At 42.4% G+C, this 230686-nt stretch carries 248 protein-coding genes, 1 other RNA gene and 1 riboswitch (2 of these 250 cut by a window edge); of the genes, 45 read left to right on the top strand and 204 right to left on the bottom strand.

The genetic code is table 11. The features are described 5' to 3' along the window. The 4 genes from LCL96_RS05795 to rsgA all read right to left on the bottom strand — a co-directional run. Nucleotides 1-200 carry the beginning of a PTS glucose transporter subunit IIA gene (locus tag LCL96_RS05795; protein WP_224940475.1) on the bottom strand. It extends 301 nt beyond the left edge of the window, so 200 of the gene's 501 nt are visible here — the first part of the coding sequence; it begins with the start codon at nucleotides 198-200; the stop codon falls past the left edge of the window. 108 nt (nucleotides 201-308) lie between these two features. Beyond that, a complete protein-coding gene (gene msrB / locus LCL96_RS05790; protein ID WP_224940474.1) occupies nucleotides 309-731 on the bottom strand; it encodes a peptide-methionine (R)-S-oxide reductase MsrB in 423 nt (140 codons plus the stop codon). Further along, nucleotides 721-1269, bottom strand: a complete 549-nt coding sequence (gene msrA / locus LCL96_RS05785) for a peptide-methionine (S)-S-oxide reductase MsrA (RefSeq protein ID WP_224940473.1) — start codon at nucleotides 1267-1269, stop codon at nucleotides 721-723. Before msrA ends, msrB begins: the two co-directional genes overlap by 11 nt. Nucleotides 1270-1439: 170 nt before the next feature. Next, nucleotides 1440-2468 carry a ribosome small subunit-dependent GTPase A gene (rsgA, locus tag LCL96_RS05780; RefSeq protein WP_224940472.1) on the bottom strand — a complete coding sequence of 343 codons (1029 nt, stop codon included), beginning with the start codon at nucleotides 2466-2468 and terminating at the stop codon, nucleotides 1440-1442. A gap of 325 nt (nucleotides 2469-2793) precedes the next feature. Here rsgA and LCL96_RS05775 point away from each other — a divergent pair, with 325 nt between their 5' ends. Continuing rightward, nucleotides 2794-3534 (top strand): DUF4397 domain-containing protein, encoded by a 741-nt coding sequence (locus tag LCL96_RS05775; RefSeq protein ID WP_224940471.1) that lies wholly within the window; start codon nucleotides 2794-2796, stop codon nucleotides 3532-3534. Nucleotides 3535-3598: 64 nt separating this feature from the next. On the opposite strand, the gene LCL96_RS05770 is transcribed toward LCL96_RS05775, so the two are convergent. The 3 genes from LCL96_RS05770 to LCL96_RS05760 form a co-directional block, all read right to left on the bottom strand. After that, on the bottom strand, nucleotides 3599-4186 hold the full coding sequence (locus tag LCL96_RS05770) for a YpmS family protein (protein WP_224940470.1): 588 nt from the start codon (nucleotides 4184-4186) through the stop codon (nucleotides 3599-3601). Continuing rightward, nucleotides 4176-5012 carry an SGNH/GDSL hydrolase family protein gene (locus LCL96_RS05765; protein WP_224940469.1) on the bottom strand — a complete coding sequence of 279 codons (837 nt, stop codon included), beginning with the start codon at nucleotides 5010-5012 and terminating at the stop codon, nucleotides 4176-4178. Before LCL96_RS05765 ends, LCL96_RS05770 begins: the two co-directional genes overlap by 11 nt. A gap of 87 nt (nucleotides 5013-5099) precedes the next feature. Then, nucleotides 5100-6080: a nucleoside hydrolase gene (locus LCL96_RS05760; protein ID WP_224940468.1), complete on the bottom strand. Its 981-nt coding sequence runs from the start codon at nucleotides 6078-6080 to the stop codon at nucleotides 5100-5102. 226 nt (nucleotides 6081-6306) lie between these two features. Between LCL96_RS05760 and LCL96_RS05755 the strand changes: the two genes are divergently transcribed. Next, the gene (locus tag LCL96_RS05755; RefSeq protein WP_412103560.1) at nucleotides 6307-6789 is read left to right on the top strand and encodes a PCYCGC motif-containing (lipo)protein; all 483 of its coding nucleotides are present in this window, start codon (nucleotides 6307-6309) and stop codon (nucleotides 6787-6789) included. An 81-nt stretch (nucleotides 6790-6870) separates the two neighbouring features. Here the strand turns inward: LCL96_RS05755 and LCL96_RS05750 are convergent, their stop codons facing one another. The 3 genes from LCL96_RS05750 to LCL96_RS05740 form a co-directional block, all read right to left on the bottom strand. Then, the gene (locus tag LCL96_RS05750) at nucleotides 6871-7713 is read right to left on the bottom strand and encodes a DegV family protein (RefSeq protein ID WP_224941306.1); all 843 of its coding nucleotides are present in this window, start codon (nucleotides 7711-7713) and stop codon (nucleotides 6871-6873) included. 204 nt (nucleotides 7714-7917) lie between these two features. Continuing rightward, nucleotides 7918-8190, bottom strand: coding sequence for a DUF2535 family protein (locus tag LCL96_RS05745; RefSeq protein ID WP_224940466.1), 273 nt, complete (start codon nucleotides 8188-8190; stop codon nucleotides 7918-7920). Between the two features lie 74 nt (nucleotides 8191-8264). Then, nucleotides 8265-8927 (bottom strand): SOS response-associated peptidase, encoded by a 663-nt coding sequence (locus LCL96_RS05740; RefSeq protein ID WP_224940465.1) that lies wholly within the window; start codon nucleotides 8925-8927, stop codon nucleotides 8265-8267. Nucleotides 8928-9739: 812 nt separating this feature from the next. Here LCL96_RS05740 and trhA point away from each other — a divergent pair. Next, nucleotides 9740-10378 (top strand): PAQR family membrane homeostasis protein TrhA, encoded by a 639-nt coding sequence (trhA, locus tag LCL96_RS05735; RefSeq protein WP_224940464.1) that lies wholly within the window; start codon nucleotides 9740-9742, stop codon nucleotides 10376-10378. A gap of 584 nt (nucleotides 10379-10962) precedes the next feature. On the opposite strand, the gene LCL96_RS05730 is transcribed toward trhA, so the two are convergent. From LCL96_RS05730 to LCL96_RS05665, 14 genes are all read right to left on the bottom strand, one after another. Next, nucleotides 10963-11685 (bottom strand): lysophospholipid acyltransferase family protein, encoded by a 723-nt coding sequence (locus LCL96_RS05730; RefSeq protein ID WP_224941305.1) that lies wholly within the window; start codon nucleotides 11683-11685, stop codon nucleotides 10963-10965. Nucleotides 11686-11803: 118 nt separating this feature from the next. Next, entirely contained in the window at nucleotides 11804-12289 is a 486-nt protein-coding gene (locus LCL96_RS05725) for a dihydrofolate reductase (RefSeq protein ID WP_224940463.1), read from the bottom strand. Next, nucleotides 12286-13080 carry a thymidylate synthase gene (locus LCL96_RS05720; RefSeq protein ID WP_224940462.1) on the bottom strand — a complete coding sequence of 265 codons (795 nt, stop codon included), beginning with the start codon at nucleotides 13078-13080 and terminating at the stop codon, nucleotides 12286-12288. Before LCL96_RS05720 ends, LCL96_RS05725 begins: the two co-directional genes overlap by 4 nt. Before the next feature lie 21 nt (nucleotides 13081-13101). Next, nucleotides 13102-13791, bottom strand: a complete 690-nt coding sequence (locus LCL96_RS05715) for an anthrax toxin lethal factor-related metalloendopeptidase (protein WP_412103526.1) — start codon at nucleotides 13789-13791, stop codon at nucleotides 13102-13104. Between the two features lie 164 nt (nucleotides 13792-13955). Next, nucleotides 13956-14546, bottom strand: coding sequence for a YpjP family protein (locus LCL96_RS05710; RefSeq protein ID WP_224940460.1), 591 nt, complete (start codon nucleotides 14544-14546; stop codon nucleotides 13956-13958). A gap of 275 nt (nucleotides 14547-14821) precedes the next feature. Beyond that, the gene (locus LCL96_RS05705) at nucleotides 14822-15598 is read right to left on the bottom strand and encodes a class I SAM-dependent methyltransferase (protein ID WP_224940459.1); all 777 of its coding nucleotides are present in this window, start codon (nucleotides 15596-15598) and stop codon (nucleotides 14822-14824) included. Nucleotides 15599-15700: 102 nt separating this feature from the next. Then, nucleotides 15701-16135 (bottom strand): BrxA/BrxB family bacilliredoxin, encoded by a 435-nt coding sequence (locus LCL96_RS05700; RefSeq protein ID WP_224940458.1) that lies wholly within the window; start codon nucleotides 16133-16135, stop codon nucleotides 15701-15703. A 21-nt stretch (nucleotides 16136-16156) separates the two neighbouring features. Further along, nucleotides 16157-17284, bottom strand: a complete 1128-nt coding sequence (locus LCL96_RS05695) for a conserved virulence factor C family protein (protein ID WP_224940457.1) — start codon at nucleotides 17282-17284, stop codon at nucleotides 16157-16159. A gap of 78 nt (nucleotides 17285-17362) precedes the next feature. Then, entirely contained in the window at nucleotides 17363-19249 is a 1887-nt protein-coding gene (locus LCL96_RS05690; protein ID WP_224940456.1) for an ABC-F family ATP-binding cassette domain-containing protein, read from the bottom strand. Further along, on the bottom strand, nucleotides 19246-19893 hold the full coding sequence (locus LCL96_RS05685; RefSeq protein WP_318246400.1) for an HD domain-containing protein: 648 nt from the start codon (nucleotides 19891-19893) through the stop codon (nucleotides 19246-19248). The genes LCL96_RS05690 and LCL96_RS05685 overlap by 4 nt, the downstream gene beginning before the upstream one ends. Before the next feature lie 95 nt (nucleotides 19894-19988). After that, nucleotides 19989-20837, bottom strand: a complete 849-nt coding sequence (locus LCL96_RS05680) for a DegV family protein (protein WP_224940455.1) — start codon at nucleotides 20835-20837, stop codon at nucleotides 19989-19991. 43 nt (nucleotides 20838-20880) lie between these two features. Next, nucleotides 20881-21150, bottom strand: coding sequence for a hypothetical protein (locus tag LCL96_RS05675; protein WP_224940454.1), 270 nt, complete (start codon nucleotides 21148-21150; stop codon nucleotides 20881-20883). Beyond that, complete coding sequence (locus tag LCL96_RS05670; protein ID WP_224940453.1) at nucleotides 21150-21377, bottom strand: hypothetical protein; 228 nt, start codon at nucleotides 21375-21377, stop codon at nucleotides 21150-21152. The genes LCL96_RS05675 and LCL96_RS05670 overlap by 1 nt, the downstream gene beginning before the upstream one ends. 28 nt (nucleotides 21378-21405) lie before the next feature. Continuing rightward, entirely contained in the window at nucleotides 21406-23097 is a 1692-nt protein-coding gene (locus LCL96_RS05665) for a formate--tetrahydrofolate ligase (protein WP_224940452.1), read from the bottom strand. A gap of 206 nt (nucleotides 23098-23303) precedes the next feature. On the opposite strand from LCL96_RS05665, the gene LCL96_RS05660 reads away from it, so the two are divergent. Next, a complete protein-coding gene (locus LCL96_RS05660) occupies nucleotides 23304-24434 on the top strand; it encodes an MGDG synthase family glycosyltransferase (RefSeq protein WP_224940451.1) in 1131 nt (376 codons plus the stop codon). A gap of 1 nt (nucleotide 24435) precedes the next feature. Further along, nucleotides 24436-25422, top strand: coding sequence for a metal-dependent hydrolase (locus tag LCL96_RS05655; protein WP_224940450.1), 987 nt, complete (start codon nucleotides 24436-24438; stop codon nucleotides 25420-25422). 38 nt (nucleotides 25423-25460) lie between these two features. Here the strand turns inward: LCL96_RS05655 and LCL96_RS05650 are convergent, their stop codons facing one another. Continuing rightward, complete coding sequence (locus LCL96_RS05650; protein WP_224940449.1) at nucleotides 25461-26135, bottom strand: class I SAM-dependent methyltransferase; 675 nt, start codon at nucleotides 26133-26135, stop codon at nucleotides 25461-25463. Between the two features lie 203 nt (nucleotides 26136-26338). Here LCL96_RS05650 and LCL96_RS05645 point away from each other — a divergent pair, with 203 nt between their 5' ends. Further along, a complete protein-coding gene (locus tag LCL96_RS05645; RefSeq protein WP_224940448.1) occupies nucleotides 26339-26557 on the top strand; it encodes a DUF3892 domain-containing protein in 219 nt (72 codons plus the stop codon). A gap of 91 nt (nucleotides 26558-26648) precedes the next feature. On the opposite strand, the gene mntR is transcribed toward LCL96_RS05645, so the two are convergent. Further along, nucleotides 26649-27065 carry a transcriptional regulator MntR gene (gene mntR / locus LCL96_RS05640; RefSeq protein ID WP_224940447.1) on the bottom strand — a complete coding sequence of 139 codons (417 nt, stop codon included), beginning with the start codon at nucleotides 27063-27065 and terminating at the stop codon, nucleotides 26649-26651. Between the two features lie 302 nt (nucleotides 27066-27367). Here mntR and cspD point away from each other — a divergent pair, with 302 nt between their 5' ends. Then, complete coding sequence (gene cspD, locus LCL96_RS05635) at nucleotides 27368-27568, top strand: cold-shock protein CspD (protein WP_224940446.1); 201 nt, start codon at nucleotides 27368-27370, stop codon at nucleotides 27566-27568. Nucleotides 27569-27621: 53 nt separating this feature from the next. Here the strand turns inward: cspD and LCL96_RS05630 are convergent, their stop codons facing one another. Beyond that, on the bottom strand, nucleotides 27622-27819 hold the full coding sequence (locus LCL96_RS05630; RefSeq protein WP_224940445.1) for a zinc-finger domain-containing protein: 198 nt from the start codon (nucleotides 27817-27819) through the stop codon (nucleotides 27622-27624). A 73-nt stretch (nucleotides 27820-27892) separates the two neighbouring features. Further along, on the bottom strand, nucleotides 27893-28549 hold the full coding sequence (locus LCL96_RS05625) for a reverse transcriptase-like protein (protein WP_224940444.1): 657 nt from the start codon (nucleotides 28547-28549) through the stop codon (nucleotides 27893-27895). A gap of 751 nt (nucleotides 28550-29300) precedes the next feature. On the opposite strand from LCL96_RS05625, the gene LCL96_RS05620 reads away from it, so the two are divergent. Beyond that, nucleotides 29301-29687, top strand: coding sequence for a reverse transcriptase-like protein (locus LCL96_RS05620; RefSeq protein WP_224940443.1), 387 nt, complete (start codon nucleotides 29301-29303; stop codon nucleotides 29685-29687). Nucleotides 29688-29693: 6 nt separating this feature from the next. After that, a complete protein-coding gene (locus tag LCL96_RS05615) occupies nucleotides 29694-30611 on the top strand; it encodes a DMT family transporter (protein ID WP_224940442.1) in 918 nt (305 codons plus the stop codon). A gap of 549 nt (nucleotides 30612-31160) precedes the next feature. Here LCL96_RS05615 and LCL96_RS05610 read toward each other — a convergent pair. Continuing rightward, the gene (locus LCL96_RS05610; RefSeq protein WP_224940441.1) at nucleotides 31161-31427 is read right to left on the bottom strand and encodes a DUF6123 family protein; all 267 of its coding nucleotides are present in this window, start codon (nucleotides 31425-31427) and stop codon (nucleotides 31161-31163) included. Nucleotides 31428-31461: 34 nt separating this feature from the next. Beyond that, entirely contained in the window at nucleotides 31462-31950 is a 489-nt protein-coding gene (locus LCL96_RS05605; RefSeq protein ID WP_224940440.1) for a divergent PAP2 family protein, read from the bottom strand. A 109-nt stretch (nucleotides 31951-32059) separates the two neighbouring features. Between LCL96_RS05605 and LCL96_RS05600 the strand changes: the two genes are divergently transcribed. Next, entirely contained in the window at nucleotides 32060-32197 is a 138-nt protein-coding gene (locus tag LCL96_RS05600) for a small, acid-soluble spore protein L (protein WP_224940439.1), read from the top strand. Between the two features lie 57 nt (nucleotides 32198-32254). Here the strand turns inward: LCL96_RS05600 and LCL96_RS05595 are convergent, their stop codons facing one another. From LCL96_RS05595 to LCL96_RS05565, 6 genes are all read right to left on the bottom strand, one after another. After that, a complete protein-coding gene (locus LCL96_RS05595; protein WP_224940438.1) occupies nucleotides 32255-33154 on the bottom strand; it encodes a 5'-3' exonuclease in 900 nt (299 codons plus the stop codon). Between the two features lie 113 nt (nucleotides 33155-33267). Next, nucleotides 33268-34092 carry a sulfurtransferase gene (locus tag LCL96_RS05590; protein ID WP_224941303.1) on the bottom strand — a complete coding sequence of 275 codons (825 nt, stop codon included), beginning with the start codon at nucleotides 34090-34092 and terminating at the stop codon, nucleotides 33268-33270. A gap of 205 nt (nucleotides 34093-34297) precedes the next feature. After that, entirely contained in the window at nucleotides 34298-37918 is a 3621-nt protein-coding gene (locus LCL96_RS05580; protein WP_224940436.1) for a dynamin family protein, read from the bottom strand. A gap of 188 nt (nucleotides 37919-38106) precedes the next feature. Next, entirely contained in the window at nucleotides 38107-38277 is a 171-nt protein-coding gene (locus LCL96_RS05575; RefSeq protein ID WP_224940435.1) for a hypothetical protein, read from the bottom strand. Nucleotides 38278-38357: 80 nt separating this feature from the next. Further along, on the bottom strand, nucleotides 38358-38927 hold the full coding sequence (locus tag LCL96_RS05570; RefSeq protein WP_224940434.1) for an isoprenylcysteine carboxyl methyltransferase family protein: 570 nt from the start codon (nucleotides 38925-38927) through the stop codon (nucleotides 38358-38360). Next, nucleotides 38924-39994 carry a type III polyketide synthase gene (locus tag LCL96_RS05565; protein WP_224940433.1) on the bottom strand — a complete coding sequence of 357 codons (1071 nt, stop codon included), beginning with the start codon at nucleotides 39992-39994 and terminating at the stop codon, nucleotides 38924-38926. Before LCL96_RS05565 ends, LCL96_RS05570 begins: the two co-directional genes overlap by 4 nt. A gap of 192 nt (nucleotides 39995-40186) precedes the next feature. Here LCL96_RS05565 and LCL96_RS05560 point away from each other — a divergent pair, with 192 nt between their 5' ends. After that, a complete protein-coding gene (locus LCL96_RS05560) occupies nucleotides 40187-40636 on the top strand; it encodes a chemotaxis protein CheX (protein WP_224940432.1) in 450 nt (149 codons plus the stop codon). Between the two features lie 57 nt (nucleotides 40637-40693). Here LCL96_RS05560 and LCL96_RS05555 read toward each other — a convergent pair whose 3' ends face one another. Beyond that, a complete protein-coding gene (locus LCL96_RS05555; RefSeq protein WP_224940431.1) occupies nucleotides 40694-41464 on the bottom strand; it encodes an SDR family NAD(P)-dependent oxidoreductase in 771 nt (256 codons plus the stop codon). Between the two features lie 573 nt (nucleotides 41465-42037). On the opposite strand from LCL96_RS05555, the gene LCL96_RS05545 reads away from it, so the two are divergent. Together LCL96_RS05545 and LCL96_RS05540 are read left to right on the top strand one after the other, a co-directional pair. Then, nucleotides 42038-42514, top strand: coding sequence for a cytochrome c oxidase subunit II (locus tag LCL96_RS05545; RefSeq protein WP_224940429.1), 477 nt, complete (start codon nucleotides 42038-42040; stop codon nucleotides 42512-42514). Beyond that, nucleotides 42515-44161 carry a b(o/a)3-type cytochrome-c oxidase subunit 1 gene (locus tag LCL96_RS05540; RefSeq protein ID WP_224940428.1) on the top strand — a complete coding sequence of 549 codons (1647 nt, stop codon included), beginning with the start codon at nucleotides 42515-42517 and terminating at the stop codon, nucleotides 44159-44161. Nucleotides 44162-44485: 324 nt separating this feature from the next. On the opposite strand, the gene LCL96_RS05535 is transcribed toward LCL96_RS05540, so the two are convergent. The 11 genes from LCL96_RS05535 to LCL96_RS05485 form a co-directional block, all read right to left on the bottom strand. Beyond that, nucleotides 44486-44953, bottom strand: a complete 468-nt coding sequence (locus tag LCL96_RS05535; protein WP_224940427.1) for a GyrI-like domain-containing protein — start codon at nucleotides 44951-44953, stop codon at nucleotides 44486-44488. A gap of 22 nt (nucleotides 44954-44975) precedes the next feature. Further along, entirely contained in the window at nucleotides 44976-46490 is a 1515-nt protein-coding gene (locus LCL96_RS05530) for a carboxypeptidase M32 (protein WP_224940426.1), read from the bottom strand. Between the two features lie 201 nt (nucleotides 46491-46691). Next, nucleotides 46692-48617, bottom strand: a complete 1926-nt coding sequence (locus LCL96_RS05525) for an ATP-dependent DNA helicase (RefSeq protein ID WP_224940425.1) — start codon at nucleotides 48615-48617, stop codon at nucleotides 46692-46694. A 197-nt stretch (nucleotides 48618-48814) separates the two neighbouring features. After that, a complete protein-coding gene (locus LCL96_RS05520) occupies nucleotides 48815-48988 on the bottom strand; it encodes a hypothetical protein (protein WP_224940424.1) in 174 nt (57 codons plus the stop codon). A 97-nt stretch (nucleotides 48989-49085) separates the two neighbouring features. After that, complete coding sequence (locus LCL96_RS05515; RefSeq protein WP_224940423.1) at nucleotides 49086-50222, bottom strand: THUMP domain-containing class I SAM-dependent RNA methyltransferase; 1137 nt, start codon at nucleotides 50220-50222, stop codon at nucleotides 49086-49088. Nucleotides 50223-50376: 154 nt separating this feature from the next. Continuing rightward, an RNA gene (gene rnpB / locus LCL96_RS05510) (RNase P RNA component class B) lies at nucleotides 50377-50762 on the bottom strand. 60 nt (nucleotides 50763-50822) lie between these two features. Continuing rightward, nucleotides 50823-51131, bottom strand: coding sequence for a cell division regulator GpsB (gene gpsB / locus LCL96_RS05505; RefSeq protein WP_224940422.1), 309 nt, complete (start codon nucleotides 51129-51131; stop codon nucleotides 50823-50825). Nucleotides 51132-51244: 113 nt separating this feature from the next. Next, a complete protein-coding gene (locus LCL96_RS05500) occupies nucleotides 51245-51793 on the bottom strand; it encodes a DUF1273 domain-containing protein (protein ID WP_224940421.1) in 549 nt (182 codons plus the stop codon). Nucleotides 51794-52050: 257 nt separating this feature from the next. After that, nucleotides 52051-52380, bottom strand: a complete 330-nt coding sequence (locus LCL96_RS05495; protein WP_224940420.1) for a CotD family spore coat protein — start codon at nucleotides 52378-52380, stop codon at nucleotides 52051-52053. 354 nt (nucleotides 52381-52734) lie between these two features. Then, nucleotides 52735-53991 (bottom strand): ribonuclease H-like domain-containing protein, encoded by a 1257-nt coding sequence (locus LCL96_RS05490; protein ID WP_224940419.1) that lies wholly within the window; start codon nucleotides 53989-53991, stop codon nucleotides 52735-52737. 19 nt (nucleotides 53992-54010) lie between these two features. After that, the gene (locus tag LCL96_RS05485) at nucleotides 54011-56275 is read right to left on the bottom strand and encodes a DEAD/DEAH box helicase (RefSeq protein ID WP_224940418.1); all 2265 of its coding nucleotides are present in this window, start codon (nucleotides 56273-56275) and stop codon (nucleotides 54011-54013) included. Nucleotides 56276-56543: 268 nt separating this feature from the next. On the opposite strand from LCL96_RS05485, the gene LCL96_RS05480 reads away from it, so the two are divergent. Beyond that, nucleotides 56544-56996, top strand: coding sequence for an Hsp20/alpha crystallin family protein (locus LCL96_RS05480; protein ID WP_224940417.1), 453 nt, complete (start codon nucleotides 56544-56546; stop codon nucleotides 56994-56996). A 46-nt stretch (nucleotides 56997-57042) separates the two neighbouring features. Here the strand turns inward: LCL96_RS05480 and LCL96_RS05475 are convergent, their stop codons facing one another. Beyond that, complete coding sequence (locus LCL96_RS05475) at nucleotides 57043-57558, bottom strand: YppG family protein (RefSeq protein ID WP_224940416.1); 516 nt, start codon at nucleotides 57556-57558, stop codon at nucleotides 57043-57045. Nucleotides 57559-57770: 212 nt separating this feature from the next. Between LCL96_RS05475 and yppF the strand changes: the two genes are divergently transcribed. Then, nucleotides 57771-57953, top strand: coding sequence for a YppF family protein (gene yppF, locus LCL96_RS05470; RefSeq protein ID WP_224940415.1), 183 nt, complete (start codon nucleotides 57771-57773; stop codon nucleotides 57951-57953). A gap of 27 nt (nucleotides 57954-57980) precedes the next feature. Here yppF and LCL96_RS05465 read toward each other — a convergent pair whose 3' ends face one another. The 3 genes from LCL96_RS05465 to LCL96_RS05455 form a co-directional block, all read right to left on the bottom strand. Then, nucleotides 57981-58337: a YppE family protein gene (locus LCL96_RS05465; protein ID WP_224940414.1), complete on the bottom strand. Its 357-nt coding sequence runs from the start codon at nucleotides 58335-58337 to the stop codon at nucleotides 57981-57983. Nucleotides 58338-58409: 72 nt separating this feature from the next. Beyond that, on the bottom strand, nucleotides 58410-58664 hold the full coding sequence (locus tag LCL96_RS05460) for a hypothetical protein (protein WP_224940413.1): 255 nt from the start codon (nucleotides 58662-58664) through the stop codon (nucleotides 58410-58412). A gap of 605 nt (nucleotides 58665-59269) precedes the next feature. After that, nucleotides 59270-60304, bottom strand: coding sequence for a DUF2515 family protein (locus LCL96_RS05455; protein ID WP_224940412.1), 1035 nt, complete (start codon nucleotides 60302-60304; stop codon nucleotides 59270-59272). Between the two features lie 114 nt (nucleotides 60305-60418). Between LCL96_RS05455 and recU the strand changes: the two genes are divergently transcribed. Then, entirely contained in the window at nucleotides 60419-61027 is a 609-nt protein-coding gene (gene recU, locus LCL96_RS05450; protein ID WP_224940411.1) for a Holliday junction resolvase RecU, read from the top strand. Between the two features lie 103 nt (nucleotides 61028-61130). Then, nucleotides 61131-63818, top strand: coding sequence for a transglycosylase domain-containing protein (locus LCL96_RS05445; protein WP_224940410.1), 2688 nt, complete (start codon nucleotides 61131-61133; stop codon nucleotides 63816-63818). A gap of 42 nt (nucleotides 63819-63860) precedes the next feature. On the opposite strand, the gene LCL96_RS05440 is transcribed toward LCL96_RS05445, so the two are convergent. The 19 genes from LCL96_RS05440 to LCL96_RS05350 all read right to left on the bottom strand — a co-directional run bounded on the left by LCL96_RS05440 (nucleotide 63861) and on the right by LCL96_RS05350 (nucleotide 81146). Further along, the gene (locus LCL96_RS05440; protein WP_224940409.1) at nucleotides 63861-64376 is read right to left on the bottom strand and encodes a YpoC family protein; all 516 of its coding nucleotides are present in this window, start codon (nucleotides 64374-64376) and stop codon (nucleotides 63861-63863) included. Beyond that, entirely contained in the window at nucleotides 64373-65029 is a 657-nt protein-coding gene (nth, locus tag LCL96_RS05435) for an endonuclease III (protein WP_224940408.1), read from the bottom strand. Before nth ends, LCL96_RS05440 begins: the two co-directional genes overlap by 4 nt. Nucleotides 65030-65118: 89 nt before the next feature. Continuing rightward, entirely contained in the window at nucleotides 65119-65829 is a 711-nt protein-coding gene (locus LCL96_RS05430) for a DnaD domain-containing protein (RefSeq protein ID WP_224940407.1), read from the bottom strand. 137 nt (nucleotides 65830-65966) lie between these two features. After that, nucleotides 65967-67259: an asparagine--tRNA ligase gene (gene asnS / locus LCL96_RS05425; RefSeq protein ID WP_224940406.1), complete on the bottom strand. Its 1293-nt coding sequence runs from the start codon at nucleotides 67257-67259 to the stop codon at nucleotides 65967-65969. Between the two features lie 130 nt (nucleotides 67260-67389). Further along, nucleotides 67390-68580 carry a pyridoxal phosphate-dependent aminotransferase gene (locus LCL96_RS05420; RefSeq protein WP_224940405.1) on the bottom strand — a complete coding sequence of 397 codons (1191 nt, stop codon included), beginning with the start codon at nucleotides 68578-68580 and terminating at the stop codon, nucleotides 67390-67392. A 17-nt stretch (nucleotides 68581-68597) separates the two neighbouring features. Then, nucleotides 68598-69074 (bottom strand): DUF5590 domain-containing protein, encoded by a 477-nt coding sequence (locus LCL96_RS05415; RefSeq protein ID WP_224940404.1) that lies wholly within the window; start codon nucleotides 69072-69074, stop codon nucleotides 68598-68600. A 12-nt stretch (nucleotides 69075-69086) separates the two neighbouring features. Further along, on the bottom strand, nucleotides 69087-69257 hold the full coding sequence (locus LCL96_RS05410; RefSeq protein WP_082051082.1) for a YpmA family protein: 171 nt from the start codon (nucleotides 69255-69257) through the stop codon (nucleotides 69087-69089). Between the two features lie 146 nt (nucleotides 69258-69403). Next, nucleotides 69404-70237 (bottom strand): hypothetical protein, encoded by an 834-nt coding sequence (locus tag LCL96_RS05405; protein WP_224940403.1) that lies wholly within the window; start codon nucleotides 70235-70237, stop codon nucleotides 69404-69406. Nucleotides 70238-70313: 76 nt separating this feature from the next. After that, nucleotides 70314-73112 (bottom strand): ATP-dependent DNA helicase DinG, encoded by a 2799-nt coding sequence (dinG, locus tag LCL96_RS05400; RefSeq protein WP_224940402.1) that lies wholly within the window; start codon nucleotides 73110-73112, stop codon nucleotides 70314-70316. A gap of 108 nt (nucleotides 73113-73220) precedes the next feature. After that, entirely contained in the window at nucleotides 73221-73604 is a 384-nt protein-coding gene (panD, locus tag LCL96_RS05395) for an aspartate 1-decarboxylase (RefSeq protein WP_224940401.1), read from the bottom strand. Then, nucleotides 73597-74466, bottom strand: a complete 870-nt coding sequence (gene panC, locus LCL96_RS05390; RefSeq protein WP_224940400.1) for a pantoate--beta-alanine ligase — start codon at nucleotides 74464-74466, stop codon at nucleotides 73597-73599. The genes panD and panC overlap by 8 nt, the downstream gene beginning before the upstream one ends. After that, entirely contained in the window at nucleotides 74463-75302 is an 840-nt protein-coding gene (panB, locus tag LCL96_RS05385) for a 3-methyl-2-oxobutanoate hydroxymethyltransferase (protein ID WP_224940399.1), read from the bottom strand. Before panB ends, panC begins: the two co-directional genes overlap by 4 nt. A 279-nt stretch (nucleotides 75303-75581) precedes the next feature. Then, a complete protein-coding gene (locus tag LCL96_RS05380; protein WP_224940398.1) occupies nucleotides 75582-76565 on the bottom strand; it encodes a biotin--[acetyl-CoA-carboxylase] ligase in 984 nt (327 codons plus the stop codon). Then, the gene (locus tag LCL96_RS05375) at nucleotides 76550-77740 is read right to left on the bottom strand and encodes a CCA tRNA nucleotidyltransferase (RefSeq protein WP_224940397.1); all 1191 of its coding nucleotides are present in this window, start codon (nucleotides 77738-77740) and stop codon (nucleotides 76550-76552) included. The genes LCL96_RS05380 and LCL96_RS05375 overlap by 16 nt, the downstream gene beginning before the upstream one ends. A gap of 42 nt (nucleotides 77741-77782) precedes the next feature. After that, nucleotides 77783-78907 carry an N-acetyl-alpha-D-glucosaminyl L-malate synthase BshA gene (bshA, locus tag LCL96_RS05370; protein WP_224940396.1) on the bottom strand — a complete coding sequence of 375 codons (1125 nt, stop codon included), beginning with the start codon at nucleotides 78905-78907 and terminating at the stop codon, nucleotides 77783-77785. 4 nt (nucleotides 78908-78911) lie between these two features. After that, complete coding sequence (bshB1, locus tag LCL96_RS05365) at nucleotides 78912-79613, bottom strand: bacillithiol biosynthesis deacetylase BshB1 (protein WP_224940395.1); 702 nt, start codon at nucleotides 79611-79613, stop codon at nucleotides 78912-78914. Nucleotide 79614: 1 nt separating this feature from the next. Next, complete coding sequence (gene mgsA, locus LCL96_RS05360) at nucleotides 79615-80022, bottom strand: methylglyoxal synthase (RefSeq protein ID WP_224940394.1); 408 nt, start codon at nucleotides 80020-80022, stop codon at nucleotides 79615-79617. Between the two features lie 13 nt (nucleotides 80023-80035). Next, nucleotides 80036-80806, bottom strand: a complete 771-nt coding sequence (gene dapB, locus LCL96_RS05355) for a 4-hydroxy-tetrahydrodipicolinate reductase (protein WP_224940393.1) — start codon at nucleotides 80804-80806, stop codon at nucleotides 80036-80038. Further along, a complete protein-coding gene (locus LCL96_RS05350; protein ID WP_224941302.1) occupies nucleotides 80793-81146 on the bottom strand; it encodes a nucleotide pyrophosphohydrolase in 354 nt (117 codons plus the stop codon). Before LCL96_RS05350 ends, dapB begins: the two co-directional genes overlap by 14 nt. A 161-nt stretch (nucleotides 81147-81307) precedes the next feature. Here LCL96_RS05350 and LCL96_RS05345 point away from each other — a divergent pair, with 161 nt between their 5' ends. Beyond that, the gene (locus LCL96_RS05345; protein ID WP_224940392.1) at nucleotides 81308-82177 is read left to right on the top strand and encodes a YitT family protein; all 870 of its coding nucleotides are present in this window, start codon (nucleotides 81308-81310) and stop codon (nucleotides 82175-82177) included. Nucleotides 82178-82233: 56 nt separating this feature from the next. Here the strand turns inward: LCL96_RS05345 and LCL96_RS05340 are convergent, their stop codons facing one another. The 32 genes from LCL96_RS05340 to LCL96_RS05185 form a co-directional block, all read right to left on the bottom strand. Continuing rightward, a complete protein-coding gene (locus tag LCL96_RS05340; protein ID WP_224940391.1) occupies nucleotides 82234-82914 on the bottom strand; it encodes a zinc metallopeptidase in 681 nt (226 codons plus the stop codon). A gap of 60 nt (nucleotides 82915-82974) precedes the next feature. Then, nucleotides 82975-83766 carry a sporulation protein YpjB gene (gene ypjB / locus LCL96_RS05335; protein WP_224940390.1) on the bottom strand — a complete coding sequence of 264 codons (792 nt, stop codon included), beginning with the start codon at nucleotides 83764-83766 and terminating at the stop codon, nucleotides 82975-82977. Between the two features lie 63 nt (nucleotides 83767-83829). Then, a complete protein-coding gene (locus LCL96_RS05330; RefSeq protein WP_224940389.1) occupies nucleotides 83830-84417 on the bottom strand; it encodes a DUF1405 domain-containing protein in 588 nt (195 codons plus the stop codon). 71 nt (nucleotides 84418-84488) lie between these two features. Further along, complete coding sequence (locus LCL96_RS05325; RefSeq protein WP_224940388.1) at nucleotides 84489-85259, bottom strand: menaquinol-cytochrome c reductase cytochrome b/c subunit; 771 nt, start codon at nucleotides 85257-85259, stop codon at nucleotides 84489-84491. Nucleotides 85260-85294: 35 nt separating this feature from the next. After that, nucleotides 85295-85969, bottom strand: coding sequence for a menaquinol-cytochrome c reductase cytochrome b subunit (qcrB, locus tag LCL96_RS05320; protein WP_032087896.1), 675 nt, complete (start codon nucleotides 85967-85969; stop codon nucleotides 85295-85297). A 13-nt stretch (nucleotides 85970-85982) separates the two neighbouring features. Next, nucleotides 85983-86492 (bottom strand): ubiquinol-cytochrome c reductase iron-sulfur subunit, encoded by a 510-nt coding sequence (locus LCL96_RS05315; protein ID WP_224940387.1) that lies wholly within the window; start codon nucleotides 86490-86492, stop codon nucleotides 85983-85985. Nucleotides 86493-86632: 140 nt separating this feature from the next. Next, a complete protein-coding gene (locus LCL96_RS05310; protein ID WP_224940386.1) occupies nucleotides 86633-87097 on the bottom strand; it encodes a YpiF family protein in 465 nt (154 codons plus the stop codon). A gap of 272 nt (nucleotides 87098-87369) precedes the next feature. Beyond that, nucleotides 87370-87909, bottom strand: a complete 540-nt coding sequence (locus LCL96_RS05305) for a ReoY family proteolytic degradation factor (protein ID WP_224940385.1) — start codon at nucleotides 87907-87909, stop codon at nucleotides 87370-87372. 127 nt (nucleotides 87910-88036) lie between these two features. Beyond that, nucleotides 88037-89296, bottom strand: coding sequence for a tetratricopeptide repeat protein (locus LCL96_RS05300; protein WP_224940384.1), 1260 nt, complete (start codon nucleotides 89294-89296; stop codon nucleotides 88037-88039). A gap of 35 nt (nucleotides 89297-89331) precedes the next feature. After that, a complete protein-coding gene (locus LCL96_RS05295; protein WP_224940383.1) occupies nucleotides 89332-89787 on the bottom strand; it encodes a hypothetical protein in 456 nt (151 codons plus the stop codon). Nucleotides 89788-90349: 562 nt separating this feature from the next. Further along, complete coding sequence (gene aroA, locus LCL96_RS05290) at nucleotides 90350-91645, bottom strand: 3-phosphoshikimate 1-carboxyvinyltransferase (protein ID WP_224940382.1); 1296 nt, start codon at nucleotides 91643-91645, stop codon at nucleotides 90350-90352. A 12-nt stretch (nucleotides 91646-91657) separates the two neighbouring features. Beyond that, complete coding sequence (locus LCL96_RS05285) at nucleotides 91658-92761, bottom strand: prephenate dehydrogenase (RefSeq protein WP_224940381.1); 1104 nt, start codon at nucleotides 92759-92761, stop codon at nucleotides 91658-91660. A gap of 64 nt (nucleotides 92762-92825) precedes the next feature. Then, on the bottom strand, nucleotides 92826-93926 hold the full coding sequence (gene hisC, locus LCL96_RS05280) for a histidinol-phosphate transaminase (RefSeq protein WP_224940380.1): 1101 nt from the start codon (nucleotides 93924-93926) through the stop codon (nucleotides 92826-92828). Between the two features lie 42 nt (nucleotides 93927-93968). Beyond that, the gene (gene aroH, locus LCL96_RS05275) at nucleotides 93969-94334 is read right to left on the bottom strand and encodes a chorismate mutase (RefSeq protein WP_224940379.1); all 366 of its coding nucleotides are present in this window, start codon (nucleotides 94332-94334) and stop codon (nucleotides 93969-93971) included. A 62-nt stretch (nucleotides 94335-94396) separates the two neighbouring features. Then, a complete protein-coding gene (aroB, locus tag LCL96_RS05270) occupies nucleotides 94397-95479 on the bottom strand; it encodes a 3-dehydroquinate synthase (protein WP_224940378.1) in 1083 nt (360 codons plus the stop codon). 3 nt (nucleotides 95480-95482) lie between these two features. Continuing rightward, nucleotides 95483-96655, bottom strand: coding sequence for a chorismate synthase (aroC, locus tag LCL96_RS05265; protein ID WP_224940377.1), 1173 nt, complete (start codon nucleotides 96653-96655; stop codon nucleotides 95483-95485). A 659-nt stretch (nucleotides 96656-97314) separates the two neighbouring features. Then, a complete protein-coding gene (locus LCL96_RS05260) occupies nucleotides 97315-98088 on the bottom strand; it encodes a CheR family methyltransferase (RefSeq protein ID WP_224940376.1) in 774 nt (257 codons plus the stop codon). 147 nt (nucleotides 98089-98235) lie between these two features. Continuing rightward, nucleotides 98236-98682, bottom strand: a complete 447-nt coding sequence (gene ndk, locus LCL96_RS05255) for a nucleoside-diphosphate kinase (RefSeq protein ID WP_148995560.1) — start codon at nucleotides 98680-98682, stop codon at nucleotides 98236-98238. 102 nt (nucleotides 98683-98784) lie between these two features. Beyond that, a complete protein-coding gene (gene hepT / locus LCL96_RS05250) occupies nucleotides 98785-99747 on the bottom strand; it encodes a heptaprenyl diphosphate synthase component II (RefSeq protein WP_224940375.1) in 963 nt (320 codons plus the stop codon). 27 nt (nucleotides 99748-99774) lie between these two features. Continuing rightward, the gene (locus tag LCL96_RS05245) at nucleotides 99775-100476 is read right to left on the bottom strand and encodes a demethylmenaquinone methyltransferase (RefSeq protein ID WP_224940374.1); all 702 of its coding nucleotides are present in this window, start codon (nucleotides 100474-100476) and stop codon (nucleotides 99775-99777) included. Nucleotides 100477-100482: 6 nt separating this feature from the next. After that, nucleotides 100483-101316, bottom strand: coding sequence for a heptaprenyl diphosphate synthase component 1 (locus LCL96_RS05240; protein WP_224940373.1), 834 nt, complete (start codon nucleotides 101314-101316; stop codon nucleotides 100483-100485). A 198-nt stretch (nucleotides 101317-101514) separates the two neighbouring features. Beyond that, on the bottom strand, nucleotides 101515-101736 hold the full coding sequence (mtrB, locus tag LCL96_RS05235; protein ID WP_034758340.1) for a trp RNA-binding attenuation protein MtrB: 222 nt from the start codon (nucleotides 101734-101736) through the stop codon (nucleotides 101515-101517). Nucleotides 101737-101749: 13 nt separating this feature from the next. Further along, nucleotides 101750-102316: a GTP cyclohydrolase I FolE gene (folE, locus tag LCL96_RS05230; RefSeq protein ID WP_224940372.1), complete on the bottom strand. Its 567-nt coding sequence runs from the start codon at nucleotides 102314-102316 to the stop codon at nucleotides 101750-101752. 229 nt (nucleotides 102317-102545) lie between these two features. Then, nucleotides 102546-102818, bottom strand: coding sequence for an HU family DNA-binding protein (locus tag LCL96_RS05225; protein WP_034758336.1), 273 nt, complete (start codon nucleotides 102816-102818; stop codon nucleotides 102546-102548). Nucleotides 102819-103889: 1071 nt separating this feature from the next. Next, on the bottom strand, nucleotides 103890-105368 hold the full coding sequence (gene spoIVA, locus LCL96_RS05220; protein ID WP_034758333.1) for a stage IV sporulation protein A: 1479 nt from the start codon (nucleotides 105366-105368) through the stop codon (nucleotides 103890-103892). Between the two features lie 251 nt (nucleotides 105369-105619). Then, a complete protein-coding gene (locus tag LCL96_RS05215; protein WP_224941301.1) occupies nucleotides 105620-106288 on the bottom strand; it encodes a hypothetical protein in 669 nt (222 codons plus the stop codon). Between the two features lie 71 nt (nucleotides 106289-106359). After that, nucleotides 106360-106548, bottom strand: a complete 189-nt coding sequence (locus LCL96_RS05210; protein WP_224941300.1) for a DUF2768 domain-containing protein — start codon at nucleotides 106546-106548, stop codon at nucleotides 106360-106362. Nucleotides 106549-106908: 360 nt separating this feature from the next. After that, nucleotides 106909-107955, bottom strand: coding sequence for an NAD(P)H-dependent glycerol-3-phosphate dehydrogenase (locus tag LCL96_RS05205; RefSeq protein WP_224940371.1), 1047 nt, complete (start codon nucleotides 107953-107955; stop codon nucleotides 106909-106911). A 17-nt stretch (nucleotides 107956-107972) separates the two neighbouring features. Beyond that, on the bottom strand, nucleotides 107973-109283 hold the full coding sequence (gene der / locus LCL96_RS05200) for a ribosome biogenesis GTPase Der (RefSeq protein WP_224940370.1): 1311 nt from the start codon (nucleotides 109281-109283) through the stop codon (nucleotides 107973-107975). Between the two features lie 175 nt (nucleotides 109284-109458). After that, a complete protein-coding gene (locus LCL96_RS05195; RefSeq protein ID WP_224940369.1) occupies nucleotides 109459-109650 on the bottom strand; it encodes a capping complex subunit for YIEGIA in 192 nt (63 codons plus the stop codon). Continuing rightward, complete coding sequence (locus tag LCL96_RS05190) at nucleotides 109647-110543, bottom strand: YIEGIA family protein (RefSeq protein WP_224940368.1); 897 nt, start codon at nucleotides 110541-110543, stop codon at nucleotides 109647-109649. The genes LCL96_RS05195 and LCL96_RS05190 overlap by 4 nt, the downstream gene beginning before the upstream one ends. Further along, a complete protein-coding gene (locus tag LCL96_RS05185; protein ID WP_224940367.1) occupies nucleotides 110540-111154 on the bottom strand; it encodes a hypothetical protein in 615 nt (204 codons plus the stop codon). The genes LCL96_RS05190 and LCL96_RS05185 overlap by 4 nt, the downstream gene beginning before the upstream one ends. Before the next feature lie 107 nt (nucleotides 111155-111261). Between LCL96_RS05185 and LCL96_RS05180 the strand changes: the two genes are divergently transcribed. Beyond that, complete coding sequence (locus tag LCL96_RS05180) at nucleotides 111262-111393, top strand: YpzI family protein (RefSeq protein ID WP_224940366.1); 132 nt, start codon at nucleotides 111262-111264, stop codon at nucleotides 111391-111393. Nucleotides 111394-111494: 101 nt separating this feature from the next. Continuing rightward, nucleotides 111495-111635: a hypothetical protein gene (locus LCL96_RS05175; protein ID WP_224940365.1), complete on the top strand. Its 141-nt coding sequence runs from the start codon at nucleotides 111495-111497 to the stop codon at nucleotides 111633-111635. Between the two features lie 70 nt (nucleotides 111636-111705). On the opposite strand, the gene fni is transcribed toward LCL96_RS05175, so the two are convergent. The 8 genes from fni to sleB all read right to left on the bottom strand — a co-directional run bounded on the left by fni (nucleotide 111706) and on the right by sleB (nucleotide 118619). After that, nucleotides 111706-112764, bottom strand: a complete 1059-nt coding sequence (gene fni, locus LCL96_RS05170; protein WP_224940364.1) for a type 2 isopentenyl-diphosphate Delta-isomerase — start codon at nucleotides 112762-112764, stop codon at nucleotides 111706-111708. A 12-nt stretch (nucleotides 112765-112776) separates the two neighbouring features. Further along, the gene (gene rpsA / locus LCL96_RS05165; RefSeq protein ID WP_224941299.1) at nucleotides 112777-113910 is read right to left on the bottom strand and encodes a 30S ribosomal protein S1; all 1134 of its coding nucleotides are present in this window, start codon (nucleotides 113908-113910) and stop codon (nucleotides 112777-112779) included. Nucleotides 113911-114029: 119 nt separating this feature from the next. Continuing rightward, nucleotides 114030-114611, bottom strand: coding sequence for a lysophospholipid acyltransferase family protein (locus LCL96_RS05160; RefSeq protein ID WP_224940363.1), 582 nt, complete (start codon nucleotides 114609-114611; stop codon nucleotides 114030-114032). A 1-nt stretch (nucleotide 114612) separates the two neighbouring features. Then, entirely contained in the window at nucleotides 114613-115281 is a 669-nt protein-coding gene (gene cmk, locus LCL96_RS05155; RefSeq protein ID WP_263628059.1) for a (d)CMP kinase, read from the bottom strand. Nucleotides 115282-115409: 128 nt separating this feature from the next. Then, complete coding sequence (locus LCL96_RS05150; protein ID WP_224940361.1) at nucleotides 115410-115598, bottom strand: YpfB family protein; 189 nt, start codon at nucleotides 115596-115598, stop codon at nucleotides 115410-115412. 53 nt (nucleotides 115599-115651) lie between these two features. Beyond that, nucleotides 115652-116278, bottom strand: a complete 627-nt coding sequence (locus LCL96_RS05145) for a flagellar brake protein (protein WP_263628058.1) — start codon at nucleotides 116276-116278, stop codon at nucleotides 115652-115654. Nucleotides 116279-116433: 155 nt separating this feature from the next. Then, complete coding sequence (ypeB, locus tag LCL96_RS05140; protein ID WP_224940359.1) at nucleotides 116434-117780, bottom strand: germination protein YpeB; 1347 nt, start codon at nucleotides 117778-117780, stop codon at nucleotides 116434-116436. 14 nt (nucleotides 117781-117794) lie between these two features. Further along, on the bottom strand, nucleotides 117795-118619 hold the full coding sequence (sleB, locus tag LCL96_RS05135) for a spore cortex-lytic enzyme (RefSeq protein WP_397549654.1): 825 nt from the start codon (nucleotides 118617-118619) through the stop codon (nucleotides 117795-117797). Nucleotides 118620-118878: 259 nt separating this feature from the next. On the opposite strand from sleB, the gene LCL96_RS05130 reads away from it, so the two are divergent. Next, nucleotides 118879-119223 carry a hypothetical protein gene (locus LCL96_RS05130; protein WP_224940357.1) on the top strand — a complete coding sequence of 115 codons (345 nt, stop codon included), beginning with the start codon at nucleotides 118879-118881 and terminating at the stop codon, nucleotides 119221-119223. 78 nt (nucleotides 119224-119301) lie between these two features. Here LCL96_RS05130 and prsW read toward each other — a convergent pair whose 3' ends face one another. After that, entirely contained in the window at nucleotides 119302-119985 is a 684-nt protein-coding gene (prsW, locus tag LCL96_RS05125; protein ID WP_224940356.1) for a glutamic-type intramembrane protease PrsW, read from the bottom strand. A gap of 89 nt (nucleotides 119986-120074) precedes the next feature. Between prsW and LCL96_RS05120 the strand changes: the two genes are divergently transcribed. Next, the gene (locus LCL96_RS05120; RefSeq protein ID WP_224940355.1) at nucleotides 120075-121049 is read left to right on the top strand and encodes an asparaginase; all 975 of its coding nucleotides are present in this window, start codon (nucleotides 120075-120077) and stop codon (nucleotides 121047-121049) included. A 47-nt stretch (nucleotides 121050-121096) separates the two neighbouring features. On the opposite strand, the gene LCL96_RS05115 is transcribed toward LCL96_RS05120, so the two are convergent. The 7 genes from LCL96_RS05115 to LCL96_RS05085 form a co-directional block, all read right to left on the bottom strand. Further along, nucleotides 121097-122062 carry a YpdA family putative bacillithiol disulfide reductase gene (locus LCL96_RS05115; RefSeq protein ID WP_412103559.1) on the bottom strand — a complete coding sequence of 322 codons (966 nt, stop codon included), beginning with the start codon at nucleotides 122060-122062 and terminating at the stop codon, nucleotides 121097-121099. A 218-nt stretch (nucleotides 122063-122280) separates the two neighbouring features. Then, nucleotides 122281-123558: a Glu/Leu/Phe/Val family dehydrogenase gene (locus tag LCL96_RS05110; protein ID WP_224940353.1), complete on the bottom strand. Its 1278-nt coding sequence runs from the start codon at nucleotides 123556-123558 to the stop codon at nucleotides 122281-122283. 1088 nt (nucleotides 123559-124646) lie between these two features. Beyond that, nucleotides 124647-125231, bottom strand: coding sequence for an adaptor protein MecA (locus LCL96_RS05105; protein WP_224940352.1), 585 nt, complete (start codon nucleotides 125229-125231; stop codon nucleotides 124647-124649). Between the two features lie 71 nt (nucleotides 125232-125302). Then, nucleotides 125303-126214 (bottom strand): MerR family transcriptional regulator, encoded by a 912-nt coding sequence (locus tag LCL96_RS05100; RefSeq protein WP_224940351.1) that lies wholly within the window; start codon nucleotides 126212-126214, stop codon nucleotides 125303-125305. Nucleotides 126215-126305: 91 nt separating this feature from the next. Beyond that, entirely contained in the window at nucleotides 126306-127076 is a 771-nt protein-coding gene (locus LCL96_RS05095) for a metallophosphoesterase (RefSeq protein ID WP_224940350.1), read from the bottom strand. Next, nucleotides 127069-127452 carry a hypothetical protein gene (locus LCL96_RS05090; protein WP_224940349.1) on the bottom strand — a complete coding sequence of 128 codons (384 nt, stop codon included), beginning with the start codon at nucleotides 127450-127452 and terminating at the stop codon, nucleotides 127069-127071. Before LCL96_RS05090 ends, LCL96_RS05095 begins: the two co-directional genes overlap by 8 nt. Before the next feature lie 60 nt (nucleotides 127453-127512). Beyond that, a complete protein-coding gene (locus tag LCL96_RS05085; RefSeq protein ID WP_224940348.1) occupies nucleotides 127513-128148 on the bottom strand; it encodes an HPP family protein in 636 nt (211 codons plus the stop codon). 153 nt (nucleotides 128149-128301) lie between these two features. Between LCL96_RS05085 and LCL96_RS05080 the strand changes: the two genes are divergently transcribed. Genes LCL96_RS05080 through LCL96_RS05070 form a run of 3 tightly spaced genes read left to right on the top strand, consistent with a single transcriptional unit; the run spans nucleotide 128302 to nucleotide 129384 of the window. Continuing rightward, nucleotides 128302-128523, top strand: a complete 222-nt coding sequence (locus LCL96_RS05080; RefSeq protein ID WP_206849415.1) for a spore coat associated protein CotJA — start codon at nucleotides 128302-128304, stop codon at nucleotides 128521-128523. A 6-nt stretch (nucleotides 128524-128529) separates the two neighbouring features. Continuing rightward, complete coding sequence (locus LCL96_RS05075; RefSeq protein WP_224940347.1) at nucleotides 128530-128790, top strand: spore coat protein CotJB; 261 nt, start codon at nucleotides 128530-128532, stop codon at nucleotides 128788-128790. Between the two features lie 24 nt (nucleotides 128791-128814). Next, nucleotides 128815-129384 carry a manganese catalase family protein gene (locus LCL96_RS05070; RefSeq protein WP_224940346.1) on the top strand — a complete coding sequence of 190 codons (570 nt, stop codon included), beginning with the start codon at nucleotides 128815-128817 and terminating at the stop codon, nucleotides 129382-129384. Between the two features lie 113 nt (nucleotides 129385-129497). On the opposite strand, the gene LCL96_RS05065 is transcribed toward LCL96_RS05070, so the two are convergent. From LCL96_RS05065 to LCL96_RS05035, 7 genes are all read right to left on the bottom strand, one after another. Beyond that, nucleotides 129498-129953 carry a DUF2663 family protein gene (locus LCL96_RS05065; RefSeq protein ID WP_224940345.1) on the bottom strand — a complete coding sequence of 152 codons (456 nt, stop codon included), beginning with the start codon at nucleotides 129951-129953 and terminating at the stop codon, nucleotides 129498-129500. Nucleotides 129954-130058: 105 nt separating this feature from the next. Next, nucleotides 130059-131204, bottom strand: coding sequence for a glycosyltransferase family 4 protein (locus LCL96_RS05060; RefSeq protein ID WP_224940344.1), 1146 nt, complete (start codon nucleotides 131202-131204; stop codon nucleotides 130059-130061). 43 nt (nucleotides 131205-131247) lie between these two features. Beyond that, a complete protein-coding gene (locus LCL96_RS23585) occupies nucleotides 131248-131772 on the bottom strand; it encodes a phosphatase PAP2 family protein (protein WP_224940343.1) in 525 nt (174 codons plus the stop codon). A 163-nt stretch (nucleotides 131773-131935) separates the two neighbouring features. Next, nucleotides 131936-132619, bottom strand: a complete 684-nt coding sequence (locus LCL96_RS05050) for a LysM peptidoglycan-binding domain-containing protein (protein WP_224940342.1) — start codon at nucleotides 132617-132619, stop codon at nucleotides 131936-131938. After that, nucleotides 132612-133211 (bottom strand): CPBP family intramembrane glutamic endopeptidase, encoded by a 600-nt coding sequence (locus LCL96_RS05045; protein WP_224940341.1) that lies wholly within the window; start codon nucleotides 133209-133211, stop codon nucleotides 132612-132614. Before LCL96_RS05045 ends, LCL96_RS05050 begins: the two co-directional genes overlap by 8 nt. Nucleotides 133212-133220: 9 nt before the next feature. Beyond that, the gene (locus LCL96_RS05040; protein ID WP_224940340.1) at nucleotides 133221-134693 is read right to left on the bottom strand and encodes a RecQ family ATP-dependent DNA helicase; all 1473 of its coding nucleotides are present in this window, start codon (nucleotides 134691-134693) and stop codon (nucleotides 133221-133223) included. Further along, nucleotides 134671-135735 (bottom strand): helix-turn-helix domain-containing protein, encoded by a 1065-nt coding sequence (locus LCL96_RS05035; RefSeq protein ID WP_224940339.1) that lies wholly within the window; start codon nucleotides 135733-135735, stop codon nucleotides 134671-134673. Before LCL96_RS05035 ends, LCL96_RS05040 begins: the two co-directional genes overlap by 23 nt. A gap of 223 nt (nucleotides 135736-135958) precedes the next feature. Between LCL96_RS05035 and LCL96_RS05030 the strand changes: the two genes are divergently transcribed. Further along, nucleotides 135959-136207 (top strand): ferredoxin, encoded by a 249-nt coding sequence (locus tag LCL96_RS05030; protein WP_138775684.1) that lies wholly within the window; start codon nucleotides 135959-135961, stop codon nucleotides 136205-136207. Between the two features lie 111 nt (nucleotides 136208-136318). On the opposite strand, the gene LCL96_RS05025 is transcribed toward LCL96_RS05030, so the two are convergent. From LCL96_RS05025 to LCL96_RS04950, 16 genes are all read right to left on the bottom strand, one after another. Next, the gene (locus tag LCL96_RS05025) at nucleotides 136319-136888 is read right to left on the bottom strand and encodes an ECF transporter S component (RefSeq protein ID WP_224940338.1); all 570 of its coding nucleotides are present in this window, start codon (nucleotides 136886-136888) and stop codon (nucleotides 136319-136321) included. A gap of 153 nt (nucleotides 136889-137041) precedes the next feature. Then, nucleotides 137042-137176: riboswitch (FMN riboswitch) on the bottom strand. Nucleotides 137177-137290: 114 nt separating this feature from the next. Continuing rightward, nucleotides 137291-138181, bottom strand: a complete 891-nt coding sequence (locus LCL96_RS05020) for a peptidoglycan DD-metalloendopeptidase family protein (RefSeq protein ID WP_224940337.1) — start codon at nucleotides 138179-138181, stop codon at nucleotides 137291-137293. 223 nt (nucleotides 138182-138404) lie between these two features. Next, a complete protein-coding gene (locus LCL96_RS05015; protein WP_224940336.1) occupies nucleotides 138405-139619 on the bottom strand; it encodes a hypothetical protein in 1215 nt (404 codons plus the stop codon). Beyond that, nucleotides 139591-140145 carry an RNA polymerase sigma factor SigX gene (gene sigX, locus LCL96_RS05010; protein WP_224940335.1) on the bottom strand — a complete coding sequence of 185 codons (555 nt, stop codon included), beginning with the start codon at nucleotides 140143-140145 and terminating at the stop codon, nucleotides 139591-139593. The genes LCL96_RS05015 and sigX overlap by 29 nt, the downstream gene beginning before the upstream one ends. Before the next feature lie 258 nt (nucleotides 140146-140403). Beyond that, nucleotides 140404-142158 (bottom strand): ATP-binding protein, encoded by a 1755-nt coding sequence (locus LCL96_RS05005; protein WP_224940334.1) that lies wholly within the window; start codon nucleotides 142156-142158, stop codon nucleotides 140404-140406. After that, on the bottom strand, nucleotides 142155-142871 hold the full coding sequence (locus tag LCL96_RS05000; protein WP_224940333.1) for a response regulator transcription factor: 717 nt from the start codon (nucleotides 142869-142871) through the stop codon (nucleotides 142155-142157). Before LCL96_RS05000 ends, LCL96_RS05005 begins: the two co-directional genes overlap by 4 nt. 120 nt (nucleotides 142872-142991) lie before the next feature. Then, a complete protein-coding gene (gene ccsB, locus LCL96_RS04995) occupies nucleotides 142992-144167 on the bottom strand; it encodes a c-type cytochrome biogenesis protein CcsB (RefSeq protein ID WP_224941298.1) in 1176 nt (391 codons plus the stop codon). After that, complete coding sequence (locus LCL96_RS04990; RefSeq protein WP_224940332.1) at nucleotides 144160-145818, bottom strand: cytochrome c biogenesis protein ResB; 1659 nt, start codon at nucleotides 145816-145818, stop codon at nucleotides 144160-144162. Before LCL96_RS04990 ends, ccsB begins: the two co-directional genes overlap by 8 nt. A gap of 31 nt (nucleotides 145819-145849) precedes the next feature. Continuing rightward, nucleotides 145850-146380, bottom strand: coding sequence for a thiol-disulfide oxidoreductase ResA (resA, locus tag LCL96_RS04985; protein ID WP_224940331.1), 531 nt, complete (start codon nucleotides 146378-146380; stop codon nucleotides 145850-145852). A gap of 257 nt (nucleotides 146381-146637) precedes the next feature. Next, a complete protein-coding gene (locus tag LCL96_RS04980; RefSeq protein WP_224940330.1) occupies nucleotides 146638-147369 on the bottom strand; it encodes a pseudouridine synthase in 732 nt (243 codons plus the stop codon). A 147-nt stretch (nucleotides 147370-147516) separates the two neighbouring features. Then, nucleotides 147517-148044 (bottom strand): spore maturation protein, encoded by a 528-nt coding sequence (locus tag LCL96_RS04975; protein ID WP_224940329.1) that lies wholly within the window; start codon nucleotides 148042-148044, stop codon nucleotides 147517-147519. Then, on the bottom strand, nucleotides 148045-148638 hold the full coding sequence (locus tag LCL96_RS04970) for a nucleoside recognition domain-containing protein (protein ID WP_224940328.1): 594 nt from the start codon (nucleotides 148636-148638) through the stop codon (nucleotides 148045-148047). Next, the gene (locus LCL96_RS04965; protein WP_224940327.1) at nucleotides 148631-149797 is read right to left on the bottom strand and encodes a D-alanyl-D-alanine carboxypeptidase family protein; all 1167 of its coding nucleotides are present in this window, start codon (nucleotides 149795-149797) and stop codon (nucleotides 148631-148633) included. The genes LCL96_RS04970 and LCL96_RS04965 overlap by 8 nt, the downstream gene beginning before the upstream one ends. A 186-nt stretch (nucleotides 149798-149983) precedes the next feature. Continuing rightward, a complete protein-coding gene (locus tag LCL96_RS04960; RefSeq protein ID WP_224940326.1) occupies nucleotides 149984-150463 on the bottom strand; it encodes a DUF3907 family protein in 480 nt (159 codons plus the stop codon). Nucleotides 150464-150582: 119 nt separating this feature from the next. Continuing rightward, complete coding sequence (gene scpB, locus LCL96_RS04955; protein ID WP_224940325.1) at nucleotides 150583-151176, bottom strand: SMC-Scp complex subunit ScpB; 594 nt, start codon at nucleotides 151174-151176, stop codon at nucleotides 150583-150585. Further along, nucleotides 151163-151927, bottom strand: coding sequence for a segregation/condensation protein A (locus LCL96_RS04950; protein WP_224940324.1), 765 nt, complete (start codon nucleotides 151925-151927; stop codon nucleotides 151163-151165). The genes scpB and LCL96_RS04950 overlap by 14 nt, the downstream gene beginning before the upstream one ends. Before the next feature lie 166 nt (nucleotides 151928-152093). Between LCL96_RS04950 and LCL96_RS04945 the strand changes: the two genes are divergently transcribed. Next, nucleotides 152094-152624, top strand: coding sequence for a DUF309 domain-containing protein (locus tag LCL96_RS04945; protein ID WP_224940323.1), 531 nt, complete (start codon nucleotides 152094-152096; stop codon nucleotides 152622-152624). Nucleotides 152625-152640: 16 nt separating this feature from the next. Here the strand turns inward: LCL96_RS04945 and LCL96_RS04940 are convergent, their stop codons facing one another. From LCL96_RS04940 to spoIIM, 17 genes are all read right to left on the bottom strand, one after another. After that, nucleotides 152641-153012: a GNAT family N-acetyltransferase gene (locus LCL96_RS04940; protein ID WP_224940322.1), complete on the bottom strand. Its 372-nt coding sequence runs from the start codon at nucleotides 153010-153012 to the stop codon at nucleotides 152641-152643. Between the two features lie 358 nt (nucleotides 153013-153370). Then, nucleotides 153371-154672 (bottom strand): diaminopimelate decarboxylase, encoded by a 1302-nt coding sequence (gene lysA / locus LCL96_RS04935; RefSeq protein ID WP_224940321.1) that lies wholly within the window; start codon nucleotides 154670-154672, stop codon nucleotides 153371-153373. A gap of 76 nt (nucleotides 154673-154748) precedes the next feature. Then, entirely contained in the window at nucleotides 154749-156227 is a 1479-nt protein-coding gene (locus tag LCL96_RS04930) for a spore germination protein (RefSeq protein ID WP_224940320.1), read from the bottom strand. Then, nucleotides 156193-156789, bottom strand: coding sequence for a stage V sporulation protein AE (locus tag LCL96_RS04925; protein ID WP_224940319.1), 597 nt, complete (start codon nucleotides 156787-156789; stop codon nucleotides 156193-156195). Before LCL96_RS04925 ends, LCL96_RS04930 begins: the two co-directional genes overlap by 35 nt. A gap of 22 nt (nucleotides 156790-156811) precedes the next feature. After that, entirely contained in the window at nucleotides 156812-157234 is a 423-nt protein-coding gene (locus LCL96_RS04920; protein ID WP_224940318.1) for a stage V sporulation protein AB, read from the bottom strand. Continuing rightward, a complete protein-coding gene (locus LCL96_RS04915) occupies nucleotides 157224-157844 on the bottom strand; it encodes a stage V sporulation protein AA (RefSeq protein ID WP_224940317.1) in 621 nt (206 codons plus the stop codon). The genes LCL96_RS04920 and LCL96_RS04915 overlap by 11 nt, the downstream gene beginning before the upstream one ends. A gap of 236 nt (nucleotides 157845-158080) precedes the next feature. Beyond that, a complete protein-coding gene (sigF, locus tag LCL96_RS04910; protein WP_224940316.1) occupies nucleotides 158081-158845 on the bottom strand; it encodes an RNA polymerase sporulation sigma factor SigF in 765 nt (254 codons plus the stop codon). Nucleotides 158846-158857: 12 nt separating this feature from the next. Beyond that, nucleotides 158858-159301 (bottom strand): anti-sigma F factor, encoded by a 444-nt coding sequence (gene spoIIAB, locus LCL96_RS04905; protein ID WP_224940315.1) that lies wholly within the window; start codon nucleotides 159299-159301, stop codon nucleotides 158858-158860. Between the two features lies 1 nt (nucleotide 159302). Continuing rightward, a complete protein-coding gene (spoIIAA, locus tag LCL96_RS04900; RefSeq protein ID WP_044340116.1) occupies nucleotides 159303-159653 on the bottom strand; it encodes an anti-sigma F factor antagonist in 351 nt (116 codons plus the stop codon). 121 nt (nucleotides 159654-159774) lie between these two features. Further along, complete coding sequence (locus LCL96_RS04895; protein ID WP_224940314.1) at nucleotides 159775-160941, bottom strand: D-alanyl-D-alanine carboxypeptidase family protein; 1167 nt, start codon at nucleotides 160939-160941, stop codon at nucleotides 159775-159777. Nucleotides 160942-161413: 472 nt separating this feature from the next. Beyond that, the gene (locus LCL96_RS04890) at nucleotides 161414-162718 is read right to left on the bottom strand and encodes a pyrimidine-nucleoside phosphorylase (protein ID WP_224940313.1); all 1305 of its coding nucleotides are present in this window, start codon (nucleotides 162716-162718) and stop codon (nucleotides 161414-161416) included. Between the two features lie 31 nt (nucleotides 162719-162749). Further along, nucleotides 162750-163565 carry a purine-nucleoside phosphorylase gene (locus tag LCL96_RS04885; protein ID WP_224940312.1) on the bottom strand — a complete coding sequence of 272 codons (816 nt, stop codon included), beginning with the start codon at nucleotides 163563-163565 and terminating at the stop codon, nucleotides 162750-162752. Between the two features lie 86 nt (nucleotides 163566-163651). Further along, a complete protein-coding gene (deoB, locus tag LCL96_RS04880; protein ID WP_224940311.1) occupies nucleotides 163652-164836 on the bottom strand; it encodes a phosphopentomutase in 1185 nt (394 codons plus the stop codon). Between the two features lie 209 nt (nucleotides 164837-165045). Beyond that, nucleotides 165046-165939 carry a site-specific tyrosine recombinase XerD gene (gene xerD, locus LCL96_RS04875; RefSeq protein WP_224940310.1) on the bottom strand — a complete coding sequence of 298 codons (894 nt, stop codon included), beginning with the start codon at nucleotides 165937-165939 and terminating at the stop codon, nucleotides 165046-165048. A gap of 6 nt (nucleotides 165940-165945) precedes the next feature. Beyond that, the gene (locus LCL96_RS04870; RefSeq protein ID WP_224940309.1) at nucleotides 165946-166173 is read right to left on the bottom strand and encodes a YqzK family protein; all 228 of its coding nucleotides are present in this window, start codon (nucleotides 166171-166173) and stop codon (nucleotides 165946-165948) included. Nucleotides 166174-166368: 195 nt separating this feature from the next. Continuing rightward, nucleotides 166369-166827, bottom strand: a complete 459-nt coding sequence (locus tag LCL96_RS04865; RefSeq protein ID WP_224940308.1) for a Fur family transcriptional regulator — start codon at nucleotides 166825-166827, stop codon at nucleotides 166369-166371. 111 nt (nucleotides 166828-166938) lie between these two features. Then, entirely contained in the window at nucleotides 166939-167592 is a 654-nt protein-coding gene (gene spoIIM / locus LCL96_RS04860; protein ID WP_224941297.1) for a stage II sporulation protein M, read from the bottom strand. 125 nt (nucleotides 167593-167717) lie between these two features. Between spoIIM and LCL96_RS04855 the strand changes: the two genes are divergently transcribed. Next, nucleotides 167718-168299 (top strand): GNAT family N-acetyltransferase, encoded by a 582-nt coding sequence (locus LCL96_RS04855; RefSeq protein WP_224940307.1) that lies wholly within the window; start codon nucleotides 167718-167720, stop codon nucleotides 168297-168299. Nucleotides 168300-168741: 442 nt separating this feature from the next. Here LCL96_RS04855 and LCL96_RS04850 read toward each other — a convergent pair whose 3' ends face one another. Further along, on the bottom strand, nucleotides 168742-169290 hold the full coding sequence (locus LCL96_RS04850) for an NUDIX hydrolase (protein ID WP_224941296.1): 549 nt from the start codon (nucleotides 169288-169290) through the stop codon (nucleotides 168742-168744). 81 nt (nucleotides 169291-169371) lie between these two features. Between LCL96_RS04850 and mciZ the strand changes: the two genes are divergently transcribed. Both mciZ and LCL96_RS04840 read left to right on the top strand, forming a co-directional pair. After that, on the top strand, nucleotides 169372-169497 hold the full coding sequence (gene mciZ / locus LCL96_RS04845; protein ID WP_224940306.1) for a Z-ring formation inhibitor MciZ: 126 nt from the start codon (nucleotides 169372-169374) through the stop codon (nucleotides 169495-169497). A gap of 80 nt (nucleotides 169498-169577) precedes the next feature. Beyond that, nucleotides 169578-170501 carry an aldo/keto reductase gene (locus LCL96_RS04840; protein WP_224940305.1) on the top strand — a complete coding sequence of 308 codons (924 nt, stop codon included), beginning with the start codon at nucleotides 169578-169580 and terminating at the stop codon, nucleotides 170499-170501. A 27-nt stretch (nucleotides 170502-170528) separates the two neighbouring features. Here the strand turns inward: LCL96_RS04840 and LCL96_RS04835 are convergent, their stop codons facing one another. The 5 genes from LCL96_RS04835 to LCL96_RS04815 form a co-directional block, all read right to left on the bottom strand. Beyond that, on the bottom strand, nucleotides 170529-171077 hold the full coding sequence (locus tag LCL96_RS04835) for a GrpB family protein (RefSeq protein ID WP_224940304.1): 549 nt from the start codon (nucleotides 171075-171077) through the stop codon (nucleotides 170529-170531). Continuing rightward, the gene (locus LCL96_RS04830; protein WP_224940303.1) at nucleotides 171056-171286 is read right to left on the bottom strand and encodes a YqkE family protein; all 231 of its coding nucleotides are present in this window, start codon (nucleotides 171284-171286) and stop codon (nucleotides 171056-171058) included. The genes LCL96_RS04835 and LCL96_RS04830 overlap by 22 nt, the downstream gene beginning before the upstream one ends. A 115-nt stretch (nucleotides 171287-171401) precedes the next feature. Continuing rightward, entirely contained in the window at nucleotides 171402-172064 is a 663-nt protein-coding gene (locus tag LCL96_RS04825; RefSeq protein WP_224940302.1) for a CoA transferase subunit B, read from the bottom strand. A gap of 18 nt (nucleotides 172065-172082) precedes the next feature. Then, on the bottom strand, nucleotides 172083-172775 hold the full coding sequence (locus LCL96_RS04820; protein ID WP_224940301.1) for a CoA transferase subunit A: 693 nt from the start codon (nucleotides 172773-172775) through the stop codon (nucleotides 172083-172085). Between the two features lie 37 nt (nucleotides 172776-172812). Next, the gene (locus LCL96_RS04815; protein ID WP_224940300.1) at nucleotides 172813-174000 is read right to left on the bottom strand and encodes an acetyl-CoA C-acetyltransferase; all 1188 of its coding nucleotides are present in this window, start codon (nucleotides 173998-174000) and stop codon (nucleotides 172813-172815) included. A gap of 173 nt (nucleotides 174001-174173) precedes the next feature. Here LCL96_RS04815 and LCL96_RS04810 point away from each other — a divergent pair, with 173 nt between their 5' ends. From LCL96_RS04810 to LCL96_RS04800, 4 genes are all read left to right on the top strand, one after another. Further along, the gene (locus LCL96_RS04810; protein ID WP_412103524.1) at nucleotides 174174-175076 is read left to right on the top strand and encodes a hydroxymethylglutaryl-CoA lyase; all 903 of its coding nucleotides are present in this window, start codon (nucleotides 174174-174176) and stop codon (nucleotides 175074-175076) included. A 61-nt stretch (nucleotides 175077-175137) separates the two neighbouring features. Beyond that, nucleotides 175138-175269 (top strand): hypothetical protein, encoded by a 132-nt coding sequence (locus tag LCL96_RS23385; RefSeq protein ID WP_263628056.1) that lies wholly within the window; start codon nucleotides 175138-175140, stop codon nucleotides 175267-175269. A gap of 121 nt (nucleotides 175270-175390) precedes the next feature. Then, nucleotides 175391-176317 (top strand): alpha/beta hydrolase, encoded by a 927-nt coding sequence (locus LCL96_RS04805; RefSeq protein WP_224940299.1) that lies wholly within the window; start codon nucleotides 175391-175393, stop codon nucleotides 176315-176317. Further along, nucleotides 176314-177213: an aminoglycoside phosphotransferase family protein gene (locus LCL96_RS04800; RefSeq protein ID WP_224940298.1), complete on the top strand. Its 900-nt coding sequence runs from the start codon at nucleotides 176314-176316 to the stop codon at nucleotides 177211-177213. Before LCL96_RS04805 ends, LCL96_RS04800 begins: the two co-directional genes overlap by 4 nt. 102 nt (nucleotides 177214-177315) lie before the next feature. Here LCL96_RS04800 and LCL96_RS04795 read toward each other — a convergent pair whose 3' ends face one another. Then, a complete protein-coding gene (locus LCL96_RS04795) occupies nucleotides 177316-177654 on the bottom strand; it encodes an iron-sulfur cluster biosynthesis family protein (protein ID WP_224940297.1) in 339 nt (112 codons plus the stop codon). A gap of 129 nt (nucleotides 177655-177783) precedes the next feature. Between LCL96_RS04795 and LCL96_RS04790 the strand changes: the two genes are divergently transcribed. Next, nucleotides 177784-177999 carry a CDGSH iron-sulfur domain-containing protein gene (locus tag LCL96_RS04790; protein WP_224940296.1) on the top strand — a complete coding sequence of 72 codons (216 nt, stop codon included), beginning with the start codon at nucleotides 177784-177786 and terminating at the stop codon, nucleotides 177997-177999. Between the two features lie 39 nt (nucleotides 178000-178038). Here the strand turns inward: LCL96_RS04790 and LCL96_RS04785 are convergent, their stop codons facing one another. Together LCL96_RS04785 and LCL96_RS04780 are read right to left on the bottom strand one after the other, a co-directional pair. After that, a complete protein-coding gene (locus LCL96_RS04785; protein ID WP_224940295.1) occupies nucleotides 178039-178371 on the bottom strand; it encodes a YolD-like family protein in 333 nt (110 codons plus the stop codon). Between the two features lie 19 nt (nucleotides 178372-178390). Beyond that, nucleotides 178391-179653, bottom strand: a complete 1263-nt coding sequence (locus LCL96_RS04780) for a DNA polymerase thumb domain-containing protein (RefSeq protein ID WP_224940294.1) — start codon at nucleotides 179651-179653, stop codon at nucleotides 178391-178393. A gap of 522 nt (nucleotides 179654-180175) precedes the next feature. Here LCL96_RS04780 and LCL96_RS04775 point away from each other — a divergent pair. Continuing rightward, nucleotides 180176-180478, top strand: coding sequence for an EthD family reductase (locus LCL96_RS04775; protein WP_224940293.1), 303 nt, complete (start codon nucleotides 180176-180178; stop codon nucleotides 180476-180478). A 48-nt stretch (nucleotides 180479-180526) separates the two neighbouring features. On the opposite strand, the gene LCL96_RS04770 is transcribed toward LCL96_RS04775, so the two are convergent. The 5 genes from LCL96_RS04770 to LCL96_RS04750 form a co-directional block, all read right to left on the bottom strand. Beyond that, on the bottom strand, nucleotides 180527-181312 hold the full coding sequence (locus LCL96_RS04770) for a glucose-1-dehydrogenase (protein WP_224940292.1): 786 nt from the start codon (nucleotides 181310-181312) through the stop codon (nucleotides 180527-180529). A 12-nt stretch (nucleotides 181313-181324) separates the two neighbouring features. Further along, entirely contained in the window at nucleotides 181325-182176 is an 852-nt protein-coding gene (locus LCL96_RS04765; RefSeq protein ID WP_224941294.1) for a GRP family sugar transporter, read from the bottom strand. Nucleotides 182177-182373: 197 nt separating this feature from the next. Further along, complete coding sequence (locus tag LCL96_RS04760) at nucleotides 182374-182895, bottom strand: DUF3221 domain-containing protein (RefSeq protein WP_224940291.1); 522 nt, start codon at nucleotides 182893-182895, stop codon at nucleotides 182374-182376. A gap of 49 nt (nucleotides 182896-182944) precedes the next feature. Next, nucleotides 182945-183739, bottom strand: coding sequence for an SDR family NAD(P)-dependent oxidoreductase (locus tag LCL96_RS04755; RefSeq protein WP_224940290.1), 795 nt, complete (start codon nucleotides 183737-183739; stop codon nucleotides 182945-182947). A gap of 16 nt (nucleotides 183740-183755) precedes the next feature. After that, a complete protein-coding gene (locus LCL96_RS04750) occupies nucleotides 183756-184715 on the bottom strand; it encodes an MBL fold metallo-hydrolase (protein WP_224940289.1) in 960 nt (319 codons plus the stop codon). Nucleotides 184716-185228: 513 nt separating this feature from the next. Here LCL96_RS04750 and proC point away from each other — a divergent pair. The 3 genes from proC (at nucleotide 185229) to namA (ending at nucleotide 188386) form a co-directional block, all read left to right on the top strand. Further along, nucleotides 185229-186047: a pyrroline-5-carboxylate reductase gene (proC, locus tag LCL96_RS04745; protein ID WP_224940288.1), complete on the top strand. Its 819-nt coding sequence runs from the start codon at nucleotides 185229-185231 to the stop codon at nucleotides 186045-186047. A gap of 74 nt (nucleotides 186048-186121) precedes the next feature. Beyond that, a complete protein-coding gene (locus tag LCL96_RS04740) occupies nucleotides 186122-187273 on the top strand; it encodes a glycosyltransferase (RefSeq protein WP_224940287.1) in 1152 nt (383 codons plus the stop codon). Between the two features lie 96 nt (nucleotides 187274-187369). Further along, a complete protein-coding gene (gene namA, locus LCL96_RS04735; protein ID WP_224940286.1) occupies nucleotides 187370-188386 on the top strand; it encodes an NADPH dehydrogenase NamA in 1017 nt (338 codons plus the stop codon). Nucleotides 188387-188441: 55 nt separating this feature from the next. On the opposite strand, the gene LCL96_RS04730 is transcribed toward namA, so the two are convergent. The 3 genes from LCL96_RS04730 to rnz all read right to left on the bottom strand — a co-directional run bounded on the left by LCL96_RS04730 (nucleotide 188442) and on the right by rnz (nucleotide 191146). Then, on the bottom strand, nucleotides 188442-189197 hold the full coding sequence (locus LCL96_RS04730; protein WP_224940285.1) for a GNAT family N-acetyltransferase: 756 nt from the start codon (nucleotides 189195-189197) through the stop codon (nucleotides 188442-188444). A 472-nt stretch (nucleotides 189198-189669) separates the two neighbouring features. Beyond that, nucleotides 189670-190209 (bottom strand): histidine phosphatase family protein, encoded by a 540-nt coding sequence (locus tag LCL96_RS04725; RefSeq protein ID WP_224940284.1) that lies wholly within the window; start codon nucleotides 190207-190209, stop codon nucleotides 189670-189672. A gap of 10 nt (nucleotides 190210-190219) precedes the next feature. After that, entirely contained in the window at nucleotides 190220-191146 is a 927-nt protein-coding gene (gene rnz / locus LCL96_RS04720) for a ribonuclease Z (protein ID WP_224940283.1), read from the bottom strand. Nucleotides 191147-191432: 286 nt separating this feature from the next. On the opposite strand from rnz, the gene zwf reads away from it, so the two are divergent. Both zwf and LCL96_RS04710 read left to right on the top strand, forming a co-directional pair. Continuing rightward, the gene (gene zwf, locus LCL96_RS04715; protein WP_224940282.1) at nucleotides 191433-192935 is read left to right on the top strand and encodes a glucose-6-phosphate dehydrogenase; all 1503 of its coding nucleotides are present in this window, start codon (nucleotides 191433-191435) and stop codon (nucleotides 192933-192935) included. A 16-nt stretch (nucleotides 192936-192951) separates the two neighbouring features. Further along, on the top strand, nucleotides 192952-193572 hold the full coding sequence (locus LCL96_RS04710) for a cyclase family protein (RefSeq protein ID WP_224940281.1): 621 nt from the start codon (nucleotides 192952-192954) through the stop codon (nucleotides 193570-193572). Nucleotides 193573-193916: 344 nt separating this feature from the next. Here the strand turns inward: LCL96_RS04710 and LCL96_RS04705 are convergent, their stop codons facing one another. Then, complete coding sequence (locus tag LCL96_RS04705) at nucleotides 193917-194753, bottom strand: DUF2935 domain-containing protein (RefSeq protein WP_224940280.1); 837 nt, start codon at nucleotides 194751-194753, stop codon at nucleotides 193917-193919. Nucleotides 194754-194874: 121 nt separating this feature from the next. Between LCL96_RS04705 and LCL96_RS04700 the strand changes: the two genes are divergently transcribed. Genes LCL96_RS04700 through LCL96_RS04690 form a run of 3 tightly spaced genes read left to right on the top strand, consistent with a single transcriptional unit; the run spans nucleotide 194875 to nucleotide 198564 of the window. After that, nucleotides 194875-196371, top strand: coding sequence for a spore germination protein (locus LCL96_RS04700; RefSeq protein WP_224940279.1), 1497 nt, complete (start codon nucleotides 194875-194877; stop codon nucleotides 196369-196371). Between the two features lie 10 nt (nucleotides 196372-196381). Beyond that, nucleotides 196382-197461 carry a GerAB/ArcD/ProY family transporter gene (locus LCL96_RS04695; RefSeq protein WP_224940278.1) on the top strand — a complete coding sequence of 360 codons (1080 nt, stop codon included), beginning with the start codon at nucleotides 196382-196384 and terminating at the stop codon, nucleotides 197459-197461. Next, on the top strand, nucleotides 197458-198564 hold the full coding sequence (locus LCL96_RS04690) for a Ger(x)C family spore germination protein (RefSeq protein ID WP_224940277.1): 1107 nt from the start codon (nucleotides 197458-197460) through the stop codon (nucleotides 198562-198564). Before LCL96_RS04695 ends, LCL96_RS04690 begins: the two co-directional genes overlap by 4 nt. Nucleotides 198565-198626: 62 nt before the next feature. Here LCL96_RS04690 and LCL96_RS04685 read toward each other — a convergent pair whose 3' ends face one another. From LCL96_RS04685 to mce, 11 genes are all read right to left on the bottom strand, one after another. Beyond that, complete coding sequence (locus LCL96_RS04685; RefSeq protein ID WP_224940276.1) at nucleotides 198627-199181, bottom strand: GNAT family N-acetyltransferase; 555 nt, start codon at nucleotides 199179-199181, stop codon at nucleotides 198627-198629. Beyond that, on the bottom strand, nucleotides 199141-199530 hold the full coding sequence (locus tag LCL96_RS04680) for an iron chaperone (RefSeq protein WP_224940275.1): 390 nt from the start codon (nucleotides 199528-199530) through the stop codon (nucleotides 199141-199143). The genes LCL96_RS04685 and LCL96_RS04680 overlap by 41 nt, the downstream gene beginning before the upstream one ends. A gap of 110 nt (nucleotides 199531-199640) precedes the next feature. Then, a complete protein-coding gene (locus LCL96_RS04675) occupies nucleotides 199641-200312 on the bottom strand; it encodes a hypothetical protein (RefSeq protein ID WP_224940274.1) in 672 nt (223 codons plus the stop codon). Nucleotides 200313-200334: 22 nt separating this feature from the next. After that, complete coding sequence (locus tag LCL96_RS04670; protein WP_224940273.1) at nucleotides 200335-201435, bottom strand: DUF58 domain-containing protein; 1101 nt, start codon at nucleotides 201433-201435, stop codon at nucleotides 200335-200337. After that, nucleotides 201432-202355: an AAA family ATPase gene (locus LCL96_RS04665; RefSeq protein ID WP_224940272.1), complete on the bottom strand. Its 924-nt coding sequence runs from the start codon at nucleotides 202353-202355 to the stop codon at nucleotides 201432-201434. The genes LCL96_RS04670 and LCL96_RS04665 overlap by 4 nt, the downstream gene beginning before the upstream one ends. Before the next feature lie 139 nt (nucleotides 202356-202494). After that, a complete protein-coding gene (gene gndA, locus LCL96_RS04660) occupies nucleotides 202495-203901 on the bottom strand; it encodes an NADP-dependent phosphogluconate dehydrogenase (protein WP_224940271.1) in 1407 nt (468 codons plus the stop codon). Nucleotides 203902-204053: 152 nt separating this feature from the next. Beyond that, nucleotides 204054-205307: a DNA polymerase IV gene (locus LCL96_RS04655; RefSeq protein ID WP_224940270.1), complete on the bottom strand. Its 1254-nt coding sequence runs from the start codon at nucleotides 205305-205307 to the stop codon at nucleotides 204054-204056. Between the two features lie 21 nt (nucleotides 205308-205328). After that, entirely contained in the window at nucleotides 205329-205799 is a 471-nt protein-coding gene (locus LCL96_RS04650; protein ID WP_224940269.1) for a chemotaxis protein CheW, read from the bottom strand. Nucleotides 205800-205978: 179 nt separating this feature from the next. Continuing rightward, nucleotides 205979-207103 carry a tripeptidase T gene (locus LCL96_RS04645; protein ID WP_224940268.1) on the bottom strand — a complete coding sequence of 375 codons (1125 nt, stop codon included), beginning with the start codon at nucleotides 207101-207103 and terminating at the stop codon, nucleotides 205979-205981. A gap of 76 nt (nucleotides 207104-207179) precedes the next feature. Continuing rightward, entirely contained in the window at nucleotides 207180-208727 is a 1548-nt protein-coding gene (locus LCL96_RS04640) for an acyl-CoA carboxylase subunit beta (RefSeq protein ID WP_224940267.1), read from the bottom strand. Nucleotides 208728-208732: 5 nt separating this feature from the next. Next, on the bottom strand, nucleotides 208733-209146 hold the full coding sequence (gene mce / locus LCL96_RS04635) for a methylmalonyl-CoA epimerase (protein WP_224940266.1): 414 nt from the start codon (nucleotides 209144-209146) through the stop codon (nucleotides 208733-208735). A gap of 187 nt (nucleotides 209147-209333) precedes the next feature. Between mce and prli42 the strand changes: the two genes are divergently transcribed. Further along, on the top strand, nucleotides 209334-209429 hold the full coding sequence (prli42, locus tag LCL96_RS04630) for a stressosome-associated protein Prli42 (RefSeq protein ID WP_224940265.1): 96 nt from the start codon (nucleotides 209334-209336) through the stop codon (nucleotides 209427-209429). A gap of 47 nt (nucleotides 209430-209476) precedes the next feature. Here the strand turns inward: prli42 and LCL96_RS04625 are convergent, their stop codons facing one another. The 16 genes from LCL96_RS04625 to bcd all read right to left on the bottom strand — a co-directional run. Beyond that, a complete protein-coding gene (locus tag LCL96_RS04625) occupies nucleotides 209477-209980 on the bottom strand; it encodes a L,D-transpeptidase (RefSeq protein WP_224940264.1) in 504 nt (167 codons plus the stop codon). 21 nt (nucleotides 209981-210001) lie between these two features. Beyond that, nucleotides 210002-210979, bottom strand: coding sequence for an aromatic acid exporter family protein (locus LCL96_RS04620; protein WP_224940263.1), 978 nt, complete (start codon nucleotides 210977-210979; stop codon nucleotides 210002-210004). Nucleotides 210980-211084: 105 nt separating this feature from the next. Beyond that, nucleotides 211085-211801 carry an amino acid ABC transporter ATP-binding protein gene (locus tag LCL96_RS04615; protein WP_224940262.1) on the bottom strand — a complete coding sequence of 239 codons (717 nt, stop codon included), beginning with the start codon at nucleotides 211799-211801 and terminating at the stop codon, nucleotides 211085-211087. After that, nucleotides 211794-212450, bottom strand: a complete 657-nt coding sequence (locus LCL96_RS04610; protein ID WP_224940261.1) for an amino acid ABC transporter permease — start codon at nucleotides 212448-212450, stop codon at nucleotides 211794-211796. The genes LCL96_RS04615 and LCL96_RS04610 overlap by 8 nt, the downstream gene beginning before the upstream one ends. Before the next feature lie 77 nt (nucleotides 212451-212527). Beyond that, nucleotides 212528-213304 (bottom strand): transporter substrate-binding domain-containing protein, encoded by a 777-nt coding sequence (locus LCL96_RS04605; protein WP_224940260.1) that lies wholly within the window; start codon nucleotides 213302-213304, stop codon nucleotides 212528-212530. A gap of 516 nt (nucleotides 213305-213820) precedes the next feature. Continuing rightward, complete coding sequence (locus tag LCL96_RS04600; RefSeq protein ID WP_169213592.1) at nucleotides 213821-214258, bottom strand: BrxA/BrxB family bacilliredoxin; 438 nt, start codon at nucleotides 214256-214258, stop codon at nucleotides 213821-213823. Between the two features lie 105 nt (nucleotides 214259-214363). Then, nucleotides 214364-215413: a methylmalonyl Co-A mutase-associated GTPase MeaB gene (meaB, locus tag LCL96_RS04595; protein ID WP_224940259.1), complete on the bottom strand. Its 1050-nt coding sequence runs from the start codon at nucleotides 215411-215413 to the stop codon at nucleotides 214364-214366. After that, complete coding sequence (scpA, locus tag LCL96_RS04590) at nucleotides 215413-217575, bottom strand: methylmalonyl-CoA mutase (protein WP_224940258.1); 2163 nt, start codon at nucleotides 217573-217575, stop codon at nucleotides 215413-215415. Before scpA ends, meaB begins: the two co-directional genes overlap by 1 nt. Further along, nucleotides 217556-219361 carry a methylmalonyl-CoA mutase family protein gene (locus LCL96_RS04585; protein ID WP_224940257.1) on the bottom strand — a complete coding sequence of 602 codons (1806 nt, stop codon included), beginning with the start codon at nucleotides 219359-219361 and terminating at the stop codon, nucleotides 217556-217558. The genes scpA and LCL96_RS04585 overlap by 20 nt, the downstream gene beginning before the upstream one ends. Nucleotides 219362-219572: 211 nt before the next feature. Continuing rightward, entirely contained in the window at nucleotides 219573-223910 is a 4338-nt protein-coding gene (locus LCL96_RS04580) for a S8 family serine peptidase (RefSeq protein ID WP_224940256.1), read from the bottom strand. 515 nt (nucleotides 223911-224425) lie between these two features. Next, complete coding sequence (locus LCL96_RS04575; RefSeq protein WP_224940255.1) at nucleotides 224426-225739, bottom strand: dihydrolipoamide acetyltransferase family protein; 1314 nt, start codon at nucleotides 225737-225739, stop codon at nucleotides 224426-224428. A gap of 44 nt (nucleotides 225740-225783) precedes the next feature. Continuing rightward, complete coding sequence (locus LCL96_RS04570; RefSeq protein WP_044340065.1) at nucleotides 225784-226767, bottom strand: alpha-ketoacid dehydrogenase subunit beta; 984 nt, start codon at nucleotides 226765-226767, stop codon at nucleotides 225784-225786. A 14-nt stretch (nucleotides 226768-226781) separates the two neighbouring features. After that, complete coding sequence (locus tag LCL96_RS04565; RefSeq protein ID WP_224940254.1) at nucleotides 226782-227780, bottom strand: thiamine pyrophosphate-dependent dehydrogenase E1 component subunit alpha; 999 nt, start codon at nucleotides 227778-227780, stop codon at nucleotides 226782-226784. Between the two features lie 106 nt (nucleotides 227781-227886). After that, nucleotides 227887-229311 carry a dihydrolipoyl dehydrogenase gene (gene lpdA / locus LCL96_RS04560; RefSeq protein ID WP_224940253.1) on the bottom strand — a complete coding sequence of 475 codons (1425 nt, stop codon included), beginning with the start codon at nucleotides 229309-229311 and terminating at the stop codon, nucleotides 227887-227889. A 19-nt stretch (nucleotides 229312-229330) separates the two neighbouring features. Beyond that, nucleotides 229331-230437, bottom strand: coding sequence for a butyrate kinase (gene buk, locus LCL96_RS04555; protein ID WP_219168466.1), 1107 nt, complete (start codon nucleotides 230435-230437; stop codon nucleotides 229331-229333). A 152-nt stretch (nucleotides 230438-230589) separates the two neighbouring features. Continuing rightward, nucleotides 230590-230686, bottom strand: the 3' portion of a protein-coding gene (bcd, locus tag LCL96_RS04550) for a branched-chain amino acid dehydrogenase (RefSeq protein ID WP_224940252.1). It continues 1001 nt past the right edge of the window; the window shows 97 of its 1098 coding nt (coding positions 1002-1098); its start codon lies off the right edge, out of view; it ends in the stop codon at nucleotides 230590-230592.

Here is a 230686-nt window from a genome sequence, read left to right as displayed (position 1 = left end):
AAAAGTTGCATGATTTCCCCATCTACAGGTGATACGACCTTTCCGACTGTCGGATCAATGGCGATTCCATCCCCCATCATCATTTGAGAGAATACAGGGTCCGGTACCTCTTCAAGAGATTTAACCGTACCGGACATTGGTGCGACGGCACTGACCGTTTTAGGTGCTTCTTCCTTTTTACCAAAAAGCTTTTTTAGCATCTTCTTTCACCTTCCTATCATACTTTTATTTACACATATGTAGCTCCAACTATACATGAAAAGTCTATATTAGCACATATGTGAATGTTTTCACAGCTATTCACTTTGTTAGAATAACTTCTTGTATGAGCCGTACCCTTCTTCTTCCAATTTCTCTACCGGGATGAACCTGAGAGCGGCTGAATTGATGCAATACCGAAGTTTTGTAGGTCCGGGACCATCATTAAACACGTGACCCAAATGTGAATCTGCTTCCTTACTTCTTACTTCTGTACGGATCATAAAGTGACTCCGGTCTTCTTTTTCTGAGATTTCCTGTTCATCAATCGGTTTCGTAAAGCTTGGCCATCCACAGCCTGCATCATACTTGTCCTTGGAACTGAATAGAGGCTTTCCTGACACGATATCTACATAGATCCCCTCTTCGAACGTATTCCAATACTCATTTCTGAACGGTGGCTCCGTGCCGTTGTTTTGAGTGACATCATATTGTTCGGGTGATAATTTTTTCTTTACATCTTCATGACTCATTCTTTTCCCCCCAATGGTTTTCGATGAATGCTACTCTCCCTGATCCCCTGCTATACCGATTGTAATGTCCGGGATTCTTTTTATAATAATCCTGGTGATATTCTTCTGCAGGATAGAATTCTTTAGCAGGCAAAATTTCGGTGACGATTGGTTTAGAGAATACGCCTGAGTCCTCAAGTTCCTTCTTTGATTTCTCCGCTAACTTTCTCTGATCTTCATCGTGGTAAAAGATAACCGTTTTATAGGACTGACCCCTATCAAAAAACTGGCCACCTGGATCCGTCGGGTCGATTTGCTGCCAGTACACCTTCAGCAGCTTTTCATAAGGAAAAAGAGCTGGGTCGTATTCAATCTGAACCGCTTCGTAATGCCCTGTCGTTTCGCTGCATACTTCTTTATAGGTCGGATTGGAAATGTGGCCTCCTGTATACCCGGATGTCACACTTCCGATTCCGGGCTGTTCATCAAACGGTTTCACCATACACCAAAAACATCCTCCAGCAAACGTGGCGACTTGATAATTTGATGACTCTGACATACTCTCATCATCCTTTCCGAATCATTCTCTTTCACTATTCCCTTTGTATGAGATTTTAACGCATTCCTACTAAAAAGGGAAAGTATTAAGCCTGCTCGATATGACGTACTTCATTCATTCTATCCTCATTATCGAAAAAAGAGTGACCTCCAAAAAGGTCACTCTTCTGATCAATATTTCAGCTTTCTCTGCTTACCGATATTTTTCCATTTCTTTCGTTCCAGTGATTCCAATCGTTTATTTCCCCGTCTCTCCATATAAGCGATTTCCCTTTGGAGCTTTTGAAAATGTTCGAGTCTTTCCTCTGAGAGAGCTCCCTCTTCAATTGCCTTGCGGATCTTGCATCCAGGTTCATCCTCATGTTGGCAATCCGTAAAGCGGCATTGAAGTGCTAGCTCCTCGATATCATGATAGTGAGTCGATAATCCTTCCTGCCCTTGCCATAACTGGATTTCCCTCATTCCCGGTGTGTCAATGATCGAGGCACCATTATCTAATAAAAATAACTCACGGTGGGTGGTTGTATGTCGTCCCTTATCATCAGACTCCCTTATTTCTTTTGTCTTCTGGACGTCATATCCCACCAGCAAATTGACTAGTGTTGACTTCCCTACACCTGAAGAACCGACGAGTGCAACGGTTTTACCCTCGGCCAAATAAGGCATCAGTTCCTCAATTCCGTCTTGATTCAATGCACTAATCGTTATGACCTTCACACCAAGTAAAGTGTCCTCTACTTCCCGTTTCTTTTTTTCGATATCGGTGCACGTATCGGATTTCGTCAGCACAATGACAGGGTTTGCCCCACTTTCCCAACATAGAAGTAAATATCGCTCCAGCCGTTTACTATTTAGATCATCATTCAATGAAGATAGGATGAAGACTGTATCGATATTTGAGGCTATGATCTGCTCTTCTGCTTCATTCCCTGCCTTCTTTCTCGAAAACTTACTTGTACGTGGTAACACTTTTTCAATTACAGACCCTTCCCCGCCCAGAAGAACCCAGTCCCCAACGGCCGGAAGATCCTCACGCTGCACGGTTTCAAATCTGAGCTTTCCGGAAACCTTTCTCAAACCTTCCCCTGTCTTCGTCATGACCATATAAGCACCCCTTTGCTCGGTCACGACTCTTCCTAATGTAAGCCCTTCTTCTGTCAAGTGATTCATCATCTCAAAAACTTTTTCTCTAGTATTCAACTTTTTCCCTCCCAAAATAAAAAATCCATTGCGTGGTTCGACACGTCAACGGATTCTCCAATTTAGAAGAAATGAAAAAATCAAATGATCCCGTTTGAAGTGAGATGACGTGACGAACCGATCTGTTGCGTATTTACATTAGCTGCTTGTTCCATTAATGATAAGCTCATAAAACATCACCCACTTCCTCAATTATTACTTATATTATCCAATATTTTCATCCTCTTTGCAAGAGAAATTTCTGATTTTTATAAAAATAGGTACTTTCACCATTTTTTCGCAACGGCATATTCTAATGTGTGAATACGATAAGGGAGAGATACGGATGAGCCAACATGATTATTTAACGAAAGCGGCGATGTATGACCTATTATCCGGTTATTATAAATATACTGATCCATCCATGCATGTTCATTATTATCAAAAACATCTTAAATACATGAGGCTAGCTTTACAGGCCCAACGTGCTGACATCACAACCTCCACTCAACCTTCATATGTACGGTTGCTTCATGCCGTCCCTGATGCCCCTGATGTAGATGTATATGTAAATGGAAATCGGGTTCTCAGAGATGTGGCATTTAAAGATGTGAGCGATTATTTAACACTGCCAGCCGGTAAATACCATATTGACGTATACCCTGCCGGTACGGGCGTAACAACAGTCATTAGTAAAAAAGTCAAAATCGACCCAGGGAAAATTTACACACTTGCAGCTGTAGGAACGCTTAATAAAATGCAATTACTCCCTTACCTGGATGACCCCACAGTTCCAAACGGAGAAACCAAAGTGAAATTCATTCATCTTTCCCCTGACGCGCCGGCAGTTGATATAGCCGTGAAAGGCGGGGATGTCATATTCCAGGATATCTCCTTTAAACAAGCCACTGATTATCTCGGGTTAACCCCGATGACCGTAAACCTTGAAGCCAGGGTCTCCGGAAGTAAGAACAGTGTACTCAGCCTTCCAAATGTAAAATTTGATCCTAATCAAGCCTACACGATTGTAGCCGTAGGTTTAGCCAATGGAACCCCGGAACTGGAAGCTCTCCTATTAAAAGGGTGACGAGGCCTAAAATATGAAGCTGACCCATATAAAAAAGGTGACTTCTTTAAGAAGCCACCTTTTCTTATTGTGCACGGTCCACAGGAACCAATAACCTGAACGAAATTTGATCTTTTTTTAAATCGAATTCGTTTGCCCGCACTTTCACATCACTTTTTAATTTCATGTCCTGCAGTGAGACATAAATCAATTCATCATTGGGCTGAATTTTGACCCAATCCGGGAAATTGTATGAATCTCTGATTACTTTCAGCACGTAATTAACCGGAAGATTCAATGAACCTACTGAAATCGATTTCTGCTTTAACAGAATATCCCCATTGTCCAATGCCTTTGGTTCAAAATTCAATTTAAAGTCAATGTCTGATGTAAAGACAGGAACAGAGCCCAGGAGTTCTACATCATCCTTCAGCTGGACATCATAATCCACTGGCCCCTTCATTCCTTCTTCTTCAATATAATGCTCGATTATAAGATTCAAGTCACTCTTGTTTGTCTCTACATTAAACCCTACTTCTTGATTATTATTTTTGTTACCATCAGGCAGTTTGTCATCCTTAATTGGCATAAAAATCATGGACACGATGATGACCAGGCCCAAAATGAACATACCTAAAAGGACAAAAAATCCTACCTTCCATTTATTCTTCATGACGGCTGCTCCTATCCTCTTTTGAATCTTTTTTCTCTGTCAATGTAGCTAATGTTTCCCCTTTTGCAAGATCCGTAAACATTCGATCTGCGATCAATTTATACCCATCATCATTCGGATGAAAGTAATCTTCATATAACAAGGTATCTCCCGCATCAATAAACAGGTCCTCAATCTTCACGAATAACGTCCGATCATAACTTGTCAAGACCTGAATACTTGCTTCATTCCAATTGTGGATCACTTGATTCACTTCATCTATATCCGAGAACCAAGTGTTAAAAGGATTATACAGGCCGACCAGGACAATGCCTGCATCCGGATTATAGCTTCGGATCGTTTCAATTATCTCTTGTAACCGGAGTTGATACTGTCGTTTTTCCTCCTGGAATACTTCTAACTTCAAGTGTGATAGGTTCTCACGAAAGATTTTCATAACATCGTTTCCCCCGATGGTAATCATCACTAAGTCCGAATCTTCGATGGAAGATTTCACATCTTCCTTCTTCAATCTCTTCAATAATTGATCGGTCCGGTTTCCCCTGATTCCGTAGTTATGAAACTGGGCATCCTTTACACCGTCCATTGATTCAAGACTCTTTTCCAAATAAGGCACATATCCGCCCTTTTTCGTACTGTCACCCACACCCTGGGTCAGTGAATCCCCTATAGAAACCACTTTTAAGTTTTTAGGAATGAATGTTTCAGTGGGACTTTCTTTCTCCCAACTGGATACTTCTCTTGTAATATGATCAGCAGCATCTTCTAACGTGCATCCTGAAAGGAAAAAAACAAAAGCGAGCATGAGAATGGATATTTTTTTCATATGCTTCACCTCGCTTACTCTTTTATATAGTATATCACGGTTGTTCTCCGGTAAAACAATAATACACATATCCTGTTATCTGAGCTGCTATGGACGGCTCGGTCCTGACTGCAATGTTGCAAATACATCGGATATGAATTGACCATAATGGAATTGTTTAGCGATTTTATGGACTGGCCAGTGAGCTTTATCCGGAGACTTCCTAAAATCACCGATGCTCTCCCCGAATGTACAGCCTGTATTGACAGCCACTCGTATCGGTACTTCCTCAAATATCATCTTTTCACTGTCAGCCAGTGCCCACATCGCCAATAAATCATGAAGTGGGCTGCCCGATATATCGGGATACGTCTTTTTATAAAACTCATAGTAATAATCCACCATCGGTTTAATGATTTGACCGACCTTATCATTGGTTTTCACATAAAAATCATGAAGATGATCAATCATGGCAGGAGTTATAAGGGCATACATTGTGACGTCTAACGGAATAAGGTGAATCTTCTTCGGCGCCAGCTGGATCAGGATATTCGCGGCATACGGGTCTCCGTAGAAATTCGCTTCCGCTACAGGGGTAACATTTCCGGGGACATGGAACGCCCCTCCCATTACATAGAATTCCTTTACTTTTTTCATCGTTTCAGGATATAAAACAAAGGCCGTAGCGAGTGAGGTCAATCGTCCTGCAGAATAGATATATAATTCTCCGGCATATTGATTAATAATTTCCTTGATTTCATAGAAATTCTCACTGATGTCAGATGGATTGAATTCAATTTCATCAGGAATGATCGGTCCCAGACCAGCCACACCGTGGACTTCCGGATAGAACTGAGGCTGTGTACCCGTTAAGGCAGAGACCGCTCCGCCAATGACCGGAATATCCGTTATCCCCGTTAAACTTTGCAGGTACTTCACATTTTTCAATGCCGCTTCTCTTGATACATTCCCATAATCCGATACAATTCCGACAATCTCGATTATCTCACTATAGTAAGCATACAGTACCGCGACAATATCATCGATTCCAAAATCTGAAAAGACCAATACTTTCTTTTTATCAGACAAGCATGTACACTTCCTTTCTCCCTAAGTCATGCTCTATAAGGAAGGACTGATGTCATTCCACGTCCATTACATTAAAATGAGGAATCTTCCCTATTATATTTTATGATATGATACATTCGGTTATGAGGTCGCAAGAATATTCATAAAATAAACAAGAACTGGGACGAGCCTGCTGTTTATTTGATGGTAAAATACGTGTATGACAAAATGAAAGGTGAATGACATGATGAAAAATATTTTATTGTACTTTTCGGTTTTGATCGGCCTTCTGGGAATTCTTGCTGGATGTTCAAGTGAGCCAGATGAAGAAGCGCACCATGACCACACTGCTGCGAATGGGGACATTCGAGAAGAAACGGCATCTGTGGATGTGCTTCCGTCTTTTCTTGAAGACAAGGATGACAATATGAGACTTGTCTATTCCTCTGCAGCGAAAAACCCAGAGCTATTAAAATACATCCCTTGTTATTGTGGGTGTGGTGATTCTGCGGGTCACGACAGCAACCTCAATTGCTTTGTTTATAAAATGGAAGGCGAGAAAGTAGTTTGGGATGATCACGGAACCCGGTGTGAGCTTTGTTTGAAAATTGCTGCCGAGTCCATCGTAAAGTATAAGAATGGTGAATCCATCAAACAAATCAGGACTTTTATCGATGAGCAATATAAAGAAGGATATGCCAAGCCTACCCCTACACCTATGCCTTCATGAAATCAGACAGCAGGTTTTTCCTGCTGTCTCTTTTTTGAAACAAAAAAGGCGAGAGGATGAATTCCTCTTCGCCTTCTGATATTAATCTGTATAGTACATAAATCCAATTGCACCAATCCCTGTGTGAGTACTGATGATTGGCGTTGTCGGGACAATGTCGATTTGATCATATCCGGTTTTTTCAATGATCTTCGCTTTAAGGTTTTGTGCCAAGTTCAGTCCGTCTGCATGAACCAAACCTACCCCGCGGATGGTCTTTCCTTTCACATCTTCAACAAACTGCGCTGTTAAATACTTCACTACCTGTGAATGACTTCGGACCTTCGCAACCGGTGTATATTCTGCTCCTTCTAAAGATGCAATCGGCTTGATATTGAGTAATGAGCCAATCATAGCGCGCCCTTTCCCAATCCTTCCACCTTTTACAAGATTTTCAAGGGTATCAACCACGACATACAGTTTTGTTTTCGAACGGATTTCTTCAATGGCATGGAGTATTTCTTCCATTGCCTTTCCTTCCTGCGCAAGTTTCGCCGCCTCGATTACTTGAAACGCCAGCCCTTTTGAAATGAAACGCGAATCCACAACCTTCACTTCTGAAGACGACATTTCTGCAGCCGACTCTGCCGAGCGAACAGTTCCACTCATATTCCCTGTCATATGTATGGACAATACGGAGGAACCGTCTTTGCCGAGTTCATCATAAAGTTCAACAAATGACCCTGCAGGGGGTTGAGAACTTTTGGGCAATTCCTTGGAAGACTTCATTTTTTCTATGAAGCTTAAAGGTGAAAGGTCCACTCTATCTAAGTAGGTTTCTCCATCAATTGAAATGGACAGAGGAACCACATGAATATCCAATTCTTTTACAATTTCATCTGATAAATCTACTGTCGAGTCTGTTACAATCTTTATTTTGGTCAATTTTGCCACATCCTATCTCCCATATCATTAGTATTATATCGTTAATCGCCACGTATTTAAATAGATAGCCAGCATTTAACTCTCAGGGCAGACTCGATCATTCGAGAAGACGATCGATACTTCCCTTCTTCTAAACCTAAATCATATAAAAAGGTCTGACCCTGCGCATAGTTGCGCAAAAGGATCAGAACCCCCCAGTAAAAATTATGCATTATTCTTTAACTCTTCTGATTGATAAATTTCTTCGTACTCTGACCATTTCGTCGTTCTCTTTAAATGTTCACGAAAGCTGAAGATGGTCTTAGGCTCGTTTTGGTTGATGACTTTTTTAATGAATTGATTCAGCCTAAGATTGACCCTTAGGTAGAGAGGGTTATCTTTCTTCAATACAGGAACTTCTGAGATTTTGACCTTCCGTCCATACTTCGATTTGAACTCGATGGTTTTTGTCAGCAAAGTATCAATCCTCTTTTTCACCCGATTATGCTTCTATTATACCCTATTTCCCTTCGCATAAATTGTCAAATCATGCAATAGTACGAATATTTTTTTTACACTTCGGATGAAATCGGGATGATGCATTCCGACAGATCGTTTTTAGGAGAGTTCACAATAGTCGAAACTTGGTATCCTTTCATCCTTTCATCAGGGAGCGGCTTTAACACGGAAGACGCTTCCTCATAGGAATATTCCTCAGTATTAAGCCATTTCTCAATATCTTCACGGTTTGTAAGCATCACCGGCATTCTCTCATGTACGTGGCTGACCAGTGGATTGGCTTCGGTTGTCAGGATAGTGGATGTGGTTGCCTCCCCATTTCGGTCCCATAATCCGGCAAATACAAAGGGCTCTTCTCCTTTCAATTGGAACCGTACCGGGGTCTTACCTGTTTCATCCTTCTTCCATTCATAAAAACCATCTGCAAAGATCACCATTCTTTTTGAATGGACAAGCGATTTAAAGCTTGGTTTATCAAGGAGTGTTTCACTTCGTGCATTAATCAGCGGTTTCCACTTAGAGCGGTTTGCCCAATTGGGAACAAGCCCCCACGTAATCTCCCCTGCCCTCCTTTTTCCCTTATGAGATATAAGAGAAAGAACGTTCTGTGAAGGGGCGATATTGTATCTCGGCTGCCATTCTTCAACAAATTCATCGATCAAATATTGTTTCACCAATTCCTCTAAAGGCGTCGTTAAGGAAAATCTACCGCACATACATGCCACTCCTTCTTTCACTCTTTATAATTTTTGGCTCTTTTCACAAAGATTGTTGTTTTTCTTACACAGACTATGATTTGCTAAACTCTGTCATTTATTGTGTGGAAGAGGGTGAAGGGAACTGCTCCGCTTTCCACGGACGTTCGGCCGAGCCTCCTCAGCAAAAAATGCTTCCGGGGTCTCGGCACGCCCGTTTTCCGTAGGAGTCTCCACAGTTCCCTTCCCCCTCTACTGTAGCAAGTATTGACAGAGCAAAATGGTTCGTGAATATCAATTAAGAAGAGCTTAAGTACTATTCACTATAATTGGTCACTGCAACTACAAGAAAAAAAGAGTTGGTGTAAGTTATTCTGACATTTACACTGGTATTACTGAAACATTTATGCTTAGGCAGTTGATTCTCGCTGCAGGTGGACCGAAAAGCGGAGGTGGCTTGGTCAGCCCCGACAAGCATATGATGAATGGGCTAAGAAGGCGTTTTTTTGCCTTCTTGGTCCATTTAACTTATGACCTCGAGGGGCTAGCCGCCGTAGCTGGATCTTGAGACCCCACAGGGCGAAGCCGGAGGAGGCTCACCGCCAGCCCCGCGGAAAGCGAGTACCTCTCGCTGTAATCAACCACTACTCTCCACATCCAAAAGCAACAATGTTTACGAAAGCAATCTTATTTTTTTAATATACATCATTCCAAAAATGAATCCAACTCAATACTTTAACCCTTTACTATGTTAATGATTGCACAATCATGAAAAGAGGATTATGATGGATATAAATCACTCGGTTAATGAACGTAGAAAGGATGTGTCTTCTTTGACATATGATTTCGATTTTTCCAATTGGAAAGAAGAAGTTGCTAACGCCATCACGCATGGAATCGGATTGATCCTGAGCATCCCTGCTTTAGTGATGTTAATCATTTTCGCCGTTCATGAAGGTTCCGCATGGCATATCGTCAGTTTTTCTATCTTCGGAGCTTCCATGATTCTTCTTTACCTATTTTCAACCCTTTTACATAGCTTTAAGCCTTCAAAGGTGAAAAATCTTTTTGCTATTCTGGATCATTCGGCCATTTATGTCCTGATTGCAGGAACGTACACCCCCTTTATGCTTGTCAGTGTGCGTGGTGCACTGGGATGGACGTTGTTCGGGATCGTGTGGGGCCTTGCCGTTGTGGGGATTGTATTCAAGTGTTATTTCGTTCAGCGCTATCAGGTGGTATCCACCCTCTTCTATCTCGTAATGGGCTGGCTTGTGGTCATTGCCATTAAACCATTGTATGCGAGTTTGACCGGTGCAGGATTCGGACTTCTCTTGACAGGCGGAATCATGTATTCTGTAGGTGCCATTTTCTATGTGTGGAATAAGCTTCCGTATAATCACGCCATCTGGCATCTATTTGTACTTGCTGGAAGCGGGTTTATGTACTTCTGTATCTTGTTCTATGTCTAATTAAATCCTTTATTTCAATAAGGCTATTTCTAATCATTTTTTTGTTATAAAGAAGCGAGTAGTGGCTGATTTGCGCTCCAGGTGCTCGCTTTCCGTGGGGCGGGCGGTGAGCCTCCTCGGCTTCGCCTGCGGGGTCTCACCTGTCCCGCTTTCCCACAGGAGTCGAGCACCTTCCGCTCCAATCAACTTTCATAGTATAGTTTTTAACTTAAACAAAATAAATGTCATATTCCTCACCTAACCAAAATGTATAAAATGCCGAAGTAATTACATATAGCCAAGCTAATATTAAAAATGCTCCTCTTACTCTTAAACATATAGATCTATCAGTAATCCTTGTTTAAAGGGTAAGGGGAACTAACTGTGTAGACTCCTACGGAAAACAGGAATACCGAGACCCCGGAATCAATTTTTACTGAGGAAGCTCCGCCGAACGCCCTTGGAAAGCGGAGCAGTTCTCCAAAGTTCCCCTTACTCTCTAACACACTCACGTTGATAGAGTATTAGCACATCTTAGTCAAAGCACAACAATCATTGAGATAACAGCCTTCAATAAAAAGCCCAGCCAAAGGCTGGGCTTTTTATTATGAAGCTTTTCTCGTTTGGTCCAATGAAGCTTGAATGATTCCTTGAACCTCGATTGATAATGTTTTTACGTCTGCTTCAGCAACGTAAGCAGACGAAAGGGATGGAAGGATTTCGACGTATATATCGCATGGCTTGATACCACGGCGCTGATTCTCGAACATATCAGCCGTTCCCCTTATCGCAATGGGGACGATCGGGACGCCGGCGTCCTTCGCCATACGAATTCCTCCTGTCTTGAATTCCTTTAAGCCTCCCCCTTTGTTTCTTGTGCCTTCTGGGAAGATTAATAGAGAGTGACCTTCTTTAAGTACTTCTACACTTTCACGAATCGACTGTACAGCCTGTCTCCGATTTTTACGATCAATGAAAATGCACGAGATCATCATCATCCAGTCGCTTATGATCGGCAGTTTCTTCACTTCTATCTTCGAAATGAAACCAAAAGGTTTGGGGATGGAACCCAAAAGGACTGGAATGTCAAAGTCCCCTGCATGATTGGCTACAAAAAGGACAGGCCCTACTGGAATCGACTTCAGCCCACTAATATGTACGTTACTTCCAGTACGTTTCATAATACCCCTGGACCATCTCTTAGGCAGTTCATGAATGATCAAGTCCTGTTTCTCTACGGTCAAATTTTCGTCTAGTTTCTTTACCTTTTGAAGCGTGGGTATGCTGTATAGAAGATACAGTCCCATATAAATCAATACATACATCATTCTAAACACAGTATTATCCTCCCTGATATTCCTTATCTTATTATACAGGAACCCAACTGATGGGAGAATAAAAAATAGGTGAAGCTGACTATAAGTTGAGCTTCACCTGATGATTACTCTATTTTCTTTGGTATACTTTGAATTCATAATCATATGGATTCTTTTCGTCCTTTATCCCCTTATCAGAAGACGTGCAGATGAAATCTTCCCAAGGGATGGAAGGCATGGTCGTATCCCCTTCAAACTCATGATGGATTTCAGTGACGTATAGTTTCTCTACATGAGGGATGAACTGCTTGTATATTTCTCTCCCACCCATGATAAAGATTTCGCCGCCCCTTTCTTCTGACCATTTCACCACTTCTTCTACAGAATGCAGAACCAGGCAGCCTTCCGGTTTGAAATTCTCATTTCTGGTCAAAATGACATTTTCACGATTCGGCAGCGGTTTCCCAATAGAATCAAAGGTCTTTCTCCCCATTACAATTCCATGCCCATTCGTCGTCTTTTTAAAAAACTTCAAATCTTCCGGCAGTCTCCATGGAAGTCCATTGTCTTTCCCGATCAGCTGGTTCTGATCCATTGCCCATATAAATGAAATCATACGCTCACGACTCCTTTAATATGTGGATGTGGATCATAGCCTTCTAGTGTGAAATCTTCAAAGCTGAAACCGAAGATATCTTTCACTTCAGGATTTATCGTTAGTTTTGGCAATGGTTTTGGCTCCCTTGAAAGTTGTAACTTTACTTGTTCAAGGTGATTTTGATAGATATGCACGTCACCGAATGTATGGACGAACTCCCCTGCTTCCAAATCACAAGCCTGAGCCACCATCATCGTTAATAAAGCATATGAAGCAATATTAAATGGAACGCCCAGAAAAACATCGGCAGAGCGTTGATACAACTGGCAGGATAGTTTCCCATCAGAAACATAGAATTGGAACAGGCAGTGACAAGGCGGCAAAGCCATATGATCTACATCGGAGACATTCCATGCACTGACGATCATTCGTCTTGAGTCAGGATTATGTTTGATTGTTTCGATGAGGTTTGTAATCTGGTCGATGGTTTCGCCATTAGAAGCAGACCAGGATCTCCATTGATGACCGTATACAGGGCCAAGTTCCCCATTTTCATCTGCCCATTCATTCCATATGCGGACCCCGTTTTCCTGAAGATAGGCTACGTTCGTATCTCCTTTTAAAAACCATAGTAGTTCATGGATGATAGACTTGACATGCAGCTTTTTCGTTGTAACAAGAGGAAATCCTTCCTGCAGATCAAAACGCATCTGATAACCAAACGTACTGATTGTACCGGTCCCTGTCCGGTCCTCCTTTTTCGTCCCATTTTCCAGTACATGTTTGCATAAATCTAAATACTGCTTCACATTGACCACACCTTTTTTAGTTTATAGTTCTTTAAAGAATCGATATGTTGCGGGTGCCTTTTCCTTTAATAGATTCCTAGTTTCAGAATTTAAATAGTACATAGCAAATGTTTCAGCAAAATATTCTTCTTCGTATTGAAGGAAGTAGGGTTCATCCGGAAATAACCGGGGTGCTTCCCTTTTCCAAAGTGGCATGAATTCCAACTCGTAATAAAGGTCCGTTAAGACATAGCGATCGATGCTGTGGGCCGTCTCATGAAGTTCCAAATTATAGGAGTTGTGCCCCTTTCCTTTCTCACTATGACCAATCTTAACCAACACAAGCTTGGAACCTCCTATTCCGGGGACATCATCCCACGTAATGCTTTTATTAGTGTACCCTCTTGGAGTGACTCCTTTCAAGTGACTTGTCGTAGAAAAATCGGTTAATTTATTTTGAAACAGCCTTATTTTAATATCTTTCGACTCGGCAGACTCCAACAACGGAGTCGGAATATGGTCCAGCCTTTTAATCATCCGGATCGCCTCTTCTTGATCAAAGCTGGATTCTGGTAAAAGGATCATGTTATCCAATGGTTTGCTGGATTGAAGATTCATTCGTGTTTTTAGGGGAGAGTGTTTTAGAAGGGTACCGTTATAATCGGCATTCGTATGGGTCCAGAGAATCAGAAGAGTGAACGGAATCAGCAGGATGATAAAGGTTCGTTTCACTATAGCCATCCTTTCCTATTTTGAATACATTTCTCTCATATCCATTACTATTTTACCATAATGATAGATGCGATTTTAGGAAAGAATATTTCCAATACGAAAACGGTCACAAAAAAAACAAGTACGCTCGATCACGTACTTGCTCCCTTTGACTATATGTTAGGTTAGGATACGCTCATCCATTGAGGTGGTGTATTTTTATCCCAATATATGCTTCCGAGTTCATGGTGCGTCTGGAATTGATCATGTACCGTATGGTAATGAAAATTGAAATAATAGCCATCCTTTGGCGGATGATCTTTCCTTACATGAAATCGAATGACATCTTCACCAGAGCGCTCGTCATAGATGTGAAAGATCTTCTCGGTCTTGGCATATTGAGGTACTTCAGATATGGTAAGAGACGTTAAATCTTCTTCTGGAAATTGTGCCGCTGTATCCGCTATCGCTACTTCGATTTTTGGGAGGATCAAGGATCTGAACTCATCTTCAATGACCGGTTTGATCTTTGTCCCAAACTTTTCATAAGCATTTTTCTCGGCTTGTACCAGCATCGTTTCTATAAACACATCATGCGAAATGACCGGCTCTTCTTCTCTTGCTTCTTCCGTAGTAGATTCCACAGATGAAGGCTTGCCATTATTTTTCGCAAGTGCATGATTCCCTTCATTCAGGAAGGCTTGTGATGGAGATACAAGTCCAAATGTCAGGATGGATAGTAGTATAAAAAACGACTTTTTGAGCCAGATTGACATAGATAACGTCCTTTCCTATGTATTACGTCTATTATTATACTACTTCTTACGAATAAAAAGTGAAAAAGGTTTCATTTTTTTGTAGGATATAAAAATCTTTATGTGGTAGTATATTAATGAGGATACTTTGTAAGGAGGATAACTAAATGGATACTGGAATTATGATCAATATCGGATACATACTTCTGTTAGGTTATTTTATTGTACTAGGGTTTACTGATTAATACTTATGAGTGTAGACAGGCGAGTGATGCCTGTCTATTTTATTTGGTCCGTTATAACCGGATCACCCCAAAGTGAAACTTGGCGGATGGTCTTCTCAATACTTCGAAACCCAGCTCTTCGAAAAGAGTTGACTGAAAGTGTTCTTTTAAAACCACACGCTTTTTGGCTACTCTCTTCGCCTCTTCAATCCCTTCTTTTGTAACACCTGTATAACTTGCCCATTGTCTGATAGGATTGATACCATGGGAGTCGGTCAAAGCCTCCTCAAACATCGGATCAATGTATACGACGTCGAAAGCGTCATTCCCGAACTTCTTTAATTCTTCATGAAATGGTCCATTGATGACGGTTATTCGTCTCATGGCCCTATTTAATTCTGGAAGTGGGGAATCCCACTCCTGAAGTCCATGAAGGAGAATGTGGGCAATGTATTTATTGGCTTCAATACCGGTTACGTTTCCCTCTTCACCAACCACATGACTGGCAATGATACTATCTGAAGCCAGTCCAAGGGTACAGTCGAGGAAAGTCATGCCTTCATTCAGATCGGCTGCTTCAATAAGGGGGTCTTTCTCTCCCCGTAAGATCCTTTTGATTCGAAAAGAGGCTGAGTTTGGGTGAAAGAAGAATGGCTCACTTTCTTCATTCCTCGTATGAAGTTCCAATCGTTCTTTTCCAATGACCAGGCAGTCCTGATCAACGTTTTTCATATGGTAGCGGATCGACCTTTTTTTCCTCGGGATATAGGGGATAGAGAGGATATCGGCTGCCATTTGCGCTTTTTCTATTACGTTCTGATTTGCTCTACCACAGGTCGTGACAAACACTTATGACTCTCCTTTGATCATGCGTTTTTCTCTCATTTGACTATCCTACCACAAAAAAAGAGCGGATGACTCTCTCACCCGCTCCCTTTTCGAATGTTTCACCTAGCAATTCTCATTAAATGCAGTCACCAGGTTTGAAATGATGGAAGAAACGTCGTGATCTTCGATTTCCTCTCTTGGAATGAAGTGAACGACTTTGTTTCCTTTTAGTACGGCCATGGATGGTGAAGATGGCTCATACCCTGTGAAATATTCCCTCATCTTGGCAGTCGCTTCTTTGTCCTGACCCGCAAACACCGTTATAAGATTGTCAGGTGTTTTTTCATTAGTTATGACGGATTGAGTAGCAGCAGGTCTTGCAAGTCCAGCTGCACATCCGCAAACAGAGTTAACGACAACCAGCGTCGTCCCTTCTGCTTTTTCCATAAAATTCGTGACTTCTTCTTCAGTCCTCAATTCCTTAAAGCCTGCTTGTGTCAATTCCTGCCTCATCGGTGTAACCAACTGTCTCATATATTCTTCATATGCCATAGACATGGTTCATCATTCCTCTCTATTTTATTGGTTGCGAGCTTCGGTCATTTGTTTCCAAACAGAGCCTTTTGCTTCTTCGCCACCTTCAATTCGTTCAATCGCCATTTTAACCTGAAGCTTCACTTCGAATTCAGGATCATTTTCCGCCTGTTTTAAAGCAGGCAGTGCAGACTCATCCCCGACTTCATAGAGATACATAGCCGCACGCCATCTAACCAGTTTACTCTTATCTTTTAAGGCAAGAATCATTTCCGGAATGGCATCCTCAAATCCTAAATCAGATAGACAATCTCCAGCCGTTCTTCTCACAGTTACCGACTTATCGTGCAGTCCTTTATACAATAATGGAAGGACTTTTTCATCTTCTATCATTCCCAAGTACACAACCGCCAACCGACGGATGGATACCTTCTCATCCTCGAGTGCTTTCCCTAAGAGAGGTAAATCCTCCAAAGTCGGATCCTCCATGGAATCAAGCTTCTGGTATCTGGTTTGCCAATCAGGTGCCTCAAAGTCCGAGACGCTGACCTTTTGCTTTTTCTTGTAGATCAGTGGTCCCTTTGCATCTGTTGTTTCCTTGGCATCTTCGATAAGTGCTGTCAGCCTATCAGGTGGATATGCTGCAATAAGTTCTTCCGTCACATTGAGACCAATCTCATCTAAGTCACCGTACCTAATGCCATAATCTTTCCATTTTCTGAGAAGGACAACATTATCCCCATCTTTTTGAGCCTGGCCAATCGCTTCAAGGAATGGTGCTGGAAGTGAAAAACGCTTCTCTTGTTCCCCGTCGGTTACTTTGACTTGCATCGGGATACCTTTGAACATTTGAACGCTGACATTCACTTCACCGAAATGTTCTTCCATGGGAGATTCACTTTCCTGCTTTCTAGCATCTTCACCGAATGCTTCCCTTACCTTTGGCAGGAGCTCCTGCCAATCGAATTTAGCGTTTCGTTCAACGGCTAAGAAATCCGCAACATGGTAGACTCCCTTTATTCCGTCGATGGACAGAATGTCTTTAATGACGGGAGGTGCTCCCTCAGCTTCGCCTTTTTTATAATTATTACTCTTCCCGGCTTTCAGTTCCTGATCAAGCAGAACTTTCATCGTATTGGGACTTGGAGTCGGTTCAATTGATAATATCCTCAAGCTTTTTACCCCTTTCAATAAACAATTCATATACTGATCATTCTAACACAGTATAAGTGATGCCTTAAATGAAGAGGCCTATTCGGCAAATTCAGAGAGGTACGTCCACCTTTCAATGAGCTTCTCTAATTCTTCATTGAGCTTTTCACTCTCGTTCATCAGTTGCTGTGCACGTTCGAAGTTGCTGCCGACTTTTTGTAATTCTGCATCCGTTTCTTCTATTTTACTCTCAATATCGGCCATCTTATCTTCGATTTCATCCCACTCTCTTTTCTCCATATAAGATAATCGTTTTTTCTCTTTTTCCTTCTCTTCTTTCACAGGTATGGCCTCTGCCTTCGTTCCTGTCTCCTGCTTCTTACTTTTCAATTCATTCTTTTCCAGATACTCCGTATATTCTCCGAAATATAAATCGATCTCTGCTTCCCCATTAAACACCAGCAACTGCTCTGCTGTTTTATCTAAAAAATATCGATCATGAGAAACGGTTATCACCACACCGGAAAATTCATTGATGTAATCTTCCAGTACTGTGAGGGTTTCTGTATCTAAATCGTTCGTAGGCTCATCGAGCAACAGCACGTTAGGCTTTGACATTAATAGCTTCAATAGGAAGAGCCTTCTCTTTTCCCCACCTGAAAGCTTTCGAATCAATGTCCCATGCGTGCTCATGGGGAAAAGGAACCTTTCTAGCATAGATGTTACAGAGACTTGTTCCCCTTTATCCGTGGTGATGAACTCTCCAGCTTCTCTTATATATTCAATCATGCGCATGTTTTCATCAAGTTCTTCGTGACCTTGGGTATAGTAGGCTATTTTAACAGTTTGCCCTTTGGTCAATTCACCATTGGTAAGATCATCTGTCCCTGCAAGGAGATTTAGGAATGTTGATTTACCGCTTCCGTTCTTCCCAACAATCCCGATACGGTCTTTAGGCTTTATCAGAAAAGAGAACCCGTCTAATATCTGCTTGTCTTCAAACCGTTTTGATGCATTTTTAAACTCAAAAACCTGTTTACCCAATCGGTTTCCACCGATCGCCATTTCAACCTGACCAGTAGATGGCCCTGATGACATCGTATCCTCCAAATGTTCAAATCGTTGGATACGGGCCTTTTGTTTTGTCGTTCTCGCTTTAGCACCTCTTCTCATCCAAGCTAGTTCTCTTCGATAGAGATTTTGCTGCTTTTCGGATAATTGGCGCTCTACTTCCTCACGTGAGGCTTTCGCCTCGATAAAGGAAGCATAATTCCCTTTATAGGAATACAACCTTCCCCCATCCAATTCAAATATTCGATTCGTGACTTTATCCAGGAAATAGCGATCATGTGTCACCAGTAATACGGACCCGTTATATTTGCCCAAATAGTCCTCAAGCCACTTGATGGACTGATAATCTAAATGGTTGGTCGGCTCGTCCAGTATTAATAAATCAGGAGTTTCAATCAGGACACCTGCCAGTGCCACCCTCTTTTTTTGCCCTCCGGATAATTCATTCATTTTATTCCCGAAATCGTGAATGCCGAGTTTGGTCAAAATAGCTTTTGCATTTGCGCTTGCATCCCATGCATTCAGGATATCCATTTGCTTCTGTGCTTCGAATAAATTGTCTTGTACCCGGGTGCTTTCAGGATTCTTTTCCATGTCCAACAGGGCCATTTCATAGTTCCTCATTGCCTGGATGATCTTGGCCTCACCACGGAAAACTTGTTGAAGCACTGTTAATTCCCCATCGAATACAGGTTCCTGTTGAAGGTATGCTATATGATAGTCGTTCGGCTTTGTAAGCTCCCCCGTATCATATTCTTCCATGCCGGCGATCAGTTTCAACAGACTTGATTTACCCGTACCGTTTACTCCAATCAATCCGACTCTTTCCTTTTCAGTAATCGAAAAGGATATATCTTTAAACAGAGTTTTCTCTCCATAGGTTTTAGAAAGATTCTCAGCTGTAAACATTCTCATTCTTTACCAGTCCATTCTCTATTAAATTGCTCTAAAAATCGCAGCATAAATTCATGCCGTTCCTCAGCCAATGCCTTTCCGGTTTCTGTGCACATCAAGTCTTTCAACTTCAATAATTTTTCGTGAAAATGATGGATGCTCGAGCTATCCCCATTTCTGTATTCCTCTAAGCTCATGTTCGATCTGACATGAAAATCCGGATTATACATTGATCTGCCTTTCTTGCCTCCATAAGCAAACGTTCTGGCGATACCGATGGCACCTATGGCATCCAGACGATCAGCGTCTCTTACGATTTCGGCTTCTTTGGAGGTCAATGTCGCTTCATGACCACCTTTATATGAGATGGTATAAATGATCGATTTCAGAAGTGCGTTCTCGCTTTCACTAAGGGAGAGACCTGACAGAATATGATCCAGCTTTTTTTTGCCTTCCTCTTCTTCAACGAATTTCTCGTCGGGTACATCGTGAAGCAACGCAGCAAGTTCAATGATATATGTATTCGAAACCTGTTCTCCCCTTGCGATTCTAAGAGCCTGATTCCTCACACGATCTAAATGATACCAATCATGTCCAGTCGACTCACCAATATACTCGTATCTTAAATATTCTATGATCTCGTCCAGTTCTTTTCGTTCCATCATTTCACCCTCTCTTCCATTGTAACAAATATGATGTTTTACCAGAATAAAAAGGAGTGGATGCATGACTCTTCACATCACTCCTTTTTCAATCCATTTCAATCGTTTTCAGCAAACCAGCTTATACCTATAGTATTTTCACCGGCGTGTACGCCGATCACAGCGCCTAGTGGATATGCACCAAATTCAATTTCTGGATACTTTGCTTGCAGTTCATTTACCCACTCCATTGCTTCTTCCCGGTTTAATCCATGTAGCACGGATACTTTCCGAATGTTACTGTCTATAAGAGCACAGTCCAACCGGTGACTCATACTGGACAAGCCTTTCTTAATGCTCCTTACTTTGTCTTTCACATCAAGTTTGCCATTTTCTATAGAAAGCATGGGCTTTATTTTGAGGACACTTCCCAGGAAGAAAGAGAGACCGCCCATCCGCCCACTTTTATGAAGCTGTTCGAGGCTGCCCACCATTACGTATGTCTCACAAGTGGGGATCCTTGCTTCAATAGATTCTTTTATCTGGAGTGGACCTGCGCCTTCACTCAGTAACCGTTGACCATATTGGATCAATTCTGTTAATGGATTCGAAAGGATTTTCGAGTCAATACAGATGATATTCGGTACCGTTTCTTTTAATAGATCTGCAGCCTGATGGGCAGAAGAATATGTACCGCTGAAATGGGACGAAACATGAATAGAGAAGATATAGTCATAGTCCACTGCCAACTGTTCAAATAATTCCTTAAACGTGCCGATGGAAGGCTGGGAAGTTTTCACTTCCACATGCTCGTCCCTTAATTTTGCAAACAATTCTTCAGGTGACAGATCTATGCTGTCCTTATATTCAATATCCCCAAAGATGATGCTCATTGGTACCACAAAGATGTCATGATCTCCCTTATCAGGAACAAATGCCGTGCTATCGGTTACCCATGCTATTTTCATCTTAAAATCCCCTTTTTTCTATATATATGAGCTCTTCTTCGCACTAGAAGTCCTTTCGGTCAAGCTGCTGCAGCGTGTCAACCGAGAATGAAATCATCTGGAGAACATCATCGACCATTTCCTCAGTTATCACCCGGTTAAAGGTTAGGATTCCCTCATAGAAAGTGGGTGTCGTTGAAGAGTTCACTTCTTTCCACTCCCATAGTTTATCTTCCCCCCATATTTCTTCCAGGAGCTGTCGACCTAGGTGAACCTTTACATCCCCTTTGTAGACGATCCTGATGTCTGCACCTGCCGTGTTCTTTTTTGTCATCAGGTCCTTTCGGCCAGGAAATGTCCCATATCCGCCTTCAAATGAAACTCTATAAAAAATGATTTCTTACCTGGTAATGAATAATGAATTTGATAACAACGTTCATAACGGGCAAAATCAAACAAGTCCTTGCGATCGATAATTTGAACTTCCCCTGTTAAATCAAGATCGTAGACTGCTCCTTCAAAAACGACCTTCAAGTTATCAAAAGCTGTCGGGTCAAACATAATCTCCTCCCCTTTCTCTTACCAATCGTTAAAACAATCCGATTGCCCGCCCTTTTTCATCCACATCCATACCGAACGCAGCTGGTTGTTTAGGCAGTCCCGGCATCGTCATCACTACTCCTGTCATGGCGACGATGAATCCAGCTCCGATTTTTGGCTTCAGTTCACGGATTGTGATGTGGAAATTCTCCGGTCGACCCAGCTTTGCGGGATCATCAGAGAGTGAGTATTGAGTCTTGGCCATACAGACGGGAAGTACGCCCCATCCTTGCTCTTCAAACTCTTCCAGCTGCTTTCTTGCTTTGACTGTGTAGTCCACCCCGCTCGCTCCGTATACTTTTTTCGCAATCGTATCAATTTTCACTTCCAGGGAATCAGACAGTTCATAAAGGGGAGTAAAATCCTTTGTATTTCCTTCAATTTCGAGTAGTACTTTTTGTGCAAGGTCGATTCCGCCCTCGCCACCTTTGGCCCACACATCGGTGAGTGAAACCTTTACACCCTGTTTTTCACACCATTTGATCAAAGTATCGATTTCCCTGTCACTATCGGACACGAAACGGTTGACGGCAATGACAATAGGAACATTGAATTGCTCCAAGGTTTCCATGTGCTTCTTTAGATTGGAAAGGCCATGTTGAAGAGCCTGAAGGTCTTCCGTTTGAAGCTTATCTTTCGTTTGCCCTCCATGCATTTTCAAAGCCCTGATGGTGGCAACCAGTACAACGGCATCCGGAGCGATACCTGCTGTCCGTGATTTAATGTTCATGAATTTTTCCGCACCTAAATCTGCTCCGAACCCCGATTCTGTCACCACATAATCTGCAAGCTTCAAAGCTGCTTTCGTCGCCATGACGCTATTACAACCGTGGGCGATGTTCGCAAATGGCCCCCCGTGAATAAGGGCTGGTGAATGTTCGATCGTCTGTACGAGATTAGGTTTCAATGCATCCTTCAGCAATAAGGTCAGCGCACCTTCCACTCCCAGGTCCTCAACGGTCACCGGTTGTTTTAACGTGTTATAAGCAACGACCATTTGCGACAGTCTTCTTCTCAATTCCCCGATATCTTGAGATAAGCATAAAACCGCCATGATTTCCGATGCAACCGTAATATCGAATCCGTCTTCACGCGGTATTCCTTGAACTGGCCCTCCAAGCCCGACTACAATTTGTCTCAGGGCACGGTCGTTCATATCGACTGCACGTTTCCATACCACTCTTCTCTGATCAATGTTCAACTCGTTTCCCTGGTGAATGTGATTATCCACCAACGCCGCCAATGCATTGTTCGCTGTGGATATGGCATGAATATCTCCGGTGAAATGGAGGTTAATGTCCTCCATTGGAAGCACTTGAGAATAACCTCCACCTGTTGCTCCCCCTTTGATCCCCATCGTAGGTCCAAGAGAGGGTTCCCTCATGGCAATCATCGCGTTTTTATTCAACTGGTTTAAAGCATCACCGAGTCCTACAGTCACTGTCGATTTCCCTTCCCCTGCGGATGTCGGATTGATCGATGTAACAAGGATTAATTTCCCTTCTGAATGATCCTTTAGTTTATGTATCGCTTCAAAGGATATTTTCCCTTTATATTTACCGTAAAGCTCTATGTCGTCTTCTCTAAGCCCTACTTTATCAGCAATCTGCAGAATGGGCTTTAGAATAGATTGTTGAGCAATCTCAATATCCGATTTCAGTTTTTTCTTCGTCGATGTCACGTTCTTTCACCCTCTATATCTAATATTAGCTGTAACTGCATCCCCGGGTGCAGCATGCCATTTTTTACAAAAAAGCATGTTTAACCACAAACAACATTTACAATCCATTTGTAATCTTATAGTATAGTGTTTCTTTATTTTACACCATAAATCATTTCTTTTGCTCTTATCTCATCACCATTTTGCCTTTGATCGGGGGAATAAACTTGAGACACGAGAAGCCTGTTCTCATATTGACAGCACATTTTGGTGAAGGACATATCCAGACCGCTGAAACCCTTGCTGATAAGTTCAGAAAACAAGGACTACGCGTATACATCTGTGACCTATATGGTGAAGCATACCCTGCCATTCACTCATTAGCTCAAAATTTATTAAAAAAGGGGTATTCTAAATTCGGCACTCCTATTTACAAAGCATTTTATTATGGTACAGACAAACTTTCCTCCAAGGGGTTAAGTTATTTCTATCAACATTTAGGTAAGAAGAGACTGTTAAAACTTGTTGAAACCTATTCACCATCCTTCATTGTGACGACATTCCCACTACATGTAGCACCATATTTACGCCTTCGCCCTTCCTTTAACATACCTACATATACGGTTATCACGGATTACTGCGCACATCCATTGTGGATCCATCCCATGATTGAGAAATATTATGTGGCAAGTGAACACGTCAAAAGGACCTTGCTATTTTATGGGGTAGAAAATAAACGAATCATTGTCAGCGGCTTACCCATCAGGTCTGCCTTTCAACGGACTAATGAAAATCATTATATACATTTTGGTCTTTCTCCAGAACGAAAAACTGTCACCCTTATGGGAGGTGGTTTAGGTTTAATTCCTAATATCGAACCTATCTTGACATCCCTGTCTCTAAAGCATGACGTTCAAGCTGCCGTTGTGTGTGGGAAGAACGAGCAGTTGTATTCCCACTTAAAAAAATCCATAAAAAGTCCGAATGTCCACATTTACGGATATGTATCTCAAATAGCAAAACTTTACTCGTTAACAGATTGCCTTATCACAAAGTCAGGGGCCCTATCGTTAACAGAAGCGGCGTCTTATAAACTGCCAATCATCATTTTTAAGCCGGCACCAGGCCAGGAGAATGAAAATGCCAACTACTTCTTCCAGAAGGGGGCGGCCCTCACTTATACATCCGATAAGGATTTCCTGGAGAATATAGATCGTTGTTTATACGATAAAAATACCAGAGATTCATTGTCCAGAAAAGTATATTCTGTCTATAAAGAACATGCCTGCACTTCCATCGTAAATAACATCCTCCGGCATGATCATCAGAAGAGCTATTCATTTGAAGGGAGAATGTGAGATGGAAACATCGACACACATCTTTTTCGGCATTGGTATTGGTTCATTGGCGTCATTAGATCCATCTTTGATCGGGGAGCCACTCCCTGTTTATCTATCATGTATTCTGGCTTCGAATGCTCCTGACTTCGATTATGCTGCTAAATTAAAAGGTAAAAGTGAGTATTATAAGTTTCACAGAGGATTATCCCACTCATTGGTTATGCTGCCTCTGTGGGCTTTTCTTATTACCGCCGGGTTTATACCATTCATTGAAAACCCTGAGTTCCTCCAGCATTTATTCATATGGAATCTGATAGCCGTCACCATCCATGTTCTAACAGATGTATTTAATATTCACGGTACTCAAGCGTTACGTCCCTTTACAAAAAAATGGATCAGTCTTGATTTTATTCCACTGTTTGACTATTTCATTTTCTTTATGCATTCTGTGGGACTTATGCTTGTGCTCGCTGGCCATCCCCCAGAAAAATCGTTTCTCATTGTTTATCTCATCGTTTCTGTATATCTACTATTGCGCTTTACATTTCGATCCTTTATTTACCATCAATTGTCCACAAACTTCATTCACGGCAGAGGAATGAAGATTATCCCTAACATGGATCTATATTCCTGGCAAGTAATCATTGAATTAGACTCTGATTACATTTTGGGGAGATATACGTGGGGTCAACTTGAAGTGGATACCATTCTTAAGAAGGCCACTCCTCCATATAACTCATGGATTGAGGTTTCAAAGCATAACCAAGATATTTCCAATTTCATTACAAGTACGTCTTTTGTTTATCCTAAAGTAGTAGAAAGGAAAAACATATTGGAAGTTAGGTGGATTGATTTGCGTTTTCGAAAAGGAAGGAGTTTCCCTTTTAAAGCTACATGGGTATACTCCCACAACAATTCTCTCGAGAAAAGTTATGTAGGCTGGTTTCATCATCCCTTGCAGTTTAAACGCATAAAAACAGAAATGGCAAATGAAGTGAACAAATAAGAAAAATGATCGATCCAATACTGGATCGATCATTCACCTTATTTTTGGAACATAAACAATGTTGTAAACGTCAATGCCTGCTTCAAATCATTGGAAAGAGAGTCTGTTACAGAAGGATTCACACCTTTTTTATAGATCCAATCCTCAGCAACTTTCCTCCACCCTTTGTACTCGGCAAGCTTCTCCAATTCCCAAGGCATCATCGTATTACAAATCACCTCTTCCCCATGAAGACGGGGAAAAGCATTTTCCCTTGGGTGGGCAGTAGGGCCTAAAAGGCCGATACAGATGTATCCATCCTCTGATACGACTCGCTCAATTTCATTAAGGGTATGCAATGGATTTTCCGTCCATTCCACTGAATTGATCGCCATCACACTATCGAATTGTCCGTCCTGGAATGGCAATGAACGCAAATCTCCTTGGGTGAATGACAAGTTTTTCCTTTCCTGTTTCCTCGCGATTTCAACCATGTTAGTGGAGAAGTCCATCCCTGTCACAACATACCCTTTTTCATATAGAAGAAAAGAACCATAACCATCACCGCAACCTAAGTCCGCGACCGTTTGAACATCCCCTGTATTGTTATGGAAAAAGGGGATAACAGCCTTTCTGCTTCCATCAGTCCACATATCTACACTTTTTGAATGCCAAGAATCAGCATTATCTTCCCATCGGTTTTTGGCACTCACATGCCACTCTGAACTTTTCATATGTACACCTCAACATTTTTTCTATTCTGTTCTATATTCTCAATCCATCCTGCGAAATCCTTCTTTTTTAGAATCATAATATCCATAAAAGAAAAAATAATATTATTATGTAAACTATATACGGTTTTTAATGATGAAGCTTATGCTTCACTTCTGATTTGTTCATACTACTTCTATAGACTAAAAGTGAAGGGTGATGTCATATGGAAGGAATCTCTAAAGTCCAAAGAAACTATCATGGTGATATAATCAGTTTCCAAACGTCTTCCGGCAGAATTATTTCCTATCGAAAAGCAGTATTGGAAGCTTCTGAGGGCTTGCTTCAAGGAGTCACACTCCATGAAAATGAATGGGGAGAAACGGAGTTAACGAGTATGTCCGTTCAGGACGGAAGTTTTAACGACTATCCCACCATTTTTTAATCCCTCTCCCATTCAAAAAGGCCTTTCACATGTGAAAGGCCTTTTATCCATGTTTCTCAATGTCTTATGTAGAGAAACGAACCATTGTATACTACTCACTTCTGTTTTGAATCGTCCGTAGCCCCTCTAACCGGGTTTCATCTTCTTCGAAAAATTGTACGAGATCTCCAATTCGGTCTATGGAATCCCAACTTAAGTGGTGTTCAATGCCTTCAACATCTTCATAAATATGTTCTTCTTTTACTCCAATGACACGAAGAAATTGCTCCAATAGTTCATGCCTGTATACTAATCGTTTTCCTACTTTATTCCCTTTTGGAGTCAGTACCAGACCCCGGTATTTCTCATAAATGAGATAATCATCCTTATCTAACTTCTGCACCATCTTGGTAACGGAGGAGGGGTGGACAGATAGAGCTTCTGCTATATCCGATACTCTGGCATAACCTTTGTTCTCAATTAACATATAAATCTGTTCTATATAATCTTCCATACTTGGTGTAGGCATTCTTCACCCTCCAAATTTCCATAAATATCATTAAAAGTTTACTATAAGTAAAGAATGAATACAACCCGAGCCAGGAATACCTGACTTTTCATCATCCGTAAATATAGCACCTTTCCCGAACTTTTCTTCCATAAAACATTAAAATGACAAATGTTGACTCAAAAATCCTCCTATTGTATAGTAAAGACATCATTGAAGTGATGGATTTTCATGCTCGTTTTTAAGCCATGAGAATCATTCATTTCGTGAAAAATATTTTCCAAAGGCACATACGTGCTTGAACGATTTAGGAGGATTCTAACATGCAAAATGGTAAAGTAAAATGGTTCAACAATGAAAAAGGTTTTGGATTCATCGAAGTTGAAGGTGGAGACGATGTATTCGTTCACTTCTCAGCGATTCAAGGTGAAGGATTCAAATCATTAGAAGAAGGTCAAGAAGTTTCTTTCGAAGTAGTAGAAGGAACTCGTGGGCCACAGGCAGCAAACGTAGTCAAATTATAATCGCACAAAACAATAGATCAACATGATGAAGGGCAGCCATGACAGGCTGCCCTTCATTTTGGATACGAATTGTTTTGATTCAAACGTTCTCCGTAATTGCGTATCTGTTCGCCTATGGTGCACTGCTCTATACAAAAGCGATGAGCATGCGTTTTGCCATACTCTTTACGAAAGTGTGCTTTAAGTAAACAGTCGTTACAGTAGGTGTCTATGAGCTCATCCACTTTATCCACCACTTCTTTTCGATTCATGTGATCACTCCTAGATATGTCACGCTTAATTAATGGCCGGTTTTATTTATAGAGTATATCGTACAGGAAGAAATTATTCTAATCGTTTATTACTGTGGACCTTGGTGCCTTGTAAAGCCTGGTTGGCAAGCTTGTCAGCTTCTTTGTTGTCTTTTCTGTTCAAGACGACCAGGTTGGGTTTCAGCCCAAGCTTATGAATCAGCGCTTCGATCCGGTCGAGCCACCTGCTTAAACCTTCTTCATAGCATGGCCACTCCCCTCCGAGCTGTTTCATTACCACCTGGGAATCCCCATGTATGGTACAAGGTACATTTTTCACCCCGATTTCTTCAAGCAGTCGAAGTGTAATATGCAGGGCTGCATATTCAGCTTCATTATTATCTTCTATCCCTTCAAGGAGGTCATTTTTTCTAATACGGAATGATTCCCCGCCCTTATCATAGTAAATGACACTCCCTGCACCTGCAAATGATGATTCCTTATCATATCCTCCATCAAAGAAAACAACGATATTTTCCGGTTCCTTCTCTAACTCTTGATTCAGTTTGATAAATTCCTTCCTGGTCCATGAATTACCCATTTCATCCATGATTTCAAGATCCATTACCCTTCCCGTTTTTATAAGGTCATCCACATGAATCAATGTTTCTTTCCGTGGGAAATAACCAGATTCAAACCACAAATCGGAAGTTGTTTTGCTTTTATATTTAAAATTGATCTTCATTTGCATTGTCATTCACTCCGTTTTCTCCATTTTATTGGTCTACATTCTTTTTCTTTGTATAATAATGACTATTGTTTCATTTAACTTTTCATAATTGATGACTGGCTTTGATTTTCCGCAATGATCGTTATGACTATTATTATGCAACTGGTATTACTATTTCAACCACACCCTGACGATTTCCGAAGAATATGGGATGATAGGGAAATGAGCTTGGCAGCACTTCCTTAGAACGTGCAGCAGTTCCTCTCCCAGGGAGCACACACTTAATGACAATCATCTTTGTCAAACGTTCTTTTCGCAAAGGTTGTTGTTATTCTTAAAACATTTATGCTTATACAGTTGATTCTCCCTGCAGGTTCTCGACTCCTGCGGGACATGCTGGACAGTACGAAAAGCGGAGGTGGCTTGGTCAGTACCGACAAGCATACGTAAAATCAACCGGAAAAGCGTTCTTTGTCTTTTTGGTTGATTTTACGTATGACCTCGAGGGGCTAGCCGCCGTAGCTGGCTGGATCTTGATACCCCACAGGGCGAAGCCCGAGGAGGCTCATTGCCAGCCCCACGGAAAGCGAGCACCTCTCGCTTTAATCACCCACTACTCTCTACATCCAAAAGTAACAATGTTTACGAAAACAGCCTTGTCAAAAGACCCAAAATAAGAGTATCCAAAGTAAACAGTGACCAAATATTCTCCTTGATGACTCTTAGTTATGCTACTATATTAATATTCCAGATGTGTTTGAGGTGAATCAAATTGCTAGAAGTAAATATTGATGGAGCAAGTGCTGGCAACCCTGGTCCAAGCGGAGCCGGTATCTTTATTAAAAACAACGGTGCAGTGGAAAAACACTCCATTCCTTTAGGGAGCATGGATAATCATGAAGCTGAATTCATCGCTTGCAAGAAAGCACTTGAAATCTGTTTGGAAAAACAAGCAGATATCGTGTGGCTGCGGACTGATTCTCAAGCAGTTGTTCAAGCGATAGAGAAGGAATTTGTACGGAATGAGCAATATAAACCATACCTTAACGATATATTGAACATGACGAAGCAAATGAATCTTTTCTTCGTAAAATGGATACCTAGTAAAGAAAATAAAGCAGCGGATGAACTGGCTCGAAAAGCCATCCATCTGAACTAGAGGAGGATGCGGTTGTCACGACTTGCTGATATCACCTTAATCTGTGTTGCATTTATTTGGGGGGCTACCTTCGTGGTTGTTCAATCGGCCATAGAATTCCTCCCCCCTTTCATGTTTAATGGCATCCGCTTTCTGTTGGCTGCCTTACCATTGGTTGTGGTCCTGGCATTGAAAAGAACGCCGATTATTAAGCGGTCCATTTGGTACGGTGTTATTTTAGGTTCATTCTTATTTATCGGATATGCCTTTCAAACACTTGGGCTCCTTTTTACAACCCCATCTAAAGCCGGGTTTGTGACGGGATTAAGTGTGGTGATGGTTCCACTATTTTTATTTATCTTCTTTAAGAGTCATCCTTCTAAAGGGGCTATTACTGGATCCATTTTAGCAGCCATAGGGCTTTACCTACTTATGGCAGGCCATTCCCAGGCATTTAACATCGGCGATGCCTTGGTATTCATTTGTGCGTTTGGGTTTGCCCTGCATATCATTTACACGGACTATTTCACAAAGAAAGCTTCCCTCCTGTTATTAACAACGGTGCAATTATGCACGGTGGGAATCCTCTCAATGGGATGTGCATTTATATGGGAACATCCAAAGGTTGTACTGAATAATGGAGCATTGGCGAATAAGGAAGTAATCACCGCATTATTGATCACTTCTTTATTAGCTACCTTGTTGGCGTTTATTACACAAACCTTTGCTCAAAGATATACGACTCCTTCAAAAGTGGCAATCATATTCACATTGGAGCCTGTCTTCGCCGCTTTCTGCTCCTATTTGTGGATTGATGAACGTTTGGGGGCGCTGGCTATTACTGGAAGTGGACTGATCGTTATTGGAATGCTCTTTTCCGAACTTCCTATCTTTGCATGGATGTTGAGAAAAATGAATAGGGACCATTCAGTAGAAGTAAAATAGGATGCCGTTCGGCGGCACTCCTATTTTTATAGGGGAAATTTTGTGTGTACCTCAGATTCGTAAGGGGGATTTATCGACCGTATCCAGATTTATCTATCGATGCGTCCCAAATTCAACCGATCCTCTCTCTTCTCTCTTTCCTGAAAAAGAAGGACCCCTCTAGATTATTATGAGACTGTCCAGCTACGGCGGCTAGAGGCTCGAGGTCATAAGTCAAACCAACCAAAAAGGCAAAGTACGCCTTTCCGGTTGGTTCGTCTTATGCTTGTCGCCTCTGAACGAGCCGCCTTCGCTTTTCTTTTGTCCAGCTGCGGCGGCTAGGCCCTCGAGGTCATAAGCTAAATGGACCAAAAAGGCAAAGTACGCCTTTCCGGTCCATTCATCTTATGCTTGTCGGGCCTGAACGAGCCGCCTTCGCTTTTCTTTTGTCCAGCTGCGGCGGCTAGGCCCTCGAGGTCATAAGCTAAATGGACCAAAAAGGCAAAGTACGCCTTTCTGGTCCATTCATCTTATGCTTGTCGGGCCTGAACGAGCCGCCTTCGCTTTTCTTTATGCCAATCCTTGGTTTTCCATCCATCTCAGGGCTTCTTTTCGTGATGCAATTTGCTGGGAATGAAGCCTTTCTAGTATGGACATGTAGAAGCTGCTGTCGAATTGCTTTTGTGCTTTTAATGTTATTTCGATGGCACTATTGACCAATTCGTCCGGGGCATCTGTGTATTTTTTTCCGAAATAGATAAAGCCGATTGCGTCTTCTTGGAACTTAAAGCCTTTATTTTCTAGATCTATGAGAAATTCTTCTGTTGTCTTTTTCACGTTTCTCCTCACCTTATCGCCACTTTGTCATCTCTTATCTTACAGAAAATTTTTTCTTTTGCCTATCCTTTTTAGAAAACAAGAACGCAATGAAGCCTAAAAGAGATCCGAGTAATGCACCGCCTACCACTTCCTGGGGCTGATGTCCGAGCATTTCCTTCAGTCTCTTTGGTTTTTTCTCTTCAAATTCCACTGTTTCCTTTTCATGTGCCTTACGGACGAGCTCATCCAGGCTATTGACCTTAAGGGTCAATTCGCCGGTTTGGCGACGAATCCCCTGTGCATCGTACATGACAATCAAACCAAAAATAAAGGAAAGAGCGAAATCGATCGTTCTTACCCCTCTTTTTAATGCAATAAATGTCGTTAACGATGCCACTCCGGCACTGTGGGAGCTCGGCATTCCGCCAGTTTGGAAAAACAACTCCGGTTTCCATTCCTTCTTTTTCATAAAGTGCAATGGGATCTTTAATCCTTGTGCAAAAGCTATACTTATCAATGCCGTTATGATTCCTTTGTTCACCCTTACACCTCCCTTATCCATAGTTTGTCCCAAAAATCTCTCTGTACATGGGATATTTGCATGGAACAATGACAAAATAATAAAGATCATATTCAAGGAGGGGTTAAGGATGACCAAAGGAAACAATAAAAACAAAGGGAAGAATGCAAAAAGCGTTAATCCCCAAGGCATTTCCCAGGATGCTGAATTCGCAATGGAGCCAAAAAGCACATTAGAAAATGCAGCTAAAAAAACAAATAAAAAGTAAGTCCTAATAAAAATGTGTCAGGGGGACATGACGATCCCTGACACACTCAATTCCTCGTTAACTGGAAGCCACCAATACATTCGACCCTACTAAAAACCTTCTAAGAACTTTCAGTTCTAAGTCGTCCACCAGGGAAAGTGTATCATGTGATACGTTATTCCATCTGGCTTCCTCAACGGAAACAGATAATGGTACTTCACAGTGAATTTCAGCAAGCTTCCTTGAAACATGCAGCATGTCCAAATCCTCTTCGATTTTCTTTCGTTGAGAAGGAGTGAGCTCGTGCAAATTGGCAAGGATACCGGATATATCGTCATATTGTTGGATCAGTTTCAATGCGGTTTTCTCCCCGATCCCTTTTACCCCTGGATATCCGTCACTAGTATCTCCCATCAGTGCTTTCACATCGATAAATTGTTGCGGGGTAATGCCTCTTTCTTCCACAAAAATGTCTTTCGTATACGTCTGGTAGTTCCCAAAACCTTTTTTCAACAACATAATATCAATGTTCTCGTCAAGAAGCTGAAGCAGGTCCTGGTCTCCGCTAAGTACGGATACTTTGCGTTCAGATTGATGAAGCTTTGCCAATGTCCCGATACAATCGTCTGCTTCATAGCCGACTACCCCCACATTTGAGAGATTGAATCCTGCTGCCACTTCTTTTGCAAGGTCGAACTGAGGAATCAATTCAACTGGTGGTGCATTACGATTTGATTTATAGTCGTTGAATACTTCGTTACGGAATGTCTGACTTCCCATATCCCAACATACAATGATATGTGTAGGTTTTACATGATCCGCTGCCATTAGCAAGTGCTTCATGAATCCCTGCACCCCATTTGTTGGAAGGCCTTTAGAATTCATCATGAATTGGCCCGTTACGGCTGTTGCAAAGAAAGATCGAAAAAGTAATGCCATTCCATCTATTAATAATAAATGCTCATTTTTATTTTCCATTTCATCCACTCCTTATCACTTCAATTCGTCCATTTCACTTTTTAAAGTATAACATATAAGCATAAATAGCTAATTGGAAAAGTGATGAACCTTTTCCAATTAGCTATCCTCCATTACTCTTTCTCTACCTTGTGATTTTCATAGGAAACCCAATCACTGTAGCTCCCTACATAAAGTTTAACATTGGCAAATCCAGCTTCCTTGAGCCCAATAAAGTTTGGTGTGGCTGTCACACCGGATCCACAATACACGATGATCGGGTCTTCTTTCTTCAGCTCGGAGAAACGTTCATTCTGTTCATCCGGTCCAATGAAATAACCATTCTTTACACCATCTGTCCATGGAAGATTTATCGCACCTGGAATATGGCCTGGTATACGGTCGATTGGTTCTTCACGACCTGCGAATCGTTCCCTGCTCCGAGAATCGATCAATGGGGTATCCCTATTCCCATTTGCAATGCTCCTTACATCATCCAAAGATGCCACAATGTCTTCATTGAAGTTGGGATGATAGCTTGATGAAGGATATATGGGAACAGTAGATTCCGTCTTACCTGAAGCTTTTTTCCAAGCAGCAAATCCTCCATTCAGTAGGTAGACGTTCTCATGACCGATGTAATGGAATAACCACCAGCATCTACCTGCAAATGCGCCTTCTTCTTCATCATAGATCACGATGGTTGTTTGATTGTCGATCCCTGCATCTTCGACTTTTCGCAGGAAATTCTTCATGTTCGGGAGGGGGTGGCGACCACCATGTTTTTTTGCAAGCCCGGATAAATCCTTTTCAAGATCAAAAAAGACGGCACCCGGAATATGGCTTTGATTGTACTTCTCTCGACCTCTATCAGGATTTCCTAAAGAAAAACGACTATCAATGATTCTTACATTCTCATCATGCATATGATCCTTCAGCCAATTTACATTTACGAGCATACTCATGATATCATCCCCCTCTTCTTCATCAATTTCAGCACTTCCTCTTTCGGTTCCCAGCAAGAAAATTGGTAAGTGGTTTTGGTTTCATAGCCCAGTCGTGAACAGAAATAGGTGGTTTTCTGATCTGTCTTCATTCCTCGAATGTGAATGCATGTAGCACAGCAATGATAAGGATTCACAGAAATTGTCCTCCTCTTCTTCTTTATGCTTGTTCGAGCTGCTCTAAATCCTGCTTCAGTTGATTCAGGTCCTGAACAGTTTCAAGAGCCTCCAGATGGGATGCGATCTGATCTAACACTTGACTAATTACTTCTTCTTTAAGCGCCTCGAATCCTCCTTCTAAGAACGCTCCTCCCCACGTATCCAGTCGTTCCTGTTCCTGAGTCAGATAATGGTCGGCAGGTTCTTGAAGCAAGGACTCGAGTTTCACCTGTACAACCTTTTTCCCACCCTTTTCAAAGAAATGCTTTGGATTCTTAAATGTTGAAAAGGCTTCTTCAAACGGTCTTAGTTCCACTTGGTCAAAGGCGCTCTCGAATTCGATGGTGCGATCAGTTTTATACTCCAGTGGAGACAAGACAAGATCCGGCTCTACCCGCTGGATCTTGTCTTCCAGGGCCAACCATTGATCATGGAGCTGCTTTTGAATGAACTGCTGGATTCGAAGGGATGTAGCCCGCATTTCTTGAGCAAGATCAAACCCGATACTCGATAGAAACTCTTTTAACCCTTCTTGAATCGCCTTTGATTGTGTTGGGAACTGCAGGAATAATCCTGAATGGAATGCTTCCTTATAGAAGTCCGATAACCGGAAGAATACTCTTTGTTTCACATAATAAACTAGCTCCTTAGATTCCTGCTGCATTTCCACTATAAGGGGCACTACAGCTTGGGCATCAATAAGGGTGAGAACCTCTGCCTTTCTCTCTACAAGCTCCTGCTTCCTTACTTGTTTATAGTTCTTATCACTTGAAGCGGAATGCAGATATTGTCTAAAACGCTGCAGTCCTCTTTCCCATTCACCTAGTGCGGAATCTAAGCTCATACTCACTAAATCATTCTGTATGAAGGTTTGAAATTCCTCCTTGAAAACATCGATGCCTGATTTATGTGAGTCGGAATCTTTAAGAGCTTGAAGGGACGATACTCCGAATATCCTCGGAAAACGGATCCCATATTGCATCAACTGATTTTCTACATAGTCGATGACTTCATTTTTTTCTTCTTCATGACTGGCAAGGTCGATGGCATTGACAACAAAAAACATTTTATCCAATTCAAAGGTGTCCTTCACCCTGCCCAGTTGGATAAGGAATTCCCTGTCAGCCTTTGCAAAAGCATGATTATAATACGTCACAAAAAGAATCGCATCGGCATTCTTGATATATTCGAACGCAACACCCGTGTGCCGAGCATTGATAGAATCTGCTCCTGGAGTATCGACGAGGGTGATTCCCTGTCTTGTAATCTCACAATCGAAGTAAAGATCAATAGACTCAACAAAGCAAGCCTTTTCCTCATCCGCTACATATCCTCTATATTGGTCAAGGTCGACCTTCCGAGAACTTCCAAGACTTTCCTTAAAGGAAGGATATCCCTTGAGAAAGGCTTGAAGGAAAGAGAGGTGAACATTTTCTTTGCCGCTTCCTTCACTGGTTAATGCAGGGATCAGCTCATTTGCTTCGTCCAGGGATGACACACTTCGATTAAAAAATGAAAGAGAATGATTGATGTCCGAAAACAACTGTTCATGGGTTTTGATTTGCACATTGGCCGTTTCATGTTCATGTTCTTCAGAAACCGGGTTGATTCGATTAATGGAAGCAGTGGTGGGATTCGGACTCACAGGAAGGACTTTCCTTCCTAACAGGGCATTGGCAAACGATGATTTCCCGGCACTAAAAGCACCAAATAATGCAATCGTAAAGGATTGATTCGAAAGCCGGTCCCTCTTTCCTTGCAATAGTTCGGCCATTCTCGCAAAGCCTTTATACTTTTTGAACACGTGGGACATCTTATCTAACCGATCGATGACCTCTTCCATAGAGGCAGAAGACGTTTCCTGTTCGTGCATGGCAGCTCTAGGATCCTCTTCCTGATCGTGTCTTGCTCCCTTTCTCTGTTCAAGAACCTCCTCAGAGGCCAGAATATAATCTTCCTCCCTCTCTTTCCATTTCACGATCCATTCTGAAATAACCGAATCAGCCCGCTTAGGTTCGATTTCCGCTTTCATTAATTTTCGGAGCTGTGCATTTTTCTCATCTTGAAGCAGGTTCCATTGATAAATCATGCCGGTCTTCTTCTGAAGCTCATCCAACTCCTCTTCCATGGCTGAATGCTCCTCTTCAGATGAGTTCTCCATTTCAGAAATCAGAGCTTCCTTCAACTCATTCGTTTCATTTCTCGCTTTCCTTTTCAACGCCTCCGAAAGATCATCACAATATTGAAGAACATAGTCACTCGTAATACCTGCGCCTTGTTTAATCAAATCCTCCAGGAAGCGATCATCGACTTCAAGTTTCAGTCGATCCCATTCCAGCCCCTGACTAGATGAAGGAAGATATTCTTTCACCATATTCTTTCCTAGGGTCTTTAAATGCCATTCCAATTGAGCTTCAATCCGGGTGTTCATATCCTCTTTAAACGTGCGAAGTCTCATCGCTTTTTCCTCTTCTGTCTTTTGTTTCGAGAATAGGAATCCGACTTTAAAGTCCGGTTGTCTGCTTTCCAGGTAGGCTTTGGCTAACTCCCTTGTTTCGAAAGGCATCAAGTAGGCATTTTTGAGAATTTCCCTTCTCTCCTCTTCGAATTGATCTTTAACGGCTTTGATATTTCTTTTCGCTACTGTTTCCATCAACTTTTTTTCTTTCGCAAGAAGGATGTCTTTATTCTCCCATTCTTCTTCAGTAAGACTTTCCAGGGCTCTATCCTTGATTTTTTCCAGATTTTCCTCATACCATTTCTCATGTTCAGATTTCAATTGGGAAATGGCAGAGATCGCCGAGTCTTCAATCAGTTCACTTTTCTTTTTGACGTGACCTTCGATCAGAACCTGTAGTTTCCTAAGGTCGTTGTGTGGATGGTCAGGGTTCTTCAAACTTGTAAAAAAGGTTCCATCCGGTACTACTCCCCATGATGCGAATGAGTTCTTGACGCTTTCCTGAAACTCGGTGAAGGCTAATTCTTCATCCTGATGCTTATCGATTTGATTGACGATTAGATACAATTTGACGCCATGTCGAACCATTTCCTTGGTGAACTCGAAATTCACTTGAGATTGGACATGGTTATAATCCATTACATAAAAAACGGCATCTGCCAAGTGGATGGCTGATTCCGTAGAAAGTCTGTGGGCATCATCTGTACTATCGACACCTGGTGTATCCAATACAGATACGCCTTCAGGCACTTCACTTCTCTTTCGCCCTATCTCTACAGAATAAACATCTTCACCATTTTTACAAAATTCCTTTATGGCCTTAAAGTCGTAAGGTGCCTTAAAGTATAAGGTTTCGGATTTGTGATAATGAATTTTCGCAAAATCTGTTTGTGCATGATGAACCTTGACCAAATTCGCACTGGTTGGTATCGGACTTGATGGAAGAATATCTTCTCCCATCAGGCTGTTGATCATGGTGGACTTACCAGCGGAAAAATGCCCGCAAAAAGCGAGGATCAACTCATGCTTGTTCAGCTTTTCTGCCAACCTTTCCACTTTGGCGGCCCTTTCTTCATCACCATTTTGCATGAAGATATCATAGTAGGCTGCAAGATCTTTAAACGTATTATGTAATTCCGTGCTTTTATGTTCAATCTGACTCATAGTCTAATTCCTTTCTGCGCTGACAAAAATGATAACGTTTTTATTTTAACGTATTTCATATAAATTCTCTATGATATCCTGTCATGATGAAGGAAATGGGTGATGATATCAGCAGTATATGCAAAAGATCTAAATGTGGAAAAAAGACAAAAAAAAACCTCTCCCGTTAAGAAGAAGGCTAGATCTATTTATCTTGTTGTTTCTGTTGCGATCAAGTTTGAGCGAACAAACGATTTAGGGTTCGTCTGGTAGGATGACTTGTTCTCCCGTTGTGCTGGATTCTTCATGACGTTAGATAAAATATACTTCATTGTGAAGCCATACGCTACTACCGTAAACAATATCAAAAACCATACCATTTGAATCCCGCCCTTTTGAGAATAATTTTCATCTTCAATTAGAATCTTATCAAAATTGATAATCATTTTCAATAAGAAAATCATTTTTCTTTTTTAAACAGAGGAATCCAGCCCTTTGTTTTGAAATGCACCTGTCCGTAATCTGTCTCTGCCTTCAGTGCGTGTTCCTCGAGCGGGATACGGATAGAAAGAATGAATTGATTTAATAATGCAAAGATGAACAGTGTCCAAAACGCATTGAAAAGTAATGGAATAATCAGTAATTCCAATGTGACGATAAGATAGTTTGGGTGCTTCAGATGTTTATAAGGCCCTTTTGCCACGACATCCGCTTTTGGAAGGACGATGATTTTGGTATTCCAATACTTTCCCAGAGAAGCAATCGCCCATATCCTCACCAGTTGAGTAAGGATGAACCCAGCAAGCAATAACGGCCAAAAGGGATTGACTCCTGAATGAAAGACACCACCTTCAATTAAAAGAGAAATAAAAAATGCGATGTGAATAGCTACCATCATTCTATAGTGTGATTGTCCGTATTCCTTGGCACCCTGCTTCTTCATCCATTTCTCATTCGATTTCGCTATGAACAGCTCTACAAGTCTTTGAATCACCAATACAGAGAAGAACAAAACAAAATAGAGCATCATTCCCACCTCATTAATAGAAGCTCGGAACTAAATCCCGGCCCCAATGCCGTGCCAAGGCCAATATCTCCACACTTACAATCTTTGTCCATGAATTCTTTGAGAACATAAAGAATTGTTACAGAGGACATATTTCCAAATTCCTTTAACACCTTCATGGATTCGGAGGTCATGCTTTCATCCATTCCCAAAGCATCCATATACCCCTCAATCACTTTCTTTCCACCAGGATGGGCTATAAAATGCTTTATATCCTTTAGATCCAGACCATTGGCCTGAATGAAGCCTTCAACATTTGGCCGAAGCCACTGTTTCACCAGTGTAGGAATATCTTTGGAAAATACGACGTACAACCCATCATCCTTTACTTCCCATCCCATGACATCAAGTGAATCCTGGAGCAGCGTGGACTGAGTGGCGAATATCGATGGTAGTGGCTTGGATGTTCCATTCAGAGCCGGGCTGTCGTCCCCGCAAACAAGAGCACATGCCACACCATCTGCGAAAAGAGACGTCCCGATCAAATTACTTTTTGAACGATCTCCGTGTTGAAAGGTCAATGAGCACAGTTCGATGGAAAGAACTAGAACATTTGCTGCAGGAAACGCTAAACAGTACTCGTATGCACGGGATAACCCACTCGCTCCTCCTGCACATCCCAATCCCCATATCGGAATTCGTTTCACATGCGGAGAAAAAGAAAGACGATTCATTATCCTCGCTTCAAGACTCGGGGTTGAAAGCCCCGATGTAGAGATTGTATAGATGGCATCTATATCATCCAGTGTAAGATTTTGATTTGAAAGACTCTTCTTGACCACTTTACTCCCCAACTCAACGGCATGGTGTATAAATTCATCGTTTTTTTCCTGCAAGGAGTGATCCCTAGAGAACCACTCCAGATCTTTCACAAAATAACGACTTTCGATTTCGCCATTTTGAAACACCTGAATCAAACGTCCAATGTCCCTAAAACTTGAAGAAAATAATTGTGTTGCGAATTCTGCTGCATCGTTTTGCGTGATTTTCACAGGCGGAATTTCAGTTTCGACTGAGAGTATTTTCGGCATTCATGTTCACTCCTTACACTTCCATGTAAGGATAGCTTTACCAAAAGCATTTAAAACATGTATATTGTGTCATGCTTTATTTATTCACATGCAGGAAAATAGTTCTTTAGTATGAAACAATTGTTAAAATACCATCCTTTATTCCTGGGTGATATGGTATGATTATAGTGACAAAATACTGGAGGAAACGACATGATTTTAACGAAAAGTGTCACAGATATACTCAATAGTTCGGTTGAAGCGATTAAGGGGGTCATTCCTTTAAACATTGACGTTTTAAAGCCGTCATTGCTGACCGAGCCGTTCAGCCAACATAAAATCGGTGTACTCATCGGCTTCACTGGTGATGTCAGAGGAAGAATGATCATCGATGGAGAAGAGGAGAGCTTTCAAGGTTTGGGAGCATCTATGTTTGGAATGCCGCTGGAAGGTGAAATGCTTGAATCTTTTGCGGGGGAACTCGGAAATATGATTGCAGGAAATCTTGCTACACTCCTTGCACATGCCGGACACTCACTGGACATCACCCCCCCTACCGTTATTGTCGGTCAATCCAAGATGTATGGGTTTGACAAAGCATTAAAACTACCCCTTACCATTGAAAATGTGGGGGATTTCCTAGTCGTTTTGATGATGGAATAGAGATTGTTCAAACAAAAGGCTAACCTGGACGTAGGTTAGCCTTTTGTCATGTAAGATTCAAAACCCATGAATCGTCATGCCACCATCTACGAATAGAGTTTGGCCGGTAACATAATTTGAAGCGTCCGATGCGAGGAATACTGCAGGCCCAACCAATTCTTTCAGTTCACCGATCCTTTTTAATGGCGTGACGTTCAGGATATCGTTTACATACTCTTCATTTTGAAGAAGTTCTTTGGTTAAGGGTGTTTTGAAATACCAGGGGCCGATGCTATTGACATTAATATTGTATTGCCCCCATTCCATTGCTAATACTTTCGTCATTTGGATCATCGCTGCTTTTGTGGAAGCATAAACCACACCGGTCCTGAGAGCGACATGACCTGCGACCGAAGCAATATTGATGATTTTCCCCTGCTTCCTTCCTTGCATATGTTTTCCCACTTCCTGGCTCATCATGAAAGCGGATTTTAAATTCGTGTCCATGATTTTTTCCCATTCGTCATCGGTTACCTCCAAGGCACTCGAACGAATATTCATCCCTGCGTTATTGATTAGAATATCAATGGTCAAATCATGGTTTTCTATGTAGGCTATCACTTTTTTAATATCCTCACGTGATGTTACATCTGTCGGGAGGATATGGGCTTTCCTTCCTAGTTTCTCGATTTCAACAGCCGTTTCTTCTAAATCAACTCTTGTCCTGGATAATAAGATCACGTCAGATCCTGCTTCGGCTAACCCGATACTCAATGCCTGTCCAATTCCGCGGCCCGCTCCAGTGACAACAGCCAATTTATCTTTTAATGAAAATGAAGGAACAAACATCCCCCCACCGCCTTTCTTTTTATTTGAATCTTCTTTATATTAGCACATGCCGCCTTCCAAAGTCTCACCGATGATCTTTTTTCCCTTGCTGGTGGTGTACCTGAATGTGTATTTTTGCTTCTACCGGCAGATGACATTGAGGACAAATCATTTTTTCTGAAAAGATCTGGCAACACTGTCTACAATAATATTTTTCCATCTGATTCTCTCCCTCCATGGTCATTCCTACACTTTATGCATCGCCTCCCTTCAAATGAACACGCACAATGGCCCAATTTCCAATCTCTTCACATTTTCTTCACAAATCTCCCCACCAAGTGTGACATTTATCACAGATTAGACGAGATGTACTCCCTTATGATAAAGGTATCAAATCAGTCTTCGCTTCATGAAAGGAATGAGTGGAATGGGAAAACCGGAATTACGTCAAAAAACTGAAGTGAAATTAAAGGATTCCAATTCATTAAAAGGTACATTTACTTCCGTTTTAGTTCTGGGAGGCTTTTTAGTCCTTACATGGCTTGGGGTATTCTTTCTATTTCTGAATCGTTTTTAATTTAAGGAGTGATTTATATGCACATGCATCGCTATGAGAAATGGTGGTTAACGTTGGGTACAGGGTCTCTTATTATTTTTTTAATCATTTTAGGAATTTCTGCTTTTCATCAGGGGCATCAGCCTCCAAGTGCGAAGGCTTATGTCAATCCGGAGCAGGTGGACCAAATCGCTCCATTCAATAAACCCGGATTAAAAAAAGTGGAAGGAAAGGCATGGGATTATGAGTTGGTGTTCGTTGCTTCTGCTTTTCTTTATACTCCTGGTGAAGTCGAAATCCCCAAGGGTTCTACACTTAAAATCATCGCCACCACCAAGGACGTCGTTCACGGATTTGAAGTGGCAGGAACCAATATCAACATGATGCTTGAACCAGGATTCGTGAGTGAATACACGACAACTCTTGATCAAGCGGGCGAGTTCCTCATTGTCTGCAATGAATATTGTGGTGTCGGACATCACACGATGAAATCTATGATAAAGGTGGTGGACTAAATGAAAACATTTGTGAGAATCGATAAAAGAGATGCCACTCTGGCAATGGCTCATATTTATGTTGGATTTGCTGCTCTCGCACTTGGTGGATTGGCAGGTCTGTTACAAGTTTTGGTCCGATCAGGCAGATTCACGTTGCCTGCAGGTATTGGGTATTATCAAGTGTTGACGGTTCACGGAGTGTTACTCGGATTAGTACTCACAACTTTCTTTATCCTTGGATTCCAGCATGCCGCCATTTCCCGGACGTCAGGGACCTATTCCGGAAAATCCCGTTTGATGGGGTGGTTAGGTTTCTGGGTCATGCTTATCGGTACAATCATGGCTGCCGTTATGATTCTATTAAATGAAGCAACCGTCCTTTATACATTTTATGCTCCATTGCAAGCACATTGGATCTTCTACTTAGGATTAACCTTTGTAGTGGTTGGAAGCTGGCTTGGCGGAGCAGGGATGATCATGAAATACGTGAGCTGGAGGAAAGAACATCCTGGGCAACCGAGTCCTTTGTTAACCTTCATGGCCATCATCAATACTGTCTTATGGATTGTTGCCACCATTGGGGTTGCAGGAACTGTCCTATTCCAACTTCTGCCTTGGTCACTTGGCTTGGTAGATAGGGTCGATGTGCTTGTCAGTCGAACATTATTCTGGTATTTCGGTCACCCTCTTGTGTATTTTTGGTTGCTGCCTGCTTATATGGCATGGTACGTAATCATTCCAAAAGTCATCGGCGGAAAAATCTTTTCAGATTCATTGGCACGACTATCCTTTATTCTGTTCCTTCTCTTCTCGATTCCAGTCGGATTCCATCATCAATTAGTAGAACCGGGAATTGATGCATACTGGAAGTTCTTGCAGGTAATTTTGACGTTTATGGTAGTCATTCCCTCCCTAATGACAGCATTCTCATTGTTTGCAACATTTGAAATGTATGGACGATCCAAGGGAGCGACTGGTTTGTTCGGATGGTTCAAGAAACTCCCATGGGGAGATGCCCGTTTTACGGTTCCTTTCATTGGAATGGTTGCATTCATTCCTGCTGGAGCCGGCGGCTTGATCAATGCTTCCAATCAAATGAATCAGGTTGTTCATAACACGATTTGGGTAACCGGACACTTTCACTTAACTCTGGCAACATCTGTCGTCTTAACGTTCTTTGGAATTGCTTATTGGCTGGTTCCTCACTTAACTGGGCGTGTTTTAACGAAAGCGATGAACAAACTGGCCATCGTCCAAGCGATTGTATGGGCTGTCGGAATGAGCATCATGTCTGGTGCCATGCACGCGGTTGGATTACTCGGTGCACCTAGGAGGTCTTCTTATTCCACTTACGGAGATGCACCTCAGGCACTTGACTGGATTCCTTATCAAATCGCACAGGCCGTCGGGGGAACCATTCTCTTCATAGGCATCATTTTAGTCCTTTATATCTTTATCAACCTGGCCTTTTTCTCACCTAAAGGGGAAGAAGAATTCCCTGTCGGAGAGCAAGCAGAAACAGCTGAGAGAACACCTATGGCCTTGGAAAACTGGAAAATATGGCTAACCATCCTGGCAGCACTCATTCTCGTAGCCTACTCTGCTCCATTCATTGACATGATCCAAAACGCTCCACCTGCATCAAAGGGATATCGTATGTGGTAACAAGAAAAGCGTAGGCGGCTCATTCAGAGGCGACAAGCATAAGACGAACCAACCGGAAAGGCGCTCTTTGCCTTTTTGGTTGGTTTGACTTATGACCTCGAGCCTCTAGCCGCCGGAGCTGGACAACTCGAAAAGCGCAGGCGGCTCATTCAGAGGCGACAAGCATAAGACGAACCAACCGGAAAGGCGTTCTTGGCCTTTTTGGTTGGTTTGACTTATGACCTCGAGCCTCTAGCCGCCGGAGCTAGACCCGAAAAGCGGAGGCGGCTCGCTCAGAGGCGACATCACTAAAAAGAGGAGACTTCAACAGAAGCCTCCTCTTTACTATTTCTCTTTAATTGGGACAAACAACTCTAATTTCCGTTTATCTTCCGATTCGTTGATTTCCCTATCCTGAAATAAATATTTCTCTACACTCAATCTGGAGTAATCTTTTTCAAATCCATTTTCTTTAATCCAGTTGAAGATAGAGAAATAAGCTTGCTCTACTTCCGTTGACAATCCTTCATACAGGGCATGGGCATACTCACCTGCAGGCAGTGACAACTCAACCAACCCCGGGGGAAGCTTCTCGACCCGATCCACTTCTACGGTACAGTAATACGTAAAATCAGTCGCTCGATCATGAAAAGGTGCGTATAGGCATTCATCTCCATTGATGTGGTGAATGGATGGGATCATTTGTTGAAACTTCGTAAATAGTCTGGGGATCTCGCCCCCTCTTCCATAGGGACCTGTCCAACCAATTCCAACAAGGAGTTTATCCTCAAGTGACGCTACTTTAATTTCCATGATTTTGCCTCCAATATATTTGTTAATTCAAGGAATAGACCGTTGAATACTTCTCAAGTAAATAATCGGCTAAGTATTGGGCGTTTAGCCCTTCTCCAGTTACTTCCTTGATGATTTCCAGCGGTTTTTTCATTTTTCCCCACTGATGAACGTTTGTTGTTAACCATTCTTTAATAGGAGCTAGATCCCCTTTTTCCAACAAATCCTCATAGTGTGGCAAATCCTTCAACATGGCACGTTTAAACTGGGCTGCATACATATATCCCAAAGCGTAAGATGGGAAGTAACCAAAACTCCCCCCTGCCCAGTGGACATCCTGAAGAACACCTTCCCCGTTATTGGAAGGGCGAATACCCAGATAGTCTTCATATTTTTGATTCCAGATTTCCGGGAGATCCTTCACTTCGATTTCATCATTAAATAATCCTTTCTCTATTTCGTAGCGGATGATGATATGAAGGGCGTAGGTTAATTCGTCCGCTTCAATCCGGATCAAGGAAGGCTTCGATTCATTGATCGCCCTGTAGAAATCGTCCAGTTCAATGGTATCAAACTGTCCTGTCGCATATTCCTTCAGTAATGAATAATTCTGTTTCCAGAAAGAATGATCTCTCCCGACAAAATTTTCATAGAACAATGATTGAGATTCATGAATGCCCATCGATGTTCCCGTACATAATGGAGTACCCACCAAATCCTTGGAGATATTCTGTTCGTACAGAGCATGACCACCTTCGTGAATTGTTCCAAAGACGGCTGTTCTCCAATCCTTCTCATCATACTTAGTTGTTACCCTCACATCACCAGGGTTTAAACCAATTGCAAAAGGATGGACCGTTTCATCTAACCTCCCTGAATCGAAATCATATCCCATTTGATTAAGGATTTTCAGACTAAACTCCTTTTGCTTATCCTTTGGAAAATGTTCAAAAAGGAAATCCGTATATGGCTTATTATCCGATACGGAAATTTTATGTACAAGTGGAACGATTTGATCCCTAAGGTCGCCAAATACTTTATCCAACACCTCAACGGTTACACCTGGCTCATACATATCAAGTAACGTATTATACTTGTTATCTTCGTAGCCCCAATAATCAATGAATCTCTTCGTAAATGCCACCAGCTTTTCTAAATAAGGCTGGAACATATCAAAATCAGCCTTCTCCTTCGCCTCTTCCCATATGCTTTCAGCTTTCGACTGCAAAACCACATACTCCCTGTATTCAGAGGCTGGAATTTTTTTATTTCGATCATACTCTTTTTGACATTCTTCTAGTAATTTTTGTGTCATCTCATCCAATTGATCCACTTCTGGAGAAAGCTTCGCCAGATATGCGGCCATTTCATTTGAAGTGGACATTTCAAACATTTCAGATGATAGCATCCCGATTACTTCCGACCGTTGCTCCGCACCATTTTTAGGTGCACCTGTCCGTAAGTCCCAGAACATCAAAGCAAGTGCTTCGTTGTATGCAGACATTTTCTTTACATAATCCAGAAATCGATTTTTTGTCTCTGCAATTGATTCTTTCATTAAAAAAGCCCCCTTTTTAACATTCAATCTATTTTATCATATTTTTCTGGCAACTTGGTTCAGGAAAGATTGATTGGAGAGGGGATTTTATAATTGAAATGGTAACACGTAGCTTTTAATTATCGACTCTGTATGTCACCACAGAAATCCTGTAATCTTTCAACCCAATAAAAAAAACCGCCCATTCAGGCGGCTCTTTCTCTATACGTTCAACACTTCAATACCAACGGGTAGAACAGATTCTACCAAGTTTCTATATGATGTTTCATCTCCTGTCATAAGGACATGGACGCTCCCCTTGTCTTCATTCGTCCGAATCAGACGGCCGATTCCTTGCCTTAAGCGAAGCAGCATATAAGGAATATCTACTTCATCTTTAGGATTTACGGCATGATTACGTTTCGCATCAAATACCGGATCCTTCGGCGGGAATGGAAGCGAGTAGATCATCACCTGTGAAAGGGACTCTCCTGGGACGTCCAATCCCTCCCATAAGTGATACGAACATAGAACGGTGGACGTTTCCTCCTGGAATTGCTTTACGGTTTCACTGATTTCTCGGTCACCTTCATAAATAACATTCCACGCTTGTTCTCCCTGCTCCATTTGATAGGATCTAAAGGCGTTCATTTCATCTTTGGATGAAAAAAGTATCAACGATTTTCCTTGATTGCTCTTCAGTTTGTCCCATGCATACTTATTTTTCGAATGATTTCCGGACTCCAATGATGGAAGATACGCTTTCATCATCTCTTCATATTCATATGGAGATTCAACTGAGAATTTTTCATATTTTTCAATCCCCAGTGATTGAGACACATATGAGAAGTCTTTATTATATGAAAGGGTTGCAGAAGAAAAAATGAATGGGATTTGTTGAGAAAAAACGTGATCTCTAAGAATTTCCTCCACTAACCTCGGCATTACGACAAAGGTATGTTCCTCCTCAGTTGTTTCCAACCAGTAAATCCCTTTTTCATCATCTAAAAACAGTTTCAAAGAATATTGGATCTGTTCCAGGTATTCTTCTACTACTTTTAATAGATAATCATCCATGACATACATTTCAGACTCAAATACGAGCTCGTTCAACAGGCTTTCGATTCTTTCCGTTAGCAATTTGCCCTGCTCTAATATGGCTTTCGAACGGGAGATATATTGACGTACTGAACCCGTCTCACCTATTGACTCCCTCTCCAGGAGTTCGAACCACTTTTCGTTATCCAACATGATATCCTCAATGATATAGAGGGTCTCCTCCCTCATGTCAGAAGCAGAAAGCTTTTCCAATAACCCTTCAAGTGTCTCCATCCTCATACGGTAGGTCATCGCTTTTTGAGAAGCGAATTCCAATAAGTGCCCCTCATCAAAGACTACTGAGCTTGCTTCCGGCAGGAGTGGCAGCTGCCCCTCTCGTTTTCTGCTATCTTTCGTCCAAATATGCTCCATATAAAAATCGTGGGAACAGATGATCAGGTCAGATGCATTCCGATAGTGTTCACGATGAAGAGTGAGCCCGCAGCGATGACGATAAACACAGGACATGCAGTCCTGAAGGGAGTCCCAGCCTACCTGATTCCACTCATCATCCGACAACCCGGCATACTCTTTACGATCACCGTAATGACTGAAACTTCTCATGGATGAATTATCATGAACAAAGCCAGGCAACTCTTCCCACATATCTTGGAATACTTCACTTTCCGAAACATTCTCTTCTAATTTCTTTATGCATAGGTATTGCTCCCGTGACTTTGCCAAACGAACATCGATGTCTAAATCAAGGGCATGTTCAAGCTTCTTTATGTCCCCTTCTTTTTTCACAATCTGCTCGATGAGCGTTTCATCCGCACAAGCGATAATGGCAGGCTTACCGGTATATCTCGCATAGGAAAGGGCATATAAGAGATACACGAGAGTCTTTCCTGTCCCAACACCGGCTTCAGCAAACATGACCTGTTTATTCTTATAAGCCTGATTAAGCTGAAAGGCCATGAAGACCTGTTCATCCCGTAAATCAAAACCCTTTTCAGGCAATATATCATAAAAAACATCCCCGACCCAATCGGATAATGCTTCATAAAAGGATTGTTCCTTAGTAAGTTCGAATGGTAATTTTCTTCTCATGTGGACCTCCTGAGTAACACAATATTTCTAATTTACTAGAATTCTTTCTTATTGAAAAGAGAAAATTGATTATTCATTTCTCCATTTTCCTCGTATATAGACAAGCATTCCACAACCAAAAGAAAAGAGACTCTCCATACAATGGGTGAGTCTACCATTTGTATGGATGTCCCTGATCTCCCGAGAATAGAATGTACTCAGTCGTATATTCTCTTTTTTCTCAATAATTCATATTGAAATGCCTGATCGAGATTTTTTGCAGCTTCATGTAAATCTGGTTGAATGGCCGCCCCTTCTTCCCCAGATATTGAAGAAATAGAGCTTTGTATGGCCTGATAGATTTTATTGAAATCGATGAAAGAATGGTCCATCCTCTTTCACTCCTCTAAAAATGATAGAACTATTATACGCAGGAAGAGTGAGGGATATTCTGAACTTCTTCATCTTTTTTCATTCGTTCATAAAGAATCATTTTCTTGGCGGACGCGGTCCAAAGAATTGATAATAGTCCGTACGGATGAATCCATTGAACAATTTACGTTTCTTGGTGGCTTGCTTGCCATAGCACTGTTCAAAGTTTTCATGGGAAGTCATCATATATACAGACCAGGTATCGAGCTTTTCAAAGGCCCTTCCCATTTCCTGATACATTTTTTCTACTTCTTTACGTTCACCTAAACGTTCTCCATATGGAGGATTTCCAACGATGATTCCGTATTCTAATTGTGAAGTGAAGTCCCTGACTTGCATCTGCTTGAATTTCACAAGGTCTCCAAGTCCGGCTTCCAGGGCATTCTCTTTGGAAACTTCAATCATCCGGTGATCGATATCCGTGCCGAGTATTTCAAGAGGCTGATCATAGTTTGCCAAATCCTCTGCTTCAAGACGCGTTTTCTCCCATACTTCAGCAGGCATCATCGGCCAGTTCTCGGACAAAAATTCCCGGTTGAAGCCAGGCGCAATATTCTGCCCGATCAAAGCGGCTTCTATCGCAATGGTTCCAGACCCGCAGAACGGATCTACAAACGGACGGTCCGGGTTCCAGGTGGTCAATTGGATCAGAGCCGCTGCCAACGTTTCCTTTAATGGAGCCTCCCCCTGTCCAATTCTATATCCCCTTTTATGAAGACCTTGACCACTTGTATCCAATGTTATGCTTGCCACATCTTTGTGGATTGCAACCTCAATTTTAAAGAGCGGTCCGGTTTCATCCAGCCAGGAAGTTTTTTTATAAGCAGAACGCAGGCGTTCTACTATCGCTTTTTTCACGATGGCCTGACAGTCTGGCACACTATATAGTTTTGACTTAACGGATTTCCCCTGCACTGGAAACTCGGCATCAACAGGTAAGAAATCCTCCCATGGCAGCTTCTTAGTATTCTCAAATAACTCATCAAAGGAATACGCTTTAAATTCACCCACAAGAATCTTGATTCTGTCAGCAGTCCTCAGCCACATATTGGCCCGGGCAATCACTGTTTCATCACCCTTAAAGATGACCTTCCCGTTCTCGACCTGACATTCGTAACCCAGTTCCTTCACTTCTTTGGCAACGATCGATTCCAAACCCATCGCTGCTGTTGCAATTAATGTATATGTACCCATCTTTGTCACACTCCGTCTATAAATATCCATGTATCAATAGTATAGTCCTGTTGTCCATAAAATAAAAAGGACTGATACAAAAGAGCAGTGTATTACCTGCATGTATCAGTCACTTGCATTATTTAATCCAGATTGCTCTTATCCCGTAATAGTGTTCTGTAAGCCATGTTTTGTTCCGTTGTACTGCAGGCGACTGTTCGTCTCGTACTCGGGCGGTAATCATCTATCTACAAAGGAGATTCCTTTGTCCCTCTCTTCGTTCAATTCCTCTGAGAGGATTCCCCTACCAAATTTGGGTTTCTCGCTCGTGGGGTTTACCTCGTTCCACTCCTGCCATTTCTAACAGGACTTCGTCACTGTGGCACTTTCAAAGTAGTCACACCATATCCCGGAAAGGACTTAGATGTTTTCCCTGCCGTCAGCTCGGGATGAGCTGCCCTAGCTTATGAATTGGCTAGGCACGAACACTACGTGCATCTCAGCACCGTGCGAGCATGGACTTTCCTCTACAACATGAAGTTGCAGCGATTACCCAAACACCATTAAGGATCAGCAATAATTCATTATACGTTATTCATACCAATAATTCAACTGGAAAAATCAGTCGTATAGTTTATTTCCAAAAACATGTTTCTCTAGGTTAGACAGACGCTTTAGAATATCGAAATTCGTTGTCCCGGTTTGTTGCTGTGGTGCGGCAGAACGTTGTTTCGCAGCACCCTCGGCCTGCTTCTTCAATCGCAGGTTTTCCTGTTGCAGGTCTTCTATCTCTTGATGAAAGGTTTCATAATCTTTAATAATTAAATCTAAAAATTTATCCACATCTTCAGGCTTATATCCTCGCATTCCACTTTTGAACTCTTTTTCGAGAATATCCTTTGCCGTTAATTTCACTTTATCTGAAATCATTCTATTCACCTCTATATTTATCACTATCATTTTTTCAAATAACCTTCATTTTGTCAATCCTATTTCAAAGTACTATTCCGAAATGTTGGGTGAAAAACCAGTTTCTACATTCTTTACCACTGTTCTTCTTCGACGATCCATTGCAGATCTTGGAATCCAATCGCCCTCATATCAAAGGATGGATCACTTTCTTTCTTCCTCTTGGCTTCTTCATAGAAATACTTAGGAGAACCTTCTTTTTCCTCATCATATAAAATGATACACGAATGGCTCTTTTGTAAAAATAATTGGTTCTTATTCCGAAACTGCTGAGGGTTCTTATAAGGCTCTTTTGAAATGGTTTCGACAAAATCAGCTTGAGAAAGGATAAGCTCGTAGTATTCTTTATTTTGATCATTCCATTTCTCTTCCTGAGAGATAAATGGTGTCAAAACGGCCAGTTTAAGCTCAGGATAATCTTCCTGAAGGTCAAATACCACTTCTGCTCCCCACAGTTCAACACCAAGCTGTCCGCTGATGATCACCCATTCCAATCCATCATCCAAGAGGGATTGGAGTTCTTTCTTCAGCGCTTGTTTTATGTAATAAACTGACTTGTCATCCTGTTTGAAAATTCCCAGTTCAAAGGATTTATATCCCGTTATGCATGAAACATTTCCCAAATGGAAAAACCCCTTTAGTAAACTTTGGATACATCCGGCGCTCTTCATCCCTTAGTGTACCCTAATCCTTTACAGTCTATTGTATCATATTTCATCCGATTCTGAAGTCAAGGAGAACTAATTTGATCATGGACTTCAACATAAAAAGGAGGGACGGCTCTATTAAGACCGGCAACTCTTTCGTAAGCGATACAATGCTTGAGCACAATAACGCTGAGCCTAGTCTTCTAGAGGCATCCCCCCTTCAGGTCATTTAATTATCTTCCCATGCCATATGGTCCAAATGGTGGCCTCGGACGTGGTCCGAATCCTGGTCCTCCCGGGCCGCCTGGGCCTTGAGGTCCCTGAGGTCCGCCTGGGCCTCCAGGTCCGCCACCACAATTAAACTGTTGATGTGAAACACTGTCAACTTGTGATTGTGTTTGCGGGAAATAATGTTTATGTTGGTACATAACATTATTCACGTTTGTCGTGTGAGTTGGGTGGATATGAGGCACCTCATAGGTCGTCATGTTGTTATTCACACAACATTTAGTCGGGTGTACAACTGCAGGAAGTACTTGATTAGGTCTTGGTCTACAATACATACTAACGCTCTCCTTTCATCGCTTAGTTGTTACAATAATAGCCTATGAAATGAAGAGGGTACATGTACTAATGAAAATACCTATTTTTAGGGAGTTATTTTGTTATACTTACATGAAGCTATATAAACTTTGTGAATAATTGGTGAAAACAAAGGCTGTCAAACCAATGACAACAAAGAATAAAATTAAGATTGCACGGTTCATTTCCATCATTCCTTCTTCATTTTAAAAATTTTCAACACAATTAATTATTTTACAACTACTTTAGAAAATTCTCAATATAAAAATAAGAAGATGGAACCACTTTCATACTAAATAATTACAACCTTTGCCTGACTCTGATGGAGGTTCTATTTATTTGTACATTTTCCTCTTTATCCTGTCCATTCGATGAATCAGATTTTCCGATACTGTAAGGTCCTTTTTACTACCTTCTTCCGTTTTACCGATTAAAGCCATTAACTGTTCGCACCTCTCCATGGCAAGCTTTAGATCCTTTGTTTTGTGTTCATATAATTTAGCCAGTTCAAGCAATGCTGTCTTTCGGATGGAATCAGGTGCTCCTTCCTGGGTGCGCTCCCACAATTCAGTCGCCTTATCGGTTTGTTGTTCTCTCTTATACTGTAGAGCCAGCTGATGGATGGCATCATAATTTGGTGTTTTATCTTCTTTAATCAATGCCTCGTAGCGTTCCTTGGCAATCAACCTGTTACCGGTATATTCGAGCCATCTACCTACTTCAAACCTCTCTTCCCCGGTTGCCTGTTCGTGGACGTTCAGGAGTTGGAAGGTCAAGTGAGTATAGAGAGTAATGAGTGATAAGATATCCAGTTCATTATGGGTCATGACCTTGAAGATTCCTTCCGGGTCTTTACGATCGATGTAATCAAAATAGATCATAGGCGCAAGATAGCCTGGAACATCATCTACTCTATTAAAACCAAGGATATTCCGCTCTACATTAATGAGCTTTACAGATTCCAGTTTATGCTTAAAAAGCCTTCTGGAACCGTGGTATAAATCGAAATGCCCAAATGCAGGCAGTTTCGGTACATGATCTTTAATGAGAGTATGCCTTGTTTTAACCTGTGGCCAATCAAAGGCTTTCCCATTATAAGTCACCAGCGCATTGTAATTCACGTTGCTTAAAAAGCTGTGATATAAAGGAATTTCACTCCCTGGCTGTGGAAGAAAGTGCTGTGTTACGATGACTTCTGTATCTGTCACTTTTCCATGCCCCAGGAGGAAGATGGTATTCCCAACCCCTCCACCGAGTCCGGTTGTTTCCGTATCGAAGAAAAACATTTCATCATGACTCATCCCTTTCGAAGACAAAGGATGTTCTCCTGTAAACCCTTGCCATGCGTCGACGGCTTTAATGAATTCCTTGAACGTATATTTGCCATGTTGATGATGGAGGGGGTAACGTTTTTCCCTCACCAGACAGAAATCATCATCAATGAAATAAAGAGTAGATCCGTTATCTTTCCATAAGTCAAGGAAAGGAAGGTCTACAGACACATCCTCAGCCGGAGGTTTTACAGACGAGCCCTCTCCCTCTTCCCGGATAATATGTTTTTTCATCCTCGTTAATTTATTTTTCAAAGACATGCTTGTTTACTTCCTTTCTTCATTGAAGGAAAAGATGTAGAAGCTTTAATGAATCGGTTTTGGCCGTGTCGAGTGAGTGCTCCATTCCGATACAGGACGGACAGCCACTTTGACATGGACATCGCTCAATCATGGCAGATGTCTCAAGGAGGACTTCCTCTATCTGGTCATATACCTTTTCACTAAGCCCGATCCCCCCAGGATACCGGTCGTATATAAAAATCGTCGGCCGTTCATTATGGGCAGCTTTTATTTGTGGGACAACAAAAATATCACTTGGATCACACATAACAAATAACGGAATGATCGATTTTATGCTTTGGGATACCCCGATAAGTCCCTCTTCAAGCCGTTCCTGACTGAAAGAACCATCATCCTTAAGTGAAATCCAGCTGGAATTTGTGTGAAGCTCCTCTTCTGGAAGGTGTATCGGGCCCGAACCGATATTCTCGTGCGTATCGAATTTGATTTTCTTAAAAATGGTTGCCATTGCTTGGACCGTTACATCTCCAAACGCAATTTCGAACATTTCTGATTCTCTTATTCTATCTGTTTCCAATACCCTTAATTGTACAGCGAGGTTGGCATCCGTAAAGTAATCCACATCTACCTCCCTTACATATGCCTTCTTTTCTTCCCAGTCCAGTTTCTCTACTTGAAACTGGACACCCTGATGTAAATAAATGGCTTCGTCATGCAATAATGTCATAGCAGAAAAACGGTCCATTTCACCGATCACTTTCACAGATGAAATGTCCGTTTGATCAATGATGATGACATTTTCCTGGGACGCTGAACGAAGGCTGATGTTATGAGCAGGGAACACATCATTCATCCAATACCATTTCGCCCCATTCTTATGGATAACCCGCTCCTCTACCAAAAATTCCAATATATCTTCTATTTCGTGGCTTCCAAATTGCTCTCCTTCTCTGAAGGGGAGTTCATAGGCGGCACACTTGATATGATCAATGAGGATGATTAAATTATCAGGATTGATCCTTGCCGTTTCAGGAGTCTGCTCAAAGAAATAATTCGGGTGTTCGATAATGAATTGATCTAGCGGGCTTGAACTCGCAACCATTATGACGAGAGATTCTCCATGTCGTCTTCCCGCTCTGCCTGCCTGCTGCCAAGCACTTGCAATCGTCCCTGGATAACCAGTCATGATACACACTTGTAATTGGCCAATATCGACACCCAGTTCAAGTGCATTCGTACTGACTACCCCATATATTTCTCCATTTCTCAATCCTTTTTCAATCTCTCTGCGCTGAGTCGGAAGATATCCCCCGCGGTAACCCCTGATGGATTTTGCACCTAGTTGACTTTTCACTAATTCTTGTAAATAGGTGAGGATAATTTCCACCCGTACCCTGCTTCTGGCAAAAATAATGGTTTGTACTTTATTCTTCAGTAGTTCTCCGGCAATCCTTCTCACTTCCAGGGTTGCGCTTCGGCGGATATTAAGTGGTTTATTGACGATGGGCGGATTGTAGAATACGAAATGTTTCTTGGCACTCGGTGCCCCGTTATTGTCGATTAATTTCATTTCCTCGCCGGTCAGGTGCTCTGCCAGTTCTTTAGGATTGGCTATCGTTGCAGATGTACAGATAAATACTGGGAAAGCACCATAGAATTCACAGATTCGCTTCAATCTCCGTATCACATTACTGACGTGTGATCCGAACACGCCTCTATATATATGAAGTTCATCGATTATGACATACTTTAAGTTTTCGAATAATGACACCCATTTTGTATGATGGGGAAGAATCGCTGAGTGAAGCATATCGGGGTTTGTGATGACGATATGCCCGGCTTTTCGTACTTTTTGACGGATATTGGCTGAAGTATCCCCATCATATGTATAACTATTAATAGACACCTCGGCCTCAGCAATGATCTCGTTCAATTCACTCTTTTGATCCTGGGCCAGTGCCTTAGTTGGGAAAATGTATAGTGCCCTCGAATCAGGATTATTCATAATCGTTTGTAATACGGGGAGGTTGTAACAAAGCGTCTTCCCTGAAGCGGTTGGCGTGACGGCTGTGAAGCTTTGCCCCTCCATGGCCAGCTTAAAAGCTGTGTTTTGATGGGTATATAGCCTTTCTACCCCTCTTTTTTGCAACGCACGTTCGATTCTATCGTCTAATTCATTTGGCATATCCACCAATTGTGCCGGTTTTTCTTCTATGGTATGCCAATGAACAATCTGCTTATTAAAATCTTCATCTCTCTTAAAATGTTCAATTATCTGTTGAAGGTTATTTTTCTTAAACAAATCTATCACCTCTCTTACTCATTTTACCGAATCTATGTTCGAAACTAAAGGATAAAAATCATCTCTCCACTTCCACTCTTTCCCATACAGGAAATAGATTTAATAAGGGTACACTATTCACTTTTTCAAAAGCAAGAATAAATAAAAGAACAGCCTGGCATAAAGTGCCTTCAGACCAGGTGACTTTTTTAGGGTATAGGTCATATGCACATTATTGTAAGAGATCCATACACTAGTATGAATACGTTTGCCTGAAAGGGGAATACCTATGTCCAATGATTCTTCAAACAGAAAAGGTTTCGGTGACCTGATGAATTCCATGAACGAGTTCTTTCATGAAAAACCGATGAAAGGAATGCTACAAAGCATCGATGAGTTCTTTGCATCCTCTTCCAATCCTTTTGGCTCATTTCCGGTTGAATTGTCTGAAACCGATGATCATTATGTAGTCAGCGCAGAACTTCCCGGCGTAACAAAAGAGCAAATACAACTGGATGTGTACCCTCAGTCCATCACTATTTCAGTGACAAATAAGGAAACATACTCAGAAGAAAGTGAAAAGCATCAAACCATTAAACGGAAACAATCTTTGAGAAAGAGTAGCCGGACCATCTCCTTTCCAAGGGTTGTTAACGAAAAGAAAGTGAAAGCATCTTATAAAGATGGGTTATTAACGGTGAAAGTGAACAAAGAGTCCGGAAACCGAATTCAAATTGACTAAATGAAAAGGAGCTGCGTCATTTGCAGCTCCTTTATTTCTTCATATTTTAAAATTTAAATATCCCGCCTAGACCTTTTACAAGAGAAGATACTTGATTGACGGCCCCCATCATTTGTCCTGTTGTATTCATCATTTTGTTGAAATCCAATGAACCGTCCTGCGACTTAAAGGATTTCATGATGCCACTTACCCCACTTGAAGAGGGTTTCGCCATAAATGATGCTTTCGGATAAGGATTGGCGTATGACTGTTGTTCCATTGCCTTCACCTGGTAAGGATTGTATTCTTTCTGTTGAAGAGGATTTTCAAAATATGGATTCATTTGCTGAGGCTGATTCATCTGCTGATATTGATTCATCTGCTGATATTGATTCATCTGACTCCCTGCTACTGTATAAGGTCCATCCGGCTGTGGTAAATAATTCGGGAGATACGGTCCATAATTCGGCGGCCTCATCCCCTGTACAGGATAGTTCATCATTGGCCCCATATTCCCAGGCTGAAGGTGGTGATTAGGATATGGTTGATATTGCATCTGTCTCGAATAAGGTGAAGAATTCATATTTAGCCCCCCTACTTTTTATGGTTACTATACTTTATGTATTGACTGTAAAATTGGTGAAACCACCCATAAAGATCTTTCGACAATCTTCAAGAAGAATGTCGGAAGTTACACTATTCTTAAAACTTAAAGAAAGGGTTTTCTATGATAGGATAAAAATAGATGTAAGCGATCATCATTCTTTAGAAATATAAGTATTGGGAGGAATCAAGATGGACCTTAACGAATTGCTGAAAAGATATGAAAGCAGTAAACAATATCAAGCAACCGATCAACAAGAACTTCTTACGCTGGCCAAAAAACTTTATATTTCAAATGAGATTACTTTTCACCACTATAAAGAATTAGCGAAGCAGATTAATACTTCAGAAGAAAGTGCCCTTACAACTCCATAACAAAGAGGCTGCCAAAATGGCAGCCTCTTATTTTTCTTTCAATTCATCCAACTGAGTCCCTAAAACATAGGATATAGATTGGTAATGACTGATGAAACGGTTATAACTCGACTCTGGAAAAAAACAATGGACCGACAGCATTTCAATATTGTCAAAAGTGTTTATGATTTGAGGTAAATGAAGGTGTTTCGGCCTATATTCTTGAATCCAGTTCATGGAAAGTTCTTTCCATGCATCATTTTTCTCTTTCACTTCGTCAGCAAAAGGTTTTACTTCAGAGTAAAAATCCCCTTTCTCACCAGATTCACGCCTCTTTTTATATTCATTCATCATCTTCTCCACCAGTACGAGAAGGTCCCCTGTTAATTGATTCAATTGTTCCAAAAAATAGCCCTCCATGCAAATATCTAGACAAAAAATAAAAGTAGCACGATGCTACTTTCTTATAAAGTCAGTTTAAGACGTCTTAAAGGATAATTCAAGTTTTTGTAAGACGTAGGACTTTTCTCTATTTTTCATAAGAACGGATTTTGAGGCTGTATGTCTTTCTACAGAGCTTAATTGACAATCCATCTTCTGTATTTGATCCGATAACGTACTCAATCCTTCCTGCTCTTCAACTGAGATGCGATCATGCAGACTTTGTTCCAACTGATTGAGGCTTTCTTCAATTTCCGCTAATTTTAACATGATATCTTGTTTTGGAAGCATGTGAATTCTCCCACCTTTTTTTTGGATTAATACAGTAATTCTCCGTCCTTATTCCTTTCCCTCCCCCCCTGACAAAACTAGAAGCGTTTCGTCAAAGAAAGTGTAAAACGGACATTCACCCAATGATGTTTCGACAGTCCCCCCTGAATAAAAAGAAACAAAAACTCAAAATACTAAGGGTGGAGGTGTTTATAATGAAAAATCAAAAAAATAAACAAACCAAACAACAACCAGCCCAAACCAAAGCATCAAAAGGAAACCCTAAACTAGAAGGCGAAAACAAACCAGCGACATAACAAAGCGGAGGCGGCTTGATCAGACCCGACAAGCATAAGATGAATGGGCCGGGAAGGCGCTCTTTGCCTTCTTGGTCCATTTAGCTTATGACCTCGAGGGTCTAGCCGCCGGAGCTGGACTACTCAAAAGCAGAGGGGCTTTGCCCAGAGGCGACAAGCATAAGACGAACCACCCGGAAAGGCGCTCTTTGCCTTTTTGGGTGGTTTGTCTTATGACCTCGAGCCTCTAAGCCCCGGAGCTGGACTAATAACAAAGCGGAGGCGGCTCGTTCAGACCATTATTTAAAAAAAGAAGCGGACATTTTTGAACTATGTCCGCTTCTTTTTTTCCTTTCTTCCCGGCAATATCCATTTACAGGCTTCTTTTAAAACTGCCAATTTCCTCAGCTGTCTTTGCTTATTCAGATACCAGTCCGTCAAAATGATATCATCCGGAAGTGGTTGATGATAGTACCAGTCTTCTTTGATCTTTACGTTCCTGGACCAATCATCGTGTTCTTTCCAATCGTGTGAGATCACACGGTAGGCTTGTTCTAAATATGGTGTTTTCGTACCCTCTACACCTCGGCAATATGTCTCATAATCTACCCTCGAACCAGTAGGTTTAACGTTTAGAGCAAATTCAAGGAAATAACGATGATAATCAGGATGAAATAAAATCTCGAATAAGATATTACCCAGCTTGATTCTATTCACAACCTTACGAAAACCGTGTACGCTTGCTCCATAAAGCTCTCCGTGTAACATAGGGAATAGTACGGAACTGAAATGCAAGTGATCTTCTAAAAAGAAAAGACCTGTGCCGAACACCTTTCTCTTATAGAGGTCCTGCTCGATGACCGGCCCTTGTATAAGATGCTGCTCATTAATGATGAGCGACTGAACCAATCTCTTCTCATCTTTCTCTTCCCAAAACCTGTTCCATTCCCCTTCCATAAACTTTGAGATATGAAAGTCCTTGAACAAGTGAAACATTTTCTTCTTATAGATCGTCGAATAGTGATAGAGAAGGAGTTGTGGAAAGGCATCCTGAAAAATACTCCAATTCGCTCTCTCATATGTCATAAAAAGGAGATGGCATGTATCCACACATAAAATCTTTGGGAAGATATCCCCCTTCAAATCCGTCATATTCCATCCAGCATTGCGTGAGACCATAGAAGCCAGGAACGACCACTTTATCTCAGGATGCAAAAGATAGAATGTTTGATAAGCTTCCGTTCGCGTTATATTATCTTGATTGTATCTATTTACAAGTTGATTAACTTCTTCTATCCATTCATATTTACGTTTAGGTTCAGGTATATAGGGTAAAAAGCGATAAGTATTGCCGAATTTTTTCATCTCTTTTTCCCCCTTTCTCCATTAACACTAGAATGAGGAGATTTGTAAACAATTATTCACACAAAATGGAGTGGTTTCTGTTATGATATAGATTAGTCTGCGAGGTGAATTACCATGAAATTCCATTATCCCAATGGAAAGAAATATGTGGAAGCTACACTACCCTCAAAAAAAACAAAGGCAAAACCGAAACAACTATCGTATAGCAACAGAGGGATGACACTGGAAGAAGATATCAATGAAACGAATCAATATTATTTGACGTTTCATAAAGCGGTTATTCATAAAAAGCCGACACCTGTGCAAATCGTCGATGTCCATTATCCATCAAGGAGTGCCGCTGTCATTAAGGAAGCGTATTTTAAGCAGCCGTCAACGACAGACTATAACGGAGTCTACAAAGGAAGATATATTGATTTTGAAGCGAAGGAAACGAAAAACAAGACGTCCTTCCCTCTTCAAAACTTTCATGAGCACCAGATTCATCATATGGAAACCGTCCATAAACAGGAAGGGATCACATTTGTACTAATTAGGTTTTCAGTTTCAGATGAGGTGTTCTTACTCCCCTACGAGGCACTGCGGATTTATTGGGACCGCATGGTCGCTGGAGGGAGAAAATCGATCAAAAGGGAGGAAATGGAAGAGAAAGGTTTTTCCATTCCACTAGGCCTGCATCCCAGGGTCGATTATTTAAAAATAGTCCATCAGTTATATTTTTAGTTTAAGAAAAATGCGTTAATCTATATTTTATCTCATTATGAGTAGTATATTTTTAATCTTAGACAATACTAAAAACACAGAAGATTGAAAGTGAGGAAACAATATGGCTGGTCAATATAAGTCAAGGGAAGAAAAACGCCTGGCCCAACAGAAGTCTAAATCCAATAAGGGCAAGAAAAAAGGCTCTTTGGTTAAGCGCGTCATTATATCATTATTTATCATAGGGATCATCGGGATGCTTGCCGGTGCAGGGTTATTCGCTTATTATGCATCCAGTGCCCCAAAGCTTGATGAAAAATTACTAAAAGATCCGATTGCATCTGAAATTTATGATATGAACGGAGACCTAATCACCTCTGTAGGAAAAGAAAATCGTGAGTACGCCAACTTCGATGATATTCCTCAAGTCATGCAGGACGCAGTCATTGCAACGGAGGATAATCGTTTCTATAAACATAACGGTCTTGACCTTATCCGTTTAGGCGGGGCCGTCATCGCCAATGTGACAGGCGGTTTCGGTTCAGAGGGTGCTTCTACGATCACTCAGCAGGTCATCAAGGGGTCCTTCTTGAGTCCAGAAAAGACCCTTAAGAGAAAAGCCCAGGAAGCATGGCTCGCCTTGAAGCTCGAGCAGGAATATACCAAGGAAGAAATATTTGAGATGTACTTTAATAAGGTATATATGTCCGGCGGAATCAACGGTATGGCGACAGCAGCGGATTATTACTATGGGAAAGACATTAAAGACATCAAACTGAATGAAGCGGCTTTAATTGCCGGATTGCCACAAAGTCCAAACAATTATAACCCCTTCAAACATCCTGAAAGTGCTGAGAAGAGAAGAAATATCGTTCTTTCTCTAATGGCACAACATGGTAAGATTACCGAAAAAGAAAAGAAAGAAGCTCAGGCAATCCCGATTACTGAAGGCTTGATATCTGAAGAAGATTTAGAAGCAAAAAAACAGGAAAAGTATCCTGCGTTCGTGGATGCCGTCATTGATGAAGTACAAAAAATGGGAGACTATAACCTTTACTCTGATGGATTAAAAGTATATACGACAGTCGACCCGAATGCCCAAAAGCGTTTGGAAGAAATACTAGCAGGGGAAAACATCAGCTTTAGTTACCCTGAAGCTGCAGAAGAACCGATGCAGGCCGGAGTAACACTCCTTGATACGAAAACAGGTGAAGTACGGGCGATCGGTGGTGGAAGGGAACAAGATCCTAATGTGAAGCGTGGATTCAATTTTGCCATTGACTCCAAGCGTCAGCCGGGATCAACCATAAAGCCTTTACTTGATTATGCTCCTGCTATTGAACATTTAAAATGGTCTACGTACCATATTTTAAAAGACGAACCTTATGAATACTCAAACGGTACTGAAATTAATAACTATGACGGACAGTTTAAAGGACCAATCACAATTCGAGAAGGACTGTGGGATTCCCGGAATATTACAGCACTCAAAGCCTTCCAGGCAGTCGGTGCTGAGAAAGCAGCAGATTTCGTCAACGGACTGGGACTGAAGTTTGATCATTACTATGAATCAGCATCTATCGGAGGGGTATCCCCTGGAGTAAATACGCTCCAAATGGCAGGTGCATATGCTGCCTTCGGTAATGAAGGGGTTTATAATAAACCGCATACTGTCACGAAAGTAGTCCTTCGTGACGGTGAAACAGAAATCAAGAATGATAATAAACCTAAGCCTGCAATGAAGGAATATACGGCTTATATGATTTCCGATATGCTCAAGAGCGTCATCGATCATCCACAGGGGACTGGTAAATATGCTAAAGTTCCTGGACTTAAGATGGCAGGGAAATCAGGTACGACCAACTATTCTCAAAAAGAACGCGACAAATACGGTATCGCTAAATCCGGCGCGCCTGATTCATGGTTTGTTGGATATACAACAAATTATACGGCCGCCGTTTGGACTGGATATAAGACACAATCCATCCCGCTTTCACCTACCGATCGCCATGTCGCTCAATACATCGTCAGTGATCTGATGAGTTATATTCATGATGGTGTTGATACACCTGACTTTAACAAGCCTGACAGCGTAGTAGAGTCCAAAGTGGAGATTGGAAGCGACCCGGCAAGGCTGCCTAGTGATTATACGCCTGATGACAGAATCATCACTGAGCTGTTTGTACGAGGAACGGAACCTTCCAAGGTTTCCAAGGAATACGATAAAATTGATGCTCCTTCCAAACTGAAGGGTAAATTCAATAAGAAGGATAAAACCATCACCCTTGCATGGGACTACGGTAAAGACAAAGACGTACAGTTCGAAGTTTCCGTATCCATCAATGGTGAAGGGAAACAAGTCTTGACGACGACCGATAAAAAAGGGTTAAATGTTGAAAACATTCAATCCGAAGGCACCTTTACTTTCGAAGTGGTAGCCATTTCGGGTGATCAACGAAGTAACCCTGCATCCGTGAATGTAGATGTAAAAGCGGATAAAAAGGATTCAGAAGATGACAACGAAAATAACAACGGAAATGGTCAAGGTAATGGAAACGACCAAGGTAACGGTAACGGCAACGGTCAGGGCAACGGAAATGAAGATAACTCCGGAAATGATGGTAATACAGGAGGAAATGATGGTACCACCACTCCTCCTGAAGGAGACGGAACCGGAGACGGAGGAACTGGTGGTGACACTGGCACCGGGGATGGTGGAACCGGAGATGGCACCGGAGACACTGGTAGCGGAGACGGAACCGGTGCTGGGACCGGCACCGGGGATGGCACAGGTACACCAGCCACTCAATAGAAAGTTATAAAAATAAGGCAATGAGAGAAGTCTCTCATTGCCTTATTTTTTTGCTACTTGATTCAATGCCTGATACTTGGCAAACTGTTTATGTTGTTCCTCAAAAAGTTGAGCCAGTTGGATATAGGAATGGTAGAGTGCCGGATTATCCATGATGAAGCTCAATCTTTCTACGGTATTGATAGGCTTTACGGAAAGACGTTCAACTGAAGATCTCCACCCCTGAAGGTTTACAGGTTGTTTATTGCTCCAAAACAAAAGCATATAAAACATCCCGATACCTTTCTTCATTGACTGTAATGCATCTTTTGACCGGCTTTTAAATAACGTTTTAAGATGGTTCTCTTCTTCTTTCCAAGCCCCGATGATGTCTTTTATCCATATTCCTTGTATCAACCAAGGTATGGAATGTGCTTTCACCCCATTGTAATGAAGCAGCTCAAATGCGAACAATGGATTACATGGTTCAATTTCAACAACATGAATTCTGATTTTTTCATCGGAAAAGAAAAAAGGGTCTTTCAGTTCAGTTGGGATGTTAAAAACCGTTTCGCTCATATGTGACCCTTTTTCTTCAATCTTTTTTGTCCTTCCCTACACAGGTCTACTAAGGGACAAACTTCGCATTGAGGGGATTGTGCTTTACAATGATACCTTCCGAAGAAAATGAGTCGGTGATGTGTTTCGGACCATTCCTCCCGTGGAATTTTCTTCATTAATGTCTTTTCCACTTCCAACACGCTGTCTTTCCACCTGCAGATCCCTAGCCTTTTACTTACCCTTTCAACATGTGTATCAACAGCTAAAGCAGGCTCACCAAAGGCGACTGAAACAACTACGTTCGCAGTCTTCCTTCCCACACCCGGTAGCTTCACCAATTCTTCATGACTTCTGGGTACCTCTCCCCCGTGCTCAGTAAGGAGGATCTCACACAATTTGCGGATATTTTTTGCTTTGTTCCTATATAAGCCGATGGATCGAATATCTTGTTGAAGTTCTTCCAATGTGACCAAGATATAATCTTCAGGTTTCTTATATTTTTTGAATAAGCCTTCTGTTACCTTATTTACCAGGACATCCGTACACTGTGCCGATAGAAGTACCGCAATGACAAGCTCGAAAGGATTGTCGTGGCGAAGCTCGCAATGTGCATCTGGAAACATTTCTCTCATTTCATCCAGGCATATATGTATTTGTTTTTTATTTAACATGTCTCCTACTACCTCCTACAAAGGAATGATATGTATCAATGTAAAGGGACCAACCCCCAAGCATCTGAGAGTCAGTCCCCATTCGTCGTCTATTGCTCAAGCCAATTGTAAAATGGTACTGATTTTCGTTTGGGAGAAGATGCTGGTTCAATTGAAGCAGCAGGCTTCTGATGGGACCTGAAGCGTTGACTTTGACTTCTTGCATCTTCAATGGTTTTGACACCATTTTTCTTCCATTCAAATAGAATCCTGTCAATGTATCTGAAATTCAGTTTACCTGAAATGACCGCTTCCCTCAGTGCGGCTTTGATGATGGTTGCATTGTGATCATCCTGATCCAGCCACATAGCAAGGGTTTCGCATTCCAACGGAGAAAGGGGTCGGCCGAATTCTTGTTCAAAAGTCGTGTAGATATCCGCTTCTTCTTCCATGGATTGCTGCATTTGTTTCATCTTGGAATCTTGTATGACGAATTCCGCCATTTTTTCCCAAAGTGGGTTCAGGGAGTACTTCTCAAAGAGAATACCATCTACAGATGACCCTTCTTCTATCGATAAAAATTGCTGTTGAATGAGTTTTCTTAATAAGGATGAACAATATTCACCGGAAATGCTCATCGGGCGTGAAAGTTCTTCCGGAGTCGGAAAATAGTTGCCCTTTTCCAAATGGCCGTAAATATGCAATAGTAATACAAATTCTGATTCATTCAAACCCAGTGTATGGTAATTTGATAATAATAATTGCGGGATGTTCAGTGTCCCCTCTTCTATCCAGGACACCATTAAACGTTTATAATCCATATTCAGTACACCTCACTCTTTAGTATATCATGATTCAATATATGTGGACATGGTTACGGATTAGAAGAAAGATGGAAAAAACAAAAGAACTGGCGAGGATTGCTTAAACAATCCTGCCAGCTCTCAGTTTTGGTTTATTATGGATACAAACGATTCAATAAACGCGGGAATGGGATGGTTTCCCTTACGTGTTCGACTCCGCTGATCCAGGCTACTGTTCTTTCAAGTCCGAGACCGAATCCTGAATGAGGAACAGATCCATATTCTCTTAATTCAAGGTACCACTTGTACGCATCTGTCGCCAACTCGTGCTCTTCAATGCGCTGCTTCATCAATTCTGCATCGTGGATACGTTCTGAGCCGCCTATGATTTCTCCATATCCTTCAGGAGCAATTAAGTCAGCACATAATACCACATCATCACGATCCGGATCCGGCTGCATGTAGAAAGGCTTGAGAGTAGTCGGATAATGTGTGATGAATACTGGCTTGTCATAGCTTTCTGCAATGGCAGTCTCATGAGGTGCACCGAAATCATCGCCCCACTCGATATCATCAAAACCTTTTTCATGCAGTAGCTTTAATGCATCATCATATGTGATGCGTGGGAATGGCGCTTTGATTTGCTCTAATTTAGATGTATCCCTGCCTAATCGGTCTAACTCGAGCTTGCAATTTTTCAAAACGGATTGAACGATGTATGAAACGTATTGTTCCTGAACTTCCAGATTATCTTTGAAATCATAGAAGGCCATCTCAGGCTCAATCATCCAAAATTCGATTAAATGACGACGGGTTTTCGACTTTTCAGCTCTGAATGTTGGTCCGAAAGAGAATACTTTTCCTAAAGCCATGGCTGCCGCTTCCATATAAAGCTGACCACTCTGGGAAAGATAAGCATCTTCTTCGAAATACTTAGTAGCAAATAACTCTGTCGTTCCTTCTGGTGCGCTTCCAGTAAGAATCGGTGGATCTACCTTCACAAACCCTTCCTGGTTAAAGAATTCATAGGTTGCGCGGATGATTTCATTACGGACTTTCATCACAGCATGCTGTTTGCGTGATCGTAGCCAAAGGTGACGATGGTCCATCAGGAATTCTGTTCCGTGTTCTTTTGGCGTAATAGGATAATCCACAGCTTCATGGATGACTTCCACATTCTTCACCTGAAGTTCGTATCCGAACGGAGAACGTGAATCTTCAGAAACTGTTCCTGTCACATATAAGGACGTTTCTTGAGTTAATGATTTTGCTTTTTGAAAGATCTCTTCTTCGACTTCACTTTTGACGACAACCCCCTGGATGAATCCAGTACCGTCACGAAGCTGAAGAAAAGCAATTTTTCCACTTGAACGTTTGTTGGCTAACCATGCTCCGATGGTTACTTCTTCTCCAACGAACTTACTTACTTGAGATATAGTAGTTTTCACGATTTTTCCCTCCAAAAAAACTAAAACGCTTATGTATCGTTCTTTATTATACATTTACCATAATCCTGTCGCAATAGATAGGATGGTTTTAAGGAAAAAGCAGACCGCCTTACGGTCTGCAACCCTTTGATTATTTGCTGTTATTTACAACGAACTCATGCATACGCCCGATTGCTTTTTCCAGGCTGTCGAGGCTTGTGGCATAAGAAAGACGGATATTGTTTTCCGACCCGAAGCCTGATCCCGGTATGACCGCTACCTTTGCCTCTTCCAATAAGGCACCCGTAAATTCATCGACATTCTTGTAGCCTGTTTTCTTTGCCGCTTCTACTACATTAGGGAAAAGATAGAAAGCTCCTTGAGGCTTCAAGCAATGGAATCCAGGAATATCGTTCAGCTTATCGAACACGATGTTTAGTCGTTCTTCGAAAGAACTTCTCATATCCTCAACCGGCTGCTGACTTCCTAAATACGCAGCAACGGCACCATATTGTGAAGTCGTAGTAGGATTAGAGGTGGAATGACTGGCAAGATTGGTCATGGCCTTGATGACCGATTCATTTCCTGCTGCATATCCAATTCTCCAACCCGTCATGGAGTGAGATTTTGATACTCCGTTAATGATGATTGTTTGCTCCTTCAGTTCTGGTGACAATTCTGCAATGGAAGTATGCGTATTTCCTCCATAAACCAGTTTTTCATAAATTTCATCTGACACAATCAGGATACCCTTTTCTAAGCAAACATCCCCGATAGCCTGCAGCTCTTCACGGGAATAAAGCATACCTGTAGGGTTACTTGGCGTGTTGAGAATGACTGCTTTGGTTTTTGAAGTGATCGATTTTTCCAGCTGTTGTGGTTTGATTTTGTATTCATTCTCTTCTTTCCCTTCCACAATCACCGGGGCACCACCGGCAAGCTTCACTTGCTCTGGGTAACTGACCCAGTATGGAGTGGGGATGACGACTTCATCACCTTCGTTTAGTAGGACCTGAAACAATGTATAAAGGGCATGTTTCGCACCGCTTGTCACGATGATTTCTGAAGGTTTGTAAGTCAGCTTTTGATCTGTTTCGAATTTATGGATGATAGCCTCTTTCAGCTTCGCCATTCCACCGGATGGAGTATATTTTGTGTGCCCTTCCGTCATGGACTCATAGGCAGCCTGGATGATATGCTCAGGTGTATTAAAGTCAGGTTCACCAGCACCCAATCCGATGACATCAATCCCTTGTGCCTTCATTTCCTTCGCTTTAGCCGTGATGGCCAAAGTCGTTGATGGTGTTAATGCACTGACTCTATCTGCTAACGTGAATTTCATTGACGTGTTCCCCCTGATCATAGATTTTCGATTTTTCTCCACCATTCCCCTGTAGAGAACAGCAGATAATAATAATTTAAATTGTCTTGCTGATCTAAGTAGGTTAATTCCCATACTGGACCGACGGATTCATACCCTAAACGGACAGACAGTAATTCTTTCGGTTTCTTTTCATCATTCAGTTTATTGATCGCCTGATCTTTTGTAATACCATCCGCCCATTTTTTTTCAATTATTTTTCCTTTTTTATTGGGGATCCAAGCGACCAACTTTTCCTGTTGCTCATTCTCTCCCGTTACGACAACATAGGATTTTGAGCCATTATAAAAGCTCGTATTCTCTACTTTCACTATGGCCGTTTCGTCTTCCACCCTGTTCAGGGCTTGATCTCTCTGTTGGTCTAAGGGACCCCTTGAAACTTTATACAATAGGACGGATGCGGTTACGCCAATGACGATGAACGATATTACGATTATGGTTATCCATTTTTTCATTACAATCACTCTTTATGTACGATAAATTGTTAGAACTGCCTGATTTTGATCTTCCGGATCTAAAGCTAAACCAAACATATAATCATCTTTTTTTAACGTTCTATTTAGTGTATCAACCACTTTATATAAATTATCCGTATATTCAATACGAACGGTGGAAAGAATTTCGATTCGACTTTCCATGTTGCTCCTCCTTTTATCCATTACCCTATTAAAAGTAAAAAACTCTACACATATTATAACAACATTAGTGGCCACCATGGTAGGGGGTAGCATAAAAACGATTGGAAAATGTAACGGGGGGCCTGAAATATCAGCCTCCCGTCCGTCTACCCTTCATCCTTAAGCACATCTTCTTGATCAAAGGTAAGCACTTCGTAATTTCTCTTGTTAAACTTCACTGAAATCAGCCCATGTTGACCTGTTAAATAAAGATCAATCCACGCTTCGTTGATCGCCTCAAGCATATCCCCATTAAGAAGTCTTTCTTTAGACCGGTAAAGGATGGCAGTTTGAGGATCGACATGCTCCAGAAGGCGATGAGAAATGCTTTCTGATTTAGAATGGACAGGGATCTTTACAATATTGACATTCTTTAGTGGTTTACTCATTAGCACCTCTTCAGAATGTGATGATTGAGAGCTCAACCATAGAAAACGATGGTGAAAAAACGTGATGGAAAAGTCCAGGCCTTCCCTTCTCTCATTCCCCTCATGGACAGCCCTCATCACTAAATCATCTGAAAATGTATAGGATTCCTCCTCCTGAATGGTATGAATGATTCCGGAAACTTGCTTCGGCATGGACGGCTCTAGTGATTTTCCTACGACTATCTCTTCTATGCCGAATTTTTTCACTAGTTCAGCAATCATTACACTATCCACTTCACTTTTTTCAGTGATGATCAAGCCCTTTATGTTGTTAATATGCATTTGATTAAAGTAATAATAAAGCTGATTTCGTTCCTTAAAGGATCCTGTGTTGACCAAATAATGATTCCCCGAAGCTAAATGCAGCACTGCTACCTCTCCTATTTGAACCGGGAGGAAGCTGATTGCATACTCCTCTTGGGATACACGTAAATCCACTTTAGGCACTTTCATTCCATAGGCATTTGAACATACCAAGAGAGACGACAGCACTACCGATAGAATCACTCTCATTTACAATCCTCCAGTTTAACATCTCATCTTTAGGTTGTGTTAAAGAGAAGATTTTATCACTGAAGTTCATGCTGTTTTAGAGCCAGTCTTCGATCCATGAAACCAAATCATACAGGTCGCCTTCTTTGACTTCCATGGAAGGGATGGATTGCAAGAACGCTTTTCCATACCTTGTGGTCATGATTCTGCGGTCGTACACAATGACGACACCCCTATCGCTGCTTCTTCTGATCAGCCTTCCCACTCCTTGCTTGAAGCGAATGATGGCTTCAGGTAAAGAATGTGAAGAAAAAGGATTCTTTCCCTCTGCTTTCAGTATATCTGATTTTGCCTGATTGACCGGCTCATCAGGCGGCGAAAATGGGAGTCTCACCATGGCAAGGCAGGACAAATCCTCTCCAGGGATGTCCACCCCTTCCCAGAAACTGCTCGTACCGAAAAGAATCGCCTTATCAAAGCGTTGAAAATTTTTTGTCAACCGGGTACGACTACCCGAAGTGATTCCCTGGGCCATCAACACATATTCTTCCAATAACCCACTTTCTTTCATGAGCTCATATGTTTTTCTCAACATATCATAGGATGTGAATAGAATGAGCATCCTGCCCTTAGTCGCCTGTGCCACCCCTATTAAATGGGAGCTGATGGCTTCAATATATTCTTCGTTATGGACCTGCTGGATCTCAGGGACATCCGTCGGTACAAAAAGTCTGGAAACCTCATGATAGTCAAAAGGTGAGGAAAGCTGGAGCTTTTTCACACCCTGGTCAATAAGTCCTATCTCATTTAAGAAATAGTTGAATGATCCGCTGACGGTCAAAGTGGCAGATGTCAGCACCACACTTTTCTTCTTAGCAAAAATCTCGTCCTGGAGGTTTCGGTCGACGGTAATAGGCTGAGCCTGGATCGATAGACTGTTTGGAAGTGATCTCGTGTCCCCATCCAGCCATAGAACGTGATTGTTCATTTCCTTTAAGAACACTGTTTGAAAATTCGCCTTCAATTCTGTCCAATCCACTAAAAAGCTATAAAATTCTTCAATCAGTGCCTTCTCTTTATCAAGGAGTTTGATTTTCTTTTCCTTGATGGTATCCAGTATCTGTTGAAATTCCCTTTCTACAATGTTCATTCCTGAAATCACTCGTTCCATCGACATGATGATGGGCTGCCAGTAACTGCTCTTTTTCATTTCTTCTGTAATGCGAAGCTGGATTTTTTGTATTCCTGTCCTCTTTTTGGCCTTCTTATAGAATACGCTGGTTAAAACAGAAATTGCTTCTTCCAAATCCATATAAAACTGTGTAATTTTTGCATCCAGTTCGAATGGATGTATAGTCGAATCAACCGAATGACTGGAGAGGAGCTGGTCCAGCCGGTAAAATAGCTGTTTTTGGTCCAATGTCCCCAATTGTGAGGTGCTAAACTTAATGGAGAGGTAATCCATGACTACCCCAAGATGCTGCCTTGCTGACTTTTCCAGATGATGTGCTTCATCAATCACTAAATAATCATAAGCAGGCAGCATGCTGCTTTCCCTTACCATATCCGTTAAGAGCATAGAGTGATTGGTAATGATGATATCTGCTTCCTGTGCCTTCTTTCTCGCAGATAGATAAAAATCCTTCCCAATCCACGGATCTTTCGTCTCTGTAAGATGCCATCCATCGTGTTTTAAGCGATTCCAGAACAATTGTCCCCCTGAAGTGAGATTCAATTCATCCATGTCCCCGGACTCGGTTCGTGTCAGCCAAACAAGAATCTGCATCTTTGTCAGGACAACATCGTATTGAGACTCATCTTCCCTGAGAGCCTGCTCGAATTTAAAAAGATTTATGTAATGGTTCTTTCCTTTTAAGAGAACGGTCTTGAATGGGACAGGGCAGATCTTCTCTAATAACTTAATTTCTTTATGAAGCAATTGCTCCTGTAACTGAATGGTAAATGTACTGATAACCACCTTTTCATGGGCACGCTTACTAAACATGACGGCTGGCCATAAGTAACCAAGTGACTTACCAACCCCGGTCCCTGCTTCGATGACGACATGATGAGATCCACGAAAAGCATCGGAGATCTCGTTCATCATCTCCAGCTGTTGCTCTCTTTTTTCGTAGAAAGGTACTTCATTCGCAAGATGCTCCTCAAAATCGGGTTCATAAAAATGAGTACTCTCTTCGGGATCATCACTCGAGGAATGATTCTTCTTTCTCAGGGCAATCCCCCGATACACCTCTAATTCTTCCGAAAGATCCTCAACATGCCTTTGTTTCTCGGTCACGATGCTGTCAAACAACAAATCAAGGTCACTTTTTAAGTGTCTCGAAAGCTTGTAAAGCTTTTCAAGGGTGACCAAAGGGAGATGTGAAAGTTTTTCAATAAAGTATAGGAGTATTTCAGCTGTCACGTAAGCATCACTGTCAGCTTGGTGAGGTCTTACATGACTCAACTTCAAAGAATTGGAGAGCTCCGTTAGTTTAAAGCTGTCCGCAGATGGCAAAGCCACCTTAGCGAGCTCCACGGTATCAAAGGCAGGTCCCGTGAATGGGTTGTATCCCGCTTCTTCCAGTTCTGCTTGAAGAAATGAAAGGTCAAATTGAACGTTATGGGCTACAAAAATACCATGGTCCAATAGTTCAAGGATTTTCGGTGCAATTTCATGAAAGGCTGGAGCGTTTTTCACCATGTCATCATTGATCCCCGTTAATTCCTCAATAAACGCAGGAATGGGTTTTCCAGGTGAAACGAAGGACGTAAATTGATCAATGATTTTTCCGCCTTCTATGATGACCGCTGATAGTTGAATGATTTTTTCTCCTTTTTTCGGAGAATTTCCTGTTGTTTCTAAGTCGATGACAACTAATTTAAATGGGTACATATTATTCACTGCCTTTATATAGATCCTACTCTTATGATTTTCTAAATAAGTGTACCATAAACAAAAAAGCAAGTCTCCTATTCCTAAATCAGGAGACTTGCCCATCTTTTATAGTATTGTCGCTTCAGGTTCTGTACCGATCATATCGACCACCCGGTTATGTTCACCCATGATCGCCACTCTTGGAGTATGGTTATGGACCATTTCTTCAGCTACCATTTTATAGGATATGATGATGACGATGTCACCTTTTTGTACGAGTCTTGCCGCCGCTCCGTTCAAACAGATGACGCCGCTACCCCTTTCACCGGGAATGATATACGTCTCGAGTCGAGCTCCGTTATTGTTATTGACAATCTGAACTTTTTCATTCGGAAGCATTCCGACAACATCCAGAATATCCTCGTCGATGGTAATGCTTCCGACATAATCAAGGTTTGCTTCTGTTACAGTCGCTCTATGAATTTTACCACTCATCATTGTTCTATACATTTAATTTCTCCTCCGGTTCTACACTGATGATTATATTATCGATTAATCTCGCTTGTTTAAATTGTACCGCTACCGCTATAATGATCTCCCCTTCGAGTCTGTTCAGCTCGTAAAGCTCAGGGTAGGAATACAGTTCCACGTAATCGATTTTCCCTGAAGTGTGTTCCTGGATCATATCGCAGATGTTCCTCATAATAACAGAAGGATCCTGCTCACCACCCATTATACTTTCTCTTGCTTTTTTCAAACTTTGATAGAGTATAGGGGCTTCTCTTCTTTCCTGTTGAGAAAGATAGACATTTCTCGAGCTCTTCGCCAGCCCATCCTCTTCCCTGACTGTCGGGACTCTGACGATCTTAATAGGAAAGAAATAATCTTTAACCAATCCATCAACAACCGCAACTTGTTGAGCATCTTTTTGTCCGAAATATGCCCTGGTCGGCTGGACAAGATGAAACAACTTTGTCAGGACTGTCACTACTCCGTCAAAATGACCTTCCCGCTTCCGCCCACACAGTACATCTACACGCTCTTTCACACTCATGGTGACGGATTGCTTTCCCCTGTAGACGTCATCCGTATTGGGAATAAAAAGGATATCAACTCCGGCGTTCCTTGCTAATGCTGTATCTCTTTCAACATCACGGGGATATCGGTCAAAATCCTCATTTGGACCAAATTGCAGGGGATTCACAAATATACTCATCACGACGACTTCATTGTGATCCCTCGCTTCTTTCGCCAAGGTCAAATGCCCCTCATGGAGGTAACCCATTGTTGGGACGAATCCGATCGTGGTAACCGATTTTTTCAAACTCTCTATATTCGATTGCAATTCATGAATAGTAGTGATGACCTTCATTTTTTTAACCCGCCATAGAGAGAATCTAGTTCTTCATCCCGCATCGTAAAGGAATGCTCCTCTGCTGGGAAGAGCTCCCCTTTCACTTCTTCTATATAGGTTTTGATACTGTTATGCATGACATCGGATGCATTTCCATATTGTTTGACAAACTTAGGTACACGGTTTACACCATAAGTAACAAGGTCATGGAAGACCAGGACCTGTCCATCGGTTTCAACGCCCGCACCGATTCCTATCGTCGGTATCGATAACGCTTCCGAGATCTCCCTTGCGATTTGCTTTGGCACACATTCAAGCACGAGAGCAAAGGCACCAGCCTGTTCACATTTTATGCTGTCGTCAATCAATTTCCTGGCGGTATCTGCCGTTTTCCCTTGTACTTTATACCCTCCAAGGACACCTACTGATTGAGGAGTCAATCCTAAGTGAGCTACTACAGGAATTCCCGCACTTGTTAAGTCCTGAATTCGATCGATGACATGGGCGCCACCTTCCACCTTCACAGCATGTGCTCCTCCTTTTTGGAGAATATCTGCAGCTGTTTTCAAAGTCTCTTCCCTCGACAAGTGGTACGACATAAATGGCATATCCGTGATGATAAACGTGTTTTTTGCCCCTCTTTTTACAGCTTTGGTGTGATGAATCATATCATCGACCGTCACAGGCACTGTTGAATCATACCCTAATACAACCATACCGAGACTATCACCTACGAGGATGACATCGATTCCCGCTTCCTCTGCCGCTTTGGCGCTTGGATAATCATAAGCCGTAATCATGGAAATCTTTTCTTTTTCACTCTTCATCTTTAAAAAATCTGTTGTTTGTTTCATGTTATCCTCCTTCTTTTCAGTCAGAGGTGACGAAACTTAGATTGAAAGCACTTTCATAAGAAAATAAAAAAACCTCCTGTAAAAAATGACAGAAGGATCATAAGTGTTTGATATCATGGTTTCGACCCTCTGTCCCAGTCCGCAATGGATCAAGGCAGAAATAGTATTGAATGCTTGTTATTCATGTAACAGGTGCAGTTCGAATGATACTGCCCAATGAGATTATACCATAAATAAGCGGGATGGATATACTGATTTCAGCCTCCACCCCGCTCTTCATTAAACATTCACTTCAATATCCGCAGAGTAAATCTGATGGATCGTTCCATGGGCATCCTCAATCTTCAGGACCCCTTCCTCTGTAATCCCAAGTGCCCTGCCTTCAATGGTACCATTAATGGTTCTTGCCCGGATTTTCTTTCCGATACTGATGGCATAGCTCTCCCATAATAGTTTTATGGGAGTGAACCCCTCTTTCATATATAGGGAATACAACGCCTCTATTCGTTCGAGCAGCCTTTGCACAATGAGCGATCTCGACAAGGTTTTCCCCTCCTCGATGGAAAGAGAGGTGGCGATCTTTTGAATCTCATCTGGAAAATGTTCCTTCGTCTGATTGACATTCATCCCGATGCCGATAATGATGGAGTTGATTTTGTCCGATTCCGCTTGTAGTTCAGTCAGGATCCCCGTCACCTTTTTCCCATCAATGAGTATATCATTCGGCCATTTGATTTGGGGATTGAGTTCAGACACTTCCTCGATAGCCTGAACCACTGCAACTGCTGTAATCAGGGTGAATTGAGGAGCTTTTTGCGGCGGCAGGAGCGGTTTTAAGATTAAGCTCATCCAAATGCCCGTCCCTTTGGATGAGTGCCACTCTCTCATCAATCTGCCCCTACCTGCAGTCTGTTCGTCCGCAATCACTAACGTACCTTCTACTGCACCGTCACTTGCCAGGGTGTGAGCGATTCTCTGAGTACTGGGAACAGATTCTTCATAGTGAATAACAGTACCTAACGTGTGAGTTTGCAATCCTAAACGTATTTTACTTTCCGTTACACTATCAGGCGTTTCAATGATCCGATAACCTTTCTTTCTTACCGCTTCCAAGACGAAGCCTTCCTTACGAAGTTCTTCTATATGTTTCCAGATAGCCGTCCTTGAACATCCAGCAATATCTGCAAGGGCTTGTCCCGATAAAAATTCCTGATTCGATTCAAATAATGCCTTAAGAACTTTTTTTCTTATAGTCGATTGCATGCTTTCAGCCACCTCCTAATCTCTTCTTTTTCATTGGTGAGTGTTTCATTAATGATCGCCGTTTCAACTTCATATAATATTTCTTTTACCCATGGGCCTCCCTTTTTGTCTGCCCATGCCATTAAATCCGAACCTGTTACATCAAGCTGTTGTCTGGAGAATATAGCAAGTTTATGGTAGTGCTCTCTTATGTTCTCCTCATCCGCTTGTGGATTCAAACATCCATATACCTTTTCTACATTGAGTGCAGCCTCAAGACCTGCACGAAACAGTAATGGCTTTGTCCACCCCGATGCCTTTCTTTCTTTCAGAATATCCAATTCTTTGGCACGGTACTTGATCATTTTGGTAGGAAGCCGCCAGCCTTTCAGAAAAACACCTCTTTCTTCCTCCCTTATATATGTCAGAAGAAGTAACCATGTCTGTTCCTTTGTTAACTTATCCAAGCCAGAAAGACTCGCTGCCTCTTGTAGCTGTTGGTGATAGTTGATTAAATGTGGAAGTTCCTTATATAAGCCGGTTCGGATAAGAAGGTTCAGCCCTTCTTGCTTCCAGGTACTGTCCAGTATTTTTTCAAACTCCATTGTTTTTCTTTCAACAGCTATATGCTGAAGCAGCTTCGAGTGCTCTTCCAATGCAGTGAGTGTAGACGCCTCCAGCTCAAATCCAAGTTGACTGACAAACCGTACTGCCCTCATCATGCGCAGGGCGTCCTCTGAAAACCTTAATTCCGGTGAGCCCACGGTACGGATCAATTTGTTATGTATATCTTTCTTGCCCTGGAAAGGATCTCGTACCCGACCCTCTCCATCCATGGCCATACTGTTCATAGTGAAATCCCTACGTTTTAAATCCTCTTCGAGGGAACGGATGAACTCCACCTTATCCGGTCTCCTAAAATCAGCATAAGAAGATTCGGTTCTAAACGTCGTGATTTCATACTCTCTTTCGCCCTCCAAGACGAGGACCGTCCCATGATCAATCCCGATATCAATCGTCTTTTGGAAAATCCTTTTCACTTCTTCCGGATAGGCAGACGTAGCAATATCCACATCATTGATTGTCCTGCCGAGGATAAAGTCCCTCACAGATCCTCCAACGAAGTATGCTTCGAATCCTGCCTTCTCAAGCTTTTTTAATACGGGAACCGCTTGTTGGAATATGGTTGGCAACATTTATAACACCTGCTTTACTTAAATCCTAATCACCAAGATCGTTCACAGTAGATCCCTGTAGATTCCTTCATATTGCTCGACAATCTTGCTTGAGTGGAATTTTGTCCTGGCGGTTTGAAGAGCATTCCTTGAAACTTCTTTATGGAGTTGAACATCCCTTAGCAATTGCAGAGACTTCGCGGCCACCTGTTTGACGTTCCCGATTTCGCAAATAAAGCCGTTGTAGCCATCCTCAATCACTTCGGGAATTCCTCCCACATTCGTTCCGATACTTGGAACACCACACGCCATTGCTTCAAGGGCAACCAGGCCGAAACTCTCTTTTTCTGAAAGTAACAGTTTGATATCGCTGATAGAATAGAGCTCTTCAAGATTATCCTGTTTGCCAAGGAACAAGACACGATCCTCTAGCCCCAGGTCCCTTACCTGTTTACATATGAGAGTCATTTCAGGTCCGTCCCCCACAAGAAGTAGCTTGGATGGGATTTCCCTTTGAATCAGGTCGAAAGAATCTACGACATCTGTGACCCTTTTCACACCACGGAAGTTCGATACATGAATGATCACTTTTTCATGATCCTTAATTCCATATTCTTTTCTAAGATGACGAGAATCCACTGCCTTATATACCCGCTCATCTATAAAATTATAAACCGTTTGTATTTCTTTATCCGGTTGAATCAAATCATAGGTCTGTTTCACCAGGGCGCTAGAAACAGCCGTCACGACATCCGACTTCTCGATGCCGAATCGGATGGCACCGGTCAAAGATGGATCATACCCTAGCACAGTGATATCAGTGCCGTGAAGAGTGGTGACGATCTTGACATCTTTCCCTGACATTTGTTTCCCCAATATGGCACATACAGCATGGGGGATTGCATAATGAACATGCAAGATGTCCAGATTCTCACGTTCCGTTATTTCCGCCATTTTATTCGCCAGTGCCAGGTCATATGGAGGATATTGAAATACGGAATACTGACTCACTTCCACTTGGTGAAAGTAGATATTGTGATACATTTTGTTCAACCTGAATGGGATGCTCGAGGTAATAAAATGTATTTCATGCCCTTTCTCAGCCAGTAGTTTCCCAAGCTCCGTTGCCACTACACCGGAGCCACCGACTGTAGGATAGCATGTTATGCCTATTTTCAACTTCTTCATACCATTAATCTCCTAACAAATCTTGATGCAAAATGAGTGGGTTATAGGAAAAGAATCCTTCCGCATAGCGTAGTCCCGCATCTTTCCCCATTATCCTCTCCCTTGCTTCCACCGCTTCGATATATCCCTCTGTCAGAGGAGTCGCTACTCCACCCACCCCTTGAGTGAATTGACTTCCATATGCTTGTAAGCTCTCTACCTTTGTTTGAATATAAGGTTCGATATCAACTACAAATTGAGGTTTATGAAACCCGTTTATCATATAAAAGTAAAGGTGTTGGGCTTTGTGCGCAGAAATGTCCGGATCAAACTTCCGGATCCCCGCGGAGAAAAATGCTTCCTTGACCAGTCGCGAAGCATTCCCGTGGTCAGGATGGCGATCTTGATCATAGGGAGCAAAGATCGCTTTCGGTTGATACGTCCTTATTACCTTCACGATTTTCCCAATGTTTTCATCTGTTATGTAAATTCCTCTATCCGGTATATCAAGGGTCACCCTTTTCAATGCCCCTAAAATGGTTGCTGCTTTCAAAGCTTCCTCTTTCCTGTCAGAAACCGTTCCATTGGAAGATAGTTCTGCCGTTGTCATGTCACATATAACAATCTTCTTTCCCTCAGCAGCATACTTCGCAAGTGTCCCACCCATGCCGATTTCCACATCGTCGGCATGGGCACCGAAAGCCAGGATATCAATTTGTTGACTCACACTATTCCTCCTTATCCCTCACTACACTCCTCCACTCTATGTCTCCCCTTTCGAGACCTCTCACCAGCACCTCAGCCGTGCCCATATTGGTTGCAAGCGGTACGGCGTATACATCACACAGCCTGATCAGTGCCGATACATCTGGTTCATGGGGCTGTGCTGTCAGGGGATCCCTGAAGAACAGGACAAGGTCCATTTTATCATTGGCAATATAAGATCCGATTTCCTGATCTCCTCCAAGAGGTCCTGACCTAAAGCGATGGATGGGTAAACCTGTTTCTTCCCCGATCCTTTTTCCCGTTGTCCCTGTGGCAAAAAGGGTGTGTTTCTCTATGATGGACTTATATGCAAGTACGAAACGAATAAGATCATCTTTTTTCTTATCATGAGCAATCAGCGCAATATTCATTTACACTCACCCTTTAGTCTAGTATATTTTCGAGTCCATAAACCAATGTATCCAGTTTCATGACCGTATCTACGGACACTTTTACACCCGACATGAAGCTTCCACGGTTAAAGGAATCATGGCGGATTGTCAATGTCTGTCCCTCGGCCCCAAGCATCACCTGTTGATGGGCAATGAGTCCTGGAAGTCGAATACTGTGGATATGCATCCCATCTACATCCGCTCCCCTTGCACCGGGATGCGTTTCTTTCTCATTAGGGTGCCCCTGTTTCTTCGTTTCCCTCACTTCTCTGATCATTTCAGCGGTTTTCAAAGCCGTACCTGAAGGTGCATCCAGCTTTTGATCGTGATGCAATTCTATGATTTCCACATCATTAAAGTATTTTGCTGCCATTTGAGAGAACTTCATCATGAGCACGGCTCCGATGGCAAAGTTGGGAGCTATGATGCACCCAAGCGATTTCGATTCTGCGAGTTCCTTCAATTCATTCAGCTCTTCTTTCGAGAAACCTGTTGTACCGACAACTGGTCTGACCCCATACTGGAGTGCTGTCTTTGTATGATGGTACCCAACTTCTGGTGTTGTTAAGTCAATCAGCACATGTGGCGTACGATTCTGAAAACATTCTTCAATATCCACATACACCGGTACATCAAGATCGACTTCCTTTTTGTGGTCGATGACACTTATGAGCGTAAAGTGTTCGGTTTCTTTCACCAATTGAACAGCTTCTTTCCCCATTCTCCCTCTTGGTCCTGCAATCGTGACGTTAATTTGTTCCATCTTCATCCCCACCTTCAATTCTCGTCCAGCGATCTTTATCTCTGGTATTAAACTTGTGCATCACCCGGTTGTGGGCCTCTTCAAGGCTGATATCAAGGGAATTAGCCAGGCAGATGACGACAAACAAAAGATCGCCGAGCTCCTCTTCAATCGTATTTTCTTCTTCCGTGCTTTTTTTAGGCTTTTCTCCATGGCGGTGATTAACTTCTCTCGCTAATTCACCAAGCTCCTCGGTAAGACGAGCTACCATGGCCAATGGACTGAAATATCCTTCTTTGAATTGACTTATGTATTCGTCCACTTCTGTTTGTAATTGTTTCATCGTTTTATCCTTTGTCATAAGAAGCTTCACTCCTTCATTATCTCCTATCATGTTAGCTAAATCCTTCCCGTTTGACAAATATAACGTTTGATTTCATAACTCTTCATTGCCAGTTTGTTTTTCTTCTTATATAATGTCTCTGTCAACGAGATAATACTAATAAAAGGAGGGAATCACAGATGTTGGGATTGCGTGTTAAGAATATATTGTTCATCTTATTGGGTTCCGCTATATTTGCTTTTGGTCTAGTACACTTCAATATTCAAAATAAACTGGCTGAAGGTGGTTTCACGGGCATCACACTTATTCTTTATTTCCTATTTGATATTGACCCTTCGTACTCCAACCTTGCCTTAAATATACCCCTATTCTTCCTGGGATGGAAGCTCCTCGGAAAGAAAGCCTTCTATTATACGGTGATCGGAACGGTTGCCCTTTCGGTATTTCTATGGATCTTCCAGAGGTACCAAATGACCATCGACCTGGAAGGGGATCTATTCCTGGCTGCCCTGTTCGCAGGCATATTTATCGGAATTGGTCTAGGAATCATATTCAGGTACGGAGGTACAACTGGCGGTGTCGATATTATCGCCCGGCTAGCCCACAAATACGTAGGCTGGAGCATGGGGAAAACCATGTTCATGTTCGATGCTGTCGTCATCGGTATTTCACTCATTACATATTTGGAGTACAGGCAAGCGATGTACACCCTCGTTGCTGTCTTTGTTGCAGCAAGAGTCATCGACTTCATGCAGGAAGGGGCATATTCTGCCAGGGGTGCCATGATCATATCCGAGAGCCATGAAGAAATCGCAAGTGTCATCAATGAGAAAATGGACCGTGGAGTAACCGTCTTAAGGGGCCACGGCTCGTTTACGAAGCAAGATCGAGAAGTCCTTTATTGCGTGGTCGGAAAGAATGAAATCGTACGACTTAAGAATATCATCACCAGTGTCGATCCTCATGCCTTTGTATCCGTCACCGTCGTACACGACGTCCTCGGCGAAGGATTCACACTTGACGCAGACAAGAACCCCCTGCATGATTAATGTATAACCTAAAAAAGCTAGACTCCGCGTTGAGTCTAGCTTTTTCATTTATGGAGTTAATCGTCACCATTCATACCGGTGAAGATCAATACTAATCTCAATAGTTCGATGATTGCCACTGCTGCGGCAGCTACATACGTCATCGCTGCTGCGTTCAGTACTTTTCTGGCATGTCGCTCTTCTTCGTTGCGGATCAATCCTAGTGAAACGATTTGATCCATTGCTCTTGATGAAGCGTTAAACTCAACTGGAAGAGTGATCAATTGAAATACCACCCCTACAGCCATCAGAATGATACCGAGCAGGAACATTCCAGATAATTGAGTGAATATACCGATCATCAAGAAGATCCAAGACATATTTGAGCCAATATTCGCAACGGGAACGAGAGCATGCCGGAACCTGAGAAATGCATAGCTTTCAGCGTCTTGTATTGCATGACCGACTTCATGGGCAGCAACAGCCGCTCCAGCTACCGAATGTCCATGATAATTATCAGGCGACAATGCAACTGTTTTAGTCATTGGATTATAGTGATCACTCAAAAACCCTCTGCCTTCGACTACTTTAACATTGTGCAACCCGTTTTCATCTAGGATTCTTCTGGCCATTTCCCTTCCGGTCATACCGGAAGTAGTGGCTACTCGTGAATATTTCTTAAAGGTACTCTTTACGCGCATCTGAGCTCCAATTGGAATAAGAGCTATCAGTAAAAAGTAAATCAAAAATCCTGCCATTATCGCATTAACCTCCAGATGTATAGATTACCTAAATTTTATAGCGCAAAAAGGGCGGTGTCAATTTTTTTGCCGTTCTGATTTTTTCACTTCACTTTGTCCCTTATATTTTCTCCAACCTACATAAGATAATGTAGAAACGATGATACTGCCTGTCGATATGATGACCCACCAAAGGGAAGGATCCGCTTCGTCTTCTGTCATATTCTCAAATAGCTTGTGTAGATCTGTTTCCAAAGCTGCCAGCTCACTCATCGTTTCTGTACTTTCCAACACGTCCTGTCGATAATGGTCCAAGTAAGATATCCTTGCATCCAACACTTGAGCCCGCTCAACAGGGATGTCTAATTTGATACTCGGCTGAATGATATTATATTTGGACAAAAAAACATTCAATGTCATTTGATAATCATCTGCGTTTCCATTTTCAGCTGCAATCTTCACACCATTGAAGGCTTCCATGATCGGGTCTTCCATCTCAACCCATAATGGTTGGTGCTGACTGTTTAATGCATCCATCACAAGTCTGAACTTGGTAACGGCGTTCACCTTCTGTTCCTGGTCAAGAGATGTTTGATTGATACTTTCCACCGCCAAATTATGAGAGATGGTTAAGATCCTCAACTCATCCATAGAAAAAGACTCCTGAGCACTCAAAGAAGCGAATTCATCGGAGAAATACACTAAAAGATGCTTTGCTTCTTCATATCGTCCTGCCTTTGTCATCTGTAAGGCCTGATCTGAAATTTCATCAAGCTCGTTCATTGGAGACGTTGACTCTACTGCGATTAATGGTTGAGGCACTAAAATGAGAAATAAGAAAGCGGTAATAATAAATTGGATGAATTTCATACTTGTCCCCCCTAAAACTACTAATAAAGTTTATGAGTGGGAGGACAAGAGTAGACCACAAAATCACATCACCTTGTTGTGGATATCTAATCGATTCGTTTTTTGAGTGAAGTAATAGGCGATAGCGATGGAAACGATGCTGAGCCAGAATGTAAAATACCCTATATTCTGAATATACATATATAGTTTGGAGTATATAGGGAACTGCATATATACATAGTCAATGATATCATTATGGATGGTCCAAACGGCACCGACAATGATATGCCACCATTTCACCCTGTAAAATGAGGAATACAAGATGCCTTGAACGGCCATTGCCCCGTGTGAAGCCATCAGCATATATCCCTCCCACGGCAAATCACCCGAAACCCAAAGAGTCAGCAGATTCATGACCACCGCCCAGACCCCATATTTAAACAGTGTAATGATTGCTAGCACTTCGAAAATAGGCCAGTTTCGATTCAGTAAAAATGCAATTAATACAAAACAAAAAAACAAGCTGGCTGTCGGACTATCCGGAACAAATAATAAAAATTGTGAAGGTGTATTTCGAAGTTGAGGCATATACCATATATACCCATATATAGTGCCGAAAAGATTCACAATTAGTAGTAACCATAAAAACATTTTATTTCTCAATATTGTCATGATCCAAAGCATCCGTTACACCTCGCTTTCAAATTAAAAAAAGGGCCAACATAAGCTGGCCCCTCTTATCATTATTCTTCTAAACCAGAGATGAATTCAGATAGTTTCTTTAACTCTTCGTCTGTCCCTTTAAATAAACCTGCTGGCATGCCAGGTGGTTTACCGTTTTTAGCGATTTTTGCAATTTCTTCAGGTGCAAGACCCGTTCCGATTAAAGAAGGACCTGCTCCCCCTTGCAGATTTTCACCATGACAGTTGATACAACCATTCTTCTGGTCAGAAAAGATTTTATATCCTTCAGATTCCTTATCGATATCCACTTCAGCACGGATCTTCCCTTGTTCCTTCGCTGCTTCCCAGTCATGAGTTGCAACAGATTCCCAAGTAAGGAAGTACGTAGCTGCGAGTGCCAATATCATGAATCCTACTGCAAGCGGACGTTTTGTTGGACGGCGTTCAGGTCCTTTGTCGATGAATGGTGCAAGTAGAAGTGCTCCAAATGCGATTCCAGGAATAACGAACGCTCCGATAACATTATAAGGTCCAGATGCATATGTGTACTTAAGTAATTGGTATAAAAATAAGAAATACCAGTCAGGTAATGGAATATATCCAGTATCCGTCGGATCGGCAATACGTTCTAACGGTGATGGATGAGCAACCGTTAAACATAGGTAACCGATAAGGAAAACAGCACCTACCAGCCACTCTTTTAATAAGAAGTTTGGCCAGAAAGCTTCTGTTTTACCAGGGAACTCCGAATAGTCTTTCGGTATATTCGGCTTTCTGTCTGCAGGAACCCGGGAGTCCCCTACAAACTTCATCCCTTTTCCTCGATGCATAGTGTCCCCCTCCTTTTATTAGGTTAATAAATATCTTACAACGGTCCTGAAATACCTTGCTTACGGATCATCAGGAAGTGAGCTCCCATTAATCCAAGTAAAGCAGCAGGCAAGAAGAATACGTGAATGGCGAAGAATCGTGTCAAAGTCTGTGCTCCGACGATATGAGCATCACCAGCTAATAACATTTTCACTTGATCTCCAATAAATGGAGTAGCTCCTGCAATTTCAAGACCTACTTTCGTCGCGAATAGCGCTTTCATATCCCACGGTAGTAAATAACCGGTGAAGCCCAGCCCTAACATAACGAAGAAAATAAGAACCCCAACAACCCAGTTCAATTCACGAGGTTTTTTGTATGCACCTTGGAAGAAAACGCGTAGTGTATGTAAGAACATCATTACGATAACCAAACTTGCTCCCCAGTGATGCATTCCACGGACAATTTGTCCAAATGCCACTTCATTTTGCAGATAATACACAGATTCCCAAGCGTTCTTAATATCAGGAACATAGTACATCGTTAAGAACATTCCTGATAGAATTTGAATTACGGTTACGAAGAAAGTCAACCCTCCGAAGCAGTAAACAAACGCAGAAAAATGATGCGCAGGGTTTACATGTTCAGGTACTTCGTGATCCGCGATATCGCGCCACAAAGGCGTAATGTCTAAACGCTCGTCAACCCAATCATAGATCTTGTTCAGCACAGATTACGCCCCCTTACTTAACAAATTTATTTGGTTCTGGTTGTCCAAGATATAAAATCCCGTCTTTTTCTTTTGTTGGATATGAATCCAACGGTGCTGTCGGTGGTGTACCGGGTACATTCTTACCATTTTTGTGGTACATTCCACCATGACATGGGCAATAGAACATTTCTTTATGATCCGGATTCCCATTCCAGTTTACTGTACAACCAAGGTGTTTACAAACCGGTGAAAGAGCAATGATTTTGCCTTCTTTGTTCTTATAAACCCAAGCGGTCTGTGTCACTTCTGATGTGTACCATGCATCTTTTTGCTCGTAAGAGAAATCGACACGTACTGGTTCATTCGTTAATTCTGAAACCTTTTGCTTTGTCGCTTTAAAATCTCCCGCAGCTTCCGTTTTCAAAACGGGATCCACTGCGAAGCGAACCATCGGCATTAACATTCCCGCCGCCATGAAACCGCCTACACCCGTAAGTGTATAGTTAAGGAATTGACGTCTAGATACACGATGTTTGCTCATCCTTTTCCCCCCTCTATCGTAAGGTAAGTCCGTCGGACATATTTCGCACAAATATAAAACTAGGACATAACTATGATATATTAAACTCTATACAAGGTCAATAACTCTCTAATCTAAAAGATGGAAACAATGTGAAGTTTTTATGAATTTTTTTGCCATTTTTGTACAATCACATTCAACAGTTGCTTCACCTGATCTTCCATGATGGAGTGCTTATACTGTTCATCCAGATCCTCAAGGGGGATGGAAGGTACCCAGATCAAGCGGTCACCTAATTGATCTTCGATTTTTTTCCACCCGCTGTCCGAGGTTAAAAAGAAGATATGCTTCACTCCGCTGGCACTTAATTCTTCTGCCCAATCGGATAACCTCTCCACCTCGCTATCAATCAAAGAAGACATTCGATACGTAAATGACGGCGTCATCATCATTCTTCCCTTGAACTGCCTTTCAAGATGCATGGTGAGTAGATTGATAAACTCTGATTGTGCAGCTGAGACTCTTATATCCTTCCCGAAATCAACAGGGACCATCGGAATGACTGCCGTATCTATGTATGTTTTTTCAGCTTCAAACACTTCAATATCTTTTACGTTCCAATTCATGTGTAACCCTCACTTTTTTTCTTTCATTTTTCACATCCCATCATATCACTTTATCTCCTTCTATTTAAAGCGATTTCACTTTTAAACTTTACCTGTTTCCCATGAATGTTTGCATTGCCTTCACTGAAATACTCACCCGGCTTTGTTAACCGGTCATTCAGCCAGGGCTGTGAATAGAGCCTCGATACTAGTATGCTCCATTCTTAATCTTCCTATCTAAAAAAGGCAATAAAAAATCGAATGAAGAGAAATGTATCTCTTCATTCGATTCATCAGGTCAGGTTATTCAATTCTTTAGTCAATCGATTAAATGCCTTTTTGTCCCCGCTGTCCAACGCTTGGTCAATCGCCTTCAATAAATGATCTCTCCTGAAAGTCTGCAAGCTGTCGTTCAGGAACTGCTCCGCTACCATTCTGTCTTTTTCATTGATCAGAAGGTACTTCGGCATAAACGGATTTTCTTCAAGTACGGCTGCAAATTGGTAACTTGAATTTGCTTTACTGAAGTTTAGCTGAATGTAAATATCTTCATCTTTGTTCAAGCGGATATCATGAAACGATTTTTCTGCGTCCGTCGTCATGATATTCTCCTTGTAGAAGCGGAATGGAACATCCTCGACACAATGTGTCGACATCACCAGTCCCCTTGGACAGTATTGGGATTCTTCGACAAAATGAACCTTTTTCATTAACTGGTCATGACTCATCAGATAATTCAAGATCCACACACATTCTCTTCGTTTTAGTTGGTATCGGTTCAAAAACCAGCGGATAAATTCTTTCTTCTCGTTGACAGAAACAGGGGTGGTCATGGTTTTCCCTCCTCTGCAGAATCCTTTTTTATAAGGTCCGTTTTCTTTTCGCGATAAAGTTCAGTCATGTTCACAATCCTTCGTTTCACTCTTATCCTTCAGTCAATCCCTTAACCCACCGCCGTCGTCAGTCTTGTAATCTTTCAATCAAATCCTGCCACTCATCATTTGAAGGATCCATTTCAATCAGGTGTTTATATACTTCTACTGCTTCACCCCTGAGTCCTTCCTCTACTAGAAATTGTCCGAACTCTAGCAAAAACTCTTGATGATTCTTAAAGTAAGTATATGCAACACGGTATTGTTTTAATGCATGATTATATTGTTCAAGCCCTTCATAAGCCTTTGCAAGATCCCATTTCATTTGGGGCTCCTCTTCTCCTTCTACCGTCAGCATCCGTGCGATCTCCAGGACATCGTCAAATCGGTCCTGTGTAAAGAACAATTTGTTGATGATCAGAGCTGCCTCCACATAGCCGGGATCGAGTACCAAGGCTTCTCGAAGGAATGCTTCTGCTTCATTTTCAAGTCCAAGCTTCAGGGAAACTTTCCCCCCGAATAAATTCAGCTCTTTATTAAATTCATCCTGCTTTACTCCTTCTTGAACCGTCTCCAGGCTTTCCTGAAGCTTCTCTTCACGTTCATATGATTTAGCGAGTAATAAGTACACAGAATGATATTCCGGATCCAGTTCTTTGACAGAAGCAAATTTTTCAATCGCTTTTTCGTAGTATCCCGCCTGATAGGCGGTAAATGCGTAGCCGAAAAGGGTATTAATCTCTAGATGGTCTTGAAGGGCTTTTTCATAATGTGTTAGAGCCTCTTCAAATGCCCCTCCGACACTATAGGCCTCTGCCAATCTTTGGTGGACATTCGTTCCTCCGAGCTCAGTCGTTCCCTTCTCTATGAGAGCCTGATAGTGCCTGATTGCTTCAAGGAACCTTCCAGTCTCGGAATAAAGTTCCCCCAACCCGAAATCAATGACCGGTTCTTCAGGTAATAGCTTCTTGGCTTGAAGAAGCTTCTGTTCACTTACTTCGAACAACCCCTGCATTTGGTATAGATCTGCTAACAGAAGCAGTGCCCTGGGATAGATGGGGTCACCCTCATCCAACTCTGCGAGGGTTTCGATGGCTTCTTCTTCCTTGTCCATCTCCACCAGCACTTCTGCCAGTTCAACAAGTAGTTCACCTTCACCCGGATAATATTGAAGGAGAATGCCGTACAGCTCTTTCGCTTCATCCAGAAATCCCAAATGATGCAGTTCTTCGGCCAGGCTGAACTTTTCTTCGTGGCTTCCAAACTTCAATACCTGGCTATAATATTTCTTTGCTTCTTCTAAATTCCCTTCCTCCAAGGAAGATAACATTTGTTCAGCGTATGACATGGTCAATCCCTTTCTATAAAAAAGCTTGTATTGAGTTAAGTAAAATACCCTGGTGTTCGGATGATCAGTTCTTCACCTGCTCCAGGATGAAAGTACCCTCTATTATTCACGTAATGATATTTCCCCTTATTCATTGTACATTTTAGCACATGATGATCATAATGAAATGATAATGGCTCAATAGCTGTGTCATCTCGTTTCATATAGAGGTTATAACTTATTTCTCCACCCACCAAAAAATTTCCTCTAAGAGGATATATTCCAATTTTTTTCAATACATTTAATTTCAGCGGTTCTTTTTGGGGGATCTCATCGGGGAAATGGGGAATACCCTCGCTTTCCATCGAATTCTGCCACATTTTAAGATGCTTTATTTTTGTTTTATTGTCTAGGTTTGTCGTAAAAAAAGGGACAAAAGTAATAGGGTAATCATATAATAACCCTTTGATCCACCCCCAGGGAATATTTCTAAATGCATCTGTCCCATCCATCTCGATCCATATCACGGGGACTTTATGCCGCTTGCATGATCGTATGATGCTCGGGGTCACCAGATTCGGGGTTGTTTTTAATCCTATTGTGTAATCCAGAGGACAGTTTATCAATGAGATTTTCCGCTCATGTAATTCTTTCAGGAATTCATATTCATACCGTATTGAAAATGATGTCAGGACTGTCGTACAGCCTCTGTTAATAAATTCACTAAGATAATAATTCTTCACGGAGACAAAATCGCTACCTTTTGGCACCTCTGTATCACACATGACATGCCCTGGTGTCATGAGAAAACGTGAGACATCCATTCGCATGTACCTATAATACCGAAAGTTATCCCTGATGGCTGAAACCCTGCCATCTTCGATCAAAAGGGATGTGTGAGTAAGTTTAGTTTCCTTCACCCAATTTGCATTTTCAATGATATATGTGCTCAACCATTCATCACCTTCCTTTATAGACAAGCTATGACGGAAAGGATGAATTCATGTCACCACTTATAAAAAGGGGAAGCGGATGGACATCCTCCGTCCACCCGCCTCAAAGAAAAAAATTCTATTACTCATGTTCCAACAGTTGATTTATATGCTCAAAGAAATCGGGATACGATATCTTCACTGCCTCTGCATCCTCTAAATAGACATCAGATTCAGTCAGCAATGAGGCTACAGCAAGGGTCATTCCAATCCGGTGATCTCCCCATGAATGAACCTCTCCTCCGTGTAACGGAGTTTTACCCTCAATGACCATTCCATCTTCCGTTCCTTGAATGTTTGCACCAAGCTTGCCAAGCTCTTTCACGACTGCATCGATACGATTGGTTTCCTTTACCTTTAATTCTTCTGCGTCCCTGATGACCGTCTTCCCTTTCGCTTGTGTGGCTAATAGGGCAATAACCGGAATTTCATCAATTAATGAAGGAATCAGGTCTCCACCGATTTCAATCCCTGTAAGCTCCGAAGATTGAACAAGAATGTCTCCGATCGGTTCCCCCGCTTTGGAATGCTCCACTATTTCTATAGATGCACCCATTTTCTTCATGACTTCCACTATCCCAATACGGGTTTCATTAAGACCTACATTCTTTAACAGTACTTTACTATGGGGAACAATGGCGGCAGCCACCATAAAGAAGGCTGCTGATGAGATATCTCCTGGAACATAAATTTCTGTTCCTTTTAGTACTTGCCCGCCTTGGACCTTAATGGTATCTCCATGTTTTTCAATCTTCCCGCCAAACTCGAGAATCATCTTTTCCGTATGGTTTCTCGTCTGCTGCGGCTCAACTATTTCAGTCACTCCATCCGCCTGGAGCCCCGCCAATATGAGGGCGGACTTTACTTGGGCACTTGCAACAGGTAATGAATAATGAATGCCTTTCAGATTTCCACCCCTGATGGATAGCGGAGTGAAATTGCCTTCAGAACGGCCATCTATCACGGTACCGAATTTCTTCAGCGGCTCTGTCACCCTCTTCATCGGTCGCTTGGCGATGGAGGAATCCCCAATAAGAACCGAATGAAATGGTCTTCCTGCCAGAATCCCCATGATAAGACGGGTAGTAGTCCCCGAATTCCCTACATCCAGAATATCCACCGGTTCTTTTAGGTGATCCCACCCGTTACCATATACAATCACTTCATCTTGTGTGACCGTAATCTCCACACCTAACTTACGAAAGCAGGAAATGGTGCTTAAACAATCCTCTCCCATAAGAAAATTATGTATAACCGTTTTGCCTTCAGCAACCGATCCAAACATGATCGATCGATGGGAAATCGATTTATCCCCCGGTACTTGCAGCTCTCCATTCAAACCTTTATTTGGATTTGACAGTCTTTTCTTTGCTTTCATCCGTATCACCCTTTATCCCAAGAATAATTCATAATTCGTCTGATTACTTAAACAGTGAAGAGCTCTCTCCCTGTCTTCCAATGTTTGAAAGCTGATCACTAATACTCCATATATATCTTCTCTCGTTTCCATGATCCTGATATTCGTTAAACTGATCTTTTCCTGTGCAAGATAGCCCGTCACTTCAGAGATTACTCCTGGATAGTCGGGTACATCTACAAATAGATCGTAGAACGAAGGAATCGCCCCTTTTTCAAGAATCGGTAGATCATCCCTAAATATCTTTGCATCTTGAAAGTAATTGAATATCTTCTCAGTATCATTCATACTGACAAAGGAAACAACTTCCTCCATTTCAGCCTTCCACTCCTCAAGAAGAGCAAGCAAGACCTTCCTGTTTTGAATGGTAATGTCCTTCCACATTGTCGGGTTGGAAGAGGCGATCCGGGTTATATCACGAAATCCTCCTGCAGCAAGCCTTCTCAAATATGGGTGCGAAGCCGAAGAAACCTTCGCCCGGTGAACCAGGGAAGCTGCAATGATATGAGGAAAATGACTGATTATGCCCGTCAGTTCATCATGTTCCCGCGGTTCTACCATTAAGAATTTAGCATGTGTACCTTTCAGCCACTCCTGGAGCTCGGTCACGTTTTCCTCTCGAGCGCTGGGACTCGGAGTGAGCATATAGAAAGCATTTTCAAACAAAATTTCTTTCGCAGCGGCAATTCCACTCTTGTGTGAGCCTGCCATCGGGTGCCCCCCGATAAATTGGATTCCTCTTCTTGACATCCAGTCCGATTTCTTCATGATTGATTCTTTTGTACTGCCGGTATCTGTAATCAATACGTTTTCTTTCAATGAAAATGATTTAAATTGCTCGATGATCTTCTCGGTTTGGAAAACAGGGGTAGAAATAATGATGAGATCCGCTTGTTCTGCAGCATGCTGTAATGAAAGAGACATTTCATCGATTATACCTAAGGAACTGCCAAGTCTTAATTCTTTATGATTCACATCATGCCCAATGATTTTCGCATTGGGATGTTCTTTTTTTATACAGATGGCAAGAGACCCACCAATCAACCCCATGCCTATGATTAACACTGTTCCATTCATCGTTGTCCCTCCATCATCCTATTTGAAAAAAGCCGGAAAGGGCACACGCCCACCCGACCTCACTTCATACACTTCTTTGAAGGGCTAGAAATTCCTTCATTTTGTCAATGACTTCTTCATTTTGTTCATGGGATCCAACCGTCACCCTTACAGATTGAGGGAATCCTAAGGCAACTCCTGAGCGGACGATATATCCTTTACTCATTAAATATTGAAACACTTCGTCACCGCTAACTCCGAAATCAATTAATACGAAGTTCGCTTGTGAAGGGAAATAATCCAGACCTTGTTCCTCACAGAACTGGTAATACTGCTCCAGTCCTTTTCGATTATGGTCCCTGCATTCCTGTATGAATGCCTGATCATCGATGGCCGCTGAAGCTGTTCCTTGAGCAAGTGTATTATTATTGAAAGGTTCACGGATTGGTTCGAGTTTCCCGATCACGTCATCTCTACCTATCCCGAATCCTACTCTGAATCCTGCTAAACCGTAGGCTTTCGAAAAGGTCCGTGTGATCAATAATTGAGGATAGGACTTCAATAATTCTAAAGAATCATAATAATCCTCCGCCACCACATACTCGTAATACGCTTCGTCCAATACAACGAGAACATGTGGAGGGACAGCATCTAAAAAGGAAATGAGTTCCCCGTTACGAATATATTCCCCCGTGGGATTATTAGGTGAACACAACCAGACAACCGAAGTGGTGTCATCGATCTCTTTAAGCATTTTGTCCAATTGATGCCTTCCCGCTGAATCCAGTGGGACCTCACGGATTTCTGCCCCTTCTACAATCGCATTGTGTTTATATTGGGGAAAGGTCGGTGTTGCCATTACAGTGCTTTTCCCAACACCCAATAAAGCCCTGGAGATGATTTCTATGACTTCATCTGATCCATTCCCAAATAGTAATTGTCCAGGTTCCACAGATAAGTATCCTGCCACCTTGAGGCGTAATTCTTTCGCATAACCATCAGGATAGATTGCATGAGAAAGTGCATTCGTTTTAAGAAACGTCTCAACGCTCTTTGAACAGCCGAATGGGTTTTCATTCGATGCAAGCTTCACCACTTTCTCAAGATTGAATAACTCTTTCACATCATCCATCGTTTTTCCGGGCTGGTATGCTTTTAAATTCTGAATCTGGGGTTTCCACTTCATGTTTAACTTCCTTTCAGTCTTTTTCATCTCTTCCAAAGATGGCTAATCCTTTTTCAAGTCAGGACGGAGGCTGACTGCATTTTCCATATAAATATGTTGGATATCCCTTTGAGGTGTTGACGTATGGTAATGAATCATCACTCTAATGCACAAAGGCAGTCCATGAGGTATATCTAACTCCTGCATGCACATGACAGGGACATATTTCCAATCCTCAAACCCCCTTAATGCTTTGGCAGGGAAAACGCTCTTGATATCATTTGTCGCAGAAATGAAAACAGATGCGACCTTATCTGCCTTTATATCATTATGTAAGATCATTTCCTTTAAGAGACTTTCGGTTGAAAGGAGAATTTCCTTTTCATCATCATGATCTGCTGTGGTGGCACCTCGAATTCCCCTGATCATTCTTCCACTCTCCCTTTATTCTCACTTTTTTATACTCTATCTCTTCCCTTTAAGGGAAGGTTTTACAACTTCCGAATGAATTCATCCGCTTGTTTCAGATCCTCTTTCTTCACGTCTTCTATCAAAGGGTCACCGATATCCTTTAATAAAATGAAAACGGGCTGGCCGTTTAAGGACTTCTTATCACGTTTCATTCCTTCGTATAATGTATCAAAATCGATGCTTGATGGAACCGTCAGATTATAACCGAGTGACTTGACCCACTGGATAAACGACTCCAAGTCAAATGGCAGGCCGCTGTAACGTTCACTAAGATATAAAGCGAAGACCATTCCGATCATGACCGACTCACCATGAGTCCGATTTCCATAGCCGCTTGCACTTTCAACAGCATGACCATAAGTGTGTCCGAAATTCAAGAATGCCCGGATATTCGACTCTCTCTCATCCTTTGATACAATTGCCCCTTTCACCTTAATGCCTTTAACCAGGCAATCTGTCAGAAAGTCCTTATCGAGATTTTCTGCAGATCGGAATGAGTGCATTAGATCATTTATAAATCCCTTATCTGATAACAATGCATGTTTGATTACCTCAGCGAAGCCGGACAGCACTTCATGTTTTGGTAGAGTAAAAAAATAATCCAAATCGAAGAATACACCTTCGGGTTGATAAAATTGCCCCACCATATTCTTACCTAATGGATGATTGATTGCCACTTTCCCTCCCACTGCGCTGTCATGGGCAAGGATTGTCGTCGGAACGCTGATGAAAGGGATTCCCCTCATATACGTAGACGCGATGAAGCCGGCTAGATCACCTATGGCTCCGCCACCGAAGGCAATCACAATAGATTTACGATCCACATGATGCTGAAGGCCGTGTGTTATCGCCTCTTCATAGACGGAAAAGCTTTTCGCCTTCTCCCCTTTAGGAGCTTGATAAGTGGTTACTTCGAAAAACTGACCGATAGCATTAGAGAAAGCTTCCCCATGAAGGTTGTATACTGATTCATCGGCTATGATCCACACCTTTGATACATCTTTAAACGCCTTCTTAATAAAAGAAACGATTTCATTGGTCATTCCCACTCCAATCTTTACATCGTATGTCTTTGAAGCGGTTTGAATGGTTACCTGTTCCATTTATTAATACTCCTTTGATTCTTGACGATGACTATCGATATCTTGACGGAGCTTTTCAAATTGGTCACTATTGAACTGTTCGACGATGGCAGAGGCAAGCTCCCAGGCCACAACGGCTTCCGCCACTACACTTGCTGCAGGCACTGCACAACTATCTGACCTCTCAATGCTAGCTTTGAATGGTTCCTTCGTTTCGATGTCAACACTTTGAAGAGGTTTATACAGGGTTGGGATCGGCTTCATGACTCCCTTGACTGAAATTGGCATACCTGTTGTCATACCCCCTTCAAAACCGCCTAATCGATTCGTCTTCCGGAAGTACCCTTTTTCTTCACTCCATGCAATTTCATCATGGACTTCACTTCCCGGTTTTCTGGCCATTTCAAAGCCCAGACCGAATTCGACTCCTTTGAAGGCATTGATACTCATGACTGCCATGGCGATTTTCGCATCCAGTTTACGGTCATAATGAACATAACTGCCAACCCCTGATGGCATTCCTTCAACGATGACCTCTACTACACCGCCTATTGAATCCCCATTTTTCTTAGCTTCATCTATCAGGTTCATCATCTTCTGGCCGGCTTCTTCATCAAGACAGCGTACAGGCGATGCTTCCGTCACATCCCTCAGTTCATTTATGGAATCATAATGAAGCTTTCCTGATTTAATGCCTCCGATTTCAAGGACATGTCCGACTACTTCAATCCCCAGTAACTTCAATAACTTCTTGGCAACGGCCCCTGCTGCGACCCTAACCGTCGTCTCCCTTGCAGAGGACCTTTCCAGTACGTTTCTAAGATCTCTATGTCCATATTTCATTCCGCCAACGAGGTCTGCATGTCCAGGTCTTGGACGCGAAATTTTTCTTTTGATTTCTTCCTCCACACCATCTTCCAGAGGTTCGATCCCCATTACCTTAGTCCAGTGAGTCCAATCTTTGTTCTCGACAACCAACCCGAGTGGAGATCCGAGGGTGTGCCCATGTCTTACGCCTCCTACAATCGATGCTCGGTCCGTCTCAATTTGCATTCTCCGTCCACGTCCATGGCCTTTCTGCCTTCTTGCCAGGTTCTCATTTATATCTTCAGCTTCTAAAGGCATCCCTGCCGGAAGCCCTTCAATGATGGTCGTTAACTGTGGTCCATGTGATTCTCCAGATGTTAAGTATCTCATTTCACTTTCCCCCTTCAACTCGTTAAAGAATTATGTACCAATATAACATAGAATTATTATTCTTTCCTAGCCCTTAAGTTTAAATAATTTTCTAAAAATCTATTTTCCCCTGTAGATGCTCTTTTTATAGCAGTGGTTGCTATTGGAAGAGAGTTTAGTCACCCACTTAAGTTCTTTTATAAGATTGCTGTGATTTTCACACAGACTATGGTATTCCAATACTCTGTCAATAAGTATGTGCTTCAGGGTGAGGGGAACTGCTACGCTTTCCACAGACGTTCGGCCGAGTCTCCTCAGCAAAGTACGCTTCCGGGGTCTCAGCACGCCCGTTTTCCGTAGGAGTCTACACAGTTCCCCTCACCCTCTTAATAAGTCTTTGGTGACAGAGCTACATGTTTTTAGATAAAGCAAAAACGTACTTTTGAAAATAGGATATTCGCTAAGGGTGCTCGACACCTGGGGGAAACGCTGTACATAATGAAAAGAGAACACATGGTGGGGAATTCAACCACTACTCACCACTTTAAAACCAACAATGTTTACGAAAACAGTTTAAAATAAAAAACGATGCGAATCCGCCATATAGTTAGAATTCCCTTTTCCATTGCTTTTGGAAGGCAAGGAGGAATTCACCTAATGCAGATCGACATCGCTGTGTATTATATTTTTTTATAGAAGAATGTATCCTCGGTTTCAAATCCATATTGTGAGGGGTTAAAGATTTGTTCGGTGCTTCCTACAAAGAGGACTCCACCCGGTTTTAATGCGGCATTGAATTTTTTATAAAGCATGCTTTTGGCTTCTTCTGTAAAATAAATCAGCACATTTCTGCAAACGATCAAGTCATACTTTCCTTCGAATGAATCCGAGAGCAGGTTTTGCTGCTTAAAGGAAACCGTCCTCTTTACCTCTTCATTCAGTTTATACAGCGGTCCCTCACCAGTGAAATGATTTCTTCTCATTTGTTCTGGAATTTCAGACAGTGACCTTTCTGGGTAGACACCGTTCATGGCGCGTTGAAGGGCGTTTTTATCAATGTCCGTTGCCGTTATGGTTCCATTAGGTAGCGGGACATATTTAGACAAGATCATGGAAAGTGTGTAAGGTTCTTCACCGGTGGAACAAGCAGCACTCCACACTTTAAATGATGTATTTCCCTCCAGTAGTCTTGGGAGGATTTTATTCTCCAGCACTTCCCAACGCTTGTAATTACGAAAAAATTCCGAAACATTAATCGTCATCCGATCCAAAAACTCTTCCATTTCTTCTCTATTCCGATTCAATGAACTAAAGAATTCCTGAAAGCTCCCGTATCCTTTTTTTTCATAAAGGGCGGTTAACCTTCTCTTCATTTGTGCTTCTTTATAAAGGGACAAATCGATTCCCGTTTTCCGTTTGATTCCTTGAATAAATTCACTATAATCATTTGACATTAGGTCCACACTCTCTCTGCTCTGAATAAGGGTTTACAGCTATATTATGTATATCGAACATTCAAAGAAAAAGTTAAATCTGATCCAAAGAAAAAAAGCAAGCCGTTTATAAAACGACTTGCTTCTAAATCGTAAAGCTCTCGTATATTAGTAAACCCACTCGTTCATTAACTTAGAATATTCTACTAGTTCTTCTTCTTTGAAAAACAAGCCGATTTCTCTTACAGCGCTTTCAGCAGAGTCAGATCCGTGGATGATATTTTTGCCGACCGTAAGACCGAAATCACCGCGGATTGTACCAAGAGCAGCATCCTTCGGATTCGTAGCACCCATCATTCCACGAGCCGTCGAGATAACGTTTTCCCCTTGCCAAACCATTGCAAATACAGGTCCAGAAGTGATAAAGTCAACCAATTCACCAAAGAATGGTCTTTCTTTGTGCTCACCATAATGCTCTTCAGCAAGCTCGTTTGAAATGCTCATTAGCTTAGCACCGACTAATTGAAAGCCCTTTTTTTCAAAACGTGATACGATATCACCGATTAATCCTCTTTGTACGCCGTCCGGTTTAACCATTAAAAATGTCTTTTCCATCTTCCCCACTCCTAAATATGTATGTATGGTAGTCACAAGGACATCCCACGAAAATAGTAACACTGATTGGGGGTTTTGGCAACGTTTCCATTTTAAATTTTCTTAATATTTTCTCTTACCAATGAAATTCGCGATATTTTTAAGGGTTTTCTTTACCCGGTTATAAGGAAGATGATCAAGATCTTTCAGGGCTCTATCAAGGTACATTCTGCTGAGATCATGAGATCGCTCAATGGCATCGGTAGCAAGAATGGACGAGATGACCTCTTTCATTTCTTCAGGTGTGGTATACTCCGTCACTTTTTCAATCTTGGATTTGAGACTTGGATTTTCCATGGCGTATAGGATGGGAAGTGTGATATTTCCTTGCCATAAGTCACTTCCTGCTGGTTTACCCAGTTCTTCCTCACTTGCTGTAAGGTCTAATATATCATCCGTAATTTGAAAGCTCATTCCCACATTGTAACCAAATCGGTATAAACGTCGGTGGATCTCTTCAGGTGCACCGGAAGAGATGGCGCCAAGCTGGCAACTCACAGCAATTAGCAATGCGGTTTTCCTTTTTATCCGCAAGAGGTAGTTTCGCAGGTTCTGATCAAATCGATATTTATCTTCGATCTGAGCGATCTCGCCTTTGCATAGCTCTACCAGAGTGTGAGATAAAATCTGATGAGCTTCCGGAACCTTTATGTGAGTCATATACTCCAGAGCCCGTGCAAAGATATAATCTCCCGTATACATCGCGATGCGGTTGTCCCACTGTGCCTTAATTGTCGGTTTCCCTCTTCTCAGCTCTGCATCATCAATGACGTCGTCGTGCACTAGAGAGGCCATATGCATCAGTTCTAATGCCACGGCTACATTTTTCACAATATTGATATCGTATTGTCCAAACTTTGCAGAAAGCAATACAAATACCGGCCGGATTCTCTTACCTCCTGCTTGAAGAAGGTGAAGGGAGGCTTCTTGTAAGAGCTGGGATTCAGATTCAATCGCCACTTCCAATTCCTTTTCTATTTCATCTATATCCGTCTTTAGAAACGAATACATCCTGTTTAGCTTCATAGTTTTTCCACCTAATTTACGAATTTCTTACTTTCTGCCGGAATGCATAGCGGCAACGCCACCACTATATGGCTTCACATGTATATTGTTGAAGCCCGCTTCTTCGAACATCGCTGCAAGTTCCTTCATGCCTGGAAAATCCCTTGCTGACTCCTGAAGCCAGGAATATTCATTAAAGCTCTTCGCGAAGATTTTTCCGAACACAGGCATCACAAAACGAAAATATGCGTAATACATTTGCTTGAAACCCAGCATGGTGGGTTGGGACGTTTCAAGACAAACTGCCATCCCGCCAGGCTTCACCACGCGGTTCATTTCCTTTAAGACGTGCAGATAATCCGGTACATTACGTAAACCAAAGCCAATCGTCACATAATCGAACGTGTTATCGTCAAATGGAAGCTCCATTGCGTTCCCATGAATCAATTCGATATTGTTCATACCGGACTGTTTTACTTTTTCCTTACCGATCGATAACATGTTTTGACTGAAATCAAGACCTACCACACTGCCAGATTCACCGACTTTTTCCCCAATGGCCAACGTCCAGTCCGCGGTACCGCAGCAAACATCAAGAGCCTTCGAACCAGGCTTCACATCCATATGCTTCATGGTATCTTTTCTCCATTTTTTATGTTGCTGGAAACTGATTACAGAGTTCATCTTATCATAATTGGAATAGATTTTTTCAAATACTCCATGGACTTTTTGTTCTTTCGACTGCTGCATGTCGTTTTACCCTTCTTCCGCGTATAGTTTGGTCATAGGTTCAGGTTCCTCATAAGGCAAAAGCTCTACGATAAGCTTCTTAAAATACAGGGAACCAGGCTCGATGGTCTCCAACTGTGCCCGCACCTTACTCTTAGTCCCTTCAATGAGTTCATCCATCTGTGATAGCAAATGTCTGCTCTCTTCCTTTGTTAAGTGTAAGATCGAGTCTTCTTGATCGGAATGAATCGTTAATGTAGTCAATGCTTTGAGAAAACTCGTATTCTGTAAATGTTCAAAACAAATTTTCTCCTGAACAAGCTTCTTACAGAGAAGGATTTCTTCAACGATTTCAATCCATTTCGTATCTTCAAAAAAATGATAAAAGTTCGAAACAATCGCTGACTCTCTTGTCTTCATCCTCTTCATTAATGCATCTAAATTTTCATGTTCTTCTTTGTAGATAGATATTTTGCTTTCGTTTATTTCTTTAATCGCTTTGGCTAAACGAGAAATAAGCTCTACATCATCTGTTTCTGCAAGGATTTTATAGTAGAGGCTGCTAAAGTATACCCCTGCGAGTACAGTCAACTGTCTTTCCTTTAAGGGATCACGCTCAGATATTGTAACCTTTTCATGGGTATCAAGGGCTATCTGCAATAACATGGCAGTTGAGATCCACTGTACGACTTCCTTACTAACCGCGCGTCCTTCGCTTACGAATGGCAGGAGCAGAAAATAGATCCGGTCCCGGTCAATATACGGTTGATCGATGTATTCCTTCAGATAAGAGTGATGCAACTGCTCTTCTATGTATTGATGAATGATATTCGCTTGATGGTTACAATCAATGAATTTCATACCCTTTAATCCCCATTTCTACTATGTATCAGTCTAAAAATTTCAGCATTAAATATTATACCATAAAATTCTTTGCAATAGGGAGGGTGAGTCTCCCTCGTTAAGCTGATTATAACAAAGGGGACGACCACGAAGCCGAATACTTCTTAGTCCGTCCCACCGTTATACTTCTCTATCAGCCAAAATCAAAATAGATGATTATTTCTTATTATCACTTTCAACTTCTCCATAGCTGGTGACGATGGTTGCTTTCCCTCTTACTTTGATCGCAGATGTGTGATCCGTAAATTGAGCAATCATGACTTCGCCTTTATCCAGCTTTTCGGAATGATGAAAACGGGTGTCTGTCCCTCTCGTCAAACCGATGACATTGACGCCATCTTCAATGGCTTTAATGACAATATAATCATTTGAATTCATTTGTCGATCACTCCTAATTCTTTATAAAAGAAAGAACTTCACTGCGTGCCTGAGCGTCTTCTTTGAACGTGCCTCTTACAGCTGTTGTCACTGTGCTTGATCCAGGTTTCTTCACGCCTCTCATCGTCATGCACATATGCTCCGCTTCAACGACTACCATTGCACCATGAGGCAGTAGGGTTTCCATGATCGTATCCGCTACAGTTGCTGTAATCCTTTCTTGGAGCTGGGGACGTTTAGCAACAGATTCAACAGCCCTTGCCAGTTTACTTAATCCCGCAACCCGTCCATCCCGAGGAATATAAGCAACATGTGCTTTTCCATAGAAAGGAACCAGATGATGCTCGCACATCGAGTAGAATGGAATATCCTTCACGAGTACCAGCTCTTCGTGTTCTTCACTGAATATGGTTTCAAAGTATTCCTTCGGATCGTGATCGAGTCCAGAGAACACTTCTGCGTACATTTTCGCCACACGCTTTGGCGTATCCAATAAACCTTCTCTATTAGGATTCTCTCCAATTGCTTCTAAAATTAATCGAATTGCTTCTTCTATTTGGCCATGATTGACTTGTGCCATAATGTTGTCCTCCTAAAATAACTTAAAGAAATAGTAACATTGTTAATATTAGCACAAGCCTATAAGGTCATCAAAGACTAGTGCTTTAGAAGTTTTATAATAATATAAAACAGTTTACTTGAGAACAAATTTCCGTACATAATTTCAATTTGCTCGAACCATAATAGAACAGAACACAAAAAAAGGCCGCATAAATATGCGACCTTCCCGTTACGCTCAAAGTATGTAATTATTTTACAGCTTCTTTAAGCGCTTTACCTGGTTTGAAAGCAGGTACTTTGCTTGCTGAGATTTCGATCTCTTCACCTGTTTGTGGGTTGCGACCTTTACGGGCTGCACGCTCACGTACTTCGAAGTTACCGAATCCGATTAATTGTACTTTATCACCGTTTGCAAGTGAATTTTGAATTGTATCGAAAACAGCGTCAACCGCTTTAGTAGCGTCCTTCTTAGATAGCTCAGCAGCTTCTGCAACAGCATTGATTAGTTCTGTCTTATTCATGCCATTCACCTCCTCCCAAGGAAATGTCTCAGTCATGATTCATTTACTTTATTATCATTAGTAAACAACTTTAGCGAATTCTATACATAAAGTGTAGAAAAATCGCTTGAAAACGTTGCTGAATCAATATTCAACAACAATTCTGTTAAAAGATTATCACAAAGGATTGACCTTAGCAAGAACAAATCAAGAAATAATGGGAATCTTTTCTTATTTGAAACACAAATGTAATACAATTACCCTCAATCCCTTTGTCCATGCACTCTATTCAACGTATCACTTCTTTCGGATGACTGCAACTGATACCTTCCTGATCAGGTTCTCTTTCTTACTTCCCAACCTTGGAATCCCTTAAACATCAACACCCATTTCCCCCTTCTACTTGCATACTCTTAATCGAGGAATATCCGAGCACAATAAACCGACACAAACGCTTATGTATCAATGGTTAAGCCATTATCTAAAATAAATCAGTCACCTATTCAATTCTTCTATAAATTTATATTTATACAATGTTGATTTCTGTTTCCTAATCCAGGGTTCAGATAAAAAAATCTTTTTTTATTAGGCTGTTTTCGTAAACATTGTTGCTTTTGAATAAGCGAGAGGTGGTTGATTTTCGCTGCAGGTATTCGCTTTCCGCGGGGCTGGCCCCTCGAGGTCATAAGTCAAATCAACCAAAAAGGCAAAGAACGCCTTTCCAGTTGATTTTTGACTTATGCTTGTCGAGTCTGACCAAGCCACCTCTGCTTTTCGTCCTGTCCAGCGTTTCCCGCAAGAGTCGAGCACCTGTAGCGAGAATCAACTGTCCAAGCATAAATGTTTCAGTAATACCAGTGTAAATGCCAGGATCACTTGCACCAACTCTTTTTCTTGTAGTAGCAGTGACCAATTATAGTGAATAGTACTAATACTCTGCTTAACTGATATTTATGAACCATATTGCTCTGTCAACACTTGCTACTAGTGACAGAATTTTTGTAAATCATAGTCTTTTCAATAATAACAACAATCTTTGCGAAAAAAGCGTTTAAAAAATGAAAAAAGACCTTCCTAAGAAGGCCTAGACATTTATAAGATGATAGCGATCAATCCACCGGATCCTTCGTTAATGATTCTTTCTAATGTATCCTTTAGTTTGTATCTTGCATTTTCAGGCATCAGTGAGAGTTTAGCCTGAATTCCTTCTCTTACGATGGAACTTAAGCTTCTACCGAAGATATCGGAATTCCAAATGGACAGCGGGTCATCTTCGAAATCCTGCATCAGGTAGCGTACCAATTCTTCACTTTGTTTCTCTGTGCCGATGATCGGTTCAAACTTTGACTGTACATCCACTTTAATCATGTGTATTGATGGCGCCACTGCCTTTAAGCTGACTCCGAATCTGGCTCCCTGTCTGATGATCTCCGGTTCATCCAGGCTCATATCATTCAATGAAGGAGCAGCAATACCATACCCTGTCTGTTTTACCATTCTTAATGCATCGGAAATCTGATCATACTCGGCTTTGGCATGTGCAAAATCCTGCATCAATTCCAGTAGATGATCTTTCCCGCGAATTTCAACTCCCACAATTTCCTTCAGGACTTCATCATACAATTCATCAGGAGCGTACAGGTCAATTTCCGCAATCCCCTGACCCATATCGATACCGGCAAGTCCCGCTCGTTCAATATGATCGAATTCACTGAAATAGTGTACAACCCGGTCCACATCCCGAAGGCGTTTAATATCTTTAACCGTTTCCTTAACAGCTTCCTGGTAGTTCTGTCTTAACCAATGCTCTTCTTTCAATACCATGACCCAGCTTGGAAGGTTGACATTCACCTCAAGCACCGGGAATTCGAATAATGCTTCCCTTAGTACATTCAGTACATCTGAGTCCCTCATACTCTCCACACTCATAGCAAGGACAGGGATGTCGTATTTGTCTTGAAGCTTCACTCTCAGGTCTTCTGTCTCAGGGGCATGAGGTCTGGCCGAGTTGATAACCATGATAAAAGGTTTACCTACTTCTTTCAATTCCTCGATGACCCGTTCTTCCGCCTCAATATAGTCCCCTCTTCCAATCTCACCGATTGAGCCGTCTGTTGTCACAACCACTCCGATCGTGGAATGTTCCTGGATAACCTTTCGCGTGCCGATTTCGGCTGCTTCATGGAATGGAATAGGCTCTTCATACCATGGCGTATTGATCATTCTAGGGCCATTTTCATCCTCGTATCCCTTAGCACCAGGGACCGTATACCCTACACAGTCTACCAATCTAATATTTACTTCGAGACCTTCATCCACATGAACCGAGATGGCTTGATTCGGAACAAATTTCGGTTCAGTCGTCATGATGGTCCTACCTGCTGCACTTTGAGGCAATTCATCCTGCGCTCTTGCACGTTCTGATTCGCTTGCGATGTTAGGAAGGACAACAAGTTCCATGAACTTCTTGATAAATGTTGATTTCCCTGTTCTTACTGCTCCAACCACACCTAAATAGATATCTCCGCCTGTTCTTTCAGCAATGTCCTTAAATAGATCGACTCTTTCCAAGAGATTCCCTCCCATCTTATATTCCAGGGATGTTTCATCCGTGTATTCTGTGTCTCACATTCTATATTTATGATTGTCCCAATGACTTATGACTATTAATATGCTATTTTCCCCTCCTTATGATTAAAAGTTGAAAATTTATTATGTCTTAGCATTTATGATCATTTGTTTTGATGAAATAACCCTATAAAGGATGACATAAAAATAATAACCCTTCCCTTACAATATATTTTGTAAGAAAAGGGTTATGCCTATTTTGTCATAAAGACAGGTTCGTTATTTTCATCAACAGTATAAGGTAAAGAATAGGCAGGGACAAAATAGGTGCCATCTACAAGCATATCTCTGATATCTTCTCCTCTTTCCCATTCTCCCTTGCTGGACTCCAGCTTTTCAAATAAGTCCATTGAATAGTCCACAAAAATTTCACCGTCCCCATTTATAACAAGAGGAAGATTTTTATTCGAATATGGACTGTTTACGTAAACTTCTTCCTCATACCCAAGTTCTTTGTAATTCAATGTATACACATTATTAGCTACTTCCTTTTTAAACGGAGGGTAGTCTTGGGCTTGAATCCTGATTTTCAATTCTCTGATTTGTTCAGCTATTCGAAGGTCGAAAATCTTGACTTCCGGTTTATCCTCCACATTTACAAGGACATATTGAAAAATCCCACCATTTTCAAAGGCGTTGCCCGGGATTTCCGGTAAATACCTCGGAGATAATTTCCTGAAATCAATAGGATATTTTTGGTAAATAGGGGTATCCTGGTCCCTAGTCTTTATCGGAAGCAATCCACCTTGATCTTTCTGATAGGCTTCCACCGCTTCTTGTACAGCCTTCACTTGTGTTTCATAAGGAATTTGATTTTGACTTAGCTCTTCCTCCGGATATAAGCAACCTGATAGTAAGCTCATCGTGATTATGAGAAGAAATGCTGTAATACCTATGCGCTTCAATCTAAAACGTCCTTTCAATCGGGCGGAACCTAGTTGGTGGGTCCGCTGAATACTATATAAATCATCATAAGGCCACCGGCGATCATCATTATGTATGCCATGAAAGCTGTAATAAAACGCAGGAACTTCTGCTTAATCTTATACCTGCTGAAATAGATCGTTAATATGGCAAAAAACATGAACCCCATTGATGCAAACGAAATCCACATCTTCATCATCGAATCCAAAGTACATCCCTCCTGTTATCGAATGTATTATATCATAAGATTTTTACTAAAGAATAGAAAAGAATAGTTGTTCAAGAATCTGTTACAATCCATATTGAGAAATATTTGAATGTCATCCTGTGACTAAAAAAAATCTCCTCGAGTATCAACATCATAGACGTCAATCACTCGAGGAGCTCTGAATAAGGGAGACCTACCCATCCATAGGCAAAGCTGTATATATTCATGACAGTGTATGCATCTGCATCAACGTTCGCATCCTCGAATGCCCATAAACCGAGGATTTATTCTACACTTAATAATAAATGGTCTTTCGCTATGAAATATAGATCTCCATTTTTCTTTTCAGGTTCAGTTTAAACGCTCACCAAGTATATTCACAAGGTCTTCCATTTCATTCGTTTTCACTCGACCCATCAAATGATCTACCGCTTCTTTCGCCTCGACTTTATTGAAAAGGACATCATAAAGTGCATCTGTAATCGGCATATTCACTTCATACTTCTCAGCCAGCTGGTGTGCAGCTTTTGTCGTGCGCACCCCTTCTACGACCATACCCATATTGGCTAGGACCTCATCAAGATTATGCCCTTTACCCAACATGTTCCCGGCTCTCCAGTTTCTTGAGTGAACACTTGTGCACGTTACGATAAGATCTCCAATTCCTGTCAATCCTGAAAACGTTAATGGATTAGCTCCCATTTTCGTTCCAAGGCGGGCGATTTCCGCGAGTCCCCGCGTTATAAGTGCCGCTTTCGCATTATCTCCATAACCCAAACCATCAGTGATCCCTGCAGCAAGGGCAATGATGTTCTTTAGTGCACCGCCAATTTCAACACCGAGAATATCTGGATTTGTATACACACGGAAATTCATGTTCATGAACAGGTCCTGAATTTCTTCAGCCGCCTTCATATCTTTCGAAGATACAGTCACAGTCGTAGGATGCCTTAAGCTCACTTCTTCTGCATGACTTGGACCTGACAATACCACTACCGTATGTAAATTCTCAGGTGCCATTTCATCTTCGATCAATTCTGAAATCCTGAGGAGGGAATCAGGTTCGATCCCCTTACTCACATGAACGACGGTCAACGGACTTCTTTGAAATTCTTGAACCTGTCCCAGGACGGAACGGATCGCTTTCGTAGGAACTGCCAGAATGATGGTGTCTACACCATCCAGTGCCTCTTTAAGGTCGTGATATCCAATAATGGAATGAGGAAGCTCAATACCTTTTAAATACTTATGATTGGTATGTTTAGAGTTGATCTCGTCAATTTGTTCTTTCTTGTGGCCCCATAACCTGACTTCCAATCCATTATCAGCAAGAACCATCGCAAGAGCCGTCCCCCAGCTTCCCGCTCCGACTACCGTTACATTTTTTGAACTTTTCATTTTTTACACCCACCTTATTATTTTCTAGCTCGGGCAATAATACGAATAGGAGTTCCTTCAAATCCAAATGCATCGCGTATTCTGTTTTCCAAGAATCGTTCGTAAGAGAAGTGCATCAATTCAGGGTCATTTACAAATACGACGAATGTAGGTGGCTTTACAGCTACTTGTGTCGCGTAATAAATTCTTAGTCTCTTACCATTATCCGTCGGTGTCGGATTCATTGCAACCGCATCCATCACCACTTCATTCAATACGCTTGATTGTACACGCATGGCGTGATTTTCACTTGCCGTATTTATGATTGGCAGCAAAGTATGAATACGCTTCTTTGTTTTCGCAGAAAGGAAGACGATCGGAGCATAATCCAGGAATTGAAAATGCTCACGGATATTCTTTTCCCATTTGTTCATGGTCTTCTCATCTTTATCCACGGCATCCCACTTATTCACGACAATCACGACAGCCCGACCGGCATCGTGGGCATATCCTGCGATTTTCTTATCCTGCTCAATGATGCCTTCTTCACCGTCAATGACGGATAGGACGACATCTGAACGCTCTATGGCTCTAAGTGCCCTTAACACACTGTATTTTTCAGTGGTTTCGTACACTTTCCCTTTCTTCCTCATACCTGCTGTATCAATGATGACATAATCCTGCCCATCATACGTATAAGAAGAGTCAATGGCATCCCGTGTCGTTCCTGCCACGTTACTTACGATGACACGATCTTCCCCTAATAGAGCGTTGACTAAAGATGATTTCCCTACGTTCGGACGACCGATCAAAGAAAACTTGATGACATCTTCCGCATAGTCTTCATCCTCTTCATGCTTAAAGTTCTTGACAACTTCATCAAGAAGATCTCCCAACCCAAGCCCATGAGAACCTGAGATAGGAAATGGCTCGCCAAATCCTAAAGAGTAAAAATCATAAATCATTTCTCTCATTTCAGGATTATCAATTTTATTTATTCCCAACACGACCGGCTTTTTGGAACGATAAAGAATTTTGGCTACAATTTCGTCAGCTGCTGTGACGCCTTCACGTCCATTAGTCAAAAAGACAATGACATCGGCTTCATCAATCGCGATTTCTGCCTGCTGCCTGATTTGATCCAGGAATGGTTCATTCCCCAGTTCTATTCCACCTGTATCAATGATGTTAAATTCATGCGTCAGCCATTCTGCAGAACTATATATTCGGTCTCTAGTTACACCCGGTACATCTTCGACGATGGATATTCTTTCCCCAACAATTCTATTAAATATCGTGGACTTCCCAACATTCGGACGCCCTACGATTGCTATTACTGGTTTTGTCACGTTATTCACCCTTTCTGTAAGAAGTTGTCCTGTTCTTACATTTCCTCTTTTTAAACCATTTCAATCATATTAATGTAGTGCTATGCATAAGAAGGACTGGCCCTTAAGGTATTGTTTCCTTATGGGACAGCCCCCCTAACTTTACTATTTTATCAATAAAAGAATAAACTGGCAATCAATGTTTTACAATGATAAATAGTCCCTCAGCAATTTCATGCGCAATCCCATCCAAAATGGCTTCTAAATTCGCGCAGATTTTTTGTAATTCTTCGTCTGTTTTACAATAGAAGACACTTGTTCCGCTCGGTACTTTTTCAGGTGTTGTTGTCACGGTCGCGAGGATGAACTTCTGTATAGTGGTACTCATTCTATAGGACTCCCCTCTTGATTCGCCTTAGACTCGGACGGCATCCTGATCGCATTTTCCAAGGTCGGTACCTGCCCTAGAATGGCGATAGCTTTTTCTACATCTTTACGCTGCGGCAAAACAAATACTCCGACTCTTCCATCGTCTAAGTCTCTCTTAGCAAGAGGAGTTAGAGCAGGAGTCCCTGAATCTTTAAAAATCCCCAGGGAGGTCGACATGTCATGAAGAATTGCCTGACGTTGACCGAGATTCGCGAGAGTCGATCTTGCATCGAATGATTTGGGTGAAAGGATAAACCCCATCCCGTATCGCAAGATTTCCTCCTGCCTTACTTTAAGACCGATATTCATGATATAAATGTTATCAACATATAATCCTGCACCGTCAAAGTGAGGCTTCACATATTCAATGTCCACGATGTCCTTCAAACGTCCGCCGGCCATTAGCTTATGAGCAAGTACCATACAAATGGCACTAATCACTAGAGCAGCATATATGTTAAAAACGATATACGCAATCGTGGCTAGAAGAGAGGTGAAAATGACTAAGTAATTTCGGCTTTCAAAGGCAATGGCAATTCCTTCGATGTATGTAGCCCCTCTTGGAACAAGCTCATATGCATCAAGCTCCGTAAGCGTATTTCTCTCCATATTTCTCACGTCCCTGAACTGAGAAGCAGCAACCGTAAGAAACGTAATCGCCGTGAAATTCTCTTCCAATAAAGCAGGAATGGCGATGGTGCCTAGACCTGCTGCAATGAAACCAAGTGCAATATGTATAATCTTTCCGTGCAGATATGTTGGATATTGGCGATAGTCCGTACGAAGCATATAGATTCTCGTCAAAGTCCCTACAACCACACCAAAGATCACCGGATACACATAGACATTCATAGATTTTTCATTTCCCCCTTATTTGGCTGTGTCTTGATCGTAACGAACTGATTCAACTCTCCGAACACCTTCAATGCAAAGTGTAATCCTATGGACAAAGCCAGAATATCCAGGTAGGCCGGACCACCAATGGGATAGGTGAATCCTACGTTGTTTAATGGAACGCTAAGAAAGAAATCGCCAATCACACTACTTCCACCGATCGCGATGACACGAAACTCGGAAAGGGAAGAATGACCATAAAAAAGAACACTCACCAGCACAAAGGACAAAGAAAGAATATAATCACGATCCATAAACATGAGGACAGGGTCATAAATAGAAAGCAACCCAACCCCTGCATAAAGCATTCCCATCGTCAGTACAGCGATAAGCATATATAACTTATCCTTCAAATGAAGATTTCTTATGTATAGGATACAAATGAGTGCGAGTACAAAAACAGGAAAGGATACCTCCACCGATGCAATCTTCATTCCATAAGGAAATGCACAAATGAGAAGTAAACAAAGAAAAGAATACCGGAAACGATGTGGATGAGACTTTCTCATCAAAAACGTTGTATAAATCCACATTCCCCAAAGTAACCACAAATACATAATCCCATCCATACCCAATCTCCCCCTCCTATTATCTACATTATGGAAAATCTTTATGTATCTCATTCACGTATGAATAAACTTTTCAAAGAAAAAATAAAGAAGGGAGGTGTATTCGAATGGGTAAAGATCGACAAGAAAAGAAACTCAAACAAAGCAAACGAGTGGAATCTGACAGAGATCAAGGCTTACACTACAACGGAGCAACCAGCCTTGAGGGAACGGAAGAAGCTAAAAAAGGACAGAGGTAATCAAGAAAAGTGGAAGGGGCTTGCCCTGGGGCGACTTATGACCTCGAGCCCCAAGCCCCTAGAGCTGGACACCACAAAAAGCGGAGGCGGCTTGGTTAGAGGTGACAATCATATTCGTTCTCATCGTTTATCTGCCATCACTCATTAATCCAGCCGAAATCGTAAAAGATCCGGCCGTTTTGAGTGATAATCCAGTAGAAATAAAAGGGAATCCGGCCGCTTTCACTAATAATCCAGCCTAATTCTAAAATTCCCCATAACGAAACTATTTCAAAAAAAAAGAACGATTTCTCAAACTGAGAAATCGTTCTTTTACATATTTAACGCTCTCCTGCTATATCCTTCAGGATTCAACCCTCTCATTTCAAGCCAATGATAAACGTGGCCCGATAATACCATTGGTACGCTATGAAAATCCTCAATTTGCCTGCATCCGAGAGCACACATTAAAAACTGTATATCTGAATGAATTTGGCGTACTTCCTCAATGGTATCCTCCAGACCTGATTCAAGTAGCTGCTTAAGGATGACTCCAGCCATTCCAACGGCTGATGCCCCTAAACCAAAAGCCTTAACGATGTCTAAGCTATTCTGGATACCTCCGGAAGCAAGAATAGGCTTATCCGATACAGCGTGGCACTCGGCCAGGGATATGGCAGTGGGAATTCCCCAATCATCGAAAAAATCCAACATCCGTTTTCGGCGTTGATTTTCGATTTTCGAAAAATTTGTCCCGCCGAACCCACCTATATCGATGGCTGAGATATTAGAGTGGGACAAGGCATCTGCAACTTCTTTGCTGATGCCAAAACCCGTCTCTTTCACGATGACAGGGACTGAAATACGCTCGGCAATCTCCTTTATTCTGTCCAATGCCCCTCTGAAGTCACGGTCGCCTTCAGGCATCGTCAGTTCTTGTATCACATTCAAGTGAATCTGCAAGGCGTTGGCTTCAATCATTTCAACGGCATCTCTCGCCTGCTGAACGGTAGCCTCACTGCCTAAATTACCAAACACCATCCCATTCGGGTTGTGCTTTCGTACAATTTCATACGTACTTCGTTCGGTACGGTCTTTAAGCGCTGACATTTGGGAACCTACCGCGATCGCAAGACCCGTTTCCCTGGAAAGGATTGATAATTCTTCATTAATCTTTGATGTGGATTCCCCACCTCCACCTGTCATAGCATTTATGAAAATTGGCGAACTCCAAGTAAGTTCGCCAATTTGAGTCTGTAGATGAATGTCATCTACTGCTATATTCGGTAAGCTTTGGTGGACAAAAGCCACTTCATCAAAGCCGGTCTTGCGTTGTTGGCCGGTTGATAAAGCATAATTAATATGGTCTTGCTTTCTTTGAGCTCTCGTCACAATTCATCACCATTACTTAAGATCTTTTAGTTTGTCTCCAATCATTTCGCCCAATTGGAAGCCGGTACTTTCTTCAGGCATTTCGTAGTCGGTTACTTCTTCCTCTTTTTCTTCGAGGGCCTTGATGCTTAAGGATAGGCGTTGTTCGTTTTCGTTAACGTCAAGTACCTTCACTTTCACATCCTGATTTTCTTGCAGTACTTCGTGAGGTGTACCGATATGCTTATGTGAAATCTGAGAGATATGAACAAGCCCTTCGACTCCAGGTAACACTTCTACAAATGCGCCATAGGAGACCAGGCGTTTTACGACACCGTCCAACACGCTTCCTTTAGGTGCCTTTTCAGAGATTTCACTCCATGGTCCAGGCAGGGTTTCTTTAATGGATAAAGAAATACGTTCGTTGTCACGATCGACACTCAATACCTTCACCTGTACTTTTTGACCTTCTGTAACGACGTCGGAAGGCTTTTCAACATGTTCATGAGATAGCTGAGAAATATGAACAAGGCCATCTACCCCACCGATATCGACGAATGCACCAAAATCCGTGATTCGTTGAACCGTTCCTTCAAGTACAGCACCGGATTCGATATCCGTCAGGAGCTTTTTCTTTTGCTGTTGCTTCTCTGCCTCTACTACAGCTCGGTGGGAGAGGATTAAGCGGTTCTTCTCCTGATCTAATTCAACAATTTTGAACGTTAACGTTTTATCTTTATAGTCTGAAAAATCCTCAACATAATAATCTTCAACCAAAGATGCAGGAACAAATCCCCGGACTCCAAGGTCGACAACAAGGCCGCCTTTTACAACATCTTTTACTTCAGCTTCAAACACGTCACCGTTTTCAAAGCGGCTCTTCATTTCTTCCCATGCCTTTTCAGCGTCCACTTTACGCTTGGAAAGAACCAGTAGCTCTTCTTCCACTTTTGTCACGATTAACTCAAGTACATCCCCTTCATTGACTACATCAGAAGCTTTTTCAATATGAAGGCTCGAGAGTTCACTGATTGGAATGATGCCATCTACTTTACTATCTTGAACGTCGACTAAGACTTGTTTTTCTTCAACCTTAGTAACTGTTCCTTTCACTTTTTCACCAATTTCAAGGTTCTTCACTTCAATTCCATTCATGTCTTCCATTATGTACTCCTCCTTAATCCATGACTGCAAAGATTTTGATTATTGTAAGACTTCGCAATATAAAATATTCTTTCTACTAACTTCTAATAAATACTACATTTTGTCAAGCGGGAAACCTTATATTATTGATGTTCATGTATCAGGTTTTCAATATGCTGCATAATGATTTCCGTCGTTTTCTCCGCATTCAATCTTTCTTCGCGGATACTTTCCATCGGGATCGGCTGCCCGAATACTACCTTCAATTTCTTGAACGGCTTGTATGGTCCGATGATGGCACAAGGTACAACGTAAGCATCAGAACGGAGTGCAAAGAATCCTGCACCAGCCAATCCCTTTCCTATTTGTCCTGTCTTACTTCTTGTACCCTCTGGGAACAGTCCTAAAACATCTCCCTCTTTCAAAACCTGCAATCCTTTTCGAAGTGCTTCCCGGTCACTCATCCCCCTTTTGACAGGGAATGCACGCAACCCAGGTAACAGCTTTCCGAGTAAAGGGACACCGAAGAGCTCTTCTTTAGCCATGAAGGAGACAGGCCTCGGGGCAGAGATCCCCACAACAGGGGGATCAAGGTTATCAATATGATTGGCACAAAGCAGCACCCCGCCATCTTTTGGGAAGTGCTCCAATCCCTGTACCTCTATTCGGTACAATGGAGAAAGAATCGACTTAACGAGACCTCTAGCAAAGGTATATAGGTTCACTTTAACCTTTCCTTTCTACTAACACCATAATTTGGTCCACGACTTCTGATATGGAAAGGGACGTGGTGTCTATTTCCGTGGCATCCTCTGCTTTTCTAAGCGGGGCCACTTCTCTTTCTGAATCAATTTTGTCACGGCGGGCTATTTCTTCTTTTAATTGATCCAGGTCAGACGGGTATCCCTTCGAGAGGTTCTCTTCATGTCTCCGTTGGGCCCTTTCATCAACACTCGCAAGTAAAAAGACTTTGATTTCGGCATCTGGAATGACATGAGTTCCAATATCCCTTCCATCCATCACCACTGCGCCTTCCTGGGCAAGTTCCTGCTGTCTTTTCACCATCTCTTCCCTTACACGAGAATGAACAGCCACGTGGGAAACGGAATTGGTCACAGATGCCTGACGGATTTCATCTGTTACGTTCTCCCCGTCTAGTAACACAAGCTGTCCCTGATCTGAAGGTTCAAGATCAATCGTCGTTCCGGATAGCAATTGATTCAATTCTTGTTCATTATGCAAATCTACATTATTGGTCAAAGCTTTATACGTTAATGAGCGATACATCGCACCGGTATCAATATAAAGATAAGATAATTTTCCTGCCACTAATTTGGCAACCGTACTTTTGCCTGCAGCTGCAGGACCATCAATCGCAATTCTTAATTTTTTCAATTCGTCCACCTACTTATGTTCCTAATAATTTTCTTACCCATTTTAACATAAATCTACGATTTCGTTTAAGGATTCTTTTCTGATGAGTGTGTTACCTCACAAACCCATTCAGAAAAAGAGAGCAGGTTTCATTCTCCTGCTCTGTTTGAAATGGTTTCCACTATATCACTGTATTCCATTTTCTCCACACCTTCATAAAAGACGATCTTATGAAGCTCTGGAATGATATTCAATTGATGGACCATAAATTGTACCGCTATTAATAATATAAAGTGTATGATGGCTAATTTAATTAAGATCCGTTCAACTGTTTTCATCTAACATCACCCTTTTTCTATTCTAAGAAAAAGTATGTGTACATTTAAACTTTTTATTCAAGTAAGCCTTTTTTTCTTAAATCGAGCTGCTTTTCAAAGCAATATCTTAAAATGAGCTGCCTTTGATTTTCAGTTAAATGAACAAATTCAATACTTGCCACTTCTTTATGCTCTTTCTCCCATACCCGGATGACCTTGCCTTCGATTTCTACATACTGACACTCTCCGGTTTGCATTGGAAGAACGATGATTGTAGACAGCTTCGTTCCACTTTTCAGATCCATCCCCTTTCTCACCACTACTGCACATCCACCAGCGCTGAGGTCTTCGGTAAGGGTAGGGTAAAAGCAGTCATCAATCTTCAATGAAATATCCGTATTGGCTTCTACCCGAACGAATTGTCTCCTTTGAACCTTCACTAATCCATCATCACCGGGATAGTGAAGGTAGATCATCGGTATTTTGGATAATTTACGGCCCATCACTTCCGTTTCAAACATCAGAACCGTTTGCTCATTGATGGTAAAGCTTGCTTTGAGTTGTGTGCCGTCAATTAAAAAGATGGCTTTCTCAGTTTTGGTATGAATGGGATAATCAATATAAATCCCTTCCTGTCCAATCTCGACGACCCTGCATCTATATCGATCAAATGACTCATTATGTATAGGTTCCAATTGCAACGTGGTACCTGCTTTTATCATAGTCCAAAATTCCCACTTTCCGTATTTTGTATCTATATTATGGCACGTCAGCCTACTCCTTTCCACATCTTTTTGAATTTTCCAACAGGAAAGAGGGACGGACCTCCGATTGAGGAGATCCGTCCCAGTAAGTGTTATACTACTTCTTCATAAATTGGTTCTGCATTTTTGAGTCGCTCTACTTTTTCTTCTTCTCCCGTTTTTGCATTAATGAAAATTCGATAGGTATCTTTTCCTAGCATACCTAGGAATTCATAACATAGGACTTCTTCATTAAGATCGTTAACGATTATCGCTTGGCGCTCTTCCATAATTTTAAGATTAGGATTGGTCGTTTCCTTCGCCTCGGCCTTTGTAATCGTTGCTTTAGGTATTTCTCTTTCGTGATTATTCTTTAAGTATTCTTCAGCTGCAAACCCTACAATTTGTCCGTTATCGAGTGCTACTTTTATTTTGACTGAATCTGGGTAGATCCTCACACCGTCCAAGGATGTCACATAGGTGAACATACCGATATTATCATACTGGGCACTTTCGAACATCTCCAGATTTTGAAAGTTATTATCCTTTAAGAAAGCCGTTGCTTTTTCAGCCGCTTTGTTCAAACTGATTTTCGGTTTCTTGATTTCTCGGTTATTGATATACCAGATCGGATATCCGCCTTTTTGGGTGATGTCCATGCTTGCTTCAGTATTACCGTTTCCGATTGAAACACTGAAGAACTTATAGTCCGATCCTTTCCCGCTTTTGGATACCTTGGCATCTTTTGATTTAGAGATTCCTGAATACTTACGTAAAATTTGAACTGCTTCCTCTTTAGAAATCTCTTTTCCTTTTAACTTTTTAAAGTTTTGATCTTTTTTCTCTGAGTTAACAAATGTAGTCGTACCGAAGCTTGCCTCATCATATCCTGATACATTCTTCTCAACGGTCTTGAAGCCGTCGATAATGGTATTATCCGCTTGTTCTTTTCCGGTTGCCAATGCAAGCTCAACATCCATCCACCGCAAATTATTCTCCATGATAAGATGTTGCACTTTTCTTAGCTGATCCTGAATATCGGCACTTTGTTTATAAAGACTTTCCAAGGACTTATATTCTTTATCCGTTAATGGGTTTTTATCTAAATCTCTTACGGCCACCCTATAGCTGAAATCACCGATTTTGCTTAAAAATTCTTCTGTTTTATTAAATGGAAGCAGCGTTAATGGAAGCTGCCCTACATCGCTGTGGGCTTGTGAAGTTAATCTCCACACATCTGCAAGTTCCGGAGACAATGATTTTCTTGAATTCATTGCAAGCGTCGTACCGATTTTATCATGCAGGAGATCCACTTGATATGTTAGTTCATGAAACGCTCTTTGATAGTTGTTTTCTGCATTAATTAGTATCGCATTTTTCTCCTGATGTTCCTGGTACCCCCAGAAAGCGGTACCGGCTACACCCAGGACAAGAACCGTAATTAGAATGACACGCAGCATTTCGCTTCACCTCTTTAGTTACAGAATATATGTTTTCCTATTTTCTTGATTTGTGGACGCGACCATATCCATTTGCTAGTTGCCGTCGCAGGATTAAAGTAATAGAGGGCACTTGATGAAGGATCCCAACCATTTATTGCATCCAATACCGCTTCTTTTGCTCTTTCATTAGGGGTTAACCAGATTTGACCGTCGGCTACAGCTGTGAACGCACCTGGTTCAAAGATGACCCCTGCAACGGTATTAGGAAACGCTGAACTGTCTATTCGATTGAGAATAACTGCCGCTACAGCCACTTGACCCTCGTATGGTTCACCACGTGACTCTCCATATACTGCGTTGGCGATCAATTGAATGTCATTTTGAGAGTATCCATTTGGTGTATTCGCTGCCGTTGGTTTAGAGGGTGCAGGTTTTTGAGCTGGTTTATTTTGCTGAGTGGCTTTACCTCCCCCTCCACTCTTGCCTCCTCCACTGGGAGCTTTTTGTTTATTAAGATCCGTACCGCCATAGTGACTGAATTTGTTCCCTTTTTCAATTTGATTTTTCACAAATTGTTTATTATACTTTGACGCCTTCTGGAGCTTTGCTTTTGTTTTTGCTCCTGCAAGTCCATCGATTTTCAGTCCGAATTCGTATTGAAAGTTTCTAAGTGCCCAGTACGTTCCCCATCCAAATACCCCATCAATATCACCGTTATAATACCCGATATATTGAAGTCTGGATTGAAGCTCGATTACATCTTCACCCGTTGCGCCTTGTTGGATTACCTGGTTTGAAAAAGCATCTGCCTTCTCCCCTTCAGAAGAAATCATAAAGAGAGAACACATAAGCACCATGACGACTGAAGCAGAAATCATTTTGAAACGACTTTTCATAATGCTTTAACCTCCATATCTTCAATTAACATTAACTCTAGTTTTTGTAGAGACTCCCATTTTATACAAGTGGAATGATAAAAATATGAAAAGGACAACACACTTACAAATAATGGAACTACTTTGATAAGACAATGTAATGTCTCAGCAAAAGGGATGTAAACAAGGAAAGTTATACTGAAACGAAGGGAAAATCTATCATGTTAACGGGAGGGTCATCATGGAGGACTATTTAGCGAAATCTTTAGATGAATGGAAAAAGGATATATCAGAGGTTTTGGATCAGATTAATTCAGACTACGAGGATGTAAAAAAGGAATTGAAAGTTTATTCCTATAAATATGGCATCACAAAGCAGGTCATTCAATCCACTGTGAATGAAGAAATCATTGATAATATCCGTGAGATGTATCATAAACCATTTGAAGAAAAATATAACGAACTGAAAGAATACATACGCGACTTGGATGAAAAAAGAAAAGTATTTCAAATGTTTGTGAATAAAATTGATGAAGTGAAGCGGAAAGAAGCACCTAAAACTGATCTTGCCGCAACATATAAATAAAACGAAGCCCCTGCATTGAGCGGGGGCTTCGTTTTTCACTGCGATTCACAGAAAAAGACGCTCCCACCGGAAGCATCTTTAGATGACTTCTTTCTTCAATTCCCTTTTGTATTTCTTCTCTGTAAGCTGGTGGGCGCTTTTCACTTTCTTTAACCCTAACCACCATAAGAAAAGCATGAATGGAACCATGTAATAAATCCAGTTTTTTTCAGCGAGGAAAATATAATTGTAAGTCCCGTGTAAAAATAAGGGTACGCATATGGCGAGAAACAGCCACTTATGCCTTTCCTCACTGGAAGAAAACTTGGCTTTCCCTAGGTAGTACCCCATAATGACACCAAAAAGGGCATGACTTGAAACAGGAAGAATCGCTCTTCCAAATGCATGCTCGACGCCATTGGCAATCAAATACAAAATATTTTCAACTGTAGCAAAACCAAGTGAAACACTAGCTCCATAAACAATTCCATCATACGGTTCATTGAAATCCACGTGTTGGAAGATTGCAAACATCAAAATAAACCACTTAAAGAACTCTTCGAGGAATCCTGAGGAAATAAAAGCAGTAGTCCAATTAGAATCAATGATGCCCTCGACTTCTAGAACATATTGTAGAAACATTATCGGAAAAGTAATAAGGGCCCCGTACATAAACGTTTTAAACACTAACGTAATGGGTTCGGCCTCGTATTGATCTCGTAAATAAAAGTAACTTAACAATGCTAATCCTGGTGCTATACCCGCTGATAAAATCACCAGCATAAAAAGTCCTCTTTTCTTTCGGTTTTCTTAATCGTATCATGTTAATGTAGGATTGGAAATAGGAATTTAAATGGTTGGAGGAATGAACGATGAAGAAAGATATTTTAGTCATACATACAGGCGGTACCATCTCCATGATGGAGGATGAACAAACAGGAGCGGTTACTCCGGGCAAGGAAAACCCGCTTTCTGTACAAACGTCCATCGTTTCAAACCTGGCAAATCTAACGGTAGAAGAAGCATTTCACCTGCCTTCACCCCATGTTACGCCGGAACATATGCAGAAACTAAAAGAAATTATTGAAGCAAAATATAAGGAAAAGGCCTTCCATGGTGTCGTCATCACACATGGAACAGACACTCTGGAAGAAACAGCCTATTTCTTAGATTTAACCCTGTCCCTCCCCATCTCTATTGTCGTGACAGGAGCGATGAGGTCAAGCAATGAAATTGGAGCGGATGGATTGTACAATCTGATATCATCCGTCCGGGTCGCAGCGGATGACAAATCAAAGAACAAAGGGGTTTTAGTCGTTCTGAATGATGAAATTCATTCTGCCAAAAATGTGACCAAAACCCACACGAGTAATGTATCCACCTTTCAAAGTCCACAATATGGACCGATTGGGATCGTGACCAAAAGAGGGGTCCTTTTCCACCATCAACCCACTTCAAATGAGTACTACGAGATTTGCGATATCTCAAAACGGGTGACGCTGATTAAAGCATACGCAGGGATGGATTCCGGCCTCCTGAGGGCAATAAAGGACCTCCAATACGACGGGGTGATCATAGAGGCTCTAGGGCAGGGGAATCTCCCACCTGAAACGGTGACAGGAATTGAAGAACTCCTTGAAGCAAACATTCCCGTCGTCTTGGTTTCCAGATGCTTCAACGGTATCGTACAGGATATTTACGGATATTCCGGTGGAGGAAAACAGTTGAAGGAAAAAGGAGTCATATTCTCAAACGGTCTGAATGGACAAAAGGCAAGAATCAAATTGATGGTAGCCCTTTCCCAGACTAGTGATATGAAAGAATTGGAAATGATCTTCAAAAACTGACTCATATTAAAACGAAAGAGGTCCATATAAATGGGCCTCTTTCTATTCTATCGATCACCTTCTCTCACCGTGATTGAATCCGCAATCTGTCCACCGTGGTGTCGCCCATTTTCTATAAATATTTCATTGGCGTTATTCCCGGCTGCAATCACTCCCGCAATATAAACTCCTTCCACATTTGTTTCCATCGTTTCTGGATTGTATGCAGGTCGCCCTGTCTCCTTGTCAATGTTAATTCCCATCTTAGTCAGGAAGCTGTGGTCAGGATGATAGCCGGTCATGGCGAATACAAAGTCATTGTCCACTTCTTTCTTCTCGCCATTCACGTTGTAAATAACAGAGTCTTCCGTTATCTCATCTACACATGCATTAAATTCCATAGTGACTTCGCCATTTCTTACAAGAGCATCAAAATTCGGAAGGATCCAAGGTTTTACACTCTTGGAATATTCACTTCCCCTATATAAAACAGTTACTCTTGCTCCCGCTTTATTTAATTCAAGTGCTGCATCGACTGCAGAATTTTTCCCTCCGATGACGACAACATCTGTATCAAAAAACGGATGGGCCTCTTTAAAATAGTGGAAAACCTTCTCCAATTTTTCTCCAGGGATTCCCATATAATTGGGATGATCATAATAGCCAGTCGCGATGACAATTGTTTTGCTTCCGTACGTCCCTTTAGAAGTTGAGACGGTAAAACATCCGTCTTTCTTCTTAACTGAATGAACAGTTTCGAATCGGTTGATCCTCAAGTCTTTACGCTTAGCCACTTCACGATAATACACTAGCGCCTGATTCCTTCTGGGCTTATGTTCTTCGATAACGAATGGCACACCGCCAATCTCAAGTTTTTCACTAGATGAAAAGAACGTTTGATGAGTGGGGTAGTGGTAGATCGCGTTCACAATGTTTCCTTTTTCGATTATCAAAGGATTGATTCCTTTTTCTTTTAAACTAATGGCAGCGGACAACCCACATGGTCCTCCACCTACAATGATGCATTCTTCCATTTTCAAATTCAGACACTCCTTCAATTCCTCTATCTGAATGGTGAATTACTCCCGTACACTTCAGATTAATAAATATTCTTTACTCAATTATTATGTAATAAGATTGCATCCAGGTCAAAAGGTAGCACTCCGGCTCTATTATTTGTCATCTTGATCAAAATTATCTTTTTTCAACTAAAAAGGATGGGGTGCTGTGCACCCCATCCTAATCATTCAATTTATAACCAGCCTCTGAATCGGCAGGCTTCTGCCATTTTCCTTACCCCTACCATATAGGCGGCAAGTCTCATATCCACTCTTCTTGATTGTGACGTTTCATACACATTGTTAAAGGAGCTGACCAGAATCTTTTCCAGCTTTTCCTCCACTTCTTCTTCAGTCCAGTAATACCCTTGGTTGTTCTGTACCCATTCGAAGTAAGAAACCGTCACGCCACCTGACGAAGCTAACACATCGGGAACAAGAAGAATCCCCCGCTCCGTCAAGATTTTCGTCGCCTCCAATGTCGTCGGTCCATTAGCCGCTTCTACTACGATGCTTGCCCTTATATTATGGGCATTCTTTTCTGTTATCTGATTTTCAATGGCTGCTGGTACAAGAATGTCACAATCAAGTTCCAGGAGTTCTTCATTGGTAATTGTATTATTAAACAACTTCGTTACCGTCCCGAAGCTGTCCCTTCTGTCTAATAAATAATCAATATCCAATCCATCCTCGTCATGCAGGCCACCATATGCATCCGAGATCCCGATCACCTTTGCCCCAGCATCGTGCATGAACTTGGCAAGGAAGCTCCCAGCGTTACCGAAACCTTGTACGACCACCCTTGCACCTTCCAGCTTAATTCCCTTTTTCTTTGCTGCTTCATGGATACAGATCGTCACTCCTTTGGCAGTGGCCGTTTCACGGCCATGGGATCCCCCTAGCACCAATGGTTTGCCTGTAATGAACCCTGGAGAATTATATTCATCGATACGGCTGTATTCATCCATCATCCATGCCATGATCTGAGAGTTTGTGAAAACATCCGGAGCCGGAATGTCTTTGGATGGTCCGACAATCTGGCTGATCGCACGTACGTATCCACGGCTCAATCGCTCAAGCTCTCTAAACGACATATCACGCGGATCACAGATGATCCCACCTTTTCCTCCACCATAAGGAAGATCGACAATTCCGCATTTCAAGCTCATCCAGATAGAAAGCGCTTTAACTTCTTTTTCCGATACATTCGGGTGAAAGCGAATCCCACCCTTAGTCGGTCCGACCGCATCATTATGCTGTGCTCGGTATCCTGTGAACACCTTTACTTTTCCATCGTCCATCCGGACTGGTATCTTAACCGTTAACATTCGTACAGGTTCTTTTAATAATTCATAAACTTCTTCTGAATATCCTAATTTATCAAGTGCAAGATGAATAACCGTTTGTGTCGATTTCAGTACATCATGTTGATCTGATGCTTGATGATTTTCTTTCCCCTTTTCGGCTACCATGTATGTAAACCTCCCAGTATCCTTCACTGTTTAACGGAACCTCGTCCGCTTTCATGACATAGTATACACGTTTGATTTCCTCTTGCAAAGAAGGAAAATTAAAAAACGAACAAATTTTTGAAAACGCTGTCATTCCAGAAAAGCGGAGGCGGCTTGAGCAGGCCCGACAAGCATAAGATGAATGGGCCGGGAAGGCGTTCTTTGCCTTCTTGGACCATTTAGCTTATGACCTCGAGGGACTAGCCGCCGGAGCTGGACATCTAGAAAAGCGGAAGGGGCTCGCACTGGGGCGACAAGCATAAGACGAGTAACCCGGAAAGGCGTTTTTTGCCTTTTTGGGTTATTTGGCTTATGACCTCGAGCCCCAAGCCCCTGGAGCTGGACATCTAGAAAAGCGGAGGCGGCTTGAGCAGGCCCGACAAGCATAAGATGAATGGGCCGGGAAGGCGTTCTTTGCCTTCTTGGACCATTTAGCTTATGACCTCGAGGGACTAGCCGCCGGAGCTGGACATCTAGAAAAGCGGAAGGGGCTCGCACTGGGGCGACAAGCATAAGACGAGTAACCCGGAAAGGCGTTTTTTGCCTTTTTGGGTTATTTGGCTTATGACCTCGAGCCCCAAGCCCCTGGAGCTGGACATCCAGAAAAGCGGAGGCGGCTTGGGTAGAGGCGACAAGCATAAGACGAACATGCCGGAAAGGCGTTTTTTGCCTTTTTGGCATGTTTGACTTATGACCTCGAGCCTCTAGCCGCCGGAGCTGGACATCTAGAAAAACGGAAGGGGCTCGCACTGGGGCGATCAAACATATTCAGATCAAGTTCGCGAAGTAAAATGTCGTATATTGACGAACAGTTGATATCTTGAAAATACGGTCGATAAATTAAGATAAGGGTTGATAAATTCAATTAGCGGTCGATAAAATACCCTCCTGTATCCCATCTAATAAATCCGCACGACAAACAACCCATTCAAAACAAAAAAACACCTCCAGGATCTCCTGAAAGTGCTAAAAAGGCTACTTCTCAAAAAAAAAAACAATACGAAACATATATTAAAAGGGGGTAAAAATTCATAAACTGTACCAATCACTCAAAAATAAAACAAAATCTTCTCAATGGAATCCCTTAGTAACACAGTACGTCCATATTCCATCAGGATGTATTTTGTCACCGTCGAATGCTGACCATACTCAGCGCAAATCGCTTCAAGGATGAAGCTATCTCCCTCAAGCAAATTCTCTATAAGAATATAGTAGTTATTTTCATAATAAAAAATACTGCATTGAATGAGGGCATTGTTGACTTTACCCATTTCATCGATCCGTTTAAGAAGGGCAATCAGATCATCGAAATCATCGAAATACACGAGTACATCGTAATCATTCATGGATTTCATCATTTCGGTACCTTCTTCCCAGTCAGAAAAATCATCATCTGATTCCAACGTGAGGATCATGCAAATTTCCTGGTCATCAAATGATTCGATTTCCACTGTGATTTCCATTTGTGTTTCGATACCGAACTTTCCCTGTACTTCATCTAACATGTCTTCGAACAGATCATGCCACATATAGGAATCTCTCCATTGGTCTTGTTCAAATAAGCCTTTTTGTTCCAACTCTTCTACACTAATGGAAAATTTAATTTTATTGTCCGAAATTCTTTCGAGCTTCATCTTCGTACCCCCTAGAGTGTGACGATTTATCATCATACTATGTAAGGGGCAGAAAACAGTGCATACTCCACTTATAATTTACTTTTGAGCCAATTCTCCCATTCGGACTTGGATTGTCCCACTATATGTTCGTCATATTCCTCTTTTAACTCATTTGATAAGTGATCTACTGCAAATCCTCCCATCCCAATCACCAGTTCACTTCGCTCGTTTTTTAATGAAGTAACGAGGGATAGGAGCTTGTCTACATTTTCAAGCAGGGTGCACGAGAAGAATAGGAACTTCGGATTCACTTCATCCAGGACAATATCTATATCGTTTTCTTTTATACTCGATCCAAGGTAGATGACCTCAAACCCTTTCCTTCTTACGTAGAGGGTAAAAATCAGCAATCCTAGTTCGTGCCATTCTCCAGGTCCACAGACGGCCACTACCTTGGGTAATATACCATTGTGCGGGAAGGAATGCATGATAATTCCGATTCTGGATCGGAGGATGGATGTAGCAAAGTGCTCATGCGCCGTTGTGATTTCACCGTTTTCCCACAGATCCCCAATTCTGACGAGGAGGCTTCCAAGTATGTCTATGACCACTTTGTCTATCGTATAAACCGAAAACGATTGATTGATCAATTCATGGGCTTTCGTTTCATCAAAACTTAACAGGGCCTTTAACAAGTCATCGGAAATTGTTTGGGTGCGATCCTTTTGTTCAGAGGACGAGATCTCGTTCTCCTCAAGCTCCTGTTTGTCCAGTAACGCAACGGCCTGACTGATGGTAAACCCTTGATTGACCTTTTCTACAAGCCATTTTAATATATTTAAATGCTGCTCTGTGTATAGACGGTGACCCGATTCATTCCGTACTGGTGCAATGATCTGATATCTTCTTTCCCATGCCCTCAATGTACCTGGTTGAATCCCTAAAATGGTAGACACAGCTTTAATGTTGTATTTGCCTTCTAACTTCTTGTCATTGCTCATAAATAGTCCCCCAAGTATTTCTCTTCTCACTAAAATTATAATCGAGAAACCTCTTTGTGTAAAATTTGTATAGGTAATGAATAACCATTGTTCATTTTCGGAATCTATCGATTAACAACAAGTGGGTTTCAGCGGGGGCACCTAAACGCAATGGAACCGCGGTGGTTCCATAACCGTTACTTACCAACAGGGTCGTCTCTGGGAGAGTTTCAAGCCTCCCTTTTTTATACATTCCCCAACCAAACAAACGGATCTGTCCACCGTGTGTATGACCGCTTATCATGAAATCGATTCCATCTTCTTTACGAACTTGGTTCATCAGTCTTGGATCATGACTGACTAGAAGGTTGAATTCCTCAGGTGACACTTGTTCGAGTGCCATAGGATAATCTGCCCGTTGAGTACTCGCATCGTCTACGCCGATTATATTCATCATTCCGTTAGACAGCGGTACCTTAACTGATGAGTTAATGATTTCTATGATTCCTTTTTTCTTAAATAGTTGCTTTACATCGGTTGTATTTCCTTCATAATCATTATTTCCCCAGACGAAGTATACATTCCCTAATATCAGGAGTTTATCCAAATTTCGTTCAACCCTGGATAAAGGAACCCCTTTTTCCAGAAGGTCTCCTCCGATGATGACGAGATCCGTTTTCCCTTTCACTTCTTCAATGATGTCATCTGAAATTTCTCGTTTATGTATATCCGATATGAAAAACAGGGATATAGGCTGCATGTGTTCAGGAAAGTGGGGAAGTCTCACCTCTTCTATTTTCACCACGTTACGACGGGCTTCATACAACATAAGAAAGAGGAGACTTATCCCCCCTGTTAATAAAATGATACTAAATTCAAGCATTGTGGCCTCCTTGACGGCGAAAATCTATTGAAATAATACCATAAAAAAAGGCTGAACAGGAAAAAATCATGGTTTGCCAGCCCCCATATACACTTAATGCATAAATCAGTCCGATATGAAAAGGAATGATCATCAATTCTTTATGTAATCTTCCATTCCAAAATTGTATGATGGAATAGATTTCGGCTTTTAATACATTCCCCTGAACTAAGAGGCCGATCATGAAGGCGATGGAAGCGGCGAAGAATTGGACAGGATTCAGAACCAGTTCGACGATGAACTCCGATTCAGTGGGACGTTCAGCTACCGGAAACCATGTAATGAATAGATACCCCAAAAGAAACGTGATAAGCAGTTTAGCAAAATAATTGATCAAAAAAAATCCCTCCCATAAATCTTATGAGAGGGATTGTGTTTCATACAGGGTTTTCTTCACTTATTCATCTTCTTGGATATCAAGGATGCGGAAGCCTGATTTCTCCAGCTTATTAAGAAACTTATCCATATTGTCCTTCTTTTCTACTTTAAGGACAATGCGGCGGAGTAGCTTGTCGGTTTCATCGAAGGTCACAAGGGATATCACCGATTCTGAATATTGCTGAATGATGTCACCGAGTCGGGCAATGCGCCCTTCAGTTTCTACAGAAGAGAAGGCGATGCGGACGCCTTTTTGATCCATCCCGAATGCACTTCTGAATTGATCCAGAACATCAAACCGGGTAATGAGTCCAAGGAATACATTGTTCTCACCGACTACAGGGAGGATCGGTGAATCTTTTAATTCAATCAATGCATTTTCGAATACATCCTTGTCGGTAATGTATTTGTCCGAATTGGTGATGATATCCCGTGCTTTTTTCTCCTTAAGGAAAGCTCCTTTTTCCATTCCGGACAGAAAAAAGCTTTGATAAATATTGTATCTGGTTGCCACACCTTTAAACTGGTCATCCGAAAGAACCGGAACCCCATCGATTTTATGGTGCTCGAGAACCGTCAGCGTTTTTTCAATTGAATCATTTTCATCTACCACATAGCATTTGTGTTTCGGTATCATGGCATTTTTAACAAACATTTGACCACCTCATCATTAATATCCTACACCTTACCTATTCAACATTTTCACCGTATTTTCCTTCATATATATATGAAATTAAATAAATTAACATGTTCACCCTCCCCCCCTCATATGTTGTTACGAAGGATTTTGTTTAAAGGAGGGATGATCATGCAGGAGTATTATAAAGCATATTATCCGTATGTAAGTCCGTTCGATCCGTGTAAGCCGATTACACGAAAGGTATATTCGACACCTCCCAACCTTTACCTTGGGTTCCAGCCACCGAATTTAGAGCAGTATTCACCTAAGGAAGCGCTGCAAAAAGGGACTCTTTGGAAAGTATTTTACGATCCGTATTATAGTCCCTACGAAAAAACGAAGGGAGAGTAACCCAATATGAAACAGCTTCCTCCCCATTATTATGAGGTGCTAGAAGAATTGCAGGCCGTCGATTTTGTCATTGTCGACCTTACGCTTTACCTGGATACTCACCCTGATGATTTCGAGGCAATCTCTCAATACAATATGTACATTAAGACTCGGAAACAAATAAAAAAGAAATTCGAAAAGGAATTCGGCCCCTTGACCCATTATGGATACAGCTACTCCAATTATCCTTGGGATTGGAAGGATGCCCCTTGGCCATGGCAAGTCTAATGTATGAAAAGGAGGTTCAGAACGATGTGGGTTTACGAAAAGAAACTTCAGTACCCTGTAAGAGTAAGTACATGCAATCCTAAATTGGCAAAATTCCTGATCGAACAATATGGTGGAGCAGATGGAGAGCTTGCCGCTGCCCTCAGGTATCTCAACCAACGTTATTCAATCCCTGATAAAGTGATTGGATTGTTAACGGATATTGGAACCGAGGAGTTCGCCCATTTAGAAATGATTGCGACAATGGTTTATAAATTGATTAAAGATGCCACTCCACAGCAGATGAAAGACGCAGGTCTTGACCCCCATTATGTCAATCATGATGGAGCGATCTTTTATCAAAATGCGGCTGGTGTTCCGTTTACCACCTCTTATATAGCGGCTAAAGGCGACCCGATAGCTGATTTATATGAAGACATCGCTGCTGAAGAGAAAGCAAGGGCTACGTATCAATGGATCATTAATATGAGTGATGATCCAGATCTGAATGACGGCTTACGCTTTTTAAGGGAACGTGAGATCATTCACTCCCAGCGCTTCAGGGAAGCTGTGGAGATACTTAAGGAGGAAAGGGATAAAAAGATCTATTTTTGATGATGGTTCATGTGTATTATGGCTCATGGCATGCTTGACCTTCCTATACTCAGGTATAATGTGGTGGGCCAATTCTTTCTAAATACTCCTCTAAATAATCAATAATTTATCGTTTACTTGCTTCCATGAAACAGATTGATATCCCATTCTTTTTTCAATTTATCATATACATGGTGCCTTTTTTTCCATGCTTCTTCTTTCCATAAATCTTTGCTGCGATCGATGACTTCACATCTCAAGTCATGAAATTCTTTTTCCTTTTTTTCTTTTTTTTCAAATAGTATTTTGGTTGCGCCAAAAAGGACAACCAGTATGAGTGTCATGATCAAATGTACCGAATTCGAAACAAAGACGGAAAACATGGCAGCAAATGAATACGAATAGGGCCCCAATACGAATTTCGTCATGTAATACAGAAAAAAGAATGATGCAAATAAGGATCCCCATAATGTGTAAAGGTGCACGACCTTTGCTTTATCAAATTTTCGTTTTTTTTCAATCAGGTTATGTAACATCTGTTCTGTCGCTTGATCCGTCCACTCCCCAAATTCTTTGCCTGAACGATCCATCTCCATTCCCCCCTTTCCTCTTTATAACATATGAGCTTGTCCTTAGAGATAGAATCAACTCATACAAAAAGGTTCCTCTTAATGAGGAACCTTTTCCACCTTCTATTAACCAAAGAGCTGCCTCTCATTACGATAGTCGCATACTTCCCTGAATTCTTTGATGAGACCATCAAAAATAGCATCCCAGGATTGCTTATCAGCCATTTGCAACGCTTTTCGTTTCATGTATTGAAGACGGTTTTCATTCAACATTTCGGTAATATGCTGGATGAATGATTGATATTGGTGGGCTTCCGCTATTCTCCCAGTTTGGTTATGCTCCACAATGTTTGTCACTCCCCCCTTATCTGCCACTACCGCAGGCAAGCCGGATGCAAATGCCTCCAACACGACATTACCGAAAGTCTCTGATGCTGAAGGGAAGACAAACAGATCCGAGGATGCATAAATTTCTGCTAGTTCATTGCCGGTAGCGTAGCCTGTGAAGATGACATCTTCCCCTTTTGTCTTTTCCATAAGTTCTTTTTTCATAGGTCCATCTCCCACGACAAGCCATTGAACCTGATCTTTCACCTCTTTTGGGAGATGTTTTATCGTTTTTTCCAATGTGTCCAAATCCTTTTCAGGAGCTAATCTCCCGACATATAGGAGGATGTATTTCTTTTCAATTCTATATTTCTTTCTAATGGAGTCACTTCGTTTCTCAGGTGAATAGGAAGCACAATCAACTCCCCTTCCCCAGATTGATAAATCGGTAAAGCCTTGTTTTTCAAGATGGAGCTTCGTTTCTTCTGAAGGTACAAATATTCGATCAGCTTGTGAATAGAACCACTTCATATATTTCCAAAGTAAAGGTGAAGCCCACATCATCTTGTAATAATTCAAGTACATGTCAAAGTGGGTATGATAGGAGGCGACAAGGGGAATTTCCATTTTCTTTGCTCCTCGTATTCCATAGAGACCCATGGTGAGCGGTGTTGTTACATGAATCAGAGTCGGGGAAAAATCTTTAAGTTGTTTTACAATGGTCTTCGGATTCGCAATTGCCGTCCTGCATTCCGGATAAAGAAAAAAGGGAAAGCTCGTGAACGAGTGTACATTTGGATACGGTGTTTTCTGATCGTGAAGATCCGGTACGAATACTTTGTATTCAATCCTTCTTTTCTCATAGTGATCGGTCAGTCTTTTTAAAGTCCTTGCCACACCATTTACTTGAGGATAATACGTGTCAGAAAAAAGCGCGACTCTCATATACATTTCCCCCTCTTCATTTACATTCTTTTTCATTCTTCATTTAGAAAAACAGTAGCACCACCATCGTCGTTACAAATGCCAGAAATGCCCCAGCCAATACATCTGAAGGGTAATGCACTCCAAGGACGACTCTTGAATACCCAACAAGGGAGCTTAACGGAAACAGTACTAGAATCGTGACCGGGTAGTGAATCATGAATGGAATGGTGAGGGAGAATATGGCCGTTGTATGTCCGGACGGAAAGGAATGGTCTTTGAATTGGTAGCCATGAATGATTGCGTTGGGTAATGTCATATAGGGGCGTATCCTTTTTACGACTCTTTTCACCAACGTCATCAGGATGTGGCTTAGGACAAGAGAAATCATTGCCACGATGACCGTATTCTTGACCCCGGTATAGTGCTGCACGAACATTAACAAGATAAGGATGGAACCAATGGTAAGCCTCGCTCCTCCCAAATGAGTCACATATCCAAAGAATGATCGATACAGTTCTTTACTCCCATTGATTCTGTAAAACAATCTGTCATCTGCCTGCTGAAAGCGCATCATAAGCCTATCCACTTATTCAACTCCCCTTCCTTGTGCTGGAATGTTCACCTTCATTATATTTCCGGTTTGTAATGGCTCTGATAAATCAATGTAAATTTTATTGAAATTTGCTGCAAAGAAATGTAAATAATCAAATAAGCACCCGTCCCCCTAGAATAACGGGGGACGGGTGCTTTTATTGATCTAAAGGAATTTCTAATACTTGTCCTGTTTGAATGTCATTATCCTGTATCTTATTCCATTCTTTGATGCGCTCAACACCTGAAGGGGACTTATAGTAATTCATGGCTATACGGTATAGTGTTTCCTGCGCCTTAACCGTATGATAGACAACCTTGACTTTTGTTTCTTCCTTTACTTCTTCTTTAGGCTCTTCCTTTATCTCTTCCTTGGGCTTTTCCTCTTTGGTTGTGTTGGCTGGAGCAGAGGATGGCTGATTCTTACCAGATGAATCGGACTGCTCCTCTGATGGTTCATCCTTCTGAGCTGTTTCAGGTACCTCGACTTCATCCTCTTCAGAGACCTTAGTTTCTTCCTTTCCTTCATTCTCCGCCTCAGGTTGGTCATATCGAACTTCCACTACATCATCGGCATCTTCTGACAAGACCACAAGGGGACCATTCCTGTTATCTAAATATGAGTAAATACTAAAAACGGTCAATGGCAATAAAATAAATAATAAGAGCAACATACTGATTAAAGGATATTTCAATTTCCATTTGTTCTTTTTTTGTTTTTCTCTATGAAGCTCACTCCTTGGAGGGAGCGGCTCTCTTTTTTTGGCAGGGCGTTCTTCAGGGACTCGTTCGATTTTTTTCTTCAGTTTCGCTGCCTGATCTCGATATGGGTCTTTACTCATGTGACATCCCTTCTTTACTACTTTGTCTACCCATTTTACGCATATGTAATCCAAGCAGAAAATCGATGACAAAGTGCATGATGATTGTAACCAATAAATTATCTGTGAATTCATAAATGAAACCGATCCAAAAGCTGAGCAGTACAATATTAATGATAAGAAACCAGTGAGCCCAATACCTGAAATGAACGAGTGCGAAAATAACACTGGAAATGATCAGTCCGAAATGAAACTGAATCACTCCTCTGAATAATATTTCTTCGCTCACACTGATAAAGAAAGCTAGAAGCGCTATCTCCCACATGCTTCTATTCGTAAAAATCCTGGCATTCACCCCGCCATCATCGTAAAACTTAGCCGGTAACACCCTCATTAACAAAATATCGACCATGACAATCAAAAGACCACTCATCATGCCGATTGTCATGGTGGATGGGGTAAGGTGAAATTGCTGTCGGAATTCCGACCATGTATCAAATAAAAATATACCTAATCCGCAGGCAATCGTTAATAGTAAAAATTGAGTAAAATACAAATGAAATGTTAATTGCTTCTTTGAAAGCTGTTGAATGATTTCCCCTTGTTTCTGCATCGTTACCACTTATCCTAATAATAATTTTTCTAACCTTTTCTCCCAATCTGTCCCCACTGGGTCCTGTGAGCTCTGCATGAAAAACTCACTCTTGAAATCACTGGGTGAATCGCCGCATATATCACAGCAGAATGGGTTCTCGACACCTGACGACTCATCAAAATATCGGAGAAGAGTCTGCCTTCTGCATATATCATCCTGTAGCCAATGAATCATGGTGCTAAGCTTTTCCTTCTTGTATTGTAATCGATTGTTACGGATTTGTTTCACTTTTTCTAGTAATCTATCTCGGTCATCTATCCGACCACCGGTCAACTCTTCCGTATAATATGTCAGAAATCGATGCTGCACTTCGGTCAACTGCAACTGTTCGATGAGGTCCTTTGATTGTCCCTTTCTGTTCTCTTCTATGAATCCAAGAATTTGTCGATCTTCTGGTAACTCACTTTGAATGAGCTGTAAAGGCAAAGATAGATCCTGCTCAGAGTATAACACGACTGAAACACTACTCTTTCCATCACGTCCAGCCCTCCCAATTTCCTGTAAGAACGATTCTATACTTGAAGGAAAGTGAAAGTGAATAACGAAACGGATATCCTCTTTATTCACACCCATTCCAAACGCAGAGGTTGCACAGATCATTCTCAACTTCCCCGAAAGGAATTGCTGCTGAATGAGAATCCGATCCTCCTGCTCCATGCCTCCGTGATAATGGGCAACTCCTGACACACCTTTCTCTGAAAGCCAGTGGGCAACCTCCTCTGCCATTCGTTTGCTTGAGAAGTAGACAATTCCAGGTCCACCCCACGTTTTCACATAATCCAATAACGTACTCAGCTTATCATTATGACCAGATACCTTTTCAACAAATAATCCGATGTTTTCCCGATCGACGGAATAAACCATTTCAGCAGCAAGATCCATTTGAAGAACTTGTTTAATATCTCTCCTCACATCTTCGGTGGCCGTTGCTGTTAAGGCCAAAGTGGTTGGATTTCCAAGCTTCTCCTTCAACTCTCCCAGCTTAAGATAATCCGGTCTGAAATCTGGTCCCCATTGAGATATACAATGGGCTTCATCGATTACGTATAGTGATAGATCCAATGCTTGAAGGGAGGAAATCACGACTGGATTCATGACCATTTCAGGAGAAATGAATATAAATTTATAAAGTTGTAATTGTTCCAATGCGGCTTTTCTTTCCACAAAGGGTAAAAATGAATTGAGGGCTATGACCCGCTTCTCTCCCATCACTTTCATCTGCTCCACTTGATCCTGCATTAAAGAGAGTAAAGGTGAAATAATCAACACATGCCCATTCATCAAGTATCCTGGCAATTGATAGCACAATGACTTCCCGGTTCCAGTAGGGAGCATGGCTACCGTGTCCTTTTGATTTAAAACAGTACGGATGATATCTTCCTGTCCATTCCTGAAAGATGAATAACCGAATCTGTCTTTAAGCTCTTGTTGTAGATTCACGTGTTTCACCTGCCTTCGCAATTGCCGCCCGGATTTGAAAATAGGTCAATTGAGGGAGCTTTTCTTTAATGGTCTTAAGTCTTTTCGTCTTTTCTTCTTGCATCACTTGAAGAACTTTCACATACTCTTCCCGGGTAATGAACGGTTCTATTGGAAAATCTTCTTGTGTGAGTATCAATTCGATGACATGATCTTCAATGGTATTCTGCTTCAATTTACGAATCCGTGAAATCTCTTCAAGGGAATGGCCTCTCTTGTACAAGTCGTAGGTCTTACTTGTCGAAATGGTAAGGTTGTTTCGATGATCATTTCTCAAACTGATGGAATATAATAAAGGGTATACTGAAGGGTCCCTTTCTATTTCCGTTAACATCGCGTGCAGGAGGTTCAGAAACCTGAAGCGGAATTCTTCTTTATTCATTCCCAACATCTCTGCCACCTGCAATTCTGTCCACCCATAGTCCTTATATCCTGTTAAGCGATTGACAAGTAAGGATGGATCTCCCTTCTGGATATTCAGAATATGGGTAAGCTCTTTATAAAGAATTGAGGAGAGATTTTCCCTATCAGGGTGGGTCCTTATACAATTCTTTACCCAATCTTGTACTTCCCTGTTCCTTTGAACCGGAAAATACAGGCTCTCCTGCCGTTGCCCATTGGAAAGCACCTGTACAAGAAGGCTCAACCTCATCCAGAACAGACGGGTTTGATCGCCATATATCAGCCCGTTCATATCCGACGGAAACCGGTCACCACGAAAATATTCTAACACGGCTGCTGATCCCAATTCTGTTACGAGGGCAACATCATTTTCCCCATGGGTGATGTACTCTGATTTCTCCAGTTCCCTTACCTTCTGGTTGAAATATGTACGTTTCAACTTGGGTAGAGAAAGGAAAAATGGCTGTAAGTGAAAGATATGTGCATCCTGGATTGACTGGGAAGATTTCTTCCCATTTAAGATATGGAACACAGAGTAAATGGATCGCTCTCCTTTAATTTGCCAAAAACAATAAAGAATCACATAATTAAAATAGGTCAATTCTCTACTCCTTATTATGTAGGTTATTGTCAAATATTGTACCACGAATTTAACTTTTAACCATGTTTTGTTTTACTTATATAGGATAAAAATAAAAAGAGAGCACCTAACTATTGAAAAGTCATTCAATCCTCTATAAAATAAACATTAAGTGATTTTTCACCATTGGACATTGTGTATAATGATGAATTATATAGAATTATTTATCCGGGAGGTTTTTTCTTTGCCAAAATATACGATCGTTGACAAGGACACATGCATCGCATGTGGAGCATGTGGGGCTGCAGCTCCAGACATTTATGATTATGATGATGAAGGTATTGCATTCGTAACATTAGATGATAACCAGGGAACCGTTGAAGTGCCTGACGTATTGGAAGATGATATGGTCGATGCATTCGAAGGTTGCCCGACAGATTCCATTAAAATATCTGAAGAACCTTTCGACGGAGACGCACTGAAATTTGAATAGCATGTTTGAAGGCTAAAGAGAACGTTTCTCTTTAGCCTTTTTTCATACTCTTTATAAGGCAAATAAAAACCCACCTTAAATTTCCTTAAGGTGGGTCATTTTATATGATCACTATGCCGCTTTGTTAAAGGCTATTTGTCTTGATAACCAGCCTTGTAGGCGGACAAACAGTAAGACGAAGACCGATGTTACCAGAATCCCCTTCAGAATGTTGAATGGAACAATACCTGTAATGATGATTTCGGCAGGAAGCTCGAAATTCATAAAGTATTTATAAGCAGGAAGGAACACAATGTAATTCAGGATCCCCATGCTGACACTCATCACAACTGTTCCTGTGATTAAACCGATCAACAGACCTTTTTTGGATTGAAAACGTGAATAGATATAATAAGTAGGAAGAATCAATAGGATTCCCGCCATAAAATTGGCTGCATGGCCAATCGGTACACCAGTATCGCTTCCTGTCAAAACGTAGTCTATCACGTTTTTGAATAATTCTACTAATATTCCCGCAAGTGGACCCAGTGTGAGCGTCGCGATTAAAGCAGGAACATCACTGAAATCAACCATTAAGAACTTTGGAAATGGTGGTATTGGGAAGTTGAACAACATTAACACATAAGAAATGGCACTTAACATACCTACTGTGACAAACATGCGCGTATTCATTTTTTTCATAACTCTCTCTCCTTTAGGAGATTCATCTCATTTCGAAGACGGCCCAAGCCAAAGGTAGCATTAAAAAACCCCTAGATATCAATATCTAGGAGAATGAAAGGCATACCTTAATAGACGTTTAGCTTCCCATTTTCTAAACGTTCTGGCATAAACCTTCATCTTCTCCCATCCAGACTATACTGTCGGCTTTGGAATCTCACCAAATCCTGCCCCAAAAGGCTCGCGGGCTTAGAAACAAATTGTTTCATCACCGCCGGTAGGGAATTTCACCCTGCCCCGAAGACGAATCTTTATTTTTTTATTCCATTTCATTATACATAATGTTTGGGATAATGTGAAGAAAAACAGTTCGAATTCGAACTATATGTCATACATCGCCTTTTTGCCGGGGATTCGATTGGATCATTGCACTATTAATACCTGCTCAGGGAAAATAGCTGATTGCATGTCCAGACCATTTCTGTCGGCTAATTCCTCTACATCTATGCCATGTGCCATAGAGATGGAATATAATGTGTCTCCCTTTTTTACTTCATACTGGTCACTTGGTAAAGAGGCAGGTATTCTTAATAGCTGATTGATTACCAGTTCAGTACTCTTTAATGCATTTTCCTTCAAAATATCTTCAACTGATACCTCGTACGTTTGAGATATCCCCCAGAGAGTTTCTCCTTTATGAACGATATGCATCACTTCATGTTTTGTGTCCCGGGACATATTTCCTTCAGGTGTGCCAGCTACCCCAACCGTCTGATAAGGGTCCTTCTCTTTCGCAAATACGAGCTGACCGACTTCACCGTTTCCAAATACACGATAGGGATCAATGGCATTTTCTTTATCGAACGTCCACTCTCCCCTATGTATTTCAAAATGAAGATGAGCCCCTGTCGACCTTCCCGTATTTCCTAAGAGTCCAAGCTGTTCACCTTGTTCTACTTCCTGATTTTCGTGTACCTTCCTGCTTTTAAGATGGGCATATACTGTTTCATATCCGTTTTCGTGTCTGACGAATACAACGTGACCATAGCTTTCAGAAAGATACGATCTGATCACTATCCCTTTCGCAACAGAATAAACGGGAGACCCCAGCTCCCCTCCGATGTCCATTCCCTTATGAGAACCCGACCTTGTTCCATATGAGTCTGTGATCATCCCTTCTACGGGAAATGTCCAGGATACGGTTTCCTCAGACACCTTATCCTCCTCAGCTTCAGACACATGTCCCGATAAGAGCATCACGCTCACACATAGCACCCAAACGATGAAAAGCCTTTTTGCACAATGGGAAATCATCCTTGTCCTCCTCAATTCTTATGACAGACGTACCTCGACTTCTATGTATTAGACCATTCTAACCTTTTTACGCATATTACATGCACCCCACGGAAAAACCATTCTGAAATCATTTTCCATTGGGTAGTTTGGCTATGTAGCGTGTAAATATTCTAAATATCAAAGAAAAAAAAGAAAAGACCGGTAACGGATCCGTGTCCGCTACTGGTCTTTTGCTCTCTATTCAATTGACTAAGCTTTTTTTATTTGGACTGATTGGTGTCTTGATAGGTTCATTGAAGTCGAAACCGCTCCAGCTTTCCTGTTTGATATTGTCAAACCTGGCTTGTTTAAACCCAGAACTTCTGCTTGTCAGGAGTATTCCTTCAATCAACTCCAAGGCGGTTTGTTCATCAAATGTGTCCAAATCCAATTCGTTTAAGAAGCTGATCGTCACCCATTGATCTCCTTCTGTCACACTGAAGTTAATATCTTTGGGGATCACACTCTGAAAGAGGCCAGTCTCTGCATTTTTCATTGCTTCCAAGGATTCTTTGATGCCCCCTCTGTTTATATTATCGGGCACCAGGAAGCGGTCCCTTCCATTTGGAGAATACAGATAGTATGCCGTATGACCTTCTTCGTTCAGATCGACCTTTGAGAATTCTCCAGTGGAACTGAACTGAGGGACAGTACCATCAGGGTTTTTCAATACAACCTCTTCTATTCCTTTATGTTGGAATGAATATTGTAAGGAATGATAAAAAGCGTATTCTACTGCACTGCTGCCGCTGTACGAATGATCCGCATCAAGTGTGAAGACCACTTTGTTCCTGTCCAACGAAAATTCCCCATCTAATGGAAGGTAGTCCTCCAGTCCCCAATCGGTTTCCGGCAGCTTCTCCGCAAGTTGCTCATGTCGTGATAACCAGTCTTCGTCTGTCTGTTCATCTACGATCGAAACGGGTATCGGTACTGCATCCGGAGAGACAAGTCCAAAGGAATAAAACTCCTTCCCATTCAAGTCCTCTTCATATAGAGAGAGCCTTTCTTTAGGTTCTTCGAGGTCCTCGGCTACAGTCAAACTTTCCTGTTCCTCTAAACCGTTTTCTGCCACGGCTGCTTTTTCTTCTTTATCGGAAACTTCAGGTTCTTTCATTTTTGTTGAGATCTCGATTTTTTCCTCTGTGCTTCCTGAAGTATCAGCCATACCAGATTCGGACTTTTCCATACTTTGCTCGCTAAATTGATTTAAAACGGCAGGAGCAAGCAGAAATAGGATAAAGATGGCAGCAAGTGTTGCAACTGCAGGAGTAAATCGTTTAAATGATAGTTGATTTTTCTTTTTTTGCCTTTCCATTCGTGCGTGGATAGATTGAGAGCTTCGATCATCCTTGATGTGAGGGAGCTTTCTGACAAGATCCTCAATATCACGATCTTTCCATTCTGACTGGTTCAATGTCTCTTTCCTCCTTTGGGAGCCGTTGATTCATTTCAATTCGTAACCATTTGATCGCCCTATGCTGGGTCGTCTTAACTTTACTTTCTGACCATCCAAGCACTTCTGAGGTTTCGATGATTGAAAGTTCCTGTAAATACCGCATGATGATCACCATTCGAAAATCTGTTGAGCAATGCTTTAAGCATTCATATAAAACTTGGATCTCCTCATTAGCGACGGCGATTTCTTCGGGAAGAGCCCCATCATCTGTTACTTCATTTCGACTCCAATCGAATTTATCCAGAATACGATTTCTCCAGTTTTTCTGTTTTCTGAAATGATCAATGGCTACATTTTTCGCAATGGAAAAAAGCCAGGTTTTCTCGGAGCTTTTCCCTTCAAAATTTTCATGAGATTTAAGCACCCGAATATAAACTTCCTGAACTAAATCTTCAGCCTGCTGCTTGTTCTGTACCATATATATAAGGAATTGGAATACATCCTGATGATAGGAAGAATATAACTTCTCAAAAACGGAGTCCATTCTATTACCTCCCCGTCAAATTATTAGTCGTATTATCTGTAAAAAAGTTACACACTATCAATATAGTATTTTTTGGGTGAAAAGGAAAGACCTATATTGAACAGGCTTCCCCATGAAAAAGGCCAACAGAGTAAAATCACCCTGTTGGCCAGATTATTCTTTTTTTCAACATCCTTTTACAATCCGATAAAAAATAAAGAATGTTTCCCATGTAACAAGAAAAATCGCCATATTTCTATGGATTCCATCGATTTTTGGCTAAATAGGAAGAAAGAAAGTGAAGGCTGTCCCTTGATCGACTTTGCTTTGCACTTGTATATGCCCTTTATGGGATTCAATGATATTCTTTGCAATCGCAAGACCGAGACCTGTTCCGGACTTTCCTCTTGTTCTGGCTTTGTCAGCTTTATAGAAACGTTCGAACACGAAAGGAAGATCTTCCTCAGGAATCCCAGAACCCGTGTCTCTTACATGAAACAGGTAACCGCCTTTCTTCTCTGTCAGGGAAACCGTCACTTCCCCTCCTGTCGGTGTATGTCTCAATGCATTATCAATGAGATTGGTTAATACTTGTTCAATCCGATCCGGGTCCATATAGATTTCCTTCTTGATTTCTACGTCACTTTCAAAGTATATGGAAACTTTTTTTTCCTTAGCCAAACCGATAAACTTGTTTGTCACTCTTTCCGTGAAAGGCATGACCGCTATCACGTCTTTATTCAACGTGATATGTCCAGCCTCCATCCGGGCAAGATCGAGAAGATCGTTCACCAGCCTCCCCATTCGAAGAGATTCATCATAGATGATACGGGCAATTTCTTTCTTTTCTTCTTCCGAACCTGCTATATCATCCACGATTGCTTCACTATATCCTTGAAGCATGGAAATAGGTGTACGCAGTTCATGCGAGACGTTTGCGATAAAGTCCTTCCGAAGTTTATCCAATCGTCGTTCTTCTGTCATATCTCGAACCACCGCAACGGCTCCCCTGATGGTGTTGTTGTTATAGAGTGGGCTGACGATCACCACATAGGAACGTCCCTGCAGACTCAGTTCACCTGTTTGTTCCATCTCGGTTACAACTACGCTTTGCAATAATTCTCTTACAGTCGTCGGGATCGCCTCTTCACTTTGCTCATAATACCAATGCTGCAAGAAACGATCTGCAGGAGGATTGGTGATCAGAATGGTGCCGTCCCGATTAAAGGTGATGACCCCATCTGCCATACTGCTTAGAATGGATGAGAGCTGTTCTTTCTCCTGACTGAGTGCGTTGATGTGAAACTTTAATTGTCTTCCCATCTGATTGAAGCCAGTGGCGAGTTCTCCGATTTCATCCTTCGTCAGGATCGGCACCTTGGTATCGAACTTTCCTTTAGCCACTTCAAATGCGGCCTCTCTCATTTTCCTGAGTGGTGCAGTGATACGGGTGGACAGGAAGAATGCAAAGATGGTCGTCAGAATGATAGCGATGCCTGCTGCAAGCAGGATCAGCTTGGTGGTCTGTCTAGTTGTATCCTTTATTACCCCAAGTGACTGATAGAGGTAAACGGCTCCATCTTTTCCGTTAATATGAAGGGGCGTGCCGACAATGATGACATTCTCATATCGATTGGACGACTCCTTCGACAGTTCAACCTCTTTTTTGCTCGTGATGCCTTTCATTTTGACCGATTGAAGCTGCTTATCCTTAGAAATATAATCGTGAACTTTCTTCTGAAAGGCGGTCGAGTCCTGTGAATACAGGGATTCATTTTGATCCAATGATATGATGATATTCACCGGTTCATCAATGATTTCCTTCCCTAATTCCATCCCAAGGGTTAGATCATTATGATTCTCGATGACTCTTGCCACTTTCTCTGCCGTATGGGTCAATTCTTTCTCCACTACATCCACATGGTAATTCTGAAAGAATTCAAGTAATAGAATGGTCAGAATAAATAATACAAATGAAACCAGCAGCAGGATGGTTAGCCACAGTTTCCCAACTACACTACGCCAAAGCCTCATTCATTTGTTACCTCGAATTTATAGCCAACTCCCCAAACGGTCACGATCATTTTGGCTGCCATTTCAGAAACTTTATTCAGCTTTTCCCTTAAACGTTTCACATGGGTATCGACCGTTCTCAGATCACCGAAAAATTCATAATGCCAAACTTCCTTGAGAAGATGCTCACGGTCAAATACTTTATCCGGTGCTTTTGCAAGAAAATATAAAAGTTCATATTCTTTAGGGGTCAAATTGACATCGATTCCATCCGCTGTCACACGGTGTGCGTCATTGTCAATTGTTAGATGCGGATACACGATAAGATCCTTAGCTTTTGTATCACTTTGGATGAAACTGGATTTCGTAGACCGTCTTAATAAAGCTTTCACCCTCAGGACGACTTCGCGGGGGGAAAATGGCTTCACAATATAGTCATCGGTCCCGACTTCGAACCCTTGTACCCTATTCACTTCTTCACCCTTCGCAGTAAGCATGATGACGGGGGTCGCCTTACTTTCACGAAGGTGCTGACACACTTCGATTCCGTCCATACCTGGCATCATAATATCCAAAAGGATACAGTCATAATTTTGTGCCAGAGCCATTTCTAACGCTATTTCTCCATTTTCAGCTTCATCAATGACATAATTTTCTCTTTCCAGATACATTTTTAACAGTCTGCGGATCCGATCTTCATCATCTACGACTAAAATCCGGATATTTTCCTCCATGGGTTCATCCCCCTTTGTATATTTAACCATATTATCCTATATTTTATATGAAAAAAGAAGCTGACTCAAAGAGAATGTAATTCTCGTGATCATCAGCTCCTTCCCATTCATTACGATCCTTTAAGCATATGAGTGTAATCCCGCAATGATAAGGTTAACGGCCACAAGATTGAATAGGATGATCGCAACCCCCACCACGGCTAACCATGCTGATTTTTCACCATGCCATCCTTTTGACAGGCGAAGGTGAAGAAAAGCTGCATAGAATAGAAATGTAATCAATGCCCATACCTCTTTGGGGTCCCATCCCCAGAAGCGGGTCCAGGCAATTTGTGCCCATATCATGGCAAAGATGAGTCCGCCAAGTGTAAAGACTGGAAAACCGATCAAGACGGAGCGGTATCCGATTTCGTCCATCAGATCAAGATTCACATTCTTGACAAGGGGCTGCATCTTAGCTGCTATACGTTTTCTGAAGATCAAACGTAGAATTAGATAAATTACAGTACCGATCGTAAATGACCAAATGACTGTGTTTAATTTTTTGGCATTTATAAGGGCAGGCATTTCGACAACCGGCTCCATCACACCGTCTGTTAATAATTGACCTTCATTCGGTCCTACAAGTGCAGGGAGTGTGTATTCCGCAACAGCTTCTTCACCCTGTTGATTCACATATTGGAAATCCGCTTCGTAATTCCCCAGAGTAAAGGCTGTTGATGCGACAACAAACCCTAAAACGACCACCAGTGAATACATCACGGTTTCGAGCCAGAAAGATTGCTTGCTCCCCTTTGTATGCTGAACGGATTTTAATAAGTAGATAAGTCCCGCCACAAAGCTGATGGAAAGAATCGCTTCTCCTGCTGATACAGTTGTGACATGGATCTTCAACCAATCACTTTGAAGGGCTGGGATGAGCGGGCTGATATCTTTAGGAAACATGCTCGCGTAGGCAATGACCAACAAGGCGAATGGCAGAGCAATGACACCAAGTATCGTTGTCTTGTACATAAAGTAAAGAATGATGAATGCCCCAACAAGCATCATTCCGAAAAACGTCGTAAATTCAAATAAATTACTTACAGGTGCATGACCGGATGCTCCCCATCTAAGAAAGAAGTATCCCAACTGTGAGGCAAATCCGATCAGGGTTAAGACAATCCCAATCCATCCCCATTTCTTCTGGTTTGTTTCCGTTGTATTCTTTTGACGGATACTCCCGCCAAAAAATAGTGTAGCAATTAAATACATGATAAAGGATACATAGAGTAAATTACTGCTCCATTCAGCCATTGTTGTCGTTGACATCCTCATTCCTCCTCACTTCGTCTTTTTGTTGTTGGTCGTCGGGCTCGTTGATTCCGGTACCCTCCAGCACATAGCTGATTTCATTTTTCAAGCCGTGCCAGTTTTTATTCGTATGACCGGCCACGATGACTCCATCCTCACTCCGTCTAATCCAGATTCTTCTGTGATGCCAATAGGCACCTTGTATGACACCGATCATGAAGATCGCGCCTCCGAGAGCCAATATCCAGAGAGTCAGATCTTTATGCACGGTCAGGGCGGATACATCTCTCGTCCCAACACCTGCAAATGACAGTTTATAGTCATTTTCCCCAAGTGGCTCGAGGTTTTTTCGAATCCCTACAAAACTGATTTCACCTTCAGGCTTTTCAGGTGAAAATAACTTAAACAGGAAAGCCGGATTATTTGGTAGTGGGGATTTTGTTTGAGGTTCCCCCTGCTCATTAAAACCTGAAAAATCCGGATAATATCCCATCAACTCTGCCTTATATCCATCTTCAAATTCATATGAATCCTGAGGATCGAATAAATCGACGGTGAATTCCCCGAAGCTTTCCCCCGACTTTTTATTGTCAAGGGTAAAGGACATTGATTTGAATTCATCCAATTTATAACTTGTCTGATACACGGCAAAATTGCCGAATTTAAGAGGCTGGTTTACTTTAATGGATTCTTCCTGCTCTTTTGTACGTTTTGCCTTCTGGCCCGGAACACGATCCCCTGATTCTTTATAGAGGATTACATCAGATTGGAAATTTTTAGCGATGGTTCCGTTTTTGTCAATCGCTTCACCAAACACTTCTTTATCTTTGTCTTTATCGTATGTCTCAAGTGTGAATTCTTTGTTTTCTAAGTAGTATTCCTGGTCCGTACCAGGTACGGCTCTCGTTTCGCCTTCACGAATCCAAACCGTTTCGTCGATGTACATCCCCGGAACAAATCGCAGCATCCCTCCGAAAAGGAAGATGATTAGACCTATATGATTTACATATGGACCCCATCTGGAGAAGCGATTCTTCTCTGCAAGGATATTTCCATCCTCTTCACGGATCTTATACTTTTTCTTGGTCAACTTTTCTTTTATTTTGTTGACAGGTTCCTTATACTCTATCATTTCTGTTTTGCCGTATATCCTTTGGCGTTCAAGAAAGCCCAGATGTCTTGTAACACGTTGATTCTTCAACGCGCGGTATAGGGGGATCACTCGGTCCAAGCTACAAATGACGAGGGAAACCCCGATGGATGCGATTAAAAGCAGGTACCACCAAGAGCTATAAAGGTCATGGAAACCTACCGTATAGTACAAGTCTCCGAAGAAACCATAAACATCCTTATAGTATTCATCAGCAGGCTGACCATTTGGAATATACTGTTCCTGAGGTAATATCGTTCCAACTGCTGAAGCCACCAGTGTGACAACAATCAGCCACACCCCAACCTTCACAGAAGAGAAAAAGTTCCATATCTTATCTACAATCGATTTGTTATACGTTTGGGAACGTCGGGCACTTCCCTCATAACGCATGTCATGGAGTTTCTCATTCTTTGCTTCTTCTGTTAAAGCTCTTCCACAAGATTCACAGAGAACGGTACCGTTTGGATTCACATGACCGCATACACATTTGATCTCTTTCATGTTAAAACTCCTTAATTCAAGTTAAACTGCCTTACGGCTTGATGCTCTCTAAATCTTCGATGATATCGTTTTCTGTCATCGTACCTGTTATGATCTTCTCGATTTCCCCTTGAGGGTTGATCAGGAACGTTGTTGGAAGTGGATCGATCCCGTATGCATTCTGCACTTCCTCTTCTTTATCTACTACTATAGGGAACTCCAACCCGTGTTTTGAGACGAATCGATTAATCAAGAAATTGGATTCACCCACATTGACAGCTAAGATCTGTACGCCTTGGTCCTGATATTTCTTATACTGATTATTCATATAGGGCATTTCTCTTTCGCACGGTTTGCACCATGTTCCCCAGAAGTTCAAGAAGACACCTTGTCCCTTATAGTCGGATAGGCGATGTGTATTCCCTTCCATATCCGTGAGAACAAAGTCAGGTGCCTTGTCTCCTGCCTTTAACATTCCTCTTTCATCCTTTGTGAAGTTTGCATAAAGCGTATATGCAACTGCAGAAGTCAGCACAATGAGAATGATGGCCCGGATGAGTAATCTGCGTTTTTTCTTATTCATTTACGTGTGCCTCCCATATTGAAATCGTTCTCAAGAATGGAGAAGTTTTTTCTCTCTTTACAGTAGCAAAGGGCCTGAAGTCATAAGGGTTCACTTATGATTCCAGTCCCTGCCATAATGTACTGTTTCATATCCTCATAATAAGCAGAGAAATATCCCATGATTTCAGGGTAAAATTCCTTCCTCATTATATCATTTATCAGATTCACATTAATGTAAATTATATGAAGGATATGTGACACTTTCCATGTCAATCGTTAATGAATGCTTCCAGTTTCAGCCAGTGTTCTCAACTGCTTCACCTCATGTGGTGTCAGCTCTCTGCCTTCTCCTGCATTTAAACCGTGAAGTGTGAGGAATGCGTATCGTTCCCTCTTTAGTTTTTGTACCGGGTATCCAAGGGCTTCGAACATCCGGCGGACTTGACGGTTTCTTCCTTCATGGATGGTAATTTCAACAATCGATTTCCCCTGCTTTTTATCAATGCTCAGGACTTTCACTTTGGCTGGAGCGGTCATCCCGTCTTCCAGCTTAATCCCTTTTTCAAGCTCACGGATCTTAAATTTCGGTGGAATTCCTTTTAATCTTGCTACGTATGTTTTTTCGATCTCATTGCTTGGGTGCATAAGAGCATTGGCGAAATCTCCATCGTTCGTTAACAGCAGGATGCCTGAAGTTTCATAATCCAGTCTGCCTACAGGGTAGATCCTTTCCTCGATTTCCGGGAAGAAATCAGTCACGACCTGACGATCTTTATCATCGGTGACAGCGGAAATGACTCCTCTTGGTTTATATAGCATATAATATACTTTGTTTTCTCGTTCAATTTGAATTCCCGACACTTCAACCCGGTCCGAACCCGAAACCTTTGTCCCAAGCTCCTTCACTACTTTTCCATTGACCTTCACTTTGCCTTCTATAATTAATTGCTCTGCTTTACGTCGGGATGCCACTCCACTGTGAGCAATAACCTTTTGTAATCGTTCCACGGTCTTTCACCTCATTTAAATTTCAATACATTTGTCTTCATGAATTATTACACAATCCAGGCAAAATAGAAAGGCATAAAGAAAAATCGACCTCATTGGCCGATTTCTTTATGCCATTTTATCTTTTATTCAAGTAACGCTATCCCGTTAGAACATGATGGTGACGATGAAAATGGCGGCAGCAATTCCTACAAGGTCTGCCAGCAGACCGACTTTTAGGGCATCGCCCATTTTTCGGATTCCGACTGCACCAAAGTACACCGTTAATACGTAAAGAGTTGTATCTGTACTACCCTGTAAGGTCGAAGCCAATCTGCCAATAAACGAGTCCGGGCCGTATGTTGCGATAATGTCACTCATCATGCCAAGGGCAGCTGTTCCTGATATTGGCCTGATGATGGCCAGGGGGACGATTTCCGGAGGAATCCCAAGGGCAAGCAGTGCGGGTCTTATAAGACCCACAAAAAATTCAAGGGCACCCGATTCACGAAAGATTGTGATGGCCACAAGCATACCGATGAGGAAGGGAATGATGGAAACGGCGATTTTGATCCCTTCTTTTCCTCCATCAACGAAAACTTCATACGTGGGTACCTTTTTGATAGTCCCATAGATTAGTATAAACCCAATCATGATGGGGATCAGCCATAATGAGATTGTGGATATCCATTGCATCTACTTCACCTCTCGACGGGTACGCCTATAATGAAAATAACGATCGATCAATATCGCACCTATGGTGGATAACATAGTAGCAATCAGAGTCGGTCCTACAATTTCAGTGGGAGAAGCTGAATCATATTTCATACGGATCGCAATCACCGTGGTTGGAATGATCGTAATGCTTGACGTATTGATCGCCAAGAACGTAATCATCGACCTGCTTGCGACATCCCTGCCACCGTTCAAGCTTTTTAATTGTTCCATGGCCTTGATGCCTAGTGGAGTTGCGGCATTTCCCAGTCCAAACATATTGGCCATCATATTAGAAAGGATGTATCCCATTGCAGGATGATTTTCAGGTACTTCCGGAAATAGTCTCGTCACAAAAGGCCTGAACATCTTTGCCAGTTTATCCAGTAACCCTGCTTCCTGTGCGATCCTCATAACGCCCAACCAAAACACTAAGACACTGACCAGGCCAATACAGAGAGTGACGGCTTCATTCGCAGAGGTGAAGATGGCTTCGTTCACTTCTGCCATTTTCCCGTTAATGACCGCGAATACCAATCCAATGATCGTCATGCCCACCCATATTAAGTTAACCATTGTCTTTTACCCCTATGATGGACTCGAATGAGTAAGCCCAGAATTTCCACCAGCTCTTTTCTTTCTTCTCTTCACTTGAAGCTTCATAATAAATGGGAAGAGTATCTACTTTCTCGTTACCTAAATACACGATGGCCTTTCCAACCACCTCAGGCACATCCTGATTCTTTAACCATTCCTTCTTCGGCTTCAACATTTTATACTCGACCTTTACCTCTTTCACTTCCTCATCTGTCAGCGTCAATATGGATTCCCTTTTTAAGTAGGCATGGCCCTTATATACTTTGTCGTCCATTTTTTCGATCTTTCCTTTTTCCAGGGCAATTTTATAATCATAGTTCTTAAATCCGTATTCAAACATACCGATATGATCATTCCAGTCATCGGGACCGTTGAGGGTCACGGCAATCAGGTTCTCTCCATCCTTTGAAGCAGTGGACACAAGTGTTCTTTTTGCCAGTTTCGTATACCCCGTCTTCCCGCCCGTACTATGTTTATACAATTCAGTCAATAATCTATTTTTATTCTTCCATTTCCGGTCCCATTTCTCTTCAGGATTAGGTGCTGTGTGTACTTTTGTCCCAGCAATTTCCTTGTATTCCCCGTTTTCCATAGAATACCTTGTCAGAATGGCCATATCATACGCAGTGGAATAGTGATCCTTATGATCATCAAGGCCGTGGGGATTAGAGAAATGCGTATTTTCCATCCCGATCTCGTTTGCTTTTTCATTCATCATATACACGAATCCGTCGAGGCTTCCTCCTACAAATTCTGCGATAGCCACCGCAGCATCATTCCCGGATCTCAGCATCAACCCGTACACCAGGTCCTCGAGTTTGATTTTTTCCCCCGCCTTTAAGTAAAGGGAGGAACCTTCCGTACCTGCTGCATTTGAAGAAACAGTCACCTCCTGATCCATCTTTCCAGACTCAACGGCAAGGATCGCTGTCATGATTTTCGTGATGCTTGCTATTCGGCTTTGAGTATGGGCATCCTTTTCGTATAGGATCCTCCCTGTTTCCTGATCCATTAAGATCGCTCTTTGGGAACTGACAGAAGGTGCTGCCTGAACGTCATTGGATACCGTTACAAATAATAATGTGAATATCAGAAAAAAATATATGTAAAATTTCGCTCTTTTTCGATTCACACCCATCTACTCCTTTAAATCTAACGTGTTTGTACAAGTTTATGCAGGACAAGGGGTAATATGAGTGAAATCTTATGAGCAGATGGCCATGTCACCAGAAACCGATACCCTGCTGTTTAGTATCAAGAGAGTTATAAAAAAACACACAGTCATCCTGATGGACTGTGTGTAGCATTCCTATTTGTATCCTAATCATGCATGATGTTGCCGGCATTGGCTCACAAACTCAGCTAGATTCTCTCTCGTCCCATGAAAGTCCCCTTCCACATGTCGCAACAATGCAGCAAGGCAGCGGGGAGGCTCCTGCCTGAATCGAATGGCGCTGCCTTCCGGGAAAGTGGTACGAAGATCTTCAAACCAGAGATTATAGCGGGGAGAGTAATATTCAACGATACATTTATGATAGATTTTACAAAGGGCCTTCTCGGCAAGATCCTTCTTGTATGGCTCCAGTTGTAACAGGGTCGTACAGGAATCAAGACCGTCTTCACAATAGACCACCAATCTTCTCAAATTGGAAAAAAGACCTTCGTAGTATACTTTATCTCCTGGCCTTTCTTGCAACAGCATGTTAATGGTTACACCATTTAAATACCCTTCAAATTGAGTAATTACATCTTCAAGAAAGTTATGGATTTCCTGAACCCGGCTTTTCATTAAGAACTCGTTCACATATTCCCCTCCATCTCATCAACAGGACATAATTGCGAATGTTCAGAATTTAATCTCGATAAAACAGGCAGGACTTTTTTTCTGTCTCAAGTAGTCCTGCCTGTTCGTTGATTATGTTCTTATTCGTTCGTTTCCATCGTTTCCTGAAATTTTTCAAAGAATAGATCGGCTTCATCCTGCGCGAATTCGTCTTGGATACTTTCAGGGAGAGGGGGAAGCTCTTCGATACTTTTCAGACCAAAATAGTCGAGGAATTCTTTCGTTGTGCCAAATAAGTAAGCACGGCCAGTTCCCTCCGCCCTGCCCACTTCCTTGACAAGCCCTTTTGACATAAGGGTCTGAATCGGTCTCTCGGTCTTCACACCTCTTATTTGTTCAATTTCCATCCTTGTGATTGGTTGTTTATACGAAATGATCGCAAGTGTTTCTAGAGCCGCCTGGGAAAGGAAGCTTACATTTGGTGACTCTACCAGTTTTTTCAAGAAATCAGCATTGGTTTTCTTCGTCACCAGTTGAAAGGTACCTGCTATTTCAATGATGTAAATGCCTCTGTCATCATCCTTTTCGTAATCATTCTTTAATTCTTCAAGGACATCCATTGCTTCCTGTTCTTCAATTTCCAATACGGAACAGACCTGTTTCAGAGAAAGTCCCTCATCACCGGCTGCAAATAAAAGGCTTTCCAGGATTCCTTTCCAATTAATACTGTTCAACAAGTCCTGCCTCCTCTCCTGCTTCCACAAATATTTCCGTGAAGTTTTTTTCCTGATTGACGATGATTTGTTTCCGCTTCATTAATTCCAGCACAGCAAGGAACGTCACAACAAGATGCTCTTTACTATCGGAAGGGAAAAGACTTGTAAAGGATGTACGTGCGTTGAGACTTCTCAGGTTCTCGAGAATATCATTCATCCTCTTTTCAATGGAAATTTCCTGCCTGGTGATTCTCGTTTGAACGGGTCGTTGAAGCTTCTTCCTTCTTAATAATTTATGAAAAGCCCCAAGCATATCATATAAAGACACCTGTACGTCTGTATTCTTCAAATCCACCTCTTCACTGAACTCAGAAAGATCACTAGGAGGTTTCGTATATACTTGTCCACGCTCTTCTTCACGGTGCTTCAACTCAATCGCCGCTTCTTTGAATTTACGATACTCAATCAACCGTTCCACTAATTCATCACGGGGATCTTCTTCTTCAAATTCAATTTCATCGTTCACCATGCCATCATCATGCTTAGGAAGAAGCATCTTACTCTTGATGGCGAGTAGTGTAGCCGCCATTACTAAGTATTCGCTGGCAACATCCAGTTGCAGGTTTTTCATCGTATGTACATATAACATATATTGCTCCGTGATCTCCGCCATAGGAATATCATATATATCGATTTCTAACGAGTTAATGAGATGCAATAATAGATCCAGGGGACCTTCAAATGCGTCAATCTTCACATTGTATTCCATTTTATCACCAAATTTCTAATTACCATCTTTCCTGATAGCTACTTAATAGTATAGTAGAAAGACCACTATTCTCCAATAGAAAGTTTTGTATGTATGGGGATTCCTGTCGTTTTGATAAGGGTTTGTGCTACAATTTAAACTACCTTACATCCAATGGAGGGATCTTATGGTTTATCCAAAAGCCTTTGTCGAGTTCCTGATGTATTTCCACGGAAATCGTGACTATTTTGAGTGCCATGAAGTATTAGAAGAATATTGGAAGGAGGCCGATCCCAAGAATAGGACTTCTCATTGGGTGGGATTGATCCAAGTGGCTGTCGGCTTTTACCATTACAGACGAGGGAACCTCGCAGGAGCGGTTAGAACATTCAATAAAGCTATCAATAATATCGAGCTGAACCAAAAAGAACTTGAGAAACTGGGAATCGCTTCTATTGATCTGAAGGAAAAGCTTTTAGAGATTACGTATGAAATCAACCATGGTCACCATTATCAAAGTATCATCCTTCCTCTGACTGATGATACACTTATAGATCAGGTTCAAGACCTTTGCAAGGAAAATGGTTATACCTGGTGTGCACCAAGTGACCTGTCAAATACAGGACTCGTTCACCGACATTCCCTTCGAGACAGGTCTGAAGTGATCGCCGAGCGTGAAAATGCCTTGAGAAAAAAAAGAGACAGACCTTCCGGTTAGGAGGTCTGTCTCTTCATTATTCCTCATGTTTCATTTCTAACGAATCCATTTCATCACATTTCTCAAAAAAGGAAGCGGTTTCTGAATTAGGTTTCACTTCTAGCTCTGAGTGCATCTCCCTCAGGTGTTTGACCATCGATTTCCCGATACCCTCATGACGGTGTGATGGGTTGACTGATATATGTTGAATCTCTAAGGTACCATCTGTTTTATACACTCCGATTAATCCTACTATGTCCTCTTCTTTCCATAAAAAGAGCTGCCAATTTTCTTCAGTTTCGTATTGCTTCATCGTTTGTTGAAGCTTCTTCAAATCCTTTTCATTTGGCATGAAAGATAATAATCCCATAGCAATCTTTTCGAACGCCTTTTTATACCGAATTAACATATTAACCCCTCGTTATGTTTTATGTCTAATCTATTTATTTCCTATTATAGACAAAAACTAGAAATTTAATGATATGAACGTTTATTTATCTTACTAAATTTACTATTATTAAGCAAATCAAAACCAATCAGTTCCCGGCGATGAACATCCAGTAGATGACTCCCCACATCAGACCTGCACCAATTAATAGCAAGAATAACCCTTTATTACTGATCTTCATGACTGACTCCTTTTCTAACTCTATTCGTTTATGCCATTGTTATTGTATAGTAAAAACGAAATTTGTTAAAGTATGTAATTCAGAATGCAAAAAAAGTAGTCTTTAAGCATGATATACTTAAAGACTAGATCCCTTGTATCAAGAAAATGTTACATCAAGGCTGATTAAGTCATCGTATGTTTCTCTCCGTACGGCTAATCTTGTTTCTCCGTTCTCGACAAATACGACGGGTGGGCGCGGTATCCGATTATAGTTATTTGCCATGGAATACCCATACGCTCCTGTACAGAACACCGCAAGAATATCTCCTGGTTCTGATTGAGGCAAAGGTACATCCCATATCAACATATCGCCGGACTCACAGCATTTCCCGGCAACAGAGACCGTTTCTTCAGTGATCCGGTCCGCTTTATTGGCTATTATCGCTTCATACTTGGCCTTGTATAGGGCAGGTCTGATATTATCATTCATCCCCCCATCAATCGCTACATATTTACGGATGCCCGGCACATCTTTCCTAGACCCCATTGTATAGAGACTGGTCCCGGCATCCCCTACAAGTGAACGCCCCGGTTCAATCCAGATTTCAGGCATCGTGAGATTGTATTTTTCTACCTCTTCTTTAACAGCAGCAATCATTTCCTTCACATATTGTGCAGGTGGAATCGGATCATCGTCTTTCGTGTAACGAATTCCAAACCCTCCACCCAAATTAAGGACCCTTGGATGAAAGCTGTATTGAGAATTCCACTCTGCCACCTTTTCAATGATTTTCCTGGCAGCCAGTATAAAACCGGTTGTTTCAAAAATTTGAGAGCCAATGTGGCAATGCAGTCCCAACAATTCAATGGGGGCAGCGTCCATTGCCAATTTCATTGCTCTTTCAGCCTGACCATTTGTTAAATCAAAGCCGAATTTCGAATCTTCCTGTCCGGTAAGGATATAATCATGGGTATGAGCTTCAATCCCCGGTGTCACTCTTAACAATACCCTGGTTGATTTCTCAAGAGAAAGAGATACCTCACTTACAAGCTCCAATTCATGAAAATTATCGACGACTATACAGCCGATCTGATGTTCAATGGCGAGCTTCAGTTCATCCCTCGACTTATTGTTCCCATTAAAATGAATGCGTTCAGCAGGAAACCCTGCCTTCAAGGCAGTAAACAGTTCCCCTCCTGAAACGACGTCCAGGGACAATCCTTCTTCCTTCATTAACTGAAAGATGGCGATGCAGGAGAATGCTTTACTAGCGTAGGCAACTTCTGCTTTCACCCCAAGGGATTCAAATGTTTCTTTAAAGCCCCTTGCACGCTCTCTGACAAGAGTTGTGTCATATACATAAAGGGGTGTACCATATTGTGCTGCCAAATCTACGGTACTCACCCCTCCTATCACTAAATCGCCATCTTTGATTTCTGCTGATCCATGAAGATACATGCAACATCTCATTCCCCTCTGTCATCCACGACTAATTAAACGTAATTTACCATAGAACGGGAATTGTTGCAATATTCTAAGATTTCGCAGGCTGCTTGTATTTATTTCTTGGTTGAACGATGCTTGGCCGAATTTTTGACCCTGGTACCGATTTCCTGACCAGAATCTGCATAAATGCCTTCGGACTGAAAGGCAATAGCGGCCAAAGGTACGGTGTATTAAGAGATTTAATATTTGATACATACAGGATGAAAAGGGTACTTCCTATCATCAACCCTGGTATATGGAAGAATGCAACCGCCACCAGGAGGAGAAGTCTTGCCATCTTATTCGCTACACTTAATTCATAACTAGGAGTTGCAAACGTACCGATTGAAGCTACAGCTACATATAAGATTACTTCAGGCTGAAACAGCCCGACATCGATGGCAATTTGCCCGATTAATACAGCGGCGATTAAACCCATGGCAGTAGAAAGAGGGGTCGGAGTATGAATCGCCGCGATCCTGAACATTTCCACCCCCATATCAGCGATGAATAATTGCACGATGACAGGGATATTGGTTTGTTCTTGGGGACCGACATACTTTATCACTTCCGGAAGCAACGATGGGTCTAGAACAAACAAATACCATAATGGCAAAAGGAATAATGAAGCAAGTACCCCAACAAAGCGTGTCCATCTTACAAATGTACCGACCGCCGGAGACTGCCTGTATTCCTCAGCGTGCTGAAGGTGGTGAAAAAACGTTGTAGGTGTAATGATGACACTCGGGGATGTATCCACAAAAATCAAGACATGCCCCTCTAATAAATGGGTAGCCGCTACATCCGCCCTTTCCGTATATCTCACTAATGGATAGGGGTTATACCCCTGCTTCACCAGAAACTCTTCTACTGATTTATCTGCCATCGTCAGTCCATCGATTTTAATACTTTTTAATTCTTTTTTTATTACCTCGATTAAACTCGGGTTTGCCACATCATCAATATATGCAATCGATATATCCGTCTTGGATCTCTCCCCTATGCGGAAGATTTCGAACCGTAATCTTGGATCCCGGATTCTTCGTCTTGTCAGAGCGGTGTTGACAATAATATTCTCCACATATCCATCACGTGAACCGCGTACCACCTTTTCGGTATCGGGCTCTGACGGCTGCCTTCCAGGATAACTTCGCACATCTACGATCAAGGCTTCTTCATATCCTTCAACAAAGACGGCAATTAATCCGGAGAGCACTTCATCCACCGCTTCTTCGATCGTTTTAACCGGTTCTACGGATTGATGGACAAGTCGATTATGTACGATGTCATATAGTCGGCTTGTCGCCCTTTCATGGTCATTGATTTCAACAAGTTCTTCTACAATTTCGATGATATAGGATGCGTCGGTCAGTCCATTTATATAGTAAAAATGAACCCCTTTTTTCAAAATCATCAATTTCCGCACACCGATATCAAAACTTGTGTTCAGTCCAACGTGATTCTTCATGTAATCTTCTATGACTTTTAAATCCTTAGGAATCGGTGTTTCTTTCGTCTTTTGAGGCATGATACCCGCTCCTTTCTAAGATGATTTCCACTGCTTTCTTCGTGATGGGCGCACCTTGTGAATAATGATCCCGTTTAGCCATTTTACCAATATCTCCAATCCCCACAATCACAGGGACATCCAGTTCATCCAGGCAATATACGGTATCCCCCGTCAGTCTGCCTACGTCCATCTCAGGTACACCGAATTTATCCACCCCGTAAGGAGTCAAATCCCCAAATTTATCAATACATACATCCACTCTGGTCCATTCCGCCTGTCGTGTTTTACTTGCCACGGCGATGATTCCGAGAACGTCTATGTCAGAATGATTTGCAACATATTTCAGGGCACGTTCCCCAGCACCTTCCCCTATGAATCCACTATCATCAAACATCACAAAGACAGGGTCATTCTTTGCTCTTTTAATTAATTTGACGATTTCAGGTCCTGACAGCACAGAAGGATTCCCTTTAGAGCTTGAGATGCATCGTCCTCCGTACTCTTTGGCGACACATTCGATGGCACGTTTGGCGTATTCATCTCCGTCTGTAATCAGGATCACTTTCCTTTTGTTGTCCATATGAACCCCTGCCCCTTGCTATTTATTGATGAACCAAGTAGAGCCAATGAAATAATGAACCGAATATTTTCCCGAATACGATCGCCATGATGAGAATGACGATCTGGCCGTCTATGCCAATCCGCTTGGCCAGGATGGGAAACACATTCAATACTTCCGTCAACGCAGCAGCCAACAGCCCGATAAACACCCCGCTCGTAAGACCGATCGGAATCAGGACCAATGGAGAAAGGTGAAACGTATAATCATTCAGGCTGATGAATCCTCCAAAGAGGGCCCCTGTAATCACTGCCATTTCATAATAGTGAATCATTTTCATTGTTTTTGTCAGTTGTGTCAACCGAGGTATAATGCCCAATACCGTTAAAAAAGCGACAAACCCCGAGCCTACAGCAAGCCCACCAGCAAAACCGATAAATACGGTAATCAATACATTAATGGTCATCCAATTTCTTCTCACTTTCTTTATTTTCGTGCATGATGACATATTGGTCTAAATCCTGCTGGTAGTTAAACATTTCAACCTCTAGTGGGCTCGGCTCTTCATTAAGTCTTTTACGAAACACATGATTGAAGAACAAGATCATTCCAAGGCCCAAACCAAACGAATAAGGAACCTGGAACAATAATGGATGAGGGTCGACCCCTCCTGTTACAAAATGATACAGCCTTTGATGAACTTCTCTCATACTTACGTCTTCATGGAAATTCATAATGGCCAGGGCTGCACCGATGAATAATAATAACCAAACGCCAATGAATAATGGGAGAGAGACTTTCTTTTTCTCATAGATCACTTCAATGATGCTTTGTGTCGGCCCGATCGTTTGAATATCTAAATCTGGATGTTCCTTGCAAATTTCCCTAATGACTTTCATTACATCGACCACGATAATATTCTTATCAGAAGGAGTCACTTTATGGATCGGGATGTTTCTTATGTCTTCTACACTTTTTTCAGGTGCTATGATTTGAGCAAGCTGTCCAAGCTTGACCGTGCTCTCTTCCCTTACCTGCACACGATGACGTAAGCGTATATATAAACTTCCTTCCATCCAGTTCACTTCCCCGAAAACATAATTTTCCCTTCGTATCAATAGTATGGATAAACAAACATTAAATATGTAATCACTACCTGGGTGTTCAGATGAAATAAAGGGATCACAAAGAGAATTTGACGTAGCTTATAAGGATGGCGATACAAATAGTTGGAAACAATTTCAATCTCACGGTTGACAAAAAAAATAACCTTGTTGGTTCAAAAGGAATTGAACCAACAAGGTTATTTCGCCTATGACTCTGTATGCATATGATCTTTCATCGTCTGTAATATCTTCTTCTCAAGCCTCGATACCTGCACTTGTGAAATACCCAGTCGGTCTGCTACTTCGGATTGGGTCTGGTCTTTGTAATACCTCAAATACACAATTAAGCGCTCCCGATCATCCAATTCACGGATGGCTTCTTTCAAGGCGATTTTGTCAAACCATTTGTTATCCGTATTATCAGCGATCTGATCCAACAGCGTAATGGGATCTCCATCATTTTCATACACGGTTTCATGAATCGATGAAGGGGCACGACTCGCTTCCTGGGCCATGATCACTTCTTCTACGGAATATTCCAGATGCTCGGCAAGCTCACTCACGGTTGGGACCCTGCCGAATTTCTTGGAGAGCTCATCCTTCGCTTTACGAATTTTATTCCCCATTTCTTTCAGGGACCTGCTCACCTTCACTGTTCCATCATCCCGGATGAAACGCTGGATCTCTCCGATAATCATGGGAACAGCATACGTCGAAAACTTGACATCGTAGCTTAAATCGAACTTATCCACTGATTTCAGCAACCCGATACTGCCTATCTGAAAGAGATCATCCGGCTCATAGCCACGATTCAGAAACCGTTGGACGACGGACCATACCAAGCGCATGTTCTTTTGGACAATCAGGTCCCTTGCGCTCTGGTCACCATCCTGGCTCTTCTTGATTAGCTCTTTCACCTCGTGATCTTTCAAAAAGGTCTGTTCCTTTTCATTTTTCACTTCGACATCCATGGGCACGACTCCTTAATTGCATAGCGCTTTACTATTGGTCAAGTGCTTCTTCAATCTAACCGTGGTGCCTGTACCTGGGTGAGATGACACTTCAATTTCATCCATGAAATTCTCCATGATGGTAAATCCCATACCGGAACGCTCAAGCTCTGGTTTGGAGGTGAAAAGCGGCTGGCGTGCCTCTTCTACGTCGCCAATCCCGATCCCTTCATCACGAATGGTCATATCGATATAACCATCCTCCTCCATAATCACAGAAATATATACCGTCCCATTAGGCCTGTTTTCATAACCGTGAATGATGGCATTGGTTACGGCTTCCGAAACGACGGTCTTGATTTCGGTTAATTCATCCATGGTCGGGTCCAGCTGGGCAATAAATGACGCAACCGTCACGCGGGCAAAGGATTCATTTTGGCTTAACGAACTGAATTGAATGTTCATTTCATTTCTCATATTATGCGACCCCCAATCTTTGTAATGCATTTTCTTCAGACGGTTCAAGACGAATGATCTTAAACAACCCTGACATTTCAAATAATCGGTTTACAGAAGGGGAAATCGCACATACCACCATTTCTCCATGCTTTTGTTTGATTTGCTTGTATCGACCCAGGATTACTCCCAAACCTGAACTATCCATAAAGCTCAATTCTTCTAAATTCAAAATGATATGCTTCACATTCTCACTTTCAATCAGATTCGAAGCTTTTTCCCTAAGCTCATCAGCAGTATGATGATCCAACTCACCACTTAAACGGACACACAATACATCTTTTTTGACTTCTAAGTTAATAGCAAGACTCACTATCAGAAAGCCTCCTTCTCTGTCGTATAGTGAGTCATTTCGCTATTCTTTTATCAAATTCCTTCTCCGTGACAAAACTAGAAGGAATTCGTCATATTTTGAGGTTATTTTCAATCGTTCACTACTTTCCTACTTTCGTGAACAGACCAAAAGATCTCTTATATAATCCCCACCAGCCTGCCTCACTTACATCTCTCTTGGCCACAAGGGTGCTTTCCACTACTTTTTTCCCTTTATTCGTCACGACGAGCGTCCCGACTTTGTCTCCTTTTTTGATAGGGGCTTTCAAGTCTTTTGAAAGGGTGATCTTTTGTTTGATCCCATCCAGCTTTTCCCCTTTCTGCGTCAGAAGGGAGATTGGCTCATCCGTCACGGCCTCCACCCTATTTTCCTTCCCTTTTGAAAGCTTCACCTCTGCCAGGGAATCCCCTTTCTTGAAGAGAGGTTTGGTTGCATACTGATTGAAGGCATAATCCAGCATTTTACTGACCTCATTGTTCCGCTCCTTTGGTGTAGGGGCACCGAACACCACCGCAATCACTCTCATATTGTCTTTCTTTGCCGTTGCTGTCAGACAATACTTCGCTTCATTCGTGAAGCCCGTTTTCAATCCGTCTACTCCGTCATAGAAGCGGACTAACTTATTGGTATTCACTAGCCAGAATTTTTTATCCGACCCTTCGCGTAAATACGATTCGTAGCTTCCGGTGAATTTTGTGATCCCTTCGTATTTCAGAAGTTCCTTGGCCATCATGGACATATCATGTGCCGAACTGTAATGATCTTTCGAAGGCAGACCTGTAGGGTTTTTGAAATGAGTCTCTTTTAACCCTAATTCTTTTGCCTTTTTGTTCATCTTCTCAACAAAGGCTTCTTCACTGCCCGCGATATACTCTGCCATGGCTACTGATGCATCATTGGCCGATCCTATGGCGATTCCCTTCAACATCTCTTCAACAGACATGCTTTCACCAGGCTCGAGGAAAATTTGTGATCCTCCCATCGACGCAGCATATTCACTTGCACGAACTTTGTCATCCCACTTTATTTGACCTTTTTCAAGTGCTTCCATGATCAGGGTCATCGTCATGATTTTCGTCATGGACGCTGGTGCCAGTTTTTCATGGCTATTCTTTTCGTAAAGCACCGATCCTGTATCACGCTCAATCAATATCGCTGATTTTGCCACATCAGCCAATTCAGATTTATTCTCCTGGGCAAATCCCGTCGCAGGAAAAAGAAAAGCTGTCAAAACAAATGTCACTACTATATACGCTAAACGGTTCATCCAACTGTCCTCCAATCAAAATCTCGTTAAAATTCAATACTCATAGATCCATTTTTTCCAACTGCATCATTTTTATACAATCATTGGTAAAAAAGTGGGCGAGAAAAAGCGAAGCATGTGGAGATTGTAAGGCTGATTTGTTTTTATCAAGAGGTACGATTAAGTTGAATCTGAGAATTTATTATATTGCTTGAGGATTGGACTTTGAACGTCCTTTGATGCCGCATGCATAATGAAAAGAAATTGCTTTATTTGTTAATTGCGTTGTTTTCTATCTTGATTCCGTCATTTTTTAATTTATTGCGTCGTTTCAATCACGAATTGCGTCATTTTTACAACTATTGCGTCAATTCCACCCTTAATTGCGTTTTAATGTAAAAAATAGAAATCCCACACCCATTATTCCAAATAAAAAAAGCCTCTGCCGAAGAGAAATAATCCTCTCGGCAAAGGCCTCGATCAAAATGATGAATCACCCTGTGATTTCAGTATGAATCAACGTAGGTGCTTCTACATGTTCATCTGTCACTTTAATGCTTTCATATAACTTTTCTTTCACATTGTCGATGTTTTCGTCATTACTGTAAATGGTTGCAAGCGATTCACCGGCTTTGACGGCATCTCCGATCTTTTTACGAAGCTCCAGTCCTACTGCCAGGTCAATGACAGAATCCTTCGTCGCGCGTCCTGCACCCAACCACATGGCAGCCGTTCCGACAGCATCGGCCACAATTTCAGACACATAGCCATCCTGTTTCGCTTCAAGCTCGATTTTGTACTTTGCTTGTGGAAGCTTGGATGGTTCATCCACTACGGTAGGATCTCCACCTTGTGATTCAAGGAATACCTTGAAGTTCTCAAGAGCCGATCCGTCTTCGATGGCTTTTTGTAATAACGCTCTTGCTTCTTCTAAAGTCGAGGCTTTCTCCGCAAGGAATACCATATGGCTTCCAAGAGTAAGACAAAGTTCTGTTAAATCTTCCGGACCTTCTCCTTTTAACGTATCGATCGCTTCCTTCACTTCAAGCGCGTTCCCGATGGCGTATCCAAGAGGCTGGCTCATATCGGAAATGACCGCCATCGTTTTTCTTCCAACATTGTTTCCGATGTTCACCATTGCTGTAGCAAGGTCCTTCGAATCGTCCAGCGTCTTCATGAAGGCACCTGCACCGGTCTTGACATCAAGGACGATCGCATCTGCACCTGCTGCGATTTTTTTACTCATAATTGAGCTTGCAATTAAGGGAATGCTGTTGACCGTTGCTGTTACATCACGCAATGAGTAAAGTTTTTTATCAGCAGGGGTCAAGTTCCCGCTTTGGCCAATGACCGCCAATTTATTCTTATTCACCAAGCGGATGAACTCATCGTTTTCGATTTCTACGTGAAATCCTTCTACAGATTCAAGCTTGTCGATGGTTCCTCCAGTGTGCCCCAGTCCTCTTCCGCTCATTTTCGCAACAGGAACACCGACGGATGCCACGAGTGGTCCAAGTACAAGTGTGGTTGTATCACCAACACCGCCTGTGGAGTGCTTATCCACTTTAATGCCTTCAATGGCAGATAAATCAATTTGGTCGCCTGATTCTACCATCGCCATCGTTAAGTCTGCACGTTCTCTATCGCTCATATCTTTGAAGAAAATAGCCATTGTAAGGGCACTTACCTGATAATCAGGGATCGTTCCATCTGTATAACCTTCCACGATGAACTTGATTTCTTCAGTAGACAATTCTTTTCCTTCACGCTTTTTCTCAATTAAGTCAACCATTCTCATTGTTTTCACCCACTCTTGTAAATTTCAATTATTATAAAGATTTCACGATTTCTTTTACATATGAAAGGAAGTTAGCACGTACCATTTCCGTTGTTTCCATGACTTCATCATGTGAAAGAGGTTGATCAAGGATTCCAGCTGCCATATTTGAAATGCATGAAATTCCTAGTACCTTGATTCCAGCATGACGAGCCACGATGACTTCTGGTACAGTTGACATCCCTACTGCGTCACCGCCAAGGGTACGGGCAAGGCGAACTTCAGCAGGTGTTTCATACGTAGGACCGGTATTTCCTACATAGACACCTTCCTGTACTTCAATGGATAGTTTCCCAGCGATTTCTTTCGCTTTTTGACGAAGTTCTTTACAATATGCTTCTGACATATCAGGGAATCTCGGCCCTAAGCGGGAGTCATTCGCTCCAATGAGAGGATTGCCTCCCATATTGTTGATATGATCTGAAATGAGCATCAAGTCCCCTGCCTGGAAGCTTTCGTTTACTCCGCCGGCTGCATTCGTCACAATCAGAACTTCCACTCCTAATTCTTTCATGACGCGAACCGGGAATGTCACTTTATCGAATCCATACCCTTCATAGTAATGAAAGCGACCTTGCATAGCGACGACTTCCTGTCCGGATAATTGTCCGAACACCAGCTGCCCTGCATGTCCTGCCACAGTGGAAACAGGGAAATCAGGAATTTCTTTATAAGGAATTTTCACAGCGTTTTGGATTTCATCTGCAAGAACACCTAGTCCAGATCCAAGGATCAATCCGACCTTCGGCTGACCTGTGTATTGATTTTTCAAGTGATTGGCTGCATTTTGAATGTTTTCGTAATTCATCTTCATTACTCCTTTTCAACGTAAAGAGGAGGAAATGAGCCCTGGCTTTCAGCTTCTTCCCTCTCCTGTTTTATTTTTTCTATCACTTATTTCAATTGTGTTAAGAAGCTTTTACCGAATTTCGGCATGGTCACATTAAAGTTATCAGCAACTGTTGCCCCGATATCTGCGAATGTTTCAGAGATAGGCAGTTCTTTCCCTTCTTCAAAACGCTTTGAATAAACGAGAAGGGGAACGTACTCTCTAGTGTGATCCGTACCTGGAGCAGTCGGATCGTTCCCGTGATCGGCTGTAATCATAAGAAGATCATCTTCCGTCATTTTCTCAAACACTTCAGGCAGTCGTGCATCAAACTCTTCTAGCGCTTTTCCATATCCTTCTGGATCGCGACGATGTCCGTATAATGCATCAAAATCAACAAGATTTAGGAAGCTTAAGCCTGTGAAATCTTGATCGAATGATTGAATGAGTCCATCCATACCGTGCATATTATGCTTTGTACGAATCGATTCAGTCACTCCTTCTCCATTGAAAATATCTGATATTTTACCAATGGCGATCACGTCGAATCCGGAATCCTTCAGTTCATTCATTACGGTACGGTTAAAAGGTTTCAACGCGTAGTCATGACGATTGGAAGTTCGTTTAAACGCACCCGGTTCTCCGACAAATGGACGAGCGATTACACGACCTACGAGATATTCCTCTTCTTTCGTGATTTCACGGGCTATCTCACAGATCCTGTATTGTTCCTCAATCGGAATGATGTCTTCATGAGCAGCAATCTGCAGGACAGGGTCAGCTGACGTATAGACAATTAACGCCCCTGTTTCCATATGTTCTTTACCCAACTCTTCGATGATTTCAGTTCCACTCGCAGGCTTGTTTCCAATAATCGTTCTGCCTGTTTCTGCCTCAAGTCTTTGGATTAATTTTTCAGGGAACCCATCTGGGTACGTTTTGAACGGTTTATCGATATTCAGACCCATAATTTCCCAATGTCCAGTCATTGTATCTTTCCCGACTGAAGCCTCCTGCATTTTTGTAAAGTAAGCAAGGGGCTTTACTGCCTTTTCGATGCCCTTTATTTCTTCAATGTTTGAAAGTCCCAGTTTTCCGATATTCGGCATGTTCAACCCGTTCATATGGTCAGCAATGTGACCGAGCGTGTCCGCCCCCTTGTCGTTGAATAGATCAGCGTCCGGCGCTTCACCAATACCGACAGAATCCATTACAATCAAGTGAACTCGTTTGTATGTATAGTTACTCATTCACGTAAACCTCCTATATATTGATCCTTTTTTAAAAAAGCGGTTACATTTTCGACCTTCAATCGTATCTTACCCTTAACTGCTTTGAAGCAATCGACAGGATTTAACGTCAGAAGTCTGACATCTATATTCTACTTTTCCCTTTTAAAAAAAACAAGAGAGATCCCTTAAAGAATCGTAATTTCTTTATGGGATCTCCCTATCTTCTATTATGCTCTAGGATGAAATTGTGAATAAACATCCTTTAATCGTGTTTTCGTCACATGTGTATAGATTTGAGTGGTAGAAATGTCTGCATGACCAAGCATTTCCTGTACTGCCCGCAGATCTGCCCCATTCTCAAGTAAATGAGTGGCGAAAGAATGGCGAAGTGTATGAGGCGTCAAATCTTTCTCGATATTGGCTTTCTTGGCAAGTGCCTTTAAATTCTTCCAGAAGCCTTGCCTTGTAAGACCTTTACCATGATGATTCAGGAACAAATGATCATCACGGTGTTTCTTGCTCCGTAATTTCAGCCGGGCATCCCCCAAATATTTCTCCAGAACATTCATGGCCGTCTGTCCGATCGGGATGATCCGCTCTTTGTTTCCTTTCCCGATGCACCGTACAAATCCCATCGTCAAATGGACATCATCCAACTTCAGCTGGATGAGCTCACTTACCCGTATCCCTGTCGCATAAAGGATTTCAAGCATGGCTTTATCCCTCATCCCTAAAGGGGTCGATTCTTCAGGTGCTTCAAGTAAAGCCTCCACTTCGGCGATACTTAAAATCTTAGGAAGTGTCCTTTCGGTTTTCGGCGTCTCAATATGTACAGTAGGATCCTGTTCCGTCGCCTTTTCCCTCAAGAGGAACTGATGAAAGGATCGGATGGATGCTACATGCCGTGCGACGGTTTTCGAGGACTTCCCCTGGTTTTTCAGATGACCGAGAAACTGGAGGATATTCACCCTTGAAACGGCGTTCAGTTCAGCCACTTCCTCAACCTTCGTTAAATATAGCGCATAATTCTTTAAATCTCGCTGATACGAATCGATCGTATTCTTGGCAAGCCCTTTTTCTACAATTAAAAAGTGCATGAAATCTTGTATATGGTCTTCCACACTGCATTACTCCCCGTTCATATAGAAAAATAATAATCGGTCATACCAATGGTTTTCTTCATCTGTCACGGAAGAATATACTTTTACTGCTGCTCCCTCGGGCTCATCATATCTGTGATAGCCTTCGTATTCTTCACTTATCCACATGATACCATAGTAGAACAAAATCGTTGATCCCGTAAATAATATAAATACCTTTATGGTCTGCCATACCAATTGAACCCCTTTAAACATCCTGTCGTCCTCCATATTCGCTGGTACTAACGCTTATTAATACAAGCTATGACGGTTTTCAAGCGTTTTATACCTAATGGAATCAGAAACTGTAAAAAATTCTATATGGGTATGAAAAAAAGCCTTAAAGAATATGTATGGGATGCTTCCAATTAAGAAACAACACAGAGGTCTTTAAGGCTTTCGGGCTTCATCTTATTCTTCATGGTCCTCTTCTTTATCCTGGCATCTGGAACAAATGCCGTGAAAGGTGAGTCGGTGATCTTTTATTTTAAACTTCCAGTCTCTTTCAACAATCGCTTCTACATCTTCTAAGAGATCTTCTTGAATTTCATCAACCGCTCCACATTCAATGCACACCAAATGGTGATGGAAGTGGGCTGCCCCTTCTTGCCTGAGATCATAGCGTGATACACCATCGCCAAAATTGATCTTATCCACAATTTTTAGTTCAGACAGCAATTCCAATGTACGATATACGGTTGCCAGTCCAATTTCCGGAGATTTTTCCTTAACGAGGAGGTATACATCTTCGGCGCTGAGGTGATCTTCTTCATGTTCTAGTAACACGCGTACCGTTGCTTCCCGCTGTGGCGTAAGCTTATAGCTGGCAGAATGAAGCTGTTTTTTTATTCGTTCAATGCGGCTTTCCATAGTCCTCTCCTCCCTCGTCAATGTCTTTACTATTATATCAAAAAGGGAGGAATAAGCAAAATAAAATTATTATAATTAACTAATTGAAATGATTATCATTTAATAATAACTTTATTTTATTCTGGATATGACAGCTTCCATTAAATTAGGAGAGAGATAGGCTTCGATGCTTGCGGCGACAGTAACAATCGCGATGGCCATCACCATGAAAATAACATACCTGGATAAGAACGGGATCATCTGGAATTGCATGGACGATGTTTGCCTCATAAAGATCTTTCGGATCAATGTAAGGGAGAAACTTGCGCTGATCGCCCCGATGAAGATGAATGCAGGAATGATGATAATATTCTGCGGCAGCACACTGACAAATGATAATAAAAATCCGCTCCATCCCATTTGATTCACTAAGAACCCGACTGAAAAACCGACCACGACACCTTTCATAAATAACAAGACGAAGATGAGCGGAAGTCCGATGATCGAGATTCCGAGCAGCCACATCAAGCCGAGATACTTCACATTATGAAGGAAGCTCTGACGGAAAAGCTCTTCTGCCGACGTCATACTCCCATCTTCCATTTCACTGAAAAACTTACTCAAATAGAAATACAGGTCCTCTTTTTGGGCAAATGACAGGGAATTAACGACAATGGCACCAAAAATGATCCCCATTAAAAACAATGTAATGATAAATAAATAGATTGAGGAATGTGTTTGTACATGTTGGACGAGTGGATTTGAATTTGATATTTTTTTACGCATCACAGTGCTCCTCCTAGATATCGATTACTAATCTATATGTAAGGCGGGACACGTTTATTCTATTCTATTGAACTTCCATACAGATAAACGTATAATCATAGAAACCTGTATTGGAGGAAGAAAATATGAATTCACCCAACTTAATCGAATTTCCCACAAGGATTGAAACTTCACGCCTTTATATCCGGCCGTGTATGCCTGGTGACGGGCCAGACGTTTTCAAGGCGATTTCTGAATCAAGGAACGAATTAAAGCCGTGGCTTCCCTTTGCGCGGAAGGAACAAACCCTTGAAGAGGTGGAGGCCGGGGTCCGGGATTCTTATGCTGAATTCATTAAAAAGGCCGACATCCGACTACATATTTACCTCAAAGAAACGGATGAATTCATCGGGTCCACCGGGTTACACCGCATCGATTGGGATGTGCCTAAAGTGGAAATCGGGTACTGGCTACATACCAAGCATACGAAAAAAGGATATATCGTGGAAGCCGTGAAAGCGCTGACCCGTTTCGCCCTGCATGATCTTTCCTGCAAGCGGGTGGAGATTCGCTGCGATGAGAGGAATACTGCTTCGCGGAGGGTGCCTGAGCGGCTGGGGTTCAAGCATGAGGGGATTTTAAGGCATGATCATCTTGATGAGAACGGGATCGATGGACGTGATACATGTGTGTACTCTCTTATTCCTGATGATCTCATTGAGATTTGATATCTGCAAATATTCAGGCCGGTTTTTGACTGGCCTGGGTGTGGTGGATGCTGCATATTTGGGGGATTGAGGATATGACAGTGCTTGTGAATATCTGATTAATCTCTCTCTTTCTTAAAATTTGTCATTTTATTTGTATTTGAAGTAAAAAACAGTTATTTAAGGGCTTTTATCAGACGAGTATAGAAGATTGATAGAGTTATGCTTTTATGTGAGGGGTAAGTTGCTCCTAAATAGCCGTGTAGGAAGTCTTAATTGCGTCGTTATACTATTTATTGCGTCATTTTCCATATTAATTGCGTCATTATTTAATTATTTGCGTCAAAACCAGGCGTATTTGCGTCGTTTTTTTATTTTTTGCGTCATTTACCATTTTAAACCATTTCCACTCAAAAGCCAGACCCCTTCTCAAACGGAGCCTGACTTCCAATACCATTCCCTCTTATCTCATCAGCTTCTGAAATTGCAGATACTGAACCGCATAAGCCGTTTTCGCATCATATATTCTTTGTTCCTTGATTAGCTGCAGTGCTTCCTCTACTGTCACTTCAATCAACTCAACAAATTCATCTTCATCCGTTTCTTTAGGTTCCTGAATCGGGTAAATATCGTGAGCGACATACAAATGAACCAGCTCATCAGCAAACCCTGGAGACGTGTAAAACGAAATCAGATGCTCCAGTTGCTCACAGCCATATCCCGTTTCTTCCTCCAACTCTCGTATGGCGGTTTTATCCGGCTCTTCCCCCGGCTCAAGTTTTCCTGCCGGTATCTCGACGATGGATTTCTCCAGCGCTTTCCGATACTGCTCCACCATCACCATTTTCCCTTCCGGTGTTAACGCTATAACCGCCACAGCCCCGGGATGCTTGATCAGTTCCCGCTTAGATGTCTTCCCATTTGGAAGCTCTACTTCATCCACCTGTAGATCAATGATTTTTCCTTGATAGATCGTTTCTGTTGTGATTGTTTTTTCTTCGAATTTTCTCATCATTCAACTCTCCTTGTTCTTTCATTGACCTTGTCCTCATACATTTTACCATATCCCATCTGAGGATCGAGGTGAAAACCCTTGAAGGTGATTGCTGAAAAAGACCGGATCATTCTTGTAGGCAAAGCATGGGAAATCAAGGCAAAGTTGAAGCAATACAGTCAACATTTCTCCACAGTGAAGGAATGGATTGAATCCAATCGTTGATTCCGTTCGTTTTCTTTGTTTATTCGTCCCCACTTTCGTTAATATAATAGAGAAGTGCTAATCCCGAAAGGACGGATACAATGGAAAAAAGACAAATTGGAAACTCCGATTTACATGTATCAAAGATGGGACTTGGTTGCATGTCCCTTGGCACCGAAGAGAGAGCTGCCAAAGAAATTGTGCACCACGCTATAGAGAATGGAATCAACTATCTTGATACTGCTGATTTATATGACTTTGGTCAAAACGAAGAAATGGTCGGAAAAGCCATACATGAAGTCCGGGACGACATCATCCTGGCCACAAAAGTGGGGAACCGCTGGAATGATGTGAAGGATGGCTGGCGTTGGGACCCTTCCAAGTCCTATATCAAGACGGCCGTGAAGGACAGCTTATCACGCCTTAACGTGGATTATATCTACCTTTATCAGCTACACGGTGGTACAATTGAAGATCACTTTGAAGAAACAATTGAGGCATTTGAAGAATTAAAGACAGAAGGACTTATACGCTATTATGGCATTTCTTCCATTCGGCCGAATGTCATTAAGCGTTTCTTGCGTTCAGCCTCCATTGAGAGCGTGATGATGCAGTACAGCTTACTCGATCGCCGCCCGGAAGAATGGATGGACCTTCTGGATGAAAATAAAGTGAGTATCGTGGCCAGGGGGCCGTTGGCAAAAGGTCTTCTTTCTGAAAAGATGCTTGCCAAAGCTTCTGCAAAAATGAAAGAGAATGGCTATCTGGACTATTCTTATCAAGAGCTTCAAGAAACAATCGAGTCCATTCATAGGAAATTGGGAGACAATCGTTCCATGAATGAACTGGCCCTTCAATACAACCTCTCCCACGATACGGTGGCTGCCGTGATCCCGGGGGCAAGTTCTGTTCAACAGCTCCAGGAGAATATCGATGCTGTTACTTCAGCGCCTTTATCCTCTGAAGAGCTTGAGATGCTTAAACAATTAACAAAATTATCACGGTATGAACAGCACAGAGATTGAATGAAAAAATAAGCGGATCAGGGATTCTTACTTCCCTGCCCGCTTATTTTTTTCATACCAATTCAACGCTTTTCGCTCCAAGTCCTTTACAAATTGGTCTTTCCCATGGATATATCCTTCTATATCATGTGGAAATTTCTTCGCAAGACTTGATTTTAGTTCACCATATCGTCGTGCTTCTCCGTCATGTTCTCTTAAATAATCGCGGAATGCCAAGTGCCTGATCACATGTTGTATTCCATAAGGGAAAATATGAAGATGTACAGCTCTGTCATTCCCTTCTCCCTTATAGAAAAAGCGGCGGTTAGGGATGCCGTTCTCCCCTTTCCCCACGAAATCCAGTTGATTGAATTCTTTTATCCGGTCGTCAATGCTTTCCAAACCAGGAACTTCAATTAATATGTCTATGATTGGTTTAGCGGCTAAACCGGGTACAGAAGTGGAACCTATATGGTGGATGGTTGCGTCAGGAAGAAGGTTACTCAGACTCCGTTTCTCTTTTTCAAATTTCGTTTTCCAGTCACCTTGATGAGGTACTACGTTTACATCTCTCATTAATCTTTGAAATTCTTCCAATTCATATTGCTTTCATTTAACAGCTCTTCAAAGCTCTTATTTTTCTCGCGCTGTTTTTTCTCTTCTATTTTCCTGAGGCGCTCTTCTTCCTTTTTCACCGACTCTACTTTTTCAAGCTCTGCTTTCTTTTCTTTTAATTGTTCGAAGAGGTCTCCGCTGATTGAGTTCTTTAGCGTCAACTCTGCTTCTTGTTTCTTTTTCTTGGACATGTGTGATTCCCCCCATCTGTCATAGTTATAAATCTTTTTATGATTTTAGTCAAAAGCAAGGCTCAAAAAAAGCCGGTTAAAAGGGTTATACACCCCTCCTAACCGGCTTTTTGCATCAAAAGGCTTCGAGTTTCACATCTTCCCCGATGATCAGTTTGGCATCGGTGGATGATTGAATATCTTCCACCGAGAAACCGTTCGCTACTTCTCGAAGAAGAAGCCCTTCATCCGTTACATCCATCACGGCGCGATCCGTGATGATGCGGTCCACGACACCTTTACCCGTCAAAGGCAATGTGCATTCTTTCAGGATCTTGCTTTCACCCGCTTTATTGACATGTTCCATGATGACGATGATTCGCTGGGCCCCGTGGACGAGATCCATCGCTCCTCCCATTCCTTTGATCATCTTACCAGGGATCATCCAGTTGGCAAGGTCTCCATTTTCGGCTACTTCCATCCCACCGAGGATGGCGATATTAATATGCCCGCCTCGAATCATCCCGAATGATTCTGAGCTGTCAAAGTAAGAGGATCCTGGAATTGCCGTAACGGTCTCTTTTCCTGCGTTGATCAGGTCTGCATCGACTTCATCTTCCACTGGATAAGGGCCGATTCCAAGTAAGCCATTTTCAGATTGAAGGACAACCTGTTTGTTTTCTGTTATATAGTTGGCTACCAGTGTAGGCATCCCGATTCCTAAGTTCACGTAGAAACCATCTTCGATTTCCTTTTCTGCTCTTCTTGCAATTCTTTCACGCATTTTGGCACGATCCATCCTGTTCCACTCTCCCTTCTATGCTTGTTTCACTGTTCTTCTTTCAATGCGTTTTTCCTGATCTGCCTGAATCAACCGCTGCACATAGATGCTTGGTGTATGCACTTCATTCGGGTTAATGCCCCCGATTTCAACAAGCTCTTCTACTTCAGCAATCGTCACTTTCCCCGCTGCCGCGATCATCGGGTTAAAATTTTGCGCCGTTTTGTTATAAATCAGATTCCCCATCTTGTCGGCCTTCCACGCCCGTACCAGGGAGAAGTCTGCCGTATAGGCTTCTTCCAGTAAATATTCTTTTCCATTAAAAGTGCGGGTTTCCTTCCCTTCCGCTACAGGAGTCCCGACTCCTGCAGGCGTGTAGAATGCAGGGATCCCTGCTCCCCCTGCACGGATTTTCTCAGCAAGCGTCCCTTGGGGAACCAGTTCCACCTCAAGCTCTCCAGATAAAACCTGCCTTTCAAATTCTTTGTTTTCCCCTACATAGGAGCCTATCATTTTATCAATCTGTTTATTTTTCAGTAATAACCCCAAGCCCCAATCGTCTACCCCACAGTTATTTGAGATGACGGTCAGGTTTTTCACACCTTTTTCTACAAGGGCAAGAATGAGCTTTTCAGGGATTCCGCACAGACCGAATCCTCCGACCATTAAAGTGGCGCCATCGTGGATGTCTGCCACGGCTTCGTCATATGAAGTATATACTTCTTTCATTATTTTCCCTCCTCGAATCTATCTCTTCAGACCTTATTTATTTGTGCAGCTCTACGACGGTTGCAACCCCTTGTCCCCCACCGATGCATAGGGTAGCGAGTCCGTTCTCTACGCCCCGCTTCTTCATTTCATGAATCAGCGTCACGAGGATACGCGTTCCACTTGCTCCAATTGGATGGCCGAGGGCAATGGCTCCTCCATTCACATTCAGGGCATCCTTTTTGAACTGAAGTTCTTTATCTACGGCCAGTGATTGGGCAGCAAATGCTTCATTCGCTTCAATCAGGTCGATATCTTCCATTGTCAGTCTGGTCTTTTCCAACACTTTCTTTACTGCGGCAACAGGTCCAATTCCCATGACACTCGGATCGACCCCGGCATTGGCGTTCCCTTTAATCGTAACGAGAGGCGTGATGCCCAGCTCGTCTGCTTTCTTCTTGGACATGACGACAACAGCAGCGGCTCCATCATTGATGCCCGATGCATTACCGGCTGTCACAGAGCCTTCTTTTTTGAAGGCAGCCCGAAGGCCAGACAACTTCTCCGCCGTTGACCCTTTACGTGGGAACTCATCCTGACTGAACACGAGCGCATCCCCTTTTCGTTGCGGGATAGAAACCGGAACGATCTCATCATCAAATCGGCCGGATTCAATGGCAGCAGCCGCTTTTTGCTGACTCCATGCAGCGAATTCGTCCTGTTCTTCTCTTGTCAGAGAGTAACGGTCACATAGATTCTCTGCCGTCACACCCATATGATAATCATTAAAGGCACACCATAAGCCGTCTGATATCATACTGTCGACGACTTTCTGGTCTCCCATTTTGTATCCTTCTCTTGCTCCTTTCAATAAATAAGGAGCCTGACTCATATTTTCCATTCCACCTGCAACGATGATATCTGCATCCCCTGCGAGGATTGCCTGTGTCGCTAGATGAACCGTTTTTAATCCTGATCCACATACTTTATTAATTGTCATGGCAGGTACTTGCTCAGGAAGTCCCGCTTTGATGGATGCTTGACGGGCGGGATTTTGACCCAAGCCTGCCTGCAACACATTCCCCATGATCACTTCATCCACATCACTACCATTTAAACCAGCCTTTTCAAGGGCATCTTTAATCACAATCGCTCCAAGTTCCGGAGCGGAAATACCTTTTAAAGATCCGTTAAAGCTTCCGATGGCTGTACGTACTGCACTCACAATGACAACTTCATTCGACATCTTTCTTCCTCCCTTTCTCTTCTGACTGATGTGCTTGCCTATTCATTACCTTCTGAAAACAGTTCCACTTTAACTCATTCTATGTAAGCGGTTAAATTCCTCTAAATTTGTCAAAAAATTTTTATATTGATTTACATGTCGAAATTTTCTTAAAATGAAGAGGAAGGAGTGAAATGATGAAATTACCTAAAAAAGCTACCATTATCGAAGTCGGTCCGAGAGACGGCTTACAAAATGAGAAGAATTTTGTCCCGACTGACGTAAAAAAAGAGTTTATCTATCGTTTGAAGCAAGCAGGAATCAAGGAAATGGAGCTGACTTCCTTTGTTTCTCCCAAATGGGTTCCACAAATGCAGGATGCCAGTGAAATTGTCGATTCCTGTATGACCATGGATTCACGAGACTTCGTTCTCGCCCCTAATAAGAAGGGGATGGAGCGTGTGTTTGAAACAAGCTGCCGTTCTGTTGCCGTATTTGTCGGTGTCAGCGATTCTTTCAATCAGAAAAACATCAACAAAACGACAGAGGAAGCCCTTGAAGGCTTAAAACCTCTCCTTACAGAATTGAAGGAACGGGGTTATTTCGTGCGAGCCTGCATCTCAACCGCTTTCTACTGCCCATATGTAGGAAAGATCCCACCGAAGGATACGCTTGCCCTTTGCAAAAAATTTGTGGCTATGGGAGTGGATGAATTGAGCGTTGCCGATACGATCGGCCGGGCGAATCCATCCGAAGCCTATCATCTCTTCACGTTATTAAAGCAGGAATTACCACATACATTACTGACCGCTCATTTCCATGACACCCGTAAGATGGCCCTTGCGAATATCCTGGCATCCCTGCAGGCGGGGATCGACCGCTTTGACACAAGTGCCGGCGGACTCGGCGGATGTCCTTTCGCACCTGGGGCGACCGGAAATGTTGCAACAGAGGATGTTGTGTATATGCTCGAAGAAATGGGGATTTCCACAGGGGTTGACCTTGAGAAGCTCGCTGCTGCCATCGAGGTCGTTGAGTCCTTTGTCAGCCGCCCCATTGAAAGCGGTTACTATCGCCTGCACGAATTGAACCAGTAATGCATACCCCCTCTCTCCTTCGAGCATTCTAAAGGTGATAACCTTTAAGGAGATGAGTCATATGAGCCAAAAACGCGATAAAGGATTCAGTCAAAAAGGAAAACCGAATGCAGATACGACATCAAACACCATGGCAAAAGAAGAACTGGATAAAGCCATCCATCCAACGAAAGGGCAAAATGCCAGATCTTAAGTTCTAAACCTATTGAAAAAAGCGTCTCTTCCCGAGGCGCTTTTTTTGTCCTGAAAATTCCTCTTTTTTCCTTTGTTTGCTACAATAAGAATAAACGATATTCCTCCTGAGGTGATGACGAATGAGAAAAAAACTGGCGATCCTTGGCGGCACCCTTTCCTCTATCGGGCTGCTCGGAGTTTATATTACTAATCGATTTATGTATTTACCGAAAAAAAGGGATGACTTCATTCGGGCACGTGAAGTCGAATCGACCCGGCTGATCGAAGAGGATTATGACTCCCTTCCTAAAGAAGAAGTGCTGATTCTTTCACAGTACGGTTACGATATTAAAGCGGTATTCGTGAAGCCCCATCCTCATAAAAAATTCATGATCTTTTCCCATGGAGTGACGGAGAATAAATGGAATTCCATTAAATACATGAACCTTTTCATCAAACTTGGGTTCAATGCCGTGATCTATGACCACAGGCGTCACGGGGAATCAGGTGGCAAGACAACGAGCTATGGCTATTTTGAAAAGTATGACCTGAAGGCTGTAGTCGATGAACTGATCTGCCGCGAAGGGGACGATGTATTCTTCGGGATCCACGGAGAGTCCATGGGGGCTGCGACGATGCTTCTTTATGCAGGCAGTGTCGAAGACCGGGCTGCTTTTTATATTGCAGACTGTCCTTTCTCCGATTTTGGTGAACAGCTTGCTTATCGCATGAGTGCAGAGGTGAAGATGCCGGCAAAATTTCTTCTTCCCCTCGTAAATGGGACTCTTAAACTGCGACAAGGGTATACATTAAAGGATCTATCACCCCTTTCAGTTGTTCAAAATATCCAAAAACCTGTGTTATTTATTCACAGCCAAAATGATGATTTCATCCTTCCTCAAATGACAAAGGACCTTTTTGAAAAAAAACTTGGCCCAAAGGAACTGTTCCTTGATTTCCGCGGGACCCATGCCCAATCGTATAACGACAACCCGGAGAAATACGAAGAAGTGATTCAAAGGTTTCTAGATCAATTTGTATCAAATGGAAAGGATGTCGTCTCATGATCCCAACCGATTTCAGATTAAAAATGCAAACGATTTATGGAGATTCCGGGAAAGACTGGATGGCTTATGTAGAAGGTTTGCTGGAGTCATTAAAAGACCGGCTTCAGTTAACATATGATAAGCCTTTTTCATTAAGCTATAATTTCGTGGTACCCGTTCGGATTAGGCAGGAGCGGGATGCCGTATTAAAGATCGGGTATCCGAACAACGATTTCTCCAATGAGTTTCATGCCCTCCAGGATTTTCAAGGGAGGGGGATGGTGGAGGTCCTCGATTATAATAAGGTAGAAGGCTGGATCTTATTAGATCGTCTCCTCCCTGGTGCTTCCCTCCACTCCATCGACGATGAAGAAGAGGTCCTTTCTATCTTCGCCCATACTGCTAAGAGACTTTGGCATAAGCCCGTAAGTGTTCATTCCTACCCTACCGTTCAATCCTGGTCAAAGGGAATCGGTAGGCTACGGGAACGATTTAACGGCGGAAGCGGCCCCATCCCTGAAGATCTCGTCTTAAAAGCGGAAAACCTCTATACGGAGTTGCTCGGTACATCGACAGATCGCTTTCTTCTTCATGGTGACCTTCATCACGGAAACATTCTCTACTCTGATTCTTCCGGCTGGACAGCCATCGATCCCAAAGGATTGATCGGCGAGAGGGAATATGACTGTATTCAGTTCATGTTGAATGAGTGGAAGAAGTGGGAGGTTCCGATCGAACTTCTTCGGTACAGGACCAGGACATTAGCTTCTCTCCTTTCCCTCTCCTATGAGCGGTTGATCTCATACGGATTTTGCCATTCGATTCTGTCTGCCAGCTGGTCTGTGGAGGACGGCTTGGATGGATGGAAAAACGGGGTTTCATTGGCGAGGATGTTTGAAGATCTGTTGGAGGAATAACCACTTATTTTCTGCCTGTGGTTTAATTGTTACGTTTGGTTGGTGGTATTTGCTTTAAAAACAGCGAAAGCCTTCGGTTGACACCAACCGAAGGCTTTCATTCTATTCCCCCGGAAACATCACAAAGCTCATTCTCCCATTTATGATCTGACCCGGGCTTTTCAATTGAAATGTGTTGCTTTGTGGAGAAAAGTCAATTTTCAATTCTTCATCAAGGAAAACCATCTTTGACTTTTCGACGAGAATCGGATAGCTGTTCGTTTCTATTTGTACATCTTCCCCTTCAACGGGATGACTGACAAACCATAAAGTAGGAATGCCGCTGACCACACAGCCACAGCCCTCTGTATCGTATTTCAGTTTCAGGTAACCTGGTTTGTTTTCTATATTCATTTTATCCTGAATTTTGCGCGTTGCTTCATTCGTCAGTTGAATTTTCATTCGATGACCTCCTCGTTCCTTATCCTATCACATTTCATTTGCTTCTTTTAGAATATTGCTTTTTTACGCTTTTCATCTTACTATCGATAGTGGGGATTCTTTTGTATTTTTTAGAAAGGGTGGTTTTTCATGACAAAAGCTCAAATCAAAGTGAATGATAACGGTTCCTTCCGCGTAAGTGGTGATGTGGAACTGATTGATGCTGACGGAAATGTATTTCAAACGAAACAAGTATTTACCCTTTGTCGCTGCGGTCTATCTGCTAATATGCCGTTTTGCGACGCTTCACACAAGGGAAAATTCGATTCCTGCGTGCGTGCCGAAAAGGTATTGGACGAAGAGTAAATGGAATGAGAGGAGAGGCTTCACCCGAAGCCTCTCTTTTCATTCAAAAAAACGAATGTCTACAACGCTTGTCAGTGGAATATAGTGTACATCTTCAAACCTGTCGACCACATGCAGCTTCCCTTCCATTGAGTCGACATGATGAACGGTTCCAATCAATAATTGATGACGGTACTTTGCATAATGAGTAATCGAGACCAGCTTCCCGAACTCCATCGCTTCTGCCACCACTTCATTTATCCGATCCAGCTCCTGCTCATCAAGTTCAACCCTCTTTTCATGGGTATCTTCCTTGGCCCAATCCCTGAGGAGCTTCACATGCTCCGGGAGCATCATAGATGTCCATTTGATTCTTCCTCGATCACGGATCAACTCTCTCACCTCCTATGCGCTACGATTTATGTCCGCCCACCAGGCGGGCACGATGCCTTGCTGTTCCCGCTTCCGTGTAGGATACAGCCCGGAGCAGGGCCCCTGATCCATATCTATTTCGGATGCGGTCCACCACATACCCAAGTTCCCGTTTTTCCCAACGGTCAGGTTCAAAAAGGGACACCTGCATCGCTCCATCCTCCACTATATTCGAAAGAGTAATGTTGATTTTCCGGACGGTTTTTCCATTGTAGTTCTCTTCGAATAGTTCGAGACACACACGGTACAGATCCATGGTGATATTGGTCGGTTCCTCTATCGTCCGTGACCGGTGGAACCCACCTCCGAATTCTTCGCGGCTGTAGCCGATCCCAAAACTTACAGTCCTTCCCGCCTTACGATGGGTCCGGGCGCGTCTCGCGACTTCTTCGCACATCTCCAAAATGACGCGTTTGATTTCCTTTTTCTCCTTATAATCCCTGAGGAGGATCTGCCCCTTGCCGAAGCTGACCTGCCCATCCATGATCGGTGCCCCAATTTCAGACAGGTCCACTCCCCATGCATGATAATAAAGCTGATTTCCCATCACACCGAACTTTGCCTCAAGCTTCTCGAGATCATACTTCGCCAATTGTCCGACAGAAAAGATGCCCATGCGATTGAGGGTCTTCTCGAGGCGTCCGCCTATCCCCCACATCTCACTCAGCGGCGACAGGGGCCACAGCTTTTCCGGAACATCTTCATATGTCCACTCGGCAATCCCCTTTTTCTTTGCTTCAAGATCCAGACACAGCTTAGACAGGAGCATATTGGGTCCAATGCCGATGGCGCACGGGAGTTGAAACTCCCTTTCCATATCATCTTTGATCTTGCGGGCGATAGTGGTCGCGTCTCCCCAGAGATCCGTCGCCCCATCAATCTGTATGAAGCTTTCATCTACGCTGTACGTATGAATGGCGTCCTTCGGTACATAGCGATGAAACAGACGGGTAAGCTCTGTTGAAATCCGTACATATGTCGCCATTTTCGGCTCTACAAGCCGGATTCTCGGGTCATTCGGAATTTCAAACATCCGCGAACCTGTTTTGATACCAAAGTCCTTCTTCATCCTGGGCGAGGCAGCCAGTACAATGCTTCCCTGTCGGCTTCTATCCCCCACTACAGCCAAGTGACATTCAAGGGGATCCAGCCCCTCCATGACAGCCGAACAGCTAGCATAAAAGCTCTTCATATCGATGCACAAAATCTTGTGGTGTGGTAGCACACTGTAATCGACAGTCATATCTTCGCCCTCCATTTTACCTAAAATAGAACAAACGTTCTTATATAGTATAGTTATGATTCTATACGAATATACGTTCCCTTTCAACTTAAATTACTGGAAACGGAGAGAATAATAAGAAAAGCGGAAGGGCTTTGCCCAGAGGCGACAAGCATAAGACGAACCTGCCGGAAAGGCGTTCTTTGCCTTTTTGGCAGGTTTGACTTATGACCTCGAGCCTCTAAGCCCTGGAGCTGGACATAGAAAAGCGGAGGCGGCTCGTTCAGAGGCGACAAGCATAAGGCGAACCAGTCGGAAAGGCGCTATTTGCCTTTTTGGCTGGTTTGACTTATGACCTCGAGCCTCTAGCCGCCGGAGCTGGACATAGAAAAGCGGAGGCGGCTCGGGTAGGCCCGACAAGCAGGAAAGACACACCCCAAAGTCAAATTCTGTCGATATTTTTGTTATGAATTGAATAGTCTCATTTTCCTGTAATTGCTAAAATTCAATTGAATGTAATTGCGAGGACAAGGAGGGGTTTTGATGGCGAAAGTGATTGTGATGTATGAAAAGCCAAAAGATCAGGAAAAGTTCGAGGAGTATTACTTCAATACCCATATGCCGAAAGTAGAAAAGGTGCCCAATGTAAAAAGCGCAAAGGTACAGCGGGTTCTCTCAAATCAAAATACCGATTTAGCCCTATACTTAATAACGGAAATAGAATTTGAGAATAAAAGGGACATGAAAGAAGCGTTCGCTTCCGAACAGTGGAAGGCCGTAGAGGATGACGTTCCAAACTTTATGAAATATTTAGAAAAACCGCCGATCATCACCATAGTAGATTGAAACACAGCGAAAAAAGCCGAAATCAATCATGATTTCGGCTTTTTTTGATTACCCTTTTCCAGCCTGGAATCCAGGGTATTTCGTCATGCCACCATCGGCGATGAGAGTGGTTCCAGTGACGTAGCTCGCTTGATCAGATGCAAGGAAAGCCGCGCAGGAGGCAACCTGTTCGGGTTCTCCGATATAACCGAGAGGGATGAGTTTCTCCACTCCCTTTTTCTTCTCCGGATCGGAAAATTTCTCTGCATTGATCGGTGTATCGATGGCACCGGGAGCGATATTATTCACCCTGATCCCATCGGGGGCGAATTCTAGTGCAAGGCTCTCCATTAATAATTTGACCCCACCCTTACTGGCGGCATAGTGGGCAAAATGAGGCCATGGAATGATTTCATGTACGGAAGAAACATTGATGATTGATCCCTTGATATGATGCTCGAGCATGTATTTTGCCGCTTCACGGCATCCAAGGAATGTACCGGTCAGGTTCGTATTGATGACCTTTTGCCAATCTTCAATCGAGAGGTTTTCAGACGGGACTTCATTTTCGATACCTGCATTATTCACATAGATATCCAGACTTCCGTATGTGTCATGTGCAAAGCGGACAAAGCCATGGACGTCCTCTTCTTTTGACACATCCCCCTGAATGATGGAGGCCGTTCCCCCGTCTTTCTCGATTTCTTTTACTAGTTCTTGAGGATTCTCTTCTTCTTTGAAATAATTAATGACCACTTTGCAGCCTTCCCCGGCGAACCGTTTCGCGATCGCCTTTCCTATACCAGTAGCAGCTCCGGTTATAACGACCACCTTATTTGTCAGATCTGAATACATATCCATTCCTCCTTATTCTTTCGTGAAGCCTAATAGAACACCGCCGATAATGATTAGAGCACATCCGGCTATGACGAGGAGAATCTGCTTTTTCGATTTCTTTTCTCCTAAGAAAAACAAACCTCCAAGGGTGGAAATGACAATTCCCGTTTGGGAAAGGGAAAAGCTTGTCGCGACCCCGATACGTGGAAGGGCAAGCAGCAGTCCGAGATTCCCTGATGCCCACATGAGTCCGGTTAAAATATTCCGAATCGTATATTTGTTAAATGGTTTATGCCTGAATGTGATGACGACGGCTCCGATGAACATACCGATCGCCTGAGGCAAGATTGCTTCCCATCCATCAATATCAAACCACCTTAAAATGACGACATAGGCTATGTATCCACAACTTGAAAGAAGAAGCGTCAATAAACCTTTTTTCAGTTGAGAATCTTCATCCCCTTCAGATTTTTGGGTGAATGATGTCATAACGACACCGATGATAAGAGCTAAGACCGCCCCGCTTCCAAGGATGATTGTTTCAGTCGTTTTCCACTCTTTAAATACCAATACGCCAAAGAGCGTGGTTCCGATCAGCTGCATTCCTGTTGAAATCGGGACGGTTTTCGAAACACCGATGAATTTTACACTTGCAAGCTGGTTCACTTGCCCGACTGCCCAGAAGACGCCGGAAATAAAGCCGATCCCCCAAACGAATAGCGTTAATTCCGGGGATTTAATGAAGAAGACGCCGATCGCAAACAGCAATGACCCAACCGTGATCCCAACCGTCTGGCTGTAGGCATTCCCACCGAGCTTTACACTTACAAACACAAGACTTCCCCACGCGACCGCAGGGATAAGGGCTAAAAGAATCCCTATCATACATCCACATCCTTTTTCCGACAATGATCATAGTTTTCCTCTGAAACAGGAATTCTAGCCGTTTCGACTGGAAAAACCTAAAATAGTTCCCACTCCCTGATGCATACCCTTCTTTCGTTGGGTTTAATCTTGAAAAGCAGACACGCGGACACAAAGAAGAAAGCGCCGATTCCTCATCGGCGCTTTCTTCTTTGTCATTTTGTTGAAGTATGTATCGGGACAATGACTCTTTCATTTTCGACATTCACTATGACGTGGACATCCCGGTCGATGGAAAGATCTTTGAATCGTAAGGAATATAAGCCCGTAGGATTTTTTTCGATGGACTGGATGACAACCTGTGAAAACCGGGGATCTCTCATGACTAATTGCACGACAGCCTCTTCGATTTTGCTTTGCTCGTCTGTCAGGAATACAAGTTGATCCGCTGAAGCTCTCCTGGGATACGATTCCTGAAGTTCCCCATTGAAGGTCACATTCACTTTCTTGCCCAATTCTATATCTTCTTTATGTAGCTTATTATCTTGATCTGTCATTATGACAGTTTGTTGATCGAATGAAAACCAAATATCATTGATCAGCACCTCGTTGTTCTCCATACGGGTCACAAAGCCTATGAAATCTGTACTATCCTGAGATGAATTGACAGATGAAGGCCCGCAGCCGGTAAATAATAAACAGAAACAAAGTATCAGAACAGTCAAACATTTCTTCATAGACTCCCCCCTTATAGAATTAGACGATTAACGGCACTATTTGGTTTCACTATTTTTTGAAAAAAAGGTTATTTCCTACTTTTTCGACAAAAGATGGAAACAACTGATAAACCTTGCTGCCCATATTCATCCACCGGGGCAGGTTAATTTCCCTCTTATTGGTGAAGAGGGCACCCACCACAGTATCAGCGACATAAGCGGGATCAAGCATGAACTTCTGCACATTCTTCACATATGTCCCGGATTCATCGGCAATGGAAAAGAAGTCCGTGGCGATCGGACCCGGGTTTACAGCCGTCACCTTTACCCCATACCGTTTGGCTTCCATCCTTACACTGTTAGTATATCCCAGGACAGCATGCTTGGAAGCTGAGTATGCACTTGATTTCGGGGTCGCAAACTTGCCTGCTTGAGAAGCGATATTTATGATATGTCCATAGCCTTGTTCACGCATATGGGGAAGGACTTCCCCAGTACATGCCATAAGTCCAAGAACATTTACATCCATCATCCCTTTCACATCTTGAAAGGAGGTTTCGTGCGCTTCTTGAAAAATCCCATACCCGGCATTATTGATCAAGGCATGAATCGATCCAAATTCCTGGAGGATGGAATGAAAGACATCCGGGATTTGATCGTAATCCGTTACGTTTAATGGATACACTTCCACTTTACACTTATATTTTGTTGTCAGCTTTTCCTTCAATGCTTGAAGCAGATGAGCGCGACGTGCAATCAATGCAAGATTCCCGCCATTCTCTGCCACCTTGATGGCCATTTGCTCTCCGATTCCTCCAGAGGCACCAGTAATGACAATCGTTTTTCCTTTGATTCTTCTGTTCATGTAAGGTCACATCTTTCTAAGCAAAATAATAATAAATTCCTTCGTGTTTTTCTTTTCGTATAGCATGAAGGGATTCCAGGTAGTCCAATTGCCCGATCGTTTCGGACAGTGTCAGGCCAAGCTCCTTCCGATACACGGAAGGGAATAACCTCTTACATATATCAAAGACCGTCACTCGGTTGCCACGGATCATTTCCAGTACACTTTGTGCTCTTTCATCCTGTTTCCCTAATCTCCTTGGAATTAATCCATGTACATCCATGATATTATCTCCATGCCCTGTATAAGCAAGGGAAACCGGAAAATCCAAAAGCTTTTTTAATGATTCATTGTACTGCAACAATGGCTTCGAACGTGCGATTTCTCCTTCAAATGGCGGTTCAATGAGGGGATTGGGTGAAATAGATGCGAGTATGTGATCTCCTGCTATCAATACACCATCGCTTTCCCGGTAAAAGGATAGGTGACTCTGGGCATGGCCGAGGGTTTCTATGACCGACCACCCTACCATTCCAGGAATGGCATCCCCTTCCCTTATCTCCACATCTAACTTCCGGTTTCCCATGAACTTCAGGGGACTCTTGAATTTCGGGATGGCTGCGAAATACTCATGAGGCAGCCCTGATTCCAGCGCCAACTGCAAGAAAAACTGGTCGTATACATCATGGAAATGTTGGTCACGGGAGAGCCAGAATCGATTATATCTATGACCATACACTGTGACGGAGCGTGAGAAACGGTCAAGCAATCCTGCATGATCGGGATGATGATGCGTCAGGACGATTTGTTCAATATCCTGAGGCGTATATCCTAAAAGGGATAATTGCTCAGTGAGCTGTCCCCAGGCGGTATCTGTAAGGGGGCCGGCATCCACCAATGTCAAGGCGTCCCCCTTCACTAAATAAACGTTCACATCTCCTACGGCAAATGGTGTGGAGAGTGTGAGTTTCGCAATATCATTCACTAAGGTTGTCATATTTTCACCACATTCTTCATAATAAAAGGGTACAGCCTTGAAATACGGTACCCTTCCCGTTTTGTAAGTCATTTCCAAAAAAATGAATGACCCTTCATTATCTAGTGTACATTTTTTCCTGTCTGATGTCATTTTTTAAAATGATTGAATATACTGAAATAAACACTTGACAGATAAGCTGTCTTTCAAAGATAATCACCTATAATATCCATTTGGTCTACATCCACTTTACATATTGATACAAGAAAAAGCGATGATAAAGATTAGTAATGAAATAGAAGATGTAAGAGATCGGGGTCCACCGGCTGAAAGGTCCCGTCGTCCTCTCTATTCGTGAACCTGCCTTTTGAGCGTCTTAAACCAGAACGTGTTCCAGCGTTAATGGACTTCGAGTGTGTCCATCTTCATCATTGAATTTGGACAAAACAAGGTGGTACCACGGAAGACAGACCCTTTCGTCCTTTGAGGATGAGAGGGTCTGCTTTTTTTTCATAATAAAGGAGGAATAAGGGAATGAAAACCTTGTTTATAGGAGCGGGATCGATGGCTCATGCTTTAATGGGCGGAGCATTGAAGGCAGGCGTATTGAATAGCGGCGAAGTGTATGTAACCAACCGGAGCAACAAGGAGCGATTAAATGAAATCATGCAGGAATTCTGTGTTCGGAAGGTGAATCTGGAGGAGGAATATGATGTGATTGTCCTTGCCATGAAACCAAAGGACTTTCATGAGGCAGCAGAATCCATCACCCCTTACCTTTCTGAACACACGCTGATCATTTCTGTACTGGCGGGCATCACCATGGAACATATCAGCGACAAACTCACCTTTAAAGGGGCGATTGCAAGAGCCATGCCGAACACAAGTGCAGCCATGGGAAAATCGGCAACGGCCGTCTCATTTAATCACAGCCTCTCAAATTCCCAAAAGCAGTGGACGAAGACACTCTTTCAATCTGTCGGCATCGCAGCGGAAGTGGAGGAAGAGAAATTGGACCTCATCACGGCTCTGTCGGGGAGCGGCCCGGCCTATATTTATTATGTCGCCGAAATACTGAAACATGCTGCAGTAGAGTTGGGACTGGAAGAGGATCTTGCCGAAAGTCTTGTCACCCAGACGATTGCCGGAGCAAGCGCCATGCTATCCGAATCCGGATTAGAAGCAGTGGAATTAAGAAATAACGTAACCAGCGCAGGGGGGACGACCGAAGCGGGAATCGCTGCCCTTGAAGACTTTCAAGTAAAAGAAGCCTTCTTTCAATGTATTACTTCGGCAAAGAACCGCTCACAGGTGCTAGGCAGTGAATTAAAAAAGCAATCTATGAAAAAATAGATGAAGAGCCCACCAGTGATCGCCAACAACGATTATCATTGGTACAATCAAAGCAAAAAAGAAGGTCGACGCACATGAATTTCCTACTCATCTTACTATCAGCTGTCCTAGTCGTCTGGATCGTCCTGTCCATCGATGTGTGGAGAGGCCTTTCAAAGCTTACGTCCATTGAAGAATTACCGGTAACGGATAATGGACCCCTTCTTTCTGTTATTGTGCCTGCAAAGGATGAGGAAGAAACCATCACAGAAAGCATTGTATCCCAGCTGAAGCAGGACTATAGCCGAATTGAATGGATTCTCGTCAATGACCGTTCAACGGACTCGACACCGGAGAAGCTTGAAGCACTAGCCGAAATGGACAAGAGGATCCGAATACTTCACATCGACTATCTGGAAGCAGGATGGCTTGGAAAGAACCACGCTTTATTTAAAGGATACGGGATCTCAAAAGGGTCCCTCATCCTGTTTACCGATGCAGATATCCTTTATAAAGATCCATCCACCTTTTCCAGGGCGGTAGCGGTCTTACAATCACGGAAGCTCGACCACCTGACACTGGCTCCCGGCATCAAGTCACAAACCTTCTGGCTAAAAAGCTTTGTTGCATTCTTTTTATTCGGCTTTGCCTTTTATAAGCGACCCTGGAAAGCAAATGATCCTTCCTCTAAGACAGGGATGGGAATCGGCGCCTTCAATCTCGTCACCCGTTCAGCGTACGAGGAGATCGGAACACATGAGAAGCTCAAACATATGCCCGACGATGATCTGCAGCTCGGCATCATTATAAAAAAAAGGGGGAAAAGCCAGGCATTTCTCACTGCCCTAAGGTCCCTCGAAGTTGAATGGTACCACTCGTTGAACGAAGCCTTTAAAGGCCTTGAGAAAAATACGTTTGCCGGTCTCCATTACTCTATCCTGCTTGTATCATTTGCCATGGCGGGCGTATTCTGTTCCACAATACTGCCATTCTTGACGTTATTCTCAGGAGATCCGCTCATTTCGGCGATCAGCCTGCTGATCGTCTTCTTCATCGGCATCACCTACCTGAAAGTGATAAAGGAAATGACGAACGAGTCTCCCACCCTATTTCTTACCCTGCCCGTAACCGCCATGATATTCATCTATTCCATAGCAAGAGCCACATTTCTAACCTTCAAGCGGGGAGGCATTGAATGGCGTGGAACGATTTATCCATTGAAGGACTTGAAGCAAAAAAGAAAATAGAGCACATTTCTTTTCGGGCAAAAATGTAGTTGATATAATCACTGTGTATGACTATTTAGAAACCCGAAATAAATGAGGCCTGGAAGGTGATCGAAGATGAAAGCAAAATTATTTGAGCCATATATGCTTAAAAATGTTAAACTGAAGAACAGAATCGTCATGGCCCCAATGTGCATGTACTCTTCCCACAATGAAGATGGAAAAGTCGAAAACTGGCATCACACCCACTATACAAGCCGTGCGGTCGGAGGAGTTGGACTCATCATCCAAGAAGCAACGGCGGTTACGCCACAGGGAAGAATTTCGCCACAAGATTTAGGGATTTGGGATGATGAACACATTGAAGGTTTAAAAGAATTAGTAGATCTGATGAAAGAGCAAGGGGCAAAGACGGGTATCCAGCTTGCCCATGCAGGAAGAAAAGCCGTTCTTGAAGGCGATATCCTGGCACCTTCTGCACTACCATTTAACGATGAGATGAAAACACCGGTGGAAATGTCAGCGAATGACATAGAAGAAACTGTCACCGCCTTCATTAAGGGAGCCGAAAGAGCAAAGAAAGCGGGCTTTGATGTAATCGAGATTCACGGAGCCCATGGATATCTCATCAATGAGTTCCTCTCCCCTTTATCCAATAAACGAACGGATGAATATGGCGGATCTGCAGAAAATCGCTACCGCTTCCTCCGTAAAATCATTGACGGGATCCAGCAGGTGTGGGACGGCCCCCTCCTCGTCAGAGTTTCTGCAAAGGATTATAACGACGAAGGCTTAGACGTCGAGGACTATGTGGTGTTTGCAAAGTGGATGAAAGAACAAGGTGTCGATTTGATCGACGTAAGCTCAGGTGCCCTCGTACCGGCACGCATCCCGGTATTTCCAGGCTATCAGGTGAAGCTTGCAGAGACCATCAAGAACGGAGCAGGCATTGATACTGGAGCGGTCGGACTGATTACAACCGGCATTCAGGCGGAAGAAATCCTGCAAAATGAACGGGCCGACCTGGTCCTGCTTGCACGCGAACTTCTGCGTGACCCCTACTGGCCAAGAACGGCAGCGAAAGAATTAGGCGTGGAGATCGAAGCACCTAAACAGTATGAGCGCGGATGGTAATGGTCAATCAGAAGAAAAAAAGAGAGCGCGGAACCCCAGGTTTCCGCGCTCCCTTTTATTTAAACACCTTCAGCACTTCATACCGAAAACCTAAACAAGTGTAGCCTTGCTTTTGGTACATCAGTCTCGGCGTATCTTCCCCGTCCGCAACCAGAATGACGTTCCTTTCAGGGAACCGGTCCATGACAAATCGTTGCAGTCTGCTGCCGATTCCTTTCTTTTGAAAGGTTTCGTGAACCATCAATCCGTCGATTTCTGCAGAATCTTCTTCAATGATTACATCCACGGACCCGGCAGGAGCACCCTTATAAAAAGCAAGTACCTGCATGATACGGGGATTTTCAAAATTACGCTTATGCATGTTTACCTTTTGATCGGCAAAGTCCGGGCCATAGTCCAAATCCTGTTCGTACTGAAAAGCAAGGTAATCATTCAATTCCTTCTTGGTCACTTCCATGACTTCGATGTCAGGATTCACACCCACTGATGGAAATCGATCCGGATCAATGGAATAAAGTTCATTGAATCCGACGTCAAATCCCTCTTGTTTAAAATAGTCCATCAGTTCTTCTGAAGGCTTTTGGTCTTGAGGAAAAAGAAACTTTACATGTTTCTGACCTTTCGATTGATGAAATCCCCTCAAGAAACGGGCGGCCTCTTGGAACTCGTCAAGAGTCGGCTGTTTCATGAATTCCAGGAAGTTACTATCATACCTCGTCAACATTTCCGGATAATGTATGTGCTGATAGAGTGCATTATTTGCTATCAAATGACCCGGATTATAGATATTTTCAAATGTAAATGTTTTCATAGAATATGGACCCCATTTGTCTATTTATTACGCTCTTTTCGCAAAGATTGTTGTTCTTGCACAGACTATGATTTGCAAAGCTCTGTCACCTAAGTGTACGGAAGAGGGTGAAGGGAACTGCTCCGCTTTCCACGGTCGTTCGGCCAAGCCTCCTCAGCAAAAAACGCTTCCGGGGTCTCGGCACGCCCGTTTTCCGTAGGAGTCTCCACAGTTCCCTTCCCCCTCTAATGTAGCAAGTATTGACTGAGCAAAATGGTTCATGAATATCAGTTAAGAAGAATATAAGTACTATTTACTATAATTGGTCACTTCAACTACAAGAAAAAAAGAGTTGGTGTAATTTATTCTGACGTTTACACTGGTATTACTGAAACATTTATGCTTAGACAGTTGATTGGAGCGGAAACCAACCACTACTCTCTACATCCAAAAGCAACAATGTTTACGAAAACAGCCATTATAATAAACTTCCCTACTCCCAAATACGTCGTACAGAGGCACTCCTCTCTTCTATTTCTACGACATATACATCCGGGTTCGAAAGAGCAAACAGCTCGTCATAACCATAGCGTTCATCAAATAACCTCAAAATCAGCGTCGTTAAATTGCCATGACTCACACAAACGATTCTGTCCTCTTTCTTTTTCACTACTTCATCAATAAAGGATTTCGCCCGCTCCATCGCCATATGATTGGACTCGCCACCAGGTAAGGATAAGGAAAAATCCTCGAAGCTCATCTTCAACTTTTCCATCCAATCGGGAAGATCTTGATCACTCAGTACTCTTTCCCCCAGTCGGTCGTCCTGCTGAATTCTTAGGCCGGAACGTTCGGCAAAGGGGGTGATGGTGTTTACTGCCCTTACGAACGGACTTGAATAAATCGCCTCGACAGAACGGTTTTCTAAAAATGCCGCTAATCGCACCGCCTGACATTCCCCTTCTTTCGTTAAAGGAGCCTGAATCGGCTGCCCTTCTGCTTTCGCATGACGCACAACGTAAATCGTCTTCATTTCCTCACCCCTACTTCTTTATAGGTATGACATACTCTAAGAAATCCCTTGCTATATACGTTTCAGGGAAGACGTCCCTTGCTTCCTTCTCCAGTTCCTCCCATGATTCCTTGGCATAGCGGGAAGAAATATGGGTCAGGAAGAGACGCTTGGCATCGGCTCTCAGGGCCGTTTCGCCTGCTTGTTTCGTCGTGGAATGAAAATACTCCCGGGCCATGTCTTCCTGATCCCTGTTAAAGGTTGCTTCATGGACCAGGACATCCGCACACTTCCCAAGCTCCACTGCATTAGAACAAATCCTTGTATCCCCTAAAATGGTGACGACCCGTCCGGGAATCGACGGCCCGAGAAAATCCTGTCCATGAATCTCCCTTCCATCTTCCAGAAGAACCGTTTCCCCTAATTTTAACCGCCTATACAGAGGACCTGGCCCAACCCCTTGTTCCCGTAATTGATCCACTTGCAGAACACCAGGCTTATCTTTTTCAATCACACGGTATCCGAAGGTCGGCAGTGCGTGATCAAGCTCCATTGCTTCTACACGGAAGCCATCGTCTTCAAAGACGACACCCTCCTCGATTTCCATCACTTCTAGTGGGTATTGAAGATGAGTCCTGCTGACGGAGAGGGATACCTCAATATACTCTTTGATCCCCTTCGGACCATACACCGTCAGTAGCGATTCTCCCCCTTGGAATGAACGGCTCCCAAGTAGCCCAGGCAATCCGTAGATGTGATCACCGTGCAGGTGGGTGATGAAAATCTTCTCGATTCTTCTCGGTTTTAAGCTTGTATGTAAAATTTGATGCTGTGTCGCTTCCCCGCAATCAAAGAGCCACACGGCACCACGTTCCTCCAATAACTTCAGTGCGATACTGGTCACATTGCGGAGTTTGGCAGGCACACCGGCACCCGTACCTAAAAATAACAATTCCACTTCTTTCACTCCTCAGATGAGCTATTCTGTCTCCATTTTAGCATAATCCCCGTCTTTTTACCCTTTCACGGAAAAGGAGTCATAAGAATGAAAATTAAAGCCAACATAAGGACGAAGATGTTTGCACACACAATAAAACGTTTTCAAGAAAATGCATGGAAAAAGTCCTCAGCATATAATTTGCTAAATGAATCAGAAGTCTTTAAAATTAAGTAATTGTATAGGATATTAAATAAGAAGAAACGCGTAAATAAGGGTTACAACAAGATAAAGTGAGGTCATGACATTGAATAATCCAACAACACCAACATCTCTGATTACGATCTTCGGAGCGACTGGTGATTTAGCCAAAAGAAAACTATATCCATCTCTTTATCATTTGTTCCGTAAAGGGAAAATTTCAAAGCGTTTTGCCGTTGTAGGTGTAGCACGACGGGAATGGTCTAATGAAGAATTCCAGGAACACGTTAAAACATCGGTACATAAGGCGTTAGGCAGCAACGAAAACATCGATGAATTTGTTTCCCATTTCTATTATCAGCCGAATGATGTCTCAAACAGTGATTCATACAAAGCACTCAAGAACTTATCAGATGAGCTGGATGAAACATATGAACTAGAAGGAAATCGCGTCTTCTACTTAGCGATGGCTCCTGAATTCTTCGGAACGATTACAGAGCAGTTGAAAAACCAAGGATTAACCGATACGAATGGCTTCCAGCGACTTGTGATTGAAAAGCCGTTCGGTCACGATTTGCCTTCAGCTGAAAAACTGAACAGCCAAATCCGTGAATCGTTCTCTGAAGATCAAATCTATCGTATTGATCACTATCTTGGAAAAGAAATGGTGCAGAACATCGAAGTCATCCGTTTCTCCAACGCGCTGTTCGAACCTCTTTGGAACAACCGTTATATTTCCAACATCCAGGTTACTTCCTCTGAAGAACTTGGTGTAGAAGATCGCGGGCGCTATTATGAGAAAAGCGGGGCCCTGCGCGATATGGTTCAGAACCACTTGCTTCAAATGGTCGCCCTCTTAGCCATGGAGCCGCCGATCAAATTGACAACGGATGAAATCCGCAGTGAAAAAGTGCGTGTTCTAAGATCACTTCGTCCATTTGAACAAGAAGAGGTCAAGGATTACTTCGTTCGTGGCCAATACGGACCAGGTAAAGTTGGGAATCAGGATTTACCAGGCTACCGTGAAGCAGAAAACGTCGATGAACAGTCCAATACGGAAACCTATGTTGCCGGTAAGTTGATGATTGATAATTTCCGTTGGGCAGGTGTCCCATTCTATATCCGTACGGGAAAAAGAATGGAGGCAAAATCAACGAAAATCGTCATCCAGTTCAAGGATATCCCGATGAATCTCTATTACAATCCGGACAAACCTCTTGCTCCGAACCTGCTGGTCATTCACATCCAACCTGAAGAAGGCATCACCCTTCACTTGAACGTGAAGAAATCCGGACAGAACATCGAAACGACTCCGGTGAAACTGAACTTTGCCAACACAAGCGTGGATGGGATGAATACACCGGAAGCATATGAAAAACTCCTTTTCGATTGCCTTCGCGGAGACGCAACGAACTTCACTCATTGGGATGAAGTGAAGCTGTCCTGGGCATTTGTCGACAAAATCTCTGAAGTATGGGAACATACACGTGACGGAGAATTCCCGAACTACGAAGCAGGCTCAATGGGGCCAAAAGCCGCTGACAATCTGCTGGCGAAAGACGGCTTCTCCTGGTGGCCGATTGCCAACCTCGATGTAGACCAATGCTAAGAAAGGTGTGGAACCAATGAAAATTTATGACGTAACAGCCCCGATTTTTAACGGGATGCCCGTTTACAAAAACAAACCAGAAAAACAACCGAGTATCGAAACGAATACAAACGGCCATGTGACGGAGTCAAGACTCTCGATGGATGTTCATACAGGAACTCATGTTGACGCTCCACTTCACATGATCAACGATGGAGAAACCATCGAAACCATCGAAATCGAAAAGCTCGTTCGCCCCGTTAAAGTATTTGATTTAACAGAGGTCGATGAAAAGATCAGCCTGAAGGATATTCAAGGCTTTGAAATCGAAGAGAATGATTTTATCCTCTTCAAAACGAAGAATTCATGGGATACTGAATTCAACTTTGACTTCATCTTTGTAGCGGAAGACGCTGCAGCACACCTTGCTGAGAAGAAAATCTCAGGTGTGGGAATCGATGCACTGGGAATTGAAAGAGCCCAGGATGGACACCCGACCCACCGCAGCCTGATGGGAAGCGGCGTCATCATCATGGAAGGCCTTCAACTCAAAGATATCGAAGCAGGTCAGTACTTCATGGTGGCAGCACCTCTTAAAATCCAAAACACCGATGCATCACCGGCACGCGTGCTGTTGTTTGATGAAATGATCGGGTAACCATTTGTTGCAGACTCTCTGGCATATTGCCGGAGAGTCTTTTTATGTAGATTAAAATTCTTCTATAAATATTTCCTTTGCCCCCACTTTAATCGTGACTGGATTAAAACAAGTTGCTTTTTGAAAGATGAGACACTTTCAGCAGAACTTGTGCCAGTTTTGGGTGAACTTGTGCCAGTTCATGTGAAACTTGAGCCACCTTCGAGAAAACTTGTGCCACCTTCGAGAAAACTTGTGCCACTTCCTATTAAACTTGAGCCAAATGGTGAATGAAAATGATTGTAATGGTCCATCATGGTGTTCTTTAGACTTTACAACATACACAAAGCCTGAGGGACACTTCCTCAGGCTTTGTTATCTTTCCTCAAAGTTGGTTTTGTCAGCTTACAATCCGGATAGTGAATGGCAGGTGCATAATAAGAAAGCTTCTTCATAAAATAACAGGCTTCAGGAAAGTGATGTTCAAGAAATCGGAGTGTCGAATTATTAAGTACTTCATCATTAACATACAGATTTAATACTTCCTCTACTAATTGGGTAAAGGCGACTACCTGGATCGAAACGTCTTCTGCGAATCGTATTTGAGCGGGGAAACCAGGCTGAGTAAAATGCAAATATCCCTTGAACATATCATTTTTAACCATAAATTGAGAAAACTGTACCATTAACGCATTTCCCTTTTCAATTAAATCAATTTCCGCGCTATCCAATATATCTACGAGCAATGCTGCATGCCCCCGTTGGTCATCAAGCCACAAGTCCATTAAATCCACTAGTGGAAGTAATGGATACTCCTCACCTCTCGTATAGCTTTGTAAAATTCTGAGGTATTCCCTGTTTTCTGCCAAAGTTCCATTCAAATAGCTCGGTGATAAATTTAAGTTCACCTGATTGTACAGCCGTAAATGTAGAAGATGCCCTTCAAATGTGTAATATTGATACGAAACCTCCTGTGCCCATTCTGAAAGCTGAATCATTTCAGGAGCTGATACCGGAAGGTCTCTAGGAATTTTCATCATCTCTTTCTCAACATTTTCAAACCATTCAATGTAGTACTCTGCTTGAGTGACCCACTTTACTTCTGTCGGGCTTAAATAATCTCGGATAAAATAAGCATGATCTTTAAGGATCCCTAGCCAGAATTCATGTTCTTGCCAAGGTGTTATATTCTCAAACCCCATATATACTCCTCCTCCAACATTCTTCTACTTAACCTTATTAAGAGAAATAAGGCTTCATGCTTAGAATAGAAAAGTCTTTTTAGGAAAAAATAGCACAAACTGCAAATAAAGAGGGTTTAGTATGGGCTTACTATCATTCGTGAAAAAAATGACTTTAAAAGAGGAAAGCATACCAACTGAAAGACATCCAATATCTTCGTCTGACATTGACATACATTCCCTGGATTTCAGCCATATAGTAGACCAATTTCAAAACTGCGAAGATTTACGAATCCGCCATTTTAAGGAGCTAGACATTCAACTTATTTATTTTGACAACCTTGTAGATAAACAGATCCTTAACGAAGGGATATTGGACTGGATCAACAAAGGAAACACCAATGAATTACACCGTGAAATAGATTCATCCGGACTAAAGGAAATCACATCAAATAAGCAAGCAGTGATTGACGTTCTCAATGGGGATGTCGTTCTTTCATTTGAAGATCGACTATTTTCTTTACAGGCTGGTGGTGCGGAGAACAGGAGCATAGAAGAATCTGAAACAGAATCAATTATTTTAGGACCACATGATTCCTTTATTGAATCAGCAGATGTGAATATCTCTATGATTCGAAAACGCTTAAAAAGCTCTCATTTAAAAACCATCAACTTAAGTGCAGGTGAAATTACGAAAACCTCTATCACAATCATGTATCTTGAAGATATTGCCCCTAAAGAGGAATTGGAATACTTAAAGAATCGCATCAACGATATTGAATATAGTGGAATTCTCGACACGAACATTCTCGTACAGATGATTGATGATCAGCCGCTCTCTCCTTTTCCCCAGTTTTTCACAACAGAACGCCCAGATGTAAGTGCTTCTAAATTGTTGTCAGGGAAAATGGTCGGTATCGTGGATGGAAGTCCTTACGTTTTTTGTGCACCGGTCAGTTTTTTTGACTTCTTTCAGTCCGTGGATGATTACAGTCAAAGATGGATAACCGGAACCTTTATACGATTACTGAGGATGTTCGCTTTCGTCATAACGGTTGCTTTTACAGCCATCTATGTTTCCGTTACGACTTTTCATTATGAAATGGTGCCTCAGGAATTACTGCCAAGTCTCATTGAATCTCGTAGTAAAGTACCTTTTCCTCCGTTAATTGAAGCGATCTTTCTTGAATTGGTCATTGAACTTCTAAGAGAGGCAGGAGCCCGCCTCCCTACTAAGATCGGGCAAACGATCGGAATTGTAGGGGGGATTGTCATCGGACAGGCGGCTGTAGAAGCTGGCATAACAAGTAACATCCTTATTATCGCTGTTGCTGTTTCTGCCATCTCTTCTTTTGTCATCCCCAGCTATGTGATGAGTGCTTCCATCAGGATCGTCCGTTTTTCTTTTATTTTACTGGCTGGATTCTGGGGAAACATGGGCTTGGTATTCGGACTGGGATTGTTGGTCATTCACTTGACTACATTGACATCACTTAAAACACCTTACATGATTCCATTTTCTCCAACCTTCTTTAACGATTGGCTCGACACAATCATCAGGGCACCTTACATGTTCATCAAGGATCGCCCGGAACAAATCAAAACCAGAAATGAAACGATTAATAAGATGAAAAAGTAGGCGATGCAATATGAAAGAAAAGCTCCATCCCTTTCAGGTAGCGTTACTCATATACATGATTCAATCAGGCGTAACACTATTTAGCATTCCGAGACTATCCGCGGAAGCCTTTGGCACGAACGGATGGATCGGGATCGTCATTTTATTTGGAATAGTTACCTTAAATATATTATTGATTGGATTAGTAAACAAATATGGGCACGGCCAATCACTCTTTATAATCATTGAAAATATTTTTCCAAAGTGGCTGTTCGTTCCTTTTTACCTTTTTTTAAGTATTATCTTTACCCTTCTCGCAACCCTGGTTACGAAAAAGTATATTTTGCTATTACAAATGTTATTTTTCAGGGATACCCCTTCCATCGTTTTTGTGGGCATGTTTTTTATTCTCAGCTTCTTTTTATTGAAAGGATCCATTTATGAAATAGGAAAAGCGACCGTCATTTTATTCTTTATGACGATATGGACCATGCTCTTACTTACCTTTCATCTTTCTGAATTCAGTTTTACACGAATGACAACCTTCATGATGAAGGGGGATAAAGATCTATTTTCAGGAGGCATAAATGTTTTTTCAGCCTTTCTCGGCTACGAACTGAGCTTATTTCTCATTCCATATGTCCAAAAGAATTTTACAAAAGGAGTTTTCTTTGGAAATGCCATCACGTCGTTCATCTACATCTCCGTCAGTTTTGTTTGTTATGGATTCTTCAGCTTTGAATACATCATCCATGATCTATATCCTGTTATCTCATTAATCGAATATGTGAAGTTTCCCTTTGTAGAAAGAGTGGAGAATCTCATTTTCACCCTATTTGCATTAAAGGTCTTGATTACCGTGGTCATGTATTTATGGGCAAGCAAAGAGTTGATTTCACACTCATTTCAGAAACTCCGACCAAATTTCATCAGTTTACTCCTGTTAACGGTCGGAACGCTCATTTCCTTCATACCGGATATTATTAGAGAGGTCGATCAATGGCTCACTTGGTTAACTTATTTTGATATTGGAATCGCTTTTTTATTGCCGATTTTTTTACTTCTTTTGATAGGGCTGAATAAGGTGAAACAGAAAAAGGTGACATTATGAAATTTATGTATGTGTTCATTTTACTTCTATGCATACTTTCAGGTTGCGAAAAAAATATTATTGATAAATTAGGTATGCTGGATGCAGTCGGATATGACCTTTCAGATGATAAGGAGAAACCGCTTATGGTTACTATTAACTACCCTAATGTAACGAAACAGGGATTGTATCAAAACAAGATCCTTTCAGTGGACGCCAAATCCAGCAAGGATTCAAGAATTCGATTCAACCACCGTTCGAATCTAAAAATTGTAAGTGGTCAGATAAATGTAGCACTGTTTGGATCCGATTTAGCAAAGATAGGGGTTAAAGAAATTTTAGATACTTATATGAGAGATCCGAGTCTCGGTACAAGGGTATACCTTGCCGTCGCAGAAGGAACAGCTCGAGAGATATTGGAGTTTAAGCCAGTTGAAGACACGAACAGTTCATTATATCTGCGCACATTTTTAGAAAAACTGGACAATGAAAATGAAAGAATAAACTATAACACCTACCAATTTAACCGGGATTATTTTGATGATGGCATCGATCCAATTATGCCCTATTACACGATCAAGGATCAGAATATTAACATTGATGGATATGCGTTATTTGATGATGACCATTTTGTTCATCATCTCTCCCCCACTCTTTCAGGCGTTCTATTCACCTTGCGTAAAGAAACACCGAAAGGAACGTTCAGCTTTGAAATCGCTCCCCCTGATGATAAACATGCCTTTCCTTACCAATTAATGTTTGATTATCGAAAAACGAAATGGGATATTGATGTTGAAATAAAGGATCATAAGCCGATTTCTGTCAACATAGCTATTGAGCTTAGAGGAAGCGTTCTGGAGTACACCAAGGATGAACTGACAGATTCCGAAAAAACACAAAAGAAGATGGAAAAAGAAATCAATGAATATTTAATGGGAAAATCCAAGGAATTACTGAAGCTCACCCAGGAGCTTGGAGTAGATCCCATTGGAATAGGTAGCTATGTACGAAACAAACTCTCCTATGAGGATTGGAAGAAATTAAATTGGGATGAGGTTTATCCTACTATTGAAACCAACGTGGATATAAAAATGCAATTAGTAAATACAGGACAAACAAAATAAATAGAGTATGATAATAAAGATAGGCACCCTACCTCGTAGGGTGCTTAAGTAAATCATCTTTCTTACAAAACTAAACTCATTTCAATTTCATCTTCAGATTGATTGATTGTTGTAAATCCTACTTTTTCATAAACACGAATGGCTGCTTTATTTTGTGCGTCCACAACTAACTTTACCTCGTCATGTTTACCGTTATAATGTTGGATGCCAAACTCTATCCCCTCTCGCACGAATTTCGCTCCCAGTCCTTTCCCTACTAAAGAAGGTTTTAAAGCTAACCCAATCTCCAAAGTGCTTCCATCTGAATTGAATTCGAATAATCCAACCGTGTCATTTTCCAAGATAGCTGCAAATCCCTCGCAACCACCAGGACCTATCAACCTCCCCGTCTTATTGAATGAATCAAAATAAGGAGTCATCAGTACTTCCTCTATAAATCCCTCATAATTCCAAGCGTCAATTTCTTTTAAATACACCATATTGATTGGTTTAAATGTAAAATACACTCTATCTTCTCCTCTATGGACCATAATGGCTGTAATGGGTCTGCATTTTTTATCAATCAGATCGTCTAAGCTATTTTTTCTTTTGTGCTCTATTGTCAGCTTTTTCTTCATTCTCAGCCACCCTGAATGTTACGATTTCCCGAATCAACTCATAGGGAATGGGCCTATTCAACGGAAATTGCACGGACGCTTTTGCGGTCTTATACTCTGTCATTTTATCTTTAAACGCATTGATTCCACTAGGCGTTGGGTAGAATCCAATATGATTTTTATAAGCCGCAAAATGAACCAGGTTTCCATGTAGTGCAAAGGTAGGCATTTGATAGCTGATCTTCTCCTTTGCATTAGGGACCGTCATGATAATAAGTTCTCTTAAGGATTGTAAACGTTCCTGGACGTTTTCTGGGAATTGTGAAATATATTCATCGACGGTCGTAAAAGACTTCTTGTTTTCTTCCATTATTATGGCTCCTTTCAAAACGAAAAAAATGGTCTAAAACAAAGGGATGCTTCATTCATTTTATCGTAAGAAATCCGTTGGTGTCATCTCCCCAAACGGACTTATAATCTCTATTTTAATAATTTCTTCAATAAGCGTATTTCTTTATGAGTAAATGACTTCCCACCGTAGCGAACCTTTTCATAAACCGGTATGACCTCAGTTGGTCCTTTTATCCGCTTGAACCACTCTTGGATCGTTTCGTGGTTCTTTTTTCTATTTATGATGTTTAAATGAGTCTCCCAGTCTTTCAACATTTGACGGATTTCGTTCAACTTTTCCTCAGAGAGGGTAATGACGCCATCCTTTAGAGGCTCTAATTGATCTTGTTTAATGACATGCTGGTTGTTAGATATTTGTGCTATATCTTCTTTTTTCTCTTTCCTCTTTTTCTTGCGGCGATGGTACAATAAGAGCCACGCAGCTGTTAGAACTACGAAGACCCCATACTTCTTTGCTGCATCCAGAATTCCTTTACCACTACTACCATTTTCACCGAAAAAGGGATCCACGAACCAGGGTAAAGGTTCATCCACCTCAATAGGCTTATCGAGTCTCTTCTGTTCAAGGGTTCTCCCTTCTTCCCCGGGACCCAGACTGAGGTTACTCTCCCCGCCGCTATCCTCTACATAGTAATACTTCTTGATTTTTTCAGTCGTGTTATTAGATAAAGTCATTAATAACAGACTAGAAACGGCACAGATGAGAATAAAAAGAACGGATACCCCTACTTTCTTCAACATGGACCCTCCCCTCATAACGTTTTCACCGTTTGATGTGTAGAAGCTCTCTGCGCCTGGCTGGTTCAGGCGGAGTTCCGATAATCAAACCTAGTGACCTTTTGTCTTTACCCTTCTGTGAATGATGAAAGAAGCGTTCGGTTGAAAAATATCTTCCATTGGGGTCGATAAGTGCAAGCGTCTCGATCAACCTCCTCAATTGCGTGCGGTCGAGATCGTTCTTGAGACGCATGATTTCATGATGTTCGGTCGCATAATTCACCCACAGTTCTACCTTGCACCCCTCTTTTATCAAGTACAAGCAGACAGACACGGTGTATTCGATCAACTCTTCCATGTCCTTCCTGAGGTGAAACTGGCCCGTTCCGACCATGTTAAGAAAGATGGAATAGACATCCCCGTGAACTTTTTGATATTTTTTCGCAAGGAGCCTATTCTCTTTGGCTGTCGCAAGCCAGTGAATATGTCTGAAACTTTCATTTTCATAATCTTTTGTTCCTATTATGCTCGTCTCATCTAGAAACAAAGAGGTATTGGCCTGTCTATATCCCTGAAGCATGGATTTCAACTTCATATCATGAATCTTTCCTATCCGTGGAAGGATTTTAAATGAAGGGAGTTCAACCTCTCTATATTCCACGCGATACGTTTGCAGAAACATGGGATCTCCAAGTAATAATTCAAGATTGCTCCATCGATGAATCCCCCTGCTTTTCCCTTTCAAGGATATGGTAAACGTTTTTTGAGATTTAGCCGGGAGGTCTAGGAACAAGGAGTAGATGCTTTTCTCACCTTTACTGCTTGTGAACACGAGCTCACGGTCACTCCTCGTCTCTATATTCAATTTGAGGCGATACAATGGGAGAGCAGAGTCATTTCTGACCTCAATATGGCAGGTAAACGTTTCATCGATGCTTGAAGCGTCATGGTATTTCTTTACGTTCCATGAAAGTTTCTTATACTGGATATTCAAGTAAATCCTCGAGAATAGAGCCATTGAAAGAACCAGGAAGAAAAGAAATACAAGGAAGCTATATCCTGCGAAACTGCTGATAATGAGCAGGATCCCGTTCAAGAGCAAGACCATCGGGGCGAAGAAAAAGGGTGGTTCCTTATGTAGTTTCATTGTGTTTCTACCGGGACGGACGTGCTGTCAAGTATCTCGTGTAGGATGGCTTCTTTCGATGTCTTTACTTCCCCTTCCACATTCAATGAGATTCTATGAGCCAACAGAGGCAGGGCGAGCTCCTTCACATCTTCCGGCGTGCTGAAATCCCTTCCGTACAGGAAAGCCCTTGACTGGATCGCCTTCATATAGGCAAGGGAACCACGGGGACTTACCCCTACATCCACATATTGATGATGCCTCGTCTTTTGGACGATGTCCATCATATAATCTTCTATTTCTTCTGAAACCAGGACATTTTTCACTCTCTGCTTTAACTGGAGAATCTCATCAATGGAGATGACACTCTCGATAATTTCAAAAGGGTTTGAAGAACGGAATCTCCTTAACATCATTTTTTCTTTTTCTGGAGAGGGGTACCCTTGCCTGATGGTGAGGAGGAAACGATCGAGCTGAGCATCCGGCAAGGGAAAGGTACCAATGGAATCATATGGATTTTGCGTGGCAATGACACAAAAGGGCTTGGGCAAATGATACGTGGAACCCCCAAGCGTGACATGCTTCTCTTCCATCAGTTCGAGAAGGGCGGACTGGGTCCTTGGAACGGCACGATTAATCTCATCGATGAGGAGGACGTTATTGAACACAGGTCCCTTCCGAACTTTAAAGTCGCTCGTTTTCACATCAAAGTATTCCTGCCCCACGATATCCGAAGGTAGAGTATCTGGAGTAAACTGGAGACGGTTAAATGACCCGTCGATGCTTCTTGAAAAGCATTTCGCCATGGTGGTCTTCCCCGTACCCGGTACATCCTCCAGCAGCACATGACCATCGCTCAATAAGGCGATGATCATTAATTCTATTTCTTTCTCTTTATCGATCATGACTTTGGCTATATTTTCTTTTATCGATTGAAGCATGTCTCCACCCCTATATTTATATGTAATATAATGGTAACATATCTTATTTCATTAGAGGTGCAAATGTTCGAAAACTCTGTTTATTTCACATACAAAAAACCCCTCTCCTATCGAATAGAAAAGGGGCTTTCTCGTTCTATTATTTCATCCACTCGGTATGGAAAATACCTTCTTTATCCACACGCTCATAAGTGTGTGCACCGAAATAATCCCGTTGAGCCTGGATCAGGTTCGCAGGAAGCGTCTCTGTCCGGTAGCTGTCGTAATAAGAGAGGGCCGCTGAGAAACCAGGTACCGGTACACCGTTCTGGACGGCTACACTGATGACTTCTCGAAGTGCGTATTGATAACTTTCGACGATCTCTTTAAAGTATGGATCCAGTAAAAGGTTCGCCAGTTTAGATTCACGGTCATACGCTTCTTTGATCTTTTGAAGGAACTGAGCACGGATGATGCACCCTCCACGGAAGATCATCGCGATATCTCCGTATTGGAGATCCCAATTATATTCATCAGAAGCAGAACGCATTTGCGCAAACCCTTGTGCATACGAACAAATCTTACTCATATAAAGAGCCTTCCGAATCGATTCAACCAATGCTTCTTTATCACCATCAAAAGCTTTCGCATCAGGACCCTTCAGCATTTTGCTCGCTTTCACACGCTCATCTTTAATGGCAGAGATGAAGCGGGCGAAGACGGACTCCGTGATGATCGGTAAGGAAACGCCAAGATCCAAAGCACTTTGGCTTGTCCATTTACCCGTCCCTTTTTGACCGGCTTTATCAAGGATGACGTCAACCATAGGTTTTCCGGTTTCTTCATCTTTCTTCGTGAAGATATCGGCGGTAATCTCGATCAGGTAGCTGTCAAGCTCGCCTTTATTCCAGTCGGCAAATACTTCATGCAGTTCTTCGGCACTTAAGCCGAGGACATTCTTCATCAGGAAGTACGATTCTGCAATCAGCTGCATATCTCCGTACTCGATTCCATTGTGAACCATCTTCACATAGTGACCTGCACCATCTGGACCGATATACGTGGTACAAGGATCTCCGTTTACCTTCGCCGCGATGTCTTTCAAGATAGGAGCGACAAGATCATACGCTTCCTTCTGTCCACCAGGCATGATGGAAGGACCCGTAAGAGCACCTTCTTCCCCACCGGATACACCTGTCCCGATAAAATGGATGCCTAGTTCGCTTAATTCCTGATTGCGTCGACGCGTATCTTCGAAGAACGTATTTCCTCCATCGATCAGGATATCCCCTTTTTCAAGGAAAGGCTTCAATTGTTCAATTGTCGCATCTGTCGGATTTCCCGCCTTGACCATCAAAAGGATCTTTCGGGGTCTTTCCAACGAGTTGACAAATTCTTCAATCGTATATGTAGGAACGACATTCTTGCCCTTTGATTCGTCCATCATCTCGTCCGTTTTTTCACGGGAACGATTGTAAACAGAAACAGAATATCCCCTGCTTTCAATATTCCATGCTAAATTTTTACCCATTACGGCTAAGCCGATCACACCAATTTCTTGAGGCATAGTCAACGTCCTTTCATCTATAGATTCATGATTATTCATCTTTCAATGTCACGACTAAAGTCTATTTCAATCTAACAAGAATGGAGTTGTGATGCAAATAATCCGTCCCGCGGAGTCTGTCATCTGTTATAAGGTGTCCCCTTTTGGCCATGTCATTCCCTCAAAAAATCTTTATTGAAGCTTGTGTCCTGTTTTGAGTCAAAGGACCTCTTCTTGTTTTTCCCCTTTACACCCTGGGAGATGGAGTCTTTCCCAAATTTGTCCTGAAGCTTGGTCAATACGTTGTATAGCGGTTCCTTTTCAGCCACTTTCTCAAAAGAAAAGATGTCCAGCTGCTCCGTGGCTTCACTTTTTTCCACCACATCCTGGGCAGTGACCCCTAATAGCCTTACAGGATCGCCATCCCAATGCTTTAAGAAAAGGTCTTTTGCATGGTGGTATAGATCTTCCTTTTTGTAAATCGGATTTTCTACTTTTTTGCTTCGTGTGATGGTTTTCCTGAATTTATCACGAATCATCAGTTGAATCGTCGTTCCTAGAACGTCTTTTTGTTGAAGACGGGAGGACACCTTTGCACATAGTTTCTCTACAACAATTAAAAGCTCATGTTGATTTGTTGTGTCCTTGGGTAACGTAGTCGAATTTCCGACGCTCTTGTAATCATAAATGGACTCCGGATCCACATTTCTTCGATCGATCCCATTGGCACGTTCCTTAAGACGAACTCCATTGATCCCAAGTAGGGACTTAAGCTGAATATCATTGGCATGAGCCAAATCACTGCATGTGTGAATGCCGATAGAATTCAGCTTCTCGGCGGTTTTTTGGCCGATCCCATGCATTTCAATGACGGGAAGAGGCCAAATCTTCTCAGGGATATCACGTTTTCGTAGTACGGTGATTCCCATCGGTTTTTTCATATCAGATGCGGTTTTAGCCAAAAATTTATTAGGAGCCACCCCGATGCTGCAGGGTAAATCCAGTTGTCCTTGAATCTGGGATTGGATATCCGAGGCAATTTGTAGAGGAGTTCCCTTATCAAATGAGTCCGTGATATCGACATACCCTTCATCTATAGAAACAGGCTCCACTAATTCTGAGTACTGTCTGAGAATATCAAATATTCCTTTGGAGGCTGCACGATAGCGGTCGAAGTTAGGCGTCATGATGATCAAATTCGGGCATAATTTTTTGGCTTCCCAAAGAGGCATCGTCGTTTTCACGCCAAAGCTTCTCGCTTCATAACTGCATGTCACGATGATGCCCCGCCTTTCTTCGGGATTTCCTGCTATGGCCAAAGGCTTTCCCTTCAATGTTGGATCAAAGGCCATCTCGACCGAGGCATAGAAACTATTCATATCAACATGAAGGATCACTCGTCCGTTTTTTGGATAATGAGAGTTCATTGCAATCGCGGCTTTCTTTGTTTAATTTTGATGAGTTTTTTGCTCGTTTACGTAGTCCTTTACTTCTTTCATACCATCGAGGCTCTTAACTAAAACATTGGGATCAATTTGGGTGAACATCGAATCCTCAAGGTTGATGACTCCTGAAAAATAGTTGGTTTTAGAATAGGCAAGCAGACCTACATCCGTGAACGAGTCAACAGGTACTTCAATGATTTCTTTTGCTTCCTTCACGACCAGGCCAACCTGCATCGTTTCTGTGTCGATGACAAGAAGAAACAATCCTTTTAAAGATTCTGAAGAAGTATGATACAGGATATCCGATAAATCCAGTACTGGAATCAGCTCTCCTCTCACCTTGGTGATTCCGCGTACAAATGAAGGCAAATGAGGGATACTCCTCACTTCTTCTACTTTTTCGATTGATACTACATTTTCAATAGGTAGAGCATATTCTTCTTTTCCGGCATGAAATACGACGACTTTCGGCATCTTACTAACGTCCCCTCTCAAACTCTAGATATGTATACTACTAATGTACCATAATTTAGAAAGGATAGGTGCTGGTTTGAAAGAAGAAAATGTCCACGAACGAAGGGATACCCTATTGTTCGTGGACATTTGAATGTATTTTAGGGGCTATCGCATCTGGGCAAAGCCCCTCCGCTTTTCTATTCCCCAGCGACTTCCTGAATGATGGCTACTACCATTTCAGAGAGTTTGTTTAGTTCTTCTACAGGCATTCTTTCACTCTTCGTGTGGATTTCTTCGTAGCCTACTGCAAGATTGACAGTCGGCACTCCGAATCCTGCGATGACATTTGCGTCGCTTCCTCCTCCGCTAGTAAGAAGGTCGCTTGGACGACCGATTTTCTTTGCGGCACGCTTCGCCACTTCCACTACTTCGTCACCGTCTTTGAACTTGAATCCAGGGTACATGACCTGCACTTCCACTTCCGCTTTGCCGCCCATTTCTTCGGCTACGGATGTGAAGGCCGCTTTCATTTTCTCTACTTGTGCTTCCATTTTCTCAGGGACAAGTGAACGTGCTTCCGCTAAGATATCCGCTTGCTCGCATACGATATTCGTTGCTTTTCCGCCTTCAAAGCGACCGATATTCGCAGTCGTTTCTTCATCGATCCGTCCTAAAGGCATTTTGGAGATGGCTTTGGCTGCAATCGTGATCGCCGAAACCCCTTTTTCAGGAGCAACACCTGCATGGGCTGTTTTCCCGTAGATCGTCGCTTTTACTTTAGCCTGAGTAGGCGCTGCTACGATGATGTTCCCTACTTTCCCATCACTATCAAGTGCGAAACCGTATTTCGCTTTTACGAGCGATGAATCAAGGGCTTTTGCTCCAACAAGGCCAGATTCTTCCCCTACGGTAATGATGAACTGGATATCACCGTGAGCAATATTGTTTTCTTTCAATACACGTACAGATTCAAGCATCGTCGCAAGACCTGCTTTATCATCTGCTCCAAGAATAGTCGTACCGTCAGAGTAGATGTAGCCATCCTCTTTAAGGGTCGGCTTCACCCCTTTTGCAGGAACCACCGTATCCATATGGGAAGTGAAGTAAATCGTATCGACTCCTTCTTTATTCCCCTTTAATGTACAGATCAGGTTTCCGGCACCATGTCCTGTTTCACCCATCGTATCATCTTCGAACACTTCTACCCCAAGATCAGAGAACTTCTTGGTTAAGACTTTCGCAATTTCCGCTTCTTCTTTCGTTTCGGAATCAATTTGAACCAATTCCAGGAATTCATTTAATAAACGTTCATGATTTATCATTTAGTAGACCTCCACAAATATGTATTCACTCCTATAGTATAGCGTGAATAGTCAAGGACAACAAATGGAATCACTTTTACAATGGAATATTGCCGTGCTTTTTCTTCGGACGCTCTTCCCTCTTGTTTCGCATCATTTCCAGCCCCTGTATCAGCTTGATGCGGGTTTCACGTGGGTCGATGACATCATCGACCATACCACGTGATGCCGCCACATAAGGATTCGCAAATTTCTCACGGTATTCCTCGATCTTTTGTTCACGAAGCTCTTCCGGATTCTCACTGCCTGCGATTTCCCTGGCAAAAATAATATTTGCCGCACCTTGAGGTCCCATGACGGCGATTTCGGCATTCGGCCATGCAAATACTAAATCTGCCCCGATCGATTTACTATTGAGGGCTACATACGCCCCTCCATAAGCTTTTCGTAGGATCACGGTCATTTTCGGAACCGTCGCTTCTGAATAGGCATAAAGAATTTTCGCACCATGGCGAATAATTCCTCCATGCTCCTGCTTGATACCTGGGAAGAATCCTGTTACATCCTCGAATGTAATCAAAGGAATATTAAAGGAATCACAGAACCGGATGAAGCGGGCCGCTTTGTCAGAAGAATCGATGTCAAGTCCCCCTGCCATGAATTTCGGCTGGTTGCATACAAGGCCGACAACCTCGCCTTTGATGCGGGCCAAACCAACCACAATGTTTTTCGCAAATTCCTTCTGTACTTCCATGAAGCTGCCTTCATCGACGATTTCGTTGATGACCGTTCGGACGTCGTACGGACGGATGGCATCGAATGGAATAAGATCCGTTAAGTTGGCACGGTAATCATCTTCTTCATTCACTTCCAGACGCGGAGCTTTTTCCTCATTATTTTGAGGTAAATAAGCTAACAGTCTTCGAACCTCTTGTAACACTTCTTCCTCGGTCTTTCCCCTGAAATGGGCATTGCCGCTTATGGAGTTATGAACCTTTGCTCCGCCAAGGTCTTCTGAACTGATCTTTTCACCTGTCACGGTTTCGATCACTTTTGGTCCCGTGATAAACATTTGACTGGTATCATCCACCATGAAGACGAAATCCGTGATGGCAGGTGAATAGACCGCTCCACCGGCACATGGCCCCATAATGACGGATATTTGCGGAATCACCCCAGAGTAGATGGCATTCCGGTAGAAGATATGACCGTAGCCATCCAGGGAGACGACTCCTTCTTGGATCCTTGCTCCGCCTGAGTCATTCAATCCGATGAACGGAGCACCGTTTTTAACAGCCAGGTCCATCACATGGGAAATCTTCTTTGCGTGCATCTCTCCCAATGCCCCTCCAAATACAGTGAAATCCTGTGAGAATAAGTAAATCGGCTTACCGTTTACTTTCCCGTATCCAGTCACGACCCCGTCCCCTGGACCTTGCATTCCATCCAACCCAAAGTCTGAGCATCTGTGCTCGATGAATGGGTTCAATTCCACAAAGCTTCCCGGATCGACTAACAGATCGATTCGTTCCCTTGCTGTCAACTTTCCTTTCTCGTGCTGTTTATCTATTTTTTTATCACCGCCGCCAAGCTCCACTTCTCTTCTGCGATCGTATAATTCATTTATTTTTTCATAGATATCCATTATGGTTACTCCCCCTTGATGTTGGTTTTATCACAAAGTTCATATAGCACGCCGTGTGCCGATTTCGGATGCAGAAATGCGACGGAAGCCCCGCCTGCACCCGGCTTCGGAGTATCATTGATCATTCGTACGCCTTTGGTTCGTAGTTCCTCGATTCGTTCCTCGATTCCTTCAACCCCAAAGGCTATATGGTGAATTCCTTCTCCCCTTTTTTCAATGAATGATGCAATCGGGCTTTCTTTATGTAGTGGCTCCAGTAACTCCAGCTTAAGGTTCCCGCTATCCAGGAATGCTACCTTCACACCTTGATTTCCCACTTCTTCAATCTTAAGTAATGTAAGACCGAGAGTACCTTCGTAAAATGCGAGAACATTGTCTATTGATGATACTGCTATTCCGATATGATCTACCATTTTCATCCCTATCATCCCCCTGTTGTTTGCATGCTCCACCCTATAGTATTCCATACACGGTGTCGGATTTCCTCCTATTTCGCCGAATTATTAAAGCGTTTTCTTTTATTCCGGTGGTTGTCTTCTATCACCATTCACGATAAAATAGAGTTGAAAATTATCTCATGCTTAATTGGGAGAATGGAGCGATACGATGGGTAATAAAAAAGTTCAAAAGATCATTGTATTTGTCATGCTGTTTGCGATGATTGCATCCACGATCATGGCAGGACTGACGTTTTTATTATAAAAATTAAAAGGATCTGCTTTTCGACTAGTCGAAAAGCAGATCCTTCTTTATTTTATTGCCCCATATTCTTTTCCCAGCTGTTGAAAGCTTTTCTTTGTTTTCACGACGAGTACTTTGGTACCGATGGGGACTTTATCGAAAAGAGCTTCAACCTGTTTGTTGTGCATCCGGATGCATCCGTTCGAAATATATCTACCTATACTTGAAGGCTGATTTGTCCCGTGAATCCCGTAAATCCTGCCGTCCGTTCCTTTGGCATCGAAACCGATCCAGCGTGTCCCAAGCGGGTTTCTTGGATCTCCGCCTGGAATGTTTTTTTTGCGGTAATAAGGATTTTTGGCTTTGACCGTCACATTGAATAAGCCTTCTGGAGTCAGCTCTGTAGTTTTCCCCGTTGCGATAGGGAAAGGTCCATGGATGGTGCCTTCGGCTATGAATGCTAATTGATTATTTTCCTTGTTCACAATCATAAATGGATCTCCAGGAATCGGGTTCCTTCCGAGAGGCCAGATGGGAGAGGCAAACAATAGGATGGCAAGAAGTAAACGCATCTTATCACCTTTTTCATGTTTTTAGGTGTAGTTTGCTTCACTTTCATGCTTTTTTATTCCTTTAAACGAACTCTTCAGGAGGAGGTATTGCTCCATCTCCTGAACAAACTGATAAAGGGCGGCACGGGTTTCGAATTCTTCCCTCGTTTTGGGTAACTCCATCTGCTCGAACTCCACTTTCATATCATACAGTTTTTTTAAGTAAAAGAGCGCCGTGTTTCCAGGATGAATATGATCGCTCAGTTCTTCCAGGAATTCTGCTATACGATGTCCCTGCTCAACCGTTAGCGATATGGATGTGGCAATCGGCAGGATACGCTGAAGGATTTCAAATTGCTTCTCCCTCATTTTAAAATATAAATAGTATAAGTTCTCGTCTCTTAAAAAATGGTTTTCTACATCTTTGAAGGCAATCGTCTTCGCCTCTTTGAGCAATTGCTCCGTATCCGTGATTTCCTTGCCGTCCCAATTGCTGTCATTTGTCTTTAAGTAATTGATCATTTCGCAGAAGATCTTATAAAAGTTGGCTTCGATTTTCTCCTGATAGTCGATCATCTGTTTGTCGACACTTGGCATATACAAGTTCATCAGGAGGGCAATTCCGATCCCGATCACGATGATTCCCAATTCATTTTCAAACAGCCCAAGAGTGACATGTCCCGCTGAGTAAACATGAAGGATGATGACGGAACTTGTGACAATCCCCTCTTTTATGTTCAGTTGGACGGTAATGGGAATGAACACGAGGAGCAGCAAACCGATGACCGCAGGGTGATAGGCGATGAACTCAAAAAATCCGGCAGAAAAGATCATCGCAATAACGCATGCCAGGAAGCGGCTCCATGATGCGTTAACCGATTTCTTCTTAGTATTTTGAATGCACAGGATCGTCAATATCCCGGCCGATACGAAGTTATCCAGATGGAACCACTGTGCGAGGCTGATGGCAGCCGCGGTACCGATTCCGGTCTTTAGTGTCCGATATCCGATTCGAAACATTCATCTTTCTCCTTACTACTTCATTTTTTAGCTTCTTTAGAATACCACAAACTGTGTTGAACATAAAAAGAAGGATTAACGGCCCGTGCCGTTAATCCTTTTAGACTACAATATCTTCTCGAGAAACTCTTTTCCCCTGTCACTTTGAGGACTAGAGAAAAATGCTTTAGGCTGTCCCTCTTCAACAATCTTCCCATCATCCATGAAGAGGATCCTATCCGCTACTTCCCTTGCAAATCCCATTTCATGGGTGACGATGATCATCGTCATGCCTGTTTGAGCAAGAGATTTCATGACGTCGAGAACTTCTTTCACCATTTCAGGATCAAGGGCAGACGTCGGTTCGTCAAATAACATGACCTTTGGCTCCATGGCAAGTGCCCTTGCAATTGCCACACGCTGTTTCTGCCCACCCGATAAACGGTTCGGATATTCTTCACTTTTTTCTTTCAAACCAACTTTTATCAAGAGGTCCGTCCCCAGTTTCTTCGCCTCTGCTTTGTTCAAGCCTTTCACTTTCACTGGAGCGTATATGACATTTTCCAAAACGGTCATATGTGGAAAGAGGTGAAAATGCTGAAATACCATCCCTACGTCCTGTCTGACTTTGTTAATGTTTTTTCCCTTTACGAGGGCTTCTTCAAAGTATATCGATCCTGAAGTAGGCTCTTCTAAATGATTCAGACATCGCAATAAGGTGGATTTCCCGGAACCGGAGGGACCGATCAACGCAACGACTTCCCCTTTTTCAACCGAGAAGTCAATCCCTTTAAGTACTTTCAGTTTTCCAAACGATTTAGTAATGTTTTCTCCATTAATCATTACGAAGTCTCCCTTCCAGCACTTTCCCAAGTAGAGTCAATATCATGACAAGCACATAGTAGATCAGCCCAGCAAATAATAACGGTTCAAAGAAAGAATATAAATCACTTCCAACCATATAAGAACGTCTCATCACATCCGCTGCACCGATGACGGTGACGATGGCGGATTCCTTGGTAAGAGTGATGAATTCGTTCATCAACGCAGGCAGGATATTCTTGATTGCCTGTGGCAAGATCACATCTTTCATCATTAAACGATAAGGGACTCCAAGAGCCATTGCAGCTTCCTTTTGCCCTTTATCCACTGCATTGATCCCGGCTCGGATGATTTCTGATATATAAGCAGCCGAATTCAGTGAAAACGCTAGAATAGCGGCTGAGTATGGTTCAATTTGTGTCCCGAACAGCTGTGGCGAACCGTAAAAAATGATCATCAGCTGAAGAACGAGAGGTGTTCCCCTGAAGATGGACGTATAAAGGTCGGCAAGCAGTGTTAAGGGTTTGATAGAACTTATTTTGCAGAGAGCAAGAAGGATACCGAATGCAAATCCAAGCACCCCTGATAACGCGACAATCTTAAGCGTGACCTTCAATCCTTCCAGAATAAAAGGGATCGAAGGGATCAATTGTTCAAAATCTAGCGGCATGAAAATCTCCTCCAAATATGTGTTGTGCCTTTAATAAGGAAGGGCTAACCGGATGAGAGGTTAGCCCTTCTATTAATCTACTGTTCTCCGTTAAACCATTTTTCAGCCAGTTTATCCAATTCCCCCGCGTCTTTAAGCTTCTTCAATGCATCATTGAATTCACTTGTAAGCTCGCTGTCCTTTGGAAGGGCAACAGCAGAACCGGCCTCTTCTTCATTTACATTCATTGTATTTCCTTGAAGCTCATCGTTTTTGTCGAGATAGCCGTTTGCTACCGTATTTTCAATGATGATGGCGTCAAATCGTCCGTTTTGCAGATCCTGGATCAGCTCAGGAATTCGGTCACGTGTATCCACTTTTAATTTGATCGATTTAGAAAGTTCCTCAGCAGCATCCTGTTGAATGGAGCCTAATTGAACTCCCACTGTTTTTCCGTCGAGATCTTTTTCACTCTGGATTCCGCTTTCTTTAGTCGAGATGATCATATCTTTAGCGGTATAATAAACGTCACTGAAATCAACGTTCTTTTGTCGTTCCGGGGTTGGAGTCATAGCAGATAGCACAAAGTCGACCTGGCCGGTTTTCAAGGCTGAAATCAAACCGCTGAATTCCATATCCTTGATTTCGATTTCATACCCCATTTCTTCAGCAAGCATATTGGCAAGATCAATGTCGTATCCAATGATTTTGTCACTATTGGCAGTATCGACATACTCGAATGGCTTATAGTCAGCCGACGTACCCATAATCAGTTTCTTTGAATCTCCTGAGGCCGCCTTCTCTTCTCCTGAGCCGCAAGCCGCTAGAGTAGTAGAAAGGATCAATAATAATACGAAAGATAATAGCTTTTTCATTGTGGTTCCTCCTATGTTGGGATGTATAATTATAATGTATAATGTATATTAATTACTATATTCGTATTGTAACAGATATTAATTTTTATGCAATATGTTTTATAATTATAGATAAATGTTTATATATTCTGAAAATAACCGTGCTTATTAGGTAGTGTTTTATCAATAGTAGAAATAGGAAGGGATGAATATTATTCAATATCTATGCATAAATGGTGTAGTTGGATGGCAGCGAAACGAAAGAGTTACATTTTACTTTCGACTATTTACAGAAAGAAATGGTGAAGGGATTTGGTATAGAAGGAACATGCAGATGGAGATTTGGATAAAGTAGTGAAGGTTCCTGGCATTTTATCGGCCAATTCCTCTTCATACTTTAGAATTGCGTCGTTTTCATCAGGAATTGCGTATTTTGGTAAAAAACGGATATTCATACTCCCCAACAGCAAACCCATAGAAAAACCCGTCAAGCTTCTCACATTACATGCGAGAAACCTGACGGGCTATTACATCTTCTTATACTTCTTCACAATACTGATCGAAGTAGGATTGAAGTTTGTTTACGACGGACATTGGGTCGTGTCCTTCAATTTCATGTCTTTCGACCATCGTTAACAGCTTTCCGTCTTTAAGCAGTGCGAAAGACGGTGAGGATGGCGGGTATCCTGTAAAGTAGCTGCGTGCTTTCGCAGTCGCTTCTTTATCCTGACCAGCGAATACCGTTACCAATTGATCCGGTCGCTTATCGAAGTGAATGGAATGAGCCGCTGCTGGACGGGCGATTCCCCCTGCACAACCGCAGACGGAATTGATCATCACCAATGTTGTACCTTCCTTAGAGAATGCTTGATCTACTTCTTCTTCTGTTGTCAGTTGCGTATAACCTGCTGTCTCGATTTCCTGACGTGCCTGACGGACAACGTCGTTCATTAATAAATTGAAATCTATATCCATGCTGAACTCTCCTTTAATCGCTGACTTAATCATAATTCCACTAAAAACGAAGGGATTTGATATACCCTTATCATAACAATTTCAAACCATATCTTTCAATTAAAATTAACTATTCTCATGAAGTATCGCTTCTTTGTATTGTTTCAACAATTCTTCTATTGCCTGAGAAGTTGTGAAGTCTCCCGTTCTCACCCGGACTTCCATATCCGGGAGGGACGATTTGATGTTTTTACGAAAGAAGAAGTCTGATAAGATTCTTTCCTTCAGCATGGTATGAAACCATTCCTGTTTTTGGCGACGTCTTCTATCTTCAAATACACCCTGTTCTTTTGTCTGTGTTTCGAACTGCTGGATCACGGACCATAATTCGTTCAGACCTTCATTTTTTAAAGCCGAGCAGGCATAGGCCCTTGAACTCCAGCCTTTCGTTGCTGGGACGAGAAAGTGAAGGATCTGATTGAGTTCCCTCTTGGTTTTCTCAGCAAGCGCCTTATTTTCTCCATCTGCTTTATTCACGAGTAATGCGTCGGCAAGCTCCATGATTCCTTTTTTCATTCCCTGAAGCTCATCCCCTGCACCGGTGATGACGAGCAGTAAGAAGAAGTCGACCATCTGCCTCACCATCACCTCACTCTGACCGACCCCCACCGTCTCTATGATGATAAAGTCATAACCTGCCGCTTCACATAAGAGAAGCGTTTCATTTGTTTTACGATGAACCCCGCCGAGCGTCCCTGCGGTCGGGGATGGCCTGACAAAAGCACGTGGGTTTTTCGAAAGCTGCTCCATCCTCGTTTTATCACCAAGAATACTTCCGCCCGAAATAGAAGAGCTTGGGTCGATGGCAAGAACGGCAACGCGGAGGCCCGCGTCACATAACATCTCACCGAACTGTTCGATAAATGTACTTTTTCCTGCTCCCGGCACACCGGTAATCCCGATCCGAAAGCTATTGCCCGTATGGGGCAGGAGTTCCTGGAGCAGCTCTTGCCCTGATGCGTAATGATCTTCTGCATTGCTTTCAATCAGTGTGATGGCCTTTGCTAATTGGCTGCGGTCACCGTTCAAGATTCCGGCCTTTAATTCGGCAATTGAAATGGGATCCTTTTTCTTTTTCACAAACCGCTTCTTTCTTCCCGGCTGATACTCTGTCATTATTCAGCCACTTCCTCATAGCCAAGCACCTCATATATTTCTTTGATCACTTTTTGGGCGGCTACAGGAATAATCGTACCAGGACCAAAGACGGCCGATGCCCCATTGCTTAAAAGGAAATCATAGTCCTTCGCGGGAATCACTCCTCCGATGACGACAAGGATGTCTTCCCTGCCAAGTTTCTCAAGCTCCGCTATTAATTGGGGCAGTAGCGTTTTATGACCGGCAGCCAACGAGCTGACTCCAATCACATGCACATCGTTTTCAACCGCCTGTAGAGCCGTTTCTTCAGGTGTTTGGAACAATGGTCCGATGTCCACATCGAATCCAAGATCGGCAAATGCCGTGCTGATGACTTTCGCACCCCTGTCATGCCCATCCTGGCCCATCTTCGCAATAAGAATACGGGGTCTTCTTCCTTCATTCTCCAAAAATTCTTCCGTCATTTCTTTCACGACATTGATTTCCTGTTCATTTGAAAAGTTCGAGCTGTACACCCCGCTTATGCTCCTAATCGTTGCTTTATGTCTACCTGATACCTTTTCGATCGCATCGGAGATTTCCCCTAATGTAGCGCGTGCCCTAGCGGCATCAACAGCTTTTTCGAGAAGATTCCCTTCGCCAGTTTCTGCTGCATATGTCAATGCTTCGAGGGTTTCAATGACTCGATCATCATTTCGTTCTTCTTTCAACGTTTGAATCCGTTCAATCTGCTTCTTTCTGACAACCGTATTATCGATGTCCAATGTTTCGATCGGATCTTCCTTTTCAAGGCGATATTTGTTTACCCCTATGATCGACTCATCACCTGAATCAATCATTGCTTGCCTTCTTGCCGCCGCTTCTTCGATCCGCATCTTCGGCAGTCCCGTCTCGATTGCCTTAGTCATGCCGCCGAGCTCTTCAATTTCTTCAATATGCTCCCACGCCTTTTCCATCAGCTGATGAGTCAACGATTCTACATAATGGGAACCTGCCCATGGATCGATGACTTTCGTAATACCGGTCTCTTCTTGAAGGAATAGCTGTGTATTACGGGCGATTCGGGCAGAAAAGTCTGTCGGCAGGGCAATCGCTTCGTCAAGCGCATTCGTATGAAGGGATTGAGTATGCCCCATCGCTGCTGCATGTGCCTCAAGTAATGTACGAACGACGTTATTATACGGATCCTGCTCCGTTAAACTCCAACCGGATGTCTGGGAGTGGGTTCGGAGGGCCATTGATTTTGGGTTTTGAGGGCTGAATGTTTTCATCATTTTCGCCCAGATTCTCCGCGCAGCTCTCATTTTGGCCACTTCCATAAAATAATTCATGCCGATTGCCCAGAAAAATGAGAGTCTTGGTGCGAAGGAATCGATATCAATTCCGGCTTTCAGTCCGGTCCGAACGTATTCAAGGCCATCCGCCAACGTATAGGCAAGCTCAATATCAGCAGGTGCTCCAGCTTCCTGCATATGATACCCCGAAATACTGATGCTATTGAATTTCGGCATATGATTGGATGTGTAATCAAAGATATCCGCAATGATCTTCATGGACGTTTCAGGTGGGTAAATATACGTATTTCGTACCATGTATTCTTTCAATATGTCATTCTGGATCGTACCCGAAAGCTTCTCCTTGGAAACACCCTGCTCTTCTGCCGTCACTATATAAAAGGCAAGGATGGGCAGCACCGCTCCGTTCATTGTCATGGAAACAGACATCTGGTCGAGGGGGATGCCATCAAAGAGAATCTTCATATCCAGTATTGAATCAATGGCTACACCGGCTTTCCCTACATCTCCCACTACCCTTGGATGATCTGAGTCATAGCCTCGATGAGTGGCCAGATCAAATGCGACGGACAACCCTTTCTGCCCCATACTCAAGTTTCTTCGATAGAAAGCATTGCTTTCTTCTGCAGTTGAAAATCCTGCATATTGCCTGACCGTCCAAGGACGGTTCACATACATTGTCGGGTAAGGGCCCCTTGTGTATGGAGCAAGACCTGGAAGGTCCTCTCCATGAGAAATATCCTTTGTGTCTTCCGCTGAATAAAGTGGTTTTACAGAGATTTTTTCATTTGTCTCATAGGTTTTATCCGAAAGGGAGACCTTACTCGCTGCTCCCTCGTTTGAATATGGGTTGATTTGTTGCCAATCAGGCTTCTTCACGGTCATTTCCCTCCTCCCAAATGGTCAAAAGCTCATCCATTTTTTCAAGTATGTTCTGTTTATTGTAAATGGATCCGTTCAATCCCATAAGCTCCCATTCACTTCTTCTCTCATCAGGTATTTTCCCTGCTATGTCGATCACAATGTTTGCACCTATTTGATGGATGGATTCAACCATCATCGATAGTTGATCATGATACTCTTCATCTTTCCCGCATACGACATAGTACGGATACCTGGTTTCTTCTACGAAATGAAGGATATCTTCTTTTGAGAAGCACTCTTTACTCTGATCAGTATGAATGCCTCCAGTGGCCAAAAAGCCTTTTACAAAGTCCGCACGTGGTTTGTGGGATTTCAGCTCACCCAATCCGATCAGACCGGCCACCGGTTTCCTTGCCAGCTTCAGTGACCTACTCCTTAACGCTTCGAAAGGAAGGGATAATCGCTCACCTGCCGTTGATGTTGTATCCGCGAGGGTTTCTTCAAGATTCGCATAGATATTCGTTCCGATCATCGAATTCTTTCGAGTGGCTAAATCCTGTATTCGGGAGTCTCTCACTCTATCAATTTTATGCTGTATAGAACCATTTTCCAGTGAGACAATGATTCCTCCTTCCTCGTCGATTTGTTGGAATTCTTTCCATGCAAGCTTGCCCACCTCTTCTGAAAGCCACTCAACATAATAGGAGCCTCCACCGGGATCGATGACTTTATCCAGGTGCGCTTCTTCTCCCAGAATCAATTGAGTATTCCGGGCGATCCTTTCAGAGAATGGATTTACTTCCCCACTCACTTCATTGAAGGGCGCAACCAGCAAGTAATCGACACCTGCGAGAACGGCTGAAAAAGCTTCTCCGCCTCCGCGAAGCATATTGACATAAGGATCTAATGTTGATTTATTAAATCGGGACGTTTCTGCACTGATACTGATACTTCGGGAAATCGTGCTTTCTGCCACTCCATATGAAGACAATACCTCTTGCCACAATTTCTTAAATGCCCGGATTTTTGCCATTTCCATGAAAAATTGACTTCCAACTGAAAAGTGAAAATGCATCTTTTTAGCTATTTTCTCAAGAGTCCACCCTTTTTCTTGAAGTGCTTCAATATAAACGACACCCTCACTCAGTGCATAGGCCAACTCCTGGGTGGCACTTGCACCTTTATTATGATACGGTGCAGCATTGATGATGATGGTCTTCACTTCAGGATGGAGATGATCCGCTTCATTGACTACCGTTATCCATTCTTCTAATCTATCATTATTCAGCCATTCTCCTTCTGAAAGTGGGTCGAACCCAATGACTCCTATAAGCCCCTCCCTATCTGGGAACTCTTCCATTTCAAGGATGGATAAAGATGTTTTTTTATCAATGATAAAGATGGGAGTATCGAATTCTTTCATTTCCTTCATTTCTTTCATGAATTGCTGGAAATGTTCTGTCATCTTTACATCTCCAATAGTGAACGAAAGACAGTTCTGCCCACGTGATAGTGCATCCTTTATGGCCGTTGTAAGTTCTACCCATGAACCCCTATTGATCGGTTGAGCGATGAACCATTTCGAATCACGGTCCATTTTCCCCTCAATATTTGGAATATAGTCCTTCACTCTATCCCGCTTAGGAACATCTTCCCCTGTATATAACGGCTTAAGTTTAATATTTTCATAAGTGTTCGTATGTAAAGAATGTATCCCTTTCCCCTTTAATGCTTTTTCAGCGGCTTCCTGCCAATCTGTCAGCGTGCGTTGACTGAATGATTGATTTTTCATTTCACTAAGCTTCATAGTACCCCTCTTCCATCACACATTTTTGTAATCGTTTACAAAACTAGTTAAAAAAAATGAACTGAAATATCATGATTTCTCATTGAAAATTCGAAATGTTTATACTAATACTATTTTAGTATATAAAAAAAACCGTCTTACTTCAATCTCTCAGAAAAATGAGTGCAAAAAAAGAAGAAGAGTCGGCTTTCCGACTCTTCTCCCGTCACACTTATTTCTTTGTATTGATATACAGTTTTCCTTCTGCACGTTGCGTTGTGACATTTCCATAATCATCGGCAATCTTCACTTCAATCACCGCTCCTGGTGCCTTAACATTAGAAGTAGCCGTGTAGTAACCTACGTAATGTCCTTCTGATGTTTCCATCATTGGCAGTTCATTGGCATTTGTTACTTGACCTGCATTTGTCAGAGGCATTTGAATGACAAATGTCGCACCCAGGCCAGGTTCACTGTCAAATTCGATCTTGACGGATTCGCCCTTCTTCAGCTCTTTATCCTCTCTTGGGAGAAGATTTTCAATTTCAATGTCCCCGAATTTCGCATAGACGGTTACACGTTGTTTCTTTTTGTTTCCTGCTTTATCTTTTGCCACTACCTGTATGACATTTTCACCTTCATTTAGAAGGATTCGATGACTAAATTCGCCACCGCTGATCGAAGCTTTCTCACCGTTCACCTTCACCCATGCTAGGTTCTCATCCGTAACCGTTCCTTTAACGGTGATGGCTTCACGATTGGTTTTCATGTCATTTTCTGGTGAAGTGATGGCCAGTTCCGGCTTGACTTGATCAAGGATGACCGTAATCTCATCCGATGGACCAGTCATTCCCTGTTCAGTCGCTGCCTTGGCGGTTAATACATTCTCGCCTTCATGCAGTGAAACTTCAAGTGAGAATGTTCCATCCTCAGCTGTATCGGCAGTACCTACTTCCTCATCTCCATTAAAGAGGTGAACGGTCGTGGTCGGTGCAGAGGTCCCCTCCACTGTAACGGAATCTTTATTGGTGAAAGATCCATCCTTCGGTGAAGTGATGACCGGTGCAGTCACTTCATAATTCACTGTGGCACGAATCATGTAGTTCCCTTCATCTTCTGGGGACGGAGACCATGCTCCACCAACGAATTGCCAGCTTCTTGCTGCATATTCACCATCTTCATCCGTTCCTAGTCCAGGTGCATTAGGATTTGGAGCAGATTGAATGTACACCATATAGAAGTCTCCTTCCACCATAATGCCATGCTGACTGAGATCTACATGCGTCCACTCGCCGTTACGCAGCGCAGTTTCATTGAACGGGCCGGCGATTTTCTTACCTGGCGCCCCGTCCGGACCAGTCGCATCATAAACGGCAACCTGGAATTCAGTTCCTCCTGGTACAGGCCATTCCGTATCCCAGAAGCGGAATAGTCCTCCTGTCACGAGTGCCGTATCATTTCCTTCTTCAAGGGACATCTTAACAGCCCAGCCGTTTCCAGCATCATAGAATGCACGTGCATTTTCAGCTGTGCCATCATCGTAACCGATCTCGCCTGGATACCCGATAAATGGATCCAAAGCTACATCGGCGGTCGTAACTTCTCCACCTTCTACTGTAATACTCATTTCCTTACTATAGTAGTAAGGCGCAACCACCTTCAGGGTGTAATCCCCTTCATAAGCTTCTAATTCATATTCTCCATCTGCATTTGTTGCTACAGGCTCAACTACTGCATCTTCAAGAACGAGCACTGTTGCCCCTTCGACCGGTTCACCCGTTATTTCGTTGGTCACGGTTCCAGTGATATTCCCTTGAGGGATTTCTTCAAGGGTGAAGTTGGCAGTCGATGTTTGATCGGCTTCGATCGTCACACGTTGCGTTTCTGATCTATAACCGTATGTGGATGCCTGTAATGTGAATTCTCCTGCTGCATGAGTCATTTCATATGATCCATTGGCAGGATTCGTATAGACAGAACGGCCCGTTTCCAGAACGCTTACTTCAGCTTGTAAAGGAAGCAGTACCGGGGCTGACTGACCCGCATTTTCATCATTCTTTACTGCATGTTTGAGAGTGATTTTATCTGGATTTACACTTGGCTTTTTCGACAATGAAGATGATTTCTCATCCTTCGACTTCAAACCAAGATTCATCTTCTTAGCTGGAAGAATGGATTCCGCGCTTAGCTTCACATCATCCAGATACCATCCTTGTTTCGTAACACTTCCGTCAGTTGTCACGTTGAACGCCACGTATACACGCTGACCGGCATATTGACTCAGATCGACTTCTCCTTCAATCCAACCTTCTGTGTTGCCATTTACCCTTAGTGCCTGCGTCCACTCTTCCCCATCAGTAGATACAAAGACGTGACCATAATCATAGTTACGTTCGAGCTCATGCCACTGTTTGAATTGAAGGAAGCTCGCCCCTTCAGGTAAATCGATCGGCGGCATTTGAAGCGACATATTTGCACTGTTTTCATATGTTCCGCCTAAATTCGTGGCATATACGTTTTCACCGGAAGTTGCCGTTCCCGGACCACTCTCCGGAACCCCGCGCTCCCAGCTGTTGCCTGGGCCATACGACGTCCACCCTGCTGCAGGGGATTCAAAATCCTGTTCATACCCGACACTAATTCCTGGCAGAAGATTTATAGTGTAGGTATCCGACTCGACTTCATTTCCACCGAAGTCCATTGCCGTCCATTTATACGTAACCTGGTCACCAGTGAGCTCGTCACCTGGGATGACCGATTCATACGTTCCCGTTGTATAATCGCCTGACGTTCTGGTCGCTTCTACCTGAACCCATTCACCGTCCTGATTTTGATAGTGAAGAGCAACATTTGTTACACTTACGTTATCGCTTGCTTCTGCTTGTAATGGAAGATTCATTTCTTTAAATGCTTCTTGTGGTGCTTCATGACTGATGACAGGAGCTTCTGTGTCATCACCTTCCTTTGAAACCTGTCCTTTTACTTTTCCGATCCCGCTTATAACGGAGGAAACAGCGTCAAACGCATTGACCAAGCCGTGTCCATACCCGTTATTAGGCGATTCCGGGAATGTGCCGTCTGTTAACGGTACAGCGGTTGACATAAGGATTTCTTCCAATTCATCTACTGTCAGACTGGCATCCACTTGTCGCAATAAAGCTGCAACTGCCGTTACGTGCGGCCCAGCCATCGATGTTCCATTCCATCCGCCTTCATAATTGCCCCCTGGAACAGAAGAACGAATGTTTACTCCCGGTGCGGCAATCTCTGGCTTTACTTCATCATAAGGAGAAGGTCCCTGCAACGAGAAGCTTCCCAATTGATCATTAATATCCGTTGCACCCGTTGCAAATGACTCTGGATAGTTAGCCGGATTCGCAATCGAACCTGGTCCACCAGGATTGAATAACGTTGTATTTCCTGCCGAGAACTCAGGGAAAATTTCCGCCGCTCTCCACGCAGTTACCATATCCCGGTACCATTCATCGAGTCCTGCTCCGCCGCCCCATGAGTTATTGACAACATCTGGAGCCATTTCAGGATGAGGATTTCCTTCTGCATCTTTCGGAGCCAGAATCCATTCCCCGGCTTCCAGTAAATCAACATCCGTTCCACCATCGGCTGTAAACGCCTTAACGGCAATCCACTTAGCACCTGGGGCAACACCAATTTGATTACTGCCATCAGGTTCAGAACCGACCATTGTTCCAACAGTGTGAGTCCCGTGTCCCTGATCATCATATGGCGCGCTCTGTCCTGCAGTTGCATCAAACCAGTTGAATTCATGGTCTGGAGAGTCAGGATTTTGAGGATCATAGCCTCTATACTTTTCTTTTAACGCCGGATGATCCCATTGAACTCCAGTATCAATGGAAGCAATGACGGTTCCCGCTCCATCGATTCCCATGTCCCAAACAGCTGGTGCTCCAACCCGATCAATGTTCCACTCAATTGAAGCAGGTGTATTCGGGGCTTCTTTATCCAATACTGCTGTAGAAGTTGTCTTCGCCGGCTGGATAATCTGTCTTGTTTCGTTCGGCAGGATTTTCTCAACTTCAGCAAAGGTCGAAATTTTCTCCATGACTTTCTTCGTACTTGTAACCGCCATTCCGTTAACAACATAGAAGTCTTTGATTTCCTTCACTGCACCTGACTTCTTTTCTTTCGCTAAGTATTCTTTCACTTGTGCTTGAGACTCAAGGGCTTTGGCACGAAGCTCAGAGACAACCATATTCCGTTTTAATAACTTCTTACTATTAGCAGATAACTTCTGCTTTTTCGCTGTCTCGGACGCTTTTTCAGCTACTGCTTCAGCATCCAGCTGATCCTTGAATTTCACTAAGTATGTGACGTGATTCTCTTTCTTGAACTGATCCTGTAGTTTCGATGTGATTTTTGACTGTGGGCTGACTTTTGCTGAATCTTTTGCTGACGTGGATGGTTTTTCTTTTGCTAGAGATGCTTGTGGGGTATTTGCCGCCCCTGCATTGAATGGAAACATCAAGGGGACAAACATGACTAAAGTGAGTATAATGGATAACCATCTTGCCTTACGTTTTCTTCCTGACATCCGATTCCCTCCCAATCATATTTAAATCGATCCGGTAACCTGCACCTCCTTCAACACCTTTAATGGAAAAATGTAGGTGTTAAACCAAAGATAACCAAGAAGATATGTATAATGTTGTAGGTATGTGTCGAAATAAATCTGAATATTCAGTAATTAATAAGAAAGTCACGATCAGCACTCTTTTCAACATGCAGAAAGTCACACCTCTTTTATAACTCAAGGAATAATCAGGATGTTTTGAATCATTTGACAGGGTAAAAGGGTCGAATATTTCATATCAGAGAAGGAGGATAAGAAAGAAATGAGAGAGAAGTTCCATCAGGGAAAAGAGGGCATCAAAAAATTAGAAAATCGTCCTATTGAATAAATCAGAAATACCTTTTGAATATTCTTCCAGTTATATTCCCATTCATTTTTCCCGAATCATTTCGGGCTTTTACAGCACTTTTGTATGCCATTCTATCCATATGCTAAAAAAATAAGGACTAACCTCACAGGGTTAGTCCTTACTTTGATTAATAAACGGATGTATTTTCTTTTGACGTATTTTCTAAGATTTCTTTCACGCGCTGTAAAAACCTTCCGCATACCAGACCGTCAAGAACACGATGGTCAAGGGACATACACAAGTTCACCATATCACGAACGGCAATCATTCCGTTATTCATGACAACAGGGCGCTTGACGATCGATTCGACTTGCAGGATCGCTGCCTGTGGGTAATTGATGATTCCCATCGATTGTACCGAACCAAATGACCCAGTATTGTTAACCGTGAATGTGCCTCCCTGCATATCTTGGGATGTCAATTTACCACTACGGACTTTCCCGGCAAGTTCAGTGATTTCTCTTGCGATTCCTTTGATCGTTTTTTCATCTGCATTCTTGATCACAGGAACATATAATGCATCGTCTGTCGCTACTGCGATGGAAAGATTAATATCTTTCTTCTGTACAATCTTATCGCCAGCCCACATAGAATTGATTTGCGGGTATTCTTTAAGTGCTTGAGCGACAGCTTTCACGAAGAAAGCGAAGAATGTCAGATTAAATCCTTCACGCTGCTTGAATTCTGTCTTAAGTGAATTTCTGTAGTCTACCAGGTTGGTTACATCCACTTCCATCATTGTCCAGGCATGTGGTGCTTCGTGCTTACTGCGTACCATATTGGAAGCAATCGCTTTACGGATTCCTGACACCGGGATTTCAATGTCGCCAGGTACGACAGGAACATTCGCTGCTGGTGCTGAAGACTTGGCTGGCTGTGCCGAAGCTGCCTCTTTCACTGGCGCTTGTTGTGGAGCCGCTGCTTCAGCTTTAGGTGCAGGAGCTTCTGCTGCCTTCGGAATGGAGCCAGATTCAATGATTTTCTTTAAATCTTTGCGAGTGATACGGCCGCCGTTTCCAGTGCCCTCCACTTGATTCAGATCTATAACATGCTCTTGAGATAGCTTTAATACTGCAGGAGAATATCTTGCTTTATTTCCGCTATCTTTGCTTGGTGCCTTTGGTTTAGTTGCAGCCGACTCATCCCCAGCTTTTTTAGGCTCTTCTTTCGGAGCTTCTTCACTAGGTGCAGAGCCTCCGCCTTCAATCTCGATCGAGCAAATGACTTCCCCGACTTCAAGCGTATCCCCTTCTTCGGCAATCAATTCTTTGATAGTACCTGTAAAGGAAGATGGAACTTCTGCATTTACTTTATCCGTTTGAACTTCTGCAATCGGATCATATTTATTAACGGTATCTCCTGGTGACACCAACCATTTACTAATTGTACCTTCTGTAACACTTTCCCCTAGCTGAGGCATTTTCATATTTTCAATACCCAATGAGGAACCCTCCTTACTGTGCGTTTAATAGGTATTAACTGTGATTAAAATTCTGCAAGTTCACGCATTGCTTTTTCTACTTTGTCCGGGTTAATCATAAAGTATTTTTCCATTGTCGGTGCATATGGCATAGCAGGCACATCTGGACCAGCAAGACGTTTAATAGGAGCATCCAGCTCAAAGAGACAATTTTCAGCGATGATTGCAGAAACCTCACCCATTATGCTTCCTTCTTTATTGTCTTCTGTCACAAGAAGAACTTTACCGGTCTTGGATGCCGCTTCAATGATGGCTTCCTTATCTAATGGATAGATGGTACGAAGATCCAGGATATGAGCTTCGATTCCGTCCTGGGCAAGCTTTTCCGCTGCTTGAAGAGCAAAGTGTACACACAGACCGTAAGTGATCACGGTAATGTCTTCTCCTTCACGCTTCACGTCTGCTTTCCCGATTGGAAGAGTGTAGTCATCCTCAGGCACTTCACCTTTAATCAGACGATATGCACGTTTGTGCTCAAAGAATAATACCGGGTCCTCATCACGGATAGCAGCTTTCAATAAGCCCTTCACATCGTAAGGAGTTGAAGGCATGACAATCTTCAATCCTGGTTGATTAGCGAACACAGCTTCAACCGATTGTGAATGATATAGAGCTCCATGCACTCCGCCACCGTAAGGAGCACGAATGACCATCGGACAGCTCCAATCATTATTCGAACGGTAACGAATACGTGCCGCTTCAGAAATGATCTGGTTAACTGCTGGCATGATGAAATCAGCAAATTGCATTTCAGCAATCGGCCTCATACCATACATGGCAGCTCCAATCCCGACTCCTGCAATCGCAGACTCCGCAAGTGGCGTATCAATGACACGGTCTTCCCCAAATTGATCGTACAATCCGTGGGTTGCTTTGAACACCCCACCTTTTTTACCAACGTCTTCTCCAAGAACGAATACTTTCTCATCTCGTTCCATTTCTTCTCTTATTGCCATCGTTACGGCATCAATGTATGAAATTACTGGCATGATTGAATTCCCCCTTACTTCTCTTCTGCGTATACATACTTCATCGCTGATTCAGCTTCAGCATATGGAGCATTTTCTGCATAATCCGTTGCTTCGTTCACAAGTTTCATAATGCGGTCATTGATTTCTTTTTCAATCTCGTCATTCATGACGCCTGTTTCTTTTAAATAAGCACCAAAGGTGATGATCGGATCATTTGTTTTCGCTTTTGCCACTTCGTCAGGAGAACGGTAGCTGCGATCATCATCATCGGAAGAGTGAGGAGTTAATCGATAAGAAACTGTTTCAACAAGCGTCGGCCCTTCACCACGACGACCGCGATCCGCTGCTTCTTTTACTGCTTTATATACTTCGATAGGATCATTTCCATCTACTGTGATACCAGGCATTCCATATCCAATGGCACGGTCTGATACTTTCTCACATGCCAATTGTTTTTCAATCGGAACGGAGATCGCATATTTATTGTTTTCACACATGAAAATAACAGGAAGCTTATGTACACCTGCAAAGTTTGCCCCTTCATGGAAATCTCCCTGATTGGACGATCCTTCACCGAACGTTACAAACGTTACAACATCTTTCTTCTCCATCTTACCTGCAAGAGCGATACCAACGGCATGCGGAACTTGCGTCGTTACAGGAGAGGAACCTGTTACGATATTATTCTTCTTTTGACCGAAGTGACCAGGCATTTGACGTCCGCCAGAGTTTGGATCTTCTGCCTTGGCAAAACCAGATAGCATTAACTCCTTTGCAGTCATTCCGAATGTCAGAACAACACCCATATCGCGATAGTAAGGAAGAACGTAGTCTTTTTCGCGATCCAAGGCGAATGCAGCACCTACTTGAGCCGCTTCCTGACCTTGACAGGAAATAACAAAAGGAATTTTACCCGAACGGTTCAATAACCACATACGCTCATCGATTTTTCTGGCAAGGAGCATGGTTTCATACATTTCTAATACTTTCTCATTGGAAAGCCCTAATTCTTCATGACGATTTTCTGCCATTTTATTTACCTCCTACACAATCTATTGGTTGGAAAGGTAGAGAAACTCTCTACCTTTATTATGTTTTTCTTTAATGAAGATGGCTAGAATAGCCATCTCCGCTTTTTTAGGAGTGAATCGCCTTGCCATCAACAGCAAGCGCTGCTTCTCCAATCGCTTCTGATAAGGATGGATGTGGATGGATGGTATTGGCAATCTCCCATGGTGTGGCGTCTAATACTTTCGCCAGTCCCGCTTCGGAAATCATATCCGTAACATGAGGGCCGATCATATGAACACCCAGGATATCATCACTATCCTTGTCTGCAATAATCTTCACGAAACCGTCCGATTCTCCGTAAACAAGTGCTTTACCGATGGCTCTGAAGCTGAATTTTCCAACCTTCGAGTTGTATCCTTTTTCTTTCGCTTCCTGCTCTGTGATACCGACACTTGCGATTTCCGGATTACTGTAGATGCATTTAGAGATCAGTGAATAGTCTATTGGATCCGGCTTTTCATTCGCCATATGTTCAACTGCCGTGATTCCCTCATGAGAAGCAACATGGGCTAATTGAAGTCCACCAATCACATCACCGATTGCGTAGATGTGGGATTCCTTCGTTTGGAAGAACTCATTCACTTCAATGAATCCCTTTTCGACTTTAATATCTGTATTCTCAAGTCCTATCCCTTCCACATTTGCTTGACGGCCAACGGATACCAGGATTTTATCAGCGGTAAAGGATTTCTCTTCTCCCTTATGCTCTGCTTTAATCGTGACGGTTCCATCCCCTGTTTCTAAGGATTCAGGAAGCACCTTGGCACCTGTCACGATTTTGACGCCTTTTTTCTTCATCAGGCGCTGCATTTCTTTGGAGATTTCATGATCTTCCGTTGGTACGATTTTATCAGCGTATTCTACAACGGTTACTTCAACATCAAAGTCAGAAAGCATAGATGCCCATTCGATACCGATGACACCACCTCCGACGATAATGATCGACTTTGGAAGCTCTTCGAGTGAAAGCGCTTCATCCGAAGATAAAACATATTCACCATCAATCTCAAGTCCGGGCAGTGAACGCGGTCTTGAACCTGTTGCCACAATCACATTCTTCGGAATAAGCATTGCATTTTCTTCACCGTTGTTCATTTCCACGGAAATCGTCCCGGGCATCGGAGAGAAGATGGATGGTCCCAAAATACGCCCCAGACCTTCAAAAACATCGATCTTCCCTTGTTTCATCAAGTGTTGAACGCCTTTGTGAAGCTGTTCGACGATTCCATCTTTTCTTGATTGAACTTTGCTGAAATCAAGCTCAACCCCATTGATTTTCACACCAAAGTCTTCACTATGTTTCGCTGTTGCATATACTTCAGCACTGCGAAGGAGAGCTTTACTAGGGATACATCCTTTATGAAGGCATGTTCCGCCGAGCTTTCCTTTTTCAACGATTGCTGTTTTTAATCCAAGTTGAGAAGCACGGATGGCCGCTACATAACCACCCGTCCCTCCTCCTAGAATGACTAAATCATATTCTTCTGCCAATCTTGAGTCCTCCTTGCTCTTATACTCTTGCTTCTTTTTTCACATTTCCAGGGTATACTTTATAGTCTTCTTCTTTCCGCAATACCCTTAGTGCCCCTTCAGCAAGAGCCTGAAGTTCATTTTCTCCTGGATGGATGACGACATCTGCTATCCAGTTGATCCGGTCGCTGATCGCTTTGACGAATTCTTTGCCATATGCAAGTCCTCCCGTTAATACGATCGCATCTACTTTTCCATTTAAGACGGCGCTTGCCGAACCGATTTCTTTGGCGATCTGGTATGCCATCGCATCATATACGGCTTTAGCCTTTTCATCGCCATTTTCGATCATTTTCTCTACTTTTACAGCATCATTGGTACCAAGATAACCGACCAGGCCGCCTTGACCAACAAGTTTTTTCATGATTTCATCCCGGTAATAGTCCCCGGAGAAGCATAAATCAACCAAGTCCCCAGCAGGTACGGTTCCTGCCCTTTCGGGACTGAACGGGCCGTCGCCGTGTAATCCATTATTCACGTCTACAACTTTTCCATTCCGGTGAGCCCCGACGGTGATACCTCCACCCATGTGAGTGATGATCAGGTTCAAATCTTCATATTTCTTTCCGATTTCTTTCGCAACTCTCCTGGCAACCGCTTTCTGATTCAACGCGTGGAATATACTCTTTCTTTCGATCAGGGAGAACCCTGACACTCGGGCAAGAGATTGAAGCTCGTCCACGACAACAGGATCTACGATGTACGATGGAATATTTAATCCGGAAGCGATTTCAAATGCCAGAATTCCTCCCAGATTCGAAGCGTGCTGACCAGAGTACCCTTCCTTCAGGTCCTTCAACATGTCATCGTTCACGAGGTAAGTACCGCCTTCTATCGGTCTTAGAAGTCCCCCACGGCCACATACGGCACTCAGCTTTGAAACATTGATCCCTTCTTCGTCCAATGTTTGTAGAATGGTGTTTTTTCTGAATTCATATTGATCAATAATAGTTGGGAATTCATTTATTTTTTCTGAATCATGACGGATCGTCTTTTCAAATATGGAGCGATCATCATCAAAGACACCAATTTTGGTTGATGTCGATCCAGGATTAATAACGAGTATTCGATGTTTGTTTTCTTGCACTGTTGTTACCTCCATTTGGGCAGCTATATTGTATTGTTTGCATGAAAGAATTTTCCCCTATGATAGATAACCCCTTAGTCTGTTCCATGTTCGCATTAACAGGGAAGAAACGCTTTACTTTCTGAGGAAGTAAAGCGTTTTTCTCTTCTCAATTATCCACGTCTGCTAAGGATGTGGTGTCCATTTTGCAGGAATTGACTTCTTGAACGGCGCATTTTTTCAATTCTTTCTTCAGCCATGCGGTCAGCA

The sequence above is a fragment of the Rossellomorea aquimaris genome, from assembly GCF_020172085.1.
GTDB lineage: Bacteria > Bacillota > Bacilli > Bacillales > Bacillaceae_B > Rossellomorea > Rossellomorea aquimaris_E.
Note: the sequence above shows the minus strand (reverse complement) of the source record. Positions and strands in the feature narration are given on the sequence as shown.

Excerpts from the sequence above, each read along its gene's own strand:
- msrB (WP_224940474.1), bottom strand. The coding sequence starts at position 731 with ATGAGTCATGAAGATGTAAAGAAAAAATTATCACCCGAACAATATGAT.
- msrA (WP_224940473.1), bottom strand. The coding sequence starts at position 1,269 with ATGTCAGAGTCATCAAATTATCAAGTCGCCACGTTTGCTGGAGGATGT.
- LCL96_RS05775 (WP_224940471.1), top strand. The coding sequence starts at position 2,794 with ATGAGCCAACATGATTATTTAACGAAAGCGGCGATGTATGACCTATTA.
- LCL96_RS05770 (WP_224940470.1), bottom strand. The coding sequence starts at position 4,186 with ATGAAGAATAAATGGAAGGTAGGATTTTTTGTCCTTTTAGGTATGTTC.
- LCL96_RS05765 (WP_224940469.1), bottom strand. The coding sequence starts at position 5,012 with ATGAAAAAAATATCCATTCTCATGCTCGCTTTTGTTTTTTTCCTTTCA.
- LCL96_RS05755 (WP_412103560.1), top strand. The coding sequence starts at position 6,307 with ATGAAAAATATTTTATTGTACTTTTCGGTTTTGATCGGCCTTCTGGGA.
- LCL96_RS05740 (WP_224940465.1), bottom strand. The coding sequence starts at position 8,927 with ATGTGCGGTAGATTTTCCTTAACGACGCCTTTAGAGGAATTGGTGAAA.
- LCL96_RS05730 (WP_224941305.1), bottom strand. The coding sequence starts at position 11,685 with ATGATGTATGTATTGATTTATATGGGACTGTATCTTCTATACAGCATA.
- LCL96_RS05725 (WP_224940463.1), bottom strand. The coding sequence starts at position 12,289 with ATGATTTCATTTATATGGGCAATGGATCAGAACCAGCTGATCGGGAAA.
- LCL96_RS05710 (WP_224940460.1), bottom strand. The coding sequence starts at position 14,546 with ATGTCAATCTGGCTCAAAAAGTCGTTTTTTATACTACTATCCATCCTG.
- LCL96_RS05700 (WP_224940458.1), bottom strand. The coding sequence starts at position 16,135 with ATGTCTATGGCATATGAAGAATATATGAGACAGTTGGTTACACCGATG.
- LCL96_RS05690 (WP_224940456.1), bottom strand. The coding sequence starts at position 19,249 with ATGAGAATGTTTACAGCTGAGAATCTTTCTAAAACCTATGGAGAGAAA.
- LCL96_RS05685 (WP_318246400.1), bottom strand. The coding sequence starts at position 19,893 with ATGATGGAACGAAAAGAACTGGACGAGATCATAGAATATTTAAGATAC.
- LCL96_RS05680 (WP_224940455.1), bottom strand. The coding sequence starts at position 20,837 with ATGAAAATAGCATGGGTAACCGATAGCACGGCATTTGTTCCTGATAAG.
- LCL96_RS05675 (WP_224940454.1), bottom strand. The coding sequence starts at position 21,150 with ATGACAAAAAAGAACACGGCAGGTGCAGACATCAGGATCGTCTACAAA.
- LCL96_RS05670 (WP_224940453.1), bottom strand. The coding sequence starts at position 21,377 with ATGTTTGACCCGACAGCTTTTGATAACTTGAAGGTCGTTTTTGAAGGA.
- LCL96_RS05655 (WP_224940450.1), top strand. The coding sequence starts at position 24,436 with ATGGAAACATCGACACACATCTTTTTCGGCATTGGTATTGGTTCATTG.
- LCL96_RS05650 (WP_224940449.1), bottom strand. The coding sequence starts at position 26,135 with ATGAAAAGTTCAGAGTGGCATGTGAGTGCCAAAAACCGATGGGAAGAT.
- LCL96_RS05645 (WP_224940448.1), top strand. The coding sequence starts at position 26,339 with ATGGAAGGAATCTCTAAAGTCCAAAGAAACTATCATGGTGATATAATC.
- mntR (WP_224940447.1), bottom strand. The coding sequence starts at position 27,065 with ATGCCTACACCAAGTATGGAAGATTATATAGAACAGATTTATATGTTA.
- cspD (WP_224940446.1), top strand. The coding sequence starts at position 27,368 with ATGCAAAATGGTAAAGTAAAATGGTTCAACAATGAAAAAGGTTTTGGA.
- LCL96_RS05630 (WP_224940445.1), bottom strand. The coding sequence starts at position 27,819 with ATGAATCGAAAAGAAGTGGTGGATAAAGTGGATGAGCTCATAGACACC.
- LCL96_RS05625 (WP_224940444.1), bottom strand. The coding sequence starts at position 28,549 with ATGCAAATGAAGATCAATTTTAAATATAAAAGCAAAACAACTTCCGAT.
- LCL96_RS05615 (WP_224940442.1), top strand. The coding sequence starts at position 29,694 with ATGCGGTTGTCACGACTTGCTGATATCACCTTAATCTGTGTTGCATTT.
- LCL96_RS05600 (WP_224940439.1), top strand. The coding sequence starts at position 32,060 with ATGACCAAAGGAAACAATAAAAACAAAGGGAAGAATGCAAAAAGCGTT.
- LCL96_RS05595 (WP_224940438.1), bottom strand. The coding sequence starts at position 33,154 with ATGGAAAATAAAAATGAGCATTTATTATTAATAGATGGAATGGCATTA.
- LCL96_RS05590 (WP_224941303.1), bottom strand. The coding sequence starts at position 34,092 with ATGCTCGTAAATGTAAATTGGCTGAAGGATCATATGCATGATGAGAAT.
- LCL96_RS05580 (WP_224940436.1), bottom strand. The coding sequence starts at position 37,918 with ATGAGTCAGATTGAACATAAAAGCACGGAATTACATAATACGTTTAAA.
- LCL96_RS05575 (WP_224940435.1), bottom strand. The coding sequence starts at position 38,277 with ATGGTATGGTTTTTGATATTGTTTACGGTAGTAGCGTATGGCTTCACA.
- LCL96_RS05570 (WP_224940434.1), bottom strand. The coding sequence starts at position 38,927 with ATGATGCTCTATTTTGTTTTGTTCTTCTCTGTATTGGTGATTCAAAGA.
- LCL96_RS05565 (WP_224940433.1), bottom strand. The coding sequence starts at position 39,994 with ATGCCGAAAATACTCTCAGTCGAAACTGAAATTCCGCCTGTGAAAATC.
- LCL96_RS05560 (WP_224940432.1), top strand. The coding sequence starts at position 40,187 with ATGATTTTAACGAAAAGTGTCACAGATATACTCAATAGTTCGGTTGAA.
- LCL96_RS05555 (WP_224940431.1), bottom strand. The coding sequence starts at position 41,464 with ATGTTTGTTCCTTCATTTTCATTAAAAGATAAATTGGCTGTTGTCACT.
- LCL96_RS05545 (WP_224940429.1), top strand. The coding sequence starts at position 42,038 with ATGCACATGCATCGCTATGAGAAATGGTGGTTAACGTTGGGTACAGGG.
- LCL96_RS05540 (WP_224940428.1), top strand. The coding sequence starts at position 42,515 with ATGAAAACATTTGTGAGAATCGATAAAAGAGATGCCACTCTGGCAATG.
- LCL96_RS05535 (WP_224940427.1), bottom strand. The coding sequence starts at position 44,953 with ATGGAAATTAAAGTAGCGTCACTTGAGGATAAACTCCTTGTTGGAATT.
- LCL96_RS05530 (WP_224940426.1), bottom strand. The coding sequence starts at position 46,490 with ATGAAAGAATCAATTGCAGAGACAAAAAATCGATTTCTGGATTATGTA.
- LCL96_RS05525 (WP_224940425.1), bottom strand. The coding sequence starts at position 48,617 with ATGAGAAGAAAATTACCATTCGAACTTACTAAGGAACAATCCTTTTAT.
- LCL96_RS05520 (WP_224940424.1), bottom strand. The coding sequence starts at position 48,988 with ATGGACCATTCTTTCATCGATTTCAATAAAATCTATCAGGCCATACAA.
- LCL96_RS05515 (WP_224940423.1), bottom strand. The coding sequence starts at position 50,222 with ATGGGTACATATACATTAATTGCAACAGCAGCGATGGGTTTGGAATCG.
- gpsB (WP_224940422.1), bottom strand. The coding sequence starts at position 51,131 with ATGATTTCAGATAAAGTGAAATTAACGGCAAAGGATATTCTCGAAAAA.
- LCL96_RS05495 (WP_224940420.1), bottom strand. The coding sequence starts at position 52,380 with ATGTATTGTAGACCAAGACCTAATCAAGTACTTCCTGCAGTTGTACAC.
- LCL96_RS05490 (WP_224940419.1), bottom strand. The coding sequence starts at position 53,991 with ATGTCTTTGAAAAATAAATTAACGAGGATGAAAAAACATATTATCCGG.
- LCL96_RS05480 (WP_224940417.1), top strand. The coding sequence starts at position 56,544 with ATGTCCAATGATTCTTCAAACAGAAAAGGTTTCGGTGACCTGATGAAT.
- LCL96_RS05475 (WP_224940416.1), bottom strand. The coding sequence starts at position 57,558 with ATGAATTCTTCACCTTATTCGAGACAGATGCAATATCAACCATATCCT.
- yppF (WP_224940415.1), top strand. The coding sequence starts at position 57,771 with ATGGACCTTAACGAATTGCTGAAAAGATATGAAAGCAGTAAACAATAT.
- LCL96_RS05460 (WP_224940413.1), bottom strand. The coding sequence starts at position 58,664 with ATGCTTCCAAAACAAGATATCATGTTAAAATTAGCGGAAATTGAAGAA.
- LCL96_RS05455 (WP_224940412.1), bottom strand. The coding sequence starts at position 60,304 with ATGAAAAAATTCGGCAATACTTATCGCTTTTTACCCTATATACCTGAA.
- recU (WP_224940411.1), top strand. The coding sequence starts at position 60,419 with ATGAAATTCCATTATCCCAATGGAAAGAAATATGTGGAAGCTACACTA.
- LCL96_RS05445 (WP_224940410.1), top strand. The coding sequence starts at position 61,131 with ATGGCTGGTCAATATAAGTCAAGGGAAGAAAAACGCCTGGCCCAACAG.
- LCL96_RS05440 (WP_224940409.1), bottom strand. The coding sequence starts at position 64,376 with ATGAGCGAAACGGTTTTTAACATCCCAACTGAACTGAAAGACCCTTTT.
- nth (WP_224940408.1), bottom strand. The coding sequence starts at position 65,029 with ATGTTAAATAAAAAACAAATACATATATGCCTGGATGAAATGAGAGAA.
- LCL96_RS05430 (WP_224940407.1), bottom strand. The coding sequence starts at position 65,829 with ATGGATTATAAACGTTTAATGGTGTCCTGGATAGAAGAGGGGACACTG.
- LCL96_RS05420 (WP_224940405.1), bottom strand. The coding sequence starts at position 68,580 with ATGAAATTCACGTTAGCAGATAGAGTCAGTGCATTAACACCATCAACG.
- LCL96_RS05415 (WP_224940404.1), bottom strand. The coding sequence starts at position 69,074 with ATGAAAAAATGGATAACCATAATCGTAATATCGTTCATCGTCATTGGC.
- LCL96_RS05410 (WP_082051082.1), bottom strand. The coding sequence starts at position 69,257 with ATGGAAAGTCGAATCGAAATTCTTTCCACCGTTCGTATTGAATATACG.
- LCL96_RS05405 (WP_224940403.1), bottom strand. The coding sequence starts at position 70,237 with ATGAGAGTGATTCTATCGGTAGTGCTGTCGTCTCTCTTGGTATGTTCA.
- dinG (WP_224940402.1), bottom strand. The coding sequence starts at position 73,112 with ATGTACCCATTTAAATTAGTTGTCATCGACTTAGAAACAACAGGAAAT.
- panD (WP_224940401.1), bottom strand. The coding sequence starts at position 73,604 with ATGTATAGAACAATGATGAGTGGTAAAATTCATAGAGCGACTGTAACA.
- panC (WP_224940400.1), bottom strand. The coding sequence starts at position 74,466 with ATGAAGGTCATCACTACTATTCATGAATTGCAATCGAATATAGAGAGT.
- panB (WP_224940399.1), bottom strand. The coding sequence starts at position 75,302 with ATGAAACAAACAACAGATTTTTTAAAGATGAAGAGTGAAAAAGAAAAG.
- LCL96_RS05380 (WP_224940398.1), bottom strand. The coding sequence starts at position 76,565 with ATGCAATCGACTATAAGAAAAAAAGTTCTTAAGGCATTATTTGAATCG.
- LCL96_RS05375 (WP_224940397.1), bottom strand. The coding sequence starts at position 77,740 with ATGTTGCCAACCATATTCCAACAAGCGGTTCCCGTATTAAAAAAGCTT.
- bshA (WP_224940396.1), bottom strand. The coding sequence starts at position 78,907 with ATGAAGAAGTTGAAAATAGGCATAACATGCTATCCTACAGTCGGTGGC.
- mgsA (WP_224940394.1), bottom strand. The coding sequence starts at position 80,022 with ATGAATATTGCGCTGATTGCTCATGATAAGAAAAAAGATGATCTTATT.
- dapB (WP_224940393.1), bottom strand. The coding sequence starts at position 80,806 with ATGGAACAAATTAACGTCACGATTGCAGGACCAAGAGGGAGAATGGGG.
- LCL96_RS05350 (WP_224941302.1), bottom strand. The coding sequence starts at position 81,146 with ATGACAAAGGATAAAACGATGAAACAATTACAAACAGAAGTGGACGAA.
- LCL96_RS05345 (WP_224940392.1), top strand. The coding sequence starts at position 81,308 with ATGTTGGGATTGCGTGTTAAGAATATATTGTTCATCTTATTGGGTTCC.
- LCL96_RS05340 (WP_224940391.1), bottom strand. The coding sequence starts at position 82,914 with ATGGCAGGATTTTTGATTTACTTTTTACTGATAGCTCTTATTCCAATT.
- ypjB (WP_224940390.1), bottom strand. The coding sequence starts at position 83,766 with ATGAAATTCATCCAATTTATTATTACCGCTTTCTTATTTCTCATTTTA.
- LCL96_RS05330 (WP_224940389.1), bottom strand. The coding sequence starts at position 84,417 with ATGACAATATTGAGAAATAAAATGTTTTTATGGTTACTACTAATTGTG.
- LCL96_RS05325 (WP_224940388.1), bottom strand. The coding sequence starts at position 85,259 with ATGCATCGAGGAAAAGGGATGAAGTTTGTAGGGGACTCCCGGGTTCCT.
- LCL96_RS05315 (WP_224940387.1), bottom strand. The coding sequence starts at position 86,492 with ATGAGCAAACATCGTGTATCTAGACGTCAATTCCTTAACTATACACTT.
- LCL96_RS05310 (WP_224940386.1), bottom strand. The coding sequence starts at position 87,097 with ATGAATTGGAACGTAAAAGATATTGAAGTGTTTGAAGCTGAAAAAACA.
- LCL96_RS05305 (WP_224940385.1), bottom strand. The coding sequence starts at position 87,909 with ATGACCACCCCTGTTTCTGTCAACGAGAAGAAAGAATTTATCCGCTGG.
- LCL96_RS05300 (WP_224940384.1), bottom strand. The coding sequence starts at position 89,296 with ATGTCATACGCTGAACAAATGTTATCTTCCTTGGAGGAAGGGAATTTA.
- LCL96_RS05295 (WP_224940383.1), bottom strand. The coding sequence starts at position 89,787 with ATGGATGGGACAGATGCATTTAGAAATATTCCCTGGGGGTGGATCAAA.
- aroA (WP_224940382.1), bottom strand. The coding sequence starts at position 91,645 with ATGAAAGCAAAGAAAAGACTGTCAAATCCAAATAAAGGTTTGAATGGA.
- LCL96_RS05285 (WP_224940381.1), bottom strand. The coding sequence starts at position 92,761 with ATGAATGGAACAGTGTTAATCATAGGCATGGGGTTGATTGGTGGGTCT.
- hisC (WP_224940380.1), bottom strand. The coding sequence starts at position 93,926 with ATGAAGTGGAAACCCCAGATTCAGAATTTAAAAGCATACCAGCCCGGA.
- aroH (WP_224940379.1), bottom strand. The coding sequence starts at position 94,334 with ATGATCAGGGGAATTCGAGGTGCCACCACAGCAGATCATGATGATGAA.
- aroB (WP_224940378.1), bottom strand. The coding sequence starts at position 95,479 with ATGGAACAGGTAACCATTCAAACCGCTTCAAAGACATACGATGTAAAG.
- aroC (WP_224940377.1), bottom strand. The coding sequence starts at position 96,655 with ATGAGATACTTAACATCTGGAGAATCACATGGACCACAGTTAACGACC.
- LCL96_RS05260 (WP_224940376.1), bottom strand. The coding sequence starts at position 98,088 with ATGTCAAATGATTATAGTGAATTTATTCAAGGAATCAAACGGAAAACG.
- ndk (WP_148995560.1), bottom strand. The coding sequence starts at position 98,682 with ATGGAAAAGACATTTTTAATGGTTAAACCGGACGGCGTACAAAGAGGA.
- hepT (WP_224940375.1), bottom strand. The coding sequence starts at position 99,747 with ATGAAGCTAAACAGGATGTATTCGTTTCTAAAGACGGATATAGATGAA.
- LCL96_RS05245 (WP_224940374.1), bottom strand. The coding sequence starts at position 100,476 with ATGCAGCAGTCGAAAGAACAAAAAGTCCATGGAGTATTTGAAAAAATC.
- LCL96_RS05240 (WP_224940373.1), bottom strand. The coding sequence starts at position 101,316 with ATGAAATTCATTGATTGTAACCATCAAGCGAATATCATTCATCAATAC.
- mtrB (WP_034758340.1), bottom strand. The coding sequence starts at position 101,736 with ATGAATTCAAATGATTATATTGTCATTAAAGCCATTGAAGATGGCGTC.
- folE (WP_224940372.1), bottom strand. The coding sequence starts at position 102,316 with ATGGCACAAGTCAATCATGGCCAAATAGAAGAAGCAATTCGATTAATT.
- LCL96_RS05225 (WP_034758336.1), bottom strand. The coding sequence starts at position 102,818 with ATGAATAAGACAGAACTAATCAATGCTGTTGCAGAAGCTGCTGAGCTA.
- LCL96_RS05215 (WP_224941301.1), bottom strand. The coding sequence starts at position 106,288 with ATGAGCTTACTATCAGGTTGCTTATATCCGGAGGAAGAGCTAAGTCAA.
- LCL96_RS05210 (WP_224941300.1), bottom strand. The coding sequence starts at position 106,548 with ATGATGAAGATGTGGATTTCGTTTGCATCAATGGGGTTCATGTTTTTT.
- LCL96_RS05205 (WP_224940371.1), bottom strand. The coding sequence starts at position 107,955 with ATGAAAAGTTCAAAAAATGTAACGGTAGTCGGAGCGGGAAGCTGGGGG.
- LCL96_RS05195 (WP_224940369.1), bottom strand. The coding sequence starts at position 109,650 with ATGAGTACCACTATACAGAAGTTCATCCTCGCGACCGTGACAACAACA.
- LCL96_RS05190 (WP_224940368.1), bottom strand. The coding sequence starts at position 110,543 with ATGAATGTCTATGTGTATCCGGTGATCTTTGGTGTGGTTGTAGGGACT.
- LCL96_RS05185 (WP_224940367.1), bottom strand. The coding sequence starts at position 111,154 with ATGGATGGGATTATGTATTTGTGGTTACTTTGGGGAATGTGGATTTAT.
- LCL96_RS05180 (WP_224940366.1), top strand. The coding sequence starts at position 111,262 with ATGGGTAAAGATCGACAAGAAAAGAAACTCAAACAAAGCAAACGAGTG.
- LCL96_RS05150 (WP_224940361.1), bottom strand. The coding sequence starts at position 115,598 with ATGAAAACAGTTGAACGGATCTTAATTAAATTAGCCATCATACACTTT.
- ypeB (WP_224940359.1), bottom strand. The coding sequence starts at position 117,780 with ATGCTGCGTGTCATTCTAATTACGGTTCTTGTCCTGGGTGTAGCCGGT.
- sleB (WP_397549654.1), bottom strand. The coding sequence starts at position 118,619 with ATGGTGCTTATGTGTTCTCTCTTTATGATTTCTTCTGAAGGGGAGAAG.
- LCL96_RS05130 (WP_224940357.1), top strand. The coding sequence starts at position 118,879 with ATGGAGGACTATTTAGCGAAATCTTTAGATGAATGGAAAAAGGATATA.
- prsW (WP_224940356.1), bottom strand. The coding sequence starts at position 119,985 with ATGCTGGTGATTTTATCAGCGGGTATAGCACCAGGATTAGCATTGTTA.
- LCL96_RS05120 (WP_224940355.1), top strand. The coding sequence starts at position 120,075 with ATGAAGAAAGATATTTTAGTCATACATACAGGCGGTACCATCTCCATG.
- LCL96_RS05115 (WP_412103559.1), bottom strand. The coding sequence starts at position 122,062 with ATGGAAGAATGCATCATTGTAGGTGGAGGACCATGTGGGTTGTCCGCT.
- LCL96_RS05110 (WP_224940353.1), bottom strand. The coding sequence starts at position 123,558 with ATGGTAGCCGAAAAGGGGAAAGAAAATCATCAAGCATCAGATCAACAT.
- LCL96_RS05105 (WP_224940352.1), bottom strand. The coding sequence starts at position 125,231 with ATGAAGCTCGAAAGAATTTCGGACAATAAAATTAAATTTTCCATTAGT.
- LCL96_RS05100 (WP_224940351.1), bottom strand. The coding sequence starts at position 126,214 with ATGAGCAATGACAAGAAGTTAGAAGGCAAATACAACATTAAAGCTGTG.
- LCL96_RS05095 (WP_224940350.1), bottom strand. The coding sequence starts at position 127,076 with ATGCTTGAATTTAGTATCATTTTATTAACAGGGGGGATAAGTCTCCTC.
- LCL96_RS05085 (WP_224940348.1), bottom strand. The coding sequence starts at position 128,148 with ATGTTTGTTAAAAATGCCATGATACCGAAACACAAATGCTATGTGGTA.
- LCL96_RS05080 (WP_206849415.1), top strand. The coding sequence starts at position 128,302 with ATGCAGGAGTATTATAAAGCATATTATCCGTATGTAAGTCCGTTCGAT.
- LCL96_RS05075 (WP_224940347.1), top strand. The coding sequence starts at position 128,530 with ATGAAACAGCTTCCTCCCCATTATTATGAGGTGCTAGAAGAATTGCAG.
- LCL96_RS05070 (WP_224940346.1), top strand. The coding sequence starts at position 128,815 with ATGTGGGTTTACGAAAAGAAACTTCAGTACCCTGTAAGAGTAAGTACA.
- LCL96_RS05065 (WP_224940345.1), bottom strand. The coding sequence starts at position 129,953 with ATGGATCGTTCAGGCAAAGAATTTGGGGAGTGGACGGATCAAGCGACA.
- LCL96_RS05060 (WP_224940344.1), bottom strand. The coding sequence starts at position 131,204 with ATGAGAGTCGCGCTTTTTTCTGACACGTATTATCCTCAAGTAAATGGT.
- LCL96_RS05050 (WP_224940342.1), bottom strand. The coding sequence starts at position 132,619 with ATGAGTAAAGACCCATATCGAGATCAGGCAGCGAAACTGAAGAAAAAA.
- LCL96_RS05045 (WP_224940341.1), bottom strand. The coding sequence starts at position 133,211 with ATGCAGAAACAAGGGGAAATCATTCAACAGCTTTCAAAGAAGCAATTA.
- LCL96_RS05025 (WP_224940338.1), bottom strand. The coding sequence starts at position 136,888 with ATGAAAAAAATGAATACGCGCATGTTTGTCACAGTAGGTATGTTAAGT.
- LCL96_RS05020 (WP_224940337.1), bottom strand. The coding sequence starts at position 138,181 with ATGATTTCCCATTGTGCAAAAAGGCTTTTCATCGTTTGGGTGCTATGT.
- sigX (WP_224940335.1), bottom strand. The coding sequence starts at position 140,145 with ATGGACTCCGTTTTTGAGAAGTTATATTCTTCCTATCATCAGGATGTA.
- LCL96_RS05005 (WP_224940334.1), bottom strand. The coding sequence starts at position 142,158 with ATGAGGCTTTGGCGTAGTGTAGTTGGGAAACTGTGGCTAACCATCCTG.
- LCL96_RS05000 (WP_224940333.1), bottom strand. The coding sequence starts at position 142,871 with ATGGAGGAAAATATCCGGATTTTAGTCGTAGATGATGAAGATCGGATC.
- ccsB (WP_224941298.1), bottom strand. The coding sequence starts at position 144,167 with ATGGCTGAATGGAGCAGTAATTTACTCTATGTATCCTTTATCATGTAT.
- LCL96_RS04990 (WP_224940332.1), bottom strand. The coding sequence starts at position 145,818 with ATGAAAGAGATCAAATGTGTATGCGGTCATGTGAATCCAAACGGTACC.
- resA (WP_224940331.1), bottom strand. The coding sequence starts at position 146,380 with ATGAATAAGAAAAAACGCAGATTACTCATCCGGGCCATCATTCTCATT.
- LCL96_RS04975 (WP_224940329.1), bottom strand. The coding sequence starts at position 148,044 with ATGCAATGGATATCCACAATCTCATTATGGCTGATCCCCATCATGATT.
- LCL96_RS04970 (WP_224940328.1), bottom strand. The coding sequence starts at position 148,638 with ATGGTTAACTTAATATGGGTGGGCATGACGATCATTGGATTGGTATTC.
- LCL96_RS04965 (WP_224940327.1), bottom strand. The coding sequence starts at position 149,797 with ATGGGTGTGAATCGAAAAAGAGCGAAATTTTACATATATTTTTTTCTG.
- LCL96_RS04950 (WP_224940324.1), bottom strand. The coding sequence starts at position 151,927 with ATGGAATACAATGTGAAGATTGACGCATTTGAAGGTCCCCTGGATCTA.
- LCL96_RS04945 (WP_224940323.1), top strand. The coding sequence starts at position 152,094 with ATGGTTTATCCAAAAGCCTTTGTCGAGTTCCTGATGTATTTCCACGGA.
- LCL96_RS04940 (WP_224940322.1), bottom strand. The coding sequence starts at position 153,012 with ATGTTAATTCGGTATAAAAAGGCGTTCGAAAAGATTGCTATGGGATTA.
- lysA (WP_224940321.1), bottom strand. The coding sequence starts at position 154,672 with ATGTATCTTCATGGATCAGCAGAAATCAAAGATGGCGATTTAGTGATA.
- LCL96_RS04930 (WP_224940320.1), bottom strand. The coding sequence starts at position 156,227 with ATGCCTCAAAAGACGAAAGAAACACCGATTCCTAAGGATTTAAAAGTC.
- LCL96_RS04925 (WP_224940319.1), bottom strand. The coding sequence starts at position 156,789 with ATGGACAACAAAAGGAAAGTGATCCTGATTACAGACGGAGATGAATAC.
- LCL96_RS04920 (WP_224940318.1), bottom strand. The coding sequence starts at position 157,234 with ATGACCATTAATGTATTGATTACCGTATTTATCGGTTTTGCTGGTGGG.
- LCL96_RS04915 (WP_224940317.1), bottom strand. The coding sequence starts at position 157,844 with ATGGAAGGAAGTTTATATATACGCTTACGTCATCGTGTGCAGGTAAGG.
- sigF (WP_224940316.1), bottom strand. The coding sequence starts at position 158,845 with ATGGATGTCGAAGTGAAAAATGAAAAGGAACAGACCTTTTTGAAAGAT.
- spoIIAB (WP_224940315.1), bottom strand. The coding sequence starts at position 159,301 with ATGAGAAATGAAATGAACATTCAATTCAGTTCGTTAAGCCAAAATGAA.
- LCL96_RS04895 (WP_224940314.1), bottom strand. The coding sequence starts at position 160,941 with ATGAACCGTTTAGCGTATATAGTAGTGACATTTGTTTTGACAGCTTTT.
- LCL96_RS04890 (WP_224940313.1), bottom strand. The coding sequence starts at position 162,718 with ATGAGAATGGTTGACTTAATTGAGAAAAAGCGTGAAGGAAAAGAATTG.
- LCL96_RS04885 (WP_224940312.1), bottom strand. The coding sequence starts at position 163,565 with ATGAATTACGAAAACATTCAAAATGCAGCCAATCACTTGAAAAATCAA.
- deoB (WP_224940311.1), bottom strand. The coding sequence starts at position 164,836 with ATGAGTAACTATACATACAAACGAGTTCACTTGATTGTAATGGATTCT.
- LCL96_RS04870 (WP_224940309.1), bottom strand. The coding sequence starts at position 166,173 with ATGTTTAAAGGGGTTCAATTGGTATGGCAGACCATAAAGGTATTTATA.
- LCL96_RS04865 (WP_224940308.1), bottom strand. The coding sequence starts at position 166,827 with ATGGAAAGCCGCATTGAACGAATAAAAAAACAGCTTCATTCTGCCAGC.
- spoIIM (WP_224941297.1), bottom strand. The coding sequence starts at position 167,592 with ATGCGTAAAAAAATATCAAATTCAAATCCACTCGTCCAACATGTACAA.
- LCL96_RS04855 (WP_224940307.1), top strand. The coding sequence starts at position 167,718 with ATGAATTCACCCAACTTAATCGAATTTCCCACAAGGATTGAAACTTCA.
- LCL96_RS04850 (WP_224941296.1), bottom strand. The coding sequence starts at position 169,290 with ATGAGAAAATTCGAAGAAAAAACAATCACAACAGAAACGATCTATCAA.
- LCL96_RS04840 (WP_224940305.1), top strand. The coding sequence starts at position 169,578 with ATGGAAAAAAGACAAATTGGAAACTCCGATTTACATGTATCAAAGATG.
- LCL96_RS04830 (WP_224940303.1), bottom strand. The coding sequence starts at position 171,286 with ATGTCCAAGAAAAAGAAACAAGAAGCAGAGTTGACGCTAAAGAACTCA.
- LCL96_RS04825 (WP_224940302.1), bottom strand. The coding sequence starts at position 172,064 with ATGGATCGTGCCAAAATGCGTGAAAGAATTGCAAGAAGAGCAGAAAAG.
- LCL96_RS04820 (WP_224940301.1), bottom strand. The coding sequence starts at position 172,775 with ATGAAAGAAGTATATACTTCATATGACGAAGCCGTGGCAGACATCCAC.
- LCL96_RS04815 (WP_224940300.1), bottom strand. The coding sequence starts at position 174,000 with ATGTCGAATGAAGTTGTCATTGTGAGTGCAGTACGTACAGCCATCGGA.
- LCL96_RS04810 (WP_412103524.1), top strand. The coding sequence starts at position 174,174 with ATGATGAAATTACCTAAAAAAGCTACCATTATCGAAGTCGGTCCGAGA.
- LCL96_RS23385 (WP_263628056.1), top strand. The coding sequence starts at position 175,138 with ATGAGCCAAAAACGCGATAAAGGATTCAGTCAAAAAGGAAAACCGAAT.
- LCL96_RS04805 (WP_224940299.1), top strand. The coding sequence starts at position 175,391 with ATGAGAAAAAAACTGGCGATCCTTGGCGGCACCCTTTCCTCTATCGGG.
- LCL96_RS04800 (WP_224940298.1), top strand. The coding sequence starts at position 176,314 with ATGATCCCAACCGATTTCAGATTAAAAATGCAAACGATTTATGGAGAT.
- LCL96_RS04795 (WP_224940297.1), bottom strand. The coding sequence starts at position 177,654 with ATGAAAATTCAACTGACGAATGAAGCAACGCGCAAAATTCAGGATAAA.
- LCL96_RS04790 (WP_224940296.1), top strand. The coding sequence starts at position 177,784 with ATGACAAAAGCTCAAATCAAAGTGAATGATAACGGTTCCTTCCGCGTA.
- LCL96_RS04780 (WP_224940294.1), bottom strand. The coding sequence starts at position 179,653 with ATGACTGTCGATTACAGTGTGCTACCACACCACAAGATTTTGTGCATC.
- LCL96_RS04775 (WP_224940293.1), top strand. The coding sequence starts at position 180,176 with ATGGCGAAAGTGATTGTGATGTATGAAAAGCCAAAAGATCAGGAAAAG.
- LCL96_RS04770 (WP_224940292.1), bottom strand. The coding sequence starts at position 181,312 with ATGTATTCAGATCTGACAAATAAGGTGGTCGTTATAACCGGAGCTGCT.
- LCL96_RS04760 (WP_224940291.1), bottom strand. The coding sequence starts at position 182,895 with ATGAAGAAATGTTTGACTGTTCTGATACTTTGTTTCTGTTTATTATTT.
- LCL96_RS04755 (WP_224940290.1), bottom strand. The coding sequence starts at position 183,739 with ATGAACAGAAGAATCAAAGGAAAAACGATTGTCATTACTGGTGCCTCT.
- LCL96_RS04750 (WP_224940289.1), bottom strand. The coding sequence starts at position 184,715 with ATGACAACCTTAGTGAATGATATTGCGAAACTCACACTCTCCACACCA.
- proC (WP_224940288.1), top strand. The coding sequence starts at position 185,229 with ATGAAAACCTTGTTTATAGGAGCGGGATCGATGGCTCATGCTTTAATG.
- LCL96_RS04740 (WP_224940287.1), top strand. The coding sequence starts at position 186,122 with ATGAATTTCCTACTCATCTTACTATCAGCTGTCCTAGTCGTCTGGATC.
- namA (WP_224940286.1), top strand. The coding sequence starts at position 187,370 with ATGAAAGCAAAATTATTTGAGCCATATATGCTTAAAAATGTTAAACTG.
- LCL96_RS04730 (WP_224940285.1), bottom strand. The coding sequence starts at position 189,197 with ATGAAAACATTTACATTTGAAAATATCTATAATCCGGGTCATTTGATA.
- LCL96_RS04725 (WP_224940284.1), bottom strand. The coding sequence starts at position 190,209 with ATGAAGACGATTTACGTTGTGCGTCATGCGAAAGCAGAAGGGCAGCCG.
- LCL96_RS04710 (WP_224940281.1), top strand. The coding sequence starts at position 192,952 with ATGAAAATTTATGACGTAACAGCCCCGATTTTTAACGGGATGCCCGTT.
- LCL96_RS04705 (WP_224940280.1), bottom strand. The coding sequence starts at position 194,753 with ATGGGGTTTGAGAATATAACACCTTGGCAAGAACATGAATTCTGGCTA.
- LCL96_RS04700 (WP_224940279.1), top strand. The coding sequence starts at position 194,875 with ATGGGCTTACTATCATTCGTGAAAAAAATGACTTTAAAAGAGGAAAGC.
- LCL96_RS04695 (WP_224940278.1), top strand. The coding sequence starts at position 196,382 with ATGAAAGAAAAGCTCCATCCCTTTCAGGTAGCGTTACTCATATACATG.
- LCL96_RS04690 (WP_224940277.1), top strand. The coding sequence starts at position 197,458 with ATGAAATTTATGTATGTGTTCATTTTACTTCTATGCATACTTTCAGGT.
- LCL96_RS04685 (WP_224940276.1), bottom strand. The coding sequence starts at position 199,181 with ATGAAGAAAAAGCTGACAATAGAGCACAAAAGAAAAAATAGCTTAGAC.
- LCL96_RS04680 (WP_224940275.1), bottom strand. The coding sequence starts at position 199,530 with ATGGAAGAAAACAAGAAGTCTTTTACGACCGTCGATGAATATATTTCA.
- LCL96_RS04675 (WP_224940274.1), bottom strand. The coding sequence starts at position 200,312 with ATGTTGAAGAAAGTAGGGGTATCCGTTCTTTTTATTCTCATCTGTGCC.
- LCL96_RS04670 (WP_224940273.1), bottom strand. The coding sequence starts at position 201,435 with ATGAAACTACATAAGGAACCACCCTTTTTCTTCGCCCCGATGGTCTTG.
- LCL96_RS04665 (WP_224940272.1), bottom strand. The coding sequence starts at position 202,355 with ATGCTTCAATCGATAAAAGAAAATATAGCCAAAGTCATGATCGATAAA.
- gndA (WP_224940271.1), bottom strand. The coding sequence starts at position 203,901 with ATGCCTCAAGAAATTGGTGTGATCGGCTTAGCCGTAATGGGTAAAAAT.
- LCL96_RS04655 (WP_224940270.1), bottom strand. The coding sequence starts at position 205,307 with ATGAACTCTCATTATCCAAAAAACGGACGAGTGATCCTTCATGTTGAT.
- LCL96_RS04650 (WP_224940269.1), bottom strand. The coding sequence starts at position 205,799 with ATGCCGAAAGTCGTCGTATTTCATGCCGGAAAAGAAGAATATGCTCTA.
- LCL96_RS04645 (WP_224940268.1), bottom strand. The coding sequence starts at position 207,103 with ATGATAAATCATGAACGTTTATTAAATGAATTCCTGGAATTGGTTCAA.
- LCL96_RS04640 (WP_224940267.1), bottom strand. The coding sequence starts at position 208,727 with ATGGATATCTATGAAAAAATAAATGAATTATACGATCGCAGAAGAGAA.
- mce (WP_224940266.1), bottom strand. The coding sequence starts at position 209,146 with ATGAAAATGGTAGATCATATCGGAATAGCAGTATCATCAATAGACAAT.
- prli42 (WP_224940265.1), top strand. The coding sequence starts at position 209,334 with ATGGGTAATAAAAAAGTTCAAAAGATCATTGTATTTGTCATGCTGTTT.
- LCL96_RS04625 (WP_224940264.1), bottom strand. The coding sequence starts at position 209,980 with ATGCGTTTACTTCTTGCCATCCTATTGTTTGCCTCTCCCATCTGGCCT.
- LCL96_RS04620 (WP_224940263.1), bottom strand. The coding sequence starts at position 210,979 with ATGTTTCGAATCGGATATCGGACACTAAAGACCGGAATCGGTACCGCG.
- LCL96_RS04615 (WP_224940262.1), bottom strand. The coding sequence starts at position 211,801 with ATGATTAATGGAGAAAACATTACTAAATCGTTTGGAAAACTGAAAGTA.
- LCL96_RS04610 (WP_224940261.1), bottom strand. The coding sequence starts at position 212,450 with ATGCCGCTAGATTTTGAACAATTGATCCCTTCGATCCCTTTTATTCTG.
- LCL96_RS04605 (WP_224940260.1), bottom strand. The coding sequence starts at position 213,304 with ATGAAAAAGCTATTATCTTTCGTATTATTATTGATCCTTTCTACTACT.
- LCL96_RS04600 (WP_169213592.1), bottom strand. The coding sequence starts at position 214,258 with ATGGATATAGATTTCAATTTATTAATGAACGACGTTGTCCGTCAGGCA.
- meaB (WP_224940259.1), bottom strand. The coding sequence starts at position 215,413 with ATGACAGAGTATCAGCCGGGAAGAAAGAAGCGGTTTGTGAAAAAGAAA.
- scpA (WP_224940258.1), bottom strand. The coding sequence starts at position 217,575 with ATGACCGTGAAGAAGCCTGATTGGCAACAAATCAACCCATATTCAAAC.
- LCL96_RS04585 (WP_224940257.1), bottom strand. The coding sequence starts at position 219,361 with ATGAAGCTTAGTGAAATGAAAAATCAATCATTCAGTCAACGCACGCTG.
- LCL96_RS04580 (WP_224940256.1), bottom strand. The coding sequence starts at position 223,910 with ATGTCAGGAAGAAAACGTAAGGCAAGATGGTTATCCATTATACTCACT.
- LCL96_RS04570 (WP_044340065.1), bottom strand. The coding sequence starts at position 226,767 with ATGCCAGTAATTTCATACATTGATGCCGTAACGATGGCAATAAGAGAA.
- LCL96_RS04565 (WP_224940254.1), bottom strand. The coding sequence starts at position 227,780 with ATGGCAGAAAATCGTCATGAAGAATTAGGGCTTTCCAATGAGAAAGTA.